A 202,575-nucleotide genomic window follows, 5' to 3' on the forward strand; every position below is an offset into this window, starting at 1 on the left:
CGGCGAGATCCGCGAGATCGAGAGCAGCCAGGGCGGCGCGCACGGCGGCGGCGTCCGCTTCGGGTCCGGCGCGGTGCGGCAGGCGACCGAGCCGGACGAGCGTTTCCACGGTGACATCCCAGGCGACCGCGCCGTCCTGCGGCAGAAAGCCGATGGCGCGCGCGCGGGTGAGCGGCGGCAGCGTGGCGACGGGATGGCCATCGAGCAGCGCGACGCCTTCCGTCGGCGCGTGCAGCCCGGCGAGGCAGGCGAGCAGCGTGGACTTGCCCGCGCCGTTGGGGCCGCAGATCGCCGTGATCTGGCCGGGGCGCAGCGCGGTGGTGATCGCCTCCAGCCGGCCGGGAACGGATACCTGCTTGGCGGCGAGCATCACGCGATCTCCCGCCGCATCGCCAGCAGCAGGCGCAGGAAGAACGGCGCCCCGATCAGGCTGAGCGCGATGCCAAGGCGCAGTTCGCCGCCCGCCAGCGGCAGCAGGCGGCACAGGCAATCGGCCACCAGCAACAGCAGCGCCCCGGCCAGCGCGCTCGGCAGCAGTAGCGCGGAGGGGCGGCGGTCGGTCAAGGGACGGACGAGGTGCGGCACGACCAGGCCGACGAACCCGATGATCCCGGCGACCGCCACGCCCGCGCCGACGACGAGGCCCACGCCAGCGACCATCCGCCACAACAGCCGCGCCGGATCGACACCAAGCGAGCGCGCCGCGCTTTCGCCCAGCATGAGCGCATCGAGCGCCGGCCCGGTGCGCCACAGCACCAGCAGGCCAAGCAGCGTGGGCGGCAGCGCGATCAGCACATCGGGCCAGCCGCGATCGGCCAGCGCGCCCATCAGCCAGGTGACGATCTCGCTGAGCGCGAAGGGATTGGGGGCCAGGCTGATGGCGAGGCTGGTGAGCGCGCCGGCCAGGCTGGCGATCATCATTCCCGCGAGCGTAAACAGCGCCACCCCGCCGGTCCGCCCCGCGATCAGCGCGAGCAACGCCATGCCCAGCGCCGCGCCCGCGAGCGCGAACAGCGGCAGCAGCCAGCCTTGCGCGGCATAGCCGGTCCAGAACGACAGCACCGCGCCCAGCGCCGCCATCGGCGCGATGCCGAACAGCCCCGGATCGGCCAGCGGATTGCGCAGGTAGCCCTGCATCGCCGCGCCTGCCGCGCCCAGCCCGCCGCCGACGAGCAGCGCCAGCACTGCGCGCGGCAGGCGCAGTTCGATCAGGATCGGCAGGGCGTTGCGCGCGGCCGGCGCCAGCGGATCGATCCAAACCTGCCCCGCGAGCAACGAGAGCGGCACGGCGAGCGCCAGCGCGGCAAGCAGGAGGGGAACCGGACGCACGGTCATAGCGAAGCCCGCACTTCCCTTAGCCGCGCTACCGCCCGGATGATCGTGGGGCCGCCGCAATAGAGGAGGCCGGGCGCGAGCGTTTCGCGCCGCGTGCCGTCCAGCGCGGCAAGAACCGGATGGTGCAGCCGGCGATCGCCATCGCCGTGCGCGTCGGACGCGATCAGGATCAGGCGTGGCGGATCGGCGAGCATCCGTTCGAGCGGCAGCACGTCCGCCTGGCGCATCCCGCGCGCGGCACTGAAACTGGCGAAGCCGGTATGCCGCAGCAGATCGGCGATCAGCGTGCCTTCGCCCGGCACGATCCCGCCCGATTGCCAGACGACGGTTGGCACGGGGGCCGTGCCCGCCGGCGGCGCGGCAGTGGCCAACGCCGCGTCGATCCGCGCCACAAGCCGCTCGCCGCGCTCCGGATGCCCCGCCAGCGCGGCAATGCGGCGGACCTGCGCGCGGCTGTCGGCCACGGTCATGGCGATGGGAAGCTGGGTGACGGGAATGCCGAGGCGACCGTAGGCCTCGCGCGCAGCCGGGCCGAGGAACGTATCGCCCAGCACGAGATCGGGATGGAGCGCCAGCACTTCCTCCACCGTGCCGCGTGTGGCGGGAAAGCGCCGGGCCAGCGCCACGTCCATCGAACTCGATCGGGGATCGCGGCTGTAGTGTGACAGCGCCAGTACCTGCCCCGGATCGGCCACTTCGGCCAGGATCGCATCGCTGCACGGGTTCAGCGAAACGATCGCGGGGTGCGCGCGCGTGGCCGAAGGCGGAGGCGTGGCCGGCGCGCAAGCGGAAAGAACCGCCAGCAACGCCAGCCTCCAGCCCCACCGCCACAAGGCCGGTGGGGTGGAAGAAGGCAAGGAGCCGCCCGCGTTAATAGCGCACCCGCGCGCCGATGAAGGCGGAGCGGCCCCAGGTGCCGTATCCGGCCGAGGTCTGGTACTTTTCATCGAACAGGTTTTCGACCCGACCGAACAGTTCGAAGAAATCCCCGAACGGCAAGCTGGCGCGCAGCGTGGTCAGCTCGTAGCCATCCAGCCGGGTGCGGTTGCCCGCATCGTCGAAGCTGTCGCTGACAAGGCGGACGTCCGCGCCCAGGGTCAGGCCAGCGAGCGGCGAGGTCCAGTCGGCCGAAACCGTCAGCGCGTTGCGCGGGCGGCGGGCGAGCGCCTTGCCGTAGTTCGCGTCCGCCACGGTCAGGTTGCGGGCGCGGTCATAGGTATAGACCGCCTGCGCCCGGAACGTGGGGCTGACATCGGCGCGCAGTTCCAGTTCCACGCCTTCGGCACGGGTCTTGCCGACGTTGTCGTAGAAGCCGAAGCGCCCGTCCGCGCACAACGGGCTGGTGGCCGAGAAGCACGATACATAGGCGATAAGGTTGCGCGTATCGCGCCGGAACCAGGTGGCCGAGGCGTGGAACACGCCATCGGCCGTGGTGTATTCGACCCCGGCGTCGTAGCTGCGGCTGCGTTCGGGGCTGAGCCCCTGGTTCCCGTAGTCCGAATAGAGCTGGTAGAGCGTGGGCGCCTTGAACCCTTCGCCATAGCTGGCGCGCAGGCGCAGCCCCTGCGCCACGCGGACGCTGCCGTTGGCACCGAACGTCGCCTGCGTGCCGAAGCGGCTGTGATCGTCGACGCGCACGCCGGCGGCAAGGCTGGCCCGGTCGGTGTACCAGCCGAGCAGCGCGTGGCCGCTGGACAGGCGCGCGCTGTGCTGCGCGTCGAAGCTGGACGAGAAGCGCGTCCATTCGCTGTCCCCGCCGAAATCGAGCGCGACATGCGCGGGCAGCGCGATGCGGCCGGTCAGGTCGACGCGCTGGCTGCGGCCCTTGTAGCCGTACTGCGGATCGGCGCCGTAGGTGGGATCGTAGTAGTTCCGGCGCGTATCGGCGAGCGCATAGCCGCCATCGAGCGTAAGCGCGCTGCCGGCATAGTGGAACCCGGCGCGGCCGGAGAACTGGCGGGTCTTCTGGTATTCCGGCGTGTCGCCGAACACGGTGTAAGTCGGCGGCGGATAACCGTCGATATCGAGCTTGCTGTCGGCATAGCGCGCGACGGCGTTGAGCGAGAGATCGGGGGTGAGGTTCACGCGCCCGCGCCCGCCGATGCGCCATTGGCGGTAGCCGTCCGGCTCGGTGCCGACCGCGGCGGCGGAAACGCCATCGGTGCGCGCGTAGCCGCCGTTGAGCGAGAAGGCATAGCGATCGTTGGCCACACCGGCCACGGCATCGGCGGAGACCGTTTCCTTCGCGCCATATTCGACGCTGGCCTCCGCGCCGTTCACTTCCTTGGTCGTCACCGCGATGACGCCGCCGATCGCGGCGCTGCCCCAGACCACGGAGTTCGAGCCGCGCAGCACGTCGATGCGGTCGATTCCGCCGGTCAACAGGTTGCCGAAATCGTAGCCGCCCGAGGGCGAGGACACGTCCTCCACGCGCACGCCATCGATCAGCACCAGCACCTGTTCGGATTCGGACCCGCGCAGGCGCACGCCGGTGAAGGCGCCAAGACCGCCGTTGCGCGAAAAGGTGAGACCGGGCACGCGCTCCAGCACGCGCGTCAGGTCAGCGCCCTGCACTTGCGCGATCTGCTCGGCGGTGATGACGGTGACGGCCTGCCCGGTCTGGTCGAGCCGCAGCTTGCTGCCCGTGGCGAGCACGGTGATCTGCGCATCGGCGGAGACGGCCGGCGCGGCGGGTTGCGCCATATCGTCCTGCGCCAGCGCCGGCGCAGCGGCCAACAGGGATGCGGTAAGGAAAAACAGATACTTGCCCGGCATTCTTCAGACTCCCAGCCCATGAACGAACTGCCGTTCATGGCGGGAGGACCGCCGGGCCAACGGGCGGAACTCGCGACGCGTGCGCCCGGTACACCCCGCCCGGCCGCGGAACGACCACACACCGGCAGGTCTCCTGGCTCTCCGGGTCATCGCCCCCTGCCCGCCTTCCCGGCCGTGCGGCCAGTGGCATCGTGGACAGGGCGCTCGCCGGATACAGTTGCGGGGGCAGCTCCGGTTGGGGACCGTGTTGGTCCTTCGCGGATTCCCTCTAGGCCCGTTGAAGGGCACCGGTGGCGTCGCTGCGGCGCGTAGCCCCGAACGGGGGCACGAGCAAGAGTCTTAACCGATTCACCCTATGACGCGGGTCTGTGCCGCCTTGGGACGGCGCGAACGCCGTGCGTGCGGGACCTGTCCGCGCGCGCTAGCGCAGGAGAGCAAAGGAACGCGTCCAAGACCCGATGCCGCTGGAAATCGCCTACCGTCCGTTCACCCTTCCGACCGGGGCCTTGCCCCCGGCTGCGGAGGAGAACGTGCGCACGGGCGACGCAGAGACGCGCCGCGATCACCTTCCCGCCAACGCCATTGCGGAAGCGGCCGATCCCGCCCCCCTTGTGCCCCGCCCGCGCGATTTTGCCGCGCGCATCCGCCGGCGCGACATGGTCTCGGTGCGGCGCCGGCTGCGGACCCCGTCGATGCTGCGCCAGCGGCTGGCGGGCGTGGCCACGATCGGCCTGTTCGCGATGGTGCTCGGCCCCATCGGCTGGGGCAGCCCCGGCGGGATCGACCGCGCCGCCGCGCAGGCCGAGGCCGGCCCGTTGCAGCCGTTCGAGCAGGCGGGCGAAAGCTTTCCCGGATCGGCCTTCTACTATGTCTCGCCCGACGATACCGGGCTGATCGCGCCCAACGCCGCCGAACAGGCCTGGGCCGCGCACCGCGATGACGAGGAAGTCGCGTCCGCCGTCGAACCCGCCGGCCCCGCCGCGCGGCCGATCTTCGCGCGCGGCAGCGGCGAGGACCAATGGCGCGCGCTGCAGTGCCTGACCGCGGCGATCTATTACGAGGCCGCTTCGGAACCCGACAGCGGCCAGCGCGCGGTGGCGCAAGTGGTGCTGAACCGCGTGGCGCATCCAGCCTTCCCCAATACCGTGTGCGGCGTGGTCTATCAGGGATCGGAACGGCCCGGCTGCCAGTTCAGCTTCGCCTGCGACGGATCGCTGGCGCGCCGGCCGATGGTGGCGTTCTGGGAACGCGCGCGGCGCGTGGCCCGCGATGCGCTGGCGGGCTACGTCTATGCCCCGGTGGGCCTTGCCACGCACTATCACACCAGCGCGATCCACCCCTACTGGGCCGACAGCCTGGCCTTCATCGGCACGATCGGCGCCCATCGCTTCTACCGCTGGAGCGGCGGCGCGGGACGCCCGGCGGCGTTCAACGCGGTCTATGCCGGAGGCGAGCCGATCGCCGCGCCGCATCCGCGCACCTGGACGCCCGCCCCCACCGACATCGCCGATCCGGTCGCGCTCGCCCGCGCCTACGAGGACGGCCGCCTGGCCGCGCTCCAGCAGCAGGCCGCGCCGGTGCCGGCCGCAACGTCCGCCGCGTTCGGGCAAATGCCGCTGCCCCACGCCACCGCGCCCGCCTATGCCCCGGCGATCGAGCAGCGCGGCGGCGATGCCGTGTTCCGCGCGGGCAACCGGCTGCCGGGCGCGCCGGCCACCGGTTCACAACCCGCCGGGTCCAGTCCGGCGGGAGCGAACCTGCCCGGCTCCAACGCAATCCGGCCCGAATACCAGAACAGCGGCAAGTGGATCGCGCAACCGCAGGGGTAGGGTGAGGAGGAGTTCCGCGACGGAGAGTGTGGCACGGCGTTTCGGAAACCAGAATATTCCGGGCTTTGGGCATAAGAAGCCCCTTCATGCTTGTGGCGGCGCTGGCGCTAGCCTGATAACAAGCGTTGCTCGAATGACGAGGGTTACAGATTGTTTGGCGATTTTGTTCTTGCGCTTGTCGGCTTCGGTCTTGTCGGTTTCATGATCAATCGGCTTTACGCTGGACTTACGGATCGACAGCTTCCCGTGAAGGGGCAGGTGTACTCTCGAGCGTCGCGGCCAATTGCATATTGGATCACCATGACGAACGCCACCATCGGCCTGATTTTAGGATCGGGTATTGGTTTTGCAGGGATTGTACTGCTGTTTGGTCGCGGAAACTGATTTTCGCGAATACCCGATAGCGGCAGCCCATTCCGGCATTTGCCACACGCCCTAGGCTCCCGCCGCCGCCTCGCGCGCGATCACGCGGCGCAGGGCGTTGGCATAGACGTCCGGTTCCTGCGCGCCGGGGATCAGGTATTTGCCGTTGACGACCATTGCCGGCACGCCCGAAATGTTCCAGTCCCACGCCTGCTGCTCGCCCGCCACGACGATCGCGGCCAGTTCCGGATCGTCGAGCGCGGCTTGCGCGCGGGCGCGGTCCAGCCCCGCGCTTTCCGCCACATCGAGCAGGACCGCATGGTCCGAAACGTTGCGGCGGTGCTGGAAATGCGCCGCGAACAGCGCCAGCTTCAGCCGCACTTCGGTTTCCGCATCGTAATCGCGCAAGGCATGGACCAGCAGCGTGTGCGCGGCGCGGGTGTTCCACATCATCGCGGGCGGCGGCGTGCCCTCGCCCGACCAGGACAGGCTGGCGCCGGCGCGTTCGGCGATGGCCAGCAATTGCGAGCGGCCTTCCGCCGCCTGTTCCTTGCTGCGCCCGTACTTGCGCATGATATGCGCGCTCTGCTCCTCGCCTTCGGGCGGCATGTCGGGGTTCAGCTCGAAGGGGTGGAAGCGGATCGTCGCCGTCACCTCGTCGCCCAGGATGGCCAGCCCCTTTTGCAGCTGGTGGTAGCCGATCACGCACCACGGGCACATCACGTCCGACCAGATGTCGATCGTCACCGGCTTTGGCGTAGCGGGCGCGGTCATCGGGCGATCCACCATTCCAGCAGGTGCCGCGCCACAGCGTGCTGCGGGGGCGCGATGAAAGGCCCTTCCTCATCGCCGTCCAGCGCCGCCCGCACTTCGGCGCGGGTGAACCAGCGCGCCTCTTCCAGTTCGGTGGTGTCGACGGTGAGCGTGGGATCGTCGGTCAGGCTGTGGCAGCCGATCATCAGCGACGAGGGGAACGGCCACGGCTGACTGGCGACATAGGTCACATCGCGCACGATCACGCCCGCTTCCTCCTGCACTTCGCGCGCCACCGCGCCCTCGATCGATTCGCCCGGTTCGACGAACCCGGCGAGCGCCGAGAAGCGGCGCGGGGGAAAGCGCGGCTGGCGGCCCAGCAGCAGGTTGCCCTGATGCTCCACCAGCATGATCGTGACCGGATCGACGCGCGGGAAGTGCTCCGCCTTGCACGCTTCGTTCGTGCAGGAACGCTGCCAGCCGCCCTTGGCGAGCACGGTGGCATGGCCGCAGCGGGCGCAGAAGCGGTGCCGGGCGTGCCAGTCCACCAGGCTGCGCGCGCCGCCATAGATCGCCAGATCCTGCGATCCCAGCATCGTCATCGCCTGCCACAGGCGCGGGTTGGGCGGCGCGACACTGCCCACCAGACGCGGCGCGACTTCGGCGAAGCAGCCGCGTCCGTCCTCGGTCAGCCCCAGAAACACCAGTTCGGCCTGCGGATCGGCATCGGCCAGCGTGCCCCAGTCCAGCCCGCCTTCGGGCGCGAGCAGCGGGTCCAGCCCGTCCAGCCGCAGCAGGCGCGCGCGCCAGTTCATCAACCCGGCAAGCTTTTCCGGATCGGAGCGGACATGGTCCGCCCGGTCGAGCGCGCTGCCGGCAAAGGCGATGGTGGTTCCGTTCATGCGGCTTTCTTTCCACGAAACAGGTCTGCGATCACAGCCTTGGGGAAGTCCCTTTGCACCGGATAGGCTTCGGAGGGCATGTATTGCGTATAAAGGCCCGCCCGGTTGCCCACGCGATGGTTGATGAAGGCGATCGTACCGGCGGCGCCGGCCCAGCCATACGTCCCCGCATCCACGCCGATGCCCACGCGCCCGCCGGCGCCGAAGCCCCCGCCCGCGATCATCGTGCCGTCGGTGGCGGTGCCGGCGGGAAGCAGGTTGCTGGTGCCCAGCCGCACCGCCGCCTCGCTCATCACGCGCCGCCCATTGATCACGCCATAGCCGAGCAGCATGGTAAGGAAACGATCGTAATCGCGCGGGGAACTCACCAGCCCGGCGCCGCCGAACGGAAACGCCGGCGGATCGAGATAGATCGAGGACGGCGCCGGATCGAGCGGCACCACGAACCCGCCGAGCACGCCGTAGTTCGAGGTCAGCCGGCCGACTTCGCTTTTCGGCACCTGGAACCACGAACTGTCCATGCCCGTGGGGCCGAAGATGCGATCGTGCAGGAAGCGGTCGAACGGCTGGCCCGATACCACCTCGATCACGCGGCCCAGCAGATCGAGCGCGACCGAATAGCTCCATTGCGTGCCGGGTTCATAGACGAGCGGCAGATCGGCCAGACGGTCCGCGAACTCGGCAAGGCTGCGGGGCATGTCGGCGGGTTGCTGCATGCCCGGCAACGGTAGCCGCGTGATCTGGCCGGGCACGATGCCGGCCTGTTCGTAGGCGGCCTTGATCGGTCCCTTCTGGATGATCGAATAGCCCAGCCCCGCCGTGTGAGTCAGCAGGTGGCGGATCGTGATCGGCGTTTTCGCGGGCCGCAGATCGGTGATCGAGCCGTCCGGCGTCACCTGCACCTGCATCTTCGCGAACTTCGGCAGCACGTCCGACAGGGGCTGGTCGAGCCGCAGCCGGCCTTCGTCGATCAGGATCATCGCGGCCATGCCGGTGACCGGCTTGGTCATCGAATAGACGCGGAACAGGCTGTCCATGGTGACGGGGGCGGCTTCGCCCTTCGTTTCGACGCCACGCGCGATGCTTTCCGGCGCGGCGCTGCCCCAGCCGAGCGCCGCGATCATCCCGGGCAGCTTGCCGCCGGACACGTAACCATCGAGCAGTTGCGTCACCGCCGGCCATTGCGCTTCGGCCGCCGCGCTGGCGAAGGCCAGGCGGGGGAACAGGGTGGCCCCGGCTCCCACAAGCATGCCGGCACGCATGATGTCGCGCCGGGAAAGGCCCTGGAACGCGGGCAGAACTTCGCTTCGCATGGGGTCTTCTACCGCCTCTCGCTCATCCTACGCCCCGGCCAGCGCCAGTTGCGCCGCCTTGGCGAATACCGTGGGCAAGCCGGCCTCTTCGATCCCTGCGAGCGGCCACCATTCTCCCTCGGCCAGACTAGCACCGCCAGCGGCATCGCAAAGCATCAATTGCAATTCGAGATCGAAATGGCTGAAGGTGTGCCGGACCAGCCCGCCCGAGCGCCAGCCACCGGCCAGCGGCGGTTCACCGTGGCCATCGGCGCGCGCGTTCCAGCCATCGTCGGGCAAGGCGCGCATCCCGCCCAGCATTCCCTTCCCCGGCCGCCGCACCAGCCAGACCGCGCCATCGCGCACGATCCAGAACGCGCGCCCGCGCCGCGTGGGCCGGGCCTTCTTCGCCGCCTTCACCGGCAGGCGCTCCGGATCGCCCTCGGCATAGGCCCGGCACTCGTCACGTATCGGGCACAACAGGCAGCGCGGCGCCTTCACGGTGCAGACCGTCGCGCCAAGGTCCATCATCGCCTGCGCGAAATCGCCCGCGCGCACTTCGGGCGTGATCGCGTCCGTTGCCTCGCGAATCGCCGGGCGCGCACCGGGCAGCGGCTCCGTGATGGCGAACAGCCGCGCCACCACGCGCTCGACATTGGCATCCACCACCACCGCGCGCCGCCCGAACGCGATCGCGGCGACGGCGGCAGCGGTATAGGCGCCCAGCCCCGGCAAGGCGCGCAGGGCTTCCTCGGTATCGGGGAACGCCCCGCCCATCGCCGCCACGGCGCGCGCGCAGGCGAGCAGGTTGCGGGCGCGGGCGTAGTATCCCAGCCCCGCCCAGGCAGCCATCACATCGGCATCGTCCGCCGCCGCCAGATCGATCACCGCCGGCCAGCGCTGGGTGAACTTCGCGAAATAGGGGCCGACGGCGGCAACCGTGGTCTGCTGGAGCATCACTTCCGACAGCCACACGCGGTAGGGGTCCTGCGTTGGCTCCCCCGGCAGCCGCCGCCACGGCAACCGGCGCGCGTGGACATCGTACCAGGCGAGCAGCTCGCCGGCGATCGTACCCGCACCCGAATTCGTCTCGCCACTGGTCTGCATCGCGCCGCTATGGCATGGCAGCACGCAATATGGAACGCGAAGCAGGAAAGCCCCGGAACGCCCCGCAAAAGACCGGCCACAAGGCGGGTCAAAACGCCGGCAAGCCGTTCGAGCGCGCGCGTGGCGGAGAGGCGCGGCAGATCGCCGACCTGATGCCCGCGATCGGCCGCACCGCCTTTCGCCGCTTCGGCTTCGTGCAGAGTTCGGTGGTCACGCGCTGGCCCGAGATCGTGGGGCAGCACCACGCCCGGCACTGCGCGCCCGAATCGATCCGCTTCCCGCCCGGCGAAAAGGCCGATGGCATTCTCCAGCTGGTCGTCACGCCCGCGCACGCGCCGCTGATCCAGCACGTGATTCCCGAGATCATCGAGCGGGTGAACCGCTTCTTCGGCTATCGCGCGGTGGCGCGTGTCAAGATCCGGCAAGGCCAGGTTCAGGCGCCGCGCGGGAATGACGGCGCGCGGGCCGCGCCGCCTTCGCTCAAGCCCATTCCCATGGAACTGGGAGAATCGCTGCGCGACATCGGCGATCCGGAACTGCGGGCCGTGCTGGAATCGCTGGCGCGCAACCTGGGCGGGAACATTTCGGACGGCAATCAGGACGAGGAAAAGACACAGTGATGCGATCGATCGTGCGGGCCCTGAGCATGCTGGCGCTGGCCTTGGCCGGAATGATGACATGGACCACGGCGGGTGCTGCGGCGGGGACGGGGGCCGGGACCGCAGCGGGCCGCCTGCCCGCCACCACGCGCCCGCCGACCACGATCGTCACCCGCACGGCCACCGAAAGCCACATCCTGGGCAACCCAGCCGCGCCGGTGAAGCTGGTGGAATACATCAGCTATACCTGCCCGCACTGCGCCGAATTCCACCATGAATCGCTGGCGCAGCTCCAGATCGGGTTCATCGGCAACAGCAAGGGTTCGGTCGAGATCCGCAGCTTCGTGCGCGATCCGGTGGACATGACCGTAGCCCTGCTGACGCATTGCGGGCCGCCGTCGAAATTCGTCACCCTGCACAACGCCTTTCTGGGCAGGCAGGCCGACTGGATCGGCCCGATGGTTTCCGCCAACGCGGCCCAGCGGCAGCGCTGGACCGCCGGCGATTTCGCCAGCCGCACCCGCGCTATCGCCAGCGATTTCCATTTCTACGAGATCATGGCGACGCACGGCTTCGACCGCCCCGCCACCGACCGCTGCCTGGCCAACAAGGCCCTGGCCGACAAGCTGGCCAAGGGCACGCAGGACGCGGTGGACAAGGACTTCGTCACCGGTACGCCCAGCTTCGTGCTCAACGGCGTTCCGCTTTCGGGCACCTATACCTGGGAAGCGCTGAAGCCGCAGATCGAAGCCCGCCTGCACTGATCGGCCACGCACGTTCTTCAATCCGGCTTCAATCCAGCGCGCGGATCGGCTAGCCCTTGTCCCAAGCGCCACTTCCAATTCCGGGAACAGCATCCATGAAACTTACCCGTAGCCGTCTTCTCCTGCTTGCCCTGCCGCTGGCGCTGGGCCTTTCCGCGTGCGGCAAGAAGGATGAGGTGGGCGCCGGAGCCGAAACCGCCGCGCCGATCGCGAAGATCGCGCCGCCGGCCGGCAAGGCGTGGACCGACGTGATCAGCGCCACGCCCGATGGCGGCTACCTGATGGGCAATCCGCAGGCACCGCTCAAGCTGATCGAGTTCGGCGCGCTGAGCTGTTCGCACTGCGCCGCCTTCTCCAAGGAAGGCTTTCCCAAGCTGAAGGACGAATACATCGCCAGCGGTCGGGTCAGCTACGAACTGCGCCTGTTCATGCTCAACGCGCTCGACGTGCCGGCCGCACTGCTGGCCACTTGCGGTTCGCCCGAGGCGGTGATCCCGCTGAGCGAACAGTTCTGGGACTGGCAGCCCAACATGTTCACCAACCTGCAGAAGGATGAAGCCCGCTTCAAGGCGCTGGCCGAACAGCCGCCGGCGCAGCGCTTCGCCGGCATCGCCCAGCTGGGCGGCATGACCGACTTCTTCGCCGCGCGCGGCATCGCCGCCGACCAGGGCGCCAAGTGCCTGTCCGATACCGCGAAAGCCACCGAACTCGCCAATCGCACCGACAAGGCGACCAAGGACTTCAACGTCACCGGCACGCCCACATTCATCCTGAATGGCAAGAATCTGGAAGTTGCAAGCTGGCAGGAACTGGAACCGCTGCTACAAAAAGCTGGCGCGCGCTAAAGGGGAGCACGCGCGGAAGGGGGGCTAATGGAATTCAGGCGCTTGAAGCTGACCGGCTTCAAGAGCTTTGTGGAACCCGCCGAACTCCGGATCGAACCGGGGTTGACGGGCATTGTCGGCCCCAACGGTTGCGGAAAATCGAACCTGCTGGAAGCGATCCGCTGGGTCATGGGCGAAAGCTCGGCCCGGTCGATGCGCGGCGGCGGCATGGAAGACGTGATCTTCGCGGGCACCACCCAGCGCCCCGCGCGCGCCTTTGCCGAAGTGATGCTGACGGCGACGACCGATCCTTCCGGGCCGTTCGGCGGCGAACTGGAAGTGGTGCGTCGCATCGAACGCGGCGCGGGCAGCGCCTATCGCGTCAACGGCAAGGACGTGCGCGCCAAGGACGTGGCGCTGGTCTTCGCCGATGCCGCCACCGGCGCGCACAGCCCGGCGCTGGTCAGCCAGGGCCGCATCGCGGCGGTGATCGCCGCGCGCCCCGCCGAACGGCGCATGATGCTGGAGGAAGCGGCGGGGATCGCCGGCCTGCACGTCCGCCGGCGCGATGCGGAACAGAAGCTGCGCGCCACCGAAACCAATCTCGAACGGCTGGTGGACCTGCTGGCGGGGCTGGAAGGCCAGATCGCCACGCTGCGTCGGCAGGCGCGCGCCGCCGAACGCTACAAGGCGGTAAGCGAACGCATCCGCGTGGCCGAGGCGCGCATGGTCTTTGCCCGCTGGCGCGACGCGGCGGACGCGGCCGACGCGGCGCGGCGGGAAGCGAAGGCCAGCGAGGAGGCCGTCGTCAGCGCGCAGGCCGCCGCGCGCGCGGCCCAGCTGGCGCAACATGCCGCCGCCACCGCGCTGGCCGAAGCGCGCGACGAACTGTTCGATCGCCGGCAGGATGCTTCGGCACACGGCCAGCGCATGGCCGCACTGACCACCCAGCTGGAGGCGGCCGAACAACGGCTGGCCGACCTTGACCGGCAATTGCAGCGGCTGGACGATGATCGCACCCACGCCGATCGCATGACCGAGGACGCGGCCGCGGCGCTGGCCCGGCTCGATGACGACATCGCCGCCGCCGAAGCCGCGCTGGCGGCCGACGAGGAGCGGCGCCCGCGCCTGGCCGCCGCGCTGGACGACGCCGATCGCGCCGCGCGTTCGGCCGAACTCGCGCTGGCGCAGCGCGTGGCCGAACAGGCCGGGATCGATGCCGACTGGCGCGTGGCCGAGGCGGCCGTCGCGGCGGCCCGCCAGCTGTGCGAACGGCACGACGCCGACGCGGCGCGGCTGCGGCAGCAGGTCGATCAGCTGGCGCGCGAAGGCGATCCCGGCGCGCAGATCGCCGCGGCGGAGGCGCGGCGCGCCGAGGCTGCCGCCGCGCTCGCCACGGCGCAGACGGAGCGGACCGACCTGCTGACCCTGCGCGAAACCCTGACCGCCGAACGCGATCACACCGGCAGCGCGCTTGCCGCCGCGCGCGCCGAACTCGCCGGGGTCGAGCGCGAGCACGACGCCCTCGCCCGCGACAAGGCGGCGCGCGCGCGCCAGGCCGCCGGGGGGCACGGCATCACCGCGCTGGCCGCGCTACGCGTGGCGCCGGGCTTCGAACGCGCGGTAGCCGCCGTGCTCGGTCGCGATGCCGGCGCGCCGGTGGGGCCGGCGCCGGCGGATACCGACGGGCGCTTCTGGACCGGCGCCAAAGCCGACGCCGCGCTCCCCTATTCGCTGCTGCACCACGTGCCGCAGTGTCCTCCCGAACTGGCGGCGCGTTTCGGGTTGGTGCGCGTGGTCGATCGCGACGAGGGGCAGACGCTTGCCCCCGGCGAATGGCTGGTGACGCGCGCCGGCTACCTGCGGCGCTGGGACGGCTTCGTCGCGCGCGGCGAAGGCGCGGCCGAAGCGGCCACGCTGGAAGCGGAGAACCGGCTGGTCGAACTGGCCGCGCGCTTGCCCGCGTTGCGCGGCGGGGTGAGCGAAGCGGAAGCGGCCGCCGAAGCGGCGCGCATGGCGCTGGCGGACGCGCAAGCCCGGCTGGGCGCGGCCGAGCGCACGATGACCGCCGCCGCCGACGCCGAGCGCGCGGCGCTGCGTGCGCTGGACCAGGCCGAAGCCGCCCGCGCCCGCGCCGAAGCCCGCCGCGCCGAACTCGATCACGCGCTGGCCGAACTCGCCGACCGCCAGACCGCGGCGGCAACCGAACGCGCCAGCGCCGAAGCGAAGCGCGCGCACTTGCCCGATCCCGCCGCCGGGCGCGCGGCGGTCGAGGCGGCACGCACGCGCAACGATGCCGCCCGGCAGGCGCTGCAGACGGCTTCGGCCTCCATCGCCGCGCTGGAACAGGGCCTTGCCGTGGGGCGCGAGCGGCTGGGCGTCCACCGCTCGGACATCCGCAACTGGCAGGCGCGCGCCAGCGACGCGGCAAAACGGCTCGCGGACATGGCCGGCCGGCGTGACGAACTGGCGCAGGAACGCGCGATCAGCGCCGCGCGCCCCGCCGCGCTGCTGCGCGAGATCGAGGACGCCGAATCGATCCGCACGCGGCTGGGCAGGGAACTGGCGCAGGCCGAAGCCGCGCTCGCCGGTGCCGATGCCGGCGCCAAGGCCGCCGACACGGCGCTGGGCGCGGCCAACGAAACGCTCGCCGCCGCGCGCGAACGGCGCGCCGGCGCGACGGCCCGCGCGGAAAGCGACGACGCGCGCCGTCAGGAAATGGCCAGCCTTTCCGGCGAACGGTTCCAGTGCCCGCCGCCGCTGCTGCCCGAACGGTTCGACTTCGCCTCCGACGATATCGGCAACGCCGCCGAGGAAACCGCGCGGCACGATCTGCTGATCGCCGAACGCGAACGCATCGGCCCCGTCAACCTGCTCGCCGCCGACGAACTGGCCGATGCCGAGGAACGCCACGGCGCCAGCATCACCGAACAGGCCGAACTGACCGAGGCCGTGCATCGCCTGCGCGGATCGATCGGCAACCTCAACCGCGAAGGGCGCGAACGCCTGCGCGCCGCGTTCGAGGCGGTGGACGCCCATTTCCGCCGCCTGTTCGCGCGCCTGTTCGGCGGCGGCGAGGCGCATCTGGCGCTGGTGGACAGCGACGATCCGCTGGAAGCCGGCCTCGAAATCTTCGCCCAGCCGCCGGGCAAGCGCCTGCAATCGCTGACGCTGCTGTCGGGCGGCGAGCAGGCGCTGACCGCCGTGGCGCTGATCTTCGCGCTGTTCCTCACCAACCCCGCGCCGATCTGTGTGCTGGACGAAGTGGACGCCCCGCTCGACGACGCCAACGTCGAACGCTTCTGCGACATGCTCGACGCGATGGTCGGTGAAACCGACACGCGCTACCTCATCGTCACCCACAACGCGGTGACGATGAGCCGGATGCACCGCCTGTTCGGCGTGACCATGGTGGAAAAAGGCGTCTCGCGGCTGGTCAGCGTGGACCTTGGCGCCGCCGAGGAACTCCTGGCGACGGCGTAGCGGCGTGGACAAATTCGGGCATGGTCGGAGCGGCAGTTATCGACGCGGTTGCGGACGTTGAGATACGCTGGCAATCTCACGTTGTGACACTCTTTGATGAAAATGCGGAAGTGCTTCGCGGAATGAGGGATCGAGGCGTTGATTTGGACGTCGAGCGAACTGTTGACTTCTCGCATATTTTTCCAACTGAACGCGACGCACACAATTTCATTCAAGCCTGCTCGAAAGCGGGTTTTGCTGCAGTGAAAACGACCGTCGCTGACATGGACGATTTCGACGTAACGGTGTCGAAGGCGATGACGCCTAGCTGCGTTCAGATTTCCGAAACGGAAGATTTGCTGGGGAAGTTAGCAAGTCGGCACAACGGGCGTGCGGATGGCTGGGGTTTTTGGTCGAACTAAATGTCCGCTCCCCCCGCCTCTCCTGCCGTTCAGCCCCTCGTCGGCGATCCCGAATAGCGGTCGTTTCTATATAGCGGGATTTGTCCCCCCGCCCCAGGGCCAACCATCAGCCGTCATCCAGCACATAGCGCGGCCCGCTTCCTTCCTCCCCGGCACGGTCATCCGGGTTGTAGAGGCGACAGCGCGCCAGGCTGAGGCAGCCGCAGCCGATGCAGGCGTCCAGCTTCTCGCGCGTGCGCTCCAGCGTGGCGATGCGGCGGTCGATCTCGCCCCGCAGCGAACGGCTGATCCGCGCCCAGTCGCGCGCATTGGGCGTGCGCCCCTGCGGCAGCGCGGCCAGTTCGCGCTCGATCTCGGCCAGTCCGAGCCCCAGCTTCTGCGCGATCAGGATGAAGCTGAGCCGCCGGATGTCCGACCGCAGGAAGCGCCGCTGGTTGCCGCTGCTGCGCACCGATTCGATCAGCCCGCGCTGCTCGTAATAGCGGATGGCGGACACGGCGAGGCCGGTACGCCGCGCCAGCGCGCCGATCGGGATCAGGTCGTTACGGTTCATGAAGCCATCGTAATCATAACTTGACCTCAAGTCAGCTTTAGATTGCATCGTCACGAGCATCGATTCGCAACCATCCCCGAAAGGACACAGAACGATGCAGCCCGCCCGCCTTGAACACGTCAACATCACCGTCAGCGATCCCGAACGCATGGCATCGTTCCTGTCTCGGCTGTGCGGGTGGGAGGAACGCTGGCGCGGCCCTTCGCAACTGGGCGGCTGGACCATCCACGTCGGCAGTGCCGATGCCGACTATCTCGCGCTGTGGACGCCCGACGAGAAGCGGCCGATGCGCTTCGCCAAGGGCCTGCCGCTCAACCATGTGGGCCTGCTGGTGGACGATCTGGACGCGGCGGAGCGCACCGTCATCGAGGCCGGACTCGTGCCGTTCAACCACGCGGATTACGAACCCGGCCGGCGATTCTACTTCTTCGATTGGGACGGCATCGAATTCGAAGTGGTCAGCTACACCTGACCAGCCGCACCCACCACCAGGCAAGCCGCCGCCATGAGCAGGCCGGCAAAGCGGTTCGAGCGAAACCGCGCCAGGGCGCTGTCGCCGTCATCCGGCCGCAGCGTCCCGGCCTGCCAGGCGAGATGCGCCGCCACCGGCAGCAGGGCCAGCAGGGCCACGGGATCGGGCCGCACCAGCCACATCGCGCCGCCCCAGCAGGCCACCGCCATGGCATAGAGCGCGCCCACGCCCGCCTTTACGTGCCGGCCCAGCGACAGCGCGCTCGATCCCACGCCCACCAGCGCATCGTCCTCGCGATCCTGGCAGGCATAGATCGTGTCGTAGCCCATGCACCATGCCCAGCATCCGGCATAAAGCAGGCCCAGCCCGGCCAGCCGGTCGAACCCTGCCACTTCCACCCAGCCGACCGGCGCGCCCCAGGTGAAGACCAGCCCCAGCCACGCCTGCGGCCAGCCGGTGATGCGCTTCATGAACGGATAGGCCGCCACCAGCGCCAGGCTGCCCAGCGCCACCACCTGCGCCTGCCAGCGCAGTTGCAGCAGGACCACCAGCCCGATCAGGCACAGCACCAGCAGCCACACCCACGCCGCTTTCGCCGAAACGCGCCCGCTCGCCACCGGCCGCGCCGCCGTGCGCGCCACCTGCCGGTCGAGATCGGCATCGACGATGTCGTTATAGACGCACCCCGCCCCGCGCATCGCGATCGAGCCAAGCAGCAGCCACAGCACGATCGGCCAGCGCTCGGCTCCCCCCGCCAGCAGCACGCCCCAGGCGCAGGGCCAGAACAGCAGCCACCAGCCAATCGGCCGGTCGAACCGCGCCAGCAGCGCGAAATCGCGCAAGCCCGGCGGCAGATGCGCAACGAGGCCGCGAAGTTCGCTATCGGGAACGATCTGTGCGGAGGTCATGGCGACGCTATAGCACCTCGTCTTCCCCGGGAAAGCGGGGATGACGAAGAGCGCTTGCGGCGATAAGAAGCCGCCATGCCCGCCACCCCCGCCTGGCCCCCACGCAGCGCGCCGCGCCTGTTCGTCGAAACGCCCCTGCGCGAAGGCATAACCCTGCCGCTGGACGGGCCGCAGGCGCACTATCTCGCCAAGGTCATGCGCGTGACGCAGGGCGATGCGGTGATCCTGTGCGATGACATGACCGGCGAATGGCTCGCCACAGTCAATGTCGCGGGCAAGCGCGATGTGACGCTGACGGTCGAACGGTGCCTGCGGGTGCGCGAAGCCGTGCCCGATTTCTGGCTGTGCCCCGCGCTGCTCAAGAAACCGAACTTCGACCTCGTGCTCGAAAAGGCGACCGAACTGGGGGTCGGCACGGTCCGCCCCATGCTGACGCGGCGCTGCGTGGCGGACAAGCTCAACCCCGAACGCGCCCGCGCCATCGTGACCGAGGCGGCGGAGCAATGCGCGCGCACCGCGTTGCCCGTGCTGGCCGATCCGGCGAAGCTGGAGGCGCTGGTACGCGACTGGCCGGCGGAGCGCGCCCTGTTCTTCGCCGACGAGACCGGCGGCGCGCCCGCCGCCGCCGCCTTTGCCGCGCATCCCGGCCCGGCGGGGCTGCTCATCGGCCCCGAAGGCGGGTTCGACGATGCCGAGCGCGCACTGGTCCGCGCCCATCCCGCCGCCGTGCCGATATCGCTTGGCCCGCGCATCCTGCGGGGGGAAACCGCGGCCATCGCGGCTACCGCGCTGTGGATGGGAATTTCCGGCGACTGGAACGGCTGAGCCTTCCATTTTCGGGATAGTGTATTTCCGATTTCGCGCTGGCCAGAAGGCCTTGCAGGCACTAACGGAACGCGCATGAGCACGCGGCAAGTTTCAAATAGCAACGATCCCGTCATCGAAAGCCGCGAGCAGCTCGTGGCCCCCATGCAGCGCGGTGAAAAACCACGCGAAAACTGGCGGATCGGCACCGAGCACGAGAAGTTCGTCTATAGCACGCGGGATTATCACACCCCTTCCTATGCGGAACAGGGCGGCATCCGCGACCTGCTGATGGCGCTGACCGAATACGGCTGGGAGCCCATCATCGAAGGCGGCAACGTGATCGCCATGGGCGGCGCCGATGGCACGGTCAGCCTGGAGCCGGCAGGGCAGTTGGAGCTCTCAGGCGCGCCGCTGGAAAACCTGCACGAAACCTGCGCCGAAACCGGCCGCCACTTGGCGCAGGTGAAGGCGATCGGCGACAAGCTTGGCATCGGCTATCTCGGCCTGGGCCTGTGGCCCGACAAGCGCCGCGAAGACCTGCCGATCATGCCCAAGGGCCGCTACGAGATCATGCTGCGGCACATGCCGCGCGTCGGCTCGATGGGCCTCGACATGATGCTGCGCACCTGCACCATCCAGACCAACCTCGACTACGCGAGCGAGGCGGACATGGTGCAGAAGTTCCGCGTCAGCCTGGCCCTGCAACCGCTGGCGACCGCGCTGTTCGCCAATTCGCCGTTCCTCGAAGGCAAGCCCAACGGGTTCCTGTCGTACCGCAGCCACATCTGGTCGGATACCGATCCGGCGCGCACGGGGATGCTGCCGTTCGTGTTCGAGGATGGCTTCGGCTACGAACGCTATGTCGACTACATGCTCGACGTGCCGATGTATTTCGTGTTCCGCGACGGCAAGTATATCGACGCCGCCGGCCAGTCGTTCCGCGATTTCCTGGATGGCAAGCTGCCCGCGCTGCCCGGCGAAAAGCCGCTGAAGTCGGACTGGATCGACCATCTTTCCACCGCCTTCCCCGAAGTGCGGCTCAAGAGCTTCCTCGAAATGCGCGGCGCCGATGGCGGCCCGTGGAGCCGCATCTGCGCGCTGCCCGCGCTGTGGGTGGGCCTGCTCTATGACCAGACCGCGCTCGACGCGGCCTGGGATCTGGTGAAGGACTGGGACATGGACGGGCGCGAGCGCCTGCGCTCCAGCGTGCCCAAGCTGGGCCTCGACGCGCCCATTCCGGGCGGCGGGACGCTACGTGACATCGCCGGCGAAGTGCTGCGCATCGCGCGCGCCGGGCTTTCGGCGCGCAACCGCCTCAACGCCGCCGGCGACAACGAAACGGGCTACCTGCTCCCGCTCGACGAGATCGTCAGCACCGGCAAGACTCCGGCCGAACGGCTGCTCGATCTCTACCACGGCGAATGGAGCGGCGACGTTTCCAAGGTCTACGCCGTCAAGAGCTTCTGAATCGGGAGAACAAGCGCGATGATTCTGGTCATGGGCAGTTTCCGCCTGCCGGCGGCGAACTTCGACAAGGCGCTGCCGATGATGGCAAAGGTGATCGCCGCCACGCGGCAAGAGGACGGCTGCATTCTCTATGCCTATTCGCGCGACGTGGCCGACCCCGAAGTGATCCGCGTCAGCGAGAAGTGGCGTGATCGCGCAGCGCTCGACGCCCATTTCAAGACCGAGCATATGGCGGCCTGGGCGCAGGAACGCGCCGAACTCGGCCTTTCGGACCGCGACATCCGCATCTTCGAGACCGACGAAGGCGTGGCCGTCTAAGCAGCTATTCGGCCGGCTGAAACTCTACCCGTGCCGGCATCACGCGCCGGCGCAGGCGGTTGAACGCGCTGGTCAGCAGGCCGTGCTCATCCATCCACGCGTGATAGGCGCGGTATTTGGGGTCCGAGGCGAGCAAGTGCTTCTCCTCGGTCTTGGCGCGCCAGTAGTAGACCGCGCTGACCAGCCCCAGCGTGACCGTGTTGCGCACCGCATCGGTCATCGAATGGTTCACGGTCAGGAACGGCAGCGAGGCCAGCCACCAGTAGGCGTTCTTGGACACATAGGCGGGATGGCGGGTGATGGCGTAAGGCCCATTGGTAAGCACGCCGCGCCAGGTGAGGTTGGAAAAGCGCAGGCCGAACGCCACGGTCGCCCAGGCATAGGCCGCGGTCAGCAGCACCAGCGCCGCCCCCCATATCCACAATAGCGTGGTGTGACCCTGCAGCCAGAAGTCCCACTCCGCCCCGTTGGCGCGATAATCGAGCACATCGCCACCGCCCATCAGGATGAACGGCGGGTAGCAGATCAACGCCGAGAGCCAGCCGCCGAGGTAGGGGTTCGCCGTGCGGATCTGCGCATCCAGCGGCTTCATCGTCAGCAGATAGCCGACCATGGCGATCTGCACGTCGACCATGAACATCGTCTCGATCGTCAGGCCGGCGATCCGCACCGGATCGTGGGCCGCCAGCGACCAGTCCGCCTGCACCACGGCAGCGAACCCGCCGGGCAGGATCGAGATCATGAAGGCGCAAAAGAAGCCCTTCACCGTCCACGCGCGCAAGTGGTGATAGACTTCCTCGCGCGCATAGGCCTCGCGCCCCATCAGCATCGCGCCGAAATGCCACGCCCCGTCGCGCGGGTTCACCAGCACGCGATCGAGCCACAGCACATAGGGAACGGAGCCGAGGAACAGCAGCGGGGCGATGGTCTCCAGCACGTCCATCGCGAACAGGTACTGCCCGCGCCAGTACCACCGCCCCAGGCAATAGACGAAGCCGATCAGCGTCCACGTCGCCCACAGCCCGGCCAGCTTGGTGATCGCAATGTCCATCACCTCGCGCAAGGGACGGGGTCTGGACCAGTCGATCCCGGTGGAGGCGCGACGGTGGACCTTGTCGACCAGCAGCGAATAGAGCACCATCGGCGTGCCCGAGAAAAGCAGCGCGAGAAGCGCGGCGGAAGGCCCCACCATCGGTTCGCGCGGCCCCGGCAGGCCGAACATGTCGGCGATGGCGGGCCAGTTGCGGCAGACCAGCACCCAGAACGCCAGACCGGCAAGCCCCGACAGGCCGACGCCAACGGACACATCGCTGTCCGGCCGGCTGGCCGGAACGAAAGGGGCTTGGGGCCGTGTTTCGGCCACGGAACCGTGCGCGCTCATGCGCGGCAGGTTTAGCTTTCAAGCATGAGCAAAGCGTAAAGGCCGGCCGGCGCCAGCCTTATGCCTCGTCGGCGGCCCGATCAGCGAAACGCCGTGATCCGGCCATTGTTGTCGAGGATATAGAGCGTCTGGTTGGCGACCACCGGCGGCAGCGATACCGCGCCGGAAACCTTGCCCCATTCGCTCGCCGTTCCGTCGGTGACCGACAGGGTGAACACTTCGCCGCGCGAATTGGCGACCCACAGGCGATCGCCCGCCAGCACCGGGCCGGTCCAGAAGATCGGGTTGGTCTTCTTCTTCTCGCTGCCCCAGCGGCGCAGCTGGGTCAGCCAGCGCACCTTGCCGGTGCCCTTGGCGATGCACAGCAGCTTGGCTTCGTCGGTCAGCGTGAAGATCCATTCGCCGGCGATGGCCGGGGTGGAAATGCCCGCGAGGTTGAGTTCCCACACGCGCTGGCCGGTAACGAGTTCGTAGGCGGCCATGCGCCCGCCCTGCCCCAGCGCGTAGACGCGGCCACGCTCGATGATCGGATCGGCGTCGATGTCGGTCAGCGTCGAAACGCTGGTGGCGATGCTGGTGCGCGCCAGCGCATCGGACCAGAGTTGGCGGCCGTTCTCGTAGCGGTAGGCGACCAGTTCGCCCGAGCTGTAGCCGGCAACGATCGTGCCCTGCCCGGCAGCCGGCGCGGCCACGCCGAACACGCCGGTCTGCGCGACCGAGGCGGATTCGTTCCAGAGCAGCGCGCCGTCCTCGATATTGAGCGCGACGATCTGGTTGTCCTGCGTCATCACATAGACCGCGCCGAAGCTGACCGTCGGCGACCCGCGCAGCGGCCCGGCCGGCCTGACGCGCCACTTGATCGCGCCGTCCTTGGCATCGAGCGCGGCAACTTCGCCCAGGCCCGTCGTCACATAAACGCGGCCCTCGTTGTACGAAGCGCCACCGCCGAACACCGAACCGCCGTTTTCGGGCAGCTTGAAGCCCGCCCGCCACAGCTCCTTGCCGGTGTTGGCGTCCATCGCGCGGACCATGCCTTCGGTGTCCATCACGAACAGCTTGCCATCGCCGATCACCGGCGAGGCGGCCAGTCGCTGCTTGACCGAGGAACCAGCGATATTGGCGCTCCACAGGCGTTGCGGCGTGGCACCGAGCGCAAGGTGGCCATAGGACTTGCTGGCCGTGCCACCGCCCTGCGCCCATTCCGTGTTCACTTCGGCCGGCGGCAGCACCACCTGCATGCCCGAAATCGCGGTATCGACCTTGGTGCCAGCCTCGATCCGCGAAAGGATCGGCACGCGCTGCCCCACCGTGGGCGTGGTCTTGACCTTGTGCTTGCCCGCACACCCGCCGACCGCGACCGCCAGCGCGATCACCCCGGCCATGCCTGCGCGGCGAACCAGCCGGCGGCGCGCGGCAATGCCGCCATGTTCCTGCACCGGATTGCGCATCATCCCCGTCATCCCCGTCAAACTGGTGTTACTGGGCGCCGGCGTCGGCCGGCCCCTGCTGTGCCTGGCCCTGCGCAATCAGAGCTTTCGGATCATCGATGGTATCAACGCCCAGCGTGCCCGCCAACTGGCGCGCGCGTTCGCGGATCGAGGCCGGAACGGTCTTGTCCTTGGCCATTGCCGCGAACAGCGGCCCGGCCAGATCGTTCTTGCCCTGCTTCAGGTAGGCGACGCCGAGCAGTTCGCCCGCGCTGCCGAACCAGGCGTTGCCCGGCACGGCCAAGGGCTTGAGCCGCTCCACCACCTTTTCCGGCGGCAGCTTGTCCATGGTGATCGCCACTTCGCGGATCGTGGCGAGATCGCGGTAAGCCTGCGGCGCGCTCTGGTCCGCGGCGACGGCGGCGAGCAGCTTCGCGGCATCATCGGTCTTGTTCTGCTGCGCGGCGATGCCGGCCTGCGTCAGCTGCGCGGCTGCGCGATAGCCCGGTCCGCCATCCTTCACCAGCGGCGCCATGCTGTCGCTGCTGGTCTGCACGCGGCCAGCTTCGAGCTGATCGAGCGCGATCGTCATCCGTTCGCCCTGTTCGCCCGCGACCGTGGCCTTGTGATAATCGTACCACAGCCAGCCGGCCAGGCCGACCAGGCCCGCCACCACCAGCGCGCCCACCGGCTTGCCATAGCGGCGCAGCGCATGAAACAACTGGTCCTCGCGCAGCGCATCGTCGACTTCGCGCAGGAACACATCGCCTTGCGCGGCCTTGCGTTCGGCAAGCTGATCGGAGCGGGACTGCGGACGGGTAGGACGAAGGGCCAAGGCTGCGCTTTCGGCGGTCAGTTAACGGAAGTGCCGGGTGTTTAGCGGATAGACCCGCCTTTTCAACGGGAATGATTCTGGAATTCCGTGGGTGAACGTCCGGTGAAGCGGGAAACACTTGGTAATCATGGCCATCGCCCGCCCTACATGAGGGAATACGCGTCAGGGAAACTGGGCGACACCGAGCACCCCGCCATAGAGCGCGGCATAGCGCGCCACCATCGCCGCCTCGTCGAATTCCGCGCGTGCCCGCACCTGGTTTGATGCCCCGATCCGGCGGCGCAGCGCTTCGTCCCAGGCAAAGGCGGCCAGCGTCGCTTCCAGCGCGGCCTCGTCGCCCGCCGGCGTGATGAAATCGCGGTTCTCGTCGGAAACGATGTCGCGCACGTCGCCCACGGCGGGGCTGGCGATCGGCAAGCCCGCCGCCATCGCCTCCACCACGGACAGCGGAAACTGCTCGCTGTCGGACGAGAGCGCGAAAATATCGAACAGGCCGATCGCCTGCGCCGGATCAGCCACATGCCCTGGCAAGTGGACGCGATGCCCTACCTCCAGCGCGATCGCCTCGGCCACGATCGCCTCGCGGTCCGGCCCTTCGCCCACGATCACCAGCTGCCATTCGGGCGGAAGGGCACGAAAGGCGCGTACCAGCCGGCGCAGGTTCTTCACCGGGCGCAAGCCTGCCAGCGTGCCGACCCACTTTTCGCCAGGCCGCTTGACCACGCGCGGCAGCGCATCGCGCTTGGGCTTGCGATCATAGGCGGCGGTGTCGATCCCGTTGGGAATGCGGTGCACCTTGGCGGCGGGCTGGTGCCACGCCTGCAGCGCAACGCCTTCCAGCTGGCGCGACGGCACCACCAGCGCGCTCGCGCGGGCCAGCGCCACGCGGCGATACCAGTTGCGCGTGGGCTTCAGCTTCTCCGCCTCGTCGGCATTGAACCCGTCTTCGTGGTGGACCAGCGGCGCCAGACCCATGGTGGGGCCGAACAGGGCGTGGGCCATCACCGCGTCCATCGCGCCCCAATTGTAGGTCAGGATCAGGTCGAACCCCCGCATCGCGCGGGCCAGCGTCTGCAACCGGCGCACGCCGAACCGCCCGGCCAGCGGCGGGAAGCCGAACGGGGAATGCGCGGAAATGCCCTTGGCGATATGCGCCATCGCGCCCATCGCGCCGGGTTCGGCCGAAACGATGCTGTGGTCGATGGCGGGGCCGAAGCGGTTGATCAGCGCCACGCTGCGGCGCTCCTTGCCGCCCGCACCGAACGTCGAATGCAGGTGCAAGAGGTGCAGGCGCCGTCTGCCGCCGTCGCTCATGAGACCTGGGCGAACAGCCGGTCGATCGCCGCGATCGCTTCCGGTTCGTCCAGCGTAGGTGCGTGGCCGACGCGTTCGATCGTCACAAGCTCCATGTCCGGATGGCGCGCGACCATCCGGTTCGCGGTACCGGCGGAAAGGATGTCCGACAGGGCGCCGCGCAGCAGCAGGCCGGGCCGCCCCGCCAGCGCATCGAACAGCGACCACATATCCACCTGCGGCGTCGCGCCGGCCGGCGCGTCGAACGGTTCGGCGATCTTCATGTCATAGTCGAACGCGATCCGTCCGCCGCTGCCCAGCGCCATCACGCGCTTGGCATAGCGAAGCCAGTCGGGCACGCCGTAATCGGGATAGACATCGGCCTGGCTTTCCTGAAGCGCGCGCGCCGCGTGCATCCAGGTTTCGAAATTCCGGCCCTGCCCCACGTATTCGCGGATGCGTTCCAGCCCGGCCTCTTCCACTTCAGGACCGATATCGTTCAACACGAATCCGGCGATCCGGCTGTTGTCCCGGCCCGCCAGCAGCATCGTCAGCAAGCCGCCCAGCGACGTGCCGACCGCCACGAACCGGGCGATGCCGTGCTGTTCCAGCAGCAATTCGACATCGTCGAGATACTGCGCCGGGTTGTAGGTCATCGGGTCCTTGGCGTAATCGCTGTCGCCCCGGCCGCGCATGTCCGGACAGATGACCCGCCATTGCCCGGCAAGCCGCGCCGCCACATCCTCGAAATCGCGCGCATTGCGGGTCAGCCCCGGCAGGCAGAGCACTGGCGGCTTGTCGTCCGGCCCCGGAAAATCCCGGAAATGCAGGCGCAGCCCGTCGCGGCTGGACCAGCTGCGATTCTCGAAATCCGCCATCGCCTGAAAAACCGTTCCTTGTTCAACGCCCCCACGCGATCCGCGCCATAAGCCGAACATCCGCCCGGCTCAAACACCATTATCCCGTATCCGCGCCCAAATATCCCGCATCCGCAAGCAGACCCGCTTGCCTGCGGATCGCCCAGCGACCACTATCGCTTGATGCAATCCAACCCGCAAGACGCGATCTACACCCCTGATCCCCATATCCTGTCGCTGGCCGATTGGCTCGGCGATCCGGTGGCGCCGGCAGACTTCCCCGGGACCACCCTGCGGTTCCGCAACGATCGCGCAGCGCGGGAGGTGGGCCTGGCCGATCTCGACGACGCGGCATGGATCGCGCATTTCGGCCGCTTCGCGCCATTGCCCGGCAATCTTTCGCAGCCCCTGGCGCTGCGGTACCATGGCCACCAGTTCCGCGTGTACAATCCCGAACTGGGGGATGGGCGCGGCTTCCTGTTCGCGCAGATGCGCGACGGGCACGGCCGGCTGATGGACCTTGGCACCAAGGGCTCGGGGCAAACGCCCTGGAGCCGGCAAGGCGATGGCCGCCTCACGCTGAAAGGCGCGATGCGCGAGGTGCTGGCGACGGAAATGCTCGAAGCGTTGGGCGTCAATACCAGCCGGACCTTCTCCGTGATCGAAACCGGCGAATCGCTATGGCGCGGCGATGAGCCTTCCCCCACTCGCGCCGCGGTGCTGGTCCGGCTCAGCCACAGCCATATCCGCATCGGCACGTTCCAGCGGCTGGGGATGCTGGATGCGCCCGCTGAGATGGAACAGCTCGTCGATTACTGCCTGGCCAGCTTTCCCGGACCCGCCCTTCCCCCCGACGCGCCCGAGCCGGACAACAAGGCGGCACGGCTGCTGCACCAGGTGGTCGAACGCATGGCCGACATGGCGGCGAGCTACATGGTCGCCGGCTTCGTCCATGGCGTGCTGAACACCGACAACATGAACGTGACCGGAGAGAGCTTCGACTATGGTCCCTGGCGCTGGCTGCCCACGTGGAATCCCGCATTCACCGCCGCCTATTTCGATCACTCGGGTCTCTACGCCTTCGGCCGCCAGCCCGAGGCGATCCACTGGAACTGCGGGCAGCTTGCCGTCGCGCTGCGCCTGCTTTCGGAAGCCCCGCCGCTGATCGCGGCGCTGAACCGCTTTCCCGATCTCTACCAGCAGGCGATGGCACGGCGCTGGTGCTGGCGGCTTGGCGTGGAGCCGCGCGGGCTGGAGGAAGACAGCGCGCTGATCGGCGCCTGCGAAGCCGCGATGGTGGCGCAGGGGATCGGGCCGGACGCCTTCTTCTTCGCCCATCGCGGCGGGCGTGGCCCGTTTGCGGACGACGATGCGGGCGCGGCGCTGAAGGAGACGCTTGGCCCATACCGGTCGACGGTCGACGATCACCCCTACTGGACCGACGAAGCCCCGCAATCGATGCTGATCGACGAAGTGGAAGCGATCTGGGAACCGATCGCCGAAAAGGATGACTGGACGGCATTGCACGCCAAGGTCGCCGCCGTCCGGCGCATGGGGGAAGCGCTGGGCGTCGCCCCGGCCCCGCGCGGTCATGCTTGACCGGCTTGAAAATATGGTAACCAATTTCCTGCTAGGGCGTTGCCGATAAAGCAAAAGCGAATGAACCGATGACCGCTCCTTCCGGCAACGATGCCGAGATCGTCTCCTGCGAGCCCGCGACCGGCGCCGAACTGTGGCGCGGGCCGGTGGGTGATGTGGACGCGGCCGTCGATCGGGCGCGGCAGGCGTGGTCCACATGGGCCGCCCAGTCGCTTTCCAATCGCGTGGAACTGTGCCGGCGATTCGCCAACGAAGTCCGCAAGGAGCAGGAGAACCTGGCAGCGCTGATCGCGCGCGAAACCGGCAAGCCGCTGTGGGAAGCCCGCGCCGAGGTCGAAAAGGTCGTCGCCAAGGTCGACATCTCGGTTCGCGCCTATGCCGAACGGTCCGCCCAGCGGAAGTTCGACAGCGCGCTGCAAGGCACCGCCGCGCTGCGCCACAAGCCGCACGGGGTGGTGGCGGTGCTGGGCCCCTACAATCTTCCGGCGCACCTGCCCAATGCCCATATCATTCCCGCGCTGATCGCGGGCAATGCGGTAGTGTTCAAGCCATCGGAAAAGGCGCCGGCCACGGGCGAACTGCTGGTGCAGTGCTTCCACCGCGCCGGCATTCCCGCCAATGTGGTGCAACTGCTGATCGGCGGCCCGGATCAGGGCCGGGCGCTGGCCGAACACGATGGCGTGGATGGGGTGCTGTTCACCGGCTCCGCGCACACCGGCATCGCCATAAACCGGCGTCTGGCCGGCAACCCGGGCAAAATGCTTGCGCTCGAAATGGGCGGGAACAACCCGATGGTGGTGTGGAACACGCCCAAGATCAGCGATGCGGCGGTGCTTGCGATCCAGTCCGCCTTCGCTACTTCGGGCCAGCGCTGCACCTCGGCCCGCCGGCTGATCGTGCAAGGTTCGCTGTACGAACCGCTGATCGACGAGATGAAGCGCCTGGGCAGCCGGCTGATCGTCGGCGCGCCGTTCGATGAACCGCAACCGTTCATGGGACCGGTCATCGACAACGAGGCCGCCGACGGGCTGACCGAAAGTTTCGTCTATCTGCTGTCGAACGGCGGGCGGCCGATCCTGCACATGCGGCGGCTGCACGAAGGCCTGCCGTTCCTGTCACCGGCCATGATCGACGTGACCGACATGGCCGAGCGGCCCGATGTCGAACTGTTCGGGCCGCTGCTGCAGGTGATCAGGGTCGACGATTTCGACCAGGCGATCGCGGAAGCGAACCGCACGCGCTTTGGCCTGACGGCTGCGCTCGTCGGCGGATCGCCCGAGGAATACAACCAGTTCTGGGCCAATGTCCGCGCCGGCGTGATCAACTGGAACCGCCCGACCAACGGCACTTCGCTATCGGCGCCGATGGGCGGGGTCGGACTGTCCGGCAACCATCGCCCGAGCGCCTATTACGCGGCGGACTATTGCGCCTATCCCGTGGCGTCCGCGGAGATGGAGCAACCGCGCGCCGGTATGGGCGTGGGCCTGCGCGACAACTGAAGCCGGACAGCGGCTGGCGCTCAATCGTGCCGGTCGAACTGCACCAGAGCGGTGTCGACCGGGCCACCGGGAACGACGGCCTGGTTGCGCAGGTTCCGCTGCGACAGGTCGGGGTCCACCATCAACTGGCCTTCCAGCGCCTGCGCCATGACCGGATCGTCGGCGTCCGCACGGCGCGGGCCATCGTCCTGCGCGCAGGCGGCAAGCGCGAACGGCACGGCGAGCAGCGCGATGACCGGCAAGGGACGAACCATGCCCCCGTCTTGCCCCCGCCATGGTTAAGGAAGCGTTCGCCGGAACGCGAAAGGGCGCCCCGGCCATTCGCCGGAGCGCCCCTGCTCTGCCCGTGGTGCGACCCGAAGGGCGGCAGGATTTCAGCGGCAGCGCGATCCGCTGCGGTCGATCTCGCGCCCCAGCAGCGCGCCACCGGCGAGGCCGAGCACGGTGCCCACGGTGCGATCCCCGCGCCCGGCAATGCCGCGCCCGATCAGCGCGCCCGCCGCGCCGCCGATAAGCAGGCCGGTGGTGCCGTCCGAACGGCGGCAGTAATAGCGTCCATCACGCCCGCGCCACGATGGGCCGCGGTAGTAATCGCGCCGGCCGGCATCACGGTAATAGCCGCGATCCCCACCACGCCAGCCTTCATGCCAGCCGCGATCTCGGTGATTCCAGCCTTCACCCAGCGCATCCGCCACCGATGCCACGGGCGTTGCGGGAGCCGCCGTCACCGTGGCCGAAGCCGGCGCGGCAAGCGAGAGGGTGGCGGCGGAGAGGGCGGCGGCGATCGCCGCCCGGGTGATGATTCTCATGTCCGGTCTCCTGTTCGTGCGGCCTTTCGCGAATAGGACCCGCGCGGCCGTTGCAAAATTCGGTACCGATACGGACCTGAATAGCGGGCAACCGTTCCGTCAGACTTCGTGAAACAGGATGAAACGAACCGTCACATCGGCAAGCCGTTGAATATTTTGTGCTTGGCCGACGCGCTCGCCAATGCGAGAGGCACCGTATGCCCCCGCCTAACTCCCACCACCGCGCCGGCCTGATGACCGCGGTTGCCGCCTATGTGCTGTGGGGTTTTCTGCCGCTGTTCTTCCATGCACTGCGCCACGTGCCCGCGATGGAGCTGGTGGGCTGGCGCGTGCTGTTCACGCTGCCGCTGTGCCTTGCGATCGTGGCCGTACGCGGACAGGCGGCGGACGTCCGCGCGGCGCTGGCCGACCGCACGGTCCTGCTGCGCCTGTGCGCCAGCGCGCTGCTGATCGGCGCGAACTGGCTGCTCTATGTGATCGCCATCAACAGTGGCCACGTGCTTGCCGCCAGCCTTGGCTACTACATCAACCCGTTGCTTAGCGTGCTGCTGGGCACGATCCTGCTGGGCGAGCGGCTGACGCGCACGCAGTGGACCGCCGTGGCCATTGCCGGGCTTGGCATCGCGTTGCTGCTGGCCGGAGCGATCGAGATGCTGGGCATCGCCCTCGCGCTCGCCGTCAGCTTCGGCCTCTACGGCTTCGTGCGCAAGCTGACCCCGGTCGGCTCGGTGCCCGGGCTTACGATCGAAACCTCGCTGCTTTACCTGCCGGCCATCGTCCTGGTGGCGTGGCAGGCGCGCAGCCCCGCAGGATCGAGCCTGGGCCTCGATGCCGGCACCACCATCGGCCTGTTCGCCTCGGGCCTGGTGACGGCGGCGCCGCTGCTGCTGTTCGCGGTGGCGGCGCGGCGGCTGGATCTTTCGACGCTGGGCTTCGTCCAGTTCATTTCGCCCACGCTGGCCTTCCTGCTGGGCATCTTCGTGTTCGGAGAGCCGCTCGATCCCGTGCGCCTCGCCTGCTTTGTGCTGATCTGGACCGCGATCGCGCTGTTCAGCTGGGACATGCTGCGCCGCCGCCAGCGCGCGCCAGCCTGAACTCCCGTCAGAGCCTGACACCATCGCCATGCCTCGTCATTGCGAGGGGCGAAGCCCCGCGGCAATCCAGAGCGACCCGCGTCGGACTCTGGATTGCTTCGCTACGCTCGCAATGACGATGGAATGCCAAAGACGGCCCTACAGCGCTGCCGCGAAGCGCAGCTTTTCGCCCGTCGCCGCATTGGCAAGCTGGCGTTCCCACATCACGCGGTGCCCGCGCACGATGGTCCCCACCACCTGCCCGGTCAGCTCCATGCCGGTATAGGGCGACCAGCCGCAGCGGCTTTGCAGCCAGTCCTCTGTCACCGTCCACTTCGCCTTGAGATCGACCACCGAGAAATCGGCGTCATAGCCGGTGGCGATGCGGCCCTTGCCGACCAGGCCGAACAGGCGCTGCGGGCCGGCGCTGGTCATGTCGATCAGCCGCGCCAGCGTCATCCGCCCGGCGGCGACGTGATCGAGCATCAGCGGCAGCAGCGTCTGCACGCCGGGCATCCCGCTGGGGCTGGCGGGATAGACCTTGGCCTTCTCCTCGATGGTGTGCGGCGCATGGTCCGACCCGATCACGTCGGGCACGCCCTGCCGCAGCCAGTGCCACAGCCCGTCGACATGCGCGCCGGAGCGGATCGGCGGGTTCATCTGCGCATAAGTGCCAAGGCGCGGATAGGCCTCCTCCCCGCGCAGCGTCAGGTGCTGCGGCGTGACCTCGCACGTCGCCACATCGCGGTGCTGCGCGATCAGCTCCAGTTCGGCCGGCGTGGTCACGTGCAGGATATGGATCGGCCGCTTCGCCGCGCGCGCCAGCCGCAGGATGCGCTGCGTGGCCAGCATCGCGCTTTCATCGTCGCGCCACACCGGATGGCTGGAAGCATCGCCTTCGACGCGATGGTCCTTGCGCGCGTTCATCCGCGCCTCGTCCTCGGCATGGATCGCCACGCGCCGGCTGCCATGGGCGAGCACGCGGGCCAGATCGGCATCCTCCGACACCAGCAGGCTGCCGGTGGAGGCGCCCATGAAGATCTTGACGCCGGCGGTGCCGGGAATGCGCTCCAGCTCGCCCAGATGCTCGGCGTTCTCCGCCGTGGCGCCGACATAGAACGCATGGTCGCACCACATGCGGTGGTGCGCGCGGGCGAGCTTGTCGGCCACGCGATCGGCGGTATCGGTGTTGGGATTGGTGTTCGGCATTTCGAACACCGCCGTCACCCCGCCCATCACCGCGGCGCGGCTGCCGCTTTCAAGGTCTTCCTTGTGCTCCAGCCCCGGTTCGCGGAAGTGGACCTGGCTGTCGATCACGCCGGGCAGCACGTCCAGCCCGGTGCAGTCGATCCGCTCCGCCGCGTCCGGGTACGACCCCACGCCCACGATCTTCCCGTCCCGCACCGCGACATCGGCGACGAACGGCCCGGACGGCGTGTGGACGGTGCCGTTCGACAGGACGAGTTCGGGGGCGACGTTCATCGAAGGCACTCCAAAGCTGAACAAGTTGACAAAGTTGACACGGTCCAGGGCAACACCGTCCGCCGCCCGCCGCTGCGCCTTTGGCGGGAAGCGGAACGGGCGGGAGGCGGCATCATGCGCGCTGCTTTGCCATAGGTGGGGGGATTAGGACAGGGGGTGTTGGGTGGGTGCCCTATGGAACGCGTGGTGTGGATAGTGGGACTGTGCCCTGGCGGGAAATACCCAAGATTCCCCGACACATGCTATCGCGTAATGTCTGATCACACCAGAACCAGCCTCGCGTAACTTTAATAGAACCCGCGCAGCTACGCATCCAATTTTGTCCGATCAGGCGTCAGGTCCCCACCGCTCGGTATAGAGCTAGCCCTGTTGTCGTCGAAACTACAAACGTTTTGATTTCTAAATCATGGGAACTGCCCCAAGTCGGAAACACCTCCCCGGTCGGGCTCGTCTGTAGATTAGAGAGAGCGTTGAAAACCGAATCCTTATCTATCGCCACTCGCCGCTCAAGTACGCCGAGAGAGATCAAATGCTCGATCGATCGCCAAGAGTCCTTACCGTAGCTTTCGCGGGCGGCCTTAAAAAGTTCATACTCGTCTATTTCCACACCCGCCAATTGATTGCCGTCCTTGGACATGGTGCAGTTAGCAGGGCCATCAAAGAAAAATTGGCTCATCCTCGCATCGTCTGGCGTTAGTTTCGATACGATCTCCAGCAATCGGCGGTCAGCCGAGTCTGCGTTGCCGGCAGCCGCCCTCGCGAGCAATCTAGCAAATAGCTCCTGTATCTCAGGTTCGTCCTGTTTGGTCGCTTCCTCGAACCATGAGAACGCGTATCGCTCCGGGATGTGCGCTAGATTTAAGCTGAGCCCCAGCCGATCGAGTTCCTCACGCACCTTAATCTGAATTTTGGCTGCGTTCTTTAGCCGCCACGCGGCGACGCGATCCCCAACCACGCCCTGCCAAGCATCGCTCAGGGATTCCGCCACAGGTTTCGCGGCCTCTAACGCCTGCTTGATGATCTCACCCGGATTGATGGTCATCGACTCTCCCGGCCCGTAAATCGCTACGATCATCTAAGCCGAATTTATGCGTCAGCAGGGTAATCGGCCGCAAGGGCCAACTTACAATCTACGTCACATAACCTATTCTCAAGCTAGGTATGCTGCCCCTACCTTCCCCCCTTCCACACCTCCCCATCCTTCATCACGAACCGCACCTGCCGCAGCGCGGCGATCGTGCGGGTGGGGTCTCCGGCCACGGCGACGAGGTCCGCCAGCAGGCCGGGCCTGACCGTGCCCAGGCGGTCGTCGAGGCCGAACAGCTTGGCGTTGCCTGACGTCGCGGCGAGCAGCACTTGCGCAGGGGGGCAGGCCGGCGGCGGCCATCAGTTCCGCCTCGCGCGCGTTGTCGCCGTGGGCGAAGACGCCGACATCGCCGCCCACGCAGAACGCGACGCCCGCCGCGCGGGCGCGGGCGAAGGCGGTGCGCGCTTCCTGCACCATGGGCGGCGCCGGCTCCGCCCCGTTCCAGCCGCGATAGCGCGCGATCGCGTCGGTGGCGGCGAGCGTGGGGCAATAGCCGGTGCCGTGCTGTTTCATCAGCGCGAAGACCTCCGCCGTGCCTTCGTCGCCATGTTCGATAGTATCCACGCCGGCCAGCACCGCGCGGCGCATCCCTTCCGCCGTGCCGGCATGGGCGGCGACCTTGCGCCCGGCGCTGTGCGCGGCCTCCACCGCCGCTGCCATTTCCGCCTGGGTAAAGGTCGGCCGGCTCGGCTCGCCCGCGCCCCAGCGGTAATCGGCGTAAAGCTTCACCACGTCCGCCCCCGCGCCGATCTGGCGGCGCGCGGCGGTGACGAGCGCCGGCCCGTCCGCCTCCTCCGCCCCCAGCGGCACGGCCACGCCCGGCTCGAACCCGCGCGGGCCATAGGCGCCGGGCGCGACCAGCGCGCGCGTGGCCACCAGCATCCGCGGTCCCGGAACGATGCCCTGCGCGATCGCCTGCTTCAGCCCGACATCGGCATAGCCCGCGCCTTCGGTGCCGAGATCGCGCACGGTGGTGAAGCCGGCCATGAGCGTCGCCCGCGCGGAAACCGTGGCGCGCGCGGTGCGCAGCGCCAGCGGCTCGTGCAGCACCTGATCGTCCCACGGCGTTTCGTTGTAGGGGTGGAGGAACACGTGCGAATGCCCCTCGATCAGGCCGGGCAGCAGCGTGGTGCCCGGCAGATCGATCACCCGCGCGTCGGCCGGGGCGGCGATGGCCGGGCCGACCGCCTCGATCCGGTTGCCGCGCACCAGCACCTGCCAGCCGGCGTGCGGCTCCGTGCCGGTGCCGTCGAACACCGCGTCGGGCTTGAGCAGATAAGTGCCACGCGGGGCCTCCTGCGCGGAAACGGGAGAGGCCAGCAGAGCGGCGATGAGGGCAAGCAGGGGGCGTGCGAGCGGGCGGGCGAACAGGCGGAACATGGGCGGACTTCCTCTCGTCAGGCGGCGATTTGAGCGGGCGCGGCGGGAAAGTCCAAGCCCTAAATTGCCGGCGTGGGATGGCCCACCCCGCTGCGACTAACGCCGCCGGTGGCGACGCAAGTCTCGCTCCCCTCCCGCAAGCGGGAGGGGGTTCCCGTATTCTCCCCTCCCGCTTGCGGGAGGGGCTGGGGGTGGGCATCGACCGCCCCCTCTTGATTCCGCCCGCGCCGGCCTCCAGATTCGCGCGATGACCGCAACCCGCCTGTTCGACCGCGCCGTGCTCCGCCTTTCGCCGCAGGAGGCGGGCGAGGATGTGGCCGGCTTCCTCCAGGGCCTTGTCACCAGCGACATGAAGGGGCCGCTGCCGGTCTGGACCGGGCTGCTGACCGCGCAGGGCAAGGCGCTGTTCGATTTCATCGTGTGGCGCGATGGCGACGACCTGCTGGTCGACTGCGAGGCCGGCGTCGCCGACGCGCTCGCCCGGCGGCTCTCGCTCTACCGGCTGCGTCGCAAGATCGCCATCGCGCGCGACGAGTCGCTCGCCGTCCACTGGAGCCCAAGAGAGGGAGCGGCAGAGGGAGAGCATCCCGACCCGCGCCTGGCCGCGCTGGGCCAGCGCTGGCTTGCCACCGCCGATCCCGCCGACCAGTCCGCCGACGCCATGTGGCGCGCGCACCGGCTGGCGCTGGGCGTGCCCGAAGGCGCGGGCGAACTGGGCAGCGACAAGACGCTGTGGCTGGAAGCCAACGCCGGCGATCTCAACGGCGTGAGTTTCACCAAGGGCTGCTACGTGGGGCAGGAAAACACCGCGCGGATGAATTGGCGGCAGAAGGTGAACCGCCGGCTGGTGGTGGTGCCGCTGGACCGCTCCGACGAAGCGCGGCGGCGCGTGGCCTATCCCGACCTTGGCCTTGCCGTGGACCACTTGCGCGTGGAGGATCTGCCCGCCGATCTTGCCCCCGCGTGGATGGCGCTGGCGACGGAAGGGGCCGGGGAAGACTGACCCGCCGCTAACCCTGCTGCTGTACGATGCCGGCGCGTTCGGCCGCCTCGACCAGCATCGCCTCGGCATGATCGCGCGCGGCGGTGCGCGGCAGGCCCAGCGCGGCGGACAGCGGCCCGCCCATCTGCGCGTCGCCCAGCGCCATCAGCGTGAGCGTGAGCGTGGTGGCATGCATCTTCGCCGCCTCGGGCTCGTTCAGTTCGGTGACGAGGTCGTGGATCGCATCGACGATCGGATCGAGCGCGTCCTCGTTGCCCGAAAGCAGCATCCACGAGGCGAGCGCGCCCGCGCCCTCCTTGTCGAAGGCGTCGAAGGTCAGGTCCACCACCTCGCGCGGGGAGCCGACGCCGGAGCGCGTGGCAATCACCGCCTCCGCGATGGTGCCGCAGATGGCGGAGGCCAGATGCGCCGCCAGCGCCTTCTGCAAGCCCGATGCCGAGCCGAAATGGTGCAGCAGATTGGCATGGGTGCGCCCGATTCGCGCCGCCACGGCCTTCAGCGTCACAGCCTGCGGCCCCGCTTCGATCAGCAGCGCACGTGCGGCTTCGAGCGCGGCAATGCGGCTCTCCTCAGGGCTGAGACGTTTCCTTATTGACATTGATGTAAGTTACTATACCTTGAACTGCATGAACGCAATCACCGATCCCATCGCCGTAGAACGCGCCGTTGCCGAGGGCAAGGTTGCGCCTACCCCTTCCGACCTCACCATCACCGTGCGCGACCGGCGCTTCGGGCGGGACGAGAAGCCCGGCCGCTGGTGGCTGGCGAACGATCCCGTCGCCACCGCCTGGCACAACGCGCTGTCCGCCACTTTCCCGCGCGGCGAAGCCTTCTTCATCGAGGCGGTGAAAGCCCATCGCGATGGCGTGCCGCCCAAGCTGGAGGCGGAGATTCGCGCCTTCGTGAAGCAGGAAATCAACCACACCCGCGAACACATCGTGTTCAACCGCGCCGCCAGCGAAGCCGGCTACGACATCGACAAGATTGACAAGCGCGTGGAGGAAATGCTGGCGTTGACGAAGGACCGCCCGGTGATCCTGAACCTGGCGGCGACGATGGCTCTGGAACACTATACCGCGATGATGGCGCACGAGTTCCTCGCCAACCCGCAGCACTTCGCCGGGGCCGAGCCGGAAACCGCCGCGATGTGGCGCTGGCACGCGATGGAGGAAATCGAGCACAAGGGGGTGGCCTATGACACCTGGCTGCACGCCACGCGCGACTGGAGCCGGTGGAAGCGCTGGAAGGTCAAGTCGCTGATGATGCTGGTCATCACCAAGAACTTCCTGACCCATCGCGTGGAAGACACGCTGGACCTGCTGGCGCAGGACGGGTTGACCGGCGCGAAGTGGAAATGGCGGCTGGCCGCCTACCTGCTGGGAAAGCCCGGCGTGCTGCGCCGCATCTTCCCGGCGTGGATCAGCTATTTCCTGCCCGGCTTCCACCCCTGGCAGCATGACGACCGCAAGCTGATCAACAAGGCCGACAGCGAGTTCCCCGACGCGCGGCTTTCGGCAGCCTGAAACCAGCCTTCCGGAGACGCTGCTCCTTTCCCTTGCCGGACCGCGCGCCTAAGCTGCTGCGGTTTCGGCAAGGCAGGAGGCGACCGGCATGATCGACCACATCGGCATCGCGGCGAAGGACTACGCCGCCTCGCGCCGGTTCTATGACGCCGCGCTGGCGCCGCTGGGCATCATCCCGGTGATGGAGCTGACCACTGCGGAAACCGGCGGCTACGAAGGCGTCGGCTATGGCGGCGACGGCAAGCCGTCTTTCTGGGTATCGAGCGGTGGCCCCAACGGCGCCGGCGTGCACATCGCCTTCACCGCGCCCACCCGCGCGCTGGTCGATGCCTTCCATGCGGCCGCCATGGCGCACGGCGGGCGCGACAACGGCGCACCGGGTCTGCGCCCGCACTACCATCCTGCCTACTACGGGGCCTTCGTGTTCGATCCCGATGGCGTCAACGTGGAAGCGGTGTGCCACGCGCCGGAATAGCTTGGCGCTTCAACTTTCGGCCGTTCCCGGCGGAGATCGTAGGCACGCTGCGCGGCGGCGACTTCGACCATGCAGGTTTCCGCCCATTCCAGCATCGAGCGGCAGGCCGCCATCAGCCCGCGCCCCAGCGGCGCGATGCTGTAGGTGACGGTGACCGGCACGGTCGGCTCTACCGCGCGCAGCACCAGCCCGTCACGCTCCAACGCGCGCAGCGTCTGCGCCAGCATCTTCTGCGAAATGCCGCCGATGCGCCGCTTCAGTTCGCTGAAGCGCAAGTCCTCCTCGCCCAGCAGCAGCAGGATCAGCACGCTCCACTTGTCGGCAATGCGATCGAGCAGCTGCCGCGTGGGGCACTCGGCGGCATAGGCATTGCCGCGCCGATCATGGGCGCGCCGCGCATCGCCACGAGGGGCGAGCGTTACCGTGAGGTGACCTAGTATGGAATCCGTGCGTTCTTGCATGGAGAGTTTCCATAGCGCAGCTGGTACCCATTGGAAACCACGCAAGGAGACAGGCCATGGCCATTGCAGTTCTGGGCGCCAGCGGACGCGCGGGATCGGAAATCGTGAAGGAGCTGGTCGCGCGCGGCTACGAGGTGATCGCCATCGCACGCAAGCCCGAAGCGATCCCAGCGCTGCCGGGTGTGACCGCCAAGGCGGGCGACGCTGCGGACCCGGCCGCGCTGGCCCCGCTGATCCGGGGCGCCGACGCGGTGATCAGCGCGATCCATTTCGATGTGTCCGCCGCCACCCTGCTCTCGGCGCTGAAACAGGCCGGCGTCGGCCGCCTGCTGGTGACCGGCGGCGCGGCCAGCCTGGAAGTGGCGCCGGGCGTGCGGCTGATCGATACGCCGGAGTTCCCCGAAGCGTGGAAAGGCGCGGCACAGGGCGGGATCGCCTTTCTCGACGCGCTGAAGGGCGAGACCGAGATCGACTGGACGTTCTTCTCGCCCGCCGCCTTCATCTTCGAAGGCCCGCGCCTTGGCACCTATCGCGGCGGCAAGGACCAGCTGGTGACCGACGACAAGGGCGAGAGCCGGATCAGCTTTGCCGACTATGCCATCGCCATGGTCGACGAGCTGGAACAGCACCGCTACCCGCGGGCACGGTTCACCGCCGGGTATTGAACGACGGCGGGCAGACCGGCATCCGGTAGTCCGGTTCGTCATTGCGAGCGCACGCGAAGCAATCCAGAGCCCCACCTGCCGCTCTGGATTGCCGCGGGGCTTCGCCCCTCGCAATGACGAAGCCCGGTTATCCAACCCCTTCCGAATGAGGCCCCTGCCCCTAGGCGGCGCGCATCACCTCGATAGAATCACCGGCATCGCCGCCTTCGCTCCCACCGTTCACCGGCGCGGCAAGGTGCAGCACATAGGCCGCGGATGGCGCCGCCCCGCGCCGCGCAAGGCTGAACCGGGGACGGACATCGCCGGTGGGCACGAAGCCCGCCTTGGCGAGCACCCGGCCCGACGCCGGGTTATCGAGGAAGTGGTGCGCGCCAAGCCGGCGGTGCCCCAGCGTGGGCGCGAGCGCGAGGACCGCCCGCACCGCTTCCGTCGCATAGCCCCGGCCCCAGTGCTGTCGCGCGATCCAGTATCCCAGTTCGGCCCCGCCGTCCTGGTCGGCCAGCCCCACGCAGCCGATCAGCTTTGCCCCGGTTGCACCGGGCAGCGTCACGAAAAAATGCGGGTGGCGCCGCGCCTGCGGCTGGCTGGCGAAGGCGCGCGCGTCGGCCGGGCTGTAGGGCCAGGGCGCGCGAGCGAGATTGCGCACGACCGATTCGTCGTCGATCAGCGCCAGAAGCTCGGCCCAGTCCTCGGGCCAGCCCGGCCTCAGGAACAGGCGTTCGCTGCGAATGAACATGGCACATCTCCTTCATCCGCCCCTCACGCGCCCACTAAGCACATGAAGTGACAGCATTGTTTCGCGTTGCGCCGGAACGATGCGGAATCACGCCATGCAGGCGGCCATGGGCCACCCGCGCGGTCATCCGAATTTCCGATGCGGCGGGATGAGGGAGAAACAAAAAAAGGGAGACGGGTCGGCCCCTCTCCCTCGTTCGGCCGGTCTTTCTGCGAAGACCGGCGGGGCCATCCCGTCAGGATGGCCCTTTATCGACCATCCGATTACTCGGCGGCTTCCGCCATGGCATCGACCGACACGTACTTGCGGCCGAGTTTGCCGGCGTGGAAGCGTACGCGGCCCTCGGTCAGCGCGAACAGGGTGTGATCCTTGCCGATGCCGACGTTGGCGCCCGGGTACACCTTGGTACCGCGCTGGCGGATGATAATGTTGCCGCCGATCACTTCCTGACCGCCGAACTTCTTCACGCCAAGGCGGCGACCAGCCGAATCGCGACCGTTACGCGAAGAGCCGCCTGCTTTCTTGTGTGCCATCTCGTCTTACTCCGGATCTCGAATCAGGCCACGGACACGATGCGCAGCAGGGTAAGCTGCTGGCGGTGACCGTTCTTGCGGCGATAGTTGTGGCGGCGGCGCTTCTTGAACACCACGACCTTTTCCGACTTGGCCTGCGCGATGATCTCGGCCGAAACCGTGATCTTGGCCGCGTCAGCCAGTTCGCCGTCCTTGCCCGCAAGGAGGACGTCACCGAGGGTGATCGTTTCGCCGGCTTCACCCGCCAGCTTCTCGACCGCGATCTTGTCTCCGGCGGCCACCCGATACTGCTTGCCGCCCGTGCGCACTATTGCGAACATGGTTCTACTATCCGTCTTTCAAGTCTGCCCGTCTTCACGTCTGCTCGCCAGACCCCGCACGAATCGGCGGATAGCGGGCAACACACCGGCACCCCACCGTGGGCAGGGTCCCGGAAAGAGAGGCGCGGATAGTCCAAGGTCGCCCGCCTGTCAACGCGAAAGGCCAATGCGGCGGGCGGAAATTGCATGCGCGGGCGCGGAGACACCGCGAAGGCCCGCCCAAGGCAGCGGCACATGCTGGCCAGCGGCCGCGCCCGTGCTATGGCGGCGCCATGCTTCGCCCCGATCCATTCCGCAAGCCCCCGCTCTCGCCCGCCGCCCTCCGCATCGGCATCCTCGCCATCGCCGCACTGGCCGTTCAGGGATGCGCCGCGCGCGGGCACTATCCCTCGCTGGCCCGCCGGCCCGCCGAAAGCGCCTATGGCTCCGGAGCCACCGCTCCACAGCCCTCCCCTGCCCCCGCGCCATCGGCCGCCAGCCCCGCGCTGCTCGCCCGCCTGGCCACGCTGCGCGATTCCGCCGCCAAGGCGCACCGCGATTTCGAGGTCCTGCGCCCCGCCGGAGAACGCGCGGCGGCGCAAGCGGCGGGCGCGGCGCCCGGCGCGGAGAACTGGTCGGTAGCACAGGGCGCGCTGGCAGCGCTCGATTCGGCGCGGTCCAGCCTGCTGCTGCCGCTGGCCGATCTCGACACCCTGCTGGTGGAAGCCACCAAAGCCGCCGTCGACGGCCCCGATGCCGACCTCAAGGCCGTGCGCAAGGTGCGCGACGAAGTGGATGGCTGGCTGGCGGCCGAGAACCGCTCGCTCGATTCGCTGCGCGGCCGCGTGCGCGGATAGCTACCAGCGCGCCAGGTCGGCGTGGTCCTGCGCGCGCGGTTCGATCCAGCGCCAGCCGGCGGCGGTCTTCTCGCGCTTCCAGAACCAGCTTTCGCCTTTCAGGTGGTCCATCGCGAAATCGGCGGCGGCGAAGGCATCGCGCCGGTGGCGCGCGGCGGCGGCGACCAGCACGATCGGATCGCCCGGCACCATCAGGCCCACGCGGTGCAGCAGCAGCAGCCCCTCCAGCGGCCAGCGCCGTTCGATCGTGACAGCGAGATCGGCCATTCCCGGCTGCGTCATCGGCGGATAGTGCTTCAGTTCGAGCGCTTCCACGCCGCCGTCCCCGCGCACTTGCCCGAGAAAACTGACGACGCCGCCGGCCTGTGCGTGACGGCCGATGAAGGCGTCCATTTCCGCCGCGGGATCGAACGCCGATTCGCGCAAGACGATCTCGGCCACGTCAGCCGCCCGAAACCGGTGGCAGGAAGGCCAGTTCATCGCCCTCCGCCAGCGTGATCCCGCCATGGTCGGTCAGCAGCCGGCCGTTGAGCGCGATCCGCACACGATCACCCAGCAGCTCCACGGCGAGCGCCTTATCGAGCGTGGCCAGGATGGCCTCAAGCGGGCCGGGCGCGACCGCGCGCTCCGCCGCGCCGGCCACGTCTTCCAGACGCCCGAGGAACACCAGCCGGGCCGCCATGGTCAGCCGCCGGTCATCGACATGTGGCGCGAGAGCGCGGGCGGCGCGCCGGGGCGGTCGATCACGAAGCCGTGGCGTTCGGGCTTTTCGCCCATCGCGCGCGCCATGGCGACCGCGAGCGCGGCATCGGGATCGTCGGAGCGGAGCGCGGCGCGCAGGTCCACCTTGCCCTCGCCGCCCAGGCACATGAACAGCTGCCCGGTGGCCGTCACCCGCACGCGGTTACAGCCATCGCAGAAATTGCCCGTCAGCGGCGTGATGAAGCCCAGCCGCCCGCCGGTTTCGGCGATATCGACATAGCGCGCCGGGCCGCCGGAGCGCGCCTCGCTCGCCGTCAGGGTCCAGCGCGCGGCCAGATCGCGGCGCACCGAATCGAGCGGCAGGTAGTGATCGAAGCGGTCTCCCTCGACCTCGCCCAGCGGCATGACCTCGATCAGCGTGAGATCATGGCCCTGCCCGTGCGCCCAGGCGACGAGATCGAGGATTTCCGCCTCGTTGAGCCCCTTGAGCGCAACGGTGTTGAGCTTGACCCGGAGGCCCGCCGCCTTCGCCGCCGCGATGCCTTCCAGCACCTGGGGCAGGCTGTCGCGCCGGGCGAGCTTCTCGAACAGCGCGCGATCGCGGGTATCGAGCGAGACGTTGATGCGCCGCACCCCCGCCGCCGCCAGATCCTCGGCGAATTCCGCCAGCCGCGTGCCGTTGGTGGTGAGTGTCAACTCCTCCAACCCGTCTCCCAGCTTGCGCCCCAGCGCGCGGACCAGCTCGATCATGTCGCGCCGCACCAGCGGTTCGCCACCCGTCAGCCGCAGCTTGGTGACGCCGCGCGCGATGAAGGTCAGCGCCAGCCGGTGGAGTTCCTCCAGCGTCAGCACCTCGGCCCGGGGCAGGAACTCCATCCGCTCCGGCATGCAATAGGCGCAGCGCAGATCGCACCGGTCGGTAACCGACAGCCGGAGGTAGGTGATCCTCCGCGCGAAGCGGTCAACCAGGGGTGCGGGGAGAGGTGCGGACGTGCTCACTTTTCCAAGTATACGAAATCACGCGGATAAGATTCAAGGTTCGCGCCGGCATCGACGAAAATAGTCTGTCCGGTGACCGAGGAGGCCGACGCCAGGTAATGGACCGCGTCGGCGATCTCGTCGGCGCCGGGCAGGCGGCGCAGCGGCATGATCTCCTCCAGCCGGCGCCACTGTTCGGCATCGTAATCCTGCGTGGGCAGGATCAGCCCCGGCGCCACGCCGTTCACGCGCACACGCGGCGCCAGCGAACGCGCCAGCGTGCGCACCGAGGCGTGCAGCGCCTGCTTCGACAGCGTGTAGCTGAGCTGATCGGGCACGGGGTTCACCACGCGCTGGTCGAGGATGTTGACCACCGAGCCATCGCCTTCCCCCAGCGCCTCGACGAAGGCGCGGGTCAGCAGCATCGGCGCGAACAGGTTGACGCGGAAATGATGCTCCAGCGCGGAAGGCGTCATCGTCGCGATGGTGTCGTCGTGGAACACCGAGGCCGAATTGACCAGCAGCCGCGGCGCGCGCCCGGCCTGTTCGCGCAAGTCCGCCAGCAGCCGTTCCGCGCAGGCCGGATCGTCGAGATCGCCCGCCAGCGGCACCACGCGGGCGCCGATCCATTCGAGCTGGGCGGCAAATTCCGTGTCGAACGAGCCGGCGTGGTGCGCGTGGAGCGCCAGGTCCCACCCCGCCGAGGCCAGCTTGCGCGCGATGGAGGCGCCGATCCTGCGCCAGCCGCCGGTGACCAGCGCAAGCGGTCTTGGCGCTGGTCCGTCCTCGCTCAACCGCGCCGCTCGCGCGTGAGCGTGATGCCGATTTCCTCGCCGTTCTCGCTGATCGCCAGCTTGACGATCTTCACCGCGATCCGCTCGATCCGCGTATCCTGCAGGAACAGCGTTTCGCAGATGTGGTCGGCCACCGCCTCGATCAGCTTGAAATGGACGTCCTTGGGCAGCCCGTCCGAGGCGGCGAACTTCAGGTCCATGTAGTTCTTGCTCGCCGACAGCGGGCAATCGGGCGAATAGCCGTCGCGCGGCGTCAGCCAGGCCTGGATGGAGATGCGCAGCGGCTGGGGTCGCCCGGTCTCTTCCGAGTAGATCCCGGTGAGCACGTCGGTTTCGATGTTGGCGACTTCGAGGATGAGGCTGTCAGACACGGCGCGGCATTTGGCAGCGCGCGCGGGAAAAGTCCACCGTTACGCGCTGGCGGCCCCTGGCATTGTTACGCCGCTTCGTCATTGCGAGCGTAGCGAAGCAATCCAGAGTCCCGCGTGCCGCTCTGGATTGCTGCGGGGCTTTGCCCCTCGCAATGACGATGGAGAGCGGTGCCGTCCAGATCAGGCCGGCCTCGGTTACACGCCTTGCGGGTTCCACCGCGCGAAGATCGCGGTCGGCAGCAGACGTCCGTCGTCGCCATCCTCGCGAATCGCGAGGTCGCCGTGTTCGATCGTGCCGGGCAGATCGGCCAGCGCTTCGGCCAGCAGGCCGGCGATGGCGAGCGAGGACATCCGCACCGCATAGACCGTCAGGAACAGGAAGCGGCTTTCGGCATCGAGCAGGTGCCGGCAATCGGCGATCAGGCCCGGCAGGTTCTCTTCCAGCCGCCAGACCTCGCCATCCGGCCCCCGGCCGAACTTGGGCGGATCGAGGATGATCCCGTCATAGCGCCGCCCGCGCCGCACTTCGCGCGCGGCGAACTTGGCGGCATCGTCGACGATCCAGCGCACCGGCCGTTCGGCCATGCCCGAAAGCGCGGCATTGGCCCGCGCCTGCGCAACCGACTTCTTCGAGGCATCGACGTGCGTGACCGGCCCGAACGCCGACAGGGACAGCGTGCCGACGCCGGTATAGCCGAACAGGTTGAGCGTGGAGGCGTCGGACTTGCCTTCCAGCCGGTCCCCCATCCAATCCCACACCGGGGCCATATCGGGGAAGAAGCCAAGATGGCGGAACGGCGTGCAGGAGGCGGTGAAGCGCACTTCGCCCCGCGTCAGGTCCCAGCCTTCGCGCGGCACCGGCCGGTCGAACATCCAGCGCCCGCCGCCGTCCTCGTCGGAGCCAGGCACGAACTCCCCGTCCGCCGTCCAGTCGGCCTGGCGCGGCGTCCACAGCGCCTGCGGTTCGGGCCGGATGAAGCGGTAACGCCCATAGCGTTCCAGCTTGCGCCGGTGTCCGCTGTCAACCAGCCCGAAATCGGGCCAGCCCTGCCCGATCATCAGGCGGGGCGCGGAATCGAGCCGGGCCATGCGCTTTCCCGCGTCCCGTCAGCCGTGGCGCGGCGTGGCGCGTTCGGCGATCCACGCGGCCACGGCATCGTAATCGCCCGGCAGGTGCGCGCAGGATTCCTCGCGCTCGAACAGGTCGCCCATCCGCATCGGCAGCGCGGGGCGGACGCCGGTGGCGCGTTCCACCGCATCGCGGAACTTGGCCGGATGCGCGGTCGCCAGCGTCACCACGGGAACCCCGCCGGGGATGCCCTGCGCCGTGCGCGCACCGTGCAGGCCGATCGCGGTGTGCGGATCGAGCACTTCACCCGTCGCCTCGTGCGCCCAGCGCATCGCGTGGGCCATGTCGTTGGCGTCGGCGCGGGCGCTGGTGAACAGCGCGGCGATGCTTTCGCGCTGGGTGTTGGTCAGCTGCATCGCCTTCGTCGCTTCAAAGCCCTTCATCTGCGCGGCCAGCGCAGCGCCATCGCGCCCGGCGGCATCGAACAGCAGGCGTTCGAAGTTCGACGAAACCTGGATGTCCATGGAAGGGGCGGCGGTGGGCCTAACGGTGCTGGCCGAATAATCCCCGCTCGAAAGCGCGCGGTGCAGGATGTCGTTGACGTTGGTGGCGACGATCAGCCGCTCGATCGGCAGGCCCATCTTCGCGGCGACATAACCGGCGAAGACATCGCCGAAATTGCCGGTCGGCACGCTGAAGGCCACCTTGCGCTGCGGCGCGCCAAGCTGGAGCGCGGCGGCAAAGTAGTACACCACCTGCGCCATCAGGCGCGCCCAGTTGATCGAGTTGACCGCGCTGATCGCGAAGCGGCCGGTCATCGCGGCATCGTTGAACATGCGCTTCACCATCGCCTGCGCATCGTCGAAGCTGCCGTCGATGGCGATGTTGTAGACGTTCGGCGCCAGCACCGTGGTCATCTGCCGGCGCTGCACGTCGCTGACCCGGCCGTGCGGATGCAGCATGAAGATATCGACCCCGGCGCGGCCCGCCACCGCGTCGATCGCGGCGGAACCGGTATCGCCCGAGGTGGCGCCGACGATGGTGATATGTTGATCGCCGCCATCGGCCTTCGGGCGGCTGAGGAACTCCTCGAACAGCAGCCCCAGCAGTTGCAGCGCCACGTCCTTGAACGCCAGCGTGGGGCCATGGAACAGTTCCAGCACCCACTGCTTTTCATCAAGTTGCTTGAGCGGCGTGACCGCGACATGGGCAAACGGCCATAGGCCTGCCGGCACAGCTCCAGCAACCGCTCCGGCGTGAGGCAATCGCCGACGAAGGGCTGCATCACCCGCGCCGCCAGTTCGGCATAGGGCAGCCCGGCCATGGCGGCGATTTCCGCCTCGGTGAAGGTCGGCCAGGTTTCCGGCACGTAAAGCCCGCCATCGGACGCGAGGCCCGCCAGGGTGGCGCCCTGGAAGTCGAGCGCGGGCGCGTTGCCGCGCGTGCTGATGTACTTCATGGCAGAATCCTTACATGCCCCGGCTTGCGGCGCGGTTAGCCGCGCCGGCCCGGCCCGGCAAGCCGCTTCGCAAGCGCAAGGGCATAGATTACCGCCGCGACCGTGGCGAAAAGGAACCACTGCACGGCATAGGCCAGGTGATTGTTGGGAATGTCGCGCGGGTCCGGACGCGCCAAGGACGCCAGCCCTGCCTGCGGCGGATCGGCGATCAGGCGCGCGCTGTGCCCCGCGCCGGAGGCAACGATGCCGCTGACCTTGCCGCCCGTCCACGATACCGGCGCTGGTTGCAACGCCCAACCCAGCGCGACATCGACCTGCCCGCCGCCGTCGATGCGGCAGGTGGCGACTTGCGCCACGCCCTGTTCCCCCCGCGCGCTGCGGCCGGCGATGGCGGTGGTAGCCAGCACCTGGTCACACCAAACCGTGCTGCGGCGATAGAGCGCGGCTTCGATCGCGTGCGGATCGCGCGGCCATGGCACCTCGGCGCTGTCCACGCGCACCGCGGCGTAGCGCGCGATCAGCGCTTCCTTCCACGCCCGGCGCTGCAATTGCCACACGCCCAGCCCGATCATCGTGGCGACCGCCGCCAGCACGACCAGCGTGGGCACGATGGGGATGCGGCGGATCATGCGCCGCCCTCCCGGCGCAAGCGGCGCACCAGCCGCGCCGCCTTGGCCACGCGCAGCGCCAGCGTGACCACGCCGGCCGCCAGCAGCGGCCAGACCAGCGCCAGCACCCAGACCGGAAAGCGCACCATATCGTCCAGCCGCAGCGCCACCAGGATCAGCAGCACCGTGACCGGCAGCAGCACCGGGTAGAGCTGGCGCCCCTGCAATTCATGGCTGGCGAAATCCTGCCCGCAGGCGCGGCAGCGCGGGGCGAACGTCGCCGGGCCGGCAAACAGCGTGCGCGCGCCACAGCGGGGGCAGGATGCGGAAAGGGCAGCCCGGAGAATTCCGGACTGCCCTTTCGATTCCGCCTGATCGGCCGGATGCGGCATCAGTGGGTCGGGTAACCCCAGCCGCCCCAGACGTAGATCGCGACGAACAGGAACAGCCACACCACGTCGACGAAGTGCCAGTACCACGCGGCCGCTTCGAAGCCGAAGTGCTGGCGCGGGGTGAAATCGCCCTTGTAGGCGCGCACCTGGCAGACGATCAGGAAGATCGTGCCGACAATCACGTGGAAGCCGTGGAACCCGGTGGCCATGTAGAAGGCCGAACCATAAGTGTTCTTGCCGAAGGCGAACGGCGCGTGCGCGTATTCGTAAGCCTGGATCGAGCTGAACAGCAGACCCAGCAGGATCGTGGCCCACAGGCCCTTCTTCAGGCCATCGCGATCACCGTGGATCAGCGCGTGGTGGCCCCAGGTGAGGGTGCAGCCCGAGCACAGCAGGATCAGCGTGTTCAGCAGCGGCAGATCGAACGGGTCCATTACCGCCTCGATCGCCTTGGGCGGCCACTGGCCACCGATCACGTCCACGTTGATGGTCGACGGGAACAGCGAGAAATCGAAGAAGGCCCAGAACCAGCCGACGAAGAACATCACTTCCGAAGCGATGAACAGGATCATGCCGTAGCGCTGGTGCAGCTGCACCACCGGGGTGTGATCGCCCGCGTGCGCTTCCTTGATGACCTTGCCCCACCACGAGAACATCGTGAGGAGAACGCCAAGCAGGCCCAGCAGCATCACCGCCTTGCCACCGGGCAGGCTGTGCATGAAAAGCACGCCGCCGCTGGTCATGGTCAGCGCCGAAAGCGCGCCGGTGAGCGGCCAGATATCCGGCGGCAGAATGTGGTAATCGTGGTTCTTAGCGCCAGCCATGATGGTCTGATTCCCCCAAATTTCTCATGGCATCCGGACATGATCCAGACGCAACTCAATTTCGGCCTTTATCGCCAGCGAACGGCGCGGTCCAGTGGCTTTCGGCCCCTTTCCCGACTTAGCGCCACCACCCTACTTCGCCGCCGGCACGGGCGCGGTCCCGGCCGCCTCGTGGAAGGTATAGCTCAGCGTGATTTCGCCGATATCCTTGGCGTTGGCATCGTCCAGCATCGCCGGATCGACATAGTAGATCACCGGCATCCGCACTTCCTGACCCGGTTCCAGCCGCTGTTCGTTGAAGCAGAAGCACTGGATCTTGTGGAAATAGGCGCCGGTCTGTTCGGGCGTGACGTTGAACGTGGCACGCCCGATGATCGGGTGGGTGGAAGTGTTCTTCGCGATGAAGAACGCCATCTTGCGTTCGCCGATGCGCCCGTCCTGCGTCACCTGTTCCGGCCGGAACTGCCAGGGCATGCCGCTGGCCACGTTGGCATCGAAGCGCACACGGACGGGCCGCGCGGTGACCTTGACCGAATCGGCCTGCGCGGCGGTGGAGCGCTGCGTGGTGCCGTTGAAACCGGTCGCCTGGCAGAACAGGCGGTAGAGCGGGACCGAGGCATAGCCCAGCCCCAGCATCGCCAGCGCCCCGCCCGCCGCGATCAGCGCGACCTTGCGGTTGCTGCCGCGGCCTTGCGTCGCGGTGGCCACGCTCACATCTGCCCCGATGCGTGGACGCTCATCTTCGCGATCGTGATCGCGAAGAACAGCACCGCCAGCGCGCCAAGGATCAGGCCCAGCACCTTGCTGCGGGCACGCTGCCGCGCGCGATAGGCTTCGCTTTCGGCGGGACTCAGGTGATCGTCATTGGGGTTCATGCTTGCCAGCCTTGCACCGTGGCGATGCGATCGGCAACCAGCATCGCAAAAAGCACGAAGAGATAGAGCACTGAATAGCCGAACAGGCGCTTTTCGGGTTTCATGCCATCGTCCGGCACGCTGGTGCGCAGGCCAACGCGGACCGAGAGCGCCACGAACACCAGCCCCAGCACCAGCGCCGACAGACCATAGACCAGCCCCGTGCCGCCGATGAACCATGGCACCAGCGTCAGCGGCAGCAGGAACACGGCATAGGCCAGGATCTGGCGGCGCGTGGCCTTTTCGCCCGCCACCACCGGCATCATCGGAATGCCGACCTTGGCGTAGTCCGTCTGCACGAACAGCGCGAGCGCCCAGAAATGCGGCGGCGTCCAGAAGAAGATGATCAGGAACAGCAGCACCGGCATCAGCGTGACATGGCCCGTGACCGCCACCCAGCCGATCAGCGGCGGAAAGGCCCCCGCCCCGCCGCCGATGACGATGTTCTGCGGCGTGCGCGGCTTGAGCCAGACGGTGTAGATCCACGCATAATAGAAGATCGAGACCGCCAGGATCGCCGCCGCAAGCCAGCCGTTGGCCAGCCCCATGATCATGACCGAGGCACCGGCCAGCGCAAAGCCGAAATCGCGCGCGGATTCGCGATCCATGCGCCCGGCCGGCAGCGGCCGTTCGCGCGTGCGCTTCATCCCCGCGTCGATATCCGCTTCCCACCACTGGTTCAGCGCGGCGGCCCCGCCCGCGCCCACGGCGATGCACAGGATCGCGGTGAAACCCAGCACGGGATGGATGTCCCCCGGCGCGGCGAGCAGGCCGCACAGGCCGGTGAATATCACCAGCGTCATCACGCGCGGCTTGGTCAGCGCGAAGAAATCCCGCCAGTCGGCAGGCAGCGTCAGGGTCTTGGCGGCATCCATCGTGCGCGCGCTATAGTCCCGCGCGCGCGGAAGGGAAAGCGGGTGAGAACAATGCGCCACCCGCGCGTCAGCGCGGTGGCTTGCAGGGCTTGCCGTCGTACTCCAGGCGGTTGCGGGCATAGACCGTCCCATTCCAGCGGATCACCGGAAAGCAGAAGCCGGGGCCGCCGACCTCGATGTCCGGCCAGCCACCGACCCCACGGGCCGCCTTGAAATCGGGGATGCCGACCTCGTTCGCCATCAGCTTCCAGCCGCCGTTCGCCTGCCCGGCCACGATCCAGAAGGCGGCCCCGGTATTGCCATAGCAGAACAGCCCGCCTTCCACGATCACCGCATCGGGGTGGCCATCGCCGTTGAGATCGCGGCGCTGGTCGATCCGGCCGGGTTCGTAGGTCGCACCATCGTCGTTGCCATCGTTGCAACCGCTTTCCCAGCGCCCGTGCACCTGCCGGAAGCCGGCGGCGGCGAAGATCGCGGCGTCGCCGGTCACCGGACCGCGCGGTGCCGCCTGAGGCCGGGGCGGCGCTCCAGCGGTGACCGTCTCGGCCGGACGATAGACCGTGCCATCGAAGCGCAGTTGCCCGGTCCGCCCGCCACTGGTGGTGGACAGCACGAACCAGCCGCCGAACGCGGTGCCGGTGGTGGCCACCGTGCCCTGCCCCTCCAGTATGCGCCGCCATTGGCCATCGGGCGCCTGCGTGGCGATCGCGTACCAGCGGCCATCCGGCCTGTAGCAAGGGCCGGCATCGATGAAGAGCGCTTCCTTGCGCCCGTCGGCGTTCATGTCGACAAAGGTGATGCGCGGACTGGCGGCCGCGCCGCAGCGGTTGGTCGGGTGATCGCCGTTCGCGCTGATCGGAAATCCGCCGGCGGCATAGAGCTGCATCGCTTCCGCCCGCGCCATCGCCGCGCGGGCGGGCGCGGAAAAGGCCAGCCCCATCGCGAGAACGCTTGCCACCGCATACCCGATCCGCCGCATCGCCTTGCCCCCGACTGCTGCAACGAAAGTTATAATCCCACGCCGCGTGAAAAAGGCCAGCGCAAAAGAAAAGAGGCCCCGGATCGCTCCGGAGCCTCTTGTCATGGTTCAGGCGAAACCGCCGATCAGTGCGCCGCCTTGGCGTCGATCACCGGCAGGGTTTCGAACTGGTGGAACGGCGGCGGGCTGGACAGGGTCCATTCCAGCGTCGTCGCGCCTTCGCCCCAGTAGTTGGCTTCGGCCTTCTTGCCGGCCAGGAAGGCGTAGGCGATGTTGATCAGGAAGATCACGATGCTGACCGACATGATCATGTAGCCGTCGGTGGCGACCTTGTTCCAGTGTTCGAACGCCGGAGCATAGTCGGGGTAGCGACGCGGCATGCCGTTCGCGCCCAGGAAGTGCATCGGGAAGAAGATCAGGTTCACGCCGACGAAGAACACCCAGAACTGCAGGTGCGCCAGGAATTCGGAGTGCATCCGGCCGCTCATCTTCGGGAACCAGTAATAGAACCCGGCGAAGAGCGACGTGACCGCGCCCAGCGACAGCACGTAGTGGAAGTGCGCCACCACGTAGTAGGTATCCTGGAGGTTATCGTCGATGCCGCCGTTGGCCAGCACCACGCCGGTCACGCCGCCCAGGGTGAACAGGAAGATGAAGCCGATCGCCCAGACCATCGGCGACTTGAATTCGAGGCTGCCGCCCCACATCGTCGCGATCCACGAGAAGATCTTGATGCCGGTCGGCACCGCGATGACCATGGTCGCCGCGGTGAAGTACATCTTCGTGTTCACGTCGAGGCCGGTGGTGTACATGTGGTGCGCCCACACGATGAAGCCGACAACGCCGATCGCGACCATGGCGTAAGCCATGCCGAGATAGCCGAACACCGGCTTCTTCGAGAAGGTCGAGATGATCTGGCTGATGATGCCGAAGCCCGGCAGGATCATGATGTACACTTCGGGGTGGCCGAAGAACCAGAACAGGTGCTGGTACAGGATCGGATCACCACCGCCGGCGGGATCGAAGAACGTCGTGCCGAAGTTGCGGTCCGTCAGCAGCATGGTGATCGCGGCGGCGAGAACCGGCAGCGACAGCAGCAGCAGGAACGCGGTGACCAGCACCGACCACACGAACAGCGGCATCTTGTGCAGGGTCATGCCCGGCGCGCGCATGTTGAAGATGGTGGTGATGAAGTTGATCGCGCCCAGAATCGAACCCGCGCCCGCAAGGTGCAGCGAGAAGATCGCGAAATCGACGGCCGGCCCGACAGAGCCCGAGGTCGAGAGCGGGGCATAGACCGTCCATCCGGTGCCCGCGCCGTTACCCACGCCGCCCGGCACGAAGGCCGAGAACATCAGCGAGCAGAAACCGACGAAGGTCAGCCAGAACGAGATGTTGTTCATGCGCGGGAAGGCCATGTCCGGCGCGCCGATCATGATCGGAACGAACCAGTTGCCGAAGCCGCCGATGATCGCCGGCATGACCATGAAGAACACCATGATCAGGCCGTGCGCGGTGATCAGCACGTTCCACAGGTGGAGCTGCTGGTCGAAGCTTGGATTCTTTTCGCCCAGGAAGCTGGCGACGGCGCCGAGATACTGGATGCCCGGCTGGGCCAGTTCGGCGCGCATGATGCCCGACACGGCGCCGCCTACGATGCCCGCGAAGATCGCGAAGATCAGGTAGAGCGTGCCGATGTCCTTGTGGTTGGTGGACATGAACCAGCGAGCGAAGAAGCTCGGCTTGTGATCGTGATCGTGCGCATCGTGGTGGTGATGCGCATCGAACCCTTCGTGGTCTGCGGGAATGGTGGCCATGACGGTCTACCCCTTTCCTGAATTACGCGGCCGGCGACGCGGAAGCGTCGGCAGCGGGAGCGGACGCATCCGCGGCGGGAGCGGCGGCGGCCGGAGCGGCGGCAGGCGCCGCTTCCTTCGGACCGACGGTGCCGCCCTGAGCCTTCACCCAGGCTTCGAACTGCGGCCGGCTGACGGCTTCGACCACGATCGGCATGTAGCCGTGGCGAACGCCGCAGAGTTCGGAACACTGGCCGTAGTACACGCCCGGTTCCTTGATGAAGAGTTCCTTCTCGTTGATCCGGCCCGGCACCGCGTCCAGCTTGAACCACAGCGAGGGCACGGCGAACGAGTGGATCACGTCGGCGCCCACCGTCTGCATGCGGATCGGTTCGCCATAGGGCACGACCATGCGCGCATCGGCACCAAGCTGCGGCGGCTCGCCACGCTTCAGCGCTTCCTCGTCCGGCAGCATGTTCGAGATCACTTCGAAGCCGCCGTTATCGGGATAGGTATAGCCCCAGTACCACTGGTAGCCCGTGGCCTTGACCGTGAGCGCGTTCTTCGGCGCCGGCGTGTACTGCGCGGCGAGAAGGCGGATCGACGGCACGGCGATGACCACGAGGATGAGCACCGGCAGCAGGGTCCAGATCACTTCGATCAGCGTGTTGTGGCTGGTCTTCGACGCGACCGGATTGGCGCCGCGGCGGAAGCGCGCCATCACGAACAGCAGCAGCACCAGCACGAAGAGGGTGATCACGGTGATGATCGGCATCAGCACGTAATCGTACATGCGCAGCGCCTGCTGGCCCGTGATCGAATACTGGTCCTGGAAGGACAGCGCGCCGGCAACTGGCTGGCCCTTGCCCGGCGTGGGCTTGGCCGGAACGTAGCTGCTCTTTTCGGCACCGGCGTCGGCCTTGGCGGCCGGCTGGACGGCATCGGCGGCGGGCGCCGTGGCGGCCGCGACAGGCGCGGCGGCAGGCGCCGCCATGACCTGCGGGGCGAACGCCAGCGCCGCTGCGACGCCAAGGGTCCGGATCGCTTTGCCCATGGCCTGGGCTGTATCGGCTAGACTCATCGTCGAAAGTTCCGCTTCCCTGTGTACGCCCCGCCCTTGACCTAAGGACCAAAGCGTATCCCCTCTAATCGCCCCAAGTAGGACAATTTGTCCCGCCTATACGCGGCACCTCACCATCCCTCAAGCGCCTAGACCCATATTTTTCCGACGGCCCGGCCAGCGCCGCTTTGCCATGCGAAAATGCTTGCCGCGCGGGCGCGCGCGGGCCATTTGCGCGGTTCGCCGTTCCACGGCTTGCGGGCCGGCGGTACAGGCGACCAACAAGGCCGAATCCGGCATCATCGTGCGAGGCATCATGCAGGAAGAAGACGTCCTTTCCGAATTCCGGGCCAGCCAGGCCCTGCTCGAAGGCCACTTCCTGCTCTCCTCGGGCCGGCACAGCGCCTTCTACCTTCAATGCGCGCGCGTGCTGATGGACCCGATGCGCGCCGCGCGCCTGGCCACCGCCACCGCGCAGAAGCTGCCGCGCGACTTGCGCCAGCAGATCCAGAAGGTCGTCTCCCCCGCGATGGGCGGCGTGATCATCGGCCATGAAATGGGCCGCGCGCTGGGCGTGGAGGCGCTGTTCGTGGAACGCCCCACCGGCACGTTCGAGCTGCGGCGCGGCTTCACGCTGCAGCCGGGCGAAAAGGTGCTGATGGTCGAGGACGTGGTGACCACCGGCCTTTCCAGCCGCGAGGCGATCAAGGCGATTGAAGCGGCCGGGGGCGAAGTGATCGCCGCCGCCGCGCTGGTCGACCGGTCGGCCGGGGCGGTCGATCTGGGCGTGCCGTTCTTCCCGCTGGTGGCGCTGAACTTCCCGACTTACGCGCCCGACGAACTGCCGCCCGAACTGGCCGCGACTCCGGCGATCAAGCCGGGCAGCCGGGCGCAGCCCTGATGGCCGGGGCAGCGGCCAACGCGGCGCTGACGCCGGGCCGGCTGCGGCTGGGCGTCAACATCGATCACGTCGCCACGATCCGCAACGCGCGCGGCGGCGACCATCCCGATCCGGTGCGCGCGGCGGAAATCGTCGCGGCGGTGGGCGGCGACGGCATCACCGCGCACTTGCGCGAGGACCGGCGCCACATTCGCGACGAGGACCTCGCCCGCATCCAGGCCGCCACCGACCTGCCGCTGAACCTGGAAATGGCGGCGACCGAGGAAATGCTGGAAATCGCACTGCGCCACCGCCCGCACGCGGCCTGCATCGTGCCCGAACGGCGCGAGGAGCGGACGACCGAAGGCGGGCTGGACGCCGCCGGCCAGCACAACCGCCTCGCCCCGATCGTCGCGCGCCTGTCCGACGCGGGGATTCGCGTCAGCCTGTTCATCGCGCCCGAAGCGCGGCAGATCGAGGCGGCGATCCGGCTGGGCGCCCCGGTGGTGGAACTGCACACCGGCGAATACGCCCATGCGACGGGCGAAACGCGCGCGATCGAACTCAAGCGAATCGCCGACATGGCCGCGCTGGCGGCGCGCAACGGCATCGAACCGCACGCCGGGCACGGGCTGACTTACGAAAACGTCCAGCCGGTCGCGGCGATTCCCCAGCTCGCCGAACTCAACATCGGGCACTACCTGATCGGCGAGGCGATCTTCGTCGGACTGGAAAACGCGGTGCGCCGGATGCGCGACCTGATGGACGAAGCGCGGTGAACGAGAGAGCCAAAAGCGTGCGGAGATCATGGCGCCAATCGAGAATTTTCGCCATCTATCTGTTCCCAGCGGCTATCTTGCTGATTTCGGCCATTAACATTTGGACCGACCATCAGGAGGGCCGGCCATTCAATCCGACGCACCTCTACGCCTTAGTTGGATTTATCGCGTTTGACGGCGTGCTGTTCGGCTTCATGTGGATCATCTACCGGTTGGTCCTAGGCGTTGTGTCCAGCGGGAACGAAAAGCTCTGATATGATCATCGGCATGGGCTCCGACCTCTGCAACATCGAGCGCATCCAGGCATCGCTGGACCGTTTCGGCGCACGATTCGAGGCCCGCGTCTTCACCGACGTGGAAATGGCCAAGGCCAACCGCCGTCCCTTCACCCGCGCCGGCACGCTGGCCAAGCGCTTCGCCGCCAAGGAAGCCTTCTCCAAGGCGGTGGGCACCGGGTTCAAGGCCGGGGTCTTCATGAAGGACATCGGCGTGGTCAACGCCTCCTCCGGCGCGCCGACGCTGGCGCTGACCGGCGGCGCGGCGACGCGGCTGGCCAGGATCACGCCTGCCGGGCACGAGGCGGTGATCCACCTGACGCTGACCGACGATCATCCCTGGGCGCAGGCCTTCGTGGTGATCGAGGCCCGCCCCCTCCGCCCCAACGCCCCCAGCGCGCAAGGTGACGCTTGAACGAAACGACCGAATCCGGACCGGACCTGCCTGAAACGTCCGCTGTTCCCGCAGCCGAAACGAAGCCGGCCGCCGCGGACGACACGCAGGGCGTCAACTGGCTGCTGGAACTGCGCGGGCTGGCGCTGATGCTGCTGGCGGTGGTGGGCTTCCACAGCCTGATCGCCAAGCCGTTCTACATCCCCTCGATCTCGATGATGCCCAACCTGCTGGTGGGCGACCGGCTGGTGGTGAGCAAGTATCCCTATGGCTGGTCCTGGGTCTCCGCCAGCTTCCACATCCTGCCGCGCGGGATGACGCGCATCCTGCCGCGCACGCCCGCTTATGGCGACATCGTGATCGTGGTGCCGCCCGATCGCGACGAGGACTACATCAAGCGCGTGGTGGCGCTGCCGGGCGATCGCATCGCGGTGGTGAACGGGCAGATCATCCTGAACGGCAAGCCCGTGCCGCAGCAGGTCGAACCGCCGCTGGAGCTGCCGGTCGACCTCAACCAGCCGTGCGATCCCGACGATTTTCCCGGCCTGCGCTATCGCGCGAACGACGGCCGCTGGTACTGCGAACTGCCGATCCTGCGCGAAACGCTGCCCAATGGCGCGACCTATCGCGTGATCGATCACCGCCAGCAGCCGCTGGACAACTACGCCGAGGTCAAGGTGCCGCAGGGCTATGTCTTCCTGATGGGCGACAACCGCGACCATTCCGCCGATAGCCGCGCGCCGATCGAGGAAAAGGGTCTGGGCGGCCCCGTCCCGCTGGCCGACGTGGGTGGGCGCGCCGAATTCCTCACCTTCTCGCTCGATGGCAGCGAGGGGTGGAACCCGCTGTCGTGGTGGCGCGCCTTGCGCGAAGGGCGCGCCTGGACCAGTCTGCGCCCCGAAATCGCGAAGACGGCGCAGAAGGACCGATAGACCATGGCCGAGGGTGACGAAAAAGGACGGTCCGGCCCGACCGACATCCGCGACGATCTGGTGCGGAGCGAAGCGAAGAAGGCCTTCGTCTGGATCGGTGTCGCCGCGCTGCTGGCGCTGGCGGTCTATCTGGCGCAACCGCTGCTGGTGATATTCGGCGGCGTGGTCTTCGCCGCGATGATCGACGGTGGGCAGCGGCTGCTGAGCCGCGTGCTGCCGATCCGCCGGGGCTTTCGCATCCTGATCGTGCTGCTGGCGGCGCTGGCCTTCCTGATCTGGCTGGTGATGTTCGCCGGTAGCCAGATCGCCGCGCAGGCCGCGCAGATGCCCGCGGTGATCGAGACGCAGACCGCGCGCGTGCTGGCTTGGGGCCATGCCCACGGCATCTCGGTGAACCAGGCCGACTTCTCCAACGTTGCCGAGAAGCTGATCGGCGGCGTCGGCCCCGTCACCCGCGCGCTGGGCGGCATCTTCGGCGGCTTCGGCACCGCGTTCCTGATCATGATCCTGGGCATCTATTTCGTGCTGGAGCCGGACCTCTACCGGCGCGGCATCGCCTGGATGCTGCCCGAGGGAAGCCGCGAACATTTCCACGGCACTGCCCATCGCATGGGCAAGGCGCTGCGGATGCTGCTGTTCGGGCGGCTGATCGGCATGGCGGTGGAAGGCGTGGCGACCTGGGCGTTGCTCGCGCTTTATGGCGTGCCGATGGCTGCGCTGCTGGGGCTGCTCACCGGCCTGCTCGCCGCGCTGCCCAACATCGGCGCGCCGATCTCGGGCATCCTCATGGTGCTGGTCGGTTTTTCGGGTGGCACCGACATGGGCATCTTCTGCATCATCGTCTATGTCGTGGTGCAGACGGTGGACGGCAATATTATCGTGCCGATGGTGGCGAAGAAGACGGCCGACCTTGCCCCCGCGCTGGTGCTGGGCGCGCAGTTGATCTTCGGCGTCATGTTCGGCCTGCTGGGCCTGCTGCTCGCGGATCCGATCGTGGCCATGCTGAAGATCGCGCTGGAACGGCAAGCCGAACGCAACGGCCGCCCTTCTGTCGGCGGCTCCGGCGGGGAAGGCTGAGAAGGTCTCCGAAATGGCGCGCAAGTTCCTGTATCTCATCGCCGTTCTGGTTGTGCTGGTCATCGTGGCGCTGGCCGCCTTGCGCCTCTGGTCGCTGGAACTGACACGGTTCGCCTTCGTGCCAAGGAGCGGCTTCGAGCAGAAAGGGCCGCTGCCCGATGGAGCCTACAAGGCACCGGGCATGTGGTTTTCACGGCCCGGCATCGCCAACGATCCGGCGCAGCTCCGTCCGCAAGGCATGAAGGCCGAAGGCGACCGTTCGCGCGCGGTGGTGTTCTTCGTCCATCCCACCAGCTATCTGGCACGCGATCACTGGAACGGATCGCTGGAGGACGCCGACGCAAACCGGCGCGCCGCTTCGTTCATCCGCGCCATGGGCAGCGCCTTCAATGGCGCCGCGCAAGTGTGGGCGCCGCGCTATCGCCAGGCGACGTTCGGCGCGTTCCTGACCGACAAGCCGGAAAGCGCGCAGGCGCTGGCGGTGGCCTATCAGGACGTGAAGGCCGCGTTCGCCAGCTTCCTGCAGCAAGTGCCGGCCGACGCCCCGATCATCCTTGCCGGCCACAGCCAGGGATCGCTGCACCTGATCCACCTGCTGCGCGACAGCGTGAAGGGCACGCCGGTCCAGCAACGCCTGATCGCCGCTTACGCGATCGGCTGGCCGATCTCCGCCCGGCACGATCTGCCGGCGATGGGCCTGCCGGCGTGCGCCGGACCGGAAGACACCGGCTGCGCGATCAGCTGGGAAACCTTTGCCGAACCGGCCGAACCGGCGCTGGTGCTGGACGCCTTTCACGGCCGCACTGGGTTGGACGGGCAGCGCGTGGGCAACGAAGCCCCGCTCTGCACCAACCCGCTGACCGGCCGCATGGGCGGAAGCGCCCCGATCGCGGCCAATCTCGGCACGCTGCAGATGGACGAGGACCCGACCGGCGGGAAGCTGATCTCCGGCGCCGCGCCCGCGCGCTGCGACGAACGCGGGCTGCTGCTGATCGGCGATCCGCCAAGCGTCGGACCCTATGTGCTGCCGGGCAACAACTATCACGTCTATGACATCCCGCTGTTCTGGATGAACCTGCGCGCGGACGTGGCGCGGCGGACGGCGGCGTGGGAAAAGTCGCACTCGGTACCGACGCCATGATCACCACGTTCACGCCCGATTTCCGCGCCGCGCTGCCGGAGGGCGGCGTGCTGCTGGGGCTGGATACCGGCACGAAGACGATCGGCGTGGCGCTGTGCGACGCCGGCTGGCGCTTCGCCACTGCCGGCAAGACGATCGTCCGCCGCAAGTTCGCGCAGGACAAGGAACAATTGCGCGCGCTGGTGGCCGAACGGCAGGTGCGCGGGCTGGTGATCGGGCTGCCGCTGAACATGGACGGCAGCGAAAGCCCGCGCAGCCAGGGCGCCCGCGCGATGGCGCGCAATCTTGACGATCTGGGGCTGCCGATCCTGCTGTGGGACGAACGCTGGACCACGCAGGCGGCCGAACGCGCGATGATCGAGCAGGATTTCAGCCGCGCCAAACGCGCCGAGCGCATCGATTCGCACGCGGCCGCGCTGATCCTGCAAGGCGCGATCGACGCGCTGGCGGGCGGCGTGCTGTAGGACAGGGACGCGGCCGGCCCGGACCAGTCCTGCATTGCCACTTGTCTTTGTTTCCGGCGACCGGCACAGCATCCGGGATGGAGGATACCAAAAACAAATTCCCGCCGCGCTTCAACATCCCGCCGGGGGTGGGCATGGACCCGGTACAGGGCAGCAAGGCCATCACGCGCCACGGCCACAGCGGCTTTCTGGGCATGGAATATGTCGGCCACGGCGAAGACTGGTTCGAACTGGCGCTGCCCTGGCGCGAGGATCTGGTGGGCGTGGAGGAAACCGGCGTGCTGGCTTCCGGCCCGATCATCAGCCTGCTCGACAACTGCACCTCGATGTCGGTCTGGGCGCGGCGCGGCGAATTCCAGCCGCAAGTGACGCTGGACCTGCGCATCGACTATGTGCGTGCGGCCACGCCGGGCAAGACGATCATCGCCCGCGCCGAATGCTACCAGCTGCGCCGCAGCATGGCCTTCGTGCGGGGCATCGCGCACGATGGCGAACTGACCGATCCGGTGGCGCACGCCGCGGGCATCTTCATGCTGGTGGAGGCGAGCGGATGGATGAAAGCGTGACCAGCCCGGAGGAAGGCACACCCCTGCCCGCCGACCATCCGCTGCATCTGCCCCCCTATGCCCGCGCCATGGGCATGGAAATCGACCGGATCGAAGACGGCGTGCCCGTGATCGGGATGGACTATACCGAACGGGCGGTGGGCCGTCCGGGCTATCTCCATGGCGGCGCGATCGGCGGAATGCTGGAAATGGCGGCGTTCACCGCGCTGCGGGCCGAGCTCGACCGCACCGGCGCGGCGATGCGGATCAAGCCGGTCAACATCAGCATCGAATACCTGCGCGGCGGGGTTGACCATCGCACTTACGCCATGGGCCGCGTAACCCGCGCGGGCCGGCGCGTGGCCAACGTGCGCGTGGAAGCGTGGCAGGCCGATCGCGACAAGCCGGTGGCCAGCTGCTGGATGAACTTCCTGCTCGCGCCGAAGGCCGGATAGGGCCTACTCCCGGGTCAGGTCGATCACGATTCCCTGGTCCGGCGCTTCCGCGCCAGGCGGCAGGCGAACGGCATCGGCGCGCGCGCGGGCAAGGACGGCGGGCGGCACATCCGGGCCGGCGATCACCGCGTCGGCCTGCCCCAGCAGGCGCGCCTCGCGCAGGGTGAGATCGTCCGGATCGTCGGACCGCAAGGCGATGACAAAGCGCCCGGACAGGCCGGCGGCGGCACCGCCAAGCCAGCGCTCCACGGCATAGGCCGGCGCTTCCGCCAGTGGATCGAGCGGCCCGCCCTGCTCCAGCGCGGCATCGAGCGCCCGACGGCGGTCGCCCGGCGAGGGCCAGCGCGCGCGCACCGCTTCGCGTGCGGCATGGAGCGCCAGCGCGAGCCCGCCCAGCCCTTGCGGCAGCAAGCGTTCCAGCCGCAGGCGCAGCGCCTTGGCGAGCCCGGCGGAAGCCCCGCCCGTGCCCACCGCGATCAGCACCGGATCGCGATCGACCAGCGAGGGCACGGTGAAATCGCACAGCTCCGGGCGGTCGGTGACGTTGACCAGCAGGCCCGCGCCCCGCGCGCGGATGGCGTCGGCGCGCGCTGCCATGTCATCGTCGTGGGCGATGAACGCGAGCCGCGCGCCGGTATCGATGCCCTCCGCCAGATCGTCGACCACCACGCCGCCGGCCCGCTGCACTAGCCGTCGCTTGGCCGCCGCCGCCTCGCCCTGCCCCAGCACGACAACCGGCTGGCCGGCGATGCGGTGGAACAGGGGCAGCGATTGCATGGCGCTTCAGCCTTTCAGGAAATCGGGCACGCGCTCGGCCGCGAGGATCGTGGCCGGATCGATGCGGTCGGCCACCACCGCCCAGCGGCCTTCATCCACCATCACTTCGGGCACCAGCGGGCGCGAATTGTAGGTGTTGGCCATCGTCGCGCCATAGGCGCCGGCGGTGCGGAACACCGCCAGATCGCCCCGCGTCACGCGATCGATGTCGCGCGCCATGGCAAAGGTATCGCTCGATTCGCAGATCGGCCCGACGATGTTGGCGGTGAAGCGTTCGCCATCGGGCGTGACTGCCGCGAAATCGTGCCAGGCATCGTAGAGCGCGGGACGGGCAAGATCGTTCATCGCCGCATCGACCACCACCCAGGGATGGCTGGCGCCTTCCTTGACGCGGACCACGCGCGTAACCAGCACGCCGGTGTTGCCGGTGATGACGCGGCCCGGCTCGAACATCAGCGTCACGTCCCAATCGCGCGTGACGCGTTCGACCATCGCCGCGTAGTCGGCCGGCTGCGGGAATACCTCGCCTTCGCGGTAAGGCACGCCCACGCCGCCGCCCAGGTCCATGTGCGTCACCGCGTGGCCGGCCGCGCGGATGGCGCGCATCAGGCCGCCGACTTTGGTGAAGGCCTGCTCCAGCGGCTCCAGCTTCGCCAGCTGGCTGCCGATGTGCAGCGCCAGCCCGCGCATGGCGATGCCGGGCGTCTCCGCCAGCCGGGCATAGATCACGCCGGCGCGGTCAAAGGGCACGCCGAACTTGTTTTCGGCCTTGCCGGTGGAAATCTTGCCGTGCGTGCCCGCGTCCACGTCCGGATTGACGCGCAGCGCTGCCGGCGCGACCGTGCCCATCGACGCGGCGAGCGCGGCGAGTTCCAGCCCCTCCTCCTCGCTTTCGAGGTTGAACTGGCCGATCCCCGCTTCCAGCGCGCGGCGCATTTCCGCCTCGGTCTTGCCGACGCCCGAAAAGACGATGCCGTCCGCCGCCATGCCCGCCGCCAGCGCGCGTTCGAGTTCCCCGCCGGACACGACATCCGCGCCATAGCCTTCGGCGGCGAGGACGCGCAGCACGGCCAGGTTGGGGTTGGATTTGACCGCAAACGCGATCTTCACGCGTGGCAGCACCGCCAGCGCATCGCGGAACACACGCGCATGGCGCGTCAGCGTGGCGCGCGCATAGACATAGACGGGCGTGCCCACCGCCTGCGCGATCGCGGGCAGAGGCACGTCCTCGGCGTGGAGAACGCCGTCGCGATAGTCGAAATGGTCCATGATTCGGCCTTGAAAGAGAGATTACTGCTCGGGCGGGAGATCGAAGGGATCGTCCTCGCGCTCCTGCGAGCGCTGCCGGGGTTCGATGCCGCGTTCGGGCCGGGCCTGCACCGGCGCGCGCAGCAATTCGTCGGCCACCGGACGGTCCTCGCGCCCGAAAGGTGGTTTGGGCAATTGCTGGTCGGCCAGCGGTTTCAGCGGACGCTGGTTGCCGCAGCCGGACAGTGCAAGCCCGGCCACGCCCAGCGCCAGCGCGGCGCGGATCACTGGTGCAGCCCGACGCAGGCGCCTGATCTCGCCCATTTCCATACCGTCAGTCCTCCAGCCCCAGCGCCACGCGCGCCTCGGCCACGCGCTTCCTTACCTCCACCGGCGCGGTTCCGCCATGGCTGGCGCGCACGGCGACCGATGCCTCCACCGACAGCGCGGCATAGACGCGCTCGTCGATCCGCGTGTCGATCGCCTTGAGGTCCGCCAGCGGCAGCTGGTCGAGCGCCACGCCCCGGCTTTCGGCGAGCTTCACCGCGCTGCCGGTAATATGGTGCGCCTCACGGAACGGGATGTTTGCCTGCCGCACCAGCCAGTCGGCCAGGTCGGTCGCCGTGGCATAGCCGAGTTCGGCGGCCGCGCGCATCCGCGGGGTGCGGAACGCGGCTTCGGCCACCATGCCCGTCATCGCCGCGATCGACAGCGCGAGCAGCCCGGCCGCCTCGAACACTGGCGGCTTGTCGTCCTGCATGTCCTTCGAATAGGCGAGCGGCAGGCCCTTCATCGTGATCATCAGCGCGGTGAGGCAGCCGGCGATCCGCCCGGAATGGCCGCGCACCAGCTCGGCCGCGTCGGGGTTCTTCTTCTGCGGCATGATCGAGCTGCCCGTGGAAAGGCTGTCGGGCAGCGTGACGAAGCCGAACGGCTGGCTGGCCCAGATGATGAACTCTTCCGCCAGCCGCGACAGGTGCAGCGAACACTGCGCCGCCGCCATCAGGTAATCGAGCGCGAAATCGCGGTCGGACACCGAATCGAGGCTGTTGTCGGTCGGCCCGTCGAAGCCAAGCGCCTCGGCCGTGCGGAAGCGGTCGATGGGAAAGCCGGTACCGGCCAGCGCCGCCGCGCCCAGCGGGCAGCGGTTCATCCGCGCGCGCGCATCGGCAAAGCGCGACCGGTCGCGTCCGATCATCTCGTAATAGGCCATCAGGTGATGGCCCAGCGTGACCGGCTGCGCGGTTTGCAGATGGGTGAAGCCGGGCATGATGCTGTCGGCATGTTCCCCGGCGCGCATTACCAGCGCCACCTGAAGCGCCTGCAGCCCGACATCGGCCTGTTCACACGCATCGCGCACCCACAGGCGGAAGTCGGTCGCCACCTGGTCGTTGCGGCTGCGCGCGGTGTGCAGCCGACCCGCCGCCGGACCGATCAGTTCGGCAAGGCGACTTTCGGTGGTCATGTGGATGTCTTCGAGGTCCCAGTCCTCGGGCACGCCGTTCGCCTCGTATTCGGCGGCGACCTTGTCCAGCCCCTCGGCGATCAACGCGGCGTCGTCTGCCGAAACAATGCCCTGCGCGCCCAGCATGGCGACATGGGCCTTCGACGCGGCGATGTCCTGCCGCCACAGCGCCTTGTCGAACGGGATCGAGGCGTTTATCTCGCGCATGATCGCCGACGGGCCGGCGGCGAAACGCCCGCCCCACATCTGGTTGGAGCCTGAATTGCCCGTCATCCCAGTCATCTTCCGTTCGTCAAAGGTGTTGATCCTGTCGGCCACGCTCGCGGCGGGCCTGACGCTTGCCGGGTGCGATAGGAAAAGCCCGGAGACAGCGCAACCGCAGAGCGGCGGCGAAAATGCCGCGAAGGACGGATCGGGCGGCGAAATCAAGGGCGAGTTCAACGGCACGCTCGACATCAGCAAGCGCGGCGAGGCGATCCCGGACCTGACCTTCTCCGACACCGGCGGCAAGACGCTGCGCACCGCCGACCTCAAGGGCAAGCCGGTGCTGGTCAACCTGTGGGCGACATGGTGCGGCCCCTGCGTGCTGGAAATGCCGATGCTGGACCAGCTGGCCACCAAGGAAGAGGGCAAGCTGCGCGTGCTGACCATCTCGCAGGACATGGGCCAGCCCGAAAAGGTCAAGGCGCTGTTCGCGGAGAAGAAGTTCGCGCGGCTGGAACCCTGGCTCGATCCCAAGAACGATCTGGGCTTCCACTACAACACCGGCCTGCTGCCCACGACCGTGCTCTACGACAAGGATGGCAAGGAAGTGTGGCGGATGATCGGCGCGCACGACTGGTCCGGCCCGCGCACCGACGCACTGCTGGCGGATACGCTGGCGGGCAAGTGACGCCGGCTTGAGAGGCTGCGGCAAGCGGAGTACGTTCGCCGCATGACCGCGCTCAAGCTCAAGATCCAGATCACCTGCGGCGCGGAAATCGCCATGGGGCCAGGCAAGGCCGATCTGCTGGACGCGATCGCGCGGGAAGGGTCGATTTCCGGCGCGGGGCGGCTGCTGGGCATGAGCTATCGCCGCGCCTGGCAACTGGTGGACGTGATGAACCGCTGCTGGAACGAACCGCTGGTGATCACCTCCCCCGGCAGCGCGCACGGCGGCGGCGCGCGCGTCACCCCGTTCGGAACCGACGTGCTGGCGCATTACCGCGAGTTGCAGGCCAGGGTGGACACCGGCGCGCGCGGCCCCGATTTCGCCGCGCTTTCCGCCGCACTGCGCAGCGAGCCCAAAGCCACTCAGAAGGACTAAAGCGCGCGGCCGCAAGCCTTGTCCGGCATGGCAAGGTCGGCGCGGGTGGTGAAGGAGGGGTCGGACAGTGCCCCCAGGAAGGCGACCAGCACGGCCATGTCCGCCGACGTGACCGGCCGGCGGTGGCGGCGGATGACCTCGTCGATCGTGCCCGCGCTGCCATCGTGCCACCACGGCCCGGTCAGCAGGACGTTGCGCAGCGACGGCGTGCGGAACCGCGCGCGGTCCTCGGCCCGGCCGGTCGCCTCGAACAGCCCCTGATCGGGCGCGGCGGGATCGACCAGATCGAGGCGGTGATAAGCCCGGTCGGTGAACAGCGGGCCGGCATGACATCCCGCGCAAGCGCGCGCGAACACCGCCCTGCCCTTCCGCGCATCCGGTGACAGTGCGCCGCGATCGAACGCGCTGCCGAACGAAACCAGCGTCCGTTCAAACGCGGCCACCGCGCGTGCCACATTGACGGGATCAATCCGGCCCCCGTCGTGCGGAAAGGCGCTGCGGAACTGGCGGACATAGCAATCGTCGCGCCCAAGGCGCACAGCGATATCCCCTTCCAGCCCCTTCATGCCCATCTCGACCGGGTGCGTGCCGAACACCGGCACCGCGACCTGCGCTTCCAGCGTGGTCTGCGCCGGGTCCGCGAACGTCAGCGGGGCGATCCAGCGCACGTTGGCAAGGCCGGGCACGTTGCGCCGCCCCGGCTCGCCGGTAACGCCCGGATGCGTGCGGTTGCCATCGGCGAAGGCGTGCTTCTGTTCGTGGCAGGTGGCGCAGGCCATCGTGCCATCGCGCGACAGGTCGGCATCGTAGAACAGGCGGCGGCCCAGCTCGATCCGCGCCTGTTCGATGGCCGGTGGCGCGACCGGCTCTCCCGCAGGCCGGGTGGGCACGGGCAGTCCCGTCGGCCACGATGGCTTGCCCGCCGCGACCAACGCGGTCAGTGCTAGCAAGCCCGCCGCCAGCCTTGCCAACGGCATCAGCGCAGTTTCACCGCAAGAACCGTGATCGCATCCGCGCCGTTCGCGGCGATCTGCAGGGTATAGTCCCCCGGAGTCAGCGGGAAATCGACCATCTTGCGGATGCCCGAGCAATCCGGCCCGTGGCCATGCGCGGTGGAGACGACCGCTTCGCCCCCGGCCACGAGATCGATCCACGCCCCCGATCCCAGCGCGATGCGGTAGGTGCCCGGCGCGGTGACATGCAGGCGGACAAGCCCGCCAAAGCTGACCGAGCCGCCCGGCTTTTCCGGCCGCAACGGATAGCGCACCGCCGGCGTCGGCAGCAGCTTCACCCGCGCAGCCTCGCCGATGGCCAGCGTGGCGGCGGCAAGCCCGGCCACATCCGTAGCGGCAGTGCGTTCGCCGGGGCTGGCCCATGCCGCCAGGTCCCCGCTGGGCGCAATCGGCGCCGCGCAGACCGGCGGCCGTTCCTGCGCCAGAACCGGACCGGCCGAGGCCATCGACGCCAGCAGCACGCACCCCACCCTAAATCCCTTCACGATCGATCCCCGCATTGCCATGCTATATTTCGGTGAATATAGGCTTCGCCGCAAACCGCAAGAACGATCAACAGGGAGTCTTCCATGCGCCGCTTTCCCGCGTCCGCCCTATCCATGCGCCCGCGCTCCCGCCGTGGCGGCTTCGCTGATCGCGCTCGCCTCCGCCCAGGCGCATGCCGAAGATGCCCCGCAGCCCGCCGATGACAGCACGAAAGCGTTCACGCTGGGCCAGATCGTGGTGACGGCCGCGCCCGCCGACGGCGTGGAGATCAGCGGCGAGACTCTGAGCGCCGCCGCCATCGGCCTGTTCAACCGCAACACGCTGGACGATGCGATCAACCTGATGCCCGGCGTCAACGGCTTCAATTCCGGCGGCACGCGCAACGAACGGCTGGTGTTCGTGCGCGGGTTCGACCGGTTCCAGGTGCCGCTGTCGATCGACGGCATCCGCGTGTACCTGCCCGCCGACAACCGGCTGGACTATGGCCGCTTCCTGACGCCCGACATCGCGCAGATCCAGGTGGCCAAGGGCTATCCTTCCGTGCTCGACGGGCCGGGCGCGATCGGCGGGGCGATCAACCTCGTCACCAGCAAGCCCACGCGCGCGCTGGAAGGCGATGTGCGCGGCACGCTGAACCTGGGGCGCGAAGCGGAGTATGCCGGCTACACGGTTTATGGCCGGCTCGGCACCGCGCACGAAAAGTGGTATGCGCAGGTGTCCTATGCGCGCAATTTCCAGGACCACTGGGACCTGTCGGGCGACTACAAGCCCACTGCCACCTCGGCCGAGGACGGCGGGCAGCGCGGCCTTTCCCGCAGCGAGGACTGGCGCGTCAACGTCAAGGCCGGCTTCACGCCCAACGCCACGGACGAATACGCGATCAGCTATACCCGGCAGGAAGGCTCCAAGAACGCGCCGCTGCACGTCACCGACGCGCCGTCGAGCCAGCGCTACTGGAGCTGGCCCTACTGGAACATCGACAGCCTCTATTTCCTGTCCACCACCGCCTTGGGCGACGTGGCGACGCTGAAGACGCGCGTCTATCGCAACACCTTCGACAACCTGCTGCGTTCGTTCGACGATGCCGCGCAGACGAAGCAGACCCTCGGGCGGGCGTTCAATTCGTATTACGCGGACGAAGCCTGGGGCGGATCGGCCGAACTCGGCGTGGACGTGAGCCATGCCGACCGCCTGACGCTGGCGGTGCATTACCGGCGCGACAAGCACGTGGAATGGCAGCAGGGCTTCCCTTCGGGCGCAACCGAGCCGAAGCAGACCAATATCGAGGACACCTACAGCATCGCGGTGGAAAACCGGCTGATGCTGACGCCGGAGCTGACCTTCGTGGCCGGCGCGAGCTTCGACTGGCGCGACATGAAACAGGCGGAGGAATATGGCACGCCGCCCGGCGGAGGCGCGGCGCGGATATTCCAGTATCCGCACAAGAACGCCGATGGCTGGAACGCGCAGGGGCAGCTTGTCTGGCAAGCCGACGCCGACACGCGGATCAACGCCAGCGTCTCCTCGCGCGTGCGTTTTCCCACGATCTTCGAGCGGTTCAGCACGCAGTTCGGCACGGCGGCATCCAACCCCGCGCTGAAGCCCGAACGCGCGACCAACGTGGAACTGGGGGGCAAGCGCCGGTTCGGCCCGGTGAACGTGGAAGGCGCGCTGTTCTACAGCGACGTGAAAGACGCGATCGTGGCCGTGCGGCCGGCGGGCTTCCCTTCCGGCACCACGCAGCGCCAGAACCTGGGCAACGGCACCTACTATGGCGCCGAAATCGCGCTCAACGCCGCTTTGGGGGAAACGCTCTCGGTCGGCGCCAACTACACGTACATCCATCGCGATTTCGACATCACGCCAGCGGCTGGCGTCACCGTACCGCTGTTCGCGCTGACCGGCGTGCCGACGCACAAGGCGTTCCTCTACGCCGAATGGAAGCCGGTGCCAGCGCTGCGGATCACGCCCAGCCTCGACATCGCCTCCGACCGCAAGACCGCCAATACCGCCGTCACGCAGTACTACGACACCGGCCGCTACGCGCTCGCCAACCTGCGCGCGGACTGGACGGTGCGCCAGGGGCTGCAAGTGGGCGTGGGCGCGCGCAACCTGTTCGACGACAACTATGCGCTGGTCGATGGCTTCCCCGAACCGGGACGGAGCTTTTACGCCACGGCCGGTGTCGCGTTCTGAGCAGCGGACGATCCATTCCGGGCCGGGGGCGTATCCCGGCCCTTCTACACCATGGGCGCGGACGTCCCGATCTCCGCGAAATAGCGGGCCATGGCATCGGCGGCGCGATCGGTCAGTGCGATGAACGCGCGGCGGCGGTCGGTATCGTCCTCCACCCGGCGGAACAGGCCGGCGTCGGTCATCTGCGCGATCCAGCGCAGCGCGGTGGTGGGCGGCACGCCCGAGGCGATGCACAGCGAGGTGACGGAAACGCGCGCGTGTTCCGCCCGCGCGGCGGTCAGATCGAGCAGCATGTCCCACGCCGGATCGGCGAACAGGTCTCCTTGAAAGAACCGGGCGCGCAACTGGCGTTGGCGGGCGATGCGCCGGATCAGGCGCGGATCGGGCAAAGGCGGCCGGGTCGCCCGCGCCAGCCGGCCGTTGTCGCGATCACGCGCGCCGCCCGCTTCCGCTCCATCGAAACGAAACGCGGAAACCTTGTCCTCCACGGTGCCGCCGCCTGCCCCATCCGCATCGCCTTCCCCCGACAAGCGGGCGAGCGTGCGCGCGATCTCGCTGACCTGCTCGGTCAGGCGCAGCAGCGTCAGCCGATCCTCGTCATCCAGTTCGCGCACCCGCTTGCCCCGCCGCGCCAATCCGCGGCCCAGCGCGATCATGCGATCGGCGCGGCTGGGCGCCACCAGAATATCGGGTTGCGACTGATCGAGGCAACCGAACACCGCTTCCAGCGAATCGAGACTGGTCGACACGACCACCTGCGCACCGCCCCGCGCCGCCAGCATATCCAACCGCGACAAGGCGGCCAGTTCCGCCGCATCGACGACAGGGCAATCGACCAGCACGAGATCATCGACGCCGCGATCTTCGGGATCGTCGAGAAGCGCTCCAAGCGTGTGCGACCGGACCACGCGCAAGCCGGCGGCAGTGACATCTTCCGCCAGTTCGGCACGCAGGAACGGCTGATCGGCAAAGATCGCGACCGCCAGCGGGGCGCGCGCGCGATCGGACCGGATCGCCGTGGAATCATCGTAGTCGAACCGCGTAACGCTCTGCCCCATGCTTCATCTCCGCCCTGCGAGACTGGAACAAGTAGGGAACAACAGCGTGTCGAGGTCAACAATGGATAGGTCGGATTTGGCGCAACAATCCCGTCCGGCGGACTTCAGGGCCGGATTTCGATCGGCGTTCCATCGCCAACCAGCGACCAGATTTCCTCGATTTCGGCGTTGGATACCGCGATGCAGCCATCGGTCCAGTCGCCCGGAACGCGGCCCATCGGCAGAGCGTTGGGCTGCCCATGCAGGAAGATCAGTCCGCCAGGCGAACGCCCATGCGCCTTCGCGAACGCGACGTCGGCCGGCCCGGGATAGGAGATGTGAAGCGAAAGATGATAAGCGCTGCGATCGTTTCCATAATCAATCGTGTAACGGCCCTCGGGCGTGCGCTCGTCGCCTTCGAAACGCTTGGGGCCGACGGGTTCGTCGCCCAGTTGCAGGCGTTCATAGACCCGATAGGGCCGGCCATCGGCGAACAGTGTCAGCCGCCGCGCGCCCTTTTCCACCACCACGAAATCGGCGGCGGGAAGATTGTCGGGCACGGCCTGCGCCGATCCTCCCGCCAGGAGCAGAAAGCCCAGCGGAAGAAACGGGCGCAGGCGCATCATCTCAATCGACGAAAGGATCGCGCACGAGGATAGTGTCCTCGCGCTCGGGGCTGGTGGAAACGAGCGCGACCGGCGTTTCGATCAGTTCCTGCACGCGCTGGATGTACTTGATCGCCTGCGCCGGCAGATCGGCCCACGAGCGCGCGCCGGCGGTGGTGCCGCTCCAGCCGTCCATTTCCTCGTAGATCGGCTCCACGTCCGCCTGGTCGGCGGCGTGGCTGGGAAAGTAATCGAGCACCTTTCCGCGCAGGCGATAACCGGTGCAGATCCTCACCTTCTCGAACCCGTCGAGCACGTCGAGCTTGGTCAGCGCGATGCCGGTCACGCCAGAGATCGCGCAGGACTGGCGCACCAGCACCGCATCGAACCAGCCGCAGCGGCGCTTGCGCCCGGTAACGGTGCCGAATTCGTGGCCGCGTTCGCCCAGGCGCTGGCCGGTTTCGTCCTCCAGCTCGGTCGGGAACGGCCCCGAACCCACGCGCGTGGTGTAGGCCTTGACGATCCCCAGCACAAAGCCGACCGAATTGGGGCCAAGGCCCGAACCAGCCGCCGCCGAACCGCTGACCGTGTTGGACGAGGTGACGAACGGATAGGTGCCGTGATCGACATCGAGCAGCACGCCCTGCGCGCCTTCGAACAGGATGCGGGCGCCGGCCTTGCGCACTTTCTTCAGGCGCTTCCATACCGGCTGCACGAACTGGAGCACGAACGGCGCGATGCCCCGCAGGTCATCAAGCAGCGCGGCGCGATCGACCGGCGGCTGGCCGAAGCCGGCGCGCAGCGCATCGTGGTGCGCGCACAGGCGGTCCAGCTGCGCGTCGAGCGCGTCGAGGTGCGCCAGATCGCACACGCGGATGGCGCGGCGGCCGACCTTGTCCTCGTAAGCCGGGCCGATGCCCCGCCCGGTCGTGCCGATCTTGCCCGCGCCCGCCGCCGATTCGCGCAAGCCGTCGAGATCGCGGTGCAACGGCAGGATCAGCGGGCAATTGTCGGCGATGGCGAAGTTTTCGGTGTTGATGTCGACACCCTGGCCTTCGAGCTTTTCGATCTCGGCCTTCAGCGCCCACGGATCGAGCACCACGCCATTGCCGATGATCGAGAGCGTGCCGGTTACGATGCCCGAAGGCAGCAGGCTGAGCTTGTAGACCTGATCGCCCACCACCAGCGTATGGCCCGCGTTATGCCCGCCCTGGAAGCGCACGACGGCATCCGCCCGGCTGGCCAGCCAATCGACGATCTTGCCCTTGCCCTCATCGCCCCACTGGGCGCCAATCACGGTTACGTTGGCCAAAACGATGCCTTTCCTGTCGCGGACTCGGTGTCTTGAAATTGTCTTGGGGAGTTCCCGCGGCGCACTAGGGGACACCGGGTGCAAGGGCAAGAGCGCACTGCCGGGAAAGACGCATGACGCACAATCGGCGTGTCGGTGCCGCCCCCGTCACACCGCGTACCGCACACGGCGCATGTCACACCTCGTAACCACTTCAGGCTGGCGATACGGCCGGCGCGCGATAGCATTGTCCGGTCTGCAATCGCGAAGTGCTGTCTCATGCGAAACATCTTCCTTGGCACGATCATCGGCACGGCCCTGGTGCTGACCGCCGCCGCGCAGGCCAGCCCCGGCGATCGCCTGCGCGCGATGATGGCCGGACGCCAGAACGGCGGACAGGGCGATCAGGCCTGGCGCACCCTGCCGGCGGCCGACCGGACGATCCGCTATGGCGACGATGCCGCGCAGACGATCGCGTTCTGGCCGGCGCGCGAGGCGGCAGGCCCGGCGCCGCTGGTCCTGTTCGTCCACGGCGGCGGCTGGGCACACGGCAGCAAGGAGAACGCGACCGGCAAGGCCAAGGTCGAGCACTTCCCCGCGCTGGGCTATGCCTTCGCTTCGATCGATTACCGTCTGGTGCCGCAGGCGACGGTGGAACAACAGGCGAGCGATGTCGCTGCCGCGCTGGCGGCGCTGCTGGCGCAAGCCGATGCGCTGGGGATCGACCGGCACCGCGTGGTGCTGATGGGCCACAGCGCCGGGGCGCACCTTGTGGCGCTGGTCGGCACCGACGAACGCTATCTGCGGGAGGCCGGCCTTTCGTTCGCGGATGTGGCGGGCGTGATCCCCGTCGACGGCGCGGCCTATGACGTGCCGCAGCAGATCGCCTCGGTCGGGCAGTATCAGCGCCGCATCTATGACGCGCCGTTCGGATCGGACCCCGCCCGCCAGCGCGCGCTATCCCCCGCCTTGCAGGCCGCCGCGCCGAACGCGCCGCGCTTCCTGCTGCTCCATGTCCAGCGGCCGGACGGCGTGGCGCAGGCGGAGGAGCTGGCCAAGGCGCTGCGCGCTGGCGGTACCAGCGTCGAGACCGGCAGCTTCCCCGGCACGGGGTTGCAGGGCCATGTCGAAATCAACGCGAAACTGGGCGATCCGGATTATCCCGCGACAGTACTGACCGACCGCTGGCTGAAGGCGACGTTCGGGAAGTAACGCCCAGGGTCAGGACCCTAGGCAACGTGGCGTGGGAATGCCCACCCCCAACCCCTCCCGCAAGCGGGAGGGGAGCGAGACTTACGCCGTCGTTCGCGAACAGGATAGTCGACAAGAAGAAAGCGCCGGCGCGGCATCCCGCACCGGCGCTTTCGCGCGCGACCCGGAAGGGCGGTTCAGCCCTGCCTGACCTGGTGGACCGTGTGCGGCGCGCCATAGGCGGCCGCGCCGAAGGTTTCGGCGATCAGCTTGTTGGTATCGAAATAGACCTGCCAGTAATGGTTGGTGTGGCAGTAAGGGCGCACGCACAGCACCGTGCCGCGCTCGTTGAAATCCAGGATTTCCACATCCGGCGCGGGATCGGTCAGGACGTTCGGAACGCCGGCCAGCGCCGCCTTGAGCCGGCCGATCGCATCCACCGGGTCCACGCCGAACGCCAGTTGCGCGGTGCGATCGACGCGGCGGTATCCGTTGCTGCTGAAGTTCTTGATGACGTCGGCCGAGACTTTCGCGTTGCCCACCACCGACATCACGTTGTCGGGCGTGTTGATGATCGTGTTGAACATCCCGATCTCGATCACCGTACCTTCAACGCCGCCGGCCACGACATAATCGCCCAGCTTGTAGGGACGAAAGATGATGATGAAGGCGCCGGCCGCAAAATTGCCGAGCAGGCCCGACCAGGCCGCGCCGATGGCAAGGCCGACGCCGGCGAGCAGCGCGGCGAAGCTGGTGGTCTGCAACCCGAAGTAGCCGAGGATCGCCACGACCAGCAGGATGTTGAGCACCACCGCCAGCATGTTGGCGATGTAGCGCTGGAGCGTCGCGTCGAAGTTCCGCTTGGTCAGCAGCGCGGACAGGGCGTGGATCGCGAAGCCGATCAGCCAGCGGCCCACCATATAGAGAACGAAGGCCGCGCCTATCTTGATCGCGCCCGCGGTAAGAAGCGGTGCCGCACTGGCCCAGAGCGCCGAGAGATCCATCATGTCTTCTCCAAGGAAGCAAGCGGCCTTCGCACGAAGGCCTTGCTCTCAGGATAGACCGGCGGCGGCGGGCCGATAAAACGGAACTCTCTCCATTTTATCGGCAAAGCTGGCTGAAAACTGGCGATTCCGGTCCAAAAGTGACCCGTTCCCCGCCTTTCGGCCGCGTTCACGCGCGGCGGACATCCAGCACGATGGTCGCCGGGTTGTCCTGCCAGCGGTAGCCCGGCGTGGGATGATCCCGATTCCAGCGGTGCGCGTAAAGGCGCCGGGCGGAAAAGCCGATGCCATGCGCCGGCGCGCGCCAGAGCAGCCCGCCGAGCAGCGGTCGCAAGCCTTCCGCGCGCATGTCGGCGCGCGTGATCGCCTGCACCGGCTCGATCTGCCCACGCTCGACGATCAGTTCGATGCGCACCGCCCAGCGCGGCATGTGCACCGCCGCTATCCATTTCTCGTCGGCATCGCGCGGCAGCGGGCCGCTGCGACCGGAGCCGTCGCGATAACGACGCCAGCCATCGGGAAAGACGACGAATTCGGCGCGGGCGAGATCGGTCATGACTTCCCCGCCATCGCGGATACGGCCGGGAATGCACGCTTCGCGCACGATCAGGCTGTCGCCCGGCGCACAGCGCGAAAGAGGGCCGTCAGAGGGAGCGCGCCAGCGGGTCTGCCATCCAGCGAGAAGCGCGCGCGCCACCGCCGGGCCGGCGATAACGGGCACTTCCGCGCCGGCGGTCAGAGTGCCTCCGGGCCGTCCTTGCCCAGCACATGCGTGCAGCCGAGCGCGGTGGCGCTGTCGGTCTCGCTGAGTGCGGCGGCAGTGCGCCAGCCGATCGCGCGCAGCCGCGCGGCGGCATCGCGATCATGCCCCAGCGGCAGGAACACCATGTCCTCGCGCCGTTCCGACGCGGCGAGCAGGCCGACCAGCGCATCCGGGTAGAGCGAGAAGCCGGTCGCGGCCTCGCCCTCGCCCCCGTTGGCGCTGGCAATGCGGTAGGTGCCGCCCCGCCCCAGCACGCCGCGCACGCCTTCGGCATAGAGCGTGAAGCCGAACCAGGTCTGGTATTCGAAGCCATGGCGTTCGGCCGGATCGAGCGTGAGCCGGGCCGTTCCGCCCAGACGCGCCGCGATCTGGCGCAGCGCCGCGATGCGGCCGGCCAGCACGCCACCCGCATCTATCGCGGCCAGCTTCTCGATAGCCGCATCGAAATCGCCGGTTGCGTAAAGCAGCGGAACATAGGCCTCGCCGCCGGCATCGATCAGCCCGCCGGCATCCTTGGTATCCAGTTCGCGCCGCACCGCCTCGATCTGTCCGGGGGCAAGCGGCATGGCCTTCTCGGCCAGCGTATCGACAAGATCGGGCAGCGTGAAATCGACGCTGATGTTGCGCCCGCCAGCGGCCGCGAGCGCCTCGATCGCCAGCGCGACGATCTCGCTTGCGGCGGCGACATTGTCCGCGCCGATCAGTTCCGCGCCGCACTGGAAGCGCTCGCGCGCCGGGTCCAGCCCGTCGCCCTTGATGGTCAGCACCTGCCCGGCATAGCACAGGCGCAGCGGGCGCGGCGCAGCGGCCAGGCGGGTTTCGGCAATCCGGCCGATCTGCGGGGTGAAATCGCTGCGCAGCGCCATCATCCGCAGCGACGAGGGATCGACGAAACGGAACATCCGGCGCGACTGAATGCCCGCCATGCGTGCGGCCAGACTGCGCTCGAACTCGATCATCGGCGGCAGCACGCGATCATAGCCGTGGCCGTGCATCACGTCCTGAACGGCACGCATCACACGGGTCGCCGTCGCCGCTTCGCGCGGCAGCCGGTCCTCAAGCCCTTCGGGCAGCAGATCGGGGTCGCTGGTATCCATGGCGCGAGCCTTTAGGGGGTATTGGCGGTTATGTCGAACGCTCACCGGAGGAAATGCGCGTCATCCCTGCAAGGAAACCGTCATCCCAGCGCAAGCTGGGATCTCGTTCGGCCGGGCTGGACCTCTCGCAGATTTACCTGCAGCGGCCCGAGATCCCGGCTTTCGCCGGGATGACGCGTTCTTCCTTGCGCCGAGGTCAGAACTTCAGCGCCTTGACGATGCGCACGCCCTGAACCTGACGGGCTTCGGCCAGCACTTCCTCGCTGACAGGGCTGTCGACCGACAGCAGCAGCACCGCTTCGCCACCGGCCTCGCGACGGCCGAGGTGGAACGTGCCGATGTTGATGCCGGTCTTGCCCAGCAGCGTGCCGATGCTGCCGATGAAGCCCGGGGCGTCGGTATTGACGATGTAGAGCATGTCGCCATCGAGATCGGCTTCGATGCCGATGCCGAAGATCTCGACCAAGCGGGCCTGGCCGTTGCCGAACAGCGTACCCGCGACCGAGCGTTCACCCTGGCTGGTGCCGACGGTGACGCGCACCAGCGTGCGGTATTCGCCTTCGCGGTCATGGCGCACTTCGCGCACGTCCAGCCCGCGTTCCTTGGCCAGGAACGGCGCGTTGACCATGTTCACCGACTGCGAATACTGCTTCATCAGCCCGGCCAGCACCGCGCCGGTGATCGGCTTGGGGTTGAGCTGCGCCGCCGCGCCTTCGACCTCGATCGCGATCTTGGTCAGGTTGTCATGCGCAAGCTGGCCGACGAGCGAGCCGAGCTTTTCCGCCAGCGCCATGTAGGGCCGCAGCTTCGGCGCTTCTTCGGCCGAAAGCGAGGGCATGTTGAGCGCGTTGGTAACGCCACCAGTGACGAGGTAATCCGCCATCTGTTCCGCCACCTGCAGCGCGACGTTGACCTGCGCTTCGGTGGTGGAGGCCCCGAGGTGCGGGGTGCAGATGAAGTTCGGCGTGCCGAACAGCGGCGATTCCTTGGCCGGCTCGGTCACGAACACGTCCAGCGCGGCGCCGGCGACATGGCCCGAATCGAGCAGGTCCTTGAGCGCCGCCTCGTCGACCAGCCCGCCACGCGCGCAGTTGATGATGCGCACACCCTTCTTGGTCTTGGCGAGGTTTTCCGCCGACAGGATGTTGCGTGTCTCGCTGGTCAGCGGGGTGTGCAGCGTGATGAAGTCCGCCTTGGCCAGCAGCGTGTCGAGATCGGCCTTCTCCACGCCCATTTCCACCGCGCGTTCGGGCGTGAGGAACGGATCGTAGGCAACGACCTTCATCTTCAGGCCCAGCGCGCGGCTGGCGACGATCGAGCCGATGTTGCCCGCGCCGATCAGGCCGAGCGTCTTGCCCGTGACTTCCACGCCCATGAAGCCGTTCTTCGGCCACAGGCCGGCCTGCGTCTGCGCGTTGGCTTCGGGCAGTTGCCGCGCCAGCGCGAACATCAGCGCGATGGCGTGTTCGGCGGTGGTGATCGAGTTGCCGAACGGCGTGTTCATGACGACGACGCCCTTGGCCGAAGCGGCCGGAATATCGACGTTGTCGACGCCGATACCGGCGCGGCCGACAACCTTCAGGTTGGTCGCGGCGTCGAGGATTTCCTTGGTCACCTTGGTCAACGAGCGGATGGCGAGGCCATCGTACTGGCCGATGATCGCGATCAGTTCCTCGGGCTTCAGGCCGGTGATCTCATCCACCTCGCAACCGCGCTCGCGGAAGATCGCGGCGGCGTTGGGGTCCATTTTGTCGGAAATAAGGACTTTGGGCTTGGTCATGTTTCTTGCTCCAGGCGTCATCCCGGCGAAAGCCGGGATCGCAGGCGGCTAAACGGAACCGCGTGTTCCGCAATCCGGCCGGGGATCCTGACCTTCGTCAGGATGACGGAATTTCGTGATTCAAGCGGCCTTCAGCGTTTCCCAGGCCCAGTCGAGCCAGGGACCGAGCGCTTCGACGTCAGCGGTGTCAACGGTCGCGCCGCACCAGATGCGCAAGCCCGGAGGCGCATCGCGGTAGCCCGCGATGTCATAGGCCGCGCCTTCCTTTTCGAGCAGGCCGGCGAACTTCTTGATGAAGTCCGCATCCGCGCCTTCGACCGAGAGGCAGACCGAGGTCTTCGAGCGAATGCCGCGATCGACCGCAAGGTGCGACAGCCATGCGCGTTCGGCGACGATCTTGTCGAGCGCCTCGGCATTAGCGGTGCAGCGCGCCTTGAGCCCTTCGAGCCCGCCGAGCCCCTTGGCCCATTCCAGCGCGAAGATCGCGTCTTCCACCGCCAGCATCGAGGGGGTGTTGATGGTTTCGCCCTTGAACACGCCTTCGGCAAGCTTGCCCTTGGAGATCAGGCGGAACACCTTGGGCAGCGGCCATTCCGGCGTATAGCTTTCCAGCCGTTCGACCGCGCGCGGACCAAGGATCAGCACGCCGTGCGCGCCTTCGCCGCCCAGCACCTTCTGCCACGAGAAGGTGGCGACATCGATCTTGTCCCACGGCAGGTCATAGGCGAACACCGCGCTGGTGGCGTCGGCGAAGCACAGGCCCTGGCGATCGGCGGCGATCCATTCGCCATCGGGCACGCGCACGCCGGAGGTGGTGCCGTTCCAGGTGAACAGGACGTCGTCCGACCAGTCCACCTTGTCGAGATCGGGAAGCTGGCCGTAATCGGCGCGCATCACGGTCGGTTCGAGCTTGAGCTGCTTGACCGCATCGGTGACCCAACCTTCACCGAAGCTTTCCCAGGCAAGCGTCGTCACGCCGCGCGCGCCGAGCATCGTCCACATCGCCATTTCGAAAGCGCCGGTGTCCGAACCAGGCACGATGCCGATGCGATGCGTGTCGGGCAGGCCCAACACTTCGCGCATCAGGTCGATGCAGTATTGCAGGCGCGTCTTGCCGATCTTGGCGCGGTGCGAGCGCCCCAGCGATTCGGTTGCCAGCTTGTCGAGGGAATAGCCCGGCGGCTTGGCGCAGGGACCGGAAGAAAAGAACGGACGCGCAGGCTTGCGCGCCGGAATAGTCGTAGTCATGTCTGACTCTCCTTGCAGAGAGCTCGCGCGGCGTTGGGACCGCGTGGCCCGGAGCCGCACCTAACGGCGCGGGGCGGATTGTCAACCGGAACCGGCGCGCCGCAAAATTATCGTGCGGAAATACGGCACCGGTAGGCGGAGACCGGAAAGCGCTGGCCACACCTTTCCCCCAGATGAACAACCTTTGTTTTGCAGACAGTTACCAGAAAAATAACCATTCCCGGTTATAAGCTGCCCCATGAAGATTCGCGGCCTTTCCCTGATCGCGGCGGCCTGCCTTTCCTCGGCGCTGGCCGGCTGTATCAGCGCGCCCGAACCGCAGCACCGCGAACCCGCGCGCAGCGCGCTGGGCACGTTTTCGCCCGCCCCCGCCGCGCAGGCCTGCCTGGCGCGGCTCGGGCAATCCGACGCCGGCTTCACGCCCCTGCCCGATCAGTATTACGGCGCGGGTTGCTCCACGCTCAACGCGGTGCGCCTGACCTGGCTGGAAAGCGACGACCGGCGGCTGCAGCTGTCCAATCTCGGCCCGGTCAGTTGCCCGCTCGCCACCACGCTTTCGGGCTGGGCGCGCTTTGGTGTGGACCGCGCCGCCCGGCAGATCCTGGGCAGCCCGCTGCTGCGCATCGAGACGATGGGGACTTATTCCTGCCGCACCGTGGCGGGCACCGCGCGCCTTTCGGGCCACGCCACCGCCAACGCGATCGACATCGCCGCCTTCCTGCTGGCCGATGGCCGGCGCGTGAGCGTGCTCAACAACTGGTCAGGCGGGACGCCGGCGGAGCGCGAATTCCTGCGCGTTATCCACGCCAGCGCCTGCAAGCGCTTCGGCACGGTGCTCAGCCCGGACTACAACGCCGCGCACCGCAATCACTTCCATCTGGAAATCGGAGCCAGCCGGCCGTTCTGTCGCTGATCCCGGAGGGATAGCCTGGACCGCTTCGCGCGGCCCGGACAATCAGCCCTTAGCGTCCTGGACACTATTCCCTGCCAGCGTATCCGACCCGTCGGGATAGATGAAGCCGAAAGCCGGCGCTTCGCGCAGGCCCAGCGAATGTGTGGGCGCGTACCACACGCGCACCTTGCTCCAGTCGCCCGCTTCGGAAACATCGACCGCCAGCGCCTCGCGCTCAACCATACCGGGGCGCGACCAGTTGGCGTGGTTGAGCAGCACGCGGCGGCTGTCGAGCACCTTGCTCACCACGGCGACATGGCCCATCGGCATGGCGCCGGTGGCGCGGAAGGCCAGCACCGCACCCGCGCGCGGGCGGTGGCCACGGGCATAAGTGCCGGCCGCCTGATCCCACCACGTCCGCGCATTGCCGAACAGTTGCACGTCGGACACCGAGCGCGCGTAAGTCACGCATTGCAGGCGAGCCTGGGCCGGGACAGCGGTGGCGATGAGAGCCAGCAAAGCGAGGATCGAAGCGTAGGCGGTGCGAAGCATGGCAGCTTCATAGCCAATTTCCGCAGCGCACAAACCTCTGGCCGCAACGAGTCGTCGTGCGGCAGACACCTCCCACCCGGGGATGGTAACTGTGACTTAACGCACTGTGGAAAACCTGGTTCCCGGAGGGCCAGGATCGCCCTCGCCGCGATCACGCGGCGGCGATATGAAGCCCGTCCGCCTCGATCCGCAGGCGCACCGCCTCCGCCGCGTGGCGCGCGCCCAGCTTGCCCATCATCTTCATGCGGTGAATTTCGACCGTGCGCGGACTGATATCGAGTTCGCGCGCGATGGCCTTGTTGCTGCATCCATCGGCCAGGCGATCGAGCACCTCCCGCTCGCGCAGGGAAAGGCGCGCGATGCGCTGCCGGGCATCCGCCGCGCGGGCGCGGTGCGCCCGGTGGTTGTCCGCCTCGCGCGCGGCGCGCTCGATCGCCTCGTTGAGCGGCGCGATCTCGTGCGGCAGGACCAGATAGTCAAGCGCCCCGGCCTTGATGGCGCGGACCACCGATTCCGTCTGCGGACGCTCCGCCACCGCGATGACCGGCAGCCAGTGGCCGAACCGGTTCATCAGGCCGAGCAGAGACGGGATGCCTTCCCCCACCGGTTCATCATGCGCGATGACCAGCCCGCCGGACGGCGCGTGAGACAGGAGCTCATCCGCACTGGCGTAGATTTCGGCGTGATGCCCCGCGGCGAATGCGAGGCGGGCAAGCCGGGCACGGCGGGCGGAGTCACTATCGAGGACATGGAGTGTGATGCGTTCAGCCATGACGGCATCACATCATCGAACAGGCCGATTGCGCCAGTCAGACCAGCCTCAAAGCGGAAGTTTAAGCGGCGCCGAAAGATAGTTAATATCTAATTTCACTAAGTAAATCGACATCCGAACCGGATTGAATTACGTTATATTCATCCAAATTCGAGAAAATATTTCGCCCTAATATCTAAATAAACCGCGGAAGCAAGCAGCAAATGCAAGCAGCTGGAAAATAAGGCGTTCGTAACTATACTTGGTTAAACTACTTATTCTATTTCGGCAGGAACCGCAGGCGGATCGAACGAGTAATCCGGCAGCGAATGGAACGCCTGCCGCAGCGCCTCGCTCCAACTTGACGAAATCTGCTTGAAATAGGGATCGTCCTTGGTGATCCGGCGCTGGTGCAGCGGCTCGAACCGGTCACGCTCGATCACCATCAGATCGAAGGGCAGCCCCACCGAAAGGTTCGCCGCCAGCGTGGAATCGAACGAGACCATCAGCAGCTTCACCGCGTCCTCGAACGTCATCGTCGGCTCATAGCCGCGCAGCAGGATCGGGCGGCCATACTTGGTCTCGCCGATCTGGAAGAACGGCGTGTCGAACGATGCCTCGATGAAGTTGCCTTCGGGATAGACCATGAACAGGCGCGGTTCCATGCCCCGGATCTGGCCAGCGATGATGATCGATGCGGTGAAGCGCGGCCCTTCCCCCGACGGCCCGCCGTCATCCTGCCGCCGTTCGATCACATCGCGCAGCAGGTTACCCACGATCGTCGCCACCTGGAACATCGTCGGCGCTTCCAGCAACGAGGGGCGGCGTTCGCCCGGCGCCTTGTTCCGTTCCTCCAGCTGGCTGACCACCGCCTGCGTGGTGGCAAGGTTGCCCGCCGTCATCATCGTGATGATCCGTTCGCCGGGCACATGCCAGCTGAACATCTTGCGGAATACGGAGATGTTATCGACCCCGGAATTGGTGCGGGTGTCGCTCATCATCACGAGGCCCCTGTCGAGCACCATCCCCACGCAATAGGTCATCGTTCCCCCGTGTACGCCAAAAGGGAGCCAGCCGCCCCCGTCCCCCGGTATTACCCGTCTATCGGGTTATCGCACAGCGGGGGCAATCGCCGTCAACGTCCGCTGCGGATGAATCCTAGATTATTGTTCCACACGCTGCTGTTCCACGGCAAGCTTGACGTGCATGGTTTCGTCAAGATCGCCATAGCGGATGCCGGTGATGGGGGCGGCATCGCGATAGTCGGCGCCCGTCGCCACGCGGACGTAGCGCACGTCGGGACAGATTCGGTTCGAGATATCGAAGCCGACCCAGCCGAGATTGGCGACGAAGGCCTCGGCCCAGGCATGGCCGGCATCCTGATCCACCCGGTCGTCCATCAGCAGATAGCCGCTGACATAGCGCGCCGGTATGCCCAGCGCCCGCGCCGCCGCGATGAACACGTGGGCATGGTCCTGGCAGACGCCATGGCCCGCCGTCAGGACGGCTTCGGCCGGCGTCGCCGCGTCGGTGTGCCCCGTAGCGTAAGCGACCCGTTCGGCCACCAGCGCGGATAGATCGTGCAGCACCGCCAGCCGGTCATCGCCCGGACGCGTGCCCTGACTCTGACTCTGGCTTTGCCCCTGCGACTGGCCCTGAGTCTGAGTCTGAGTCTGGGCCTGCCCCAGCGCCGCCAGCAGCGCGCGCACACGCGGACCGGCGCGCGTCAGTTCTGTCGGTTCCGCGAAATGCCACAGCGGCAGATGGCCGGAATGCTTGCCGACGATGCCGGCATTGTCGGCGGTATCGACCACGCCCCGGCAGCGGATGGTCACATCGGTGGCGCCGGGCGTGAAGGCTATCAGCGAAACGTGATTGCAGTTGTGATCGTCGTATTCGGCTTCCAGCACGGCACCCGCCAGTTCCATGTCCCAGGACTGGATCGTCTGGCCCGAAGTGGCCTTGGGCGTGAGCCGCAGGCGCTGGAGACCATGCGCGGCCGGTTCCGAAAAGCGGTAATGCGTGGTGTGATCGATCGCGATGCGCACCGGCGATCCTTCTCTATTCGACGAAACGGTAGTCGCGCTGAATCTGGAGCGCGAGCTGGGTGTTGTGGGCGATGAACCGGCCGATGAATTCATGGAGGCCCTGATCGAAGATCGCATCGACCGTCAGCGCATGCAGTTCGCTGTCGGCGTTGCGCAGAATGTGGTGGCTTTCCATTTCCTCGCCATATTCGCGGGCAAGGCTGGCGAGGTTCGACCGCAGCTTGGAATAGCAGAACGCCAGGCTGCGCGGGAAACGCCCGTCGAGCAGCATGAACTCCGCGATGCCGCGCGGGTCCATCCGCCCGGCGTTGAGCCAGCGATAGGCGCGCTCCCCCGCGACCGAGCGCAGCACGTTTTCCCACTGCACATTGTCCAGGCTGGAGCCCACATACGACACGGCCGGCAGCAGGACGTAATACTTCACGTCCAGAATGCGCGCGGTGTTGTCCGCCCGTTCGATGAAACTGCCGATCCGCGCGAAATTGTAGATCTCGTTGCGCAGCATGGTGCCTTCCATCGCCCCGCGCACCTGCGTCGATTGGCGGCGGATGCAATCGAGCACGTCGCCCAGCCGCGTTTCGGTAACCGGACGGGCGAGCAGCTCCTTCACCTTCATCCAGCTTTCGTTGACGGCTTCCCACACCTCGCGCGTGATGCCGGTGCGGACCATGCGCGCGTTGGTGCGGGCCAGTTCGCACATCAGCAGGACGTTGCCGGGATTCTCCTTGTCGCGCAGGACGAAATTGAAGACGTGCGGGCCGGTATATTCCGTGCCGAACTTGGCTTCGAACAACTCCTGCAGGCCCAGCGTGACGATGACCGAGCGCCATTCGTCGCTGGCATCCTTGGCATCGCGCGTCAGCGCCATGCGGAATCCCGCCTCGACCAGGCGCACGGTGTTCTCCGCGCGCTCCAGGTAGCGGAAGAGCCAGAAAATACCGTTTGCCGATCTGCCTAGCATTCCGTCTCCATGACCGTCCGATCCGTCGCCCCCGACCCGAGAGCAGCGTCAATCATCCAGAACCCAGCTGTCCTTGGTGCCGCCCCCCTGCGACGAATTCACCACCAGCGACCCCTTCTTCAGCGCAACGCGGGTGAGCCCGCCCGGCGTGATGTCCACCCCGTTGGGCGAAACCAGCACGAAGGGCCGCAAGTCCACGTGGCGCGGCGCGAGACCGGCCTTGGCAAGAATGGGCACGGTCGACAGCGAAAGCGTGGGCTGGGCGATATAGTTGTCCGGCCGTGCGCGCAGCTTGGCCTCGAACGCGGCGATTTCCTTCCGCGAGGAGGTCGGCCCGATCAACATGCCATAGCCGCCCGAGCCGTGGACTTCCTTCACCACCAGTTCGGCCAGATGCTCCAGCACATAGGCCAGCGCCTCCGGCTCCGAACAGCGCCAGGTGGGTACGTTCTGGAGGATCGGCTTCTCGCCGGTGTAGAACTCCACGATCTCGGGCATGAAGCTGTAGATCGCCTTGTCGTCGGCGATGCCGGTGCCCGGCGCGTTGGCAATGGTGATGCCGCCGGCGCGATAGACGTCCATGATGCCCGAAACGCCCAGCACGCTGTCCGGGTTGAAGGTCAACGGATCGAGATATTCGTCGTCGACGCGGCGGTAGAGCACATCGATCGGCTTCCACCCGCGCGTGGTGCGCATGGCGATGCGGCCGTTCTCCACGCGCAGGTCGCTGCCTTCGACCAGTTCCGCGCCCATCTGGTCGGCCAGGAAGGCGTGCTCGAAATAGGCGCTGTTGTAGATGCCCGGCGTCAGCACCGCGACCACCGGCTTGCGCCCGCCCGACGCATCGAAGGCAGGTGGCGCGCAGGCGGCAAGGCTGCGGGCCAGGCGGCGTGGGTAGTCCGAAACTTCCCGCACACGCACGCGGGTGAACAGTTCCGGGAACATCGCCATCATCGTTTCGCGGTTCTCCAGCATGTAGGAGACGCCACTGGGGGTGCGGGCATTGTCTTCCAGCACCATGAAATCGTCCTCGCCCGTGCGGACAAGGTCGATGCCGACAATGTGGGTATAGACCCCGCCCGGCGGCGTGAAGCCCGACATTTCCGGAAGGAACGCCGCGTTGCCCTTGAGCAGCCGTTCGGGGAAACGCCCCGACCGCACGATTTCCTGCCGGTGATAGAGGTCGTGCAGGAAGGCGTTGAGCGCCCGGACGCGCTGTTCGATCCCGCGCGCCAGCTTGCGCCACTGGTTCGCGGTGATGATCCGGGGCACCATGTCGAACGGGATCAGCCGTTCCTCGGCATCTTCCGCGCCATAGACGTTGAAGGTGATCCCGGTGCGGCGGAAGAAGGCTTCCGCCTCGCTCTTCTTGCGTCTCAGCAGGTCGGGCGGCTGCTCCTCGTACCACTTGCAATAGCCCGCGTAGGCGGCGCGCACCGAGCCATCGGCGTCAAGCATCTCGTCATAGGACGAGGGCGAGGAGTTTGTCATAAGCACATCCCGTCTGCGCCCATTGCTTGCATATGATTGGGGCTTTGCCAAGCGCTCTCATGTTGCACCTGCGAAATAAATTTGGCGCGAATTGGTGCAATTTGCGACGAAGGTTGGTCCGCAGGCGCCCCGGGGGTTTCCGCTTGCCTTGATGCCGATCCCGCCGCATTCTTAACCGGTCAATTAAAACAGAGTCGGGAGAGTGGCCATGCGCCGGATCCATCACCGCACCTGCCACATCTGCGAGGCGAACTGCGGCATCCTGGTCGAAACGGAAGACCGCGCCGTGCTGTCGATCAAGGGCGATCCGGACAATCCGCTCTCGCGCGGGCATATCTGCCCCAAGGCCACCGCGCTGCAGGATCTTCAGGAAGACCCGGATCGCCTGCGCCGGCCGGTCAAGCGCGTGGGCGACACCTGGCACGAGATCAGCTGGCAACAGGCCTTCACCGAAATCGGCCAGCGCACGCGCGCCATCCTGGCCGAAGATCCGGACGCCTCCGCCGTCTATATCGGCAACCCGAACGCGCACAGCTATGGCAACGCGCTCAATGCCGAATACCTGTCCAAAGCGCTGCACACCCGCAACAAGTTCTCGGCCAGCACCGTGGACCAGATGCCGCATCAGGTGGCGAACCTGCGCCTGTTCGGGCACGCCAGCCTGTTCGGCATCCCCGATATCGACCGCACGCAGACGCTGATCATCCTGGGCGGCAATCCGATGGCGTCGAACGGCAGCATCTGGACCGTGCCCGATTTCCGCAACCGCGCGCGCGAACTGCGCCAGCGCGGCGGAACGCTGATCGTGGTCGATCCGCGGCGCACCGAAACCGCGCGCGTGGCGGACCGCCATCTGTTCATCCGGCCGGCAACCGATGCCTTCTTCCTTGTCGCGCTGCTGAAGGCGGTGCTGGCGCGCCGACCGGCAAGGCCGGTTCAGGACTTCATCACGGGGCTGGCGGACGTGGCCGCCGCGCTGGAACGGTTCGATGCCGCCGCCTGCGGCGCGGCCTGCGGTGTCGCGGCGGAGGACATCGACGGGTTGGCCGAACGGATGACGCAAGGGCCGGCAGTGCTCTATGGCCGCATGGGCGTGGCCACGCAGGCCCACGGCACGCTCAACGCCTGGCTGATCGGCCTGATCAACATCGCCGCGGGGCAACTGGACCGCGAAGGCGGTATCGTGTTCCCCCTGCCCGCGCTCGACACGCTGGCCATCCTGCCCCCCGGCTCGATCGGCAAGCATCGCTCGCGCGTTTCGGGCCACCGCTCCGTGCTGGGGGAACTGCCGGCCGCCGCGATGGCGGAAGAGATCGAGACGCCCGGGCCGGGGCGGCTGCGCGCATTGTTCGTGGTCGCTGGCAATCCCGTGCTGTCCACGCCCAACGGCGCCCGTCTGGACAAGGCGCTGAGCGAGCTGGACCTGATGGTGTCGATCGACATGTACCGCAACGTGACCAGCCGGCGCGCGCACTACATCCTGCCACCCGTCGGCCCGCTCGAACGCGATCACTATGGCCTGTTCCTGCTGCCTATGGCCGTGCGCACCATCGCCGCCTATTCGCCGCCGACGCTCGCGCCCGAAGACGGCACCTTGCAGGACTGGGAAATCCTGCGCGGGCTGGCCGGCGCGATCACGGGCGAGCCGGTGCAGGCACCGACCCCGCGCGAAACGCTCGACGCCTTGCTGCGCTCGGGGCCTTACGCCGTCTCGCTGGCCGATGTGGAAGCGGCCCCATCCGGGCTGGATTTCGGTCCGCCCGCGGAAGGGCGCCTGCCCGAAAGGCTGCGCACACCGGACAAGACCGTGGCCTGCGCCGATCCCGAATGCCTGGAGGCGCTGGCCGCGCTGGAGGTGCCGGAAACTTCCGCCGGGCACGATGGCGCGCTGCTGCTGATCGGACGCAGGCATCTGCGCACCAACAACTCGTGGCTCGCCAACAGCCGCCGCATGACCAAGGGCCCCAACCGCTGCACGCTGATGATCCACCCCGACGACGCAACCGCGCGGGGCATTGCGGATGGCGAGACGGCCACCGTGCGTTCCCGCGCCGGGTCGATCGCCCTGCCGGCGGAAGTGACCGAGGACATCATGCCCGGCACCGTCTCCATCCCGCATGGCTGGGGGCACGGCCTGCCCGGGATCGCCATGCAGACGGCGAAAGCCCACGCCGGCGTCAGCGTGAACGACCTGACCGACGAAACCGCGATCGATCCGCTTTCCGGCAACGCGGCGCTATCGGGCGTGCGCGTGGAAGTGAGCGCGTTCGAGGAGGCAACGGCATAACCCGGAGCCCGCGGCGGCCGCCTGTCAGCCTCCGGTGAGAAGCGCCGCCACCGCGCGGGTCACGTCCGGATGGCCAGCAAAGCCCAGATGCGTGCAGCGCACGGCGATGGCGCGATCGCGTTCGCCGGGCCAGCCGCAGGCCGAGCGCGGCGCCACGATGCCGTCGCGCGGGCTCCACAGCGCCACGGTGGGCACCGGGGGCTTTTCGGCCAGGTCTTCGCCTACCGGCGGGTGATCGACCGTGTGGCCGGTGACCGCCTGATAGGCGCGCCAGGCGTTGTTGGCGCGCCGGTCGCCCGAAAAGGGCGTGCCCATCGTCACCACCATCGCCACGTTTTCGGGCATGATCTTGGCCACTTCGCGCGCGTAGAGCCCGCCCAGGCTCCAGCCGACGAGCGTAAGCGGTTCGCGTTCCTTGCGCGCCATGGCATCGACCCGTTCGCACAAGCGCGCGAAACGGTCCTCGTCCGCGCCGAGGTTCCAGCCCATGCCCCAATCGCTGACGCGGTGCCCGGCGCCTTCCAGCGCGCGCGCCAGCCCGCGCATCCGCATGGGGTGCGCGCCGAAGCCCGGCACCAGCATGACCGCGCGCGATGTGCCGCGCGGCAGTTCCAGGCCACCGGCGCGGCGCACCTTGCCCGCTTCGCGCCACAGTTCGGCCGGCGAGCCGAGTTCCGCCAGCAGGCGGCGGACCGAGGGCGGCCGCGCACCTTCGGGCTGCGGCTGGCGCGCCAGCGCGGCCCGGCGCGCCACTTCCGCGCGCCAGGCGGCCAGCCGTTCGCCCGCCTGGCGAAAGCCGTCCATGCCCTGTCGCGTCAAGTCCGCCATCTGGATCATCGCGCCTTCCTGCACTCACCGGGATCAACCTCCGATGAACGCACGGCAATCGCAATTGTTTCAGTTTCGCGTCAATCGCTGCGCGCCGCCGTCAATTTTCCGTCAGCTGCGCCTACCTGGCGGAAACGTTACTTGGCAGGGGGCTGGGGCGTCACATCTTCCGCACCGGTGCATTCGCCCGCGCGCTTCGACTTCATCGACATGGCCATGGCCATCGCCTTGCCGTTCGGCCCCTTGCCATCCATGTTCATCGTCGCGTCGTAGCTTTCGGGCGTATAGGTGCCGCCCATCGTCACCACCTGTTCGCCGCTCGCGGTCTTGCAGGTCATCTTGGCGTCGAGCTTGCCGCCCGCCATCGTGAACGAATCGTATTTGCAGCCATCGCCCACCTGGCCGAAAAATTCACTGTTGGGCTTTTCCACCTGCTCCTTGGTGAGGCAGCTCGACATCGTGCGCGCCTGCCCCATGGCCTGCTGCATCGCCGCCTTGGCTTCCGGCGAAATCCCGTCGATTTCCATCTTCTCGATCTTCACCGTGGTTTCCCAGCGGCCCGGGGTGAAGCGGATATCCGATGCCGCCACCTTCTTGGCTACTTCCGCCACGCTCTCGTTCTTCGCCTCGACCTTCTTCTCGTCGCTGCACGCCGCCAGCGAAAGGCACATACCGGCGACCAGCGCGGGCAACAGGATTCGACGCATGAACATTCCCCTCGGAACAACCGGGCCTCCGCAGCGGGAGGCGCCATGACCACGGGCACGCTATAACCCGATTGCATTGCGCGCCAATGATGCAAATCACCCAAAATGCCCGATAGCCGCGCGCGACGGCCGGCACCGGTTGCGGAACGCAGCATGAACAGCCATATCTGCCTGCATGGCTGAACTCGTGATCCGCAGGGGGCTGGAAGAGCCCGACACATCCGGCACCTTCGTGCCGCACAAGCCGCAGCGGCCGGACAAGGTCGAAGGCGGCAAGCCGTTCCGGATCGTGTCCGAATACAGCCCCGCGGGCGACCAGCCCGGCGCCATCGCCGATCTGGTGGCCACCGCGCGGGAGGGCGAGAAGACGCAGGTCCTGCTGGGCGTGACCGGTTCGGGCAAGACCTTCACCATGGCCAAGGTGATCGAGGAACTGCAGCGCCCGGCGCTGATCCTGGCGCCCAACAAGATCCTTGCCGCGCAGCTCTATGGCGAGTTCAAGAGCTTCTTCCCCGAAAACGCGGTGGAATACTTCGTCTCGTACTACGACTATTACCAGCCCGAAGCCTACGTGCCCCGGTCGGACACCTATATCGAGAAGGAAAGCTCGACGAACGAGGCGATCGACCGGATGCGCCATTCGGCCACGCGCGCGCTGCTGGAACGCGACGACGTGATCATCGTCGCCTCGGTTTCCTGCATCTATGGCATCGGCTCGGTCGAAACCTATTCGGCGATGATCTTCGACCTCAAGGTGGGGACGAGCGTCGATCAGGGCGAGATCATCCGCAAGCTGGTGGCGCTGCAATACAAGCGCAACGATGCCGCGTTTCAGCGCGGCACGTTCCGCGTGCGCGGCGACAACCTGGAAATCTTCCCGTCGCACTACGATGACACCGCCTGGCGCATCAGCTTCTTCGGCGACGAGATCGAAAGCATCGTCGAGTTCGACCCGCTGACCGGCAAGGCCGGGACCAAGCTGGGCAACGTGCGCGTCTATGCCAATTCACACTATGTGACGCCGGGGCCGACGATGAAGCAGGCGGCCGAGGCGATCCGCTTCGAGCTGTCCGAACGGCTGAAGGAACTGACCGAGGAAGGCCGCCTGCTGGAAGCGCAGCGGCTCGAACAGCGCACCAACTTCGACCTCGAGATGATCGCGGCGACGGGATCGTGCGCGGGGATCGAGAACTACAGCCGCTTCCTGACCGGCCGCCTGCCGGGCGAACCGCCGCCGACACTGTTCGAATACCTGCCCGACAACTGCCTGCTGTTCATCGACGAAAGCCACCAGACGGTGCCGCAGGTGGGCGCGATGGCGCGCGGCGACCACCGCCGCAAGCTGACGCTGGCCGAATATGGCTTCCGCCTGCCCAGCTGCATCGACAACCGCCCGCTGCGCTTCAACGAATGGGACGCGATGCGGCCGCAGACCATCGCCGTTTCAGCAACGCCCGGATCGTGGGAGATGGAGCAGGCGGGCGGCGTCTTCGCCGAACAGGTGATCCGCCCCACCGGCCTGATCGACCCGCCGGTGCTGATCCGCCCGGTAGAAGACCAGGTGCAGGACTGCATCAACGAATGCCGCGAAACCGCCGCCAAGGGCTATCGCACGCTCGTGACCACGCTGACCAAGCGCATGGCGGAAGACCTGACCGAGTTCATGCACGAGGCGGGCCTCAAGGTGCGCTACATGCATTCGGACGTGGAGACGCTGGAACGCATCGAACTGATCCGCGACTTGCGCCTGGGCGTCTATGACGTGCTGGTGGGCATCAACCTGCTGCGCGAAGGGCTGGACATTCCCGAATGCGGCCTCGTCTGCATTCTCGATGCCGACAAGGAAGGCTTCCTGCGCAGCGAAACCTCGCTGATCCAGACGATCGGCCGCGCCGCGCGCAACGTGGACGGGCGCGTGATCCTCTATGCCGACCGCATGACCGGCAGCATGGAGCGCGCCATCGCCGAAACCGACCGGCGCCGGGCGAAGCAGCACGAATACAACCAGTTGCACGGCATCACCCCCGCCACGATCAAGCGCAACATCCACGATATCGTGGCCGATACCGCGAGCCGCGACGGCGTGCTGGTGGAAGTGGACGCGGAAGGCGCCAACAACCTCGTCGGCCACAACCTGCGCGCCTATATCGAGGAACTCGAAAAGAAGATGCGCGCCGCAGCCGCCGACCTGGAATTCGAGGAAGCCGGCCGCCTGCGCGACGAGATCCGCAAGCTGGAAGCGACCGAGCTGGGCCTGCCGGAGGACGAACGGAAAGCGCCACTGGTAGGCCGCAGCAACGAGGGCAAGCCGGGGACGCGCAAGACGCGGTTCGGGAAGAGCCAGAAGACGAAGTGGCGCAAGTAACGCACCCCTTGATATTCGGAGTTGCACACGCTAATTAAACATCGTCAACGAAAACTTTCGTGCTGCGACGGGACGAGCAGCGAGACATAGGCAAGTCTCCCAATTTTTGGTCACATTGCGTGTGACGGGAAACTTGCCATGTCCTCCTATGAAGCAGTCAGTCTTACTGTTAACGCCTTTATGTTGGCGATTGCGCTCGCCAGCTTGGTTGTTCAAGCCTTCGATCGGGGGCGGAACAAGTGACGAGCAAGCCTCCTGGAGCCGGAAAGACGGTTGCCCCGAACTCAAATGTCTCCTATAAAGGACAATCCTTCCAGCTGTCGGAAACGCCCGACTTCTCGGGATGGCTTGGCTCCTTGCGGGACCGGCGGGCGCGAGCGAGGATCGTGGTTCGCCTCGAACGCCTGGCCGATGGGAATCTTGGTGACTGCAAGTCCTTGAAGGACGGCGTTCACGAACTTCGCATCGACTACGGACCGGGCTACCGGGTGTATTTCTTCCAGCGGGGCAAGGAGCTTGTCATTCTCCTCTGCGGAGGCGACAAGCGCACGCAGAAGGCCGATATTGCTTCCGCAAAGCGGCTAAAGGAAGAAATCGAGCGCAGCGATGGAACTTCGTCCATTTGATCCGGCCGCCTATCTCGAGACCGAGGAGGACATCCTCTTCTATCTCGAAGCCGCGATGGAAGGAAACGACCCCAAACATATCGCCGCCGCTTTGGGAAACGTTGCCCGATCCAAAGGCATGAGCGAAATCGCACGCAAGAGCGGGCTGGGCCGGCAAGCGCTTTACACCGCCTTGTCCGAAGACGGCAATCCGACGCTGGCAACGCTGGTCGCGGTACTTCATGCGCTCGGGCTGGAACTCACCGTGCAGAAGCGCGCCGCCTGATCGTCTAGCACCAACGCAACCATGCTCATCCGTCCGCTGCTGTTCGGCGCCGCTCTCGCCCTGTCGCTTGCCGCCTGTTCCAAACCGGCGCCACAGCCCGCTGACAGCGGCGGACCGTTGGCAGCGGTGCGGTTTTCCATTCCCGCCAACGAGCCGATGCCCGGGCCGCCCGCGCCCGATGCCAAAGCGGGGTGGAGCGCCCATGCCGGCGGGGAGGCGGCGCGCTATGGTTTTCCGGGGCAGCCGCCGCTGCTGATGCTGGCCTGCCATGGCGGGCAATTGATCGTCACCCGCCCAGTGCCCGCCGAGATCGGCGCGCAGGCGCTGTTCGCGCTGATCGGCGGAGGGCAGATCCTGCGCCTGCCGGTCGATGCCACCAATCTGCCCGGCGAGCGCGGCTACATCTGGCAGGGCACGATCGCGGCCGACGATCCGCGCGCCGCCGTGTTTACCGGCAGCGGCTTCGACGGCACCCTTCCGGGCGCGGGCAAGATCACCGTAGCGGGCAGCGATGTCGCGCGCGAAGTGGTGCGCCGCTGCCGGAGCCGGGCCGCCGACGAGGACGTATCGCCCCTGCCCCTGCCATCGGCGCCGCCCCCGCCGAAGCCGGCCGAACACGCGGCGACCTGAGGACGCCGGCAGCCGCTGCGGTCAGCGCCAGCTGTGCAGCCAAGTATAGGCGGTATAGGCGTTCTTCGCCGGCAACCGGCCCGCCGACAGGATCGGGTAGAACCCGATGAATAGGCCCGCCGCCAGCAGCAGCGCGATCCGGCCCGGCCAGCGCACGCCCAGATCCCACCAGTCGGCCAGCACCACCGCCAGCGCGGCGGTGAGGAACAGGCTGGCCAGCATGTAGTGGTAGTAGAACTGCACCGGCTTGCCGTTCACCGCCCAGAACACCAGGCTGAGGAAATAGAGCGCGAACAGCCCTGCGCGCAGGCGGTTGCCGCGCAGGCCGTCCCACAGGCAGAACAGCAGCGCGGGCAACCCGGCGAGCATCGTGAACGGATTGCCGAGCATCAGCACGCCGCGCTGCGCACCATCGACCTTTTCATAAAGGAACCAGATCGGCCGCAGGTTGAACATCCACTGCCACCACCGGCTCATGTAGGTGTGCGGCTTCACCACGCTGTCCTGCAATTGCAGCATGTATTTCTGCCAGGGCAGCAGCCCGTGCAGCGTCATCGGCTGGACCTTGTAGAAAAAGGCCGGCGCGAACGTGGCGAGATAGACGAGGATTGGTAGCAGGCCCAGCCACAGCCCGGCTTCAATCAGCGAAACGCCCGGCACCGGCGCGGCATCGCGCGCGATCAGGAAGCGTCCGCGCCGGCCGGCCAGCGCGTGCCAGCGGTCCCACGCGAACAGCAGGCCCGGCGCGGCGAGCAGCGGCGCGCCGTTCCACTTGGCGCCGAGCGAAAGGCCCAGGAACACGCCCGTCAGCGCCAGATGCAGCCGCGCGCGTCCGGGCCGGCCCTCCCCGCCCCTGCGCCAGGCCAGCGCCCATTGCCAGAACGCCAGCGCCATCGCGCCGCCCATCGCCATGTCCAGCATGGCGATGCGGGCGATCACGAACCAGATGAAGTTGGTGGCCATCAGCACGCCGAACACCAGCGTCGCGCGGCGCGAAAGCGTGGCCCACCACATCGCGCGCATGGCCGCGAACAGGCCCAGCGTGCCCACGATCGCCGAGGGCAGACGCCAGCCAAACGGCGTATCGCCCACCAGCTTCATCGACAGCGCGATCAGTTCCTTGCCCACCAGCGGGTGTTCGGGATTGAGCCGGCTGGACAGTTCGATCAGCCGGCGCGCGGCGGGCAGATAATGGATTTCATCGAACATCGGCTTCGACGGGATGCCGAGCCGGTGCAGCACCACCACCCAGAACACGAACGCCAGCAGCACGCACCAGCCGAGCGGATCGCGGTCCCGGCCGGAACGGTAGGCACGATCGAAAGCGGGGGCGTTGTGGAGAAGCGAGGCCATGCCCATCGCCAGATAGGCCGATGCGCGGAACCACGCAATGGGAGGTGACGGGGCACGCCTTGCACCGTCAACGCGCGCGGCGTAAGGCCCTGCGCCATGAAACGGACGACAGGCCAGGACCGCTCGATCACCGCCAAGTGGCGCCCCGCAACCCGCGCCGTGCGCGCTGGCACCTGGCGTTCGGAGATGGGCGAGACGTCGGAAGCGTTGTTCCTGACATCAGGCTACAGCTACGACGATGCCGCCACGGTTGCCGCGCGCTTCGCCGGCGAACAGCCGGGCATGACCTATTCGCGCCTCCAGAACCCCACGGTGGCGATGCTGGAAGAACGCATCGCCATGCTGGAAGGCGCCGAAGCCTGCCGCGCGCAGGCCAGCGGCATGGCGGCGATGACCGCCGCGCTGCTCTGCCAGCTTTCCGCCGGCGATCACATCGTTGCCGCCAAGGCCGCGTTCGGATCGTGCCGCTGGCTGGTGGACAGCCTGCTTCCGCGCTTTGGCGTGGAAGGCACGGTGATCGATTCCCGCGACAACGCGGCGTGGGAAGCTGCGATCCGCCCCAACACCAAGGTGTTCTTCTTCGAAACGCCGGCCAACCCTACGATGGACATCGTCGACATGGAATATGTCTGCGGGCTGGCGCGCGCGCATGGCATCACCACCGTGGTCGACAACGCCTTCACCACCAGCGCGCTGCAACGCCCGCTGGAATTCGGCGCGGATGTGGTCGCTTATTCCGCCACCAAGATGATGGACGGACAGGGCCGCGTACTGGCCGGCGCCGTGTGCGGTTCGGACGATTTCATCAACAACAAGCTGCTGCCGTTCCAACGCAACACCGGGCCGAACCTGGCGCCGTTCAACGCCTGGGTCGTGCTGAAAGGTCTGGAAACGCTGGACCTGCGTATCAACCGGCAGAGCGAGAACGCGCTGAAGGTCGGCCGGTTCGTGGAAAGCCGCGTGCCCACGATCCTGCATCCCGGCCTTGCCAGCCATCCCCAGCACGATCTGGCGATGAAGCAGATGTCGGCCTGTGGTTCGATCTTCTCGATCGTGCTCGATGGCGGGCGCCAACAGGCCCACGCGCTGCTGGATGCGCTGCAACTGATCGACATCTCCAACAACATCGGCGATTCGCGTTCGCTGATGTGCCACCCCGCCTCGACCACGCACTATTCGGTTTCCCCCGAAGCGCGCGAGGACATGGGCGTGACCGAGGGGATGCTGCGCCTGAACGTCGGCCTTGAAGATCCGGACGACCTGATCGAGGATCTGGATCAGGCGCTTACCCAAGCAGGACTCTGAGGGCCGGCCTCTGGCACCGGGAACACATCCCCGTTGCATCCGTTCGTGGACAGTCGGGCAAAACCCCGGCTAGTTTGGTCCCGAACGGGCAGCGGGGAGCAGTCGATTGCTGGCGGAAGAGCATCTTTCCGCGATCATCCAGTCGTCGGATGACGCCATTATCAGCAAGCAGCTCGACGGCACGGTCATAAGCTGGAATCCGGCCGCAACGCGAATCTTCGGGTACGAAGAAGCGGAAATGGTCGGCCAGTCCATCCGCCGTCTGATTCCGGCCGATCGCCAGGGCGAGGAAGACGCGATCATCGGCCGCATCCAGCGCGGAGAGCGCGTGCGGCATTTCGAAACGATTCGGCTGCGCAAGGATGGCACGCCCATCCGCGTTTCGTTGACGATTTCGCCCGTGCTCGATGCCGAAGGCCGGATTGTCGGCGCGAGCAAGATCGCGCGCGACGTGACCGACCAGTTCGCCGCCGCCGAAGCGCTCAAGGAAGGCGAGCGCCGCTTCCGCATGCTGGCGGACAACATTTCGCAACTGGCGTGGATCGCGGCGCCCGATGGCGGGCTGAACTGGTACAACCGCCGATGGTACGACTACACCGGCACCCGGTTCGAAGACATGCAGGGCTGGAGGTGGGCTGCTGTCCAGCACCCCGATCATCTCGAACGTGTCCGTGAAAAGTTCGCACGGTACATCGCCGCCGGGCGCGAATGGGAAGACACGTTTCCCCTGCGCGGGCGTGACGGCAGCTATCGCTGGTTCCTTTCGCGCGCGAAGCCGATCCGGGATGAGCGCGGCGTGATCCTGGCGTGGTTCGGTACCAACACCGACGTGACCGAACTGCTCGACAAGGAAGAGCAGATCCGCATCCTGCTGATGGAAGTGAATCACCGCTCCAAGAACATGCTGGCCGTGGTGCAGGCGCTTGCCCGGCGATCCGGCAACGTCGATCCGGTGTTTCTCCAGCGCTTCGAACAGCGGCTGGCCAGCATGTCCGCCAATCAGGACCTGCTGGTGCGCCGCGGCTGGGCGACGATTCCGATGGGCGAACTGGCCGACGCCCAGCTCGCCATTCTCGATGGCGAGAGCCGCAGCCACGTTTCCACGGACGGCCCGCACATCGACCTTGCCCCGCGCGCGGCCGAAGTTATCGGCATGGCGCTGCACGAACTGGCCACCAATGCGATCAAGTACGGCGCGCTTTCCCTGTCCGGCGGAAGCGTCAACCTGGCGTGGCGTGAAGCGGACGGCAGGTTTGTGGTGGAGTGGCGGGAACGGGGCGGCCCCGCCGTTGCCGCACCGCGCGAGAGCGGTTTCGGCACCACGCTGATCCGCCATATCCCCGCGCGCAGCCTGTCGGCGAACGTTACGCTGGACTATGCGCAGGAAGGCTTGCTGTGGCGGCTGGACTGCGACGCGGACGTCGCCCGCAATCTCGCTTCAACCTGATCGCGCGCGCGCGCCGGCCGACCTGCCCGATCAATCCGTTTTCGCGCCTTCCAGCGCGGCGAGCCGTGCCTTGAGCGTTTCCACTTCCTCGCGCGCGGCAGCGGCCATGTCCTTCACCGCGTCGAATTCCTCGCGGCTGACGAAATCAAGGCCGCCGAACACCTCGCGCACCTTTTCGCGCGCGGTCTCGCCCGCTTCGCGGCCCACGCCGGCAAGCGTTCCGGCAGCGCTGTTCATCAGCTTGACGAAATCGGCGATCAGCGGGTTTTCGCTTTGCATGGCAATCTGTCCTGAAACTGGTGATGCCGCCTAGATGGGGCCGATTGCCGCCGGCCGCAAGGTGCGATCAGTGCCCGAGTTGCACCCGCACCGTCGCCCCCGCAGGTGCAGCCCCGTCGGCATGCGGATTGAGCGTCAGCAGCTGCCAGTTGAGCAGCGATGCAAAGCAGACCCACGCGAGATAAGGGAGCAGCAGCCCCGCCGCCAGCGGACGCACGCGCCAGAACAGCGCGATGGTAACCGCCAGCGCCAGCGCCAGCGCCCCGATGATCCCCAGCGCGAGCGCGATCCGGTGCAGGCCGAAGAACACGGGGCTCCACGCCAGGTTGAGCGCGAGTTGCACGACGAACGCGGCCACCGCCAGCCCCCGCCCCCGCGCGCCCCGCGCCGAAAGCACCATGGCCAGCGCCACGCCCATCAGCACGTAAAGCACCGTCCACACGATCCCGAACGTGGCGGGCGGCGGATAGAGGCCGGGCTTGGTCAGCGTCGCGAACCAGGGGTTGTCAGGCCCGCTGCCCGCGCTTCTTCCCGAAAGGAAGCCCAGCGCGAGGACGAGCGGAACCGTGAAAAGCGACCAGCGCAACAGGCTGGCCCGAAGCTGTGCGGGCGAAGCGAGGTATCTCATGGCACCTTACTGCGGGCAGAGTCCGGAGAAGCCGGCGCCCTTCGTGATTCGCCGGGGATATTGGCGGGCCGATGCCGGCCGCGCAATGTCACAAACGCGCACAATGCGCGGTTCAGGCGCGAAAAGCCGCGATCAGGAATTCCACATTGCCTTCCGGGCCGGTGATCGGGCTTTCCACGATCCCATCCACCTCCCAGCCCTCGCCCTCAAGCCAGGCCCGGACCTCGGCACAGACGCGCGCGTGCAGCGCCGGATCGCGCACCACGCCGCCCTTGCCCACTTCCGCCCGGCCTACCTCGAACTGCGGCTTGATCAGGGCGACCAGCCGCGTCGGCCGCGCGGCCAGCGCCAACGGCACCTCCAGCACCTTGCGCAGCGCGATGAAGCTGGCGTCGCACACCACCCAGTTCGCCGACCTGCCGATGTGCGCAGGCGTGAGCACGCGGGCGCTGGTCTGCTCCAGCACGGTGACGCGCGGGTCCTGCCGCAGCTTCCACGCCAGCTGGTTGGTGCCCGAATCGACGGCGAAAACGTGATCGGCCCCATTCTGGAGCAGAACGTCGGTGAAACCGCCGGTGGAACTGCCGATGTCCATCGCGGTCACGCCGCGCGGGTTCAGCGCGAAATGCGCGATCGCGTGGGCCAGCTTGATTCCGCCGCGCGAAACCCACGGGTGGTCGCGCCCGCGCACGTCGAGCGCGACGTCCGCGGGCACCGTTTGCCCGGCCTTGGCGATCTTCGCCTCGCCGGCATAGACCAGCCCCGCCAGGATCAGCGCCTGCGCCCGCGCGCGGCTTTCGACCAGTCCGCGTTCGACCAGCAACTGGTCCACGCGGACCTTCGCGGCCGGCTTGGCGGGTCGGATGGGCTTCACCGAAGCGGAAGGAGGCGGGGTTGAGGTCACCTCCCGTTCCTTTCATACAACGGGCATGAAGATCAACCACAGCGCGCGACACCGTCGCCCCCGCGTCGCGATTTCCGCCCCGGCCAATTCCGCCCTGGCCGTGCTGGCGGCCACGCTGGCGCTTGCCGGCTGCGTCGCCGCACCGCCGCCGCCCCCGGCGCCGCAGCCCACCCCGCGGGCGGCGCCGGCACCCCCAGCTACGCAGACAACAGCGCCGCTCCCCGCCTTTCGCGACTGGCGCGATGCCCCGCAGACGGTGGGATCGTGGTTTTATCACGCAACGCCAAACGGCGGCGTCGCGCAGTTTTCCAATCCGCCGAGCGCCACGGCACTGCTCAGCCTGCGCTGCGACCGCGCGGCCCGCACGGTGACGATCGCGCGGGCCGGCGCGGCGCCGGGGCCGCTGCCGATGTCGATCACCACCAGTACGCAGACACGCCCGCTCAGCGCAGCCCCTTCGCGCGCGCAGACACTTGAGATCGTTCTGCCTGCGGGAGACCGTCTGCTGGATGCCATGGCGTTCAGTCGGGGCCGCTTCGCGGTGGAGGTGAACGGCCTTCCTACGCTCTATCTGCCGGCGTGGTCGGAAGTGGGCCGCGTGATCGAGGATTGCCGGGGCTAGCGGGCCTTGCGTCCGGGCTTTCCGACGCGCCATTTTGCACACGCGAAGTCTCGATACTGACGCCAAAAAAGTTGAATGCAAGTCTTGTTGTTCGCGCCCGAATGACTCACATTCTGGTCAAGGCCGGAGGGCCTCAGACGCTCCCGGTCCAGCCGCTCGCAAGGCGGCGATCTTTGGCTCAACAGCGCGAAAGGAGGTGATCCGATGTCTCATGGTTCAGCAGAGAGGTCGGTACAGTCCCGCGCGAGGCATTATCGCTGAGTTTCGATTAAGCGATAAAGGCTTCGTGGGCGGCACTTCCGGCCGCTGACCATGCGAAGGGCTGCTTCCGGGTTACCGGGGCGGCCCTTCACATTTATTACAAACTGCTTGCGTTTCGCGTAATAATAGTTCACGGCGCTTTCCTTGCCGATTCCTGCGGAAGGACTGACTGCCATGGCGACGCTCGCCGAATCCGAAATGACCTTCGCCCACCTGCCCCACCCCGCCCCGCTGGCGGCGGATGCGCGCGCGGCGGTGCTGGCCGATCCGGGCTTCGGCAAGGTCTTTTCCGATCACATGGTATCGATCGACTGGGACGAGGAACGCGGCTGGCATAACGCCTCCGTCATTCCCTATGGCCCGATCCCGATCGACCCGGCCGCCGCGGTGCTGCACTATGCCCAGGAAATCTTCGAGGGGCTGAAGGCCTATCGCCTCGCCGATGGCGGCATCGCCCTGTTCCGCCCGGAAGCCAACGCGGCGCGCTTCAACGCTTCCGCCCGCCGGCTGGCGATGCCCGAACTGCCCGAAGCGCTGTTCGTGCAGGCGGTGAAGGAAATGGTGCTGGCCGACAAGGACTGGTTCCCGACCGTGGAGGGCGGGTCGCTGTACCTGCGCCCGTTCATGTTCGCATCGGAAGCCTTCCTCGGCGTGCGCCCGTCGAAGCAGTACAAGTTCCTGGTGATCGCCTCGCCAGCCGGCAACTACTTCAAGTCGGGCGCGCCGGCGGTGTCGATCTGGGTGAGCGACTTTACGCGCGCCGCACCGGGCGGCACCGGCGCGGCCAAGTGCGGTGGCAACTACGCCGCCAGCCTCGTCCCCACCGCCGAAGCCTTCGAACGCGGCCATGACCAGGTGCTGTTCCTCGATGCGGTCGAGCGCAAGTGGGTGGAAGAACTGGGCGGCATGAACCTGTTCTTCGTGTTCGATGACGGTTCGATCCTCACGCCCGAACTGACCGGCACGATCCTGCCCGGCATCACCCGTGAAAGCCTGATCCGGCTGGCGCAGGAAGAAGGCCTCACCGTGCGCGAAGGACGCTACAGCCTGGACCAGTGGAAGGCCGACGCCGCTTCGGGCAGGCTCGTCGAAACCTTCGCCTGCGGCACGGCGGCGGTGGTTACCCCGGTCGGCCGCGTTTCCGGCCACGATGGCGCGTTCACGATCGGATCGGGCGGCCCGGGCCAGCTCACGCAGAAGCTGCGCCAGAAGCTGGTGGCGATCCAGCGCGGCGACGCGCCGGACACGCACGGCTGGGTCAAGCGGATCGCCTGAACGATCCCATGGGTTCCGGCGCTTAGTAGTTCCACTGCAACTGGCTGCGGATGACGCTGCCCTCGGCCCGGCCGAGGCGGCGTTCATCGGCCTCGTTGCGCTTCATCCGGGCATAGGCCAGCGTCAGCTCGATCGCCTTGATCGGCTGCCATTCCACGCCCAGTTCCACCTCGTCGGTTTCCAGGCGCGGCGCGTTGATCGCCGCCTTGTAGCCGCCGCGATACCGCTGCCAGCGCGCATAGGGCATGAACGGTCCGATCGGGGATTCCTCGACCCGGTACATCGTCTGCACATAGCCGCCGTCCAGCTTCTTCGCGCGGATGGCCTGCGCCGCGACATCGAATTCCGGCCCGCGCCCCCAGTTCCATTCAGCCTGAATCCCGAACGGCTGGGGATAGAGGATGGCGTGCAGGCCCACGCGGTTGTCATCGAACGCCACCGGGCTCACCCCGCCGGTGCGGATATCGGGCTGCACCTTGTTGCGCATCAGCGACGCGCCCAGTTCCAGCACCTGCCCTTCAAAGGCGTCGCCCAGTCCGTCGAGCCGGAACGGCCATGTGCCCATGGCGGTTAGCATCAGCGTCTTGTTCTGTTCGGACCGGGCAATCCCCTGGCCGTTGAACGCACCCAGCGAAAACGCACCATAGCTGCCGAACAGCTTGTGCCCCTTCCTGCCCAGATCGTCCCAGATCCGCTGCACGCGCGCCGGCGTATAGAACGCGATCACGCCCAGATCGCGCTCGCCCGGAACCGCGCTGTTGATGGCATCGGAACGGTCGAGCGGGAGCCGGTTGGACGACGATTGCAGGTTTTCCCAGCCATAGGGCACTTTCGATTGCCCGAAGCGCAGCTTGAAGCGCTTGGCCCGGTCCAGCGCGACATCGACATAGGCATCGCGCAATTGTCCGAACGTCTCGCGCCGTTCGCCGACCGACTGGTTGGCGACGGCGGTGGCGAAATCGTGCTGGAGATAGAACGAGATCCGGTCGGTCAGGTCGCCCTGGAAGACGAGCCGCACCCGCCGGAGCGAAAAATTGCCGGCATCGTTCAGCCCGCTGTCCGAAACGGAGCGCAGGCGCGAACGGTTTCCCGGGGCGGTGGCATCGCCGGAGATGATGCTGTTGAAGCGCAACTGGGTATAGCCGCGCATCTGGATGCGTTCGTACCACGCTTTCGCACGCGGGGGAGTCCCGGACGAAGCGACCGGCAAGGGCGCGGCAGGTGCTGGCGCCGCCGATGCAAGCGCCACGGGCGCCGGTGCGGGTGTGGGTTCTGGTGCTGCGGAAGCCGCCACCTGTCCGCTCGCCCCGCCCGCCGGTGCTGCCTTCGTCGCGGCGAGCGCCGCCGTCAGCGTTTGCACGGCCGCTTTCAGTTCATCGATCTGGCGCTGCAGTTCCTGCACGCTCTGCGCCCGCGCGGCTGCCGGAGGCAGCGCAACCATGGCCGCTATGATCAGCGCTGACGCGCCGCGTCCCTTCATCAGTCGCCCCTTCCGCCGAAACCCTGTGCCGTTGCGGCACGCGAATCCGGCTGCGGGGCAAGCCCCGCGATTGTCCCCGAAGCAGCCGATGCGAAATGCGGTGCCCCTTCCCTGGCAGGGGCATTATGACGTTTGTGTTACACTTTTTTGACGTTCAATTGACCAAACTTTGGTCATACGCGCGCGCCCGGAAAAAGCGCGGTGTTGCACCCCGGCCCCGGCCATGGCATCCCGCGCCATCGCTTAACCGCGCGATTAGGACGCGCGGCTGAAACGCAGCTGGAGAGAACAGGCATGTCGATTTCGTTCAAGGACCGGGTCGCTATCGTTACCGGCGCCGGCGGTGGGCTGGGCCGCGCCTATGCGCTCGAACTGGGACGGCGCGGCGCCAAAGTCGTGGTCAACGATCTGGGTGGATCGCGCGACGGCACCGGGGCTTCGGACGCGGCGCAGAAGGTCGTCGAGGAAATTCTTGCCGGCGGCGGCGAAGCCATCGCCAACGGCGGGTCGGTGACCGAATACGAGCAGATGGCCGAGATGGTCGCACGCGCCAAGGAAAAGTGGGGCGGCGTCCACGTCCTGATCAACAACGCCGGCATCCTGCGCGACAAGAGCTTCACCAAGATGGAGCCCGCCGATTTCGAACTGGTGGTGAAGGTCCACCTGATCGGCTCCGCCTTCGCCACCAAGGCGTGCTGGGACCTGATGCGCGAACAGAACTACGGCCGCATCCTGATGACCGCTTCGTCCACCGGGCTGTTCGGCAACTTCGGGCAGGCGAACTATGGCGCGGCCAAGCTCGGCCTCGCCGGACTTACCAAGACGCTGTACCTTGAAGGCGCGAAATACAACGTGAAGGTCAACACGCTTGCCCCCGTCGCGGCAACGCGCATGACCGAGGACATCCTGCCCGAGGAAGCCTTCAAGCTGTTCGGCCCGGAGAACGTCGTCCCGGCAGCGCTGTTCCTCGTTTCGGAAGACGCCCCCAGCAACGCCATCGTCGGCGCGGGCGCAGGCGCCTACCATTCGGCGTGGGTCACGATGAACAAGGGCGTGGTCCTGCCGCCGGCGGAACGCACCGTGGAAGGCTTCGCCGCGGCGTGGGACCGCATTTCCGACCGCACCGGCGATTTCGTGCCGGCATCGGGATCGGAACAGAGCCAGGTCATCATCGGCCAATTGCAGGCCGCGATGAAAGGCTGATCGGCAGGAAGAATGGCCAGCCGCAATCATGACACCACAATAGCGATGATTGCGGCTGACTTTCCCGACCGGCGCGCTAGGATTCCGCAGCGAACCGGGAGAGCGCGATGACAATCGAGGATGGCAGGCGGATACTGGCCGGCCGCGCCAAGGCCCTTTCCATCGTGCTGCTGCTGTTTGTGGTGGCCGATCTGGCGCTCTCCGTCATCACCGCCCTGGGCCTGCTCGATCAGGCCGCCACCGACCCGATGGCCGCCCGCATCGCGATCGCGGCGGGTCTGGCCCAGTTCGGGTGCCTTGTCGCCAGTGCGGTCACCACATCGATGTGGCTCTATCGCGCCAACGATAACCTGCGCCAGACGGGCGCCACGCTGACCTATGGCCCCAACGGCGCCTGGGCGTGGTATCTGGTGCCGGTGGCCAATCTGTTCAAACCGTTCCAGGCCATGCAGGAAATCTGGGACGCCAGCCTTGGGGCGTCATCGGAAGCGGCAAGCAATGGCCAGGCGTTGCTGCGCCTGTGGTGGGGATGCTGGATCGGCGGCAATATCCTCGCCACCTTGGCCCAGCGCCTGGAAGACGTGAACCATGCCGTCGCCACCGTGCTCGGCTTCGGCGCAACCGCCAGCCTCGCCGGGTCCGCGTGGTTCCTCTATCGCATCGTGGGCGAGATCACCGAAGCGCAGCAGGCGCGGGAGACAGCGGCGGTATTTGCCTGACCGGCCCCGGGACCGGCGCGGGCGCAGGCGCGCAATCGCCGCGCTCGGCCCCGATCATGTGCATGGACCGGACCCGCGCCAGTGCCTCCGCCCGGCTGACAGGATGCGCCACCCCGCTGGCAGCATCGATCACCAGCGGCTCCAGGCAATCGGGTGCCAGCCGCGCTTGCGGCGTGTCTTTCGCGCGGTAGGGCACCAGCAGCAGCCAGTGGTCGGAACGGAACAGCACGCGGATCAGCGGACCGTTCTGCGCTTCGGCGCGGTTCTGCCGCTTGCGTGCGGGCGCCGCGTCGGAGCAGGCGGAAAGCAGCAGGAGCGACAGCAGCAGGCCGGCGCGTGCGCAGCCGTATCTCCTAATCGTCCACCACCTTGAGCAGCTTGCGTTCGAGCGGGACAAGAACGCCGGCCAATTCATGGCCGCGCTTGAGCACTTGTCCCGCCTCGCCATAAAGCGCCCACATGCCCTGCCGGGTCCGCAAGGCCGGGCATTTCTCGATCCGGGCGCTGGGCCGCTCGGCAGTGCGCCGAAAGGCCGAGAAGCTGGCAGCATCGCGCCCGAAATCCATCGCATAGTCCCGCCAGATGCCAGCCGCGACCATGCGCCCGTAGAGATCGAGAATCCGCATGAGTTCGTCACGCGCGAACGCCACCTGCGGCACGGCGCGCGCATGGGGAAAGGGAATGACCGTGCCGGCGGGAGCCCCGCCCGACGCGTCCGCTCCGCCCTGCCCGCTCAGGTCCGCGACCTCCGCCGCGTGGGCGACGGCGCGGTTCCGTCACCATCGGCGGTTTCGAGCTGAGCCGCCACGAGCGCGGCCACCTGCGCCTTGAGCGCGGCGACTTCCGCCTCCAGTTCATCGACGCGGGTGCCACCCGCCGGCTCGCACGGCTCCTTGCAGGGCGTGCCATAGGGGATGAAGTCCTTGAGCCAGGTTTCGACCGGGACCAGCGTGGAGCGGGCCTTGAGGCCGATCATCGTGGCGCCTTCGGGCACGTCCTCGGTCACCACCGCGTTGGCCCCCACGCGGGCGCGCTGGCCCACCGTGATCGGGCCGAGAATCTGCGCGCCCGATCCGATGATCGCGTTGTCCTGCAACGTTGGGTGGCGCTTGCCGGGCACGCCGTTGGCGGGGTTGGTGCCGCCCAGCGTCACGCACTGGTAGATCGTGACGTTGTCGCCGATCTCGGCCGTTTCCCCGATCACGGTAAAGCCGTGGTCGATAAACAGGTGGCGGCCGATCTTCGCGCCGGGATGGATGTCGATTCCGGTCATGAAGCGGGAAAAGTGATTCACCGCGCGGGCCAGGAAATAGAGCTTCCCCTGGAACAGCCAGTGCGCCACGCGGTGCAGCGCCACCGCCCACAGGCCGGGATAGAGCAGGATTTCCCAACGCGAACGCGGCGCGGGATCGCGCGCCTGGATCGAATCCAGATAGTCGATCAGTTTCGCGAACATGGGCCGATTCTCCCTCTTTTCACGGCTCAAGGCAAGCGCGGCGGTTGCCGGCCCGTGCGCTCGCCGCCCTCGCCCCCTGAAACGGCGAGCGCATCGCGCAGCAGCGATATGGTGACGGATGCCTTGCGCTCAAGGCTCAGCCTGTCGATTGTTTCGACAAGCCGCTCCGCCGCCGCATGGGTCCGCTCGATGCGGGGCAGCAGATAGGCCAGCGCGCCATCGCCCAGCACCAGCCCGCGCCGCGCCGCGTGCGCTTCGATCAAGGCCTCCAGCAGGGCATCATCCGGCGCGCCGATTTCCAGCGGCAGCGCCGCGCCCAGCCGGGAAGCGAGATCGGGCAGGGTCACCTTCCATTCGCCCGGGGCGGCGTTGCTGACGATCAGCAGCGGCCGGCCTTCCGCCTGCGCGCGGTTCCAGCGGTGGAACAGATCGTCCTGCGGCAGGCTGTCGGCATCGTCCACCACGTCCCCCACCCCGCTTTCGGCAAACCAGCGCGCCAGCAGGCTCTTGCCCGAACGCGGCGGCCCGGACAGGATCGCGGTGCGGAACGGCCAGTCCGGCGCGGCGCGCAAGCCATCGATCACCGGCTGGAGCGACGACCCGATGGCAATCGTCTCCGCCCCCACGGCGGTCACCAGCGGCAAGGCTATCTGCGACATGCGATTCATCGACCGGAACGCGCGCGCGCCCGCCGGCCATATACGGATCGCCGGTTACTTGCGGATAGAAAGCGCATTGGCGCCCTGCGTGACTTTCCAGCCCTGCGCGCGCAAAGCCGCCGCCAGCGCTTCAAGATCGCCGGCAAACGTCACGCGCATCACCGAAGTGCCGCCGATCGCGATACTGGTCGTCGCCACGCCCTGCACCCCCGCTGCCGCGCGAACGCCGGCCAGCCCCGAATCGACCGCCGCGCCATCGGGCGTAGCGAATTGCACGATGAAGGTCGTGGCGGGCGCCGCTGTGGTCGATGCTGCGGCCGCGGGGATGCCATCGGGTCCTGCGACCGGACCGGCGGCGGGCGCCGGTCCGAGTTGCCCCAGCGCCTGCTCGATCAGCTTGGGATCGATCTTGGTGGCCATGTTGATCGTGGGGTCGGGGGTCAACTGGCCGTTGGCCAGCGCGCCCGCATAGATGCCATCGATCCGGCGCACCGCATCCGCCAGCATCGCCGGCAGCTTGTCCTCGCTCTCGGCGGTCAGCTGAAAGCTGCCCAGGAAGCGGTTATCCGGGCCATAGCGCGCGGTAAAGGTGCCGCGAATCGGCCCGCCCGGCCATTGCCGTTCCAGCCGCGCGATCGGTACGACCACATCCGCCGCGCCGAATTCATCGAGGATCAGCCGCCACCAGTTGCGGCTGCGGCGCGAAACCTGACCGGCCGTGAGCAGCAGCGAATCGGCGCCGCCACCGTTGGGGCGCACATAGTCGATCACGCTTTCGCCGGTGCGGAAATCGGCCCAGGCCTTCTGCCAGGGCGTACGCGTTTCGAACACCGAACCCGCACCGCCCTGATAGAGTACGGGAATCACCAGCATCGGCGCGGACTTGGCGTGCGCGCCCTGCAAACCAAGATATTGCGACGTCCGGGCGCGATCGAAGATCAGGCCCAGCCGCGCGATATAGCGGTGCGGGCCGATTTCCTCCTTTTCGACCACCACCGCCGACACCAGCGAATCGATCGTGCCGTCATCCAGCGCCGATGCGCTACCGCTGCCCAGATGGTTGTGTTCCCACAACTTTTCCCAGCCCTTGCGCTGCGCTTCGCGCCAGCCCTTCATGCGCGCGTCCTCGGCATTGTCGCCCGAGACGTTCACCTCGATGCCGCCGACCTCGAAATCGCCGTTGCTGGCGATCGGCGCGATGCCGCGATCGCCCTCGATCTGCGCAAGCAGCGCGGGGCCGGCAAAAACCAGCGCAAGCGCCGACGCACCGCCGATTCCCGCGGCGATCCAGGCCTTCCGGCTCAACTTCGGCATCTGCATTGCGCGCGGAACGGCCAAGGGAACTCCCGTAGAATGGCCGCCGGACCCTGTTGTTCGCGACCTCTTCGCGGGCGCTTTTGCCGAAAGGCAAGTGGAAATCCAAGCAGGAAAGCGCTAGGCGGCGGCGATCATGGCAACCGACAACACTCCTTCGCCCCAAAGCTACAGCTACGAACAGGCTGGCGTTTCCATCGCCGCAGGCAATGCGCTGGTCAAGGCGATAGGCCCTTTGGCCCGTGCCACCGCCCGCCCCGGGGCGGACGCTGAGCTCGGCGGGTTCGGTGGCTTTTTCGACCTGCGCGCCGCCGGCTACAAGGACCCGCTGCTGGTGGCCGGGAACGATGGCGTGGGCACCAAGGTCAAGCTGGCCATCGACCACGACCGACACGACCACATCGGTATCGATCTTGTCGCGATGTGCGTGAACGACCTGATCGTACAGGGCGCGGAGCCGCTGTTCTTCCTCGACTACTTCGCCACCGGCAAGCTGGATAACGGCGTGGCGGAGCGGGTCGTCGCCGGCATCGCCGAAGGCTGCAAGATCGCCGGCTGCGCGCTGATCGGTGGCGAAACGGCGGAAATGCCGGGCATGTACGGCCCCGGCGACTACGACCTTGCCGGCTTCTGCGTGGGCGCGGTGGAACGTGGCGAACAACTGACCGGCGATCGCGTGGCGGAAGGCGACGTGCTGCTGGGGCTGGCTTCATCGGGCGTCCATTCCAATGGCTATTCGCTGGTGCGCCGCCTCGCCGCCGACAAGGGCTGGAAGCTCGAACGCCCGGCCCTGTTCGACAACGAACGCCTGCTGATCGATTACCTGATCGAACCGACGCGGATCTACGTGAAAAGCCTGCTGCCCGTGGTTCGTTCGGGCCGGGTCCATGCGCTGGCGCATATCACGGGCGGCGGATTGCTCGAAAACGTGCCGCGCGTGCTGCCCGCCGGGCTTCATGCGCGGATCGATGCCGACGCGTGGGAACAGCCGCGCCTGATGGCGTTCCTGCAGGCGCAGGGCAACATCGAGCCGCAGGAAATGGCGCGCACGTTCAACTGCGGCGTGGGCATGGTGCTGGCCGTCGCGCCGGCGGACGTCGCGTCGGTGACCGCCGAGCTTGAAACGGCGGGCGAAACCGTGTTCCGCGTCGGCGAAATCGTGCAGGGCGAGAAGGGCTGCACCGTGACCGGCAGCGCCGAAACCTGGTCCGCGCGCGCGGCATGGGAAGCGACGCACCTTGGCTGACCGCGCGCCCGTCGCCGTCTTCATCTCGGGCAGCGGCACCAACATGGCCGCGCTGCTCTATGCCAGCCGGGCGGAAAACTGCCCGTACCGCATCGTCCTGGTGCTTTCGAACAATCCGGACGCATCGGGGCTGAAGCTGGCCGAAGCCGAAGGCGTGGCGACGTTCTGCCTGCCGCACAAGGGCATCGCGCGCGCCGACCATGACGCGGCCATGGAAGCCGAAGTCGCCCGCGCCGGCGCGCGGTTCATCGCGCTGGCGGGATACATGCGCATCCTTTCCCCCGCATTCGTCGGCCGCTGGGAAGGCCGGATGCTCAACATCCACCCTTCGCTGCTGCCGAAGTACAAGGGCCTGCACACGCACGATCGCGCGATCGAGGCGGGCGACAGCCACGGCGGCTGCTCGGTCCATCTCGTCACCGCCGAACTCGACGACGGCCCGATCCTGGGCCAGACGCCGGTGGCGATCCTGCCGGGCGATACCGGCGACACCCTGGCCGCGCGCGTGCTGATCGCGGAACACCAGCTCTATTCGCGCGTGCTGGCCGACTTCGTGACGCGCGAAACCGCGCCGGACTACCTTGTCGCGCAAGTGCGCGAACGCGCCATGGCGCTGCCCGAGGCCGACGAGATCACCAGCCACGGCATGCCGTGCTTCGGCGTAACGAAGGGCAAGAAGTTCGCCTATGTCTCGATCGACCACCACGGCGACGGCCGGACGGCGCTGCTGGTCAAGATCAGCGGGCTGGACGAACAGGAACAGCTGATCGAAAGCGATCCGGCGCGCTATTACCGGCCGGCCTATTTCGGCGATGGCTGGATCGCGATCCGGCTCGACCTGGGCGATACCGACTGGGACGGCATCGCCGACTGGCTGCGCCGAAGCTGGGCCGCCATCGCCCCCAAGCGCCTGGCCGCAATGATGGACTTCTGACGGGCGCTTTCCGCGTTCCTCGCTGCCTGACCCTTTACAGGCGCCCGCGCGCGTGGGACGCAGAGGGCGATGACGCTTTACCAGCTTGAAGTTACCGGCGCGCTCCTTCTCGTCGCGGCGGAAATATGGGCGCTGCTGCGCGCCATGCTGCGGCCGCACCGCGAACCCGAATCGCGCGTCGCCTGGCTTGTGGTCATCCTCATGTTCCCGGTCGTCGGCGTGCTGGGCTACCTGCTGCTGGGTGAAACGCTGCTCAGCCGCGACCGGAGGCGGCGCGGCGCGGAGATCGATGCCGCGCTGCCCCGCCCGCCCGGCGACATGGCCGCGCATTGCCAAGTGAGCCAGAGCCCCTATGCCGCGCCGTTCGCGCTGGCGAGCACGGTGAACGCGCTGGAGCCGGGCGGTGGCAACGCCGCCCGCCTGTTCACCGACAGCAATGCCGCGATCGACGGCATGATCGCGGACATCGAAGCGGCACGGGACACGGTCCACCTGTGCTTCTACATCTGGTTGCCCGACAACAACGGCACGCGGCTGGCCGAAACCATGGCCCGCGCCGCCCGGCGCGGGGTGCGCGTGCGCGTGCTGGCCGATGCGCTGGGATCGCGCCTGATGACATCGTCGCCGCTGTGGCGGATGATGCGCGAGGCGGGCGTGGAAGCCCTGCCCGCGCTGCCGGTGGGCAATGTGCTGTGGACGATGCTGCGCGGCCGCGTGGACCTGCGCAACCACCGCAAGGTGCTGGTGATCGACAACCGCATCGCCTGGTGCGGCAGCCAGAACGCCGCCGACCCCGAATTCCGCATCAAGCCCCGCTTCGCGCCTTGGGTGGACATCATGACCCGCTGGGAAGGACCGGTAACGCGGCAATGCCAGTTCCTGTTCGCGTCCGACTGGATGGCCGAAGGCGGGGACGACGTATCACCGTTGCTGATCGACGCTTGCGAGGAGACGGACGAACGGCCGGGCGACATAATCGCGCAGGTCATCGGCACCGGCCCCACGCTGACGTATGCGGCGATGACCGCCTGCTTCGCCGAACTCATCCATTCCGCGCGGCGCGAACTGGTGATCAGCACGCCCTATTTCGTGCCAGACGAACAACTGCTCTACGCGCTGCTGTCCACTGCGCGGCGCGGCGTGGACACGGTGCTGATCGTGCCCGCGCGCAACGACAGCCGCTTCGTCGCGGCCGCCTGCCGCAGCTATTACCATGCGCTGCTGGAAGCCGGGGTGAAGATCCACGAATACCGGCCCGGCCTGCTCCACGCCAAGACCATGGCCGTCGACGGACAGGTGACGATGATCGGTTCGGCCAATCTCGACCGCCGCAGCTTCGAGCTGAACTACGAGAACAACATCCTGTTTCTCGATCCGGCGCTGACGAGCGCGATCCGGGCCACGCAGGACCACTGGATCGCGCAGTCCGTGCCCATCACCGCCGCGATCGTGGCCGGATACAGCCTGCCCCGCCGCCTGTGGCAGAACCTTGCCGCGATGATGAGCCCGCTGCTCTGAGAGTCAGATTTCGGCGTAATCGACCTGCGGCCGGCTTTCGCGCGTGCCGCGATAGCGGCAGGAGGGATCGTTGGCGTCGCCCGCGATCACCACGTGATCGTCATGCACTTCCAGCAGCGTGCCCACGAAGGGCATGCCTTCGAAACTGCCGTTGACGCGGTAGCTGACGGTATCGCCGACCTTGAACGTCGCGGCGTCGAAATTGAACTCGAAAGGGCAATCGCCCGAACCCATGCCGTGCATCGCTTGTCTCCCGCGCCAGACATAGCTGGTCGGCAGCGGCAGGCAAAGCAAAAGGGCCGGAGCGCTTGCCCCGGCCCTTCATGCTTTCCGTTCGGTGCGAACGATTAGCCGACGATTTCTTCCGGCTTGAAGAAGAACGCGATCTCGATCGCGGCGTTCTCTTCGGAATCCGAACCGTGGACCGAATTGGCTTCGATCGATTCGGCGAAGAGCTTGCGGATCGTGCCTTCGGCGGCGTCCTTGGGGTTGGTGGCGCCCATGATGTCGCGGTTGCGCTTCACGGCGTCTTCGCCTTCGAGCACCTGCACCACGACCGGACCGGAGATCATGAATTCGACGAGTTCGCCGAAGAAGGGGCGTTCCTTGTGCACCGCGTAGAAGCCTTCGGCCTGTTTGCGGCTCATGTGGATGCGCTTGGAGGCAACGACGCGCAGGCCCGCTTCCTCGAGCTTCGCCGTGACGGCGCCCGTCAGGTTGCGACGGGTGGCGTCGGGCTTGATGATCGAAAACGTGCGGGTAACCGCCATGGAATGTTCCTTCGCGAAATTGGGGATTTGTTGCGCGCGCCCCTAGCCGGGATTGTGCTGCGCCGCAAGACGCGCAAAAATCGGGGAGCGCGGTCGGGCTGCTACGGCCCTTCGCGCCACTTGCCGCCTTCCTGCCGCCAATAGCGTCGGTCCACGCCTTCGCGCTGGCCCAGCATTCGCCAGCAATCGCGCGCGCTATCGATGCGATCGGGCGGGAACAGCAGGAACACGCGCTCGAAATCCTCCGCGCCTTCCGCCGCATCGCGCCACACCCCGTCGGCCAGCGCCAGGAAGCGCGCGCCGTTGGCGGGATTTACCGTATCGGACAGCAGAATCGGCTGGCGGCTGTCGTGCGCGCCGCCCGCCCGTCCGTGCGCGAGAAAGCTGTCAGGCAGGCGCGTCCACAGCGCCTCGCCGATGCGGCCGAGCTGCGCCTCGTCCTGCGACACCACCAGCAGCCGGGCGCCCGCCCCCAGCGTGTTGCGCGCGATCTGCGGCAGCACGCCTTCGGCGGGATCGCGGCTCAACTGGTAGAAGTCGACGCGCACGGTGCCCGGTCAGGCTTCCAGCACGTCGCGCACGTAGCGGTCGAGCAGGCGCACGCCGAATCCGGTCGCACCCTTGTCCCAGGTCGCGCCGGGCTTGTCCGCCCAGACCGTGCCGGCGATGTCGAGATGCGCCCAGGCCACGCCCTTGTCGACGAAGCGCTGGATGAACTGCGCGGCGGTGATCGACCCGCCATAGCGCGGCCCCACGTTCTTCATGTCGGCGATGGGGCTGTCGATCAGCTTGTCGTAAGCCGGTCCGATCGGGAAGCGCCACAGCTTGTCGCCGCTGGCCTTGCCCGCCGCATCGAGCTGGCTGGCGAGCAGATCGTCGTTGGCGAAGAGGCCGGCGTGTTCATGGCCGAGCGAGATGATCATCGCGCCGGTCAGCGTGGCAAGGTCAACGATCGTGGCGGGGGCATATTCCTTCTGCACCCAGGTCAGCGCATCGCACAGCACGAGGCGGCCTTCGGCATCGGTGTTGATCACCTCGATCGTCTGCCCTGACATCGAGGTGACGACATCACCGGGGCGCTGCGCGTTGCCGTCCGGCATGTTCTCGACCAGACCGCACACGCCGATTACGTCGGCTTCGGCCTTGCGCTTCGCCAGGGCGAGCATGGTGCCGGCAACGGCAGCGGCGCCACCCATGTCCCACTTCATGTCTTCCATGCCGGCGGCCGGCTTGATCGAGATGCCGCCGGTGTCGAACGTCACGCCCTTGCCCACGAACGCGATCGGCTTGGTTCCGGCCTTGCCCTTCCAGCGCATCGCCAGGATGCGCGGTTCGCGGACCGAACCCTGCGCCACGCCGAGCAGCGCGCCCATGCCCAGTTCGGTCATTTCCGCCTTGTCGAGCACGCGGATTTCCACGCCGAGGCCGGCCAGCCGCTCCTGCGCGCGGGCGACGAAGCTTTCGGGATAGATCACGTTCGCCGGCTCGGTCACCAGTTCGCGGGTGAAGGCCACGCCTTCGGCCAGCGCGGCTTCCGCCTGCCACGCGGCTTCGGTGCCATCAGGCGCGCCGATCGCGACGATTTCGGCCAGCGAGGGCTTCTGTTCGTCGGTCAGCCTGGTGCGATAGACATCGAGGCGCCAGCCGCGCAGCAGCGCGCCGAACAGCACCGCCACCGCTTCCGCGGCGGACAGCCCGCTGCCGGTGAAATCGATGCCCAGCGCGGTTTCGCCCGAGGTCAGGTATTTCGCGGTCAGAGCCGCGCCGGCGCGTTCCAGCGCCGAAAGGCGATCCGCCGCACTCCCATCGCCGATTCCGGCGAAAGCGAACCGCTGGAGACCGTCCGGCCCTTGCGCGAAGGCTTCGAACACCTGCCCGGTCTTGCCGGTGAAGCGCGCGGCAGCGGCGCCATCGCGCACGACGGCATCGGCCTGCGCCGGGAAGGCACCCTGCGGCACCAGCGTGGCCACCAGACGGGGACGGGCTTGGGCGGCCGGGCGGAAAACAACGTTCATCGGGTGCTCCTGTCGGAAAGCGGCCACAGCCCGGCGCAGTCGTGTCGGGCTGAAATTGTGGATTTGCAGTTAGGGCGCGCTGGTGCGATAGGCAAGCCATGCAACCCGCCAAGCGGCCGCAGCCGCAAGCCCTTTACCGACGCTTGCGTCCGCGCCGCATGACCGCAGGCGTGGCGCTGATCCCGTTTTCCCGCGAGCTGGCGGGCAGCCTGGCGCTGGGCCTGATGCTCGGCACGGCCTGGCCCGCGCTGGCGCAGACGGCCATTCCGGCCTCTCCGCCCGCCCCTGCGCCATCCGCCACGCCCGCCGCCGCCGATTCGGATGATGACACCCCCGTCCAGTTCGCGGCGGACAAGGTCGAATACGCGAACGACTCCGATGTCGTCACCGCCCGCGGCAATGTCGTGCTGCGGCGCGAGGAACAGTCGGTCCGCGCCGATACGATCACGTGGAACCGCAAGACCGGCGCGATCCAGGCGCAAGGCAACGTCCGCATGGTCGATGACGTGGGCAACATCGTCTATACCGACAAGGCCGACCTGACCGAGGAACTGAAGGCCGGCGCGATGGACGACCTGCTGGTCGTGATGCGCGAAGGCGGGCGGCTGGCGGCGAAAAGCGGCGAGCGCGAGGACAATGGCGACATCATCCTGCACGATGCCGCCTATTCGGGCTGCGCGATCGAGGACATCGAAGGCTGCGCCAAGAAGCCGAGCTGGGAAATCACCGCCGTCCGCGTCCACTACGACGACAAGCAGAAGCGGGTGCGCTACAAGGGCGCAGTGCTGCACGTGTTCGGCGTGCCGCTGCTGCCGCTGCCCGGCCTTGCCCACACATCGGACTTCCGCGCCGTCAGCGGGTTGCTGATCCCGGACTTCCGGCTGGGCGCGTCGAACGGCGCCGAACTGGGCCTGACCTGGTACTGGCGCATCGCACAGAACAAGGACCTGGCGATAACCGGCAACTTCTACACCGGCTCGCTGCCGATGGCGAAGACCCGCTACCGCCAGTTGACCGAAAGCGGCGCCTTCCAGATCACGGGCTACCTCACGCGCAGCTCGGTGATCTCGGTCTCGGGCAATACGGGCGCGCAGAACCAGCAGTTCCGTGGCTATTTCGAAGGTAACGGCCGCTTCCAGCTTTCGGATAACTGGAGCATTTCGGGCTACGGCCGCATCGCCAGCGACCGCACCTTCCTGCGCCGCTATGACCTGGGCCGCGACGACCGGCTGCGCTCCTCGATCAACCTCGAACGCATCGACGACAACAGCTATTTCAGCCTGGCCGGCTGGGCTGTGCAGACGCTGCGCGTCGGCTACGCCCAGGGGCAGGTGCCGATCGCGATCCCGGCGATCGACTATCGCCGCCGGCTCGATATGCCGGGCGTGGGCGGCAAGCTGGAACTGCAGGCCAACACGCTGGCGATCACACGCACCGGCGGGCAGGATACGCAGCGCGCCTTCGCCCGCGCGCAGTGGGACCTGCGAACCGTGACCGGCATGGGCCAGGTGATCACGCTGACCGGGCTGCTGCGCGGCGACGTCTATCACAGCGACCAGAACGCCCTGACGCCAACCGTGCTCTATCGCGGCAATCCCGGCTGGCAGGCGCGCGGCATCGCCACCGCCGCGATCGACGTGCGCTGGCCCTTCGTGGGCGAATTCCTGGGCGGTACGCAGGTGCTGACCCCGCGCTTCCAGATCGTCGCCACGCCGCACGTGCGCAACCTGTCGATCCCCAACGAGGATTCGCGTTCGGTCGATCTCGACGATGCCAACCTGTTCTCGCTGAACCGGTTTCCCGGATACGACCGGATCGAGGACGGCGTCCGCTTCACCTACGGCCTCGACTGGAGCCTGACCCGGCCCGGCTGGCGCATTTCCAGCACGGTGGGGCAAAGCTACCGCCTGTCCAACGACATGACCCTGCTGCCCGACGGCACCGGCCTGACCACCCGCGCGTCCGACATCGTTGGCAGGACCGACCTGCGCTTTGGCGATATCGTCAAGTTCACGCACCGGTTCCGGCTGGATCACAACGATTTCGTGCTGCGCCGCAACGAATTCGACGCGACCATCGGCGGCCACAAGTCCTACTTCGAAGTAGGCTACCTCCGCCTCAACCGCGATATCGCCTCCACCTTCGAGGACCTGCGCGACCGGCAGGAGTTGCGCTTCACCGGGCGCGTGGCCTTCGCGAAATACTGGTCGGTGTTCGGATCGGGCGTGGTCAACCTGACGCCCCGCGCCGAGGACCCGACGAACACCGCTTCCGACGGGTTCCAGATGCTGCGGCATCGGCTGGGCTTCGCCTATACCGACGATTGCCTCGACCTGTCGTTCACCTGGGTGCGCGACTACGTGACGACGGGCGACGCGAAGCAGGGTAACGGCTTCTCGTTCTCGCTGTCGCTGCGCAGCCTGGGCGGGCGTTGACCGGCGCTTGGGGATGTCCGGCACCCCGGCCGTTCGGGGTTTTCCCCGCTTTCGCTTCCCTCGCCGTTGCAATACGGCTATCGCCGCGCCACTCAGCTTGGGTTAAGCCCGGCGATACCATTTGCCGGGAAATGCGCAGAAGGATGCCGGTGCGCCGGTTCGACAGGATATTCAGATTGCCATGACGCGTACCGTCCGCCTTCCTTCCCCGATCCGTCGTCCCCTGATCGGCCAGAGCGCGCTGGTTCTGGGCCTTGCCGCCATGGTCGCCGGCCGATCGCCTCGAGCGCGAGCGCGCAGGCCGTGCGGGAAAGTGCCGACGCCAACGGCGCCCTGAACATCCCGGCCAACCCCACCCTGTTCGGCAAGAGCGATCCCAACGTGCGCCGCGCCACGGCGATCGTGAACGGCGAGATCGTGACCGGCACCGACGTGGAACAGCGCCTGGCGCTGATCGTCAACGCCAACGGCAACAAGGTGGGACCAGAGGAAATGGACCGCCTGCGCCTGCAGGTGCTGCGCAACCTGATCGACGAAACGCTGCAGATCCAGGAAGCCAAGGCCGCCGACATCCAGATCGGCGACGACGAGGTGAACCAGACGTTCGAGCGCGTGGCCACGCAGAACTTCGGCCAGTCGGTGCCGGCGCTGGAAAAGTACCTCGCCTCGATCGGCTCGTCGGCCGCCTCGCTCAAGCGCCAGATCAAGGGCGAGCTTTCGTGGCAACGCCTGCTGCGCCGTAACGTTCAGCCGTTCATCAACATCTCGGACGGCGAAGTGCGCGAGATGATGGAGCGGCTTCAGGCGTCGAAGGGCACCGAGGAATACCGCATCGGCGAAATCTTCCTGTCGGCGACGGACGAAACCCAGCAGCAGGTCCGCGCCAACGCCGAAAAGATCGTCGAGCAGATCAAGCAGGGCGGCAGCTTCGTTGCCTATGCGCGCCAGTTCTCCGAAGCCTCGACGGCGGCGGTCGGCGGCGATCTCGGCTGGATTCGCCTCGGCCAGTTGCCCAACGAACTGGCCGCGGCCGCGACCGGCATGGCCCCGGGCCAGCTTGCCGGCCCGATCCCGATTCCCGGCGGCTTCTCGATTCTCTACCTGATCGACAAGCGCCAGGTGCTGACCGCCGACCCGCGCGATGCCGTGCTCAGCCTCAAGCAGATCTCGATCGCGTTTCCCAAGGGCACCACGGAAAAGCAGGCTGCCGACAAGGCCGCCGGCTTCGCCAGCATGGTGAAGTCGATCCACGGCTGCGGTGAGGCGGAAAAGGCCGCCGCCACGATCGGCGCATCGGTGGTCGCCAACGACCAGATCAAGGCGCGCGACCTGCCGGGTGCGCTGCAGGAAACGCTGCTCAAGCTCTCGGTCGGCGAGGCGACTCCGCCGTTCGGATCGATCGAGGACGGCGTGCGCGTGCTGCTGCTGTGCGGGCGTGACGATCCAAAGGTGGATTCCGGCCCCAGTTTCGACGAGTTGCAGCAGCAGATGGAAGACGATCGCGTCAACAAGCGCGCGCAGACCTATCTGCGCGATCTGCGGCGCGATGCGGTGATCGAATACAACTGACGCTGACCCCGCCGCGTCTTTGCGAATCCGCAAGGACCGGCGGCCCGGCGCATGACAGGGAACCGCTATGACGCTTTCCCTTCCCCTCGCCGCCAGCATCGGCGATCCCGCCGGTGTCGGCCCCGAACTGTTCTGCGCAGCCTGGGCGCTGAGCGGCGCCGAAGCCCTGCCCCCGTTCTTCGTAGTAGGCAGCCGGGCGCTGCTCGAACAGGCGGCGCATCGGCGCGGTATCGAGGTTCCGGTGCGCGCCATCGCCGGGCCGGACGAAGCGCTGGAGGTCTATGATACCGCGCTACCGGTCATAGACCTGGGAGACCTCCCTTATACCCCCGGCCAGCCCAACGAAGCCGGCGCGGCGCTCGCGCTGCGCGCGCTGGAAACGGCGACCGGCCTTGCCCGGTCCGGCACCGCGGCGGGCATCGTCACCGGCCCCATCGCCAAGAGCCGCCTTGCCGCGATCGGCTTCCGCCAGCCGGGGCAGACCGAATTCGTCGCCGAAGCCTGCGGCGTCACCCCCCGGAACGCGGTGATGATGCTGGCGGGGCCAAGCCTGCGCGTGGTGCCCGTGACCGTCCACGTCCCGCTGCGCGCCGTGCCCGAGCTGCTGACTGCCGAGCTTATCCGCACGCGCACCGCGATCACGGCGGCGGCGCTGGCGCGCGATTTCGGCGTCGCGCACCCCCGGCTGGCCATCGCCGGGCTGAACCCGCACGCGGGCGAGGACGGCCGCATGGGGCACGAGGATGCCGAGGTGGTCGCCCCCGCCGTCGCCGCGCTGCGCGCCGCCGGGATCGACGCGCGCGGGCCTTTGCCGGCGGACACGATGTTCCACGCCGAAGCGCGCGAAACCTATGACGCGGCGATCTGCATGTACCACGATCAGGCTCTGATCCCGCTTAAGGCGCTGGATTTCGACGCCGGCGTCAACGTCACGCTGGGGCTGCCGATCGTGCGCACCTCGCCCGACCATGGCACCGCCTTCGCCATCGCCGGAACGGGCACGGCGCGCGCGGGCGCGACCGTCGCCGCAATCCGCATGGCCGGGGAATGCGCGGTGCGCAGGCTTTCCGCATGACCGACCTGCCGCCCCAATTGCCGCCATTGCGCGAGGTGGTGAACCGCCACGGTCTGTTCGCCAGCAAGGCGCTGGGCCAGAACTTCCTGTTCGACGAACAGTTGCTGGACCGGATCGCCAAGGTGCCCGGCAACCTGCGCGGCGCCAACGTGCTGGAAGTCGGCCCCGGCCCCGGCGGGCTGACCCGCGCGCTGCTGCGCGCCGGGGCGAACGTGACCGCGATCGAGATGGACAAGCGCTGCCTGCCGGCGCTTGCGGAACTGTCGGATGCCTTCCCCGGCCAGTTGACCGTGATCGAGGGCGACGCGACGCGGATCGATCCCGCCACGCTGTTCGACGGGCCGTGGCATGTGGCCGCCAACCTGCCCTACAACGTCGGCACGCTGCTGTTCACCGGCTGGCTTTCCGGCCAGGAATGGCCGCCGCGCTGGCAATCGCTGACGCTGATGTTCCAGCTGGAAGTGGCCGAGCGCATCGTCGCCCGGCCCGGCACCGATGCCTATGGCCGGCTCGCCGTGCTGGCGCAGTGGCGCGCCAGCCCCATCATCGCGATGAAAGTGCACCGCAGCGCGTTCACCCCGCCGCCCAAGGTCATGTCGGCGATCGTGCATGTCGAGCCGGCGGCGATGCCCGCGGGCGTCTCCGCGCGGATGCTGGAACGGGTGACCGAGGCCGCCTTCGGCCAGCGCCGCAAGATGCTGCGCCAGTCGCTCAAGGGCCTGCCCGGCGCGCTGGACGTGCTGGAGCCACTGGGCATCGACCCCCAGCGTCGTGCCGAAACCTTGAGCGTCGAGGAATTCGTCGCGATCGCGCGTGCCCTGACGCCGTAAACGCCGGGCTAGCCGTCCGCCTCCGCCAGCGTGTGCGCCACGATGGCATTCGCGTGGCCATGGCCCAGGCCGTGCTGATCCTTCAGCATCGCCACCAGCTCCATATGCTTCGCCGGAAGCGCGGCGCGGACCAGCGCCTTCCATTCGGCGATCGGCTTGCCGTACTTTTTCTCGATCGACGGGAAGTACGATGCGGGTCCGGAGACTTTGGGCTCGGTCATGGCCGCGAAGCAACCATGCCGAGCCCTGCCCTGTCAATGCGGATCAGGCCGGCTCCGCCACCTTGGCGATCGCCGCCTTCTTCTTCTGCCGCCAGGCGTGCAGCAGCGGTTCGGTGTAGCCGTTGGGCTGCTCCACGCCCTTGAACACCAGATCGCAGGCCGCGCGGAACGCGAAGCTGGTGTCCCAGTTGCCCGCCATCGGCTCGTAGAGCGGATCGCCCGCGTTCTGCGCATCCACCTTGGCGGCCATGCGGTGCAACGAATCCAGGACCTGCTCCTTCGAGCAAACGCCGTGCAGCAGCCAGTTGGCGATGTGCTGGCTGGAAATGCGCAGCGTGGCGCGGTCTTCCATCAGGCCCACGTCGTTGAGGTCGGGCACCTTGGAGCAGCCGACGCCCTGATCGATCCAGCGCACGACATAGCCCAGCAGCCCTTGCGCGTTGTTGTCCAGTTCCGCGCGCACTTCGTCTTCCGACCAGTTCGCGCCCGCCGCCAGCGGCACCGCCAGCAGCGCATCCAGCCCCGGCGTTTCCTCCTTCGCCACGTCCTTCTGGACGGCGAAGACATCGACCTGGTGATAGTGCGTGGCGTGCAGCGTCGCGGCCGTGGGCGAAGGCACCCAGGCGGTGTTGGCGCCGGTCTTCGGATGGCCGATCTTCTGGTCCATCATGTCGCGCATCATGTCCGGCGCGGCCCACATGCCCTTGCCGATCTGCGCCTTGCCGGAAAGGCCATGGTGCAGGCCGATGCAGACGTTTCGCTTTTCATAGGCGGCGATCCAGCCGGAGGCCTTCATGGCACCCTTGCGGATCATCGCGCCGGCCTGCATCGAGGTGTGTATCTCGTCGCCCGTGCGATCGAGGAAGCCGGTGTTGATGAACACGATGCGGTCCTTCACCGCCGCGATGCAGGCAGCAAGATTGGCGCTGGTGCGGCGTTCCTCGTCCATCACGCCGACCTTGACGGTGTGGCGCGGCAGCCGGAGCAGGTCTTCCACCGCATCGAACAGGGTGTTGGTGAAAGCCACTTCCTCCGGCCCGTGCATCTTGGGCTTGACGATGTAGATGCTGCCGGTGCGGCTGTTGCGGAAGCGGCCAAGGCCCTTCACGTCGTGCGTGCTGATCGCCGAGGTGATGACCGCGTCCAGGATGCCTTCGGGGATTTCCGATCCATCGGCCAGCAGGATCGCCGGATTGGTCATCAGATGGCCGACATTGCGCACGAACAGCAGGCTGCGCCCCGGCAGGCTGAACGCCGATCCCGAAGGCGCGTGCCAGGTGCGGTCTTCCGCCAGCGTGCGGGTGATGGTCTGGCCACCCTTCTCGAACGTATCGGCCAGATCGCCCCGGATCACGCCCAGCCAGTTGGCGTAGGCCGCCAGCTTGTCCTCGGCATCGACCGCGGCGACCGAATCCTCCAGATCGACGATCGCGGTCAGCGCGGCTTCGAGCACGATGTCGGCAATGCCCAGCGGATCACCCTTGCCCACCGGGTGATTGCGATCGATCACCACTTCGATGTGCAACCCGTTGTGCTTGAACATCACCCCGCCATCGCGCGTGGCGTAAGGATGCGGGCATTCGCCGCCGGTCAGCGCCGCTTCCCAGCCGGGCAGCGCGCCATTGAGGAACTGGCGCCCGGCAGCGATCACCGCCGCGCCGCGCGCCTCGTCATACCCGCCGGGGCGCGCCGGCGGCGCATCGAGCGCGTCGGTGCCGTAGAACGCGTCATAGAGGCTGCCCCAGCGCGCGTTGGCGGCATTGAGCAGGAAGCGCGCGTTGAGCACGGGAACGACAAGCTGCGGCCCCGCCATCGTGGCGATTTCCTCGTCCACGTTCTGCGTGCCGATGAGGAAGTCCTCCGGTTCGGGCACGAGATAGCCGATCTCGGTCAGGAACGCGCGATAGGCGTCGGCGTCGATCGGCTGGCCCTTACGCGCCAGATGCCAGGCGTCGATCTGCGCCTGCAGCGCATCGCGCTTGGCCAGCAGCGCGCGGTTCTGCGGCACGAGGCGATCGCACAGCGCGGAAAAGCCCTGCCAGAAGGCGGCGGCGTCCTGCCCGATCGGCGCCAGCACGCGCTGTTCGAGGAAAGCCGCCAGCTGGTCATCGACCTTCAGACCGCTGCGTTCAACCCGTTCACTCATCGCTTGCTCCCATGCGCATCCATTCCGATGCGCGCATTCTAGCCTTCGGCCTTCTCGTTCGGTAGAGTGATTAAAGTTACGACAATCATTCTTCTGGAGAACCAATGGACGGGGATCGGGACTATCGGCTTTTCGCGCAGATCGTGGCCAGCGGCAGCTTGGCCGGCGCGGCGCGCGCGCTACGGCTTTCCCCCCCGATGGTGTCGAAGCGGCTGGCGCGGATGGAGGAGCGGCTGGGTGCCGAACTGATCCGGCGCACGACGCGGCGGCTGGAACTGACCGAACAGGGCGCGCGCTTCCATGCCGATGTGCTGGCGATCCTGGCGAGCATCGACGATGCCGAGGCGCGCGTCGCCGGGCGCACGCTGGCGCCGAAGGGTCCGCTGCGCATCGCCGCCCCCACCTCGTTCGGGCGCATGTTCATCGCCCCGCTGCTGCCCTCGTTCCTCGAACGCTTCCCCGAGGTGCGGATCGAGATCGAGCTGAGCGACGGCTTCACCGATCTGCTGGCGGAACGGATCGACCTGGCCATCCGCATCACCGCGCAAGTGGAACGCGGGCTGGAGGCGGTGCGGCTCGCGCCAAGCCGCCGCATCCTCTGCGCGTCTCCCGCCTATCTCGCCACGCACGGCACGCCGGCATCGATTCGCGACCTCGCCGGGCACCGTCTGCTCGCCGCGCGTGGCCAGTTGCCGTGGCGGCTCAGCGCCAACGGCCGGCCGGTGACGATCGACGCGGAGAGTGTGGTCGCCACCAATTCGAGCGAGGTCGTGCGCGAACTGACGCTGGGGGGCGTGGGCATCGCGCTGCGTTCGCTGTGGGACATTCGGCCAGACCTGGCCGAAGGGCGCGTGGTGCGCGTGCTGCCCGATCACCAGGGCAGCGACGACGTGGCGATCTATGCGATCCGGCCGGCGGGCCAGCACATGGCGGCCAGCGTCGGCGCGTTCACCGAACACCTGCGCCGCCATTTCAGCCCGGTGCCGCCGTGGGAGCGGTAAGCCGCCCACCCCGTCAGCCGGCTGGCGCCAACATCGAACCGGTATCGATATAGCGCTGGTGCCATGCCAGCGCCTCGGTCAGCAGCGTCGGCGAATGCTTGCCCCAGGAATCGCGCAAGGCACGCGCATAATAATCGGCCAGCATATCCCGGTATGCGGGATGCACGCAGTTGCCGATCACCAGTTCGGCGCGGCTGCGCGGAGGCAGCCCGCGCAGATCCGCCAGGCCCTGTTCGGTCACGATGATCTGCACGTCTTGGTCGATGTGATCGACGTGGCTGACCTGCGGCACGATCGTCGAAATCTGGCCGCCCTTCGCGGTCGATGGGGCCATGAAGATCGAGATATAGGCGTTGCGCGCGAAATCGCCCGACCCGCCGATGCCGTTCTGGATGCGCGATCCCATCAGGTGCGTGGAATTGACGTTGCCGTAGATGTCGGCCTCGACCATCCCGTTCATCGCGAGGCAGCCGAGCCGGCGGATCAGTTCGGGATGGTTGCTGATCTCCTGCGGGCGCAGTACCAGCCGGTCGCGATAGCGCGCCATATCGGCGTTGATCGTCTCGGCCGCTTCGGGGCTGAGCGAGAAGGCCGTGGCCGAAGCCATGCGCAGCTTGCCGGTGGAGAGCAGGTCAAGCATCCCGTCCTGCAGCACTTCGGTATAGGCGGTCAGGTTCTCGAAGGGGCTGTCCATCAGCCCCGACAGCACGGCGTTGGCGATGTTGCCCACGCCCGACTGGATCGGCAGCAGCGACGGCGGCAGGCGGCCCATCTTCACTTCGTGCGCGAAGAATTCCATCAGGTGCCCGGCGATGGCGCGCGCGTTGGCGTCTGGCGCCTTGAACGGCTGGTTGCGATCGGGCGAATCCGTTTCGACCACGGCGATCACCTTGGCGGGATCGCACCGGAACGTCGTCTGGCCGATGCGGTCTTCGGGGCGGATCAGAGGGATCGGCACCCGGTGCGGCGGCAGAGCGGTGCCGTAATAGACGTCGTGCATCCCGTGCAGCGCCTCGCTTTGCCAGCGGTTCACTTCGAGGATCACCTTGTCGGCGCGATCGAGCCAGGTCTTGTTGTTGCCGATTGACGAGGACGGCACCAGCGATCCGTCGGGCAGGATCGCGGTCACTTCGATCAGCGCGATGTCGAGCGGGCCAAGGAAGCCCTGCCACGCCATCGGCGCGACTTGCGACAAGTGCATGTCGAAGTAGTTCATCTCGCCGCGGTTGATCTGTTCGCGCGCGATCGGGTCCGAATTATAAGGCAGGCGGAAATCGATGCCCTTGGCCTTGGCCAGCGCGCCATCGAGTTCCGGGCCGGTCGAGGCCCCGGTCCAGACCTTGATGCGGAACGGATCGCCCGCGTCATGGGCCGCCTCGATCCGCTTTGCCAGCGCCAGCGGCACCGCCTTGGGATAACCCGCGCCGGTAAAGCCGCTCATGCCGACGGTGGAGCCGGGGGGTATCAGCGCGGCGGCGCCATCGGCATCGGTCACGCGCGCCTGAAGGGCCGGATGGGCAATGCGCTGCGAAAGGGAGGACTGAGACATGGGACTCTCCGCTGTTTGGCCGCGCGTAGACCCGTGGCGAGTGGTTGATAACCACTACTTCCGTCGTAGCAATTCCTTATATTCCCACGCAAAAGTGTAATTGCGCATAATGCAATCACCGGGATTTGGCGATTTATAGCGCATTTGCCCGGACATGAAAAAAGGGAACCGACGGGGTCGGTTCCCTTTTTGCAATCGAGCCGTGCCGGTCGATCAGGCCGAGACGATGCTCGCCTTGCGGATAACGCCGGGGTTTGCCGGCGGCTCGCCCTTGGGCAGCGCATCGACGTGTTCCATGCCGCTCTCGACCTGGCCCCAGACGGTGTACTGCTTGTCGAGGAAGCGCGCATCGTCGAAGCAGATGAAGAACTGGCTGTTCGCCGAATGCGGATAGCTCGTCCGCGCCATCGAGCAGACGCCGCGCACGTGCGGTTCGCTGTTGAATTCCGCCTGCAGGTCGGGCTTGTCCGAGCCACCCATGCCGGTGCCCTGCGGGCAGCCGCCCTGCGCCATGAAGCCCGGAATCACGCGGTGGAACTTCACGCCGTCGTAGAAGCCTTCGCCGACCAGTTCCTTGATCCGCGCCACATGATTGGGTGCAAGATCGGGGCGCAGCTTGATCACGACATCGCCGGAATCGAGCGAGAAGACGAGTTTCTCTTCAGCCATCTGTCACAAAATCCTTCCTTGTCTGCCGCCGATATAGGGTCTTCCCCGACAAAGTCACGCCATGCTCTTTTCGGGCGTTGCTTTTGGCTTGCGACCGCCTATCCCGGCCCTTGATGGAGCGCGAAGACGACCGGATCGACCTGGCCATCGACTTGGCCCTTGCCGACGGCGGCGATGCATCGCCGGCCGAGGAAAGCGCGCGCCATGCGGAGAGTCTGGACGAAGAACACAACACGCTGAAGCCGGCATTCATCCGCAAGGTCTGCGATGCGCTGGACGAAGGCGACCGCGACGCCGTCTATGACCTGGTCGAACCGCTGCACCCCGCCGACATCGCCGACCTGTTCGAGCTGATCGACCCCGAGGAACGCCCCCGGCTGGCCCGCGCCATCAACGACCTGATGGGCGGCGAAGTGCTCGCCGAACTCAACGATCACGTCCGCGAATCGCTGATCGACCAGCTCGATCCCGACGAAGTCGCCGAGCTGGCCGAGCAGATGGAGACCGACGACGCGGTCGCCCTGATCGAGGACCTCGACGAGGAGGACAAGGAAGCCGTCCTCGCCGAGCTCGATCCGGAAGACCGCGCCGCAATCGAAAGCGCGCTGTCCTATCCGGAAGAGACCGCCGGCCGCCTGATGAGCCGCGATCTGATCGCGGTGCCCGAACATCTCACCGTCGGCAATCTCATCGACTATCTGCGCGAAAACCAGGACCTCGCCACCGAGTTCTGGGAAGTGTTCATCGTCGATCACAAGCACCGCCCGATCGGCACCTGCGTGCTTTCGTGGATTCTGCGCACGCCGCGCGACGTGGCACTGGCGGACGTGATGAAGCGCGACCAGACGCTGATTCCGGTCACGATGGATCAGGAGGAAGTGGCGCTCCGCTTCCAGAAGTATGCGCTGATCTCCGCCGCGGTGGTCGACGAGGACGGGCGGCTGGTCGGCCAGATCACCGTCGACGACGTGGTCCACATCATCCAGGAAGAAGCGGGCGAGGACGCGCTGCTGCTGTCCGGCGCCGGCGATGGCGACATCAACGAACCGCTGCACCTCACCGTGCGCACGCGCCTGCTGTGGCTGCTGGTCAATCTGCCGACGGCGATGCTGGCCGCCAGCGTGGTCAGCCTGTTCGATGCCGAGATCGCGCGCTACGCGGTGCTGGCGACGCTGATGGGCATCGTCACCGGCATGGGCGGAAACGCCGGCACGCAGACTTTGGCCGTGATCGTGCGCGCCATCGCCACCAACCAGTTGACCAGCAGCAACACCCTGCGCGTGCTGAGCCGCGAGTTCCGCATCGCGGCGACCAACGGCGTTTCGCTCGGGACGCTGATCGGGATCGGCTCGTTCTTCATCTGGCACAGCGTGCCGCTGGCGCTGGTCTTCGCCGCCGCGATCTTCATCAACAACATGGTCGCCGGGCTGGCCGGGGTGTTCGTGCCCGTCACGCTCGATCGCATGAACATCGATCCGGCCACCTCTTCCGCGGTGTTCGTGACGATGTGCACCGATTGCATGGGCTTCCTGAGCTTCCTGGGGCTGGCGACACTGGCGGGAATCGGCGCCTGACGATGGACGATGCCTGATGGACGATGAAGGCCTGATGGACGATGAAGCCCCGCGTCTGCACATGACCAAGGTCGCCTATGGCGCGCAGTCGCTGACCGAGGTCCACGCCTGGTTCGCGCAGCGCGGACCGGAAGCGCGGCTGACCACGCGCTACCTGCCCAAGCGCCACGCCGAAATGGTCGGCGGATCGCTGTTCTGGGTGTTGAAGCACCAGCTCGTCGCCCGCTCGCCGATCCTGGGCTTCGAGGAAGCCGAGGGCGGCAAGACGCACATCGTCATCTCCACCCAGTTGATCGACGTCCACCCCGTGCCGCGCCGCGCGCACCAGGGATGGCGCTATCTGGAAGACAAGGACGCGCCGCGCGATCTGGCCATGGGGGAAGCGGGCGAAGCCCTGCCCGCCGGGCTGGCCGGCGAGCTGGCAAAGCTGGGTCTGGTCTGAAGCAATCGACAGGCGCGGGGCGTGTCAGGCCCGCCCCGTTTCCCGTCAGTCTTCGAGCTGGCGCAGCAGCGTGCGCACGTCACCGTCCATGTCGGCATCGCGCGTGCGCAGTTCCTCGATCAGCCGCACCGCGTGAATCACGGTGGAGTGATCGCGCCCGCCGAACTTGCGGCCGATTTCCGGATAGCTGCGCGGCGTCAGCACCTTGGCGAGATACATCGCCACCTGGCGCGGGCGAACCACGGCGCGGGCTCGGCGCTTGGAGGCCATTTCCGTGCGGTCCACGCGGTAGAACTGGCAGACCGTGCGCTGGATTTCGTCGATCGTGATGCGCCGGCGGTTGGCCGAGAGAATGTCGGTGAGCTGTTCCTCGGCCAGTTGCAACGAGACCGGCTGGCCAGTGAGCTGGGCGAAGGCGATCAGCTTGTTGAGGCCGCCGACCAGTTCCCGGATATTGCGGTTGATCGTGCGCGCGAGGAATTCGATCACGTCGGACGGAACCTGCGTGCTGGTGAAGCGCGACAGGCGGTGTTCGAGGATCTTGCGGCGCAGTTCGATGTCGGCCGGCTGAATATCGGCCACCAGCCCCATCGACAGGCGCGACAGCAGCCGCTGTTCGACCCCATCGAGCGCCTGCGGCGCGCGATCCGCCGCGACGACCAGCCGCTTGCCGGCGGCCAGCAGCGCGTCGATCGTGTGCAGGAATTCCTCCTGCGTGCTCGCCTTGCCGATGATGAACTGGATATCGTCGACCAGCAGCAGATCGAACCCACGCAGGCGCGCCTTGAACTCGATCATCTCGTTCTGGCGCATGGCCTGTACGAATTCGATCATGAAGCGCTCGGCCGAGCAGTAGAAGATGCGCGCGCCGGGCCGGTTCGCGGCATAGGCGTGGCCGATCGCGTGCAGCAGGTGCGTCTTGCCCTGCCCGGTCGAGGCCTTGAGATAGAGCGGCGAGAACTGGGGCGTCTCCAGCGCGGCCATGCGCTGCGCCGCGTTGACTGCCAGCACGTTGGCCGAACCGCTCACGAACTCCGCGAAGATCAGCGAGGGATCGAGGCCCGAAACCAGCGAATCCGACATGCCGATCGAAGCCGGGGTACGCACGGTGGCCGACGCCGCCGGCACCGGTGCATCGCCGCCGATGCGCAGTTCGGGCATGGCGCGGCGGCGCGGATGCACCGTGATGCGCACCTGACGCACTTCCGACCGCGCGATCTTCCACGCCAGCGACAGGCGATCGGCGAAGCGATCCGCCACCCAGTTCGCGGAGAACTCGGTCGGCAGGAACAGGTCGAGCGTGCCGGTTTCCTTGCAGAAGCTGCCAAGCTGGATCGGCTTGATCCACTGCCCGTGCAGCTGCGATCCCAGATCCTTTTTCAGACCCTGGCTGATGTCGGCCCAGTCCGCTGCCAGATCCAGCGCTTCCTGGTCCTCGATCATCCCGTCCCGTCCCTTCCTGCCTGAAACGGCTTCCGAGCCGCCCCCACGCGCAGCCGGTGCGCGGTAGCCGCCCGCGCTGCCAAATTCATCCATCTTCACGCGGCGCTGTCCCGACCTGATCAAGGCCTGCGACGACATCCCCCCGCCGCAGACATGACGAACCCCCGACCGCCGGCGGGGATTCCGCCAGCGGACTCGAACCATGCGATTTCCGTGACACCGTCACGCTGATCCCAGTGCTTGTTACGGCTCCGTGAGATCAACGATGCCGGTTCAGCCTGTCTATTGGTGACGGGGGGCGGAGCGCAAGCGTGGCGACGCAAAAAAACTGAAATAAATCGCCTTGACTCGCCAGACGCCGCGGAAATCAAATAAGTATTTGAAAAATATACGTTTCGCTACAGAGGCAAAGCGAATCGCGGAAAATCCATGACTTGCTGCGACCGCAAATAGTCACGGAACCGAAAAACGAAAAAGCCGGCGATGAAACCGCCGGCCTTTTCCTCTGTCAGATATCCGTATCGACCCTGAGCATCATCCCCGATGAGGGATGGGCGGTCGAATCAGAGAGCCGCGACTCGCTTGGTCAGACGCGACATCTTGCGCGCCACGGTGTTCTTGTGAAGCACACCGCGCGCCACGCCACGCGCCAGTTCCGGCTGCGCCGCCTTGAGCGCTTCAGCCGCCGCCGACTTGTCACCACCGGCGATCGCCGATTCGACCTTCTTCACGAAGGTGCGGATACGGGAAAGGCGGTTGCCGTTGATTTCGGCGCGACGTTCGTTGCGACGGATGCGCTTGCGGGCTTGCGGCGTATTGGCCATGTCTGTCCTGTTTCTGTCCTCTGGCGGGCCGTCCGGAGACGGACCGGGAAAATCCTGGTTGCTTGCACGTACAAGGCGGGCAAGCCCGCCGGAAAGCGGCGCCCATACCCACAGGCGGGCGAATCGTCAACAGATTCGACCGGTTTCCGGCGCCTCGTCCTTCGAAGATGCCGATAAGCGCTTTATAGCCACCCCGCAAGCTCGCGCCGCACGAGCGCTTCGAGCAGGCGGACGCCCTCTTCCCCCGCGTTGAGGCAGGAAAGCGTGGCAAAGTCGGTTCCGCCCGCCGCCAGGAAATCATCGCGGCCGCGAATCGCCAGTTCCTCCAGCGTTTCGAGGCAATCGGCGGAAAAGCCCGGCGCGGCCACGGCGATCCGCCGCGTGCCTTGGGCCGCTTCAGCCTTCAGCACGGCGTCGGTGGCCGGCTCCAGCCAGCGGGCACGCCCGAACCGCGATTGAAAGGTCGTTTCGATCCGCAGGCCGGCATGCGTATCCGCAAAAGCCTCCTGCAGCAGCCGGGACGTCTTGCGGCAATGGCAGTGATAGGGATCGCCCAGATGCAGCGTGCGCTCGGGCATTCCGTGGTAGCTCAGCAGAAGCAGTTCGGGCACGAAGTCCAGCACCGCCATCTGGCGGGAAAGATCGCGATGGAGCGCGGCGATGGCCAGCGGATCGTCGTGATAGGGCGGCAGCGTGCGCAGGGCCGGCAGGCGGCGGCGGCTGGCGATCCACGTGCCGAGCGCGTCGAGCGCGCTGGCCGTGGTGGCGGCGCAATACTGCGGATAGAGCGGCGCGAACAGGATGCGTTCGCACCCGGCCTCCACCAGCGCATCGAGTTCGCGCGCGATCGCCGGGTTCTGATAGCGCATGGCGTGGCGCACGATCACCGCATCGCCGGAATGCGCCTGCTCAAGACGGGCCTGCAACGCTGCCGCCTGCGCGGCGGTGATCGCGGCCAGCGGCGATCCGTCCCTGCCCCAGACCTGGCCATAGGCATGGGCCGACTTCGCCGGCCGCGTGTTGAGAATGATGCCGCGCAGGATCGGCTGCCAGAGCAGCGCGGGAATCTCGACCACGCGCCGATCGGACAGGAATTCCTTGAGATAGCGCTTCACGGCGCCGCGCTCGGGCGCGTCCGGCGTGCCAAGATTGACCAGCAGCACGCCGATCCGGCCGGTGGCGACCGGCGGGTGGTCGGCGGGCCGGTGATTGGCGGAGGATACGTTCACAGTCATGCGCGTCACAGACCTTCGGATAGCAGCGGCAACCGGCGAAACCGCAACCCCGTGGCCGAAAACAGGGCGTTGGCAATGGCGGGCGCGACCGCGACCACGGCCAGTTCCCCCGGATCGAACGGTTCCTCGCTGCTTTCGGCGAATGCAACATCGACTTTCGGGCAATCACCCAGCAAAGGCAGGCCGAGCTGCGCGAGGCGTCCCGACACCGGCAGCCCGCCGGCATAGGCCGTGCTGCCGCCGATGGCCTGCGCCAGCCCGAACACCAGGCCGCCCTCCACCTGCTGCCGGGCAATGTCCATGTTCACGATCCGGCCGATGTCGCAGAACACGGAAAGCCGGTCGACCCGGACCGCGCCTTCGTCCTGCCGGGCGGTGGCCACGACCGCGATGAAGCCGCTGCGCACCTGCCCGCTGCCCGTCGGCAGGTCCATGCGATGGCAGGCGATGCCCTGACCCGAAGCGTCCGCCCCGCCGCCCCACATCGCCATGCGCGCCACGCCGGAAAGGCAGGCGGCCAGGCGGGGCTGCCCGCCCAGCATGCCCATGCGGAACGCCAGCGGCTCCTGCCCGCCGGCATGGGCCAGTTCATCGACGAAGCTCTCGTTGCAGAACGCGGCATAGCCATGGGCATTGCCGCGATAGCGCGCGGTCGGCAGCGGCAGGCTGGCCGCGATGTGATCGACCGCCTTTTCCGGAATGCCATAAAACGGCAAAGCCCCTTCGCAGGCGAGCGGATCGGCCCTCCCCTCGCTCGCTTCCAGCGCGTCGGGCACGCCACGGTCATGCAGCAGCCGCAGGCCGGATTCGATCGCGGTCGGCGGCAGCGCCATGCGCGCGCGCCAGCCAAGGACATGCTGCTTATCGGGGCTGAGCGAACCGGCCAGCTCGGCCGAAACCGGCGCGCGCGGCAGGCCGGCCAGCGATTCCTGCCAGCGCGACCAGACGAGTTGCACCGGGCGGCCCACCTGCCGCGCGATCGATGCCGCCTCCGCCGCCACGCGGCTGTCGAGCCGCGCATCAAAGCTGCCGCCGGCGTGCATCGGATAAACGATCACGTCCGCGCGCGAGACGCCGGCCGCCAGCGCGCCGGCGCGGCGCACCCGTTCGGGCGCCTGCGTCGCCACCCACAGCTCCAGCTTGCCGTCGCGCAGCCGCGCCGTGGCCGTGGCCGTTTCCAGTGGCGCGTGCAGCGCCGGCTCGACATCGTAGCGAGCGGCAAGCCCCAGCTTCCCCGGCCCGGCCTTTTCCAGCAGGGCATCGGGATCGCCATCCGCGGCAACGCGGACGGGACGGCCCTTTTGCAGCGCGGTATTGAGCGCCTGGTCGATCGCGGCACTGTCCGCGATCGGGCCGGCCGCCCGGAAACGCGGCTCCATCGCCTTAACCGCCTTGTTCGCCGCGTGCCAGGTCGTCGCCACCGCCGCCAGCCAGCGCTTGGCATGGACCACGCCGACAAGGCCGCGCACGCCCGCCGCCGCGTCCTTGTCGTGGCTGGAGAGCACGCTGTTGCCCTGCGGCCCGTGCGCGATCGCGGCGAAGACCATGCCCGGCAACCGAACATCCCCCGCGAACACGAAGCTGCCGTCCGCCTTGGCCGGCAGATCGAGCCGGGGATAGCGCGCCCGCGCGCCTTCGGGAAAATCGCGCGGCCTTTCCGCCGGCGCCCCGGCGCGCAGCACCGGCGGATCGGGCGGGTCGTAGGCCAGCGCCTTTTCCAGCAGCGCGGCGAAGGCCAGCCGCTTGCCGCCATGGATCACGAAATGATCCCGCGCCTCGCATTCCTCCCAGCCGACGTTCCATTCCGCCGCCGCCGCCTTGGCCAGCATCGCCCGCACGCCGGCGGCGGCCGCGCGCAGCGGTTGTTCGAAAGCGGCCAGCGCGGTGCCATCCGCGGTTATCATCATCGGCTCGCGTTCGGCCTTCAGCCGGGCGAGCATCCCGTCCGGATTCTCCGCCAGCCCCGCGCCCAGCGGCATCCACAGCGGCGCCCAGTGCGCGGCCAGCACCGGATCGGCATAGACCGGGCTGACCGGCGCGGGTTCCACGCCCACACGCCGCCAGTCCGCGCCCAGTTCCCACGCGACGATCTGCGCGACGAGCGTGGTGATGCCCTGCCCCATCTCGCAGAACGGCACGGCGACGCTGACCGCGCCATCCGCCGCCATCCGGATGAAGGCGTCGAAAACATGCTCGCCATCGCCCGCGCGCAATGGCGTGGCGTAGTGGCGCGGCACCAGCGAGAACGCCAACAGCAGGCCGCCACCCGCCGCGGCGGCGCCGGCCGCACCGACCAGCAGCCCCCGCCGGGTCAGCCGCCCGCCCAGCGCCACGCGATCAGCCCTGCCCGTCCAGCCAGCGCAGCACGCCGCGCGCGATCGTGGCGAAGGCTTCCGCCTGCGGCCCTTCGCCCGCCGCCGGCGGGTGGCCCGCATCGCTGTCGCGCCGGATCGCCAGGTCCAGCGGCACGCGGCCCAGGAACGGCAGGTTCATGGTCTTCGCCGCCGCCTCCGCGCCGCCGATGCCGAACGGGTCGCTCTCTTCCCCGCAATGGGGGCAGATATAGCCGGCCATGTTCTCGACCAGACCGATCAGCGGCACCTGCCCCTGTTCGAACAGCCCGATCGCGCGGGTCGCATCCATCAGCGCCAGATCCTGCGGCGTGGACACGATCACCGCGCCGGCGGGCTTGTGCTTCTGCAGCATGGTCAGTTGCACGTCGCCGGTGCCCGGCGGCAGATCGACGACGATGATCTCGGCATCGCCCCAGTGCGCGTCGATCAGCTGGCCCAGCGCGTTGCCCGCCATCGGCCCACGCCAGGCGATCGCCTGCCCGGGCTGGACAAGGTGCCCCATCGAGAGCATCGGCACGCCGAACGGACTAGGCACCGGGATCATCTTGTTGCCTTCGGCCTCCGGGCGGCGGCCCTCGGTCGCCAGCAGGCGCGGCTGCGAAGGGCCGTAGATATCGGCATCGACCAGCCCCACCTTGCGCCCCAGCCGCGCCATGGCGACCGCGAGATTGGCCGAGAGCGTCGACTTGCCCACGCCGCCCTTGCCCGAACCGACCGCGATGATGCGGCGCTGGCGCTTCTCCGCGGTCATCGCCAGCCGCACGTCCTGCGCGCCCGCCTTGCGCGCGGCGTCGCGCACCGCCATTTCCAGCCGGTCCCGCTCCATGCGGTCCATCCCGCCGACGTCCAGCACGATCGTGGCGATGCCATCCGCACCGCGCAGCGATTCCAGCCGCGCGCCGGCCAGTTCCTCAAGGGCGCTTCGCAGCGCGTCTTCGTTCAGACTCACGTGTTTTCCTGTTCTTCCGGGCCTTCCAACTCGCGCGCGTCCTAGCAGATGAATTTTGGGGAGGAGACACTGTTTTTCCGCGAAACCCGTTCCTATAACGACCTCATGAGCAGTTTTGGCGAGCGGATGACGCGCATCAGCCTGGCGATGGCCGGCAAGAAAAGCCCATGGGGCGATCCTGACGGCGCCGACGGCAGCGAGCCGGGTGGCGCCGCGCCTTCGGCCACGGGTGGCGAGGACGCCGATGCGCCGGACGGGCCGGCGGGCGAAAAGCCGCAGGAGCCGAAGCAGCCGAACGGCCCCCGCAATCCCTGGCTGCCGCCTTCGTCGGGCGAAGGTCGGCGCTCCGCCAGCATCGAGGACATCTTCCGCGCGCGCACCGGGCGCGGCCGTCCTGGCGGAGGCGATGGCGGCGGCGGCAAGGGGCCGACGCTGCCGCGCCTGCCGCAGCGGCCGGACGGCAAGTCGTGGCTGCCGATCGGCATCGCGCTGGTCGCGGCCGTTTGGCTGGGCGCTTCCATGGTCCATCGCATCTCGCCGCAGGAAAAGGGCGTGGTGACCACGTTCGGCAAGTATTCGCGGATGCTGGACCCCGGCATGGCGCTGACGCTGCCCTGGCCGATCCAGTCGGTCGCGACGCAGGACGTCACCTCGATCCGCCGGGAATCGATTCCGGAAGGCGATGGCGAGAAGCTGATGCTCACGGGCGATCAGAACCTTGTCGACCTGTCGTACCTCGTGCGCTGGAACATCAAGAACCTGAAGCTCTATTCGTTCCAGCTGGCCGATCCGGACCAGACGGTGCGCGAGGTGGCCGAAGCGGCGATGCGCCAGTCGATCGCCGAAGTCACGCTGAACGACGCCATGGGCGCAGGCCGCGCCTCGATCGAACAAAGCGCGCGCGACCGGATGCAGAAGGTGCTCGACGCCTACCGTTCGGGCATCCTGATCCAGGGCGTGGACATCAAGAAAGTGGACCCGCCCGCCAAGGTGGTGGACGCATTCAAGGAAGTGCTGGCCGCACAGCAGGACGCGCAGAGCGACGTCAACCGCGCGCAGGCCTGGGCGCAGCAAACCACCGCGCGCGCGCAGGGCGATGCAACCGCGTTCGACAAGGTCTATGAACAATACAAGCTGGCCCCGGAAGTGACGCGGCGCCGGATGTACTATGAAACGATGGAACGCGTGCTGAGCCAGACCGACAAGGTGATCGTCGAAACGCCGGGCGTCACGCCCTATCTGCCGTTGCCGCAACTCATGCAGCAACCCAAGCCCGCACCGACGGAGGGCCGCTGACATGGGCGGCTTCTTCGAGAACCTGTGGCGCGAACAGAAGGTGCTGCTCGGCGTGCTGGCCGCGGTGCTGCTGCTGGCGATCAGTTCGCTGATCGTCGTCGATGAAAAGGAACAGGTGCTGATCGTCCGGCTGGGCGATCCCGTGCGCGTGATCAACCGTTTCCGGCCCAACACCGACTACGGCCAGACCGGAGCGGGCCTGAGCTGGCGGATTCCGTTCTTCGAACAGGCCGTGCGCATCGACAAGCGCGTGCTGGACGTCGACCTGGAACGCCAGCAGGTGACCTCGGCCGACCAGCGCCGGCTGGAGGTGGACGCCTATGCCCGCTACCGCGTGATCGATCCGGTCAAGATGTACCAGACCGCCGGCACGGTGGACCGCGTTTCCGAACAGCTCCAGCCAATCCTCAATTCGGCGCTGCGCCAGGAACTGGGCAACCGCACCTTCGCCTCGCTGCTGACCGCCGAACGGGGGCAGGCCATGGCCAACATCCGCGCCGGGCTGGACAGCGAAGCGCGCGAATACGGCGCGCAAGTGATCGATGTGCGGATCAAGCGGGCGGATCTGCCCGACGGCACCCCGCTGGACAGCGCCTTCACCCGGATGAGCACCGCGCGCCAGCAGGAGGCGGCGACGATCCGCGCGCAGGGCTCGAAGAACGCGCAGATCATCCGCGCCGAAGCGTCCGCTTCCGCCGCGAAGACCTATGCCGACAGCTTCGGCAAGGACCCGGCGTTCTACGACTTCTACCGCGCGATGCAGAGCTATGACGCGACCTTCGCGCAGAAGGGCAGCAGCACCTCGATCGTGCTGTCGCCGGACAACGAATATCTGAAGCAGTTCAGGGGAAAGTAGGAACCGCGTCATTCAAATCCCGTTCATGCAACAAAGCGTGAAAAACGGGGCGGGATCTCACGCGGCGGCACTCCGCCCCAATCGAACAGACAAGAAGGAAATGGCCACGTGCGATATGCTTATGGTGTGACTACGGCCCTGCTCCTCGCCGGCAGCGCTCTGACGCTGGTCACCGGATTTCCCGCCGGGGCGCAGGTCGCGCAGAACGACAGCGCGCAGATGCAGGCGGTCGTCCCCCGCGCCGGCGCGCCGGCCAGCTTCGCCGACCTGACCCAGCAGCTTCAGCCGGCAGTGGTGAACATCTCCACCCGCCAGCGGGTGAAGGTGCAGAACAACAATCCGTTCGCCGGCACGCCCTTCGGCGATCTGTTCGGCGGCGGCCAGGGCGGCGGCGGCACCACCACGCGCGAGGCGCAGTCGCTGGGATCGGGCTTCGTCATTTCCGCCGACGGCTATGTGGTGACCAACAACCACGTCATCACCGCCGACGGCCAGGGTGAGGTCGAATCGATCACCGTGACGATGACCGACGGCACCGATTATCCAGCCAAGCTGATCGGCCGCGATGCCGCATCCGACCTCGCGGTGCTGAAGATCAGCAGTTCCAAGCCCTTCCCGTTCGTGAAGTTCGGGGATTCGCGCAAGGCGCGCGTGGGCGACTGGGTGATCGCGATCGGCAACCCGTTCGGCCTGGGCGGCACCGTCACGCAGGGCATCATCTCGGCGGTCTATCGCAACACCGGTTCGGGTTCGGCCTATGACCGCTATCTGCAGACCGACGCATCGATCAACCGGGGCAACTCGGGCGGTCCGATGTTCGACATGCAGGGCAACGTGATCGGCATCAACAACGCGATCTTTTCGCCCACCGGCGGCAGCGTGGGGATCGGGTTCGCCATTCCCGCCGAAACCGCCGCGCCGATCGTGGACAAGCTGATCAAGGGCCAGGCGATCGAACGCGGCTATCTGGGCGTGCGCATCCAGCCGCTGTCGGACGATCTGGCCGCTTCGCTGGGTCTGGCCAAGAAACGCGGCGAATTCATCCAGTCGGTGGAGCCGGGCCATGGCGCGGCCAAGGCCGGCATCCAGGCGGGCGACGTGGTCGTCTCCGTGGCGGGCAAGGAAGTGACGCCGGAACAGACGCTGTCGTTCATCGTCGCCAACACCGCGCCCGGCACGCGCATCCCGATCGAACTGGTCCGCAACGGCCAGCGCCTGACCGTGAACGCGGTGGTGGACAAGCGCCCGACCGAAGAGGAACTGGCCAAGCAGAGCTTCGATCCCGACGCGCAGGATCAGGACGACAGCTTCGGTGGCAAGAGCCAGAGCCAGAAGCAGAACGGCACCGTGATCCAGCAGTCGCTGGGCCTGGCCGCTATTCCGCTGACCACCCAGATCGCCCGCCAGCTTGGCGCCAGCGACGATACGCGCGGCGTGGTGGTCACGGCGGTCGACGATTCGTCGGACGCCGGCTCCAAGGGGCTGCAGCGCGGCGACATCATCCTGTCGGCCAATTACCGCGCGCTGACCAGCATCGCCGATCTCGAAGCCGTGGTGCGCGCCGCCAAGGCGGAAAACCGCGAAGCCGTGCTGCTGCGCGTCCAGCGCCGCGGCCAGCCGGCGATCTACGTGCCGGTGCGCCTGCGCTGACCGCACGGGCGCGATAGCGGAACACGAAGAAGGAGGGCCTTACCGCCCTCCTTTTTTGTTGGCGGTTGGAAGGTGGGTGGCTGCCCACCCCCGGCCCCTCCCGCCAGCGGGAGGGGAGAAGAAGGGGCGGCCCCTCCCGCAAGCGGGAGGGGAGCGAGACTTGCGTCGCCGCAGGCGGCGCTAGTCGCAGCGGGGTGGGCTTTCCGCGCTCCGCGTTTGCATCTGATGGAACCAGCCTTCCCGACCGAGCGCAAGCAAACGATCAGGGGTTGCCCTGCCCTCCGCCAACGGTGGCGCGGGTGCCGCCGGTCGGCCGGGGGCGCGGTGCGGCCTGGCCGTTGGCGTCGTTCCGGCCCCGCCCGATCGCGCGGTCGAGGAAATCGTCGTTCGCAGCCGCCGGGCCGCTGCCATCGGCGCCGTTGCCATCGCGGTAGGTCGGCTGGCGTTCGCGCTGCGCCCCCGGGGGCGTGTTGCTGCCGATACCCGGCGCGCCGCCTGCTGGACCGTTCCCCGGCCCACCCGGTGCGCCGCCTGCCGGGGCCTGCCCGCCCTGGTCGACCAGATTGCCGTTCTCATCCACGTAGAAGTAGTTGTCGGAATTGTTGAGCAGCGCCTCGTCGTCGGGTTCGAGCTGCCATTGCGGCAGCTTGAGTTCGGTATCGAACTTCTCCGCCGGGCGCTTGGCGGTGGCGACTTTCATGTAGGCCGCGAACGCGCGCGCCGGCGCGGTGCCGCCCTGCAATCCCGGCACCGCGTGGGCATCGTCGCGCCCCATCCATACGCCGGTGGTGATGCCGCTGGAAAAGCCGAGGAACCAGCCATCCTTGTTCGAGCTGGTCGTTCCGGTCTTGCCTGCCACCGGCCGGCCGATCTGCGCGGCGCGGCCCGTGCCGATGCTGACCGCGGTCTGCAGCAGATCGGTGATGCCCGCCGCGACATACGTGGGCACAAGCTGCTGCGACGCATCAGGGCGGTGGCTATAGACCACCTCGCCGTCCGTGGTGGTGATCTTGCGAATGCCATAGGGCGTGACCGACGCGCCCTTGTTCTGCACCGCGGCGAAGGCGCGCACCATGTCGATCACGCGCACGTCGGACGTGCCCAGCACCATCGAGGGCAACGTGTTGATCGGCGTGGTGATGCCGAAGCGGCGGGCCATGTTGGCCACCGCGCCGAAGCCTACCTCGTTGCCGAGCTGCGCGGCCACGGTGTTCTTGGAATAGGCGAAGGCGGTGCGCACATCGATTTCGCCGGCGTAAGTGCCGCCCGAATTGCGCGGCGACCACCCGTCGATCGTGACCGGCGCATCGACCACGCGCGAATCCGGCGTGTAGCCAGCCTCGAGCGCGGCGAGATAGACGAACAGCTTCCACGCCGAGCCGGGCTGGCGCACGGCGTTGGTGGCGCGGTTGTAGTTGGACGTCACGTAATCCGTACCGCCCACCATCGCCAGCACCGCGCCATCGCGGTCCACGCTGACCATCGCGCCTTGTGCGCCCTTGGGAGCATAGCCCTGGATCGCGCTGGTCGCGGCGCGCTGCATGACGGGGTCAAGCGTGGTCCAGACCTCGATCGGCTGGTCGTTTTCCGGCAGGATCAGGTCCAGTTGCGGCAGAACCCAGTCCGTGAAGTAGCGCGCGGAATTCTGCCCCTCCTCACCCGCCAGCTTCACGTCCTTGAAATTGACCGCCGCGGCGTCGGCGGGCGTGATCGTGCCGTTGCGCTGCATCACGTCGAGCACGACCTTGGCGCGCCCGACGGCGGCCTCGGCATCGGCAGTCGGCGAATAGTGCGAAGGCGCTTTCACCAGCCCGGCGATGATCGATGCCTCGGCCAGCGACAGGCGCTCGCCCGAATGGCCGAAGAACTTGCGCGCGGCGGAATCGACGCCATAGGCACCGCCACCGAAATAGACCTTGTTGAGATAGAGTTCGAGGATCTGGTCCTTGGAGAACTTCTGCTCCAGCGCCAGCGCCAGCACCGCCTCGCGCAGCTTGCGGTCGAAGGTGCGGCTGTTGTTGAGGAAGATGTTGCGGGCAAGCTGCTGCGTGATCGTGGAGCCGCCCTGCCGCCAGCGCCCGCTTTCGACGCGGACCATCAGCGAACGGGCAATGCCCAGCGGGTCCACGCCCCAGTGTTCGCGATAACGCCGGTCTTCCACCGAAACCATCGCATCGCGCATCACGCGCGGGATGCGATCGTAGGGAATCCACCGGCCGTAGCTTGGCCCCAGGGTGACGATTTCCGACCCGTCGTTGGCGCGTACCACGATCATCTGGCCGGCCTGGCTGGACTTCAGCTTCTCGTAGCTCGGCAGCGAACGCGCGGTGACGAACACCGCCACCGCCGCGCCGATCACCGCGAGGAGCGCAAGGCCGCCGCCCCAGACGAAAATGCGCCGTATCCAACGGCGGAAGGCCGATGGCTTCTTCGGCGCGCGGGAAGAGCCGCCCGAATCCGGGCTGCGTGGAATATCCCGTCTGGCCATCAGTCTTCTACCGGACCTTTCCGTCTACTGCGAACCATGCTGGCGGGAGCAACACGGCATCCGGCATGGATGGCCCCCAACGCGAACCGCCCTTTGCATAGGCTATTTGTAACGCAGGGTTAATCGGAAGTTTTCCCGCGCGGGGAAAAGGCCACGTCCGGCCGGCCCGAAGGCGGACCAGACGTGCGATCAGACGTCAGGGCGATCAGTCCTCGGGCGAAAAATCCAGCGAGGCGCTGTTGATGCAATAGCGCAGGCCGGTGGGCGCGGGGCCATCGGGGAACACGTGGCCCAAGTGCCCGTCGCAGCGCGCGCAGCGCACTTCGGTGCGGACCATGCCGTGCGTGACATCGCGGTGTTCGTCCACCGCCTCTGCCTCCATCGGCGCATAGAAGCTCGGCCAGCCGGAGCCGCTGTCATACTTGGTGGCGGCATCGAACAGCGGCGCGCCGCAGCCGGCGCAGACATAGTCGCCCGCCGCCTTGTTCTTTTCGTACTTGCCGGTGAAGGCGCGCTCGGTGCCCGCCTGCCGCAGGATCGCGTACTGCTCCGGCGTCAGCCTTTCGCGCCATTCGGCTTCGGTGAGGTTCAGCTTGTCGGCCATGGGGATCTCCTTTGCCGCGCATATGGGGTCAGTCGGGAAACTCTACAATGAGCACCGCGCCATCGTGCCCGGCCACGCGCATCCTCGCGCCGACCGGCGCATCCGGGCCGCGCACCAGCCATTCGGTATCGCCCTGACGGACGCGTCCGCCGCCGCCGTCGATCGCCTGGACGACGGTGACGCTCTGGCCGATCAGCCGCCCGCCCCGATCGTTGAGCAGGGGATCGGCCGAAACCACCGGATTACGGGCCAGCCAGCGCCGCGCCGCAAACAGCACACAGCCCGCCAGCACGGCGAACAGCACAACCTGCGCGGCCAGCGCCACCGGCAGCGCCGCCGCCACGAAGCCCGTGAGCAGGGCCGCCGCTGCCAGCCAGATCAGGAAATACCCCGGGGCGACGAGTTCCGCGATGGCCAGCGCGACTCCCAGCGCCAGCCAGCCCCAGTGCGGCGCCAGCGCGTCAAGCACGGCCCATCCCCGATTTGTCCGCCCCCGCCTTGTCCGCCGGTGCGGGGTTGGCCGGAGGCTTGATCGCGTCACCGATCAGTTCCCCGATCCCGCCCAGCGAGCCAATCAGTTGCGTCGCCTCCACGGGGAACAGGATGGTCTTGGCGTTAGGCGAAACCGCGAACTGCTGCACCGCCTCCACATATTTCTGCGCCACGAAATAGTTGAGCGCCTGCGTGCCCGAAGACGCGATCGCCTCGGACACGACCTGCGTGGCCCGTGCCTCCGCCTCGGCCGCGCGTTCGCGCGCCTCGGCATCGCGATAGGCCGCTTCGCGCCGCCCTTCGGCTTCGAGGATCTGCGCCTGCTTCTGCCCTTCGGCGCGCAGGATTTCCGCGCTTTTCAGCCCCTCGGCCTCGAGAATCTGCGCGCGCTTCTCGCGCTCGGCCTTCATCTGGCGCGCCATGGCGTTGGAAATGTCGGCCGGCGGACGGATGTCCTTGATCTCCACGCGGGTGATCTTGAGGCCCCAGGGCGAGGTGGCGTGATCGACCACGGCCAGCAGGCGGGCGTTGATCTCGTCGCGCTTGGACAGCGTCTCGTCCAGGTCCATCGAACCCATCACCGTGCGCAAGTTGGTGGTAGTGAGTTGCATGATCGCGACGAAGAGGTCCGATACCTCGTAGGCCGCCTTGCCCGCGTCCAGCACCTGGAAGAACACGATGGCGTCCACGCCGACCATGGCGTTGTCGCGGGTGATGATCTCCTGGCCGGGGATGTCGAGCACCTGCTCCATCATGTTGACCTTGCGCCCGACGCGATCGACGAACGGCATGATGAAATGCAGGCCGGGCGTGGCCGCCAGGGTGAACTTGCCCAGCCGCTCGATGGTATAGACATAGCCTTGGCGCACGACGCGGACGCCGGTGAAGAAATAGACGGCAACGAGCACCGCCAGCAGAACGAGAACGCCTTCCATCGCCACCCCCATCACTTCGATACCGGAGTCTAGCGCACGGCGCATTCCAGCCAAGCACAAACCGCTCCGGCCAACGAAGCGCGATGGAACCTGATCAATAGTGCGATTTCTGATCCGGCTTCGCGAGGTCGTAACAGTGGGCGATGTCATACTTTTCGACACCCCCGCCCTCGTCGAACGCTTCCTTGAGCATGGCGTCGTGCGCCTCGGCGATCGCCTGGTCGGCCTGGTCGCCACTCCTGCCCGCGGCGATCAGCGCTTCACGCTCGCGCGCGGTCAACACCGAGGCCAGCGTCTTCATGTCCTGCGCCGCCGGCGTCATTCCCTCGCGCCCATGAATTTCCTCGAAGGCGAGAGAGAGGATCGCGGTGCATTGCAGAAGGTCAGGCGCGCGCAGCGGCGGAACGGTCTTGTCCAGCAGCGGAAGACAGGCGCCCATCTGCGTGGCCAGCGCGGCATCCGCCGGATCGGCACTGGCGCCTTTCTGCAAGGTGCCGACATCGGCCACGATCAGATCACGCACCTGTTCGCGCGTCAGGCCGGCTTCGGCGACTACCCGCGTGCTCACCTCGACGAAATAGCGCTTCCCCCGCACGGCCAGCGGCGGGAACGCGAGCGCGGCAGGCGCTCCGTTGGCCTGCTCGGACGCAACGATCGCGAAGACGGCGGCGCATTGCAGCGCGGCGCGGTGTTCCGGCGTCACGCGGTCGGCCGTAACCGCATCCGCCGCCACGGCCGGGGATGCCGGCAGGGCAGATGGAACAAGCAACGAAAGCGCGGCAAGCGCGGCGGGAATGCGCATGGTCAGGCTATAGGCGCGGCGTGCGCAAAAAAGAAGCCGCGAGCATGACGCTCGCGGCCCTGTCAGGTTTGGCGTGTCCGGCAGGGTAGCGGGAGGACACGCGCTGGAGAAAAGATCGGATCGGCCGGGCGCTTGTTAAGGCCCGGATCGATCCTTCAGGCCGGAATCAGGCCTTCCCGCCGTTGCAACGGGCAAGTTCCTCGGCGGAAAGCTCGCCGTCCGGCGTGGCGAAGCGGGCGATCGTGCCAACCTTCTGGGAAATGCGCGCGCAGACCATTGCGGGGCGCGAGGTGTCGCGCGCGCCCGAGCATTCCGATCCGGTGCAGGACCAGGCAACGCCGTGTTCGATCAGGCGCTTGGGCGCATCGAGAGCCGTTGCCAGGGTAACGGAATAGTAGCCGCCCGCTGCGTGCGAAGGCGTGGCGGTTGCGGTGAAACCGGCGACCGTTCCGACCAGCGCGAGAACGGCAGGCGCAAGCTGGCGCAACGCGCCATGGCGAAGTGCAGTCATGATTCTTCCCCTTTTTCACGGCAAGGAAATCATGGGGTCCTTGGAGAGGGTCGATTTCCATTGCGAATCGTTTCCTATATCGATAGGTTTTAAGTTGCAACTAAAAACTTAAATAGGCCGACGATATGGGGTACAAGCGCGACGACATGCACAAACTTCACGAACCCCTTGCCGAGATCGGACAGTGTGGCCTTCCCGTGGCGCTGGAAGCCATGGGCGAGCGCTGGTCGTTCATGATCCTGCGCGCCGCCCTGAACGGCGTCCGGCACTTCGAGGATTTCCTCGACGAGCTTGGGATCGCCCGGAACATCCTTTCGAACCGCCTGTCAAGGCTGGTCGAAGCGGGCATTCTCAAGCGCGAGCATTGCGCCGACGATCGCCGCCGCATCGAATACCGGTTGACGGAAAAGGGATTCGATCTGTTGCCGGCCATGCTGGCATTGCGCCAGTGGGGCGAGAAATGGCAACTCGGCGTCGCCGCCAATCCGGTGCTGTGCGACGCGCGCGACGGCAGGCCCATCGCGCCGATCACGATCCGCGCGCACGACGATCGCCAGTTGAAGCACAGCGACCTCACCTGGCGTGATCTGGCGGATGTGGAAGCGGAAGAAGCGGGCGGCGTTGCTGCCGGAACATCTCCGGTCCGCATCGTCGGGTAGCAAGCCTCGCAGACTATCTGCAAAAAGAACCCGGGAGCGGGGGGCTGAGGTCCGCCCCGGGGTGCAGATTACCGGCTGTGGACCGGTCCGCGCTTGATCGAGGCGAATTTCGCCCGCGCATTGTTCAGCGCGCTGTTATAGCAAGTCCGTTCGGACACCTGCTCGTTCAGAGAAGCGCGATCGGTGCCGATGCCGCAGACACCGCGGGCCGCGCTACGCAGGCGGGCGTCGAACGCGGACTGTCCGTGCGGCGTGGAAAGGTCGAGATCGGCATAGTCCACCGCGCGGGTTTCCTGGGCAAAGGCGGGCTGCGCGGCGATGGTCAGGCCGAAAAGGGCAGTGGCGAAAGCGGTCTTGGTGAGAGCGGTCATGGTCTGGTCCTCAATCTGGTGCCCGGAACCGTTTGGCGGTCGATCCCGGAAGGGGGGCTGCGACGGCAGATCGGGGTATGGGGGGCAACGCCGTCGCTGAAGTTGTCCTACGCCGCCCCACCCCGTCGCGCCCGCCGTCATCGACAAGGCAGGAAGTCCCGCCGACGAGAAGCGACCGCGTCCGACGAACGACCGTCCTGATCCGGTGAACCGCATGGGTCCCATGTTGCTGACAACCGGGAAGAAGAGTTCTATCGTTACGCGACAATGGCCATTCTCGTCACATTCCTGCTCGGCATCGGCAATTTCGCTCTGCACCGGGCAGTCCTGGACAGCGGCCATCCGCTGCTGGGCAAAATGCCTTGGTTCTATCACGGCCTCCACCGGCGCTTCAGCTTCGCGGTGGAATTCCTGATGCTGTTTGCCGGGCTGCTGCTGACCGCGCAGGGCATTGCGTGGGGGCCGGTCGCCTACCTCGGCTATACCGCGCTCAACGGCCTATCCGCGTGGCTGATCCTGAGCGACCGTATCTGAACCGGCCCGGGAACCACGCGCGCCCAGCCGCATTGCCCGAACGATGGACCGAACCCCGCCAATCTGGCTGGTCGCCAACGCGGCCAGCGGCAGCAACAGCGACGACGCGCTCGACGACCTGATGGCCAGACTGGCCGCCACCGGGAGAGAACCGGCGCGCGTCGTGCGCTTTCCTGACGATGCCCTGCCGGCGCGCGCCGATCTCGACCGCGAAGGCATCGGCATGCTTGCGGTGTTCACCGGGGACGGCACCGTCAACGCGCAGTGCACGCGGCTCTATGGCTGGCAAGGCGACGTGCTCGTCTTGCCGGGCGGCACGCAGAACCTCATGGCCAAGGCGCTGCATGGCGAAGACGTGTCTGTCGAAGGCGTGGTTGCGGCGCTGGAACAGGGCAGCCTCTCATCCACACGCCGCCGCCTGATCCGCTGCGCGCAAGGTGACGCCCTGTGCGAGATCGTGGCCGGCCCCGGCGCGGTATGGGCCGACGTGCGCGAGGAAATCCGCGACGGCGATCTGGGCGGCATCGCGACATCGCTGGGCGAAGCGATTCGCCGCAGCGCCTCGGACCCCGGCGTGACGATCGTCGAGCCGGCAACGGGGCGCGAGGAAGGCTACCCCGCCATACGCCTTCACCCCGGCGCTGCGGGCATGGCTGTCGATGCCTATGGCCCGCAGGACATCGCCGGCATCGCGCAGCAAGCGGGCGCGATCCTGCGGCGGGATTTCCGCACTGGCCCGCACGACAAGCTGGGCGAACACGATCGCGTGCGCTGCCGCTCCGACGAGCCGATCGAACTGATGATCGACGGCGAACGCCGCACCGGATCGCGCGAAGAGACGTTCGAAATCATGGACTGCGACGTGAATTTCCTGTCTAGCATCCGGCAGCATGAGTAACTCTGCCCCGATCCGGATCTTCCATCTCAGCGACATCCATTTCGGGCTGGAGGACCGGGAGGCGCTGGCCTGGGCGCGCGAAAGCATCGCGCGCGAACGGCCGGACGCGGTGGCCATCACCGGCGACCTGACGATGCGCGCGCGCCACCGCGAATTCGCCGCCGCGTGCGACTGGATTCTCTCGCTCGATGCGGCCGTGACGGTGGAGGTGGGCAATCACGACCTGCCCTATTTCAACCTCTTCGAACGCTTCACCGATCCCTATCGCCGCTTCCGCCGGATCGAGGCGCTGGTCGAGCGTGCGATTCCGGTCAACGGCATCGCGATCATCCCGCTCAAGACCACGGCACGCGCGCAGCCGCGCCTCAACTGGTCGAAAGGCTGTGTGACCCGGCGCGCGCTGGCGCAGACGCTGGCGGCGATCGACGCGCTTCCCGTGGGCGTCCGCGCCATCGTTACCGCACATCACCCGCTGGTGGAGGCCGGCACGCGCGGCAAGGCGCTGACGCGGGGAGGATCGCGCGCGCTGGCGGAACTGGCGAAGCGCGATGTGCTGGCCGTGCTTTCCGGCCACGTCCACGATCCGTTCGACCTGATCCACCCCACCCCAAACGGCCCGGTCCGCATGATCGGCGCGGGCACGCTTTCGCAGCGGATCCGCTCGACTCCGGTCAGCTTCAACGAACTGACGATCGCGGACGGCCGGATCGACGTGCGCGTGCGAAATATGGAGCGCGTGCCAACGCGCGCCATGCAGATCGACGACATCCCCGAAGACGCCCTGCCCCCGCGGGAGACCGGCGCGCCGGTGGCCCCGATCGGCGCCGTGCCCGCCGTCGATCCGCCGGTGCATTGAGCGCGGCGCGACACGCGCTATAGGGCACCCATGTCCGCAAACCTTTCCACGCCTGTCGTCACGCGCTTCGCGCCATCGCCCACCGGGCGGCTCCATGTCGGCAATATTCGCACGGCGCTGCACAACTGGCTGCTCGCCAAGCGCCACGGTGGCCGCTTCCTGCTGCGCATCGACGATACCGATGCCGAGCGCAGCCGCGAGGAGCATGTCGAAGCGATCCGCGCCGATCTGGCGTGGCTGGGCCTCCATCCCGAAGGCGAGGAGCGCCAATCGGCGCGCTTTGCGATCTACGAGGCCGCGTTCGACCGGCTGGTCGCCGCCGGGCGGCTCTATCGCTGCTACGAGACCGCCCAGGAACTCGATCTCAAGCGCAAGGTCCTGCTCGGGCGCGGTCTGCCGCCGATCTACGATCGCGCCGCGCTGCACCTGACCGAAGCCGATCACGCGGCCAGGGCGGCGGCGGGCGAAAAGCCGCACTGGCGCTTCCTGCTGGACCACGACACGCCGATCGCATGGCACGACGGCATCCGCGGCCCGCAACACTTCGATCCGCGCCAGATGTCCGACCCGGTGGTGCGCCGCGCCGACGGATCGTGGCTCTACATGCTGCCCAGCGCGATCGACGATGCCGCCATGGGGATCAGTGACGTGTTGCGCGGCGAGGACCACGTTTCCAACACCGCCACGCAGATCCAGATGTTCGGCGCGCTGGGGGCGGAGCCGCCGCGCTTCGCCCACGCCGCGCTGCTGACCGGCACCGAAGGCAAGCTCTCCAAGCGGCTGGGCTCGCTGGGGGTCGCCGATCTGCGCGAAGCAGGCATCGAGCCGGAAGCCCTGATCGCCATGCTGGCGCGCCTGGGAACGTCGGACCCGATCGATCCGGCGCTGGATGCGGATGCTCTGGCCGCAGCGTTCGACCTTTCCCGGTTCGGCCGCGCGCCGGCGCGGTTCGACGATGCCGAGCTGCACCGCATCAACGCCGCCGTGGTCCATCGCCTGCCCTTCGCGCGCGTGGCCCATCTCCTGCCCGAAGGCATGACCGAGGTCGCCTGGGAAGCGATCCGCCCCAACCTGGCCCATATCGGCGAAGCGGCCGACTGGTGGCGCGTGGTGACCGGGCCGATCACTGCCCCCGAGGCCGACCCCGAGACGCGGGCCTTCCTCGATCAGGCCGCGACGGTCGCCGCCGGGATCGACTGGGCGTCCGACCCCTGGAGCGCATTGACGGCGACGCTCAAGGACGCGACCGGGCGCAAGGGCAAGGCCCTGTTCCTGCCGCTGCGGCAAGCACTCACGGGCATGGACCACGGGCCGGACATGAAGGCGCTGCTGCCGCTGATCGGCAAGGTCGAAGCAATCGGAAGGCTCAGCCCCGCGTCCTGACGCCGCAGCGGGTCAGGCGCTGCCCGTTTCGCTCGCCAGCAAGGCGGGATCGATGCCGTGGATGCGCCAGGTCGCGGCCCACCGCGCGCCGACCGGCGTATCGAACAGGATATCCGAACTGCCGTCCGCCGCGAACCAGCCGTGCCGCCGCATCTCGCCTTCGAGTTGGCCAGGCGCCCAGCCGGCATAGCCCAGCGCGATCAGCCAGTGCCGTGGCCCGCGCCCCTCCGCGATGGCCCGAAGGATGTCGAGCGAAGCGGAAAGCCCGCACAGCGGATGCACGTCGATCGTGCCCGCCCCGCCCCAGTCCCGCGAATGGAGGACGAACCCGCGCGATGGTTCCACCGGACCGCCATGGAGCACCGGCCCATCGGGCGCGACACCGGGATCGATGCCCACGTCTTCCAGAAGGCCGTGCAGGGTCACGCCATCACGGGGCTGGCCGATGCCGATGCCCATTGCACCGTTTTCGTCGTGCACGCACATCGCGATCACCGCGTGGTCGAAACGCGGATCGCCCATGCCCGGCATGGCCAGCAGGATCCGGCCGGCGAGGTACTGCGCTTCAGGCATGTGAAACCGTATCCTTTCGAGCCTCCCGCACCCCATCATGACGCAGCTGGACGACCGGCACAACGGGACGAATCGTCGGGCATTTGATACCGGTCAACCCATATTAGGCAAAACTGATTAATCCGAGTCGCGATCCCTTTTGAACGCAATGGCCCGGTTCGGCGGAATGCCGGCCAAGGGGCCGTTCGGACCAGGAAGGAACGCGCCGTGCTGCGCCTGATGCTTGTGCTTCACGCTGTCATCGCCACCACCCTGATGGGGGCTGGAATCACCGCCGCGCTGGCGGCAGGTTATGTTGCCAAGGGGCCGATCCTGGCCGCCGCGCTGGGCGGCTTCGTTCTGGCGTTCCCGGCAAGCTGGCTGATCGCCCGCCAGATCGTGGCGCGCGCGGGCTGAAACCCGCCCGCATCCCGTCAGGCTGCGACCGCCTTCATCTCGTGTTCGCCGGCCGCTTCCAGCAGGCGCTTCTCCACCGTTTTCAGCCTGTTTTCGGCGGCCACCTTCTCTCCCAGGACATCAGTGACGTAGAACGTATCGACCGCGCGCTCGCCATAGGTAGCGATATGCGCGGAATGGACGACCAGCCGCGCCTCGAACAGCGCGCGCGCCAGGCGGTTAAGCAGGGCGGGCCGATCGCGCGCGCCCACCTCGATCACGGTGAAGCGGTTGGACGCCTTGTTGTCGAAGATCACGATCGGCTGGACCTCGAACGCGTCGGCGCGCGGGCGGGCCAGCGGGCGCGCCGCCAGTTGCGGCACCAGCTTGACCCGGTTTGCCAGAGCATCGCCGATCATGGCCTTGAGCCGCCCGATCTGCGCCTCTTCGCTGAACGGACGCCCAAGCGGGTCCTGCACCAGGAAGTTGTCGACCGCCGTACCGTTGCGCGCGGTGTGGATGCGCGCGTCGATGATGTTGCCGCCGGCCAGGTGGATGCCGCCCGCGATGCGGTAGAACAGCCCCGGATGGTCCGCTGCCATCACCGTGACCAGCGTCGCCCCGCGCGCCGGGTAGTATTGCGCCTCGACCGATAGCGGCTGCCCGTGCGCGCGGTCGAGCTGCTGGAGGTTGAGAGCGATGATGTCCTCCGGCTCGGCGATCCAGTAGGCTTCGCCCAGCTGGCGGCCGGCGGTGCCGATCAGGTTGTCCCGCTCGCGCAGGATCTCGCCCACCGCCTTCTTCTTCGCGGCGATCCGTTCGGCGCGCCCGTGCTGCTTGTGGCCCAGCCGCAGCATTTCCTCCGTCGCCAGGAACAAGTCGCCCAGCAGCTGCCGCTTCCAGCCGTTCCAGATGCCAGGGCCGACGGCGCGAATGTCCACGATCGTCAGGACCAGCAGCAGGCGCAGCCGCTCGACGCTTTGAACCGTGCCGGCGAAATCGGCGATGGTCTTGTAGTCCGCCAGATCGCGCTTGAACGCGGTGGCGCTCATCAGGAGATGCTGGCGAACCAGCCAGGCGACCAGTTCGGTTTCCGCCGCCGACAGCCCGAGCCGCGGGCACAGCTTCATCGCCACTTCCGCGCCAAGGATCGAATGGTCCCCGCGCCGCCCCTTGGCGATATCGTGGAGCAGCGTGGCGACATACAGCACGCGGCGCGACGCGACCTTGGCGATCACGTCGCTGGCCAGCGGATGATCGTCGCGCGCCTCGCCCTTCTCGATCCGCGCCAGCAGGCCGATCGCGCGGATCGTATGCTCGTCCACCGTGTAGTGGTGGTACATGTCGAACTGCATCTGCGCCACGACACGGCCGAAATCGGGCACGAAGCGGCCGAACACACCCGCCTCGTTCATCCAGCGCAACACGGTTTCGGGATCGTTGCGACTGGTCAAGATGTCGAGGAACAGCGCATTGGCGCGCGGGTCCTTGCGCACGCGGGCATCGATCAACCCGGCATCGCGCTGGGCCAGCCGCATCGCTTCCGGATGGATTTCCATCGCCTCGCGATCGGCGAGCGCGAACATCTCCAGCAGCCGCACCGGCTCCTTGCGGAAGAAATCGTCGCCAGTCACCGTGATGCGCCCGGCGTCGATGGTGAACACGCCCACCTTTTTCTTCCGCCGCCGGAATGCCGCGAAGAACCCGCGCTTCTGGCGGGCAAACTGTTCGTCAAGCTGCGCCAGGAACACGCCAGTCAGCGACCCCACTTGCTTGGCCTGCAGGAAGAAGAACTGCATGAACCGTTCGACCGCGCTCTTGCCCGGCCGGTCGGCGAAGTTCATGTGCATGGCGACCTCGCGCTGGAGATCGAAGGTCAGCCGGTCCTCGGCCCGGTTCGTCAGCGCGTGGAGATGGCAGCGCACCGCCCAGAAGAAGTTCTCGGCGCGCCGGAACTGGCGGTATTCGTCAGCGGTAAGCAGACCCACGTCGACCAGTTCGCTGGGATCGCGCACCTTGTGGATGTATTTGCCGATCCAGTAGAGCGTGTGAAGATCACGCAGCCCGCCCTTGCCTTCCTTCACGTTCGGCTCGACCACGTAGCGGCTGTCACCCAGCCGCTTGTGCCGCTCGTTGCGCTCGGCCAGCTTTTCGGAAACGAACTGCCGTTCGGTGCCAGTAACGACCTCGGCCCAGAAGCGGCGCGAACCTTCCTCGAACAGTTCGCGATCGCCCCACACGTAGCGCCCTTCGAGCAGCGCGGTGCGGATGGTCAGATCGCTGCGCGCCATGCGCACAAGTTCGTCCAGCGAACGGCTGGAATGGCCAACCTTCAGCCCCAGATCCCACAGGAAATAGAGCATCGCCTCGATCACCTGTTCGCACCACGCCGTCGGCTTGATCGGCGTGAGAAAGGCGATGTCGACATCGGAATGCGGCGCCATTTCGCCCCGGCCGTATCCGCCCACCGCCAGCACGGCGATCCGTTCGCCCGTGCTGCGGTTGCTGGCGCGATAGACGTCGCCGACGACGTGATCGTAAATTACGCGGACCAGCTGGTCGATCAGGAAGGCGTGCCCCTGCGCGCATTCGTAACCGGCGGACGGCTTTTCCGACAGCCGCCGCATCAGCTCCGACCGCCCGCGCGACAGCGCATCGCGCAGCAGTTCGACCACGACGGGCCGTGCCTTGTCGCGATGCTCGGCCACGGCGGCGGCCACCGCGTCGGTCAGGGTACGCCGATCAACGATCGCGCGCTGGTGCGGAAGGCGGGGAAGCGTCATGGCGGCTCTATAGAAGGAGCGGGGTTGACGGGAAACCACGAAGTCCTCCGTGGTTCCCGCAAAGCCGCGCTACGTTATTCCAGCCGGTCAACCAGCCTTGACCGTCCACAGCTTCGCATAAGTCTCGCGCAGCGACCGCTTGTCGACCTTTTCCGTGCCCAGGCGCGGAAGCGGCTCGTGAACCTGCCAGAAACGCACGGGAATCTTGAACGGCGCGATGTGTTCGGCCAGGAAAACGCGCAGTTCCTCCTCGCTGGCCGAGCAACCGTCCTTGGCCAGATAGACCGCCACCGGCACTTCGCCATAGAGTTCGTCGGGCAGGCCAAACACGCTGGCCTCGGCGACGCAGGGATGCGCGTAAATCGCCCCTTCCACCTCGATGCACGAGATGTTCTCGCCACCGCGAATGATGATGTCCTTCTTGCGATCGACGATGAACAGATAGCCTTCGGGGTCGAGATAGCCGAGGTCGCCGGTGCGGAAATAGCCGTCGGGCATGATCGCCTCGGCGGTCGCCTTGGGATTGTCCCAGTACCCCAGGAAATTGCAGACGCTGCGAATCGAGACTTCGCCGATTTCGCCCTGCGGCCGCGGCTTGCCCGCGTCATCGAGGATGGCCAGATCAACCAGCGGGCGCGAGGCCGTGCCGGTGCTGTCGGGCTTGGCGAGATAGTTCTCGTTGAGATTGCCGCAGCCGACGCCATTGGTTTCGGTCAGGCCATAGCCGATGATCGGAAAGCCCTGCGGCAGCGCCTTGCGGATGCGTTCGACGTGCTCCACCGGGCGCGGCGCGCCGCCGGCGGCGAAGGTCACGCAGCTCGACAGGTCGTACTTGTCGCGATCGGGATGCGTGGCGATCTCGAAGCTCATCAGCGGCACGCCGACGAAATAGGTCACCTTCTCGCGCTCGATCAGGCGCATCGCCTCGGTCGCGTCCCACTTGGGCATCAGCACCAGCTTGCGGCCGAGCGCGAAGCTCTGGAGGAACACCGGAACCTCGCCCGTGACATGGAACAGCGGCACGTTGACCAGCGTCACCGGCTGCGCGCCCAGCGGAGGTGCCTCGCCCCGTTCGGTCATCAGGCCCAGCGCCATCACGCTCTGCGCCAGATAGTTCATCGTGCCCTGCACCACCCCGCGGTGATCGGAATAGGCGCCCTTGGCATTGCCGGTGGAGCCGGAGGTGAACAGCACCGTCGCCAGATCGTCACCGCCCAGATCCGGCAAAGGCGTTTCGGCGCCGCCGCCCTGCGCCGTCAGCGCGGCCAGCCCCTGCAGCGGCGGGCAGTCGTGCTCCATCGGCAGCAGCGTCGCTCCGTGGTCCAGCCCCTCGAGCCGCGCCGCGCGGCCGGCGTCGGCGATGACCAGACGGCACCCCACCAGCCGGATGCCGTGCGCCAGTTCCTCGCCGCTCCACCAGCCGTTGAGCAGCGTGACGCAGCCTCCCGCCATCACCACCGCCATGTAGGCCACAACCCAGCTTGCCGAATTGCGCGCGACGATGCCGATCCGCTCGCCTTTCTGCACGCCGTGGCCTTCCACCAACCCGCCGGCCACCACGCGCGCGGCAGCATAAATCTGCGCGAACGTCAGCCGCTGTCCTCCATCGATGATGAATTCGCGATCGCCCTGCTGCGCGCAGAACAGCGCGAAATAGGCCGCCAGGCTGGGCGGGGCGGCGGCGATCATCGGCACCGTCCAGCCCGCGCGCTGGAACGGAACCGTGGCAAACATGCCGCCTTCGGCGGTCAGGGCATCCATGATCCGGGACAGATCCCGATCGAGCTGGCTCAGCATTGCTTTCGTTACTCTCCCAAGTGCGCGTGCCGCACGGCGCGGCCTTTTCATGTTTGTCAGGCATTCGCTGCCGTGCCAAAAGCCGGCGGCGAACCTGCCGGCGAAGACACAGACAGGTCCCTTTCTGCAACTTGTACGGAGTTCACTCCTTGCTGTCACTATCGGCGCTGTTACAGTCGGTTCCGCTGCTTGCGTCGGGTGCGATGGCCCTGCCCTACCAGCCACTGCACTGGGAAGACCTGGGCCTTTCCCCGATCGCCGTCGACCTCGGCTTCTTCACGATCAAGTGGTATTCGCTGGCCTATCTGGCGGGCATCCTGCTCGCCTACTGGCACCTTCTGCGCATGATCCGTTCGCCCGGCGCGCCGCTGGCGCAGCGCCATGCAGACGATCTGTTCTTCTACGCCACGCTGGGCGTGATCCTGGGCGGGCGGCTGGGCTATGCCACGTTCTACGCGCCGCGCATGTTCGCGGATCCGGGCGAACTGGTGAAGCTGTGGGAAGGCGGCATGAGCTTCCATGGCGGCATGATCGGCACGGTGCTGGCGATCGCGTGGGTTTCGTGGCGCAACAAGCTCAATTTCGTGCGGATGTGCGATTACATCGCCGTCTGCGTGCCTTTCGGTCTGCTGTTCGGCCGCCTGGCCAACTTCGTGAACGGCGAGTTGTGGGGCCGCGTGACCACCTCCACGGTGCCCTGGGTCATGATCTTTCCCGGCGCCGGCCCCCAGCCGCGCCATCCCAGCCAGCTCTACGAGGCGCTGCTCGAAGGCCTGGTTCTGGCCGTGCTGCTGATCACGCTGTTCTGGAAGACCCGCGCGCGCTGGCGGCCGGGTCTGCTGGTCGGGCTGTTCACGCTGGGCTACGGCCTGTCGCGCTTCACCGTGGAATACTTCCGCGAACCGGACGCGCAGCTTGAGGAATTCGCCCGCAGCACCGGCTTCTCGATGGGCCAGTGGCTGACCATGCCGATGATGGCGGTGGGCCTGTTCTTCTTCATTCGCGCGCTGGTTCGCCCTCCGCTTTCGGCCCCGAAGCCGGCAACCGCGCCGGCCGCCACCGCGTGACCGGGGGGGCCACGACGGCCCGGGACGATCGTTCGCTCACCGCGACGTTCGCCCGCCTGATCGCCGCCACCGGGCCACTGAGCATCGCGCATTTCATGGCCGAATCGAACGCGCGCTATTACGATTCGCGCGATCCGCTGGGCCTCACGGGAGACTTCATCACCGCCCCGGAAGTCAGCCAGATGTTCGGCGAACTGATCGGGTTGTGGCTGACGGACATCTGGACGCGCGCCGGCGCGCAATATCCCGTCCACTACGTCGAACTCGGCCCGGGCCGCGGCACGCTGGCGCGCGACGCGCTGCGCGTGATGCGACGACAGGGCATGGCGCCCGCCGTGCATTTCGTGGAAGGCAGCACGGCGCTGCGCGCGATCCAGCGCGAACACCATCCCGATGCCAACTGGCACGACGATCTCTCCACCTTGCCCGCGGACGCGCCGCTGCTGATCGTCGCCAACGAGTTCCTCGACGCGCTGCCGGTGCATCAACTGGTGAAGACCGCCGCCGGCTGGCGCGAACGCCTGGTGGGGATGCACGAAGGCAGGCTGGCCCCGGTGGTGGGCGCGCGCCCCATGGATGCGGCGGTGGCGATGGGCGGCACGGTCTCCGCCGCGCTTGCCGCGCTGATCGCGGACGCGCCCGACGGCGCGATCCTCGAAAGCAGTCCCGCGTCTGCGGCGGCGGTGCGCGCGGTCGCGGAACGGCTGGCCGCGCAGGGCGGCGCGGCGCTGTTCATCGACTATGGCCACACCGCGCCGCGCCTTGGCAGCACGCTGCAGGCGGTACGCGCGCACCGCAAGGTCGATGCTTTCGCCATGCCCGGCGAGGCTGACCTCACCGCGCACGTCGATTTCGCGGCGATGGCGGAGACCGCCGAAGCCGGCGGCGCGCGGTGGATGGGCACGGCGGAACAGGGCCACTGGCTCCGCGCGCTCGGCATCGGCGCACGCGCGCAGGCGTTGGCGCGCTCGGCACCGGCACAGGTCGCGACCCTCAACGCGGCGCTCGACCGACTGACCGGGGAATCGCAGATGGGCGCGCTTTTCAAGGTTATGGGGCTGGCGAACCCCGGCTGGCCTGCGGGCGCCGGTTTCCCGCGCTAGGCCGCGAATCCCCCTTCCGGGGTTCTTCCGGCGAAACCCTGCTCGCCCCCCTGCCCAAACCCTTGTGAATCCGCGCTTCCCGCAGGACCAAAATGCCTGTTGGCAAACTATCGCCTTTGCGTCTATCAGGCCCCCCAAGTGGGGGTTTGGTGCGCGCTGTTCGCGTGCGCCCGGCCCCTGTGCAAGGGGGATAAACCGGACGGTCCTTTCCCCGGGCACGTTCAAAGGGGCAAGTTGGACCGCGCCCGGTCCGCGGGCGCGGCGGCAGCAGGCAGGGAATTTCAATGGCTGATGAGGCGAGCATCGACACTCCGGCTGATGGTACCGGAGAAGGTGTGCGGCGGCGCGATTTCATCAATATCGCGGCCGTAAGTTTTGCGGGAGTGGGCGGCCTTGCCGCCGTCTGGCCGCTGGTGCGGCAGATGAGTCCGTCGGCGGACGTCCTGGCGGAAAGCTCCACGGAGATCGACATCTCGGCGATCCAGCCGGGACAGGCGATCAAGGCCGTGTTCCGCAAGCAGCCGGTGTTCCTCCGCAACCTGACCCCGAAGGAAATCTCGGAAGCGGACGCGGTCGACGCCTCGACGCTGCGCGATCCGCAGACGCTGGAGCAGCGCACCAAGGAAGGCCACAAGAACTGGCTGATCACCATGGGTGTCTGCACCCACCTGGGCTGCGTGCCGCTGGGCGCCGGCGAAGGCGAGGTGAAGGGCGAGTTCGGCGGTTACTTCTGCCCCTGCCACGGTTCGGTCTACGATACCGCGGCGCGCATCCGCAAAGGCCCGGCACCGAAGAATCTCGAAGTGCCTCCCTACGAATTCACTTCCGACACTGTCGTGAAGATCGGCTGAGGATAAGACCCGATGAGCTTTCCCTGGGCGAACCATTACAAGCCTAGCCACCCCTTCATGCAGTGGCTGGACGAGAAGCTGCCTTTGCCGCGCTTCGTCTACAACGCCGTCGGCGCCGGTTATCCGGTGCCGCGCAACCTGAACTATTTCTGGAACTTCGGCATCCTGGCAGGCGTCTGCCTGATGCTCCAGATCGTCACCGGCGTGATCCTGGCGATGCACTATGCCGCCAACACGGGCGTGGCGTTCGATTCCACCGAACACATCATGCGTGACGTGAACTGGGGCTGGATGCTGCGCTACGCGCACGCCAACGGTGCCTCGGCGTTCTTCGTCGTGGTCTATGTCCACATCTTCCGCGGGTTTTTCTTCAGCTCGTACAAGGCCCCGCGCGAGATGATCTGGCTGCTGGGCGTGGTGATCTTCCTGCTGATGATGGCCACCGCCTTCATGGGCTACGTGCTTCCCTGGGGCCAGATGAGCTTCTGGGGCGCCAAGGTCATCACCGGCCTGTTCGGCGCGATCCCGCTGGTGGGCGAACCGCTGCAGCAGTGGCTGCTCGGCGGCTTCTCGCCCGATCAGGCGGCGCTGAACCGCTTCTTCTCGCTGCACTTCCTGCTGCCCTTCGTGATCCTGGGCGTGGTGATCCTGCACGTGTGGGCGCTGCACATCCCCGGTTCGTCGAACCCGACGGGCGTGGAAGTGAAGAGCGAGAGCGACACCGTTCCCTTCCACCCGTACTACACGGCGAAGGACGGCTTCGGACTGGGCGTGTTCCTGCTGCTCTACTGCGCGGTGCTGTTCTTCGCGCCGAACGCGCTGGGCCACCCGGACAACTACATTCCGGCCAACCCGATGAGCACCCCGGCGCACATCGTGCCCGAATGGTACTTCTGGCCGTTCTACGCGATCCTGCGCGCCTTCACGTCGGACTTCTTCTTCATCCCGGCCAAGCTGATGGGCGTGCTCGCCATGTTCAGCGCGATCCTGGTGTGGTTCTTCCTGCCCTGGCTGGATACCTCGCCGGTCCGTTCGGGCCTGTACCGTCCGCTGTTCCGCAAGTTCTTCTACGTCCTGCTCGTGGACGTGCTGATTCTGGGATACTGCGGCGGCGCGCCGGCTGCGGAACCCTACGTGATGATCTCGCAGATCGCCGCGACGTACTACTTCCTGCACTTCCTCGTCATTCTCCCGCTCGTTTCGTCGATCGAGAAGCCCGAACCGCTTCCCTATTCGATTACCGAAGCCGTGCTGGGCAAGGATGACGGCGCCGTGCTGTCCGCCAACCCCGCTGCCTGAGCCAGCCGAACCGGAAAGAACGAGAGAACCCCTATGGTCCGTCTTTTTGGCCCCTTCGTCGGCCTTTTCTTCGCCGTCGCGCTGCTCTGGTCGTTCGGTAATGGCGCCTATGTCGCCATCACCGAGCCGGCGGCCCCGACAGCCGAGCACGAGTTCCACAAGCACCCCAAGGAAGTGCATTTCGCTTCCGACGGCGCGTTCGGCCGCTTCAACAAGGAACAGCTGCAGCGCGGCTTCCTGGTTTACAAGGAAGTGTGCTCGGCCTGCCACTCGCTCAAGCACGTCGCGTTCCGCGATCTCCAGCAGCTCGGCTATTCGGAAGCCGAAGTGAAGGCGATCGCCAAGCAGTGGGGCACCAAGCAGCCGACCTTCGACCCGAAGACCGGCGACCGTGGCGAGCGTGACAACCTGCCCGCCGATCACTTCCCGATGGTCTACTACGCCGGCCAGGGCAGCCCGCCCGACCTGTCGCTGATCACCAAGGCGCGTCACGAAGGGCCGGCCTATGTGTACTCGCTGCTGACCGGCTACCAGGACCAGCCCGCGGAACTCCTCAAGAAGTTCCCGGACGCCAAGACGCCGGAAGGGCTGCACTACAACCCGTACTTCGCCAACCTGAACCTGGCGATGCCCGCGCCGCTGACCGGCGATGGCCAGGTGACCTACAGCGATGGCACGCCGGCGACGGTCGACCAGATGTCCAAGGACGTCGCGGCGTTCCTGATCTGGACAGCGGAACCCAAGCTGGACAAGCGCAAGCAGACCGGCTGGGCCGTGCTGGGCTTCCTGCTGGCGGCCACCGTGCTGGCCTATCTGTCCAAGAAGCAGGTCTGGAGCAACGTGGGCGGACATTGATCGCCCGCCGCTTGCCAGACGCGAGAAGGCCACCGGAAACGGTGGCCTTTTTCGTTGGCGCACGGCCGCCGCAACGCCATGGTGCGCCGCGCCCATCGCGCCGAAATTCCCGCAACCTCTCCTCGAAAGTTTCCCGATGACGCCCGACGATCTCAAGATGCTTGTCCGGTCGGTTCCCGATTTCCCTTCCCCCGGCATCCTGTTTCGCGACATCACCACGCTGATTGCCCATGGCGAAGGCCTGCGCGCCTGCGTGGATCACCTGGCCGAACGCGCCCGCGCGGCGGACGCGGAACTGATTGCCGGCATGGAAGCGCGCGGCTTCATCTTCGGCGCGGCGGTGGCGGCACGCATGGGCGTGGGCTTCCTGCCGGTGCGCAAGCCGGGCAAGCTGCCGGTCAAGACGATCGGCATCGACTATGCGCTGGAATACGGGCGCGACCGGCTGGAAATCGATCCCACGGTCATCCGCGAAGGCCAGCGCGTGGTCATCGTGGACGATCTGATCGCCACCGGCGGCACGGCGCTGGCCGCCGCCGAACTGCTGCGCCAGGCGGGCGCGGCGGTGCGGCATGCGCTGTTCGTGATCGACCTGCCCGATCTCCACGGCGCCGAACGGCTGCGCGGCGCCGGCCTGACCGTGGATGCCCTGATGGATTTTCCCGGGCACTGAAACGCGAAAGCCCCGCTCTCCGGCGAGAGGGGGGCTTTCGCGCCTTACCGCCTATTCCGGCGGTCAGTCGACCAGCATCAGCGCGTCGAGCGCCACAACGCCTTCGCCCACCGGGTGCAGGATCACCGGATTGAGATCGATCTCGCGGATCGCGGGCTCGGCGCGCAGCACCTGCCCCACGGTGACGATCAGGCGCGCAAGCGCCGCCACGTCCAGCGCGGGCGATCCGCGATAGCCCTGGAGCAGCGCCGCGCTCTTCAGCTTCATCAGTTCGGCCACGACCGCTTCCTCGGTCAGATCGGCGGTCAGCAGGCGCACGTCTTGCAGGATCTCCGCCGTCACGCCGCCGAAGCCGGCCAGCACCACCGGCCCCCATTCGGGATCGTTCTTGGCGCCGACGATCATTTCCAGCCCGCGCTTGCCCATCGCCTCGATCAGCACGCCGTCCAGCCGGATCGCCGCCGAATAGGCCGCGACGTTATCGTGGATGCGCTCCCACGCCGCGCGCACCGCGGCGCCGTCGGCCAGGTTGAGCAGCACGCCGCCGGCGTCGCTCTTGTGCCCCAGCGCGGCGGCTTGCGCCTTCATCGCCACCGGATAACCGACCGCGTCGGCGGCCGCGACCGCCTCGTCCGCGCTCGCCGCGAAACGACCGGCGGGGAACGGCAGGCCCAGCGGCCCCAGCAGTTCCTTGGCCTTGTATTCCGGCACCACGCCCGAAACCGCGTCCAGACCCGCCAGCGGCAGGGCCGGCTTGTCCGTGGCCGAGAGATCGCGCGCGGACCAGTGCGTCAGGCGCGCGATGGCGCGCAGAGCGCGTTCGGTAGTCGGGAACCAGGGGATGCCCGCGGCGCGCAACGCGGCAATGCGCTCGGCCGGCACATCCGCCCCTTCGTCCAGCCCGGCGAAGACCAGCGGCTTGGTCAGCGTCTTGCCGTCCACCGCCGCCAGGATCGGCGGATACTTGATCGCGCAGGTGATCGGCTCGGCCTGAATGATCCCGGCCAGCACGGTGCCGACGCGGTCGTCCTCCAGCAGCGCTTCCAGCGTGCGGGTATAGATCGACGGTTCGGACAGCCCCTGTGCGGTGATGTCGAGCGGGTTGCTCACCGGCACGAAGGGCGGCAGCGCGGCGCGCAGGGCCGGCGAATCCGCGTCGTGCAGATCGGCCAGCGGCAGTTCCAGTTCCTCGGCCAGATCGAGCGTCAGCGCCTTGAACGCGCCCGATTCGCCCAGCACGGCCGTGTTGCCGGAGGGCGGCACGGGGCAGCGCACGGCAATCTCGGCAATGTCACCCAGTTCTTCCAGCGTTTCGGCGAAGATCACGCCGGCGCGCGAAACCATCGCCCGCATCAGCTTGTAGTCGCCGGCCATCGCGCCGGTATGCGTGGCGGCGGATTCTCGCGCCGCGCTCGACTTGCCCGGATGGAGCAGGACGATCGGCTTGCCCGCCGCGCGCGCACGCCGCGCCGCCGCGAGGAAGCGCTGCGGCTTGCGGAACTGTTCGACGATCATCGCGATCACGTGGGTATCGGGCTGATCGACCATCCAGTCGACATAGTCCTCCACGCCGCTCGCCGCCTCGTTGCCGGTCGATACCGAATAGGACACGCCGGCATCGCGCGCGAGCAACATGGTGCCCAGCACCGCCGCCATCGCACCGGACTGCGAGACGATGCCGATCGCGCGGCGATCGCCCGGCGGCACGGCGTTGGTTTCCACGAAAGTCAGCGGCACGCGATCGACATAGTTGACGAGGCCCAGGCAGTTCGGCCCTTCGACCACCAGCCCCGCCTCCTGCGCGATCCGGGCGATCTCGTGCTGTTCGGCCAGCCCTTCCTCACCCCCTTCGGCGAACCCGGCGGAGAAGATCACCACGCCGCCGGCCTTGCGCGCCGCCAGCCCTCGCACCGCGTCCAGCACCCCGGCGCGCGGAATGGCGAGCACCGCCACGTCCACACCCTCCGGCAGCGCATCGACCGAGGGATAGCACCGCAGCCCCATGATCTCCTCGCGCTTCGGGTTCACCGGATAGATCGCGCCGGAATAGCCGTTGTTGGCCAGGTTGGTGAGCAGGGTGGCGCCGAGCGCGCCCGGCTTGTCGGACGCCCCCACGACGGCAACCGAACGCGGGCGCAGGAAACGGTCAAGGGCGGCGTGCGAGAGATTCGCGTCAGTCATGACATCCTCCGAAATTAGCTATGTTCTATAACAATATTCGGAGGCGCGTAAAGGCGGAACTCAGGCCGGATGCCAGTCGAACACCAGTTCGCCTTCACGGAAGGCGAAGCGGTTCAGGTGATCGGCGACCACCTTCTGCATCCGCGCCATGTCGCCGCCCTCGGCAACGGTGCAGGTCACGGTAAGCGCCGTCTCGTCCGCGACAAGATCGACGGGGCCGAGCGGCAGCGGCACGCGCCCCTGATGCGCATCGAAGGTAACGTCGAACTTGTGGCTCCAGTGCTTGCACAACTGCTGGAGATAGCGGCTGGCGCTGGCGGTGGGCACGATGGCGCGGGTTACGGACATGAAGAAAGCCTCGCTTGTTAAGATGGCTCAAAGATATATCTTTATCGCCAGGATACAAGGGGGCCGGCGCTTCGCCCGGTTTGCCAATACGCCGGTTGACGGCGCCGCCCCGCCGTGGCAATCGGCCCGTATCAGGGCGGCGACAACGGTCGCTGCCGCGATCAAGAGCACGACGCTTGATTGCGCGGGTATAGCACAATGGTAGTGCAGCAGCCTTCCAAGCTGAATACGCGGGTTCGATTCCCGCTACCCGCTCCAGCCCTCCCTTCCATATCTGTCCCGATAGGTCTATTAACCCTTGGAAAACCGAGGGTTTCGTGCCCTCAATCGTCCGGACTTGTCCTCAAGCTTCCCGCTGCATCCGGCTTCGTTGGGGGCCACTTCGGGGGCCAGAACTTTCCGGGCAATTCGATTGGCCCCCAACTGGGGGCCACGCGCAGGGAAAGGATAGGGAACGTGGCTCTGACAGATGTTGCCATCAGAAATGCCAAGCCCCGCGAGAAGCCATACAAATTGGGCGATTCTCTCGGCTTGTTTCTGCTGGTCCAGCCTTCCGGCGGCAAGCTGTGGCGGCTGAAGTATCGTGTGGATGGCAAGGAGAAGAAGCTGGCTATCGGCAGCTATCCCGAGGTCGGCCTTGCCGATGCGAGGCGCAGGCGCGACGAGGCCCGCGAGTTGCTATCTATTGGCAAAGACCCGTCGCGTGAAAAGAAGCGCAGCAAGGTGAGGGCGCAGGTGCAAGCGGAAACCACGTTCAGCGCCATCGCCGCTGAATATTGTGAGAAGCGACGACGAGATGGGCAAAAGGCATGGGCGGCCAGCACCGCTACGCGCTGCGAATATCTGCTGTCGCTTCTGAACGGTTCAATCGGCAAGTTGCCGATTACCGATATCGAACCATCTGACGTGCTCGTTGCCGTCCGAAGGATCGAGAGTAAGGGCAAGCTGGAAAGCGCCCGCCGTACTCTTCAATTGGCCAGTTCAGTGTTCCGCTACGCGGTGGCGACAGCACGCCTTTCATCCGACCCCACGCGCGATTTGCGAGGGGCACTGACTGCCCCGACCGTGACCCACTATGGTGCGATTATCGAACCAGTGCAGGTGGGCGAACTGTTGCGCGCAATCGACGGATACGAAGGGCAGCCGCTGACCAAGCTGGCGATGCAATTGGCCCCGCACGTGTTCGTTCGACCTGGCGAACTTCGTCATGCCGAATGGGCAGAGTTCGACCTGGAGGGGGCGTTGTGGACGATACCCGCAAGCAAAACTAAGATGCGTAAGGATCACCTTGTCCCACTCTCACGCCAGGCACTGGCAGTTTTGGCTGACGCCCGCGCCCTGACCGGAACTGACGGCTATGTGTTCCCGTCCATCCGCTCCCACAAGCGCCCCATGAGCGACAACACAATAAACGCGGGTCTGCGCCGCCTTGGTTACGCCACCGACGAAATGACCGCTCACGGATTCCGCGCAATGGCATCCACATTGCTGAACGAAAGCGGCAAGTGGCACCCCGATGCCATCGAACGGGCATTGGCCCATGGTGACAGCGACAAGGTCCGTGCGGCGTACCATCGCGGCGCGCATTGGAAGGAGCGCGTAGCCATGGCGCAATGGTGGAGCGACTACCTCGACCAACTCCGGGAAGGGGCGCAAATATTGCATCCGGAGTTTGGGAAGGTCCATTCGTGAGCGTCCGCGCCTGTCACCGGCTTCAAATCGCGATTTGCGACACCTTACTTCGACGTAAGCAACGGTATTTGCGAAGAAAACTTTGACATCTGCGCCCGGCTAAATCGCGCAGTGATGCGCAAATCGACATCAAATTGTTTCAACACCAGTCCCTAATTTCGAGTTTTTTGCTTTTAAACTATGCGGTTAAGGCTTGCGGCCCGCTGCGTAGGGTGTGTGGCGATTCCAAGCTTCCAGGTCGGCTCCGGTGATTGAGCCTGGACCGGACGCCGCAGACTGAGAATCCGACCGGCTGAGGCAAGGCGGAGCGATGATCAAAACATGTCCGCGTCGATAGCGGGCTTGTTGGGATCGGCGTTCGGCTTGGCCTTGTCTGCTTCCAGCTTCGCCGCAACCTGATTGAGTTGGTCGCCTGAAACGTCGTTGAAAAACCGCAGGCTGTCGGACTTGCCGGGGTGTCAACGGCGGAGCAAAAACCGGCCACTGTGGCGGAGTAAAAGTAGGCCACTGATGTTGCGGCAGGTGCAAAGCAAAGGGCCCCGATCGGGGCCCTTTGCTTTTGGCCGTTTTGATGGGTCAGTTTTCGTCGACGGTGGCCTGGTTTTGCTCCGCCCCGCTGGCAGTGGCGCGACGGCGACTGGCTGACTGCTTTAGGCGGTAACTGTCACCATTCATGGTCAGGATGCTGACGTGGTGGGTCAAACGATCCAGCAATGCGCCGGTCAGGCGCTCGGACCCAAGCACCTGCGTCCAGTCCTCAAACGGCAGGTTGGAGGTAACGATGGTGGAGCCGCGTTCGTAGCGCTGGGAGAAGGTCTCGAACAACAGCTCCGCGCCGGTGGGCGAGAGCGGGACGTAACCCAGTTCGTCGATGATCAGCAGCTTCACTGCAGCCAACTCGCGCTGCATCTTGAGCAGCCGCTTCTCGTCGCGGGCTTCCAGTAACTGGTTCACCAGCGCCGCGGCGGTGGTGAAGGTCACGGTGAAGCCCTTCTGGCAGGCGGCCAGCCCCAGGGCGAGCGCCACATGGGTTTTGCCCGTCCCGCTATTGCCCAGCGCAATGATATTCTCGCGCCGCAGGATATATTCGCAGCGCGCCAGATCCAGCGTCAGCATCTTGTTGAGGCTGGGGATGGCGGTGAAGTCGAAGGTATCGAAGCTTTTGACGGCCGGGAACCGGGCAGCACGGATCCGGCGTTCGACAGTGCGCCGCTCACGGTCGATCAGTTCCAGTTCGATCAGGCGCAGTAGATAGCGGGGATGATCGACACCATCACGCGCGCACTCCCGGGCTACTTTCTCATATTCGCGCAAAACGGTCGGCAGTTTGAGTTGCTTGAGGTGGTGGGCCAGCAGCACCTGTGGCGCACCAGCGGTGGTGCCGGTGGGCAGGTTGTCATCGGGCGCCCGGCTCATGCTGCCATCTCCTTCGAGACCTGGGGCATCAGAGCCGCATAATCAGCCGCCTGCGTGACCTTCACATCCAGCCTTGGCAGGTGGGGATAGGTCGTCAGGTCAAGCCTGGCGGGCCGCCGTTCCATCCTGGCCAGTGCGATCTGCTTCACCGCATCAAAGCTGATCGCGCCCATGTGGATCGCCTGAGTGACAGCATGGGTCACCACGGCCATGGGCATCGCTTCCAGCAAGCGCAAGACCTGGATATACTCGCGCTTGCCCTTGCGGCCCATGCGTCCCTCCAGCAATTGCCGCAGGTGGGCAAAGACATCGGGCAAGGCCCAATTCTGCAGTGCAGCCGCCTGATCGAGAGCATTCGGCTTTGTCTCGATCAGCGCCAGATAATGCAGCGGATCGGCCACAAAATCGCCGCTGCCATAACTGCGCACATGGCGGGCGATCTCCTCGGCGCCGGACAGGATCACCACCTCGTCCACGAAGCCCTTCACCACCACATCCTGGAACCCAAACCTTGTGGGCACCGAGTAATCATTGCCGCGATACCGCACCAGCGCCGTCGATGACACACGGGCGCTGCGCCTCTCGCATGGCTCCAATGGCACCGGCGGTAGTGGGCGTAGCGCCGCAACGTCAGCAACCATGCGCTCACCGATGGTCTGGGCATGGCGGCCAGCACGTTCGCCTTGCCGCGCATGACAGCGCTCCAAAAGAGCCGCGTTCAGTGCGTCATAGCTCGCCGCCTGCGGCTTGGGCGTCATGAAGTTGCGGCGCGCGTATTTGACCAGCCCTTCGACCTTGCCCTTGTCATTCCCCTTGCCGGGTCGGCCGAAGCGGTCAGAAAACAGGTAGTGGCTGACCAGCTCGCTGAAGGCACGTGTGCGCTCACGCTTGCCGTCCCCCAGAATCTTGGCCACCGCAATCGTCGTGTTGTCGTAGAGGATCGACTGGGGAATGCCGCCAAAGAAGTCGAAGGCCGATACATGCCCATCCAGAAATGCCTCGGTCGTCTCGCGCGGGAAAGCCTTCACGAAACAGGCATCGGACTGCGGCAAATCCATGCACAGGAAGTGGATCTTCTGCTCCACACCGCCAATCACGCCCACCGCTTCGCCAAAATCCACCTGCGCATGCCCCGGTGGGTGCGCCAGCGGCACAAATGTCTCGCGGCCACGCACCCGGCTCAGCCGGACATAGTCCTTCACCACCGTGTAGCCGCCGCCATAGCCATATTCATCGCGCAGCCGCTCGAAGATCCGCTTCGCCGTGTGTCGCTGCTTGACCGGCGCCGTCCGGTCACCTTCCAAAATCGCGTCAACCACCGGCAGCAAAGGCCCCAGCTTCGGCTTCTCCACCGGCTTCGTGCGCGTATAGCCAGGTGGCAGTGAAAATCGGCAGATCTTGCCAATCGTCTCCCGGCTTAATCCAAATACCCGCGCGGCCTCTCGCTGGCTGCGCCCCTGCACAAACACAAACTGCCGAACACTCGCGTAAACTTCCACGGCATACATCCCGGCCGCCCTCAAAAGGGCAGCCTTACCACTGGCCGGTTTTTACTCCGCCACGCTCAGCACTTCGCTGGCGTTCCAGTGGCTGGTTTTGTCACCGCCCTGCACAAAGACTATGCCGCTCTCAACGGGCTGATTGTTGCCAGCAGCCATGTCGATGTCGAGACCGCGCGTAAGGCGGGACGCACTGCCTTTGGGATTCCTCTTCGAAACGCGGTTGGACGGGGAAGTGAGGCTGGCGTGCTGGCGGTTCATGGCCTTTGTTGGTGCGACGGCGAGGGTTGCGGCGGTGTTGTGGAGTGCGGCGCGCGCATCAGGCGAGGATCGTGGTACGTCTGAGGTCGTAGATGGTTGCGAATGCGAAGAAATCGGCGGAGTTTCGCGCGAGGGAAAGGCATCTGGCGCGCGCCTCGCCGTAGAGGCGCTTCATGGCGCTGAACACCGCCTCGACCGGTGCGCGCCGTTTGGCGATGAGGAGATTGCGGCGCGCCTGCCAGCGCGGCAGCTTCGGCATCTAGCGGTGCCGCCGGTGCATGATCCGGTCCTTGATGCCAGCCGCCCCGAGGCCATCGCGGTCCCGCCCCGCGCTGTCGGAATTGTCGGCGGTGGTCAAATTGACCATGAGCAATCGGCAATCGGTATTGACGGCAATGTGCCGATTACGACCGACAACCTTCTTGCCCGCATTAAAACCCCGCTTTTGCGCCGCCGGTGCCTTGATGGATTGCCTATCCACGACGGCGGCTGTCGGGCTCTGTTCACGCCTTTCGCGTTCGCGGTCGAGCATCAGTGCGATGTCGTGTATCGTACGGAACAAGAGCCGGCGCACGAAGCGACGAAACTACCAATACACCGTTTGCCAGGGTGGGAAGTTGTTCGGCAACATACGCCATCCCCCACCTGTTCGTGCCAGATAGCGAAGCGCATCGAGCACATCACGCAGGTCTGTCGACGGCTTGCGTCCGCGCTTGGCTACGGGCGGCAGAAACGGCTGAATGAACAGCCATTCTTCGTCCGTCAAATCGGTCGGGTAGCGCTTCGATCGTTTCTCAAATCCAGCCATCCGGCCACGCTCGCTCGGGTCCACATCCCAAATTTGAATCATGTCCGAGCCGCCGCATCAACACATTTCCAAACGGTCTCTGAAAACGCAAGATTGAGCCAAGCCGGAAGCAGGCCTGTTCGCCGCAGTTGAATACGTATGTTGAAATCTGTGCAGGTGGCCACCGGCGGATTACCGTGGCGCTTAAGAACGTAGGCAAGATCAACGCACTAAACAAAAGTTAGGGGAGGCTCCGGCAATGCGTCATTTCCATTGCTCCGTTTTTCGCATCACATTGCTAGCTGGCGCTGCACTTTCGTTTCCAGCAATTGCTCAGGCTCAGGCTCAGGCTCAGGCTCAGGCACTGGCCGGAACGGAATCGCCATCTGAAAAATCATTGACTGAAGACATCGTCGTCACCGGCATCCGGGCCTCGCTCGCCTCAGCCACTAAGGTCAAGCGCGATTCCGTCCTGATCGTGGATTCCATCTCGGCCGAAGATGTTGGCAAGCTGCCCGACGTGTCGATCGCGGACTCGCTCGCCCGTCTGCCCGGCGTCACTGCCCAGCGCCTCGAAGGTCGCGACCAGCGCCTGTCGATCCGCGGCCTTGGCCCGGACTTCTCGACCACCCTGCTCAACGGCCGCGAACAGGTCACCGTCGGCGACAATCGCGGCGTCGAATATGACCAGTATCCGTCGGAATTCTTCCAGAACGTCAACGTCTACAAGAGCGCCGACGCCGCGCTGATCGCCGCCGGCATCTCGGGCACGGTCGACCTGCGCATGCTGCGTCCGCTCGACAAGAATGACCGCATCCTCGCCGTGTCGCTGCGCGGCCAGATGAACGGCATGGACAAGCTCAATCCCGATGGCGAACGCTATGGCTATCGCGCTTCGGCCACCTATGTCGATCAGTTCGCCGACGACACGCTGGGCCTGTCGCTGGGTTTCGCCGCCTCGCAGACCCCGTCGCAGAATGAGCGTTTCAACGCCTGGGGCTACCCCACCGATGCCGACGGCAATCTGATCATCGGCGGCGCCAAGCCCTATGTGCAGTCGAACCTGCTCAAGCGCTATGGCATGGTCGGCACGCTGGAATGGCAGCCGAGCGACAATTTCCACTCGACCTTCGACGTCCTCGCCTCGCATTTCGAGGAAGAACAGCGCCTGCGCGGCATCGAATTCCCGCTCGTCTGGGGCAGCAATGTCGGCGTCAGCGACGTGACGGTCGAAAATGGCTTCGTCACCGGCGCCACCTTCTCCAACGTCTATGGCGTCCAGCGCAACGACTATAACAAGCGCAAGGCCGACACTATCTCGCTCGGCTGGAACAACGACATCCGCCTGAACGATCGGCTCAAGCTCAATGTCGATGCCAGCTGGTCGCGCGCCAAGCGCACCGACTTCCTGCTCGAAACCTATTCGGGCACCGGCTATCTGCGGTCGGGCGTGTCCGACACGGTGCGCGTCGAACGCCAGTCGAACGGCCTGTTCAGCATCGTGCCGACGCTCGACTATACCGACACCAACGCGATCAGCCTGACCGACCCCAATGGCTGGGGCTACAACGGCACCACCGCCGTCGTGCAGGCGGGCTTCCTCAACCGGCCCAAGTTCATCGACGACATGAAGTCGTTCCGCGCCAACTTGGTCGGCGATATTTCGGGCAGCATCTTCAGCAACTGGGAAGTCGGCGGCAATTACAGCCGGCGCAAGAAGACCAGCGCCTATACCAGCTATTTCCTCTGCCCCACCGGCGGCACGGATTGCACCATCGCTAATGGCACGCCCGGTTCGGCGCCGGTGCCGCAGGAGGCACTGCTCGGCAAGAATGTCTCGCTCGACTATCTGGGCGTGCCGGCGATGCTGACGCTCGACCCGCTCTATCTCTACAACAATGTCCTGGATGCCGTGTATGACAACCGGCCATCCTCGCTGGTGCGCGACAATGTCGTCAAGGAAGATGTCTTCACCGGTTATGCGAAGATGACGCTGGATGGCGATCTGGGCGGCAAGCCGCTCAAGGGCGCGATCGGCGTGCAGGTGATCCACACCCGTCAGGCGTCGACCGGCACCATCTCCAACTTCTCCAACGGCGTCGTCACAGTCGTGCCGGCTTCGGGCAAGGACAGCTTCACCAATTTCCTGCCCAGCGCGCAATTCTCGGTCGAGCTGGAACCCGGCTTCTTCGTGAAGATGGGCGCGGCCCAGACCATGGTCCGTCCGCGCATGGACCAGGAACGGATCAACCAGGAATATAGCTTCAACCTGGCCAATGTGGGCCTCGGCTCCGACCCGCAATATAGCCCGTTCAGCTCGAACGGCGGCAACGTCGCGCTGCGTCCCTATCAGTCGACCAATATCGACCTGTCGATCGAGAAATATTTCTCGGGTGGCGGCTATGTCTCGCTCGCGGGCTATTTCAAGAATCTGACCGACTTCGTCGATCCCAACAACAATATCGCCTATGATTTCTCGGATGTGCTGGCCTCGCTGCCTGTCGATATCCGCAACCAGATCATTGCCGACGGCAGCTATATCGGTCTGCTGAAGGCCCCGGCCAACACCGGCAAGGGCACGATCATGGGTGCGGAAGGCACCGTCTCGCTGCCGTTCAAGGTGTTCAGCGAAACGCTCGACGGCTTCGGCATCTTCGCCAGCGGTTCCTACACCCACAGCGAAGTCAAATATGGCAGCAACCCGACCGATGTCGTCACCCTGCCGGGCCTCTCCAAATGGGTCGCCAGCGGCACCGCTTATTATGAAAAGAGCGGTTTCCAGGCGCGCGTCTCCTATCGCTATCGCTCCTCCTTCCTGGGCGAAGTCGCCGGCCTTTCGGCCGCGCCGACCTTCCGCACCGCCAAGGCAGAGGGCATTCTGGACGCGCAGATCGGCTATGAATTCCAGTCGGGGCCACTCACCGGCCTGTCGATCCTGCTGCAGGGCAAGAACCTCACCGATCAGCCCTTCGTCACCTATCAGAATGGCGATAAGCGGCAGGTCATCGACTATCAGCGCTACGGCCGTGATTATTATCTGGGCCTGACCTATAAGTTCTAAAATTCCTCCCCGGATTGCCCGACTGCACGCGGGCAATCCCTCTCCCCGGACCGCCACCCCTTAGAGGGGAGGGCGGTCCGTTTTTCTTTGGGGGGAGAGGGAGTAGGCTCGGCCGCTCTTCTTCCTCCCCTCCCTGAGAGGGAGGGGAGATAATTTACGCCGTCATCCGCGTGATCAGCCGGGGCGCCAGCAGCGTTGGCGTGACCGGCTTGCGGTCGATCTGGCCGATCAGCGCATCGACCAGCACTTCGCCCGCGCGCAGATAGTCCTGCGCCACGGTGGTCAGCGGCTGTCGTGTCAGGCTGGCGGCGGGGATATCGTCAAAGCCGATCAGGGCGACGTCGCCGGGCACCGACAGCCCATGTTCGTCCAGCGCCCGCATCGCGCCGATCGCGATCAGGTCCGACCCGGCAAAGATCGCGTCGAATGTCACGCCGCGCGCGATCAGGCGGCTCGCTGCTTCATAACCCGATTGCTCGGTCGACAGTGCATCGACATGCAGGCCGAGGTCGATCGCATGGCCGGCCTCGCGCAGCACATCGGACAGGCCGACATAACGGTCGCGAAATTCGGGATAATGGCTCGATGCGTCGCCCAGAAAGGCGATCCGGCTGCATCCGCGCGCGATCAGATGTCTGCCCGCATCCCGCCCGCCACGACGGTTGTCGCAGCCGATCGTCATCCCCAGCGCATGCTGGTCCACCGATCCCCAGCGCACGAAATGCGTGCCCTGCGCCACCAATTGCTCCAGCCGGGTGCGATAGATTTCATAGTCGCCATAGCCCAGCAGGATGATGCCGTCGGCCTTGCGGCTATCCTCATAATCGACATGCCAGTCGGTCGACAGCTGCTGGAAACTGGTCAGCAGGTCATAGCCGCGCTTGGCGCAGGTCTGCAGGATCGGGCCCAACATCGACAGGAAGAAGGGGTTGATCCAGCTTTCGTCGGGCAGCAGATCCTCGAAGAACAGCAGCGCGAGCGTATTGCTCTTGCCCCGCCGCAACGAGGATGCATTCTTGTCCACCGTATAATTGAGCTGCCGGGCGATCGCCTCGACCCGCAGCCGCGTCCCTTCGCTCACCGTCTTGTCGCCACGCAGCGCGCGCGACACGGTCGGCTGGGACACGCCGGCCAGCGTGGCGATGTCGAAGGATGTCACTTTGTCGTTGGCGGCCATGGCGCAACCCTACGCCAGCGAGTCTCCATTGGGAATAGAAGGGTTTGAAACCGGCCTGAATACGTATGCCGCTCCCTTGGCCCGCCCTGTCTACGCCGACTAAGAAGGGGCCAAGCCGCGGCAATTGGGCACAAGCGGCAATGGGAGGGATGAAGGTCATGCGCGGACGAACGGCAATGCTGCTGGCTGGGCTCTGCGCGCTTCCCGCTCCGGCGATGGCACAGGATGACGGTTTCCGCGCCCGCCTGCCCGAAGATGAAGTCATCTATTTCGTCCTGCCCGACCGGTTCGACAATGCCGACCCCGCCAATGACAAGGGCGGCCTCAAGGGCGACCGGCTCCAGACCGGCTATGATCCTGTGTCCAAGGGCTTCTACCATGGCGGCGACATCAAGGGGCTGATCCGCCGGCTCGACTATATTCAGGGGCTGGGCGCCACCGCCATCTGGGTCGGGCCGATCTTCCGCAACAAGCCGGTGCAGGGTCCCAAGGGGCAGGAAAGCGCCGGTTATCACGGCTACTGGATCACCGATTTCGAGCATGTCGATCCGCATTTCGGCACCGACGCGGATTTTGCCGCACTGGTGAAGGCCGCCCATGGCCGGGGGATGAAAGTCTATATGGACATCATCGCCAACCATACGGCCGACGTGATCCAATATCGCGAATGCGCCGACCAGCCCTGTCCCTATCGCTCGCGCGCCGACTATCCCTATCAGCGCCGCGGCGGCGTGGCCGGCCCGGCGATCAATCCGGGCTTTGCCGGCGACGCCGATCATAGCGCCACCAATTTCGGCAAGCTCACCGACCCCGCCTATGCCTATACTCCGTTCGTGCCCAAGGGCGAGCAGGCGGTGAAGAACCCGGCCTGGCTCAACGATGTGCGCTATTATCATAATCGCGGCGAGACGACCTATTCGGGCGAGAGCGCGACCATGGGCGACTTTGCCGGGCTCGACGATCTGATGACCGAACATCGCGCGTGATCGCCGGCATGATCGACATTTTCGGCGGCTGGATCGACCGCTTCGGGATTGACGGCTTCCGCATCGACACCGCCCGCCATGTCGACCCGCATTTCTGGCAGCAATTCGTCCCCGCCATGCAGGCGCGGGCCAAGGCGCGCGGCATCCCCAATTTCCATGTCTTCGGCGAAGTCTATGTCGAGACGGTCGATGCCGGCCCGCTTGCCTGGCACACCCGCGAAGGCGGCTTTCCCGCCGTGCTCGACTTCGCCTTCCGCCAGGCCGCACTGGAAACCGTCGCGGGCAAGGCGGCGACAGCTACCTGGGAACGCATGCTGACTGGCGACGCCCTCTATCAGGGCGGCGGCGCCACCGCGCGGCAGTTGCCGACCTTCGTCAGCAATCATGACGCCGGCCGCTTCGCCACCTTCGTCCGCCGCGCCTTCCCGCAGGCGGGCGAGGATGAAGTGCTGCGCCGGGTGATGCTCGCCAACGTCATGCTGCTGACGCTGCGCGGCGTGCCGACCATCTATTATGGCGATGAACAGGGTTTCGTTGGCGATGGTGGCGATCAGGACGCGCGCGAGGATATGTTCGGCAGCCAGGTGGCGAGCTATAACGACAATCGCCTGCTCGGTAGCGATGCCACCACCGCCACACCGCGCTTCGATCCCGCCCATCCGCTCTATCGCGAGATCGCGGCGCTCGCCCGGCTGCGCACCGGCCATGCCGCGCTGCGCCGGGGCAGCGAGACGATCCGCGCGCGCGGCGACGAACCGGGCCTGTTCGCCGTCTCCCGCTTCGATCCCGACACGGGCGCGGAATATCTGATCGCCTTCAACACATCGACCGCGCCGATCAGGGCGCAGGTCCAGGTGGATATAGCCTCCACCGCTTTCGACACCGTTGCCGGCGCGGCCTGTGCCCCGCGCGCGTCGGCGCCCGGCAGCCTCGCCCTCGACCTTCCTCCCCTTGGCTACAGCGTCTGCGCTGTACGGAGCGCTAATCCGCAATGACCGACGCACTGACCGATATGGCTCCCTGGTGGCGCGGCGCCGCCATCTACCAGATCTATCCGCGCAGCTTCGCCGACTCCAATGGCGACGGCATCGGCGATCTGGCCGGCATCACCGCCCATCTTCCCTATGTCGCCTCGCTCGGCGTCGATGCCATCTGGCTCTCGCCCTTCTTCAAGAGCCCGATGCGCGACTTCGGCTATGACGTGTCGGATTATTGCGATGTCGATCCGATCTTCGGCACGCTCGCCGATTTCGACGCGCTGATCGCCCGCGCCCATGACCTCGGCCTGCGCATCATCGTCGATCAGGTCTGGGCCCATACCTCCGACGAACATCCCTGGTTCATCGAAAGCCGCTCCAGCCGCCAGAATTACCATGCCGACTGGTATGTCTGGGCCGATGCCAGGCCCGACGGCACGCCGCCCAACAACTGGCAGTCGGTGTTCGGCGGCCCGGCCTGGACCTGGGACGCGCGGCGCGGCCAATATTATATGCACAATTTCCTGAAGGAGCAGCCGCAGATCAACCTGCACAATGGGAAGGTGCAGGCGGCGGTGCTGGATATCGTGCGCTTCTGGCTCGACCGCGGCGTCGACGGCTTCCGTATCGACGCGATCAACCATTCGATGCCCGACCCGCAACTGCGCGACAATCCTCCCGCGCCACAGGATGGCCGCATTCGCACGCGCCCCTATGATTTCCAGATCAAGCGCTACAGCCAGAGCCACCCGGACATTCCGCTGTTCCTGGAAAAGGTGCGTGCGGTGTTCGACGAATATCCCGATCGTTTCACCGTCGCCGAAGTCGGCGGGGATGACAGCGATGCGGAGATGAAGGCCTTCACCCAGGGCGATCATCGTCTCAACACCGCCTATGGCTTCGACTTCCTCTACGCCCCCAAATTGACCGCGCCGTTCCTGAAAGACGCGCTGTCGCGCTGGCCGGCGGAGCAGAGGATTGGCTGGCCCAGCTGGGCGTTCGAAAATCATGACGCGCCGCGGGCCGTCTCGCGCTGGGCCGGCGACATCGACGCCCATGCCTATTGCCGGATGAAGATGCTGCTGCTGGCCTGCCTGCGCGGCAATATCTTCCTCTATTATGGCGAGGAACTGGGCCTGCCGCAGGTCGATATCGCGTTCGAGGATCTGCAGGATCCCGAAGCGATCGCCAACTGGCCGCTGACTCTGTCGCGCGACGGCGCCCGCACGCCCATGCCCTGGATCGGCGCGGCTCCCTGGCTCGGCTTCTCCGATGCCAAGCCCTGGCTGCCGGTGGGGGAGGCGCATCGCCCGCTCGCGGTCGATGCGCAGGAAGCCGATCCTGCTTCGCTGCTCCACTGGACGCGCGAGGTGCTGGCCCTGCGCAATGCCACCCCGGCGCTGCGCGGCGGCACGATCACCTTTCTCGATACGCCGGACGATCTGCTCGCTTTCGAACGGACGCAGGACGGGCAGCAGCGCCTCTGCGTCTTCAACCTCGGCGCCAGCCCCGTCGCCTGGCGCCGGGCCGATGCGGACCGCTGGCAGGTCGAACTGTCGACCGGCAGCATCGCCGACTGGAATTTCGCCCCCGCATCCGGCCTCGTCGCCGCCTTCCAAGTTTAAGGACGTTCCCATGACGCGACTGACCGCGCTCGCTCTTCCCCTCATCGCCCTGGCGCTCGCGCCCACCGCCGCGCGCGCCGATGTGGTGGCCAAGGCCGCCTCGCCCGACGGCCATATCACCCTCACCATCAGCCTCGATGGCGAGGGGCGCCCCAGCTATGCCGTGCAGCGCAATGGCAAGCCGCTGATCGCCGACAGCCGTCTGGGCTTCATGTTCACCGATGCGCCCAAGATCGAGCGCAACCTGACGCTGGCCGATGCCAGGCAGGCGAGCAGAGACACCAACTGGACCCAGCCCTGGGGCGAGTGGAGCACGATCCGCGACCATCATAATGAGCTCAAGCTGGTCTTCCGCGAGAAGGGCGATCTCCAGCGCGAAATGGACGTGACCTTCCGCCTGTTCGATGAGGGCGTCGCCTTCCGCTACAGCCTGCCCGATCAGGCCAATCTCCATCACGCCAACATCGCCGAGGAACTGACCCAGTTCGCCTTCGCGCAAGGCGGCACGGCCTGGTGGAAGCCCGCCTATGAATGGAACCGCGAGGAATATCTCTACAATCGTACCCCGCTCGACGCGGTCGGCACTGCCCAGACGGTGATGACGGTGAAACTGGCCGACGGCACCCATGTCGCCCTGCATGAGGCCGCGCTGGTCGATTATGCCGGCATGAATCTCGCCCGTGCCGAAGGCAACACTTTCCGCGCCGATCTGACGCCGGGTGCGGGCGCACCCAAGGTGTCGCGCGACGCCGGCTTCTCCACCCCCTGGCGCACCATCGCCGTCGCCGACGATGCCGCCGGCCTCTACATGAACCACATGATCCTGAACCTGAACGAGCCCAACAAGCTCGGCGATGTTTCGTGGATCAGGCCGGGCAAGTTCGTCGGCGTCTGGTGGAACATGATCAAGGGCGAATGGAGCTGGGCGCAGGGCCCCAAACATGGCGCCACCACCGCCAATGTCCGCCGCTATATCGATTTCGCCGCTGCCAGTGGCATCCCCGCCGTGCTGGTCGAGGGCTGGAATGTCGGCTGGGACGGCAACTGGTTCGGCAACGGCAATGCAATGAATTTCTCGCAGCCGACCGAGGACTTCGATGCCGATGGCCTCGCCGCCTATGCCAGGTCCAAGGGTGTCACCCTGATCGGCCATCATGAAACCGGCGGATCGGCCAGCCATTATGACGGCCAGCTCGACACCGCCTTCAAATGGGCGGCCGACCATGGCGAGCAGGTGGTGAAGACCGGCTATGTCACCGATGCGGGCCAGATCGAGCGGGTCGACGCCGATGGCGCCAAGCATCGCGAATGGCATGAAGGCCAGTGGATGGTGAACCATTATCTGCGCGTCGTGCAGACCGCCGCCAAATATCATGTCAGCATCGACAGCCATGAACCGGTCAAGGATACCGGCCTGCGCCGCACCTACCCCAACTGGGTCGCGCGCGAAGGCGGCCGGGGCATGGAATATAATGCCTGGGTCGGCGGCAAGAACCCGCCCGAGCATGAGGCGAACCTGGTCTTCACCCAGCTGCTGGGCGGCCCGATGGACTTCACGCCGGGCGTGCTCAGCCTGTCGGGTTCGGAAGGCAGCACGATCCACTCGACCATCGCCAAGCAGCTCGCCCTCTATGTCGTCCTCTATTCGCCGGTCGTGATGGCGGCTGACACGCCGGAAAATTACGCCAAATATCCCGGCCCCTTCCAGTTCATCAAGAATGTGCCGACCGACTGGTCCGACACCCGCGCCTTGAATGGTGAGGTTGGCGACTATGTCACCATCGCGCGCAAGGCGAAGGGCAGCGACGACTGGTATCTGGGCGCAGTCGGCGATGAACAGGCGCGCTCCAGCAAGGTGGCGCTCGACTTCCTCGATGCCGGCCGCAGCTACACCGCCGAAATCTACCGCGACGGCCCCGGCGCCGACTATCGCACAGAGGCACGCCACGCGATCGTGATCGAGAAGAAGCAGGTGAAGAAGGGCGACGTCCTCGCCATCGATCTTGCGCCCGGCGGCGGCCAGGCGATCCGCTTCGTCGCCAGCGGCGGCAAGCGCAAGCGGTGAAGGCTGACGCTTCCTTGATACTTGTCGTCATCCCGGACTTGATCCGGGATCCATTCAGCGCTCGCTCGCAGATGTCGCGCCGAATGGATCCTGACTTTCGTCAGGATGATGCAGGGTGGAAGGGGGCGATCAAAAGCCTCGGCTGTCCTATTCCGCCTGCGCTTGATAGGCTTCGTGGCCGCATGCACGCAGACTTTCCGATAGGATCAGGCGCTCGCAACTAAATGTCAAAATGTGCGGGAAATGCGCGAAGTTAAGGCGAAGGATGGGGATGGCCGGGATGAATGAGATGGGGCTGGAACCGGGCGCGACGACGTCCGATGGTCGGCCGCGCCAGGGCTTTTGGGGGCTGTGGAATATCAGCTTCGGCTTCTTCGGCATCCAGATCGGCTTCGCGCTCCAGAACGCCAACATGTCGCGCATCTTCCAGTCGCTGGGGGAAAATCTCGACAATCTCGCCTTGCTGTGGATCGCCGCGCCGCTGACCGGCCTGCTGGTCCAGCCGGTGATAGGCCATTATAGCGACCGCACCTGGTGCCGCCTCGGCCGGCGCCGGCCCTATTTTTTCGCCGGTGCGCTGTTCGCGGCGCTCGCTTTGTTCGGCATGCCCAATGCGCCAGGCCTGATGGCTGCCGCGCTGATGCTCTGGATTCTCGACGCCTCGCTCAACGTCTCGATGGAGCCGTTCCGGGCCTTTGTCGGCGATATGCTGGCGAAGGAACAGCATATGGCCGGCTATGCGATCCAGACCGCCTTCATCGGCACCGGCGCGGTGATCGGCTCCTCCACCCCCTGGCTGCTCGACCAGATGGGCGTCTCCAATGTCGCGCCCGTCGGCATGATCCCCGACACGGTACGGGTCAGCTTCTATATCGGCGGCGCCGCGCTATTCCTTGCCGTGCTCTGGACCGTGCTCACCACCCGCGAATATTCGCCCGAGCAGATGGCCGGTTTTGCACAGGCCAGCGAAGCGGCAAGCCGGAAGGAGGCGCCGCCGGTCCCCGCCGGTGGTCCGCTCTGGATCGTCGCCGGCCTCGCCGTCATCGCCGCCGTCTGGGGCTGGGCGCTGGAAAAGGAACTCTATCTGCTGGGCGGCCTGCTCGCCGCCTATGGCATTGCCCGCATCGCCGCGCGCGGCCTTCATGCGCAAGGCCGGACCGATAATTTGCTCAGCCATGTGGTCGGCAATTTCGCGACCATGCCGGCGATGATGAAGAAGCTGGCGCTGGTCCAGTTCTTCACTTGGTCGGCGCTCTTCATCATGTGGATCTACACTACGCCGGTGGTCGCCCAATATATGTTCGGATCGGCCGACCCGACCAGCGCCGCCTATAATGAAGGGGGCAATTGGGTCGGCATCCTCTTCGCCACCTATAATGGCGTTGCCGCCTTCGCCGCGCCCTTCCTGCTCCAGCCGCTTGCCCGTCGCATCGGCCAGGCCCGGACCCATGCGCTGGCGCTCACGCTCGGCGCCCTCGGCTTCCTGTCCTTCCTGGTCCTGCGCGATGCACGGGCGCTGCTCCTGTCGGAGGTGGCGATCGGCATCGCCTGGGCCTCGACCCTCGCCATGCCCTATGCGATGCTCGCCTCCAGCGTGCCGCAGACCAAGCTCGGCATCTATATGGGGCTGTTCAACGCCTTCGTCGTCATCCCGCAATTGCTGGTGGCGACGGTGATGGGCACGATCATGCGCCATTTCTTCCCGACCGAACCGATCTGGACCATGGCCTTCGCTGGGGCGGTCATGCTGGCTGCAGCGGGAGCTACTCTACAACTAGGGTCAGAAACGCTCGAGTAACTTCGAGGAGACTGATCCATGTTGTCCACCATCATGTCGGATCGCGCATCTGATGCCATACCACCCCTGGCTATGACGCGCCGGACCTGAGAGCCTTCGTGTTCGCCCTGTTCGTCCTCGCCGCCGGTTTCACGATTGTCCAGGGTGTGACGAATCCTCTCATTTCTCTGCTGGGGCCTGTTCATGCACCCCGCCAGCCTCATACTTCTTGCCCCAGACGCGGATCAGGTTGCGTGAAATGTCCTGGCGTTTCGCCAGGCCATGAAGCGTCTCCTGCGCCACCTGTTGATTGAACTCGACACTACGAGATCGGTGTGTCCGCATGGGCTATCCTCCGAAAGCCCGGCCACCCGGTCAATCCTGCCTACCCGCCCTGTCTGGTCCAAAGAGTTCATGGAAGCCGGCGAGCGCCGGTTGGCGGGCGATGCCGCCTCGTAGACCGACCGCTTGAGGAAAACCTTCGGCTGAACAAAGCTGCGCCTGTCAGGAACAGCACGGCGGTACCGAGATTCCAGCCAAGGATCATCGCAGTCGCATCGAGGGGATGGAACATGGACAGGGCTGTCGCCGTGATGGCGGACACCGCCAGGCTTCCCATCAGAATGACCGACGTCGGACGCAGCGTCGCCGCATATCGCAGCATTGCCAGCATGATCAACGAGAGGGGTAAACTGGTCAGGACGAGTGTCGCAAAGCAGCTCGACGCCGCCTCAACCGTGACTGCCCCGGCGGAACGGGCACCCAGCCGGCGAAGCATTGATATCCAATGGTCGACAGCCAGAGAACGAGCGGCGGAATGGGCAGAAGCAGCCACCAGCGTGATCTGTCCGGCAAACTGATGAAGAACGTCGCAATGGTGGCGAGGGCGCCCGTTATCAGAGACGAGATCATGTTGATGGCGAAGACGGTATCCTGCATCCGCTCGGCGAACTGCGGACGCACGCCGTGGCTGATGGTCATGAGGCCCATGATGGCGGCGGCGATCAAAAGCCAGCCGGTGGCGCGCAGCAAGGGTGGACGCAGGCGCCTGACCGGAGGAGCATTCGTGGCGAGCGAGCGGATCAGATCAGCAGTTTCCATCACGGCTCCCTCCGATCCGAGAGCAGATCGCGCAGGTTCCGGATTGCCCTGTGGGTCGCCATCTTCAGTGACGCGATGGAGAGCCCGGTTGCATCGGAGGCTTCCTTCAGGGACATTTCCTTGAGCTTAAGCAGATCGACAGCAGTTCTCTGGACGGATGGCAGGTCATCAAGCGCCTTGGTCAACCGCTGCTTTTCAAGCACGTCCTCGTCGCTATCCGATTGTGCCGCCGTTGCCTCGTGCTCGGCGGTAAGCGGGGCTTCGCGCAAGATCTGCCGACCGCGACGACGCAGGCGGTCGATGGCGCGTCGATTGGCGATGCCCACCAGCCAGGGACCCAAGGGCCTTGCCGGATCATATGTATGCCGGATCGAATGAAGGGTCAGCAAGATGTCCTGCACGGTGTCTTCGATATCCCATTGTTCCTTGTGCCATCGCCTGGCCAACGACCTGAGATAGGGCGTGATCTCCTGTAGCAGGCGTAGATAGGCTGTCGTATCACCATCCTGCGCGCGCGCCATGAGGATCGACCAGTCGAGTTCGCGCGAGGCCGGTACTTCAGGACCGTTCGGACCGCTTCCGTCCCCGCTCGTGACCGTGCCGTCGGAGGCCACCAGTTGCAGCAGCCGACGCTTGTCATCGCGCATTGTGGCCACCCCACGCGTTGATCGATGCTGCGGTGCCGAAGTCCCGCCCAAGTTCTCTGGAACCTCGGCACAGCATCACTGCGCACCCGGCCGAACGGATCGAACTATACCCTTGAAGAGCCAGTGATCAAGGGAGAGGACGCCCGGGCCGAGGGCCATGATGCCGAGCGCGATGGCTGCCCAATAGAGGTGAAAGTTCATCCAGCCGTCAGGAAACACCAACTGGATCACACCGGTCATCATCAGCAGGCCGAGCGCGGTCAGGCGTGCTCCAAAACCGGCGATCAGAAAGATCGGAAGCAGGATCTCGGCGATCGCCGTCAGGAGAGCCAGGTGATCCGGTAACGGCAGGGCATACTCGCCACCGAGAACATGCAGCTTGAACTGCTCTTCGAACAGGAACTGCGTGCCAGCGGATAGCGACAGGAAGCCGTCCCATCGTGTCAGGCCGGAGCGCAAGAAAGGCAGCGCCAGAGCGACGCGCATCACCGGTGGCGCGATATGTCGGGCAACTGCGCCTATTCCGCCTATGAGATGGTATAGTGTTGCGACGATGCGGTTCGATCGTGGGCATTTCCCAATCATGCCGCCTCCATCGATTGGAGAGAATTCGCATCGTGACCGATGATCACGTTCGCCTCGATCATACCGCGCAATGCGGTCGTCAGATCAAAGCCAGGGTTGACGGTCAGGCCTTCCTTGACCGCGTCAATAATCGTCTGTCCTTCCTTCAGCGCCTCGATAAATGCGGCGGCTCCGACCGGCAGGCGCCGGACCTCGACTTCCGCAAAAGGTCGTGTGACGAGAGCATCCCCCCCGCATTGCCTCGCCTGAAATGCTCCCGGCAAAGCTGCCGTTGCCTCATCTAAACTGCTCCCGGCATTGGCCGGGAGGGAACGATGCGGAAGGTGAGCATGGCGACGCGAAGGGAATTGATTGAAGCTGTCGGCGCGCGGTATCGCTCGGCCGATCGCGCGAGCAAGGGTAAGGTTCTCGACGAATTCGTCGCGATCACAGGTTTCCACCGGAAGCATGCAATGCGACTCTTGCGTGCGGAGCCGTTGATCAGGGAAACGACGCGACCGGAGCGCAGGATTTACAACGAGGCGGTGCGCGGAGCGTTGCTCGTGTTATGGGAGGCCAGCGACCGCCTGTGCGGCAAGCGGTTGCGGCCGCTTATTCCGATTCTGATCGAGGCGATGGAGGGCCATGGCCACCTTGATCTCGATCCGGCGATCAAGGCGAGATTGTTGCAGATGAGCCCCGCCACGATTGACCGTATTCTTCGGATCGCGAAAGGAAACAATCAGAAGGTCCGGCGTCGCGGCGTGGCAGGATCCGAACTCAGGCGCAGTGTTCCGATCCGAACGTTCAGCGACTGGGGAGATCCGGCGCTGGGATATATGGAGGCCGACCTTGTTTCGCATAGCGGCCCGGTGGCGAAAGGGAGCTGGGCGTGGACGCTAACGTTAACGGATATCGCAACAGGCTGGACCGAATGCGCTCCGCTACTGGTTCGCGAGCAAACGTTGTTGGTGGAGGTCCTCAAGGAACTGCGCAAGCTGATGCCGTTCCCGTTGCTGGGTTTCGATTCCGACAATGACAGCGTGTTTATCAATGAGACCGTGCGGGATTACTGCGCGGCGACGGAAATCGCCTTTACCCGCTGCCGTCCCTATCGGAAGAACGATCAGGCTTGGGTCGAGCAGAAGAACGGTTCGGTTGTGCGTCGTCTAGTGGGCTATCGCCGCTTCGAGGGGCTGGAAGCAGCCGGGTTACTGGCTGAGCTGTATGCGGCGGCGCGTTTGTTCGTGAACTTTTTCCAGCCTTCATTCAAATTGGCGGAAAAGCGCCGCGACGGCGCCAAAGTCCACAAACGTTATCACGCTCCCGCGACGCCGTTCCAGCGCCTGATGGATGACCCGCGGACCAACGAGCAGACACGCGAACGGCTACGGGACCTGGCTGGCAGACTGGATCCGGTTCGACTGCTGCGAGATATCCGGACCGCGCAGCAGAAACTGGTGGTCCTGGCCGACGCCGTCGTCTTGGCAAATCCGAACGAAACGTCACCCCCACCGCTGGGGGCCTTCCTCTTGAGCCTGAAAGCTTTATGGCAGAATGGTGAGGCGCGGCCCACGGCCGTTGATAAGGCGCCGCGCAAGCGAGAGCGGCGCCGGCCGGATCCACTGCTTCAGGTTACCGACCAGTTGAAGGCCTGGTTCGAAGAGGAGCCTTGGCGTACCGGGCGCGAGTTGCTGGAGAAATTGCAGGCCCAGCAGCCGGACATTTACCCAGACGGCCTTCTGCGAACTATCCAGCGCCGGTTGAAAGGTTGGCGTACCGAACACGCGCGCGCACTTGTGTTCAGCCACTCTTCCGGACAGGCCAGCGCCACGCCAGTCGACGCGGAAACCATTCTTACGGCGATGTGACGGATTGCCGTTCCGCCTCGCCTACGGCTCAGCTGCACGGCAATCCGTCCCATGCAATGGCAATGATGCTCGAGGGCCTGTAAGGAACAATTACGTGAGGCAACGGTCGCGCCGTTCGGGAACGTTCTTTCGTGAGGCAACACGCCGTCGAGCGCCAGGACGCGGCCCAGATCGATCTCAAGGAACTCTTCGGAAACCGAACGCGCACCTGCCCAATAGAGCCGCCACTTGGTGCCATTGGTCAGGATGCCCCAGCGCAGCTGACCACTTGTCAGGTCGTCAATGCGGCGCAGATATCGCAGCATCTGGGTTGAAGGCGCGGTCGCCTCATCCCGGCCAGAAGCGCGATCCAGCGGACGAGCCCAGCGCTTGCTTTCGACCACCGCCAGACCGTGCGCATAGCGCTTCCATTGCTCGTCCAGCGCATTAGCTGCCGCCTTGGCGTCTGCGTCCAGAAACAGGAGGCCGTCGGGCACATCATCGCGCCCGCTGACAGTCAAATTCTGTTGTCGCAAGGACTCCGACCAGCCCAGCGCACCAAGAACCGGCCAGATGAAGTCATCCTCCGTCTGGCTTTCGTTGGTCTTGTGACTTTGCGGGAATGCAGCGGCGATATTTCCCAACGCAATACGTAGGCCAACAGCATCGACCGCTAGATATGCTGGATCAGCCTTGATGGCTTCGGCCAGGTAATCAGTCGTGAACAAAGAACCAGAAATGAAAATCGCTGAATCGGACAAGCAGGAACCCCTTTGCGGGCACCTTAGTAACGAGGACGCGCGCCGGGAAGAGGCCGGGCAACCACTTTCAGTGTAAGGTGAACATACCGCTCATTCGCCGCTTGGCTCACCTGACACGCGAATGACGCTGGCCAATTCAACGGGAAGCCGGATCACAACAATAACGCCCGCGTATGGTGATTGGACATACACACCCTACGCGACACCTCTCTATGCGCATCGCATTGAAAACAATGAAGAAAGATTGGATTTTCGGCGGTGGCAGCTTCTCAATCACATTTGACTGGCAATTTGAATCTGATTGAAAAACAATATAAATTACTGATTTATAATGATGTTTCTTGAGGGATCGGCCAATCGGATTTGATTTGGACGATCTGCGCCGGGCGATTCAGCAGCAAGTCCAAGGTTTTCCACAGACATCCGGTCACAAAGGGGGCCAGTTTGGGGGCCATCGTGATTGGTCGTTTCTAAAAAACTGCGAGATATCATGCGGATAATTTTCTTTTTGGCTTCCCGCTACCTTCCTGATCCATTCCCGCTGCAAACTATGGCGCAGTTCAGCGTTGGACGGCCGCGCGCAACTGCTGTAAGCGGGCGCATCCGTCAGGTTCCGAAAATAGCACTGCCGGCACGATAAAACCTCCCGCTGGCACGTCTGGATCGGAGCAGCCCCATGACCGAACGTTACCGTCGCCATCCATCCGGGTGCCATCTCCTTGCCTGAGTCCCTTTCGCGGAAGGGTTCGCCCACGCGGGTCCAGGCCGATGCAGCCGCGCTTTCCGCAGCGCATCGGGCAATGGTGCGTGGCTGTCGCTTTCTGATCGATCGCGCCGCGCGCGATGCCACCGTGATGCCGGGCTGCGAACGTACCGCGCGCGTGGCGCTGCGGCTGGCGGGCAATTGTCTGAAGGAACTCGACCGCTTCCTGGCCATCCTTATCGACGAGCACGCCCCGCCTTCAGAGGCACCGTCCCGCCACGGCGCCGCAGCGGAGGGTGACACCGATAGCGCGCGCAAGCTGTCGCGGATCAAGGCGATGGAAAGCCGCTTTCCGGTGGACGTCCTGCGCCTGCGCGCGATCGGGCGCGTCCGCGCTTTCGCAACGGGCCATTCGCCGGTTTCGTCCGGCACGAGACTGGCCCAAGATCTTGCCATCGCTGCGCGCGGGCAAGGGCTTGTCCCCCCCCGGCACGGAGCTACACCCGTCATCAGTGACCAGGCACTGGCTGCCATCGCGGAATTCTATCTGTCGCTGACCGCCTGCCTGAAGGCGCAGCACGCCTGACGCCCCGCGCGCTTTGCGACTGGAACCCTCCGCCAAAGCCGTTAAACAGGCGGACATGAGCGAACCTCTCAACGTATCGTTTCTGGGCCTCGGCGTAATGGGCGGCGCGATGGCCCGCCATCTTGGCAAGGCTGGGCACCGCCTCACCATCTACAACCGCACCGCCACCCGCGCGGAAGCATGGCAGGCCGCGAACCCCGGCCTTGCGACGCGTGTCGCCTCGTCGCCGGCTGAAGCGGCGGAAGGAGCCGACGTCGTCATCACCTGCGTTGGCAACGATGATGATCTCGCCGATGTCGTGCTCAGCCCCACGGGCGCGTTTTCCACGTTGCGGCGGGGCGCGCTGTTCATCGATCACACCACGGTTTCCGCGCGGATCGCCCGCCAGATCGCGGTGGAAGGACGCGACAAGGAACTGCTCTGCGTCGATGCGCCCGTCACCGGCGGTCAGTCCGGCGCCGAGAACGGCACGCTTTCGATCATGTGCGGCGGCAGCGCAAAGGCGGTGGACGCCGCACGCACGATCCTTGCTGCCTATGCCAAGCGGGTGGTCCACGTGGGTAAGTCCGGCGCCGGGCAGACGGCCAAGATGGCCAACCAGATGTGCATCGCGGGCACCATCGCCGGCCTTTCCGAAGCGATCCGCTTCTGCCAGATCGCCCGCCTCGATCTCGACAAGGTTTTCGAGGCGATTTCGGGCGGCGCGGCGCAAAGCTGGCAGATGGACAACCGCTGGCACACTGCCGCAAAGGACGAGTTCGATTTTGGCTTCGCCATCGACTGGATGCGCAAGGACCTGGGCCTCGCCATTGAGGAAGCCCGCAATCTGGGCGCCAGCGTGCCGACGACGGCGCTGATAGACCAGTTCTATGCCGACGTGCAGGCTTTGGGCGGCGGGCGCGAGGACACCAGCGCGCTGATCCGCCGCCTGCCCAGAAGGGGTAGCGAGAAAGGCTCGCCCGCGTGAGCCACGGGCGCCGGGCCGCCATCGCGGCGCTGCTGCTGGCGACAGCCCCTTCGCTCGCGCTGGCCGATACGCTGGTCGATAACGTCAGCGGCGAAACCATCGGCCCCGATGGCCGCGTCCAGACGTTCTCGGCGCTGGTCTTCGACGATGCCGGCGTGATCAAGGCGATCTACCGGCCCGGCGAGAAAAAGCCTCCCAAGGGCATTCAGTACCACGTCGACGGCAAGGGCCGGATCATGCTGCCCGGCCTGATCGACGCGCACGCGCACGTCATGCAGCTGGGCTTCGCCGCGCTCACGCTGGATCTGTCGGACACGAAATCGCTGACCGAAGCGCTGGGACGGATCAAGAGCTATGCCGCCGAGCATCCCGATCGCCCGTGGATCATCGGGCGCGGCTGGAATCAGGAAAGCTGGGGACTGGGGCGCTTTCCCACAGCGGCGGAACTCGATGCCGTCGTGGCCGACAAGCCGGTCTGGCTCGAACGCGTCGATGGCCATGCTGGCTGGGCCAATGGTGCGGCGCTGAAAGCCGCCGGTGTCACGGCGCAGACCAAGGACCCGGCCGGCGGCCATCTCGAACGCACCGCCGCCGGCGCACCAGCCGGCGTGCTGGTCGATGCCGCGCAAGCGCTGGTGGCGCGGGTCGTCCCCGCCCCGCGCGCGGCCGACCGCGATGTCGCGCTGGCGACCGCCCAGCGCCTGCTGTTCCGGCGCGGCGTAACCGCCGTGGCCGACATGGGCACGAGCATCGAGGACTGGCAGGCCTATCGCCGCGCCGGTGATCACAACGAACTCTATATCCGGATCATGGCCTATGCCGCCGGCGTCGATCAGATGGCGCTGATCGCCGGCCCCGGCCCCACCCCATGGCTCTATCAGGACCGTCTGCGTCTCAACGGCGTAAAGCTCTACATGGACGGCGCGCTGGGATCGCGCGGGGCGTGGCTCAAGGCCCCCTATGCCGATGCGCCAGGCACGCGCGGGCTGCCCCAGTTGTCCGACACGCAATTGCGCAACCTAATGAGCCGCGCCGCGATGGACGGCTTCCAGATCGCGGTGCACGCCATCGGTGATCAGGCCAATGCCGCCGTGCTGGATGCCATCGAGGATCTGTCGCAGACCTACAAGGGCGATCGTCGCTGGCGCATCGAACACGCGCAGATCGTCGACCCGGCCGATTTCGCGCGGTTCGGGCGCAACGGCATCGTCGCCTCGATGCAGCCGGTGCACCAGACTTCGGACCGCCTGATGGCGGAGGCCCGTTTGGGGCCGCAGCGGCTCACCGGCGCCTATGCCTGGCATTCCCTCCAGGCGGCGGGTGCAACGCTCGCCTTCGGGTCGGACGCGCCGGTGGAACAGGCCGATCCCTTTGCCGGTATCGCGGCGGCGATCAGCCGGGAAGATCCAGCGGGCCAGCCTGTCGGCGGATGGCAGCCCCAGGAACGCGTCGACCGGGCCAGCGCGCTTGCCGGATATAGCAGCGGCGCGGCCTGGGCCAGTTTCGCCGAACAGCGCTTCGGTCGCCTGGCTCCCGGCCAGCGTGCCGATTTCGTGTTTGTCGATACCGATCCGATGTTCGCCAGCGCGGCGGAAATACGCGCCACCAAGGTCCTCGAGACGTGGATTGGCGGCGGCAAGGTCTGGAGCGCCGATCAGGCAGACGCCAGCAGCGCTACCGAAAAGCGCTGAACCATGCCGAACTGTCGTTGATGATATCCCCGTAACGCCCGGCGCGGTGCAGTTTTCCCGCATCCTCTCCCAAGCCACGCCGGGCGAACGGTGGATGTGGGTGTTCTAGGGCGATTTACGGCGCACGCCAGCAGCGAATGCACGCGGGTGCATTTTCGGCAATCGCCTGATGCTTTGTTGCAACAAAGAGTCCGCTTCGGTTCACGAAACGCGGGCAAACAAAAGGCGTTATTATACTTGACGTACCCAAATTGAGATGGCACAACACTCCGTAAGGAGTTAAATCGATGTCGTCCGCCCTTTCCGCCCCGCACTTCCACGATGAAGAAGCTGCCTTCGCCTATGTCGAAGCGCGCATTTGGCCCGAAGGACCGGTGTGCCCGCATTGCGGCGGTGTCGAGCGGATCGGCAAGCTCCAAGGCAAGTCCACCCGCGTCGGCGTGTGGAAGTGCTACCAGTGCCGCAAGCCGTTCACCGTAAAAATTGGCACCATCTTTGAGGACAGCAAGGTAGCGATGCACATCTGGCTTCAGGCGATGTACCTGATTGCCGGGAGCAAGAAGGGCATTTCGAGCAATCAGCTTCACCGCATCCTTGGCGTCACCCTCAAGACCGCTTGGTTCATGTCGCAGCGTATCCGCGAAGCGATGCGTTCGGATGACATGACTCCGTTCGGCGGTGCGGGCGGTATCGTTGAAGTGGACGAGACATTTATCGGCCACCTCAAAGGCACCGAAAAGAAGCGCGCCTTCCATCATAAGATGAAGGTTCTGGCGCTGGTCGATCGCGACACCGGCAAGGCTCGCACGATGGTTATCGAGAATGTCCGCGCCGATACCTTGATGCCGATCGTTCTCGCGAACGTCGCCCGCGAAGCCCGCGTGATGACTGACGAGCACAGCGGCTATCGCGACATGGGCAAGTTCTTCGCGGATCACGGCACGACCTCTCACGGTCGCGGCGAATATGTGAACCTTGAGGATCGCACCGTTCACAGCAATACCGTGGAAGGCTATTTCAGCATCTTTAAGCGCGGCATGAAGGGCGTATATCAGCACTGCGGCGAGCAGCACTTGCACCGCTACCTCGCTGAGTTTGAATTCCGGTATAACAACCGTGTTGCCCTTGGTGCTGATTCCGACGATCCCGGCCGCCCATTCCGATCTGATCCCGGTCACTGTTCCGATATGATGCCGGCCGGGTGAAGCCAGATCGTGGGTAATTATTGGCATGCAGGTTTTGAGTGGGTCAAGCGGCTTGAGCGTGGAGATTTCGGCGCATGGATTCGCCGGAGAGTTCTAGGCGATGGGCGTTGTGAACGAGGCGATCGAGGATGGCATCGGCGTAGGTCGGGTCGCCGATCAGATTGAACCAGCTGGCTACTGGGAGCTGGCTGGTCACCAACGTTGATCGACGGCCGTAACGGTCTTCGAGGATTTCGAGCAGGTGATGACGGGCATTGCCGTCGAGCGGCTCAAGCCCCCAGTCGTCAAGGATGAGCAGGTCGACGCGCGCCAGGCTCTTCATTCGGGCCGCGATGCGGCCGTCACCCTTGGCCAGCGACAAGTCATCGATCAGGCGCGGTAGGCGGGTGTAGAGCACCGAGCGATTGTCCCGGCAAGCCTGGTGGCCGATTGCACAGGCAAGCCAACTTTTGCCGACGCCTGCTGGCCCGATAATCGCGCAGTTCTCGTGGGCGGCGATCCAGTTGCCCTTGAGCAGCATTTCGAACAACCGGCGGTCGAGCCCGCGCGCAGCGCGGTAATCGACGTCCTCGGGAACAGCGTGGTGCCGTAGCTTGGCGTGTCGCAGGCGCAGCGCGAGGCGCCGGTCGTTACGCCAGGTAGCCTCGTGATCGAGCAGCAACGCCAGCCATTCGGCGTGGTTCAGGCTGGCGGCATCGCCGTTGTTGTCGAGGTCGGCGAAGGCGTGCGCCATGCCGGTCAGGCCGAGCTGGTTCAATTGATCAAGGGTTGGGTGTCTGAGCATCATTGTTCCTCTCAATGGTAGTATTGGGAGCCCCGGATGTTGTCGTGCAGGATCGGCTCGCGCTCCGGGGCTTTGGACACGGGCACCTTGTCGAGCCCCTTTTCGAGGATCGATTTGACGGAAGGATAATTGCGCGCCTGGATCTCCAGAGCGCGGACCGCGGCGGCTTCAAGCCGATCGGCGCCGAAGCGCTTGGCCAAGCCGATGATGCCAAGGCACGAGCGGTATCCCTGTTCGGGATGCGGCCGATCGTTGATGATGCGCTCGACCAACAGCGACAGCATCGGCCCGATCCGGGCCGCCTCGTCGCGGATCTTCGCGGGCGTCCATTCCAGATAGCGCCGGTGGCTCGAGGGCATATGCTCGGGCACAGTCGTGTGCCGGCCATTTCCGCTGCCACGCATGTGAACGGCAATGCGCTCGCCGCCCAGGAAGATCTCGACAGTGCGTGCGGTAAAGCGGGCTTCTACCTCACGGCGGGCGAAGCGATGCGGCACCGAGTAGTGATGCTGCTCGAGCGCGATATGGTAGTCGAGCCCGACCCGGCAGCGCTTCCACTGGGCATGGACCCAGGGCTCGGCAGGCAGCGGTTTGAGGTTGGGCGCGTCAACCTCATCGAACAGTTCGCGCCGGGTCTTCTGGAACTGGCGTAGCACGCGCCGGTCGTTGAGATCGGCAAGGCACTCGGCAATGCCCGCATTGACCTCGGCCAGACTGTAGAAGATCCGGTTGCGCAGCCGGCCCAGCACCCATCTTTCGACGATGCCGACGCAAGCCTCCACTTTCGCCTTGTCTCTCGGCTTCCGGCTTCGTGTCGGGAGCACCGCCGTACCGTAATGGCGGGCGAGGTCGGTGTAGCTGCGGTTGACCATTGGATCGAAGTTGCAGGCCTTGATCACCGCGACCTTGGCATTGTCGGGCACCAGCAACCGCGGCACGCCGCCGAAGAACGCGAACGCGGCGTTGTGGGCCTCGGCCCAGTCAGCAAACTGCTCCGTCCAGGTCGCGCACGCGAACGACAGGCTCGAGCCGCCCAGCACCGCCACGAACAGATGCGCGGCGCGGATCTCGCCGGTCCGGCGGTTGATCACGACCGGGACAGTGTCGCCCGCGTAGTCGACGAACAGCTTCTCGCCGCCGGCATGGCTCTGGCGCATCACCAGCGACAACCGGCCTTCCCAGTTGCGGAACAGCTCGCACCAGCGACTGTACCGATAACCGTCGGGATGAGCGGCGATGTATTCTTCCCACAGGACCTGCAGCGTCACGTGCTTGCGCTTCAGCTCGCGTGCCACCACCGACCAGTCGGGCTCGGATTGCTTGCGTCTGCCCGGCTTTACCCCGGCAGGCCCATAAAGCCGGGCTTCCAGTTCCGCGTCGCTGATCTCGGCCGGAACCGGCCAGGAAAGCCCCGAGCGCTCGAAGCGGACCACCATGTCTCGCACCGTCGAGCGTGCAATGCCCATCATACGGGCCACCTCGCGCATCGGGACACAGCCTTCCCGGTGCAATCTCAATACTTCGCGCACATCGCGCATCTTCGGCCTCCTCGTCGGCATCCAGTCCTCCCGGCTCACACGCAGCCGCAAGGATGGCCCAACGATCAGGCTTCTCATCCCCCGGCAGGTGGCCGGGAATTAATCGGAATGCCGGCCGGGATCAGGTCGGAATGCCGGCCGGGATCAAATCGGAATGGTGGCCGGCATGACCTCGGAATCCGCACCCTTGGTTGCAATGACGCGGACCGCGCGGATGCGCTGCTCAAGGGCGTGGTTGGCAGGCGCCTTACTTATGCATGATTGATTGGAAAAAGATGTGCCCAAGCAGGCCAAGAAGCTGACCGAGGAAGAGCAAAGCGAGCGCTTCCGAAAGGCAATCCGCGATCTCTCGGACGCTGGCGAACTAAGCCCCGCCGCCGATCAAGATTTCGAAAGGCTGGTACGGGCGGCCAAGTCTAAGCCTGGCCGGGCTCCTGAGTAGGCATTGTCACGGGAAGCTTGTTCTGCTTAGCCAGTTCTATGGCGATTGCCTTTTCCAGAGCCTCGCGGACCTTTCCCGCATCTCCATCCTCTAGCATGTCGATTAGGTGCCATGCCGGCACTACGGCCATCAGGCTGACGTGACCCCCAGCTTTCCCCCAGCTGGGATTAGAGCCGGGCGGTTGTTTTGCGCATAAGCGCGGTTGAAGCAATGGGCTGCGTAGCGGAGCCCGTAGGGCGTAGCGAAGCAGGCCATTGCTTATCCAGTTCAGCGGCGAACGCCGCCGGTGTTGCGTAACCGAGAGACGAGTGTGGTCGCTCCCGATTGTAGTCTTCGACCCAGGCCGCGATCTCGACACGGGCATGGGCCATGCTCAAGAACAGCGTCTCGTTGAGCAGTTCGTCGCGCATGCGGCCATTGAAGCTCTCGACATAGCCATTCTGCATCGGCCTTCCGGGCGCGATGTAATGCCACTCCACGCCGACCTCGCCGCACCATGCCAGCACAGCGTTGCTGGTGAGCTCGGTGCCATTGTCGCTGACGATCATGCCTGGCTTGCCGCGCTGTTCGATCAGTGCGGTCAGCTCGCGAACGACACGGCGACCAGAGATCGAGGTGTCCGGCACCGCTGCCAGGCACTCCCGGGTCACGTCATCGACCACGTTGAGCACCCGGAACCGTCTTCCCGAAGCCATCTGGTCGTGAACAAAGTCCAGGCTCCAGCGCTGGTTCGGCAGCGCCAGAACCGGAGCAGGTGCCCTTGTGCCAACAGCACGCCTGCGGCTTCGTCGTCGCCTCACTGCCAGCCCTTCTTCCTTGTAGAGCCTCTGGGTCTTCTTGCGGTTGATCATGATCCCCTCCCGGCGCAGCAGGATATGCAGACGGCGATAGCCGAACCGGCGACGCTGGTTGGCCAGCTCGCGCAGCTTCTCGCGAAGCTCGGCATCATCGTCCCGGGTGGAACGGTAACGCACGCTTTTGCGATCAGCATCGATAACACGGCACGCCCGCCGCTCGCTCATCCCGTGGCACACCTGGAGATGAGCAACAGCTTCCCGCTGCGCGGCGGGCATCAGAACTTTTTTGCCAGAAGATCCTTCAGAGCAGCCTTGTCCAGCATCGCATCGGCCAGCAGCCGCTTGAGCTTGGCGTTCTCGCTCTCGAGCTCCTTCAGTCGGCGGGCATCGGACACTTCCATCCCGCCATACTTCGACTTCCAGTTGTAGATCGTCGCTTCAGATACACCGTGCCGACGGGCCAGGTCAGCGGTCTTGGCTCCCGCCTCCGCTTCCTTCAGCACCCCGATAATCTGCTCTTCTGAAAACCTCGTACGCTTCATCGTCTGTCCTTCCTTCAAGGCCAGACTCTAATCGCTCGTGGAGGAAAATCAGGGGGTCACGTCAAGGCCGGTGTTCATTGGCGTGCGGTATCCACTTTGCAGTTGCACGCCTGAACTATCGCACACCTTCTCCCAAAGCGGGATCATTGCGTAATTTACGCCAAGCAACCACCGCTTATCGGGCCAGTATCCTTTGCCTAATGTGCTGCCATCTGGTGCGGTCTTCAGATTGATAGTCGGCCGATAATGAGCGGTATCAAGGTCCACAAAAACCGGAGACCCGGAGCTTCCGCCTATAGATCGAGCTTCAACCAAGAAGCATTCTTGGTTTCTTCCATCTACTCGAACAGGCTCGATCGGTGACTGAGCTATCTGCCCGAATCTCGCCACCGGATTATTTGACTTTTTCCCGGCGTGACCGACAAAACGGCCTACGAATATACAATCGTCGCCCGGCCCTATATCAAGTGCATCGCACCACTCTTTCGAGAGTAGCCAGTCCTTGGTTAGGAAACTGAACTTGTGGATGTCCTGCGAAAGTTGGATCGGCCTGACTGCTAGGCGGCGTGGACAAATTTGAGCCAGTATCTGGCGGTGGCGAGATGGACCATGCCGAGGAAGCTGTTGGCAAGCTGGTCGTAGCGGGTGGCGATGGCGCGGTTGATTTTGAGATGGCCGAACATGCGCTCGATGCGGTTGCGCTGCTTGTAGAGCGTTCGATCATGCTCGATCTTGACGCGGCGGTTTGACCGGCCGGGGATGACGGCAGCAATCTTCCGCTCGGCAAGATCCGCACGAATGGCATCAGCGTCATACCCCTTGTCCGCCAACAAAGCGTCGGGCGTGCACTCGGGCAGATCGATCAAAGCATCATACGCCTTGCAGTCCGCTGCCTCGCCACCTGTTAGCCCGGCTTATTCATGAGCCCGCTGCACTGGGGCGTGCCGGGTTTGATGTGTCGGTGGCCGCGTGATCCGGGCGCGCGGTTTCGGCGGCGTTTTTCGCCGCAGCAAAACCGATGGCTTTTCGAGGTTGATGGGCGATGGCTCGGGCTTTGTGCGGCACAGCCGCGCTGGCTATGTCGGCGCTGGCCGGAGACTGGTGGCGATGGCTTTGAACACGCCGGCGTCGGGGCATGCTGACGCGAAGGCGACACGGATGCGCGAGGCGGTCTCGATGACGCGGGCGGCGACCTTGAGCAGCCGCAGGCGCAGCGTTGCGAACTCGGCAGTGGCCAGAGAGGTGGCCTTGGGGATGGCCTGCTGGACGCGCCACATCAGCCAGTAGGCGGCGGTATGCAGGATGAGGCGCATCTGGTTGGCATTGGCCGAGCGGCACGAGGTGCGATCGCTGGCCAACTGGGTCTTGTGGCGCTTGATCAGGTTTTCGGCTTGGCCGCGCGCGCAATAGAGCGTGTCGTAAATGTGCTCGGGCGAGCCTTCTGTCAGCGAGGTGACGACATAGCGGATGTCCATGCCCAGCGTGCTGGCCTCAATCCGGGCGACGACGCGGCGTTGGCTCTTCCAGCTTTTGGCGCCGTAGCGGGTCTCGACATAGTTGCGCAGGACCGGATGTTGGGCCTGGGCCCGCTTGACCGCGCAGGCATCGGCGACGGCAACGATGGCCGGATCGGCCCGCAGCGCGGCGTTGGTCGGCAAGCCGAACACGTAATCGACCCCGGCCGCCTCGCAGAACGCCATGATCTCGGGACGGGCGTAGTGCCCATCGCCGCGGATGGTGATGTGGGTATCGGGCCAGTGCTGGCGGATATGACGCACCAGGCGCCGGATGTGGCCGGCACCTTCGGCACCCGACGGCGTCTTGCCAGTGCGCAGCAGCATCGCCACCGGCCGCCCGCTCGCGGTATCGTACACATGGATCGGCAGGAAGCAGCGCTCACCGTGATGTCCGTTCCAGAACGAGAGCTGCTGATAGCCGTGCACGACATCACACGTGTCATCGATATCCAGCGTCACCGCCGCCGGTGGGGCCGGATAGCTGGCACAGTAAACGCCGATCATCGCGACCATCATCCGGGCCAGTTCACGCGTGGTCGGTGCATTCTCCCAGCGGCTCATCGTCGGTTGGCTGGCCAGCCCCGCGCCCGATCCCGGCAACTTGCCCAGCGCCAGGCGGAAGCCCGGATCGTCGCGCAGGGCATCGAGATCATCGGCGTCCTCATAGCCACACGTGATCGCGAACACACGGGCACGCAGAATGTCATCGAGGCGATGGATCACCCGCGTCGGGTCACGCGGATCGGCGATGCACGCAGCAAGCTGCCGGCAGATCCCCATCGCGCGCTCGGCCTGCGCCAGCAGCAGAACGCCGCCGTCAGAGGTCAGCCGGCCACCGTCGAACGCGGTTGTGACCTTCTTGCCGCCAACCGCTGGAAACGAAAATCCCGGTGCGCTATCATCGCTCCCGGCGGGTGTGGTCCGTGGCATAAATTGCCTCGCTGAAGGACTGGTCTAGACACCCATTTTCCTACTGCAAAGCAATCGCTTACGCCACTCCCGCCAACCCTCTCACCCGCCGCGGTGAATAAGACAGGTTAGGTGGAAGGCAACTGGTCGTCCGAGGGCATCAGCCAAGCAGTGAAGCTTACTGGTGAACCCGCCCCGCGAGCGGCCAAGAGCGCGTCGATGAGTCCCCCTTTTCCGCCCGCTGCCGAAACGTGGGCGCGGACTGTTGTGCTATCGATGCTGTAGTGGCCGCTGTCAGCCATGATTTCGGCGAGCGTAACCGCAACGGTCTCCCAAACACCAGCCTCACTCCAGCGTCGAAACCGCCGATAGATCGTGTTCCAACTGCCGTATTTCGGTGGTACATCGCGCCACGGTGCGCCGCAACGGAGCCGCCAGAGTATGCCGTTGACGACAGAACGGTTCTGCTCCGGCCGCCTGCCTCGACCGCGATTTTCAGGCTCGATTGGCAACAAGCCCTTCAAAATTCGCCATTCTGCTTCGGTGAGATCGCCCCGGCTCAAATCTGCCTCCAAAAAGCAGGCTTGAATCAACGACTGGCCATCGCGTCAATCGCGTTCCCAAACACCATGCAGAAATCGGTGTTTTTACGGCCACCTCGCGATAGATTACGCCGCATGAGGAAAGTGACCCGACGGGATTGGCTTGCGCTATCTGCTCCGGCCGTTGTCAGTATTCTGGTGGCCTATTTTCATGGTCATCAGAAGGGATGGGGTGCTGGTATAGCTACCGGAGCAATCATGTTTTCGTTCGCCGTTTGGATATGGCGGCGACAAATCATCAAATATCCCGAAGACACTTGGAAAGCTCGCCTCTAGGCAATTTGTCCACGCCGCCTAGGTCCGAATCAGGGTGAAATAGCCATTGCCGGTCATCGGTATCGATGAACTCAAAGCCGCCACCCTTCTTATTGACCCTGATTGTCCAATGATTCTGCTCAATCACATGGCGATTGGTAACGGCCCAAAGAGTAAAACATGAGGCATTTCCTCCCATAGGCCACCCAAGCAAAAATCCGGTTCCTCCCGTCTCGTCCCCCGCCTCAGCGGACGGAATGTCGGGGTAAAGGTAGATTATGCTATCCAGCCAATCCTGAGGGATGCGGAACGACATGCAGCTCTCCTCTTGCCGCAAAGCGAGGTATCGCCCCGCGACAAAAGAAGGAGCCTTCTTGGGAGACTCGAATCCCGCCACTGGAGCTAGACCGACCATCTAGCATTTCCCTGTGGGTACGCAATGTATAACATCGCCAAACAAAAAGCCCACCGGAAGGCGGGCTTTTGTCTGATCATCATGAATGGGTTTTTATGTTGTTATAATCCGTCGGCTTCAATGCCTGGCGACGACCTACTCTTCCAACGCTTGAGCGTTAGTACCATTGGCGCGGACTGGTTTCACGGCCGAGTTCGAGAAGGGATCGGGTGGTTCACAGACGCTATGGCCACCAGGCAATGGAGCCGACGGATTGTATCGATGCATTGGATCCATCTTTTTGGGATGGATTTTGCGATGTTGTTAAGTTGGCTGGTATCGTCCGTCATCGTTGGACGGGACCTGCAAGGGCAGGCCTGTCATTGATGGCGGGATTCTCAAGCATGAACAGAGTTATTAGGACCGGTTAGCTTCATGCGTTACCGCACTTCCACACCCGGCCTATCAACGTGATGGTCTATCACGACTCGAAGATACCTTATCTTGAGGGAGGCTTCCCGCTTAGATGCTTTCAGCGGTTATCCCGTCCATGCATAGCTACCCTGCTGCACTCCTGGCGGAATGACAGGTACACCAGAGGCATGTTCACCCCGGTCCTCTCGTACTAGGGGCAACTCCTCTCAAGTATCGACGCCCACGGCAGATAGGGACCAAACTGTCTCGCGACGTTCTGAACCCAGCTCACGTACCACTTTAATTGGCGAACAGCCAAACCCTTGGGACCTGCTCCAGCCCCAGGATGTGATGAGCCGACATCGAGGTGCCAAACGATTCCGTCGATATGAGCTCTTGGGAATCATCAGCCTGTTATCCCCGGCGTACCTTTTATCCGTTGAGCGATGGCCCTTCCACGAGGGACCACCGGATCACTATGACCGACTTTCGTCTCTGCTCGATTCGTCAATCTCGCAGTCAGGCAGGCTTATGCCATTGCACTCTAACAGCCGGTTTCCAACCGGCCTGAGCCTACCATCGCGCGCCTCCGTTACTCTTTAGGAGGCGACCGCCCCAGTCAAACTACCCGCCACAGAGGGTCCCCGAACCGGCTAACGGTCCTGGGTTAGACATCAGAAAACAACAGGGTGGTATTTCACCTATGGCTCCACACCGGCTGGCGCCAGTGCTTCAAAGCCTCCCACCTATGCTACACAATTCTTTCCTAATGCCACTCTGAAGCTGCAGTAAAGGTGCACGGGGTCTTTCCGTCTAACCGCGGGTACTCCGCATCTTCACGGAGAATTCAATTTCGCTGAGCATATCCTGGAGACAGTGGGGAAGTCGTTACGCCATTCGTGCAGGTCGGAACTTACCCGACAAGGAATTTCGCTACCTTAGGACCGTTATAGTTACGGCCGCCGTTTACCGGGGCTTCAATTCGGAGCTTGCACTCCTCCTCTTAACCTTCCGGCACCGGGCAGGCGTCAGACCCTATACGTCGTCTTGAAGCCGACTTAGCAGAGTCCTGTGTTTTTGCTAAACAGTCGCTACCCCCTGGCCTGTGCCCCCCACAAATGCTTGCGCATATGTGGGGCCTCCTTCTTCCGAAGGTACGGAGGCAATTTGCCGAGTTCCTTCAGGATACTTCTCTCAAGCGCCTTGGTATACTCTACCAGACCACCTGTGTCGGTTTCGGGTACGGTCTATACGGTGGGGCTATTTCCTGGAACCGCTTCGAAGCCTGACCAATCCGATAAGGTCAGACAACACACGCGATCCGTCACACACCACCAGGCCCACGAATATTAACGTGGTTCCCATCGACTACCCCCTTCGGGCTCGTCTTAGGGGCCGGCTCACCCTGCTCAGATTAGCTTTAAGCAGGAACCCTTGGTCTTTCGGCGAGAGGGCATCTCACCCTCTTTGTCGCTACTCATGTCAGCATTCGCACTTCCGATACCTCCACGGCCCATTACCAGACCGCTTCACAGGCTTACGGAACGCTCCGCTACCGTTTGGACCGAAGTCCAAACCCTAAGCTTCGGTGCACGTCTTGAGCCCCGTTACATCTTCGCCGCAGGAACCCTTATTTAGACCAGTGAGCTGTTACGCTTTCTTTAAAGGATGGCTGCTTCTAAGCCAACCTCCTGGTTGTTTTGGGATTCCCACATGCTTTCCCACTTAGACGTGACTTGGGGACCTTAGCTGTAGGTTAGGGCTGTTTCCCTTTTGACGACGGACCTTAGCACCCGCCGTCTGTCTGCCGGATAAATCTCGTTGGTATTCGGAGTTTGGTTAGAATTGGTAGATCTCGCGACCCCCGCATCCATCCAGTGCTCTACCCCCAACGGTATACGTCCGACGCTCTACCTCAATAGATTTCGCGGAGAACCAGCTATTTCCCGGTTTGATTGGCCTTTCACCCCTAAACACAACTCATCCGACAATTTTTCAACATTGAACGGTTCGGTCCTCCAGTGCGTGTTACCGCACCTTCAACCTGGTCATGCCTAGATCACCGGGTTTCGGGTCTAATTCATCGAACTCAGTCGCCCTATTCAGACTCGCTTTCGCTGCGCCTACACCTATCGGCTTA

Annotated in this window: 193 protein-coding genes, 1 tRNA gene, 2 rRNA genes, 5 pseudogenes and 1 riboswitch (2 of these 202 only partly in view); of the genes and pseudogenes, 82 read left to right on the forward strand and 119 right to left on the reverse strand. The window is 66.5% G+C overall.

The genetic code is table 11. From position 1 onward, the window contains the following. From F1640_RS06485 to F1640_RS06500, 4 genes are all read right to left on the reverse strand, one after another. Positions 1-370: the 5' portion of an ABC transporter ATP-binding protein gene (locus F1640_RS06485; protein WP_194918336.1), read on the reverse strand. The gene continues 371 nt to the left of window position 1, outside the view; 370 of the gene's 741 nt are visible here — the first part of the coding sequence; it begins with the start codon at positions 368-370; its stop codon lies off the left edge, out of view. Then, positions 370-1,335, reverse strand: coding sequence for an iron ABC transporter permease (locus F1640_RS06490; RefSeq protein ID WP_194918338.1), 966 nt, complete (start codon positions 1,333-1,335; stop codon positions 370-372). The genes F1640_RS06485 and F1640_RS06490 overlap by 1 nt, the downstream gene beginning before the upstream one ends. Further along, complete coding sequence (locus tag F1640_RS06495; RefSeq protein ID WP_255530294.1) at positions 1,332-2,141, reverse strand: ABC transporter substrate-binding protein; 810 nt, start codon at positions 2,139-2,141, stop codon at positions 1,332-1,334. Before F1640_RS06495 ends, F1640_RS06490 begins: the two co-directional genes overlap by 4 nt. A 64-nt stretch (positions 2,142-2,205) precedes the next feature. Continuing rightward, positions 2,206-4,110 (reverse strand): TonB-dependent siderophore receptor, encoded by a 1,905-nt coding sequence (locus tag F1640_RS06500; protein WP_194918342.1) that lies wholly within the window; start codon positions 4,108-4,110, stop codon positions 2,206-2,208. 105 nt (positions 4,111-4,215) lie between these two features. Then, a riboswitch (cobalamin riboswitch) is annotated at positions 4,216-4,417 on the reverse strand. A gap of 151 nt (positions 4,418-4,568) precedes the next feature. Here F1640_RS06500 and F1640_RS06505 point away from each other — a divergent pair. Both F1640_RS06505 and F1640_RS06510 read left to right on the forward strand, forming a co-directional pair. Next, on the forward strand, positions 4,569-5,939 hold the full coding sequence (locus F1640_RS06505; protein WP_255530295.1) for a cell wall hydrolase: 1,371 nt from the start codon (positions 4,569-4,571) through the stop codon (positions 5,937-5,939). 150 nt (positions 5,940-6,089) lie between these two features. After that, positions 6,090-6,323 (forward strand): hypothetical protein, encoded by a 234-nt coding sequence (locus F1640_RS06510; RefSeq protein WP_194918344.1) that lies wholly within the window; start codon positions 6,090-6,092, stop codon positions 6,321-6,323. 51 nt (positions 6,324-6,374) lie between these two features. Here the strand turns inward: F1640_RS06510 and F1640_RS06515 are convergent, their stop codons facing one another. The 4 genes from F1640_RS06515 to F1640_RS06530 are packed head-to-tail and all read right to left on the reverse strand — an operon-like array spanning position 6,375 to position 10,356. Then, positions 6,375-7,076, reverse strand: a complete 702-nt coding sequence (locus tag F1640_RS06515; protein WP_194918346.1) for a DsbA family oxidoreductase — start codon at positions 7,074-7,076, stop codon at positions 6,375-6,377. Beyond that, complete coding sequence (nudC, locus tag F1640_RS06520; RefSeq protein ID WP_194918348.1) at positions 7,073-7,957, reverse strand: NAD(+) diphosphatase; 885 nt, start codon at positions 7,955-7,957, stop codon at positions 7,073-7,075. Before nudC ends, F1640_RS06515 begins: the two co-directional genes overlap by 4 nt. Continuing rightward, positions 7,954-9,270 carry a serine hydrolase gene (locus tag F1640_RS06525; protein ID WP_194918349.1) on the reverse strand — a complete coding sequence of 439 codons (1,317 nt, stop codon included), beginning with the start codon at positions 9,268-9,270 and terminating at the stop codon, positions 7,954-7,956. The genes nudC and F1640_RS06525 overlap by 4 nt, the downstream gene beginning before the upstream one ends. Before the next feature lie 27 nt (positions 9,271-9,297). Beyond that, positions 9,298-10,356 carry an A/G-specific adenine glycosylase gene (locus tag F1640_RS06530; protein WP_194918350.1) on the reverse strand — a complete coding sequence of 353 codons (1,059 nt, stop codon included), beginning with the start codon at positions 10,354-10,356 and terminating at the stop codon, positions 9,298-9,300. 29 nt (positions 10,357-10,385) lie between these two features. Here F1640_RS06530 and F1640_RS06535 point away from each other — a divergent pair, with 29 nt between their 5' ends. From F1640_RS06535 to F1640_RS06555, 5 genes are all read left to right on the forward strand, one after another. Further along, on the forward strand, positions 10,386-10,976 hold the full coding sequence (locus F1640_RS06535; protein WP_194921221.1) for a DUF721 domain-containing protein: 591 nt from the start codon (positions 10,386-10,388) through the stop codon (positions 10,974-10,976). Then, positions 10,976-11,719, forward strand: a complete 744-nt coding sequence (locus F1640_RS06540; protein ID WP_255530476.1) for a thioredoxin domain-containing protein — start codon at positions 10,976-10,978, stop codon at positions 11,717-11,719. The genes F1640_RS06535 and F1640_RS06540 overlap by 1 nt, the downstream gene beginning before the upstream one ends. Positions 11,720-11,814: 95 nt before the next feature. Beyond that, positions 11,815-12,564, forward strand: coding sequence for a thioredoxin domain-containing protein (locus F1640_RS06545; RefSeq protein ID WP_194918351.1), 750 nt, complete (start codon positions 11,815-11,817; stop codon positions 12,562-12,564). Between the two features lie 27 nt (positions 12,565-12,591). Then, the gene (gene smc / locus F1640_RS06550) at positions 12,592-16,026 is read left to right on the forward strand and encodes a chromosome segregation protein SMC (RefSeq protein ID WP_194918352.1); all 3,435 of its coding nucleotides are present in this window, start codon (positions 12,592-12,594) and stop codon (positions 16,024-16,026) included. A 20-nt stretch (positions 16,027-16,046) separates the two neighbouring features. Next, complete coding sequence (locus F1640_RS06555) at positions 16,047-16,427, forward strand: ribonuclease E inhibitor RraB (RefSeq protein ID WP_124811182.1); 381 nt, start codon at positions 16,047-16,049, stop codon at positions 16,425-16,427. A gap of 106 nt (positions 16,428-16,533) precedes the next feature. Here F1640_RS06555 and soxR read toward each other — a convergent pair whose 3' ends face one another. Then, positions 16,534-16,980, reverse strand: coding sequence for a redox-sensitive transcriptional activator SoxR (soxR, locus tag F1640_RS06560; RefSeq protein WP_124811183.1), 447 nt, complete (start codon positions 16,978-16,980; stop codon positions 16,534-16,536). A gap of 94 nt (positions 16,981-17,074) precedes the next feature. On the opposite strand from soxR, the gene F1640_RS06565 reads away from it, so the two are divergent. Beyond that, the gene (locus F1640_RS06565) at positions 17,075-17,452 is read left to right on the forward strand and encodes a VOC family protein (RefSeq protein ID WP_124811184.1); all 378 of its coding nucleotides are present in this window, start codon (positions 17,075-17,077) and stop codon (positions 17,450-17,452) included. Here F1640_RS06565 and ubiA read toward each other — a convergent pair. Next, positions 17,443-18,360, reverse strand: coding sequence for a 4-hydroxybenzoate octaprenyltransferase (ubiA, locus tag F1640_RS06570; protein WP_194918353.1), 918 nt, complete (start codon positions 18,358-18,360; stop codon positions 17,443-17,445). The two genes, F1640_RS06565 and ubiA, sit on opposite strands and share 10 nt — an antisense overlap. Positions 18,361-18,435: 75 nt before the next feature. On the opposite strand from ubiA, the gene F1640_RS06575 reads away from it, so the two are divergent. The 3 genes from F1640_RS06575 to F1640_RS06585 all read left to right on the forward strand — a co-directional run bounded on the left by F1640_RS06575 (position 18,436) and on the right by F1640_RS06585 (position 20,952). Next, on the forward strand, positions 18,436-19,185 hold the full coding sequence (locus F1640_RS06575; protein WP_194918354.1) for a 16S rRNA (uracil(1498)-N(3))-methyltransferase: 750 nt from the start codon (positions 18,436-18,438) through the stop codon (positions 19,183-19,185). 75 nt (positions 19,186-19,260) lie between these two features. Further along, positions 19,261-20,634, forward strand: a complete 1,374-nt coding sequence (locus tag F1640_RS06580) for a glutamate--cysteine ligase (protein WP_194918355.1) — start codon at positions 19,261-19,263, stop codon at positions 20,632-20,634. 18 nt (positions 20,635-20,652) lie between these two features. Beyond that, a complete protein-coding gene (locus F1640_RS06585; protein WP_194918357.1) occupies positions 20,653-20,952 on the forward strand; it encodes a putative quinol monooxygenase in 300 nt (99 codons plus the stop codon). Between the two features lie 4 nt (positions 20,953-20,956). Here the strand turns inward: F1640_RS06585 and F1640_RS06590 are convergent, their stop codons facing one another. The 5 genes from F1640_RS06590 to F1640_RS06610 all read right to left on the reverse strand — a co-directional run bounded on the left by F1640_RS06590 (position 20,957) and on the right by F1640_RS06610 (position 26,766). Further along, complete coding sequence (locus F1640_RS06590) at positions 20,957-22,333, reverse strand: isoprenylcysteine carboxylmethyltransferase family protein (RefSeq protein WP_194918359.1); 1,377 nt, start codon at positions 22,331-22,333, stop codon at positions 20,957-20,959. A gap of 80 nt (positions 22,334-22,413) precedes the next feature. Then, positions 22,414-23,784 carry a PQQ-binding-like beta-propeller repeat protein gene (locus tag F1640_RS06595; protein WP_375336183.1) on the reverse strand — a complete coding sequence of 457 codons (1,371 nt, stop codon included), beginning with the start codon at positions 23,782-23,784 and terminating at the stop codon, positions 22,414-22,416. 25 nt (positions 23,785-23,809) lie between these two features. After that, complete coding sequence (locus F1640_RS06600; RefSeq protein WP_125953817.1) at positions 23,810-24,595, reverse strand: tetratricopeptide repeat protein; 786 nt, start codon at positions 24,593-24,595, stop codon at positions 23,810-23,812. 162 nt (positions 24,596-24,757) lie between these two features. Then, a complete protein-coding gene (locus tag F1640_RS06605; RefSeq protein WP_124811191.1) occupies positions 24,758-25,909 on the reverse strand; it encodes a glycosyltransferase in 1,152 nt (383 codons plus the stop codon). Beyond that, the gene (locus F1640_RS06610) at positions 25,906-26,766 is read right to left on the reverse strand and encodes an alpha/beta fold hydrolase (RefSeq protein ID WP_124811192.1); all 861 of its coding nucleotides are present in this window, start codon (positions 26,764-26,766) and stop codon (positions 25,906-25,908) included. The genes F1640_RS06605 and F1640_RS06610 overlap by 4 nt, the downstream gene beginning before the upstream one ends. Positions 26,767-26,928: 162 nt before the next feature. On the opposite strand from F1640_RS06610, the gene F1640_RS06615 reads away from it, so the two are divergent. Then, a complete protein-coding gene (locus F1640_RS06615) occupies positions 26,929-28,344 on the forward strand; it encodes a protein adenylyltransferase SelO (protein ID WP_194921227.1) in 1,416 nt (471 codons plus the stop codon). Positions 28,345-28,412: 68 nt separating this feature from the next. Beyond that, complete coding sequence (gene astD / locus F1640_RS06620; protein WP_194918361.1) at positions 28,413-29,843, forward strand: succinylglutamate-semialdehyde dehydrogenase; 1,431 nt, start codon at positions 28,413-28,415, stop codon at positions 29,841-29,843. Positions 29,844-29,863: 20 nt separating this feature from the next. On the opposite strand, the gene F1640_RS06625 is transcribed toward astD, so the two are convergent. Beyond that, complete coding sequence (locus tag F1640_RS06625; protein ID WP_124811194.1) at positions 29,864-30,097, reverse strand: hypothetical protein; 234 nt, start codon at positions 30,095-30,097, stop codon at positions 29,864-29,866. A 120-nt stretch (positions 30,098-30,217) separates the two neighbouring features. Next, positions 30,218-30,652 (reverse strand): glycine zipper 2TM domain-containing protein, encoded by a 435-nt coding sequence (locus F1640_RS06630; RefSeq protein WP_190287381.1) that lies wholly within the window; start codon positions 30,650-30,652, stop codon positions 30,218-30,220. 233 nt (positions 30,653-30,885) lie between these two features. Here F1640_RS06630 and rarD point away from each other — a divergent pair, with 233 nt between their 5' ends. Next, a complete protein-coding gene (rarD, locus tag F1640_RS06635) occupies positions 30,886-31,746 on the forward strand; it encodes an EamA family transporter RarD (protein WP_255530296.1) in 861 nt (286 codons plus the stop codon). Between the two features lie 138 nt (positions 31,747-31,884). Here rarD and F1640_RS06640 read toward each other — a convergent pair whose 3' ends face one another. From F1640_RS06640 to F1640_RS06650, 3 genes and pseudogenes are all read right to left on the reverse strand, one after another. Continuing rightward, positions 31,885-33,207, reverse strand: a complete 1,323-nt coding sequence (locus F1640_RS06640; protein ID WP_194918365.1) for a dihydroorotase — start codon at positions 33,205-33,207, stop codon at positions 31,885-31,887. Positions 33,208-33,541: 334 nt separating this feature from the next. After that, on the reverse strand, positions 33,542-34,249 hold the full coding sequence (locus tag F1640_RS06645; RefSeq protein WP_194918367.1) for a hypothetical protein: 708 nt from the start codon (positions 34,247-34,249) through the stop codon (positions 33,542-33,544). 128 nt (positions 34,250-34,377) lie between these two features. Continuing rightward, positions 34,378-35,674, reverse strand: a pseudogene (locus F1640_RS06650) (amidohydrolase family protein). Between the two features lie 247 nt (positions 35,675-35,921). On the opposite strand from F1640_RS06650, the gene F1640_RS06655 reads away from it, so the two are divergent. Then, positions 35,922-36,677: a folate-binding protein YgfZ gene (locus F1640_RS06655; RefSeq protein WP_194918369.1), complete on the forward strand. Its 756-nt coding sequence runs from the start codon at positions 35,922-35,924 to the stop codon at positions 36,675-36,677. A gap of 7 nt (positions 36,678-36,684) precedes the next feature. On the opposite strand, the gene F1640_RS06660 is transcribed toward F1640_RS06655, so the two are convergent. Further along, positions 36,685-37,275 carry a TetR family transcriptional regulator gene (locus F1640_RS06660; protein WP_125953826.1) on the reverse strand — a complete coding sequence of 197 codons (591 nt, stop codon included), beginning with the start codon at positions 37,273-37,275 and terminating at the stop codon, positions 36,685-36,687. 28 nt (positions 37,276-37,303) lie between these two features. On the opposite strand from F1640_RS06660, the gene F1640_RS06665 reads away from it, so the two are divergent. Both F1640_RS06665 and F1640_RS06670 read left to right on the forward strand, forming a co-directional pair. Further along, positions 37,304-38,200, forward strand: a complete 897-nt coding sequence (locus F1640_RS06665) for a metal-dependent hydrolase (RefSeq protein WP_124810901.1) — start codon at positions 37,304-37,306, stop codon at positions 38,198-38,200. An 88-nt stretch (positions 38,201-38,288) separates the two neighbouring features. Beyond that, positions 38,289-38,675: a VOC family protein gene (locus F1640_RS06670; RefSeq protein ID WP_194918371.1), complete on the forward strand. Its 387-nt coding sequence runs from the start codon at positions 38,289-38,291 to the stop codon at positions 38,673-38,675. On the opposite strand, the gene F1640_RS06675 is transcribed toward F1640_RS06670, so the two are convergent. After that, a complete protein-coding gene (locus F1640_RS06675) occupies positions 38,609-39,136 on the reverse strand; it encodes a helix-turn-helix domain-containing protein (protein WP_194918372.1) in 528 nt (175 codons plus the stop codon). The two genes, F1640_RS06670 and F1640_RS06675, sit on opposite strands and share 67 nt — an antisense overlap. Before the next feature lie 56 nt (positions 39,137-39,192). Between F1640_RS06675 and F1640_RS06680 the strand changes: the two genes are divergently transcribed. Continuing rightward, positions 39,193-39,801, forward strand: coding sequence for an NAD(P)-dependent oxidoreductase (locus F1640_RS06680; protein ID WP_194918374.1), 609 nt, complete (start codon positions 39,193-39,195; stop codon positions 39,799-39,801). 160 nt (positions 39,802-39,961) lie between these two features. Here the strand turns inward: F1640_RS06680 and F1640_RS06685 are convergent, their stop codons facing one another. The 3 genes from F1640_RS06685 to rplU form a co-directional block, all read right to left on the reverse strand. Then, positions 39,962-40,537 (reverse strand): GNAT family N-acetyltransferase, encoded by a 576-nt coding sequence (locus tag F1640_RS06685; RefSeq protein ID WP_194918376.1) that lies wholly within the window; start codon positions 40,535-40,537, stop codon positions 39,962-39,964. 263 nt (positions 40,538-40,800) lie between these two features. Next, positions 40,801-41,070 carry a 50S ribosomal protein L27 gene (gene rpmA / locus F1640_RS06690; protein WP_124810905.1) on the reverse strand — a complete coding sequence of 90 codons (270 nt, stop codon included), beginning with the start codon at positions 41,068-41,070 and terminating at the stop codon, positions 40,801-40,803. 23 nt (positions 41,071-41,093) lie between these two features. After that, positions 41,094-41,390 (reverse strand): 50S ribosomal protein L21, encoded by a 297-nt coding sequence (gene rplU / locus F1640_RS06695; protein ID WP_124810906.1) that lies wholly within the window; start codon positions 41,388-41,390, stop codon positions 41,094-41,096. Between the two features lie 272 nt (positions 41,391-41,662). On the opposite strand from rplU, the gene F1640_RS06700 reads away from it, so the two are divergent. Then, a complete protein-coding gene (locus F1640_RS06700; RefSeq protein ID WP_194918378.1) occupies positions 41,663-42,226 on the forward strand; it encodes a hypothetical protein in 564 nt (187 codons plus the stop codon). On the opposite strand, the gene F1640_RS06705 is transcribed toward F1640_RS06700, so the two are convergent. From F1640_RS06705 to coxB, 16 genes and pseudogenes are all read right to left on the reverse strand, one after another. After that, positions 42,227-42,667 carry a molybdenum cofactor biosynthesis protein MoaE gene (locus F1640_RS06705; protein ID WP_125953836.1) on the reverse strand — a complete coding sequence of 147 codons (441 nt, stop codon included), beginning with the start codon at positions 42,665-42,667 and terminating at the stop codon, positions 42,227-42,229. A gap of 1 nt (position 42,668) precedes the next feature. After that, on the reverse strand, positions 42,669-42,908 hold the full coding sequence (locus F1640_RS06710) for a MoaD/ThiS family protein (protein WP_124810909.1): 240 nt from the start codon (positions 42,906-42,908) through the stop codon (positions 42,669-42,671). Positions 42,909-42,910: 2 nt separating this feature from the next. Next, complete coding sequence (gene moaA, locus F1640_RS06715) at positions 42,911-43,927, reverse strand: GTP 3',8-cyclase MoaA (RefSeq protein ID WP_194918380.1); 1,017 nt, start codon at positions 43,925-43,927, stop codon at positions 42,911-42,913. Beyond that, a complete protein-coding gene (locus F1640_RS06720; protein WP_194918382.1) occupies positions 43,924-44,700 on the reverse strand; it encodes an SDR family oxidoreductase in 777 nt (258 codons plus the stop codon). The genes moaA and F1640_RS06720 overlap by 4 nt, the downstream gene beginning before the upstream one ends. Next, positions 44,697-45,071 carry a dihydroneopterin aldolase gene (locus F1640_RS06725; RefSeq protein WP_124810912.1) on the reverse strand — a complete coding sequence of 125 codons (375 nt, stop codon included), beginning with the start codon at positions 45,069-45,071 and terminating at the stop codon, positions 44,697-44,699. The genes F1640_RS06720 and F1640_RS06725 overlap by 4 nt, the downstream gene beginning before the upstream one ends. Before the next feature lie 195 nt (positions 45,072-45,266). After that, positions 45,267-46,160 carry a class I SAM-dependent methyltransferase gene (locus F1640_RS06730; RefSeq protein WP_194918384.1) on the reverse strand — a complete coding sequence of 298 codons (894 nt, stop codon included), beginning with the start codon at positions 46,158-46,160 and terminating at the stop codon, positions 45,267-45,269. An 18-nt stretch (positions 46,161-46,178) separates the two neighbouring features. Beyond that, positions 46,179-47,599: pseudogene (thrC, locus tag F1640_RS06735) on the reverse strand (threonine synthase). 35 nt (positions 47,600-47,634) lie between these two features. After that, positions 47,635-48,228: an SURF1 family protein gene (locus F1640_RS06740; RefSeq protein ID WP_194918386.1), complete on the reverse strand. Its 594-nt coding sequence runs from the start codon at positions 48,226-48,228 to the stop codon at positions 47,635-47,637. After that, positions 48,225-48,599 carry a DUF983 domain-containing protein gene (locus F1640_RS06745; protein WP_194918388.1) on the reverse strand — a complete coding sequence of 125 codons (375 nt, stop codon included), beginning with the start codon at positions 48,597-48,599 and terminating at the stop codon, positions 48,225-48,227. The genes F1640_RS06740 and F1640_RS06745 overlap by 4 nt, the downstream gene beginning before the upstream one ends. Continuing rightward, positions 48,599-49,423, reverse strand: coding sequence for a cytochrome c oxidase subunit 3 (locus F1640_RS06750; protein ID WP_124810916.1), 825 nt, complete (start codon positions 49,421-49,423; stop codon positions 48,599-48,601). The genes F1640_RS06745 and F1640_RS06750 overlap by 1 nt, the downstream gene beginning before the upstream one ends. A gap of 132 nt (positions 49,424-49,555) precedes the next feature. Then, the gene (locus tag F1640_RS06755; RefSeq protein WP_194921229.1) at positions 49,556-50,131 is read right to left on the reverse strand and encodes a cytochrome c oxidase assembly protein; all 576 of its coding nucleotides are present in this window, start codon (positions 50,129-50,131) and stop codon (positions 49,556-49,558) included. Positions 50,132-50,133: 2 nt separating this feature from the next. Further along, the gene (locus F1640_RS06760; protein ID WP_158453908.1) at positions 50,134-50,298 is read right to left on the reverse strand and encodes a hypothetical protein; all 165 of its coding nucleotides are present in this window, start codon (positions 50,296-50,298) and stop codon (positions 50,134-50,136) included. Then, a complete protein-coding gene (locus F1640_RS06765; RefSeq protein WP_194918390.1) occupies positions 50,295-51,212 on the reverse strand; it encodes a heme o synthase in 918 nt (305 codons plus the stop codon). The genes F1640_RS06760 and F1640_RS06765 overlap by 4 nt, the downstream gene beginning before the upstream one ends. 67 nt (positions 51,213-51,279) lie before the next feature. Then, positions 51,280-52,170 (reverse strand): hypothetical protein, encoded by an 891-nt coding sequence (locus F1640_RS06770; protein WP_309229212.1) that lies wholly within the window; start codon positions 52,168-52,170, stop codon positions 51,280-51,282. Between the two features lie 146 nt (positions 52,171-52,316). After that, positions 52,317-54,008 carry a cytochrome c oxidase subunit I gene (gene ctaD / locus F1640_RS06775; RefSeq protein WP_125953843.1) on the reverse strand — a complete coding sequence of 564 codons (1,692 nt, stop codon included), beginning with the start codon at positions 54,006-54,008 and terminating at the stop codon, positions 52,317-52,319. Between the two features lie 22 nt (positions 54,009-54,030). Further along, positions 54,031-55,068, reverse strand: coding sequence for a cytochrome c oxidase subunit II (gene coxB, locus F1640_RS06780; protein ID WP_255530297.1), 1,038 nt, complete (start codon positions 55,066-55,068; stop codon positions 54,031-54,033). Positions 55,069-55,363: 295 nt separating this feature from the next. On the opposite strand from coxB, the gene pyrE reads away from it, so the two are divergent. The 10 genes from pyrE to F1640_RS06830 all read left to right on the forward strand — a co-directional run bounded on the left by pyrE (position 55,364) and on the right by F1640_RS06830 (position 61,989). Next, positions 55,364-55,948: an orotate phosphoribosyltransferase gene (gene pyrE, locus F1640_RS06785; protein WP_194918395.1), complete on the forward strand. Its 585-nt coding sequence runs from the start codon at positions 55,364-55,366 to the stop codon at positions 55,946-55,948. Further along, the gene (locus F1640_RS06790) at positions 55,948-56,706 is read left to right on the forward strand and encodes a pyridoxine 5'-phosphate synthase (RefSeq protein WP_125953844.1); all 759 of its coding nucleotides are present in this window, start codon (positions 55,948-55,950) and stop codon (positions 56,704-56,706) included. The genes pyrE and F1640_RS06790 overlap by 1 nt, the downstream gene beginning before the upstream one ends. Continuing rightward, positions 56,703-56,960: a hypothetical protein gene (locus F1640_RS06795; RefSeq protein WP_194918397.1), complete on the forward strand. Its 258-nt coding sequence runs from the start codon at positions 56,703-56,705 to the stop codon at positions 56,958-56,960. The genes F1640_RS06790 and F1640_RS06795 overlap by 4 nt, the downstream gene beginning before the upstream one ends. Before the next feature lies 1 nt (position 56,961). After that, on the forward strand, positions 56,962-57,396 hold the full coding sequence (gene acpS, locus F1640_RS06800) for a holo-ACP synthase (RefSeq protein ID WP_194918398.1): 435 nt from the start codon (positions 56,962-56,964) through the stop codon (positions 57,394-57,396). Beyond that, positions 57,393-58,307 (forward strand): signal peptidase I, encoded by a 915-nt coding sequence (gene lepB / locus F1640_RS06805; RefSeq protein ID WP_255530298.1) that lies wholly within the window; start codon positions 57,393-57,395, stop codon positions 58,305-58,307. Before acpS ends, lepB begins: the two co-directional genes overlap by 4 nt. A 3-nt stretch (positions 58,308-58,310) precedes the next feature. After that, on the forward strand, positions 58,311-59,384 hold the full coding sequence (locus F1640_RS06810; RefSeq protein ID WP_124810923.1) for an AI-2E family transporter: 1,074 nt from the start codon (positions 58,311-58,313) through the stop codon (positions 59,382-59,384). 13 nt (positions 59,385-59,397) lie between these two features. Continuing rightward, positions 59,398-60,525, forward strand: a complete 1,128-nt coding sequence (locus F1640_RS06815; RefSeq protein WP_194918399.1) for a DUF3089 domain-containing protein — start codon at positions 59,398-59,400, stop codon at positions 60,523-60,525. Continuing rightward, entirely contained in the window at positions 60,522-60,989 is a 468-nt protein-coding gene (gene ruvX / locus F1640_RS06820) for a Holliday junction resolvase RuvX (protein WP_124810931.1), read from the forward strand. Before F1640_RS06815 ends, ruvX begins: the two co-directional genes overlap by 4 nt. Positions 60,990-61,066: 77 nt before the next feature. Next, entirely contained in the window at positions 61,067-61,555 is a 489-nt protein-coding gene (locus F1640_RS06825) for a PaaI family thioesterase (RefSeq protein WP_375336184.1), read from the forward strand. Beyond that, complete coding sequence (locus F1640_RS06830; protein WP_124810926.1) at positions 61,540-61,989, forward strand: PaaI family thioesterase; 450 nt, start codon at positions 61,540-61,542, stop codon at positions 61,987-61,989. The genes F1640_RS06825 and F1640_RS06830 overlap by 16 nt, the downstream gene beginning before the upstream one ends. 3 nt (positions 61,990-61,992) lie before the next feature. Here F1640_RS06830 and F1640_RS06835 read toward each other — a convergent pair whose 3' ends face one another. From F1640_RS06835 to argH, 4 genes are read right to left on the reverse strand one after another with little or no spacing between them, the layout of a single operon-like run. Next, positions 61,993-62,766 (reverse strand): bifunctional precorrin-2 dehydrogenase/sirohydrochlorin ferrochelatase, encoded by a 774-nt coding sequence (locus F1640_RS06835; RefSeq protein ID WP_194918400.1) that lies wholly within the window; start codon positions 62,764-62,766, stop codon positions 61,993-61,995. 6 nt (positions 62,767-62,772) lie between these two features. Next, the gene (gene lysA / locus F1640_RS06840; protein ID WP_194918401.1) at positions 62,773-64,035 is read right to left on the reverse strand and encodes a diaminopimelate decarboxylase; all 1,263 of its coding nucleotides are present in this window, start codon (positions 64,033-64,035) and stop codon (positions 62,773-62,775) included. Between the two features lie 21 nt (positions 64,036-64,056). Next, on the reverse strand, positions 64,057-64,338 hold the full coding sequence (locus F1640_RS06845; RefSeq protein ID WP_223806816.1) for a hypothetical protein: 282 nt from the start codon (positions 64,336-64,338) through the stop codon (positions 64,057-64,059). Between the two features lie 10 nt (positions 64,339-64,348). Next, positions 64,349-65,725 carry an argininosuccinate lyase gene (argH, locus tag F1640_RS06850; RefSeq protein ID WP_194921231.1) on the reverse strand — a complete coding sequence of 459 codons (1,377 nt, stop codon included), beginning with the start codon at positions 65,723-65,725 and terminating at the stop codon, positions 64,349-64,351. 16 nt (positions 65,726-65,741) lie between these two features. Between argH and F1640_RS06855 the strand changes: the two genes are divergently transcribed. Both F1640_RS06855 and F1640_RS06860 read left to right on the forward strand, forming a co-directional pair. Continuing rightward, complete coding sequence (locus tag F1640_RS06855) at positions 65,742-66,371, forward strand: TlpA disulfide reductase family protein (RefSeq protein WP_233497352.1); 630 nt, start codon at positions 65,742-65,744, stop codon at positions 66,369-66,371. Between the two features lie 42 nt (positions 66,372-66,413). After that, a complete protein-coding gene (locus F1640_RS06860; RefSeq protein ID WP_124810978.1) occupies positions 66,414-66,785 on the forward strand; it encodes a winged helix-turn-helix domain-containing protein in 372 nt (123 codons plus the stop codon). Here the strand turns inward: F1640_RS06860 and F1640_RS06865 are convergent. Both F1640_RS06865 and F1640_RS06870 read right to left on the reverse strand, forming a co-directional pair. Then, complete coding sequence (locus F1640_RS06865) at positions 66,782-67,762, reverse strand: cytochrome-c peroxidase (RefSeq protein WP_194918403.1); 981 nt, start codon at positions 67,760-67,762, stop codon at positions 66,782-66,784. The genes F1640_RS06860 and F1640_RS06865 overlap by 4 nt on opposite strands. Then, a complete protein-coding gene (locus F1640_RS06870) occupies positions 67,762-68,283 on the reverse strand; it encodes a hypothetical protein (protein ID WP_309229213.1) in 522 nt (173 codons plus the stop codon). Before F1640_RS06870 ends, F1640_RS06865 begins: the two co-directional genes overlap by 1 nt. A 133-nt stretch (positions 68,284-68,416) precedes the next feature. Here F1640_RS06870 and F1640_RS06875 point away from each other — a divergent pair, with 133 nt between their 5' ends. Next, the gene (locus F1640_RS06875) at positions 68,417-70,480 is read left to right on the forward strand and encodes a TonB-dependent receptor (protein WP_309229214.1); all 2,064 of its coding nucleotides are present in this window, start codon (positions 68,417-68,419) and stop codon (positions 70,478-70,480) included. Between the two features lie 44 nt (positions 70,481-70,524). On the opposite strand, the gene F1640_RS06880 is transcribed toward F1640_RS06875, so the two are convergent. From F1640_RS06880 to F1640_RS06890, 3 genes are all read right to left on the reverse strand, one after another. Then, on the reverse strand, positions 70,525-71,538 hold the full coding sequence (locus F1640_RS06880; protein ID WP_194918405.1) for a winged helix DNA-binding protein: 1,014 nt from the start codon (positions 71,536-71,538) through the stop codon (positions 70,525-70,527). Between the two features lie 104 nt (positions 71,539-71,642). Then, positions 71,643-72,143: a murein L,D-transpeptidase family protein gene (locus tag F1640_RS06885; protein WP_194918407.1), complete on the reverse strand. Its 501-nt coding sequence runs from the start codon at positions 72,141-72,143 to the stop codon at positions 71,643-71,645. A gap of 1 nt (position 72,144) precedes the next feature. Beyond that, positions 72,145-73,434 (reverse strand): adenylosuccinate synthase, encoded by a 1,290-nt coding sequence (locus F1640_RS06890; RefSeq protein ID WP_194918410.1) that lies wholly within the window; start codon positions 73,432-73,434, stop codon positions 72,145-72,147. A gap of 258 nt (positions 73,435-73,692) precedes the next feature. Here F1640_RS06890 and F1640_RS06895 point away from each other — a divergent pair, with 258 nt between their 5' ends. Further along, the gene (locus F1640_RS06895; protein WP_194918412.1) at positions 73,693-74,625 is read left to right on the forward strand and encodes an alpha/beta hydrolase; all 933 of its coding nucleotides are present in this window, start codon (positions 73,693-73,695) and stop codon (positions 74,623-74,625) included. Between the two features lie 176 nt (positions 74,626-74,801). Here F1640_RS06895 and F1640_RS06900 read toward each other — a convergent pair whose 3' ends face one another. From F1640_RS06900 to F1640_RS06920, 5 genes are all read right to left on the reverse strand, one after another. Further along, positions 74,802-75,611, reverse strand: coding sequence for a mechanosensitive ion channel family protein (locus F1640_RS06900; protein ID WP_206694643.1), 810 nt, complete (start codon positions 75,609-75,611; stop codon positions 74,802-74,804). Between the two features lie 166 nt (positions 75,612-75,777). Then, entirely contained in the window at positions 75,778-76,329 is a 552-nt protein-coding gene (locus F1640_RS06905; protein WP_124810972.1) for a hypothetical protein, read from the reverse strand. Positions 76,330-76,343: 14 nt separating this feature from the next. Continuing rightward, positions 76,344-77,468, reverse strand: a complete 1,125-nt coding sequence (locus tag F1640_RS06910; RefSeq protein WP_194918414.1) for an ATP phosphoribosyltransferase regulatory subunit — start codon at positions 77,466-77,468, stop codon at positions 76,344-76,346. 196 nt (positions 77,469-77,664) lie between these two features. Beyond that, on the reverse strand, positions 77,665-79,248 hold the full coding sequence (gene serA, locus F1640_RS06915) for a phosphoglycerate dehydrogenase (RefSeq protein ID WP_194918415.1): 1,584 nt from the start codon (positions 79,246-79,248) through the stop codon (positions 77,665-77,667). A 120-nt stretch (positions 79,249-79,368) separates the two neighbouring features. After that, positions 79,369-80,496 carry a phosphoserine transaminase gene (locus F1640_RS06920; RefSeq protein WP_194918417.1) on the reverse strand — a complete coding sequence of 376 codons (1,128 nt, stop codon included), beginning with the start codon at positions 80,494-80,496 and terminating at the stop codon, positions 79,369-79,371. A gap of 238 nt (positions 80,497-80,734) precedes the next feature. On the opposite strand from F1640_RS06920, the gene F1640_RS06925 reads away from it, so the two are divergent. Next, positions 80,735-81,409: an extensin family protein gene (locus F1640_RS06925; RefSeq protein ID WP_194918419.1), complete on the forward strand. Its 675-nt coding sequence runs from the start codon at positions 80,735-80,737 to the stop codon at positions 81,407-81,409. A 42-nt stretch (positions 81,410-81,451) separates the two neighbouring features. Here the strand turns inward: F1640_RS06925 and F1640_RS06930 are convergent, their stop codons facing one another. The 6 genes from F1640_RS06930 to F1640_RS06955 form a co-directional block, all read right to left on the reverse strand. Then, entirely contained in the window at positions 81,452-81,940 is a 489-nt protein-coding gene (locus F1640_RS06930; protein ID WP_124810967.1) for a CHAP domain-containing protein, read from the reverse strand. A 151-nt stretch (positions 81,941-82,091) separates the two neighbouring features. Next, complete coding sequence (locus F1640_RS06935) at positions 82,092-82,712, reverse strand: response regulator transcription factor (protein ID WP_124810966.1); 621 nt, start codon at positions 82,710-82,712, stop codon at positions 82,092-82,094. Positions 82,713-82,966: 254 nt separating this feature from the next. Next, positions 82,967-83,734, reverse strand: coding sequence for a proteasome-type protease (locus F1640_RS06940; RefSeq protein ID WP_125953856.1), 768 nt, complete (start codon positions 83,732-83,734; stop codon positions 82,967-82,969). A gap of 120 nt (positions 83,735-83,854) precedes the next feature. Next, positions 83,855-84,739, reverse strand: coding sequence for a transglutaminase family protein (locus tag F1640_RS06945; protein WP_194918421.1), 885 nt, complete (start codon positions 84,737-84,739; stop codon positions 83,855-83,857). A gap of 13 nt (positions 84,740-84,752) precedes the next feature. Then, positions 84,753-85,700 (reverse strand): alpha-E domain-containing protein, encoded by a 948-nt coding sequence (locus F1640_RS06950; RefSeq protein WP_125953858.1) that lies wholly within the window; start codon positions 85,698-85,700, stop codon positions 84,753-84,755. Positions 85,701-85,748: 48 nt separating this feature from the next. Beyond that, positions 85,749-87,191, reverse strand: coding sequence for a circularly permuted type 2 ATP-grasp protein (locus F1640_RS06955; RefSeq protein WP_194918423.1), 1,443 nt, complete (start codon positions 87,189-87,191; stop codon positions 85,749-85,751). 208 nt (positions 87,192-87,399) lie between these two features. On the opposite strand from F1640_RS06955, the gene F1640_RS06960 reads away from it, so the two are divergent. After that, on the forward strand, positions 87,400-89,478 hold the full coding sequence (locus tag F1640_RS06960) for a molybdopterin oxidoreductase family protein (RefSeq protein ID WP_194918425.1): 2,079 nt from the start codon (positions 87,400-87,402) through the stop codon (positions 89,476-89,478). A gap of 24 nt (positions 89,479-89,502) precedes the next feature. On the opposite strand, the gene F1640_RS06965 is transcribed toward F1640_RS06960, so the two are convergent. Both F1640_RS06965 and F1640_RS06970 read right to left on the reverse strand, forming a co-directional pair. Beyond that, positions 89,503-90,315, reverse strand: coding sequence for an esterase/lipase family protein (locus F1640_RS06965; RefSeq protein ID WP_375336185.1), 813 nt, complete (start codon positions 90,313-90,315; stop codon positions 89,503-89,505). A 128-nt stretch (positions 90,316-90,443) separates the two neighbouring features. Beyond that, positions 90,444-91,013: a DUF3617 domain-containing protein gene (locus tag F1640_RS06970; protein WP_194918427.1), complete on the reverse strand. Its 570-nt coding sequence runs from the start codon at positions 91,011-91,013 to the stop codon at positions 90,444-90,446. Positions 91,014-91,188: 175 nt separating this feature from the next. Here F1640_RS06970 and uvrB point away from each other — a divergent pair, with 175 nt between their 5' ends. From uvrB to F1640_RS06990, 4 genes are all read left to right on the forward strand, one after another. Beyond that, positions 91,189-93,378, forward strand: coding sequence for an excinuclease ABC subunit UvrB (uvrB, locus tag F1640_RS06975; protein ID WP_194918428.1), 2,190 nt, complete (start codon positions 91,189-91,191; stop codon positions 93,376-93,378). Positions 93,379-93,617: 239 nt separating this feature from the next. Further along, positions 93,618-94,004, forward strand: a complete 387-nt coding sequence (locus F1640_RS06980; RefSeq protein WP_309229215.1) for a type II toxin-antitoxin system RelE/ParE family toxin — start codon at positions 93,618-93,620, stop codon at positions 94,002-94,004. Next, a complete protein-coding gene (locus F1640_RS06985) occupies positions 93,985-94,269 on the forward strand; it encodes an addiction module antidote protein (protein WP_194918430.1) in 285 nt (94 codons plus the stop codon). Before F1640_RS06980 ends, F1640_RS06985 begins: the two co-directional genes overlap by 20 nt. 21 nt (positions 94,270-94,290) lie before the next feature. Beyond that, on the forward strand, positions 94,291-94,899 hold the full coding sequence (locus F1640_RS06990; RefSeq protein ID WP_194918432.1) for a hypothetical protein: 609 nt from the start codon (positions 94,291-94,293) through the stop codon (positions 94,897-94,899). A gap of 21 nt (positions 94,900-94,920) precedes the next feature. On the opposite strand, the gene F1640_RS06995 is transcribed toward F1640_RS06990, so the two are convergent. Next, entirely contained in the window at positions 94,921-96,252 is a 1,332-nt protein-coding gene (locus tag F1640_RS06995) for a phospholipid carrier-dependent glycosyltransferase (RefSeq protein WP_194918434.1), read from the reverse strand. A gap of 96 nt (positions 96,253-96,348) precedes the next feature. Between F1640_RS06995 and F1640_RS07000 the strand changes: the two genes are divergently transcribed. Together F1640_RS07000 and F1640_RS07005 are read left to right on the forward strand one after the other, a co-directional pair. Continuing rightward, positions 96,349-97,557, forward strand: a complete 1,209-nt coding sequence (locus F1640_RS07000; RefSeq protein WP_125953866.1) for a PLP-dependent aspartate aminotransferase family protein — start codon at positions 96,349-96,351, stop codon at positions 97,555-97,557. Between the two features lie 106 nt (positions 97,558-97,663). Then, on the forward strand, positions 97,664-99,004 hold the full coding sequence (locus tag F1640_RS07005; RefSeq protein WP_194918436.1) for a PAS domain S-box protein: 1,341 nt from the start codon (positions 97,664-97,666) through the stop codon (positions 99,002-99,004). Positions 99,005-99,034: 30 nt separating this feature from the next. Here F1640_RS07005 and F1640_RS07010 read toward each other — a convergent pair whose 3' ends face one another. The 3 genes from F1640_RS07010 to F1640_RS07020 all read right to left on the reverse strand — a co-directional run bounded on the left by F1640_RS07010 (position 99,035) and on the right by F1640_RS07020 (position 100,815). Beyond that, positions 99,035-99,283, reverse strand: a complete 249-nt coding sequence (locus tag F1640_RS07010) for an accessory factor UbiK family protein (protein ID WP_124810049.1) — start codon at positions 99,281-99,283, stop codon at positions 99,035-99,037. A gap of 67 nt (positions 99,284-99,350) precedes the next feature. Continuing rightward, positions 99,351-99,911: a TspO/MBR family protein gene (locus tag F1640_RS07015; protein ID WP_125953878.1), complete on the reverse strand. Its 561-nt coding sequence runs from the start codon at positions 99,909-99,911 to the stop codon at positions 99,351-99,353. Positions 99,912-100,023: 112 nt separating this feature from the next. Beyond that, a complete protein-coding gene (locus tag F1640_RS07020; RefSeq protein ID WP_375336186.1) occupies positions 100,024-100,815 on the reverse strand; it encodes a TlyA family RNA methyltransferase in 792 nt (263 codons plus the stop codon). 25 nt (positions 100,816-100,840) lie between these two features. Here F1640_RS07020 and F1640_RS07025 point away from each other — a divergent pair, with 25 nt between their 5' ends. After that, positions 100,841-101,437: a hypothetical protein gene (locus tag F1640_RS07025; protein WP_206694645.1), complete on the forward strand. Its 597-nt coding sequence runs from the start codon at positions 100,841-100,843 to the stop codon at positions 101,435-101,437. Between the two features lie 435 nt (positions 101,438-101,872). Next, positions 101,873-102,973: a branched-chain amino acid aminotransferase gene (locus F1640_RS07030; RefSeq protein WP_194918439.1), complete on the forward strand. Its 1,101-nt coding sequence runs from the start codon at positions 101,873-101,875 to the stop codon at positions 102,971-102,973. A gap of 22 nt (positions 102,974-102,995) precedes the next feature. Here the strand turns inward: F1640_RS07030 and F1640_RS07035 are convergent, their stop codons facing one another. Further along, the gene (locus F1640_RS07035) at positions 102,996-104,453 is read right to left on the reverse strand and encodes a porin (protein ID WP_194918441.1); all 1,458 of its coding nucleotides are present in this window, start codon (positions 104,451-104,453) and stop codon (positions 102,996-102,998) included. A gap of 294 nt (positions 104,454-104,747) precedes the next feature. Between F1640_RS07035 and F1640_RS07040 the strand changes: the two genes are divergently transcribed. Continuing rightward, positions 104,748-105,656 carry an SDR family NAD(P)-dependent oxidoreductase gene (locus tag F1640_RS07040; RefSeq protein WP_124810043.1) on the forward strand — a complete coding sequence of 303 codons (909 nt, stop codon included), beginning with the start codon at positions 104,748-104,750 and terminating at the stop codon, positions 105,654-105,656. Positions 105,657-105,763: 107 nt separating this feature from the next. Further along, positions 105,764-106,375: a DUF4328 domain-containing protein gene (locus tag F1640_RS07045; RefSeq protein WP_194918443.1), complete on the forward strand. Its 612-nt coding sequence runs from the start codon at positions 105,764-105,766 to the stop codon at positions 106,373-106,375. On the opposite strand, the gene F1640_RS07050 is transcribed toward F1640_RS07045, so the two are convergent. The 5 genes from F1640_RS07050 to F1640_RS07070 form a co-directional block, all read right to left on the reverse strand. Then, positions 106,329-106,772 carry a hypothetical protein gene (locus F1640_RS07050; protein WP_194918445.1) on the reverse strand — a complete coding sequence of 148 codons (444 nt, stop codon included), beginning with the start codon at positions 106,770-106,772 and terminating at the stop codon, positions 106,329-106,331. The genes F1640_RS07045 and F1640_RS07050 overlap by 47 nt on opposite strands. Continuing rightward, positions 106,729-107,025, reverse strand: a complete 297-nt coding sequence (locus tag F1640_RS07055) for a DUF2794 domain-containing protein (protein ID WP_124810067.1) — start codon at positions 107,023-107,025, stop codon at positions 106,729-106,731. The genes F1640_RS07050 and F1640_RS07055 overlap by 44 nt, the downstream gene beginning before the upstream one ends. An 83-nt stretch (positions 107,026-107,108) precedes the next feature. Continuing rightward, positions 107,109-107,831 carry a serine O-acetyltransferase EpsC gene (epsC, locus tag F1640_RS07060; RefSeq protein WP_124810040.1) on the reverse strand — a complete coding sequence of 241 codons (723 nt, stop codon included), beginning with the start codon at positions 107,829-107,831 and terminating at the stop codon, positions 107,109-107,111. Positions 107,832-107,857: 26 nt separating this feature from the next. Beyond that, entirely contained in the window at positions 107,858-108,490 is a 633-nt protein-coding gene (locus F1640_RS07065; RefSeq protein WP_194918447.1) for an ATPase, read from the reverse strand. 54 nt (positions 108,491-108,544) lie between these two features. After that, on the reverse strand, positions 108,545-109,828 hold the full coding sequence (locus tag F1640_RS07070) for a heavy-metal-associated domain-containing protein (protein WP_255530299.1): 1,284 nt from the start codon (positions 109,826-109,828) through the stop codon (positions 108,545-108,547). Positions 109,829-109,940: 112 nt separating this feature from the next. On the opposite strand from F1640_RS07070, the gene purM reads away from it, so the two are divergent. The 3 genes from purM (at position 109,941) to cls (ending at position 113,502) form a co-directional block, all read left to right on the forward strand. Next, entirely contained in the window at positions 109,941-111,050 is a 1,110-nt protein-coding gene (gene purM / locus F1640_RS07075) for a phosphoribosylformylglycinamidine cyclo-ligase (protein WP_124810038.1), read from the forward strand. Continuing rightward, the gene (gene purN / locus F1640_RS07080; RefSeq protein ID WP_194918449.1) at positions 111,043-111,984 is read left to right on the forward strand and encodes a phosphoribosylglycinamide formyltransferase; all 942 of its coding nucleotides are present in this window, start codon (positions 111,043-111,045) and stop codon (positions 111,982-111,984) included. Before purM ends, purN begins: the two co-directional genes overlap by 8 nt. Before the next feature lie 69 nt (positions 111,985-112,053). After that, positions 112,054-113,502: a cardiolipin synthase gene (gene cls, locus F1640_RS07085; RefSeq protein ID WP_125953887.1), complete on the forward strand. Its 1,449-nt coding sequence runs from the start codon at positions 112,054-112,056 to the stop codon at positions 113,500-113,502. A 3-nt stretch (positions 113,503-113,505) separates the two neighbouring features. Here the strand turns inward: cls and F1640_RS07090 are convergent, their stop codons facing one another. The 4 genes from F1640_RS07090 to F1640_RS07105 all read right to left on the reverse strand — a co-directional run bounded on the left by F1640_RS07090 (position 113,506) and on the right by F1640_RS07105 (position 116,287). Beyond that, on the reverse strand, positions 113,506-113,745 hold the full coding sequence (locus F1640_RS07090; protein WP_124810035.1) for a hypothetical protein: 240 nt from the start codon (positions 113,743-113,745) through the stop codon (positions 113,506-113,508). A gap of 104 nt (positions 113,746-113,849) precedes the next feature. Further along, positions 113,850-114,272: a nucleoside-diphosphate kinase gene (ndk, locus tag F1640_RS07095; protein WP_194918451.1), complete on the reverse strand. Its 423-nt coding sequence runs from the start codon at positions 114,270-114,272 to the stop codon at positions 113,850-113,852. Between the two features lie 101 nt (positions 114,273-114,373). Beyond that, positions 114,374-114,820, reverse strand: a complete 447-nt coding sequence (locus tag F1640_RS07100; RefSeq protein ID WP_194918453.1) for a DNA polymerase III subunit chi — start codon at positions 114,818-114,820, stop codon at positions 114,374-114,376. Positions 114,821-114,829: 9 nt separating this feature from the next. Further along, positions 114,830-116,287 (reverse strand): leucyl aminopeptidase, encoded by a 1,458-nt coding sequence (locus F1640_RS07105; protein WP_194918455.1) that lies wholly within the window; start codon positions 116,285-116,287, stop codon positions 114,830-114,832. A 98-nt stretch (positions 116,288-116,385) separates the two neighbouring features. Between F1640_RS07105 and F1640_RS07110 the strand changes: the two genes are divergently transcribed. From F1640_RS07110 to rsmA, 4 genes are all read left to right on the forward strand, one after another. Further along, positions 116,386-118,722, forward strand: a complete 2,337-nt coding sequence (locus tag F1640_RS07110) for an LPS-assembly protein LptD (RefSeq protein WP_194918457.1) — start codon at positions 116,386-116,388, stop codon at positions 118,720-118,722. 276 nt (positions 118,723-118,998) lie between these two features. Further along, positions 118,999-120,291 carry a peptidylprolyl isomerase gene (locus F1640_RS07115; protein WP_194921240.1) on the forward strand — a complete coding sequence of 431 codons (1,293 nt, stop codon included), beginning with the start codon at positions 118,999-119,001 and terminating at the stop codon, positions 120,289-120,291. 67 nt (positions 120,292-120,358) lie between these two features. Next, positions 120,359-121,366, forward strand: coding sequence for a 4-hydroxythreonine-4-phosphate dehydrogenase PdxA (pdxA, locus tag F1640_RS07120; RefSeq protein ID WP_194918459.1), 1,008 nt, complete (start codon positions 120,359-120,361; stop codon positions 121,364-121,366). Then, on the forward strand, positions 121,363-122,196 hold the full coding sequence (gene rsmA, locus F1640_RS07125) for a 16S rRNA (adenine(1518)-N(6)/adenine(1519)-N(6))-dimethyltransferase RsmA (RefSeq protein ID WP_194918461.1): 834 nt from the start codon (positions 121,363-121,365) through the stop codon (positions 122,194-122,196). Before pdxA ends, rsmA begins: the two co-directional genes overlap by 4 nt. Before the next feature lie 8 nt (positions 122,197-122,204). On the opposite strand, the gene F1640_RS07130 is transcribed toward rsmA, so the two are convergent. Continuing rightward, a complete protein-coding gene (locus F1640_RS07130; RefSeq protein WP_194918463.1) occupies positions 122,205-122,417 on the reverse strand; it encodes a DUF4287 domain-containing protein in 213 nt (70 codons plus the stop codon). A gap of 43 nt (positions 122,418-122,460) precedes the next feature. Next, positions 122,461-124,563: a malate synthase G gene (locus F1640_RS07135; protein ID WP_194918465.1), complete on the reverse strand. Its 2,103-nt coding sequence runs from the start codon at positions 124,561-124,563 to the stop codon at positions 122,461-122,463. 104 nt (positions 124,564-124,667) lie between these two features. Between F1640_RS07135 and F1640_RS07140 the strand changes: the two genes are divergently transcribed. After that, positions 124,668-125,564 (forward strand): LysR family transcriptional regulator, encoded by an 897-nt coding sequence (locus tag F1640_RS07140; RefSeq protein WP_194918468.1) that lies wholly within the window; start codon positions 124,668-124,670, stop codon positions 125,562-125,564. 13 nt (positions 125,565-125,577) lie between these two features. Here the strand turns inward: F1640_RS07140 and F1640_RS07145 are convergent, their stop codons facing one another. Together F1640_RS07145 and F1640_RS07150 are read right to left on the reverse strand one after the other, a co-directional pair. Continuing rightward, positions 125,578-127,113, reverse strand: a complete 1,536-nt coding sequence (locus F1640_RS07145; RefSeq protein ID WP_194918470.1) for an acetyl-CoA hydrolase/transferase family protein — start codon at positions 127,111-127,113, stop codon at positions 125,578-125,580. Positions 127,114-127,326: 213 nt separating this feature from the next. Further along, positions 127,327-127,782, reverse strand: coding sequence for a peptidylprolyl isomerase (locus F1640_RS07150; protein WP_124810023.1), 456 nt, complete (start codon positions 127,780-127,782; stop codon positions 127,327-127,329). A gap of 113 nt (positions 127,783-127,895) precedes the next feature. On the opposite strand from F1640_RS07150, the gene mgtE reads away from it, so the two are divergent. Both mgtE and F1640_RS07160 read left to right on the forward strand, forming a co-directional pair. Next, positions 127,896-129,356, forward strand: a complete 1,461-nt coding sequence (gene mgtE / locus F1640_RS07155) for a magnesium transporter (RefSeq protein WP_194918472.1) — start codon at positions 127,896-127,898, stop codon at positions 129,354-129,356. A 16-nt stretch (positions 129,357-129,372) separates the two neighbouring features. Beyond that, a complete protein-coding gene (locus tag F1640_RS07160; RefSeq protein ID WP_255530301.1) occupies positions 129,373-129,798 on the forward strand; it encodes a DUF1489 family protein in 426 nt (141 codons plus the stop codon). Positions 129,799-129,843: 45 nt separating this feature from the next. Here the strand turns inward: F1640_RS07160 and dnaA are convergent, their stop codons facing one another. The 5 genes from dnaA to F1640_RS07185 form a co-directional block, all read right to left on the reverse strand. Next, on the reverse strand, positions 129,844-131,241 hold the full coding sequence (gene dnaA / locus F1640_RS07165) for a chromosomal replication initiator protein DnaA (protein WP_124810064.1): 1,398 nt from the start codon (positions 131,239-131,241) through the stop codon (positions 129,844-129,846). A 563-nt stretch (positions 131,242-131,804) separates the two neighbouring features. After that, the gene (gene rpsT, locus F1640_RS07170; RefSeq protein WP_124810021.1) at positions 131,805-132,065 is read right to left on the reverse strand and encodes a 30S ribosomal protein S20; all 261 of its coding nucleotides are present in this window, start codon (positions 132,063-132,065) and stop codon (positions 131,805-131,807) included. Between the two features lie 182 nt (positions 132,066-132,247). Next, positions 132,248-133,300 (reverse strand): ferrochelatase, encoded by a 1,053-nt coding sequence (gene hemH, locus F1640_RS07175; protein WP_194918474.1) that lies wholly within the window; start codon positions 133,298-133,300, stop codon positions 132,248-132,250. A gap of 5 nt (positions 133,301-133,305) precedes the next feature. After that, positions 133,306-135,633 carry a molybdopterin cofactor-binding domain-containing protein gene (locus F1640_RS07180; protein WP_309229216.1) on the reverse strand — a complete coding sequence of 776 codons (2,328 nt, stop codon included), beginning with the start codon at positions 135,631-135,633 and terminating at the stop codon, positions 133,306-133,308. A gap of 4 nt (positions 135,634-135,637) precedes the next feature. Further along, the gene (locus tag F1640_RS07185; RefSeq protein ID WP_233497363.1) at positions 135,638-136,405 is read right to left on the reverse strand and encodes an Mrp/NBP35 family ATP-binding protein; all 768 of its coding nucleotides are present in this window, start codon (positions 136,403-136,405) and stop codon (positions 135,638-135,640) included. Between the two features lie 303 nt (positions 136,406-136,708). Between F1640_RS07185 and hflK the strand changes: the two genes are divergently transcribed. The 3 genes from hflK (at position 136,709) to F1640_RS07200 (ending at position 140,405) form a co-directional block, all read left to right on the forward strand. Next, positions 136,709-137,899: a protease modulator HflK gene (hflK, locus tag F1640_RS07190; RefSeq protein ID WP_255530302.1), complete on the forward strand. Its 1,191-nt coding sequence runs from the start codon at positions 136,709-136,711 to the stop codon at positions 137,897-137,899. Position 137,900: 1 nt separating this feature from the next. Next, positions 137,901-138,755, forward strand: coding sequence for a protease modulator HflC (gene hflC / locus F1640_RS07195; RefSeq protein WP_124810018.1), 855 nt, complete (start codon positions 137,901-137,903; stop codon positions 138,753-138,755). A 108-nt stretch (positions 138,756-138,863) separates the two neighbouring features. Beyond that, positions 138,864-140,405 (forward strand): Do family serine endopeptidase, encoded by a 1,542-nt coding sequence (locus tag F1640_RS07200; RefSeq protein ID WP_190287280.1) that lies wholly within the window; start codon positions 138,864-138,866, stop codon positions 140,403-140,405. 262 nt (positions 140,406-140,667) lie between these two features. Here F1640_RS07200 and F1640_RS07205 read toward each other — a convergent pair whose 3' ends face one another. The 6 genes from F1640_RS07205 to F1640_RS07230 all read right to left on the reverse strand — a co-directional run bounded on the left by F1640_RS07205 (position 140,668) and on the right by F1640_RS07230 (position 146,237). Beyond that, positions 140,668-142,893 carry a transglycosylase domain-containing protein gene (locus tag F1640_RS07205; RefSeq protein WP_194918478.1) on the reverse strand — a complete coding sequence of 742 codons (2,226 nt, stop codon included), beginning with the start codon at positions 142,891-142,893 and terminating at the stop codon, positions 140,668-140,670. A 205-nt stretch (positions 142,894-143,098) separates the two neighbouring features. Next, entirely contained in the window at positions 143,099-143,497 is a 399-nt protein-coding gene (msrB, locus tag F1640_RS07210; RefSeq protein ID WP_124810016.1) for a peptide-methionine (R)-S-oxide reductase MsrB, read from the reverse strand. A gap of 28 nt (positions 143,498-143,525) precedes the next feature. Further along, positions 143,526-143,966: an NfeD family protein gene (locus F1640_RS07215; protein WP_124810015.1), complete on the reverse strand. Its 441-nt coding sequence runs from the start codon at positions 143,964-143,966 to the stop codon at positions 143,526-143,528. Then, positions 143,959-144,924, reverse strand: coding sequence for an SPFH domain-containing protein (locus F1640_RS07220; protein ID WP_194921247.1), 966 nt, complete (start codon positions 144,922-144,924; stop codon positions 143,959-143,961). The genes F1640_RS07215 and F1640_RS07220 overlap by 8 nt, the downstream gene beginning before the upstream one ends. A 94-nt stretch (positions 144,925-145,018) precedes the next feature. Continuing rightward, positions 145,019-145,726 carry a hypothetical protein gene (locus F1640_RS07225; protein ID WP_194918480.1) on the reverse strand — a complete coding sequence of 236 codons (708 nt, stop codon included), beginning with the start codon at positions 145,724-145,726 and terminating at the stop codon, positions 145,019-145,021. A gap of 166 nt (positions 145,727-145,892) precedes the next feature. Then, a complete protein-coding gene (locus F1640_RS07230) occupies positions 145,893-146,237 on the reverse strand; it encodes a hypothetical protein (protein WP_233497360.1) in 345 nt (114 codons plus the stop codon). 146 nt (positions 146,238-146,383) lie between these two features. Between F1640_RS07230 and F1640_RS07235 the strand changes: the two genes are divergently transcribed. Next, entirely contained in the window at positions 146,384-146,896 is a 513-nt protein-coding gene (locus F1640_RS07235; protein WP_194921248.1) for a helix-turn-helix domain-containing protein, read from the forward strand. A gap of 68 nt (positions 146,897-146,964) precedes the next feature. Here F1640_RS07235 and F1640_RS07240 read toward each other — a convergent pair whose 3' ends face one another. Beyond that, a complete protein-coding gene (locus F1640_RS07240) occupies positions 146,965-147,267 on the reverse strand; it encodes a UrcA family protein (protein ID WP_158453910.1) in 303 nt (100 codons plus the stop codon). A gap of 267 nt (positions 147,268-147,534) precedes the next feature. Between F1640_RS07240 and F1640_RS07245 the strand changes: the two genes are divergently transcribed. The 4 genes from F1640_RS07245 to gltX are packed head-to-tail and all read left to right on the forward strand — an operon-like array spanning position 147,535 to position 150,938. Continuing rightward, the gene (locus tag F1640_RS07245; protein WP_125953906.1) at positions 147,535-147,801 is read left to right on the forward strand and encodes a hypothetical protein; all 267 of its coding nucleotides are present in this window, start codon (positions 147,535-147,537) and stop codon (positions 147,799-147,801) included. Positions 147,802-147,844: 43 nt separating this feature from the next. Further along, the gene (locus tag F1640_RS07250; RefSeq protein ID WP_194918482.1) at positions 147,845-148,699 is read left to right on the forward strand and encodes a diacylglycerol kinase family protein; all 855 of its coding nucleotides are present in this window, start codon (positions 147,845-147,847) and stop codon (positions 148,697-148,699) included. Then, positions 148,692-149,555, forward strand: a complete 864-nt coding sequence (locus tag F1640_RS07255; RefSeq protein ID WP_194918485.1) for a metallophosphoesterase — start codon at positions 148,692-148,694, stop codon at positions 149,553-149,555. The genes F1640_RS07250 and F1640_RS07255 overlap by 8 nt, the downstream gene beginning before the upstream one ends. 30 nt (positions 149,556-149,585) lie before the next feature. After that, positions 149,586-150,938: a glutamate--tRNA ligase gene (gene gltX / locus F1640_RS07260; RefSeq protein WP_194918487.1), complete on the forward strand. Its 1,353-nt coding sequence runs from the start codon at positions 149,586-149,588 to the stop codon at positions 150,936-150,938. 12 nt (positions 150,939-150,950) lie between these two features. On the opposite strand, the gene F1640_RS07265 is transcribed toward gltX, so the two are convergent. Continuing rightward, positions 150,951-151,511: a YqgE/AlgH family protein gene (locus F1640_RS07265; protein ID WP_124810007.1), complete on the reverse strand. Its 561-nt coding sequence runs from the start codon at positions 151,509-151,511 to the stop codon at positions 150,951-150,953. 207 nt (positions 151,512-151,718) lie between these two features. On the opposite strand from F1640_RS07265, the gene F1640_RS07270 reads away from it, so the two are divergent. Next, positions 151,719-151,907 carry a hypothetical protein gene (locus F1640_RS07270; protein ID WP_124810006.1) on the forward strand — a complete coding sequence of 63 codons (189 nt, stop codon included), beginning with the start codon at positions 151,719-151,721 and terminating at the stop codon, positions 151,905-151,907. 17 nt (positions 151,908-151,924) lie between these two features. Here the strand turns inward: F1640_RS07270 and F1640_RS07275 are convergent, their stop codons facing one another. Then, positions 151,925-154,669 carry a [protein-PII] uridylyltransferase gene (locus F1640_RS07275; protein ID WP_124810005.1) on the reverse strand — a complete coding sequence of 915 codons (2,745 nt, stop codon included), beginning with the start codon at positions 154,667-154,669 and terminating at the stop codon, positions 151,925-151,927. An 87-nt stretch (positions 154,670-154,756) separates the two neighbouring features. Next, complete coding sequence (locus F1640_RS07280) at positions 154,757-156,466, reverse strand: class I adenylate-forming enzyme family protein (RefSeq protein WP_125953910.1); 1,710 nt, start codon at positions 156,464-156,466, stop codon at positions 154,757-154,759. 203 nt (positions 156,467-156,669) lie between these two features. Between F1640_RS07280 and lgt the strand changes: the two genes are divergently transcribed. The 6 genes from lgt (at position 156,670) to F1640_RS07310 (ending at position 162,314) form a co-directional block, all read left to right on the forward strand. After that, positions 156,670-157,533, forward strand: coding sequence for a prolipoprotein diacylglyceryl transferase (gene lgt / locus F1640_RS07285; protein ID WP_194921249.1), 864 nt, complete (start codon positions 156,670-156,672; stop codon positions 157,531-157,533). After that, positions 157,530-158,636: an SAM-dependent methyltransferase gene (locus F1640_RS07290; protein WP_309229315.1), complete on the forward strand. Its 1,107-nt coding sequence runs from the start codon at positions 157,530-157,532 to the stop codon at positions 158,634-158,636. The genes lgt and F1640_RS07290 overlap by 4 nt, the downstream gene beginning before the upstream one ends. A gap of 284 nt (positions 158,637-158,920) precedes the next feature. Next, a complete protein-coding gene (petA, locus tag F1640_RS07295) occupies positions 158,921-159,487 on the forward strand; it encodes a ubiquinol-cytochrome c reductase iron-sulfur subunit (protein ID WP_124810003.1) in 567 nt (188 codons plus the stop codon). 12 nt (positions 159,488-159,499) lie between these two features. Beyond that, positions 159,500-160,786, forward strand: a complete 1,287-nt coding sequence (locus F1640_RS07300) for a cytochrome b/b6 (protein WP_124810002.1) — start codon at positions 159,500-159,502, stop codon at positions 160,784-160,786. Between the two features lie 33 nt (positions 160,787-160,819). Beyond that, entirely contained in the window at positions 160,820-161,641 is an 822-nt protein-coding gene (locus tag F1640_RS07305) for a cytochrome c1 (RefSeq protein WP_124810001.1), read from the forward strand. 136 nt (positions 161,642-161,777) lie between these two features. Continuing rightward, positions 161,778-162,314 (forward strand): adenine phosphoribosyltransferase, encoded by a 537-nt coding sequence (locus tag F1640_RS07310; protein ID WP_194918489.1) that lies wholly within the window; start codon positions 161,778-161,780, stop codon positions 162,312-162,314. Between the two features lie 63 nt (positions 162,315-162,377). On the opposite strand, the gene F1640_RS07315 is transcribed toward F1640_RS07310, so the two are convergent. After that, positions 162,378-164,495 carry an acetate--CoA ligase family protein gene (locus tag F1640_RS07315; protein ID WP_194918492.1) on the reverse strand — a complete coding sequence of 706 codons (2,118 nt, stop codon included), beginning with the start codon at positions 164,493-164,495 and terminating at the stop codon, positions 162,378-162,380. A 60-nt stretch (positions 164,496-164,555) separates the two neighbouring features. Beyond that, on the reverse strand, positions 164,556-164,843 hold the full coding sequence (locus tag F1640_RS07320) for a DUF2218 domain-containing protein (protein ID WP_194918494.1): 288 nt from the start codon (positions 164,841-164,843) through the stop codon (positions 164,556-164,558). A 184-nt stretch (positions 164,844-165,027) separates the two neighbouring features. Between F1640_RS07320 and F1640_RS07325 the strand changes: the two genes are divergently transcribed. Then, positions 165,028-165,101, forward strand: a tRNA-Gly gene (locus tag F1640_RS07325). A gap of 198 nt (positions 165,102-165,299) precedes the next feature. Beyond that, on the forward strand, positions 165,300-166,535 hold the full coding sequence (locus F1640_RS07330) for a site-specific integrase (protein ID WP_194918496.1): 1,236 nt from the start codon (positions 165,300-165,302) through the stop codon (positions 166,533-166,535). A 576-nt stretch (positions 166,536-167,111) separates the two neighbouring features. Here the strand turns inward: F1640_RS07330 and istB (F1640_RS07335) are convergent. The 5 genes and pseudogenes from istB (F1640_RS07335) to F1640_RS25150 form a co-directional block, all read right to left on the reverse strand. Further along, on the reverse strand, positions 167,112-167,951 hold the full coding sequence (gene istB, locus F1640_RS07335; protein ID WP_066770779.1) for an IS21-like element helper ATPase IstB: 840 nt from the start codon (positions 167,949-167,951) through the stop codon (positions 167,112-167,114). Beyond that, positions 167,948-169,459, reverse strand: coding sequence for an IS21 family transposase (gene istA, locus F1640_RS07340; RefSeq protein ID WP_066770782.1), 1,512 nt, complete (start codon positions 169,457-169,459; stop codon positions 167,948-167,950). The genes istB (F1640_RS07335) and istA (F1640_RS07340) overlap by 4 nt, the downstream gene beginning before the upstream one ends. A 42-nt stretch (positions 169,460-169,501) precedes the next feature. Next, positions 169,502-169,711 carry a hypothetical protein gene (locus F1640_RS07345; RefSeq protein ID WP_194918497.1) on the reverse strand — a complete coding sequence of 70 codons (210 nt, stop codon included), beginning with the start codon at positions 169,709-169,711 and terminating at the stop codon, positions 169,502-169,504. Positions 169,712-169,769: 58 nt separating this feature from the next. Beyond that, on the reverse strand, positions 169,770-169,970 hold the full coding sequence (locus F1640_RS07350; protein WP_120252817.1) for a transposase: 201 nt from the start codon (positions 169,968-169,970) through the stop codon (positions 169,770-169,772). Between the two features lie 66 nt (positions 169,971-170,036). Next, positions 170,037-170,561, reverse strand: a pseudogene (locus tag F1640_RS25150) (IS5 family transposase); the annotation flags it as partial. 196 nt (positions 170,562-170,757) lie between these two features. On the opposite strand from F1640_RS25150, the gene F1640_RS07360 reads away from it, so the two are divergent. Beyond that, positions 170,758-173,559, forward strand: coding sequence for a TonB-dependent receptor (locus tag F1640_RS07360; protein WP_194918498.1), 2,802 nt, complete (start codon positions 170,758-170,760; stop codon positions 173,557-173,559). A 154-nt stretch (positions 173,560-173,713) separates the two neighbouring features. Here the strand turns inward: F1640_RS07360 and F1640_RS07365 are convergent, their stop codons facing one another. Further along, positions 173,714-174,736 carry a LacI family DNA-binding transcriptional regulator gene (locus F1640_RS07365; RefSeq protein WP_194918499.1) on the reverse strand — a complete coding sequence of 341 codons (1,023 nt, stop codon included), beginning with the start codon at positions 174,734-174,736 and terminating at the stop codon, positions 173,714-173,716. A gap of 158 nt (positions 174,737-174,894) precedes the next feature. On the opposite strand from F1640_RS07365, the pseudogene F1640_RS07370 reads away from it, so the two are divergent. The 4 genes and pseudogenes from F1640_RS07370 to F1640_RS07385 all read left to right on the forward strand — a co-directional run bounded on the left by F1640_RS07370 (position 174,895) and on the right by F1640_RS07385 (position 182,187). Continuing rightward, a pseudogene (locus F1640_RS07370) lies at positions 174,895-176,717 on the forward strand (alpha-amylase family glycosyl hydrolase). Continuing rightward, positions 176,714-178,324, forward strand: a complete 1,611-nt coding sequence (locus F1640_RS07375; protein ID WP_194918500.1) for an alpha-glucosidase — start codon at positions 176,714-176,716, stop codon at positions 178,322-178,324. The pseudogene F1640_RS07370 and the gene F1640_RS07375 overlap by 4 nt, the downstream one beginning before the upstream one ends. Positions 178,325-178,334: 10 nt before the next feature. Next, the gene (locus F1640_RS07380) at positions 178,335-180,389 is read left to right on the forward strand and encodes a glycoside hydrolase family 97 protein (RefSeq protein ID WP_194918501.1); all 2,055 of its coding nucleotides are present in this window, start codon (positions 178,335-178,337) and stop codon (positions 180,387-180,389) included. Positions 180,390-180,669: 280 nt separating this feature from the next. Further along, complete coding sequence (locus F1640_RS07385) at positions 180,670-182,187, forward strand: MFS transporter (protein WP_194921255.1); 1,518 nt, start codon at positions 180,670-180,672, stop codon at positions 182,185-182,187. A gap of 159 nt (positions 182,188-182,346) precedes the next feature. On the opposite strand, the gene F1640_RS07390 is transcribed toward F1640_RS07385, so the two are convergent. The 6 genes from F1640_RS07390 to F1640_RS24855 form a co-directional block, all read right to left on the reverse strand. Continuing rightward, on the reverse strand, positions 182,347-182,511 hold the full coding sequence (locus F1640_RS07390) for a hypothetical protein (RefSeq protein ID WP_206694646.1): 165 nt from the start codon (positions 182,509-182,511) through the stop codon (positions 182,347-182,349). Between the two features lie 67 nt (positions 182,512-182,578). Further along, the gene (locus F1640_RS26000) at positions 182,579-182,944 is read right to left on the reverse strand and encodes an NrsF family protein (protein ID WP_206694647.1); all 366 of its coding nucleotides are present in this window, start codon (positions 182,942-182,944) and stop codon (positions 182,579-182,581) included. Beyond that, a complete protein-coding gene (locus F1640_RS24850) occupies positions 182,863-183,267 on the reverse strand; it encodes an NrsF family protein (protein WP_206694648.1) in 405 nt (134 codons plus the stop codon). Before F1640_RS24850 ends, F1640_RS26000 begins: the two co-directional genes overlap by 82 nt. After that, a complete protein-coding gene (locus F1640_RS07400; RefSeq protein WP_194918502.1) occupies positions 183,267-183,914 on the reverse strand; it encodes a sigma-70 family RNA polymerase sigma factor in 648 nt (215 codons plus the stop codon). The genes F1640_RS24850 and F1640_RS07400 overlap by 1 nt, the downstream gene beginning before the upstream one ends. Positions 183,915-183,989: 75 nt before the next feature. After that, a complete protein-coding gene (locus tag F1640_RS07405; protein ID WP_206694649.1) occupies positions 183,990-184,400 on the reverse strand; it encodes a DoxX family protein in 411 nt (136 codons plus the stop codon). Between the two features lie 95 nt (positions 184,401-184,495). Continuing rightward, a complete protein-coding gene (locus F1640_RS24855; RefSeq protein WP_206694650.1) occupies positions 184,496-184,762 on the reverse strand; it encodes a hypothetical protein in 267 nt (88 codons plus the stop codon). 51 nt (positions 184,763-184,813) lie between these two features. Between F1640_RS24855 and F1640_RS07415 the strand changes: the two genes are divergently transcribed. The 5 genes from F1640_RS07415 to F1640_RS07435 all read left to right on the forward strand — a co-directional run bounded on the left by F1640_RS07415 (position 184,814) and on the right by F1640_RS07435 (position 192,241). Continuing rightward, positions 184,814-186,349, forward strand: coding sequence for a DDE-type integrase/transposase/recombinase (locus F1640_RS07415; RefSeq protein WP_194918504.1), 1,536 nt, complete (start codon positions 184,814-184,816; stop codon positions 186,347-186,349). A gap of 1,540 nt (positions 186,350-187,889) precedes the next feature. Further along, positions 187,890-188,378 carry a hypothetical protein gene (locus F1640_RS07420; protein ID WP_194918506.1) on the forward strand — a complete coding sequence of 163 codons (489 nt, stop codon included), beginning with the start codon at positions 187,890-187,892 and terminating at the stop codon, positions 188,376-188,378. 55 nt (positions 188,379-188,433) lie between these two features. Beyond that, the gene (locus F1640_RS07425) at positions 188,434-189,345 is read left to right on the forward strand and encodes an NAD(P)-dependent oxidoreductase (RefSeq protein WP_194918508.1); all 912 of its coding nucleotides are present in this window, start codon (positions 188,434-188,436) and stop codon (positions 189,343-189,345) included. Beyond that, positions 189,342-191,036, forward strand: coding sequence for an amidohydrolase (locus tag F1640_RS07430; RefSeq protein ID WP_125953922.1), 1,695 nt, complete (start codon positions 189,342-189,344; stop codon positions 191,034-191,036). Before F1640_RS07425 ends, F1640_RS07430 begins: the two co-directional genes overlap by 4 nt. A 287-nt stretch (positions 191,037-191,323) precedes the next feature. After that, on the forward strand, positions 191,324-192,241 hold the full coding sequence (locus F1640_RS07435; RefSeq protein ID WP_206694651.1) for an IS1595 family transposase: 918 nt from the start codon (positions 191,324-191,326) through the stop codon (positions 192,239-192,241). A gap of 43 nt (positions 192,242-192,284) precedes the next feature. On the opposite strand, the gene istB (F1640_RS07440) is transcribed toward F1640_RS07435, so the two are convergent. The 9 genes and pseudogenes from istB (F1640_RS07440) to F1640_RS07480 all read right to left on the reverse strand — a co-directional run. Continuing rightward, the gene (gene istB / locus F1640_RS07440) at positions 192,285-193,025 is read right to left on the reverse strand and encodes an IS21-like element helper ATPase IstB (RefSeq protein ID WP_194921074.1); all 741 of its coding nucleotides are present in this window, start codon (positions 193,023-193,025) and stop codon (positions 192,285-192,287) included. Positions 193,026-193,036: 11 nt separating this feature from the next. Next, positions 193,037-194,563, reverse strand: a complete 1,527-nt coding sequence (gene istA / locus F1640_RS07445) for an IS21 family transposase (RefSeq protein WP_194917528.1) — start codon at positions 194,561-194,563, stop codon at positions 193,037-193,039. A 609-nt stretch (positions 194,564-195,172) separates the two neighbouring features. Then, a protein-coding gene (locus tag F1640_RS07450) for an IS3 family transposase (RefSeq protein ID WP_194917595.1) occupies positions 195,173-196,344 on the reverse strand; the annotation gives its coding sequence in 2 pieces (ribosomal slippage) (positions 195,173-196,092 and positions 196,092-196,344; 1,173 coding nt in all). A gap of 557 nt (positions 196,345-196,901) precedes the next feature. Then, positions 196,902-197,240: pseudogene (locus F1640_RS07455) on the reverse strand (transposase); the annotation flags it as partial. A 180-nt stretch (positions 197,241-197,420) separates the two neighbouring features. Next, complete coding sequence (locus tag F1640_RS07460) at positions 197,421-198,791, reverse strand: IS1380 family transposase (protein WP_066763960.1); 1,371 nt, start codon at positions 198,789-198,791, stop codon at positions 197,421-197,423. Positions 198,792-198,898: 107 nt separating this feature from the next. After that, positions 198,899-199,333, reverse strand: a complete 435-nt coding sequence (locus F1640_RS07465; protein ID WP_082209318.1) for an IS5 family transposase — start codon at positions 199,331-199,333, stop codon at positions 198,899-198,901. 277 nt (positions 199,334-199,610) lie between these two features. Continuing rightward, positions 199,611-199,943, reverse strand: a complete 333-nt coding sequence (locus F1640_RS07470) for a hypothetical protein (RefSeq protein ID WP_194918510.1) — start codon at positions 199,941-199,943, stop codon at positions 199,611-199,613. Between the two features lie 221 nt (positions 199,944-200,164). Then, positions 200,165-200,279: ribosomal RNA gene (gene rrf / locus F1640_RS07475) — 5S ribosomal RNA — on the reverse strand. A gap of 139 nt (positions 200,280-200,418) precedes the next feature. Next, positions 200,419-202,575: ribosomal RNA gene (locus F1640_RS07480) — 23S ribosomal RNA — on the reverse strand; it runs 636 nt beyond the window's last position.

Source organism: Novosphingobium sp. NBM11, assembly GCF_015390225.1.
Lineage (GTDB): Bacteria > Pseudomonadota > Alphaproteobacteria > Sphingomonadales > Sphingomonadaceae > Novosphingobium.

What these genes read in the sequence shown, in the direction of transcription:
- F1640_RS07250 (WP_194918482.1), top strand. Translation starts at nt 147,845, where the DNA reads ATGGACCGAACCCCGCCAATCTGGCTGGTCGCCAACGCGGCCAGCGGC.
- F1640_RS06790 (WP_125953844.1), top strand. Translation starts at nt 55,948, where the DNA reads ATGGCCGGGGCAGCGGCCAACGCGGCGCTGACGCCGGGCCGGCTGCGG.
- F1640_RS06985 (WP_194918430.1), top strand. Translation starts at nt 93,985, where the DNA reads ATGGAACTTCGTCCATTTGATCCGGCCGCCTATCTCGAGACCGAGGAG.
- F1640_RS06930 (WP_124810967.1), bottom strand. Translation starts at nt 81,940, where the DNA reads ATGCTTCGCACCGCCTACGCTTCGATCCTCGCTTTGCTGGCTCTCATC.
- F1640_RS06835 (WP_194918400.1), bottom strand. Translation starts at nt 62,766, where the DNA reads ATGCAATCGCTGCCCCTGTTCCACCGCATCGCCGGCCAGCCGGTTGTC.
- ruvX (WP_124810931.1), top strand. Translation starts at nt 60,522, where the DNA reads ATGATCACCACGTTCACGCCCGATTTCCGCGCCGCGCTGCCGGAGGGC.
- F1640_RS06745 (WP_194918388.1), bottom strand. Translation starts at nt 48,599, where the DNA reads ATGCCGCATCCGGCCGATCAGGCGGAATCGAAAGGGCAGTCCGGAATT.
- istA (WP_194917528.1), bottom strand. Translation starts at nt 194,563, where the DNA reads ATGCGCGATGTGCGCGAAGTATTGAGATTGCACCGGGAAGGCTGTGTC.
- F1640_RS06590 (WP_194918359.1), bottom strand. Translation starts at nt 22,333, where the DNA reads ATGAGCGCGCACGGTTCCGTGGCCGAAACACGGCCCCAAGCCCCTTTC.
- F1640_RS07220 (WP_194921247.1), bottom strand. Translation starts at nt 144,924, where the DNA reads ATGGAAGGCGTTCTCGTTCTGCTGGCGGTGCTCGTTGCCGTCTATTTC.
- F1640_RS06645 (WP_194918367.1), bottom strand. Translation starts at nt 34,249, where the DNA reads ATGACCATCAATCCGGGTGAGATCATCAAGCAGGCGTTAGAGGCCGCG.
- ndk (WP_194918451.1), bottom strand. Translation starts at nt 114,272, where the DNA reads ATGGCGGTTACCCGCACGTTTTCGATCATCAAGCCCGACGCCACCCGT.
- F1640_RS06535 (WP_194921221.1), top strand. Translation starts at nt 10,386, where the DNA reads ATGGAACGCGAAGCAGGAAAGCCCCGGAACGCCCCGCAAAAGACCGGC.
- F1640_RS06710 (WP_124810909.1), bottom strand. Translation starts at nt 42,908, where the DNA reads ATGGCGGCCCGGCTGGTGTTCCTCGGGCGTCTGGAAGACGTGGCCGGC.
- F1640_RS06990 (WP_194918432.1), top strand. Translation starts at nt 94,291, where the DNA reads ATGCTCATCCGTCCGCTGCTGTTCGGCGCCGCTCTCGCCCTGTCGCTT.
- F1640_RS06760 (WP_158453908.1), bottom strand. Translation starts at nt 50,298, where the DNA reads ATGAACCCCAATGACGATCACCTGAGTCCCGCCGAAAGCGAAGCCTAT.
- F1640_RS06525 (WP_194918349.1), bottom strand. Translation starts at nt 9,270, where the DNA reads ATGCGAAGCGAAGTTCTGCCCGCGTTCCAGGGCCTTTCCCGGCGCGAC.
- uvrB (WP_194918428.1), top strand. Translation starts at nt 91,189, where the DNA reads ATGGCTGAACTCGTGATCCGCAGGGGGCTGGAAGAGCCCGACACATCC.
- F1640_RS07375 (WP_194918500.1), top strand. Translation starts at nt 176,714, where the DNA reads ATGACCGACGCACTGACCGATATGGCTCCCTGGTGGCGCGGCGCCGCC.
- istB (WP_194921074.1), bottom strand. Translation starts at nt 193,025, where the DNA reads ATGCTCAGACACCCAACCCTTGATCAATTGAACCAGCTCGGCCTGACC.
- gltX (WP_194918487.1), top strand. Translation starts at nt 149,586, where the DNA reads ATGTCCGCAAACCTTTCCACGCCTGTCGTCACGCGCTTCGCGCCATCG.
- F1640_RS07150 (WP_124810023.1), bottom strand. Translation starts at nt 127,782, where the DNA reads ATGGCTGAAGAGAAACTCGTCTTCTCGCTCGATTCCGGCGATGTCGTG.
- F1640_RS06950 (WP_125953858.1), bottom strand. Translation starts at nt 85,700, where the DNA reads ATGCTAGGCAGATCGGCAAACGGTATTTTCTGGCTCTTCCGCTACCTG.
- F1640_RS06655 (WP_194918369.1), top strand. Translation starts at nt 35,922, where the DNA reads ATGACCGCAACCCGCCTGTTCGACCGCGCCGTGCTCCGCCTTTCGCCG.
- purM (WP_124810038.1), top strand. Translation starts at nt 109,941, where the DNA reads ATGGCAACCGACAACACTCCTTCGCCCCAAAGCTACAGCTACGAACAG.
- F1640_RS07025 (WP_206694645.1), top strand. Translation starts at nt 100,841, where the DNA reads ATGAAGATCAACCACAGCGCGCGACACCGTCGCCCCCGCGTCGCGATT.
- pdxA (WP_194918459.1), top strand. Translation starts at nt 120,359, where the DNA reads ATGACGCTTTCCCTTCCCCTCGCCGCCAGCATCGGCGATCCCGCCGGT.
- F1640_RS06970 (WP_194918427.1), bottom strand. Translation starts at nt 91,013, where the DNA reads ATGCGTCGAATCCTGTTGCCCGCGCTGGTCGCCGGTATGTGCCTTTCG.
- F1640_RS07245 (WP_125953906.1), top strand. Translation starts at nt 147,535, where the DNA reads ATGGCCATTCTCGTCACATTCCTGCTCGGCATCGGCAATTTCGCTCTG.
- F1640_RS07320 (WP_194918494.1), bottom strand. Translation starts at nt 164,843, where the DNA reads ATGTCCGTAACCCGCGCCATCGTGCCCACCGCCAGCGCCAGCCGCTAT.
- F1640_RS06595 (WP_375336183.1), bottom strand. Translation starts at nt 23,784, where the DNA reads ATGATGCGCAATCCGGTGCAGGAACATGGCGGCATTGCCGCGCGCCGC.
- F1640_RS07275 (WP_124810005.1), bottom strand. Translation starts at nt 154,669, where the DNA reads ATGACGCTTCCCCGCCTTCCGCACCAGCGCGCGATCGTTGATCGGCGT.
- F1640_RS06625 (WP_124811194.1), bottom strand. Translation starts at nt 30,097, where the DNA reads ATGGTTCGTCCCTTGCCGGTCATCGCGCTGCTCGCCGTGCCGTTCGCG.
- pyrE (WP_194918395.1), top strand. Translation starts at nt 55,364, where the DNA reads ATGCAGGAAGAAGACGTCCTTTCCGAATTCCGGGCCAGCCAGGCCCTG.
- F1640_RS07405 (WP_206694649.1), bottom strand. Translation starts at nt 184,400, where the DNA reads ATGCGCGTCGCTCTGGCGCTGCCTTTCTTGCGCTCCGGCCTGACACGA.
- F1640_RS07130 (WP_194918463.1), bottom strand. Translation starts at nt 122,417, where the DNA reads ATGACCGAGCCCAAAGTCTCCGGACCCGCATCGTACTTCCCGTCGATC.
- F1640_RS07235 (WP_194921248.1), top strand. Translation starts at nt 146,384, where the DNA reads ATGCACAAACTTCACGAACCCCTTGCCGAGATCGGACAGTGTGGCCTT.
- ubiA (WP_194918353.1), bottom strand. Translation starts at nt 18,360, where the DNA reads ATGACCTCCGCACAGATCGTTCCCGATAGCGAACTTCGCGGCCTCGTT.
- F1640_RS07240 (WP_158453910.1), bottom strand. Translation starts at nt 147,267, where the DNA reads ATGACCGCTCTCACCAAGACCGCTTTCGCCACTGCCCTTTTCGGCCTG.
- lgt (WP_194921249.1), top strand. Translation starts at nt 156,670, where the DNA reads ATGGCCCTGCCCTACCAGCCACTGCACTGGGAAGACCTGGGCCTTTCC.
- nudC (WP_194918348.1), bottom strand. Translation starts at nt 7,957, where the DNA reads ATGAACGGAACCACCATCGCCTTTGCCGGCAGCGCGCTCGACCGGGCG.
- cls (WP_125953887.1), top strand. Translation starts at nt 112,054, where the DNA reads ATGACGCTTTACCAGCTTGAAGTTACCGGCGCGCTCCTTCTCGTCGCG.
- soxR (WP_124811183.1), bottom strand. Translation starts at nt 16,980, where the DNA reads ATGAACCGTAACGACCTGATCCCGATCGGCGCGCTGGCGCGGCGTACC.
- argH (WP_194921231.1), bottom strand. Translation starts at nt 65,725, where the DNA reads ATGTGGGGCGGGCGTTTCGCCGCCGGCCCGTCGGCGATCATGCGCGAG.
- F1640_RS07225 (WP_194918480.1), bottom strand. Translation starts at nt 145,726, where the DNA reads ATGCGCATTCCCGCCGCGCTTGCCGCGCTTTCGTTGCTTGTTCCATCT.
- F1640_RS06630 (WP_190287381.1), bottom strand. Translation starts at nt 30,652, where the DNA reads ATGAGAATCATCACCCGGGCGGCGATCGCCGCCGCCCTCTCCGCCGCC.
- F1640_RS07385 (WP_194921255.1), top strand. Translation starts at nt 180,670, where the DNA reads ATGAATGAGATGGGGCTGGAACCGGGCGCGACGACGTCCGATGGTCGG.
- F1640_RS07110 (WP_194918457.1), top strand. Translation starts at nt 116,386, where the DNA reads ATGCAACCCGCCAAGCGGCCGCAGCCGCAAGCCCTTTACCGACGCTTG.
- F1640_RS06955 (WP_194918423.1), bottom strand. Translation starts at nt 87,191, where the DNA reads ATGACAAACTCCTCGCCCTCGTCCTATGACGAGATGCTTGACGCCGAT.
- F1640_RS07305 (WP_124810001.1), top strand. Translation starts at nt 160,820, where the DNA reads ATGGTCCGTCTTTTTGGCCCCTTCGTCGGCCTTTTCTTCGCCGTCGCG.
- petA (WP_124810003.1), top strand. Translation starts at nt 158,921, where the DNA reads ATGGCTGATGAGGCGAGCATCGACACTCCGGCTGATGGTACCGGAGAA.
- F1640_RS06530 (WP_194918350.1), bottom strand. Translation starts at nt 10,356, where the DNA reads ATGCAGACCAGTGGCGAGACGAATTCGGGTGCGGGTACGATCGCCGGC.
- msrB (WP_124810016.1), bottom strand. Translation starts at nt 143,497, where the DNA reads ATGGCCGACAAGCTGAACCTCACCGAAGCCGAATGGCGCGAAAGGCTG.
- F1640_RS06565 (WP_124811184.1), top strand. Translation starts at nt 17,075, where the DNA reads ATGCAGCCCGCCCGCCTTGAACACGTCAACATCACCGTCAGCGATCCC.
- F1640_RS07345 (WP_194918497.1), bottom strand. Translation starts at nt 169,711, where the DNA reads ATGAACCGCCAGCACGCCAGCCTCACTTCCCCGTCCAACCGCGTTTCG.
- F1640_RS07425 (WP_194918508.1), top strand. Translation starts at nt 188,434, where the DNA reads ATGAGCGAACCTCTCAACGTATCGTTTCTGGGCCTCGGCGTAATGGGC.
- F1640_RS06615 (WP_194921227.1), top strand. Translation starts at nt 26,929, where the DNA reads ATGCAATCCAACCCGCAAGACGCGATCTACACCCCTGATCCCCATATC.
- F1640_RS24850 (WP_206694648.1), bottom strand. Translation starts at nt 183,267, where the DNA reads ATGGAAACTGCTGATCTGATCCGCTCGCTCGCCACGAATGCTCCTCCG.
- F1640_RS06910 (WP_194918414.1), bottom strand. Translation starts at nt 77,468, where the DNA reads ATGGATACCAGCGACCCCGATCTGCTGCCCGAAGGGCTTGAGGACCGG.
- F1640_RS06675 (WP_194918372.1), bottom strand. Translation starts at nt 39,136, where the DNA reads ATGCAAGAACGCACGGATTCCATACTAGGTCACCTCACGGTAACGCTC.
- F1640_RS06960 (WP_194918425.1), top strand. Translation starts at nt 87,400, where the DNA reads ATGCGCCGGATCCATCACCGCACCTGCCACATCTGCGAGGCGAACTGC.
- F1640_RS07205 (WP_194918478.1), bottom strand. Translation starts at nt 142,893, where the DNA reads ATGGCCAGACGGGATATTCCACGCAGCCCGGATTCGGGCGGCTCTTCC.
- F1640_RS06605 (WP_124811191.1), bottom strand. Translation starts at nt 25,909, where the DNA reads ATGAGCGACGGCGGCAGACGGCGCCTGCACCTCTTGCACCTGCATTCG.
- F1640_RS07065 (WP_194918447.1), bottom strand. Translation starts at nt 108,490, where the DNA reads ATGTCGCAGATAGCCTTGCCGCTGGTGACCGCCGTGGGGGCGGAGACG.
- F1640_RS06940 (WP_125953856.1), bottom strand. Translation starts at nt 83,734, where the DNA reads ATGACCTATTGCGTGGGGATGGTGCTCGACAGGGGCCTCGTGATGATG.
- F1640_RS06500 (WP_194918342.1), bottom strand. Translation starts at nt 4,110, where the DNA reads ATGCCGGGCAAGTATCTGTTTTTCCTTACCGCATCCCTGTTGGCCGCT.
- astD (WP_194918361.1), top strand. Translation starts at nt 28,413, where the DNA reads ATGACCGCTCCTTCCGGCAACGATGCCGAGATCGTCTCCTGCGAGCCC.
- F1640_RS07435 (WP_206694651.1), top strand. Translation starts at nt 191,324, where the DNA reads ATGTCGTCCGCCCTTTCCGCCCCGCACTTCCACGATGAAGAAGCTGCC.
- F1640_RS07365 (WP_194918499.1), bottom strand. Translation starts at nt 174,736, where the DNA reads ATGGCCGCCAACGACAAAGTGACATCCTTCGACATCGCCACGCTGGCC.
- smc (WP_194918352.1), top strand. Translation starts at nt 12,592, where the DNA reads ATGGAATTCAGGCGCTTGAAGCTGACCGGCTTCAAGAGCTTTGTGGAA.
- F1640_RS06825 (WP_375336184.1), top strand. Translation starts at nt 61,067, where the DNA reads ATGGAGGATACCAAAAACAAATTCCCGCCGCGCTTCAACATCCCGCCG.
- F1640_RS06670 (WP_194918371.1), top strand. Translation starts at nt 38,289, where the DNA reads ATGATCGACCACATCGGCATCGCGGCGAAGGACTACGCCGCCTCGCGC.
- F1640_RS06880 (WP_194918405.1), bottom strand. Translation starts at nt 71,538, where the DNA reads ATGGGGCAGAGCGTTACGCGGTTCGACTACGATGATTCCACGGCGATC.
- F1640_RS06585 (WP_194918357.1), top strand. Translation starts at nt 20,653, where the DNA reads ATGATTCTGGTCATGGGCAGTTTCCGCCTGCCGGCGGCGAACTTCGAC.
- hemH (WP_194918474.1), bottom strand. Translation starts at nt 133,300, where the DNA reads ATGACTGTGAACGTATCCTCCGCCAATCACCGGCCCGCCGACCACCCG.
- F1640_RS26000 (WP_206694647.1), bottom strand. Translation starts at nt 182,944, where the DNA reads ATGCTTCGCCGGCTGGGTGCCCGTTCCGCCGGGGCAGTCACGGTTGAG.
- ctaD (WP_125953843.1), bottom strand. Translation starts at nt 54,008, where the DNA reads ATGGCCACCATTCCCGCAGACCACGAAGGGTTCGATGCGCATCACCAC.
- lysA (WP_194918401.1), bottom strand. Translation starts at nt 64,035, where the DNA reads ATGGACCATTTCGACTATCGCGACGGCGTTCTCCACGCCGAGGACGTG.
- F1640_RS07160 (WP_255530301.1), top strand. Translation starts at nt 129,373, where the DNA reads ATGGACGATGAAGGCCTGATGGACGATGAAGCCCCGCGTCTGCACATG.
- F1640_RS07035 (WP_194918441.1), bottom strand. Translation starts at nt 104,453, where the DNA reads ATGAAGGGACGCGGCGCGTCAGCGCTGATCATAGCGGCCATGGTTGCG.
- F1640_RS06700 (WP_194918378.1), top strand. Translation starts at nt 41,663, where the DNA reads ATGCTTCGCCCCGATCCATTCCGCAAGCCCCCGCTCTCGCCCGCCGCC.
- rpmA (WP_124810905.1), bottom strand. Translation starts at nt 41,070, where the DNA reads ATGGCACACAAGAAAGCAGGCGGCTCTTCGCGTAACGGTCGCGATTCG.
- F1640_RS06830 (WP_124810926.1), top strand. Translation starts at nt 61,540, where the DNA reads ATGGATGAAAGCGTGACCAGCCCGGAGGAAGGCACACCCCTGCCCGCC.
- F1640_RS06540 (WP_255530476.1), top strand. Translation starts at nt 10,976, where the DNA reads ATGCGATCGATCGTGCGGGCCCTGAGCATGCTGGCGCTGGCCTTGGCC.
- F1640_RS06515 (WP_194918346.1), bottom strand. Translation starts at nt 7,076, where the DNA reads ATGACCGCGCCCGCTACGCCAAAGCCGGTGACGATCGACATCTGGTCG.
- F1640_RS07040 (WP_124810043.1), top strand. Translation starts at nt 104,748, where the DNA reads ATGTCGATTTCGTTCAAGGACCGGGTCGCTATCGTTACCGGCGCCGGC.
- F1640_RS07420 (WP_194918506.1), top strand. Translation starts at nt 187,890, where the DNA reads ATGGTGCGTGGCTGTCGCTTTCTGATCGATCGCGCCGCGCGCGATGCC.
- epsC (WP_124810040.1), bottom strand. Translation starts at nt 107,831, where the DNA reads ATGTTCGCGAAACTGATCGACTATCTGGATTCGATCCAGGCGCGCGAT.
- F1640_RS07400 (WP_194918502.1), bottom strand. Translation starts at nt 183,914, where the DNA reads ATGCGCGATGACAAGCGTCGGCTGCTGCAACTGGTGGCCTCCGACGGC.
- F1640_RS06845 (WP_223806816.1), bottom strand. Translation starts at nt 64,338, where the DNA reads ATGGGCGAGATCAGGCGCCTGCGTCGGGCTGCACCAGTGATCCGCGCC.
- F1640_RS06580 (WP_194918355.1), top strand. Translation starts at nt 19,261, where the DNA reads ATGAGCACGCGGCAAGTTTCAAATAGCAACGATCCCGTCATCGAAAGC.
- F1640_RS06815 (WP_194918399.1), top strand. Translation starts at nt 59,398, where the DNA reads ATGGCGCGCAAGTTCCTGTATCTCATCGCCGTTCTGGTTGTGCTGGTC.
- F1640_RS06865 (WP_194918403.1), bottom strand. Translation starts at nt 67,762, where the DNA reads ATGCCGTTGGCAAGGCTGGCGGCGGGCTTGCTAGCACTGACCGCGTTG.
- rarD (WP_255530296.1), top strand. Translation starts at nt 30,886, where the DNA reads ATGACCGCGGTTGCCGCCTATGTGCTGTGGGGTTTTCTGCCGCTGTTC.
- F1640_RS06730 (WP_194918384.1), bottom strand. Translation starts at nt 46,160, where the DNA reads ATGGCCCGGCTCGATTCCGCGCCCCGCCTGATGATCGGGCAGGGCTGG.
- F1640_RS07300 (WP_124810002.1), top strand. Translation starts at nt 159,500, where the DNA reads ATGAGCTTTCCCTGGGCGAACCATTACAAGCCTAGCCACCCCTTCATG.
- rsmA (WP_194918461.1), top strand. Translation starts at nt 121,363, where the DNA reads ATGACCGACCTGCCGCCCCAATTGCCGCCATTGCGCGAGGTGGTGAAC.
- F1640_RS07185 (WP_233497363.1), bottom strand. Translation starts at nt 136,405, where the DNA reads ATGACCGCGGAGAAGCGCCAGCGCCGCATCATCGCGGTCGGTTCGGGC.
- F1640_RS06995 (WP_194918434.1), bottom strand. Translation starts at nt 96,252, where the DNA reads ATGGCCTCGCTTCTCCACAACGCCCCCGCTTTCGATCGTGCCTACCGT.
- F1640_RS07310 (WP_194918489.1), top strand. Translation starts at nt 161,778, where the DNA reads ATGACGCCCGACGATCTCAAGATGCTTGTCCGGTCGGTTCCCGATTTC.
- F1640_RS06660 (WP_125953826.1), bottom strand. Translation starts at nt 37,275, where the DNA reads ATGTCAATAAGGAAACGTCTCAGCCCTGAGGAGAGCCGCATTGCCGCG.
- F1640_RS07315 (WP_194918492.1), bottom strand. Translation starts at nt 164,495, where the DNA reads ATGACTGACGCGAATCTCTCGCACGCCGCCCTTGACCGTTTCCTGCGC.
- serA (WP_194918415.1), bottom strand. Translation starts at nt 79,248, where the DNA reads ATGACCAAGCCCAAAGTCCTTATTTCCGACAAAATGGACCCCAACGCC.
- hflK (WP_255530302.1), top strand. Translation starts at nt 136,709, where the DNA reads ATGAGCAGTTTTGGCGAGCGGATGACGCGCATCAGCCTGGCGATGGCC.
- F1640_RS06665 (WP_124810901.1), top strand. Translation starts at nt 37,304, where the DNA reads ATGAACGCAATCACCGATCCCATCGCCGTAGAACGCGCCGTTGCCGAG.
- F1640_RS07380 (WP_194918501.1), top strand. Translation starts at nt 178,335, where the DNA reads ATGACGCGACTGACCGCGCTCGCTCTTCCCCTCATCGCCCTGGCGCTC.
- F1640_RS06860 (WP_124810978.1), top strand. Translation starts at nt 66,414, where the DNA reads ATGACCGCGCTCAAGCTCAAGATCCAGATCACCTGCGGCGCGGAAATC.
- F1640_RS06680 (WP_194918374.1), top strand. Translation starts at nt 39,193, where the DNA reads ATGGCCATTGCAGTTCTGGGCGCCAGCGGACGCGCGGGATCGGAAATC.
- F1640_RS06505 (WP_255530295.1), top strand. Translation starts at nt 4,569, where the DNA reads ATGCCGCTGGAAATCGCCTACCGTCCGTTCACCCTTCCGACCGGGGCC.
- F1640_RS06885 (WP_194918407.1), bottom strand. Translation starts at nt 72,143, where the DNA reads ATGATGCGCCTGCGCCCGTTTCTTCCGCTGGGCTTTCTGCTCCTGGCG.
- F1640_RS06895 (WP_194918412.1), top strand. Translation starts at nt 73,693, where the DNA reads ATGCGAAACATCTTCCTTGGCACGATCATCGGCACGGCCCTGGTGCTG.
- F1640_RS07015 (WP_125953878.1), bottom strand. Translation starts at nt 99,911, where the DNA reads ATGAGATACCTCGCTTCGCCCGCACAGCTTCGGGCCAGCCTGTTGCGC.
- F1640_RS07470 (WP_194918510.1), bottom strand. Translation starts at nt 199,943, where the DNA reads ATGTCGTTCCGCATCCCTCAGGATTGGCTGGATAGCATAATCTACCTT.
- F1640_RS07090 (WP_124810035.1), bottom strand. Translation starts at nt 113,745, where the DNA reads ATGCACGGCATGGGTTCGGGCGATTGCCCTTTCGAGTTCAATTTCGAC.
- F1640_RS06750 (WP_124810916.1), bottom strand. Translation starts at nt 49,423, where the DNA reads ATGGCTGGCGCTAAGAACCACGATTACCACATTCTGCCGCCGGATATC.
- F1640_RS07460 (WP_066763960.1), bottom strand. Translation starts at nt 198,791, where the DNA reads ATGCCACGGACCACACCCGCCGGGAGCGATGATAGCGCACCGGGATTT.
- F1640_RS07350 (WP_120252817.1), bottom strand. Translation starts at nt 169,970, where the DNA reads ATGCCGAAGCTGCCGCGCTGGCAGGCGCGCCGCAATCTCCTCATCGCC.
- F1640_RS06610 (WP_124811192.1), bottom strand. Translation starts at nt 26,766, where the DNA reads ATGGCGGATTTCGAGAATCGCAGCTGGTCCAGCCGCGACGGGCTGCGC.
- F1640_RS07255 (WP_194918485.1), top strand. Translation starts at nt 148,692, where the DNA reads ATGAGTAACTCTGCCCCGATCCGGATCTTCCATCTCAGCGACATCCAT.
- F1640_RS06640 (WP_194918365.1), bottom strand. Translation starts at nt 33,207, where the DNA reads ATGAACGTCGCCCCCGAACTCGTCCTGTCGAACGGCACCGTCCACACG.
- mgtE (WP_194918472.1), top strand. Translation starts at nt 127,896, where the DNA reads ATGGAGCGCGAAGACGACCGGATCGACCTGGCCATCGACTTGGCCCTT.
- rplU (WP_124810906.1), bottom strand. Translation starts at nt 41,390, where the DNA reads ATGTTCGCAATAGTGCGCACGGGCGGCAAGCAGTATCGGGTGGCCGCC.
- acpS (WP_194918398.1), top strand. Translation starts at nt 56,962, where the DNA reads ATGATCATCGGCATGGGCTCCGACCTCTGCAACATCGAGCGCATCCAG.
- F1640_RS07230 (WP_233497360.1), bottom strand. Translation starts at nt 146,237, where the DNA reads ATGACTGCACTTCGCCATGGCGCGTTGCGCCAGCTTGCGCCTGCCGTT.
- F1640_RS06935 (WP_124810966.1), bottom strand. Translation starts at nt 82,712, where the DNA reads ATGGCTGAACGCATCACACTCCATGTCCTCGATAGTGACTCCGCCCGC.
- F1640_RS06740 (WP_194918386.1), bottom strand. Translation starts at nt 48,228, where the DNA reads ATGATCCGCCGCATCCCCATCGTGCCCACGCTGGTCGTGCTGGCGGCG.
- F1640_RS07000 (WP_125953866.1), top strand. Translation starts at nt 96,349, where the DNA reads ATGAAACGGACGACAGGCCAGGACCGCTCGATCACCGCCAAGTGGCGC.
- hflC (WP_124810018.1), top strand. Translation starts at nt 137,901, where the DNA reads ATGGGCGGCTTCTTCGAGAACCTGTGGCGCGAACAGAAGGTGCTGCTC.
- F1640_RS06545 (WP_194918351.1), top strand. Translation starts at nt 11,815, where the DNA reads ATGAAACTTACCCGTAGCCGTCTTCTCCTGCTTGCCCTGCCGCTGGCG.
- F1640_RS07105 (WP_194918455.1), bottom strand. Translation starts at nt 116,287, where the DNA reads ATGAACGTTGTTTTCCGCCCGGCCGCCCAAGCCCGTCCCCGTCTGGTG.
- F1640_RS07415 (WP_194918504.1), top strand. Translation starts at nt 184,814, where the DNA reads ATGCGGAAGGTGAGCATGGCGACGCGAAGGGAATTGATTGAAGCTGTC.
- F1640_RS07360 (WP_194918498.1), top strand. Translation starts at nt 170,758, where the DNA reads ATGCGTCATTTCCATTGCTCCGTTTTTCGCATCACATTGCTAGCTGGC.
- dnaA (WP_124810064.1), bottom strand. Translation starts at nt 131,241, where the DNA reads ATGATCGAGGACCAGGAAGCGCTGGATCTGGCAGCGGACTGGGCCGAC.
- F1640_RS06685 (WP_194918376.1), bottom strand. Translation starts at nt 40,537, where the DNA reads ATGTTCATTCGCAGCGAACGCCTGTTCCTGAGGCCGGGCTGGCCCGAG.
- F1640_RS06765 (WP_194918390.1), bottom strand. Translation starts at nt 51,212, where the DNA reads ATGGATGCCGCCAAGACCCTGACGCTGCCTGCCGACTGGCGGGATTTC.
- F1640_RS07010 (WP_124810049.1), bottom strand. Translation starts at nt 99,283, where the DNA reads ATGCAAAGCGAAAACCCGCTGATCGCCGATTTCGTCAAGCTGATGAAC.
- F1640_RS06490 (WP_194918338.1), bottom strand. Translation starts at nt 1,335, where the DNA reads ATGACCGTGCGTCCGGTTCCCCTCCTGCTTGCCGCGCTGGCGCTCGCC.
- F1640_RS07390 (WP_206694646.1), bottom strand. Translation starts at nt 182,511, where the DNA reads ATGCGGACACACCGATCTCGTAGTGTCGAGTTCAATCAACAGGTGGCG.
- rpsT (WP_124810021.1), bottom strand. Translation starts at nt 132,065, where the DNA reads ATGGCCAATACGCCGCAAGCCCGCAAGCGCATCCGTCGCAACGAACGT.
- istA (WP_066770782.1), bottom strand. Translation starts at nt 169,459, where the DNA reads ATGTATGCCGTGGAAGTTTACGCGAGTGTTCGGCAGTTTGTGTTTGTG.
- F1640_RS07140 (WP_194918468.1), top strand. Translation starts at nt 124,668, where the DNA reads ATGGACGGGGATCGGGACTATCGGCTTTTCGCGCAGATCGTGGCCAGC.
- F1640_RS07135 (WP_194918465.1), bottom strand. Translation starts at nt 124,563, where the DNA reads ATGAGTGAACGGGTTGAACGCAGCGGTCTGAAGGTCGATGACCAGCTG.
- F1640_RS06900 (WP_206694643.1), bottom strand. Translation starts at nt 75,611, where the DNA reads ATGATGGATCTCTCGGCGCTCTGGGCCAGTGCGGCACCGCTTCTTACC.
- F1640_RS06925 (WP_194918419.1), top strand. Translation starts at nt 80,735, where the DNA reads ATGAAGATTCGCGGCCTTTCCCTGATCGCGGCGGCCTGCCTTTCCTCG.
- F1640_RS07265 (WP_124810007.1), bottom strand. Translation starts at nt 151,511, where the DNA reads ATGCCTGAAGCGCAGTACCTCGCCGGCCGGATCCTGCTGGCCATGCCG.
- F1640_RS06920 (WP_194918417.1), bottom strand. Translation starts at nt 80,496, where the DNA reads ATGACTACGACTATTCCGGCGCGCAAGCCTGCGCGTCCGTTCTTTTCT.
- F1640_RS06810 (WP_124810923.1), top strand. Translation starts at nt 58,311, where the DNA reads ATGGCCGAGGGTGACGAAAAAGGACGGTCCGGCCCGACCGACATCCGC.
- F1640_RS06555 (WP_124811182.1), top strand. Translation starts at nt 16,047, where the DNA reads ATGGTCGGAGCGGCAGTTATCGACGCGGTTGCGGACGTTGAGATACGC.
- istB (WP_066770779.1), bottom strand. Translation starts at nt 167,951, where the DNA reads ATGAGCCGGGCGCCCGATGACAACCTGCCCACCGGCACCACCGCTGGT.
- F1640_RS06575 (WP_194918354.1), top strand. Translation starts at nt 18,436, where the DNA reads ATGCCCGCCACCCCCGCCTGGCCCCCACGCAGCGCGCCGCGCCTGTTC.
- F1640_RS07280 (WP_125953910.1), bottom strand. Translation starts at nt 156,466, where the DNA reads ATGCTGAGCCAGCTCGATCGGGATCTGTCCCGGATCATGGATGCCCTG.
- F1640_RS07145 (WP_194918470.1), bottom strand. Translation starts at nt 127,113, where the DNA reads ATGTCTCAGTCCTCCCTTTCGCAGCGCATTGCCCATCCGGCCCTTCAG.
- coxB (WP_255530297.1), bottom strand. Translation starts at nt 55,068, where the DNA reads ATGAGTCTAGCCGATACAGCCCAGGCCATGGGCAAAGCGATCCGGACC.
- F1640_RS07030 (WP_194918439.1), top strand. Translation starts at nt 101,873, where the DNA reads ATGGCGACGCTCGCCGAATCCGAAATGACCTTCGCCCACCTGCCCCAC.
- F1640_RS06965 (WP_375336185.1), bottom strand. Translation starts at nt 90,315, where the DNA reads ATGATCCAGATGGCGGACTTGACGCGACAGGGCATGGACGGCTTTCGC.
- F1640_RS07045 (WP_194918443.1), top strand. Translation starts at nt 105,764, where the DNA reads ATGACAATCGAGGATGGCAGGCGGATACTGGCCGGCCGCGCCAAGGCC.